Origin of the sequence: Caballeronia novacaledonica, assembly GCF_900258035.1 — a bacterium.
Lineage (GTDB): Bacteria > Pseudomonadota > Gammaproteobacteria > Burkholderiales > Burkholderiaceae > Caballeronia > Caballeronia novacaledonica.
Window position 1 is genome coordinate 112,235 of the sequence record NZ_OGTP01000003.1, and the last position, 230,686, is coordinate 342,920.

Here is a 230,686-nt window from a genome sequence, read left to right on the forward strand (position 1 = left end):
CGCTGGTGATCGCGGGTCCGTGGATGCTCTCGACGCTGCTCGACTACATGCGCCACGTTTTCACGATCACGCCTGCGATCACGGGCTGAGCTTCGTTCGATGTTCTCCGTCACGTACGCGCAACTGAACGGCTGGCTCACGGCGTTTCTGTGGCCGTTCGTGCGCATCCTCGCGTTGATCGCCACGGCGCCCGTGCTGAGCCACATGGCGATTCCGATGCGCGTGAAAATCGCGGTCGCCGCGTTCATTTCGCTGATCGTCGCGCCAACGCTTCCGGCCATGCCTCAGGCGACGGTATTTTCCGCGGCCGGCGTGTGGATCATCGTGAATCAGTTTCTGATCGGCGCGGCGATCGGCATGGTGATGCAGATTGCGTTCGCCGCCGTCGATGCGGCGGGCGAGTTCATCGGCCAGCAAATGGGCCTCGGATTCGCGATGCTTTACGATCCGCGCGCGGGCGGCAATGCGGTGGTCGTATCGCGCTATCTGAACACGCTCGCGATGCTCGCATTTCTCGTTTTCGATGGGCATTTGCAGTTGATCGGTGCGCTTGTCGCCACGTTTCAGAGCGTGCCGATCGAGGCGAATGTCGTCGCGGCGGCGTCGCATGCGCAGGGATGGCGAGTGCTGGTCGGTTATGGCGGGAGCGTTTTTTCGACGGGACTGCTGCTGGCATTGCCGATTGTCGCGGCGCTGTTGATCGCCAATCTCGCGCTCGGTATTCTCAATCGCGCCGCGCCGCAGATCGGGATTTTTCAGGTCGGCTTTCCGGTGACGATGCTCGTCGGGCTGCTTTTGTTGCAGCTCATGGTGCCGAATCTTATGCCTTTTTTTCAGCGGATTTTCGATGTTGGTATCGCTGAGGTGGGCCGCGTTGCGGCGGGGATGTTTTGAGGGGTTTTTTTGTGTTGTCGGATCCCGATTCGCTTTCGGTTTAATAGCGGTGGACCTGTGCGGGGTGTTCTTTGCTGCTGCAGGGACTTCGGGAAACTTGTATTCGCGTCGGTCTATTAGCATTGCCCCTGTGCGGGGCGGCAGTTACTTTCTTTGCTGCTGCAAAGAAAGTAACCAAAGAAAGCAGCTTTTCCATCCAAAGTGCTTCATGCCGGCCGCGGCACGGGCGATTGGCTGAATGGCCCGCAGAGTAGCGAGTGCCCTCGCAAGCAGAACACGGCGTGGACCGCGCACGGTCTGACACATCGCACCACATAACAAACTGGTTCAGCACGAAATAGCGCCAGCCCGCTTCGCGGCCGACCGGTCAATCGGGTCGGCGCGCGCTTTCTTGCTAACGCCGCCATCTCACGGCGCTCGTTATTCGTCGGTTTCCCTTGCAGACCCAGCGGCAGCGCGAAGCGCTGTGCCGATGCTATTTCGTGCTGAACCAGCGCCCTTAAACATGTGGTGCGTCAGACCGTGCGCGAGCCAAGCCCGGTGATTGTGATGAGGGCACTCTTTAGGCGAGTGCCACCTTGGAGGAGAAAATTGGCCAAGTTGCGTGTGACCGCGGGCCTGAAAAGCTGCTTTCTTTGGTTACTTTCTTTGCAGCAGCAAAGAAAGTAACTGCCGCCCCGCACAGGGGCAACGCCAATAAACCGACACGAATACAAGTTTCCCGAAGCCCCTGCGGCAGCAAAGAACGCCACGCACAGGGACAACGCTAATAAACCAATAACAAATCGGGATCCAGCGACAAAAAAAGGCCTAAAGCGCCAGCAATCAACTCCCGATGTAATCAAACAACGACATCTTCTGAATCTGCGAAAATGCCATCTGCGCCGCCTGCAACGAGTTCTGCGTCAACTCATACTGGCTGATCGATGAAACCAGATCGATGCTCGTCAAATTCGCAATATCGCTCGCCGTCTGCGTCTGGCTCGTCTGCATCGCGGTCTGCGTAGACTGCACTTCCTGCTCGCGACCGCCCACCACAGTCTGCGCCGACAGCACGTTGTTGAACGTGTTGTCGATCTTCGTGCCCGCCGTCGTCAGCGCATTCGTCAACGCGGCCTGCGCGCCCGGCGATCCCGTCGGCTGCTTGAGCGCGCTCACGATCGTATCGAGCGTCGCGAAGATGTCGTTGTTGTCGGTCGAGGCCGGCTGCACGGTGAACGAGTCCTTGTCGGCAGGCGTGCCGTCGATCGTCACCTTCTGGCCGCCGAGCGCGATGTCGGTCTTGCCCGTGTAAGCGACATTCGTCGGCAGCGTGCTGTCCGCCGGGTCCGACGTGATCGAATAAGTCGTGGAACCATCCGTCTGCGAAACCGAGAACGAGATCGTGTACTTGCTCGCGTTGCCCGGATTGCTCGTGTCGCTCACGCTCACCGCGCTGATCGTGCCCGTGCCCGTATTCGTATCGGACGCGCGCGACACCGGATCGCTTTCCACCGGCGACACGCTCTGAAAAATCGACTGGCCCGTGTCGCCCACGGGAATCGATCGCCCGTCGCTGATCTGCACGGTGCGCTGGCCCTGGTCGCCGGAATAGCTCGCGCCGACGCCCGACGAATTGTTCGAGAACGGCGCAGTGCCGCCCTTCAGGCCCGAGAAGATGTAGTTGCCGTCGCTGTCCGTGGTGTTCGCGAGACTGAAAAGCTGATCGCGCAGACCCGAAATCGTGTTCGCGACCGACGTGCGGTCCGAATCCGTGAGCGAGCCGTCGCCCGCCCGCACGATCTGCGTCTGAATGCTCTGAATCACGCTGCTCACGTCGCCCAACGTGGAGTCTTCCTGCTGCAACGACGACAGCGCCGTCGTCTGGTTCGTGCCGTACTGCGCGAGCGCGCCGCTCTTCATCGTGAGCTGCACCGCCTGCGCCGCGCCGAGCGGATCGTCGGACGCCGTGAGAATGCGCTTGCCCGACGAAATCTGCTGATACATCGATGCGAGCGTGCTCTGCTGGTCGCTCATCGAAGCGACGTTCAAATTGAAGTACTGGGAACTGGAAATACGCATCGCGTTTAACCTCAGTTGAACATGCCGAGCAGCGACTGGAACAGCGTCGCGGCGGTCTGGATCACCTTGCTGTTCGCTTGATAAAGCTGCTGATACTGAATCAGATTGGCCGCTTCTTCGTTCAGGTTCACGCCCTGCACCGATTGCTGCGCCGACGTCGCCTGGGTCAGAAGCGCGGTCTGCGCCGTGCTCGTCGCCTTGAGCTGATTGGTCGAGTTGCCGATCGTGTTGACGTAGTTCGCGTACGAGCTCGTCAGCGTGTCGGTGCCGCCGTTGAGCGACTTCGCCGACACCAGGTTCGACATCGCGAGCGCGTTGCTGCCGTCGCTCGTGCCGCCCTTGTTCTGCGCGATCTTGAACGCGTCGCCGTCTTTCGGCGTGCCGCTGATGGTCGCGGAAACGCCATTCGCCGAGACCGTCATACCCTTCGACGCGTCGTAGGGAATCGTCGTGCCGGGATCGTAGTCGGTTCCGTTGACCGTCACCTTCACGTCGGACGTGAAGCCGTTCGCCGTCGCGTTGTACTTCAGGTTGATGTCCGACGACATCGCGTTCTGCGTCACCGTCGCCGACGAAATCGACGCCGTGCCGGTGTTCGTGGTCGCCGCCGACGTCACCGCCGGCGATGCCGCCGCGATCGCCGCGCCGTTGCTCGTCGTGAGCTTGAAGTTGTCGAGCGCGCCGCGCGTCGGCTGGATCGTGAACGAGTCGCCCTTTTGCACGCCGCTCAGCGAAGACACGTCGATGTTCAGGCCGTTGATCGTCTTCTGCGTCTCCGTCGCCGGATCGATCGTGCCGAGCTGCTGGCCGGTCGCCGGATCGGTCACCGTGTACTTGCTGCCGTCGTAGGTGACGGTGAAATCGTTGGCGGGCGGCTGCGAGCCGTCGGCGATCGTCGCCGTCGGCAAGCCGGTGCCCTTGTTCCGCGCATTGGCGATGATGTTCGGATCGCTCGTCGCGAACAGTTTGCCGCCGGGCTGGCCGTTCAGGTCGAGGCCGAGCGCGTTCTGATCGTTCAACTGGTTGGCGAAGCTCGTCGCGATGGCGCCGAGTTGCGCCTGCGCCGGATCGAGCGTCTGCGTGCGAAAGTCGATGAGACCGCCGAGCACGCCGCCCGTGAGCGCCGAGTTGTCGACGTATTGCATGGTCGCGGCCGTTTGCGTCGCGCCGTTGCTGCTCTGGAACGCCACGGCGAGTTCGCTCGGATCGGCCGCCGAAGGCACCGCTTGCAGCCCGTATTGCGTATTGCCGACGACGAGCGGCTGCCCGTTGCCGATGAACACGTTGTAGTTGCCGTCCTGCTGCACGACCTGCACGCCGATCATCGAGCTCAGATTGTTGACGAGCTGATCGCGCTGATCGAGCAACTGGTTCGGCTGCTGGCCGCCCGCGCTGGCGATGTTGATCTGCTTGTTGAGATCGGCGATCTGTTGCGAGTAGCTGTTGATCTGCGAGACGGCGCTCGTCAGTTGCGTGTTGACGCTCTGACGCAACTGATCGTATTGCTGGCCCGCCGAGTTGATCTGATCGGCGAGTGTCTGCGCGTTGCTCATCAGCGACTGGCGCGCGGCGGTGCTGCTCGCGGAGTTCGCCACGGACTGCAGGCCGGAGAAGTAATTCGTGATGCCTTGCGCGATGCCCTTGGTCGGATCGCCGACGAGATTGTTCAACTGCGAGATCAGCGAGTAATACGTGCTGGCCGCGCTGCTCGACGATTGCGTGTTGTTCACCTGCGTCGTCAGGTACTGGCTGTACTGACGCGTGACGGTGGTGGCCTGAACGCCGTTGCCGAGATAACCCGAGCCGGTGAACTGGCCGGCTGACTCCTGATAGGAGACTTTTTCGAGCGTATAGCCGGGCGTCGCGGCGTTGCTGATGTTCTGTCCCGTTGTCGTGAGGCCCCACTGGGCCGCATTCAGACCGGAAAGACCAATGCTGAAGATGTTATTGGACATGCGTGAATCCTGGTGAAGCGGCGTTGGATCGTGCTGCCGCACGGCTGACTTGTATATCGGCCGATGGCCGGGGAAGTTGAGCGTTTGCGCGTTACGGAGACGGTTGTCGCGATGGGGCCATTATCGGAGTCTTGGCGCAATGGCTATTGCGCGAGAAGCTTGGGGTTTTGGCGCTAATTCGTTTTTTTTGCGCTCGCCCGCCGGATTCCGATTTGCTTTTGGTTTATTCGCGTTGGGCTTTCCATGCTGCTGCTGCGGGGATCGCAGCTTTCGCTCTTTTGTCGGGAAACTTATATTCGTGTCGGTCTATTAGCATTGCCCCTGTGCGGGGCGGCAGTCACTTTCTTTGCTGCTGCAAAGAAAGTAACCAAAGAAAGCAGCTTTTCAGGCCCGCTGTCACACGCACGTTGGCCATTTTTCTCCCTGTCGATGGCACTCGCCTAAGTGTCGCCCTCACAGGCCCAATCGGACTTGGCTCGCGCACGGTCTGCCGCCCCACATGTTTTAGGGCGCTGGTTCAGCACGAAATAGCTTCGGCACAGCGCTGCGCGCTGCCGTTGGGTATGCGAAGGAAACCGACGAATAACGACCGCCGTGAGATGGCGGCGTTAGCAAGAAAGCGCGCGCCCACCCGATTGACCGGTCGGCCGCGAAGCGGGCTGGCGCTATTTGGTGCTGAACCAGTTTGTTATGTGGTGCGATGTGTCAGACCGTGCGCGGTCCACGCCGTGTTCTGCTTGTGAGGGCACTCGCTACTCTGGGGGCCATTCAGCCAATCGCCTGTGCCGCGGCCGGCATGAAGCACTTTGGATGGAAAAGCTGCTTTCTTTGGTTACTTTCTTTGCAGCAGCAAAGAAAGTGACTGCCGCCCCGCACAGGGGCAACGCCAATAAACCGACGCGAATACAAGTTTCCCGACAAAAGAAAGCAAGCGACGGAACCTGCAGCAGCAAGAACACCCCGCACAGGGGCAACGCCAATAGACCAATAACAAAACGGGATCCAGCGCCCCCCAAAAGCGCAAGCAAAAACTACTTTGCCAATGACCGCCGTTTCATCTCCAGTTGAGTAATCAGCCGCTGCAGCGTATTCTCCGCCGACCCCGGCATCGAAACAAACTTGAACCCGATCGTATATCGACGATCGCCCTTCGCAGTGGTCGATTCCCGATGCGAAACCAGCATCATATCCAGCGTAACTTTCCCATTCGCGCTGAAATGCAGTTCGGCATCCTGAATCACAATGCCCATCTCGAGATTCGCGATGCGTTCATCCGTCGTGCGCAACGCAACGCCGCCCAGCGACAAATCATGCACCTCGAAGCGGAATCGCTCGCCCTCGGGCAGCAAGCCCGTGCAAATATAAGGATCCAGCACCGGCGCCTCGACGCGGAAATATTCGCGCCGCTGCATGTAATACAGCACCGTCGGAAATTCGACCTCGAACGCCGGTCGTCCGTCGAACACGGTCTCGCGCGGCGTCGGCGTCGTGAACTCCACGCGCACGCCTTCCGGCGCCGCGTTGAAAACGAGTTTCTGCGAGGCAAGCACGCCGCGGTTCTGATCCGCCACGCCGCCCCAGTCGAAAGTAAATCGATGCGCGGTCACATCGACGTCAAGCAAACGCGTGACGATTTGCCCGTCGCCGTATTGCGCCGTCAGGAAGTCGCCACGATTGGCGAGATTACGCAGCGCCACGCCGATTTCGAGCGGATTCCGCCGGCCGAAATCCACGTTCGGCGCGATGTCATCGTCGGCAACGTCATGCTTGTGATAAGTGTTCATGGTGCTAGCCGTGTTCATTGTGCTCGCGCCGCCCGAATCTCCGGGCGTCGCGTCGATCCGAACCCAATCGGTCCGGCACTTCGATTATTCAGGTTAGCGGCATACGTCTTCAAAAGTTTAGGGTCGTCCGGCGAAAAATGTATGTGGTGCGCCGTCCCTACGAACGTAAAACGTTTGCTGTCGCAAAAAGTCCGAACAATCGCGCTGTCCGCGCGGCGGAATTCACGCGTGCGGCGTCTTTTCGTCAGCAAGAAAGCGGCCGCGAAAACCGGCTGATCGCGTCAGACGATCTGGCGCATGATCGAGATGAGCTTCTTCGCGTACTGCGGATCGGTCGCGTAGCCCGCCTTCTGCATGCCGTGCGCAAAGCCCGCGACGTCGCGCGAAGCCTGAATGACCGGCGCATAGCGCGGATTGTTCTTGATGACGCTCGCGTAATCGGTCAGCGCTTCTTCGTACGAATCGTAGGCGCGGAATTTCTCGACGACCTTTTGCGGACGGCCATTGACGTATTCGGTCGTGACCGAATCGACAGTCTTGCCCGTCCAGTTGCTCGACGCCTTGATGCCGAAGATGTTGTGGCTCGTCGAACCGTTCGCGTGCTTGATTTCGCGCTTGCCCCAGCCCGATTCGAGCGCCGCCTGGCCGATGATGAAGCGCGCCGGAATGCCCGTCGCCGCGCTCGCGGCCTGCGCCGGCACGGCGAGACGATCGACGAACGCGTTGACCTTGTCCGAGCCGTTGCCGCGCGCCGGCGCTTCGAGCGAATCCGCCGCCGTGTAGCCCTTGCCCGCGAGCGACGCGTTGCTTCTGTTCGCCTGCGCCGCCGCATACGCTTTCGCCATCGCGTTCATCGCGGCGAGATTGCCCGCGTTCGCTTCGAGATCGCCGCCGCCGCCCGACATGCCGCCGAGCGCCTGCATCGCGCCCGCGCCGCCCTTCGCGTCGGGCTGGCCGCCCGCGTTGCGCATGAGCTGCTTGAGCATCATGTCCGCGACGCCGATGCCCTTCGACGACATCTGCTGCGAAAGCTGCTGATCGAGCATCGACGTGAACGACTTCGAATCGTTCGATTCGAACGGGCTGTCCGAAGGCGTCGCGTCGCGCATGCTCTTGAGCATCATCTGCGTGAAGACGGCGTCGAATTGTTTGGCCGCTTCCTTGAGTCCCTGCTGCGGATTCGCGCTGGCCTGCGCGCGCAGCGCGTCGAAGCCCTGCGTGTCGAGCGCGAAACGGTTCGACAGGCTCGAAAAGCCGCTCGCCGTATCGGTCGATGCCAACGCGGTGCTGGCGATGCCGGTCGTGTTCGAGTTCATGAGCCTTCGTTCCTTAGATGATTTCGAGGTCTGCGCGCAGCGCGCCCGCGGCCTTCATCGACTGAAGGATGGAGATGAGATCCGCCGGCGTCGCGCCGAGCGCGTTGAGCGCCTTCACGACATCCGCGAGATTCGCGCCCGCGTTCAGCATCTTGAGCGCGCCGCTGTCCTGCTTGAGTTGAATCGACGATTCCTTCGCCGCCACCGTCTGCCCGTTCGAGAACGCGCCCGGCTGGCTCACCGCCGTCTTCGTGTTGATGACGACCGAAAGGTTGCCGTGCGCGACCGCGCAGTTCTGCAGCGTGACCATCTGGTTCATCACGATCGAACCGGTGCGCGCGTTCAGGATCACCTTCGCCGCGGCCTGCGCCGGACGCACGTCGATGTTCTGCAACTGCGCCATGAACGACACCTGCTCGCTCGCGTCCTGCGGCGCGCGCAGTTGAATCGTGCGGCCGTCGAGCGCGAGCGCCGTGCCCATGCCGAACTGATTGTTCACCGCCGCGACGATGCGCTGCGTGGTGTCGAAGTCCATCTCGCGCAGTTCCATCTGCATGACGCCGCCCTGTTGCTGCAACGCCGACGGCACCGCGCGCTCGACGATCGCGCCGCCCGAGATGCGGCCCACCGCGAGCTGGTTCACCTGCACCTTGCTGCCGTTCGCGCTCGCGCCCGCGCCGCCGACGACGAGATTGCCCTGCGCCATCGCGTACACCTGGCCGTCCGCGCCCTTCAGCGGCGACATCAGCAGCGTGCCGCCGCGCAGGCTCTTTGCGTTGCCGAGCGAAGACACGGTCACGTCGATCGCTTCGCCGGGGCGCGCGAACGGCGGCAGCGTCGCGGTCACCATCACGGCGGCGACGTTCTTCAACTGCATGTTCTGCGTCGTCGCCGAGTTCACCGTGATGCCGAGATTGCCGAGCATGTTGGTGAGCGACTGCGTGGTGAACGGCGTCTGCATCGTCTGGTCGCCGGTGCCGTCGAGACCGACGACGAGACCGTAGCCGATCAGCGGATTGTCACGCACGCCCTGGAACGAGACGAGATCTTTCAGACGCTCGGCGCGCGCGTGCGGCACCGAGCCAATCGCGACGAGCGCGGCCGCGAGCGAGAACGAAACGAAACGGAGAAACGGATTCATGATCAGAACGGCGCGACGTTGAGGAAGAAGCGTTGGAGCCAGCCCATGTTTTCAGCTTCGTCGATATAACCCTTCGCCGAGTATTCGATCTTCGCGTCGGCGACTTGCGTGGAGAACACGGTGTTGCTGCCCGAGATCGTCGTCGGGTTGACGACGCCCGAAAAGCGGACGAATTCGTTGCCCTGGTTGATGAGCATCTGCTTTTCGCCGCTCACCATCAGGTTGCCGTTCGACATCACTTCCGTGACGGTGACGGTCAGCGTGCCGCTGAACGTGTTGGCCGCGCTCGCGCCGCCCGCCGCCGTGAACTTGTTCGCGCCGGAGGCCGACAGGTTCGTGTTGTTGAAGAGGCCGCCGAAAATGCCCGGCGTCGTCGGCACCGCGAACGAGGCGGTGCTGCCGCGATTGGTGTTCGCCGCCGACGACTTCGTCGCGTTGACGTTTTCCGAAATCACGATGGTCAGGATGTCGCCCACGTTGCGCGGACGCTGATCTTCGAACAGCGGCCGGCCCGCGTAGCCCGCGTTGTAGATCGCGCCGGGCGAACGCGTGCCGACGGGCGGCTGCGGCGGACGCGCGGTCATCGGCTGCTGGACGATCGGCTCTTTCGGCACGAGGCCGCACGCGCCGAGCGCTGCGACGAGCGCGGCAACCGTTGCACGCGAGAGGATTTGAGTAGGCGACATCTTGGTGACTCTGGTTAAGCGTTACGTCAAACCTGCATCTGCGAGAGCGTCTGCAGCATCTGGTCGGACGTGGTCACGGCCTTGCTGTTGATCTCGTAGGCGCGCTGCGTCTGGATCATGTTGACCAGTTCCTGCACCACGTTCACGTTCGACGCTTCCACGTAACCCTGCTGCAGCGAGCCAGCGCCGTTCAGGCCCGGCTGCGACACGTTCGGCGCGCCCGAGCTGCCCGTCTCGGAGAACAGGTTTTCGCCGCGCGCTTCGAGGCCGGCCGGGTTGATGAAGGTCGCGAGCTGAATCGAGCCGACCGTCGTGCTGGCCGTGCTGTTCGGCTGCGTGATCGACACCGTGCCGTCCGAGCCGATGGTGATCGCCGTCGCGTTCTGCGGAATCGTGATCGCCGGGTTCAACTGATAGCCGCTCGACGTGACGAGCTGGCCTTGCGCATTGGTCTGGAACGAGCCGTCGCGCGTGTAGGCGGTCGAGCCGTCGGGCATCGTCACCTGGAAGAAGCCCTGGCCGTTGATCGCGACGTCCTTCGAGTTGCCCGTCTGTTGCAGGTTGCCCTGCGTATAGAGGCGCTCCGTCGCGACCTGCTGCACGCCGGTGCCGAGCTGCACGCCCGACGCGAGTTCGGTTTGCTGCGTCGAGTTCGCGCCCGGCTGGCGCGTGGTCTGATACAGCAGATCCTCGAACACCGCGCGCGAGCCCTTGAAGCCGTTCGTGCCCACGTTGGCGAGGTTGTTCGAGATGACGTCCATTTGCGCCTGCTGCGCATTCATGCCCGTCGCGGCGATGTAGAGAGAGCGATTCATGTTCTTTCGTTTCCTGTGTAACTTGCGTTCGCCGCTCAGGAGAAGTTGAGCAGCTTGTTGGCCGACTGTTCGTTCTGGTCGGCCGATTCCATCAGCTTGGTCTGCATCTGGAACTGCCGCGCGTTGGTGATCATCGAGACCATCGCGGAAACCGGATTCACGTTGCTGCCTTCGAGCGCGCCGCCGGCGACGACCACGTTCGGGTCCGCATCGGCGGGGTCGCCGTCCGCGGTCCGGAAGAGGCCATCGTCGCCGCGCGTGAGCGTCGACGGATCGGGATTCACGAGCTTCAACTGATCCACGACCGCGATCGCCGTCGGCGGGTCGCCGGGAATCAGCGCGGAGATCGTGCCGTCCTTGCCGATCGTCACTTCCGCGCCCGGCGGAATCGACAGCGGACCGCCGCCGCCGAGCACCGGCTGATTGGTCGCCGTGACGAGCTGGCCGTTCTGATCCACGTGCAGGTTGCCCGCGCGCGTGTACGCTTCGCTGCCGTCCGCCGCCTGCACGGACAGCCAGCCGGGGCCCTGAATCGCGACGTCGAGCGGATTGCCGGTCTGCTGCACCGGTCCCGCCGAATAGTCCGCGTTCGGCGTGGACGACAGCACGAAGGTGCGCGTCGTGCCATCGGCGGACTGGTTCTCGAACGACATCGGCACCTGGCGGAACGCGGCGAGCTGCGCCTTGAAACCCGTGGTCGATGCGTTCGCGAGGTTGTTCGCCACGACGGCTTGCTGCTCGAGCGCCTGGCTTGCGCCAGTCATCGCGGTGTAGATCAGACGGTCCATGAATCGCTTCCTTCTTTCCTGATGCGTCTATTGCGTGCGAACGGTGCTTACAGATTGATCAGCGTCTGATCGACGGTCTGCTGCGTCTTGATCGTCTGCGCGTTCGCCTGATAGTTGCGCTGCGCGGTGATCAGGTTCACGAGCTCGCTCGTCAGATCGACGTTGGAGTTCTCCACCGCGCCGCCCTGCAGCGTGCCGTGGTTGGTCGAGCCCGGCACGGACACTTGCGCCGCGCCCGAAGCCGCCGTCTGTGCGTACACGTTGCCGCCGAGGTTCTGCAGGCCGTTCTGGTTGTTGAAGTTCGCAATCGCGATCTGGCCGAGCGCCTTGGTTTCGCCGTTCGAGTAGTTGCCCGTGAGCATGCCGTCGCTGCCGACCGTGAAGCCCGTCAGTTCGCCCGTGCTGTTGCCGTCCTGATGCAGGTTCGTGAGGCCGCTCTTCGCGCCGTACTGCGTCGTGCCGGAGAGATCGAGCGTCAGCGTCTGCGTCGCGCCGGCGGTCGCGCTCGCGCCGTCCGGGATCGTGAACGAGAACGTGTTGCCCGAACTCAGATTGCCCGACGAATCGAACGTGACGGGACCGAGATCCGTCTTCTGCGTGACCGGATCGCCATAGCCCGCGAACGCTTCCCACGTGTTCGTGCTGGACTTCGTGAAATACACCGAGACCTTCTGCGTGCCGCCGAGCGAGTCGTATGCATCGACGGACGTCGATGCGTTGTACGTGTTGCCGTTGGTCGGGTCGAAGTCGGCGGCCGCCTTGACGTCGTCCTGCGAGTTCAGGTTGAACGCGGCGGTGATCTTCTTGGTGGCGGTCGGCGCGATGTTCGCCGTCGGCACCGTGAGCGGCACCGTGCTCGCGCTGTTGACGACGCCGCCCGAATCCGCCGCGTAGCCCATCAGTTGCAGGCCCGACGAATTGACGATGTTGCCGCTGTTGTCGAGATGGAACACGCCGTTGCGCGAGTACACGATCGAGCCGTTGTTCGACAACTGATAGAAACCGTTGCCGTTGATCGCGACGTCGAGCGCCTGGTTGGTCGTGGTGATCGTGCCTTGCGAGAACTGCTGCTGCACTTCGGCGAGACGCGTGCCGATGCCGATCTGATTGCTGACGGCCGTGGCCATCGAGTTCGCGTACATGTCGGCGAATTGCGCGGCGCCCTGCTTGAAGCCGACGGTGTTCGCGTTCGCGATGTTGTTGCCGATCACGTCGAGATCGCTCGATGCAGCGCCCAGACCGCTCAGTGCTTGTTGGTAACTCATTTGATGTTTCTCCGTGACGAGACCGCGCTCGCCCTAAATGGAATGGGGAATCAGAGGATCGACGCGACGCTCGACAGCGCAACCGTCGAACCGTTGGAGAGCTTGAGGCCCGGCGCACCGCCCGACATCTGCACGACGCTTTGCACCTGCGAAGCCGAAAGCGTCGTCGCGGTCGCCTGCTGGCCGTTGATCGTGCCTTGCGCGGTGATCGTGTAGCTGCCGTCGGCGAGCGTGGCGCCCTTCGAATCGACCGGCGTCCAGCCCGACACCGGCACGACGCCCGCGCCCTGCGCGCCGAGATCGAGCGTGTTGACGATCTGGCCCGACGCGTTCTTCACGACGATCTGCAAGTCGCTCACGTCGCTCGCCAGTTGCACGCCGAAACTCGACGACGCGCCCTTCGACACCGTCATGCTGTTGCCCGCCGCGAGCACGTTCGAGCCGATGAGCAGCGCGGCCTGCGTCTGCTGGCCGGCGGAAAGCTGCGTCGCGAGCGAGGACAGCGACGTGTTCAACTGGCCGATGCCCGTCACCGTGTTGATCTGCGCGAGCTGCGAAGTCATCTGCGAGCTGTCGGCGGGATTGGTCGGATCCTGATTCTTGAGCTGCGTCACGAGCAGCGTGAGAAACGTGTTCTGCAGATCGGACGCCGATTGCGCGCCGGTCGCCGAGCTCGACGAAGACGTCGACGAACTCGACGACGCGCCGTTCATGGTGTCGAGCAGCGTCTGCGAGACGGTCGTGCCGTTGCTGCCGATGGTGGTGTTGGAGGAGCTCACGTTGTGTTCCTTGAATGTCTCGATCAGGTTCCGATGGTCAAAGTCTTGAGCATCAATTGCTTGGCGGTATTGAGCGTTTCGACGTTCGCCTGATAGGAACGCGACGCGGAAATCATGTTGACCATCTCCTGCACCGGATCGACGTTCGGCAGCGTCACGTAGCCGTCCGCGTTCGCCGCCGGATTGCTCGGGTCGTAGCTGGTTTTCATCGGGCTCGGATCGTCGATCACGCCGGTCACCTGCACGCCGCCGACCTGCTGGCCCGACGCGGTGCGCGCGCCGCCGAGCGGATCGACCGCGAACACGACCTGCTTCGCCTTGTACGGCTGGCCGTCCGGGCCGGTCGTGCTGTCCGCGTTCGCCAGGTTCGACGCGGTGACGTTCAGGCGCTGCGCCTGGGCGGACATCGCCGAGCCGGCGACGTTGAAGATGTTCATCAAAGAGGGCATCGCTTGTTCCTTAACTGTTCGACGTGATCGCCGAGAGCATCGACTTGATCTGCGACGACAACACCGTCATGCCCGCCTCGAAGTGCAGCGCGTTGTCCGCGAACTGCACGCGCTCGGCGTCGAGATCGACCGTGTTGCCGTCGAGCGATGGCTGGCTCGGCACGCGGTAGGCGAGCTTGCCGTAGTCGTCGCTCGAACCGCCCGACGCCGAAAGCGTCGACGTGCCGCTCATGTGGCCTTTGGACGTCGTGGCGAGGCCGCCGCTCGTGCTGACGCTGACGGGCTGCGCCATCTTGAGCGTCGCGTTGTTCGTGGCGCCGCCGCCTTGCTTGAGCGCGCCGGCGAGCGCGCTCGAGAAATCGACGTCGCGCGCCTTGTAGCCGGGCGTGTCGGCATTGGCGATATTCGACGACAGCAATTCCTGCCGGTAAGCGCGCACGTCGAGCGCCTCACGGCCAAAAGCGAATTCCTTGTCGAGTCTGTCTAGCATTGCGGTTTCTCCTGTCGGCGGGGCCGAGGGCTTTTTGCATGACACGCATCTTAGGAGCGGCGCGCAATAACTAATCCGACGAATAACCGGGAAACGGGGCCTCTATTCGACGCTTGCCCGCGACGGCCGGTATCTAGAATTCGTGTCGTTGGCAGTTGCCGCGTGTTTCGCGGCTCGATCGGATCAAGGTACGGAGAAAGGTGATGAGCAGGTCCGCGCAGCGTGCATCGAACCCCAAGGCTCGCGTCGCAGCGACGCTCGCGCGCCGCACGCTGGGCGCGTCGCTTTTCATGGGCGTCGCGCTCGTCGCGCATGCCCAGCAGGGCGACGGCCCGATCGTCATTCCGGGCAACGCCGAAACCAATCCGGCCGCGGCCGCCGATATGGCGCAGAAGCTGAACGCCGCCCCGGCTGCGGCGTCACGCCCGCCCGCTCCGGCGATGCAGTCCGGCTATCGCGCCGCGACGAAAGCCGCCGACGCCGCAATGCGCAACGCCGCGCTCGAACTGGACGCCCGCGCCGACGCCGCCGACGACTCGATGAACGACGCGAGCGGCATGATCGTGATTCCCGGACCGGGCGAAGCGAAGCCGGCGCCAGCGCTTCAGAAAGCGCCGGTGGCGTCGGCTTCGCGCGATGTGATGCCTGTCGTCGTCAACCGCGACGACGGCATCGCGCGCAACACGAATGCGAAACCCGTCGCGGCCAGTCCCGCGACGCCCGTCGCCGCTTCGCCGATGCGACGCGTGAGCTTCAATCCGTCGAACGCGGCAGTGCCGCAAGCGCCCGCCGCGCCCGCGACGATGCAGGACGGCGAATCGATCCGCGTCGCCGCGTTCAATTTCCTGCAGCAGCAGGCGGCGGGCTTGCCGGGCAAGGTCGAGATCACCGTGACGCCCGTTTTCCCGCGCGGCCTCGCCGCGTGCTCCGCGCTCGATCCGTTCATGCCGACCGGCGCGCGTCTCTGGGGCCGCATGACCGTCGGCGTGCGCTGCGTCGGCGAACGCCCGTGGACGTTGTACGTGCAGGCGCGCGTGTCGATCAACGCGACTTTCTATACGGCCGCGCGCGCGATCGCGCCGGGCGAAGTGCTGAGCAACGCCGATCTCGTCGCCCGCGACGGCGACATCACCGCAATGCCGCAGGCCATCGTCACCGATCCGGCGCAGGCCGTCGGCGCGGTCGCGCTGTCGCGGGTGCCCGCCGGCCTGCCGCTGCGCACGGACATGCTGCGCGCGGCGAGTTCGGTGGCGATCGGCCAAAGCGTGCACGTGGTTGCCGGCGGTTCGGGCTTTTCGATTTCGGCCGAAGGCACCGCGATGAACAACGCGGCGCCCGGCCAGCAAGTGCGTGTAAAAACTGCCGCCGGGCAGATCATCACCGGCATCGTGAAGGACAGTCAGACCGTGGAAATCGCCCTCTGAAGCAGGCAATGTTCGTTTCCCCACGTTTGTTTCATTTTGTTGCAAATGCGCCGAATACCCGCCAGATAAGGCTTTGCGGGCGATGAGCGCGCCGAACGGCGGTTGCGGTTCCCCGGCAGGGTAAAGTTTTCAAGGCCCTCGCCGTTAAAGGACTCAACACGTTCGGGAATGGACATCGTGAAGATCGATACGAATAGCAACACCACGCTGGCAGGCCTGCAAGACAACCTGCAACGCGCGTCGCAAAACGACGCAAAGGGCGCCGCGGACACCGTGCAGCAATCCGGCACGAACACGGCGAAGAATTCGACGGTGAGCTTGTCGTCGCTGTCGACGGACCTGCGCGCATCGAACGGCTCGGACATCGACGCGGCGAAAGTCGAATCGATCAAGGCCGCGATCCGCGACGGCAGCCTGAAGATGGACACGAGCAAGATCGCCGACGGCATTCTGAGCACCGCGCGCGACCTGCTGCAAACGAGAACCCCGCCGACCGGCGGCTGAACGCTCACCCGGCGCGCGACGAGCGCGTGACGGCGAGCGTTCGCGAAACCGGGCGGCTTTTTGAAACCGCTTCCGTTTCATGAGCGATGCAATGAGAGACGCCCTGCTTGCCACTGTCACCGAAGAAGTCGCCGCTGTTCAGGCCTTCGAATCCCTCCTCGCCGATGAGGAAAAAGCGCTGATCGCCGCGCAGCCGCTTCCGGCGCTGCCCGAGATCATCGAGAACAAGACGGCACTCACCGAGCGCATCTCCGCGCTGGAAAAGGCGCGCGACGAGCAGTTGAACGCGCTCGGTTTTCCCGGCGGCTTCGTCGGCATGGAAGCCGCCGCCGCGAACGACGGCGCGATCGCCGCGCAATGGGCGCTGCTCACCGCCGCCGCCCGCCGCGCGAAACAGGGCAACAACAACAACGGCGTCCTGATCCGCACGCGCATGGAATACAACCGCAAGACGCTCGCCGCCTTGCAGGTCGCGCCGGCGAAGAGCGGCTTCTACGGCCCCGACGGCCGCGTGCCCGGCGCCTGATCGCCGCTTTCCCGCCTGCCGAACGGCGCGTGCTTCCCGCGAGGCACGCGCCGCTTTTGTTTCCCGCGCTTTCATCTACCGAATAACCCCCTTTTCCCCGGCTTTATCCGCCGATGGCCGCTCGACGCCTTCCGCAATAATCGCTTTCATCAAAAAGCGGCTTCGCGCCGCCCGCATGTGCAAACGATGGAAGCAACGGAGTAAGGCCCGGTGGCAGAAGAAAGCGATCTCGAAAAAACCGAATCAGCCACGCCCAAGCGCCTGGAAAAGGCGCGGGAGGAAGGCCAGGTTGCGCGTTCGCGGGAGCTTGCGTCGTTCGCGCTGCTCGCGGCGGGATTTTTCGGCGTGTGGGGTTTGTCGGGCGCGATCAGCCAGCATCTGCAATCGATTCTGCGCGGCGCGTTCACGTTCGATCACGCAACCGTGCTCGACACACGCCAGATGATGATCGGCGCGGCGAACGCGGGCAGGGAAGGTTTGTTCGCGGTGCTGCCGGTGCTGCTGCTGACGGCTTTCGCCGCGCTCGCCGCGCCGATGGCCCTCGGCGGCTGGCTCATCACGACGAAGCCGCTCGCGCCGAACTTCGGGCGGCTGAATCCGATCAGCGGCCTCGGCAAGATTTTCTCGGTGCAGGGGCCGGTTCAGTTGGGCATGTCGATGCTGAAGACGATCGTCGTCGGCGGCATGGCGGGCTCGGCGATCTGGAGCCGCAAGGCCGAAGTGCTCGGCCTCCTGACGAAGCCGCTCGATCTCGCGCTCGCCGACGCGATGCATCTGATCTACGTGTGTTGCGGCATGGCGATCGGCGGACTGTTTCTCGTCGCCGCCGTCGACGTGCCTTACCAGCTCTACTCGCACGCCAAAAAGCTGCGCATGAGCAAGGAAGAAGTGAAGCGCGAGCACAAGGAAAGCGAAGGCGATCCGCACATCAAGGGCAAGATCCGCGCACAGCAGCGCGCGGCCGCGCGTCGCCGGATGATGCAGGCGATTCCGACCGCCGATGTGATCGTCACGAACCCGACGCACTTCGCCGTCGCGCTGAAGTACACCGACGGCCAGATGCGCGCGCCGAAGGTCGTCGCGAAAGGCGTGAATCTGGTCGCGGCGCGCATCCGCGAACTGGGCCGCGAGCACAACGTGCCGCTGCTCGAAGCGCCGCCGCTCGCGCGGGCGCTGTATCACAACGTCGAGATCAACCGCGAGATTCCGGGCGCGCTTTACGGCGCGGTCGCGCAGGTGCTGGCGTGGGTCTACCAGTTGAAGCGCTACCAGGAAGATGGTGGCATCGAGCCGGACGAACCGTCCGATCTCGACGTGCCGAAGGAACTCGACAAAGGCGGCGTATCCGACGCCGACGCCGATCAGGAAGCCGCAGAGGCCCTGGCTGGCGACAACACTGACAATGGAGCCGCCGCATGAACGCGCGCGCTGGATTTTTCGCCAAACGGCCCGACGCGCTGGGCACGCAGAACCTGCGAGCCCTCGCCGGCCCGATCCTGATCTGCATGATCCTGGGCATGATGATTCTGCCCTTGCCGGCGTTCCTGCTCGACCTGCTGTTCACCTTCAATATCGCGCTGGCGGTGATGGTGCTGCTCGTCAGCATGTACACGCAAAAGCCGCTCGACTTCGCGGCGTTCCCGAGCGTGCTGCTGTTCTCGACGCTGCTGCGCCTGTCGCTGAACGTCGCGTCGACGCGTATCGTGCTGCTCGAAGGCCACACCGGCCCGGACGCGGCGGGTCAGGTGATCGAATCGTTCGGGCACTTTCTCGTCGGCGGGAACTTCGCGGTCGGTATCGTCGTGTTCGTGATTCTGATGATCATCAACTTCATGGTGATCACGAAGGGCGCGGGGCGTATCGCGGAAGTGGGCGCGCGCTTCACGCTCGACGCGATGCCCGGCAAGCAGATGGCCATCGACGCCGATTTGAACGCCGGCCTCATCAACGAGGAAACCGCGAAGAAGCGCCGTCAGGGCGTGGCGCAGGAAGCCGAGTTCTACGGCTCGATGGATGGCGCCAGCAAGTTCGTGCGCGGCGATGCGATCGCCGGTCTTCTGATCATGGTGATCAACGTGGTGGGCGGGCTCATCGTCGGCATGCTCCAGCACGACATGGACTTCGCGCACGCGGCGACCAACTACACGCTGCTGACCATCGGCGACGGCCTCGTCGCGCAGATTCCGTCGCTCATCATCTCGACGGCGGCGGGCGTGATCGTGTCGCGCGTCGCGACCGAAGAGGACATTGGCACGCAGTTGACCGGCCAGTTGTTCCAGAATCCGCGCGTGTTGATGATCACGGGCGTGATCATCGGCATCATGGGTCTGATTCCGGGGATGCCGCATTTCGCGTTCATGCTGCTCGGCGGCGGCCTCATCTACGCCGCGCGCACGATGAACAAGCGCGCCGAGGCGAAGAAGAAAGCGAGCAACGTCACCGATGTCACGCCGCTCGCGGCGAGCGCGGCGGCGGCGTCGGCGGAAAATGCGGAAGCGAGCTGGGAGGATGTGTCGCTCATCGATCCGCTCGGGCTGGAAGTGGGATATCGGCTGATTCCGCTCGTCGATCGCAACAGCGACGGCGAATTGCTCAAGCGCATCAAGGGCATCCGCAAAAAGTTCGCGCAGGAAATCGGATTTCTGCCGCCGGTCATTCACATTCGCGACAATCTCGAACTTCGGCCGAATGGATATCGTATTGCGCTGAAGGGCGTCGAGGTGGGTGTCGGCGAAGCGTTTCCCGGCCAGTGGCTCGCGATCAATCCGGGACAGGTTTCGGCCGCGCTGCCGGGCACGCAGACGCAGGATCCGGCCTTCGGCTTGCCGGCGGTGTGGATCGACACGAATCTGCGCGAGCAGGCTCAGGTGTACGGCTACACGGTCGTCGACGCGAGCACGGTCGTCGCGACGCATTTGAATCATCTCGTGGTGACGCATGCGGCCGAGTTGCTCGGACGTCAGGAAGTGCAGGCGCTGCTGGAGCGCATCGGCAAGGACACGCCGTCGCTGACGGACGATCTGGTGCCGAAGGTGATTTCGCTCACGACGCTGCAGAAGGTCTTGCAGAATCTCCTAGACGAAAGCGTGCCGATCCGCGACATGCGCACGATCCTCGACGCGCTGCAGGAACACGCGCCGCGCATTTCGGATCCGTACGATCTCACGGCGGCGGTGCGTCTCGCGCTGGGCCGCGCGATCACGCAGCAGTGGTATCCGGGCACCGACGATCTGCAGGTGATGGGCCTCGATCCGACGCTGGAGCGTGTGTTGTCGCAGGCTTTGTCGACGGGGACGAATCCCGGACTGGAGCCGGGCCTCGCGCAGACGCTGATGAATTCGACGCAGAACGCGATCATGCGTCAGCAGAATCTCGGGTTGCCGCCGGTGTTGCTCGTGCAGCACTCGCTGCGCGCGATGCTCGCGCGGTTTCTGCGCAGGAGTCTGCCGCAGTTGAAGGTGCTGTCGTATGCGGAAGTGCCGGATACCAGGAATGTGAAGGTGGTGAATTTGATTGGGGCGTGAGGCGCCGCCTATTGAAGCGATGAAGCGATCATTCCCTTGAGGTTGTCGGCGTCGAACGCCACGGTTTTGTCCGTGTAATAGTTCGCCCGCTCGAATTGCTTCTTCGTGACCGATTTCTGGCTCTCCGCGATTGCCAGAACGTAACCGCTGATCTTCTGTACCTTGTACTGCATATAGATCACTTCGGCCTCGAGCAAGTGCGTGGCATTCGATGCACCGATGATGATCAACGGCTTGCTGGCTTCGATGACGTGGTCCGCCACGAGGCGGCCCGGAATGGGAAGCTCGACATCGGAGCGAAGAGTGAGGCCGATTTCCCCGGCGATCTCCTCGAGAACGCTCGACAGCCGCTCCTTGAAGTCGCTATTCGATTGCCGCTCTGCCTGCGAAGTTGCGATGCCGTAGAGTTGCTGGGCAGCCTCGGCGACGCGAAACACATACGGCGCGATACTTCGTTCATCGAGCGCCGTGGCGCGTATCACTTCGTCGTCGCAAAGGCTCGCGGGGCTCAAATCGGCGAATTCGCGCGACCACCGTCCGACCGCTGCCGACTCCACATCGCCCCCTGCCATGCTTGCGTACAAGCAGGCCTCCCCATTTTCATCGATTACATACGTCCCTTGCTGCGGACGAACTCGGACCACCACGCGATCCCCGGTTCCCGGATATTCGAGTGGCGTGACGATTCGATGCATGCCGTTGGTATCGGCATGCACTTCGAAAAGGGAACAGATGGTTCGCTTCAGCGATTCGGCTAACTCCATAGCTCACCTTGGCGATTGATTTTGATCGACGTTTCGACTCCGACGGCTTTGCAGAAAATCCTTATTAACTCGGCTCTGTCCGCTTCCAGTCGAGGATCGAAGTCACGATGCGGCTTAAGATTAAGCTCGGGTGCTCGCGGCAGCAAGCGATTCCGGTAGTCGATCGTCGTCTTGCAAGGCGTCTTGCAATGCAAGCCTTTGTGGCTGGGATGGTAATGGAGCTCGAAGACGGGATATAAATCGCCGTTGTGAACGGCGCAAAGCAAGTACCCGTAGAACGAGCGGTCCGTGCGCTCGGGGCCGTCGTGCCAGATGAAGATCACCCGATGCTCATCCGACACGGATATCAGGTCGGTAGCCTGGCTGCTTTGTCGCCCGATCTTATTGAACGGCTATGGCAGTCTGTTTCTGATCAGCTTAGTGAATTGCGGAGTTCGCGCGAGATGCTTGGGTGCGCTCTTATGTGCGGCAAGCTCTTTCGGATTCAAGATGCGGCTCTCTCGGTAATTCGACCCGATGGTAACCGCATCCACTGGCACGCAATACTTCGTTTAACGAATGTTTCAGTCCACGTAGATGATCGCTGCGCCGACGCAGTAGTCTCCCTCAACACTCCACAATATTCACCGCCAATCCGCCACGCGACGTTTCCTTATACTTGGTCTTCATATCCGCGCCCGTCTCCCTCATCGTCTTGATGACCGAATCGAGCGAAACATAATGCGACCCGTCCCCGCGCATCGCCATGCGCGCGGCATTGACGGCCTTCACGGAACCCATCGCATTGCGTTCGATGCACGGAATCTGCACCATTCCGCCGACCGGATCGCACGTCAGCCCGAGGTTGTGCTCCATGCCGATCTCGGCCGCGTTCTCCACCTGCGCCGGCGTGCCACCGAGCACGGCCGCCAGCGCGCCCGCCGCCATTGAACACGCGACGCCGACTTCGCCCTGACACCCGACTTCCGCGCCGGAGATGGACGCATTCATCTTGTACAGAATGCCGATGGCCGCCGCCGTCAACAGAAAGTCGATCACGCCTTGCGTGTTCGACCCCGGCACGAACCGGTCGTAGTAATGCAGCACCGCCGGAATGATCCCCGCCGCGCCGTTGGTCGGCGCCGTGACGACACGCCCGCCGATCGCGTTTTCTTCATTCACCGCGATCGCGTAGAGATTGATCCAGTCGATCATCGAAAGCGGATCGCGCAGCGCCTGCTCCGGCTTGCCCGCAAGCGCCTTGTACAACTGCGGCGCGCGGCGCTTCACCTGAAACGGTCCCGGCAAGTGCCCTTCCGCTTCCGGATTGCCGATACCGCATCCACGCGCGACGCAATCCTGCATCACGTCCCAGATGCGCAGCAGGCCCGCGCGAATCTCGTCTTCGCTGTGCCAGACGCGCTCGTTTTCCCACATCAACTGCGCGATCGATTTGCCCGATTCCGCGCACATCTTCATCAGCTCGTCGCCGGTCTGGAACGGATACGGCAACTGCTCGTGAGCCGTCAGCACCGCCGTGTTCGCCGCGCCCGCCGTCACGACGAATCCGCCGCCAACCGAGAGATACGTCGCTTCGCGCAACAACGCGCCGTCTGCATCGAACGCGTGGAGCTTCATGCCGTTCGGATGCTCCGGCAGCGCCTGCCGATAGAACGCGATGTTCTCCTTGATCGTGAACGGAATCTTGCGCACGCCGAGCAGCGCGAGCGTTTTCGACGTCCGCACCTGCTCCAGTCGAGGCACGATGCTCGAAGCATCGACGGTATCGGGCGCGTCGCCCATCAGGCCGAGCATCACGCCGCGGTCGGTGCCGTGGCCCTTGCCCGTCGCGCCGAGCGAGCCGTACAGCTCACATTTCACCGATGCCGCCGATTCCAGCAGCCCGTCGCGCTCGAGCCCTTGCGCGAACATCAACGCCGCGCGCATCGGTCCGACGGTGTGCGAGCTCGAAGGTCCGATGCCGATCTTGAAGAGGTCGAATACGCTGACTGCCATGACTGCTCCTGCGTGTAAGTGTTAGCGCGCCGGCAGCGGCAGACACACCGCGAGCCACGCGGGCGGTGTCGGTGCGAGCCGCAGCGCGACCGGCGCATAGCGGCCGTCCAGCCGCGCCGCCAGATGAAAGAGTTCCGCCGCGTTCTTCGGATCCCATTGACCCGAAAAACCCGGCAAGCCCGCCTCGCGACGCTTGGCGTCGAACGGCACCGACGACTTCACGAATTCATCGTGCGTCTTCGTGCCGAGCGCGTAGGGCGTGAGCCAGTTGAGCGCAACGGCCAGCGTCGCGCCCGACTGCGCGCGCTCCGGCAGCCAGTTGCGGTTGTGCCGCCGCGCGGCGAGCGCCGCCGTCACGAGCGGCTGAAGATCGTAGGTGACGTAGCGCAGCGCATCGCGTTCGGCGAAATCGACCGTCGATCCGTCCGGCGCGATGTTGTCGCCGATATGCTCGACGAACAACCGTTGCGCCGCGTTGATGAGCCTGCGGTCGTCGATCGTGAACGCGCCCATCGCCACCAGTTTCACGCGATGACTCTGCCAGTTGTTCCGGTAAGTGCCCGTGAGCGGCCGGGGCTGCTTGTCCATGTCGGTGATGTAGCCGGTCACCATTTTCGTGATGAACGCGTTCGCCGCGTTGCGCGTCTTGACCGGCAACGCGCTCGCCGTGAGGTCGTACGCGAGGATCAGCGATTCGAAGTTCGTCTCGTCGATCGGATTGAAGCTCGGCTGATAAGTCGTCGCCCAGGCAAACAGAAAGCGTTCGACGAGCCGCAGATAGCGCTCGTCGCCCGTTGCGCGCCACGCGAGCGCGGCATCGCGCATCAGGCCGAGGTCTTTTTCCGCTTCGACGCTCTCGTCGTAAATGCCTTCGTGCGGCAGCGTGCCTTCGGTGTGCAGCTTCGCGCGCGGCTTCGGCTGATCGTTCACGTGCGATTGCACCATCTTTACGAGCGCCTTCACGCCGGGATCGGCGTTGGTGCGCTCGCTCGTCTGCATCGCGGGCGCGGCGCAGAAATTCATCGCGGCCTGCGCGGACGACGCTGCGACCAGCATCGCGCCGAACATCGCGCGCGCCGCGCACGCGCGGAACGTCCCTTTCACCTCTCGCACCTTGAACGCCATGTGAACTCCCTGGTTTGGCTTTTTGGTCCGGGGTGAGATGTTAGCTGTTCTGGAACGCGCCGCAAAACCGCCCGACAATGCTTTACGCTTTCGGGCGGCGCTCTCTCAGGCTCCTGCGCGAAACGTCACTCGTCCGCGTACTCCGATACCGGCACGCACGCGCACATCAGGTTGCGATCGCCGTAAGCGTTGTCCGCGCGGCCGACCGGCGACCAGTACTTGCGCGCGATCAGCGACTTCACCGGATACGCCGCCGCTTCGCGCGTGTACTTGTGCGTCCACTCGTCCGCCGTCACGACCGTCGCCGTGTGCGGTGCGTTTTTCAGCACGTTGTCGTCGCGATCGGCGCGGTCTTCTTCCACCGCGCGAATTTCTTCGCGGATCGCGATCATCGCGTCGATGAAGCGGTCGAGCTCTTCCTTCGATTCCGATTCCGTCGGCTCGACCATCAGCGTGCCGGGCACGGGGAAACTCATTGTCGGCGCGTGGAAGCCGTAGTCGATCAGACGCTTCGCCACGTCTTCCACCGAAATGCCGCTCGATTCCTTGATCGGCCGCACGTCGAGAATGCATTCGTGCGCGACGAGTCCGCCCGCGCCGCTGTACAGCACCGGATAGTGCGGCGCGAGCCGCTTCGCGACATAGTTCGCCGCGAGAATCGCGCTTTCGGTGGCGGCGGTGAGACCTTGCGCGCCCATCATCGCGATGTACATCCACGAGATCGGCAGGATTGCGGCCGAACCATAAGGCGCCGACGATACCGCGCCGATGCCCGCCTCGTCGCGCTTATAGCCGGTCGATGCCTGATTCGGCAGAAACTTCGCCAGATGCGCGCCGACCGCGACCGGGCCGACGCCCGGTCCGCCGCCGCCGTGCGGAATGCAGAACGTCTTGTGCAGGTTCAGGTGCGAGACGTCGCCGCCGAACTGGCCGGGCGCGCACAGGCCGACCATCGCGTTCATGTTCGCGCCGTCGACATACACCTGCCCGCCGTGCGAATGCACGATGTCGCAGATTTCGCGGACGTTGCGCTCGAATACGCCGTGCGTCGACGGATACGTGATCATGATCGCCGCGAGATTCGCGGAATGCTTTTCGGCCTTCGCCTTCAGATCGTCGATATCGACATTGCCGTTCGCATCGCACGCGACCACGACGACCTGCATGCCCGCCATCTGCGCCGACGCCGGATTCGTGCCGTGCGCGGACGCCGGAATCAGGCACACGTTGCGATGCGCTTCGCCGCGCGATTCGTGATACGCGTGAATGATGAGCAAGCCCGCGTATTCGCCTTGCGAGCCGGCGTTCGGCTGCAGCGAAACAGCCGCGTAACCCGTGCACGCGACGAGCATCTGTTCGAGCTGATCGATCATCGTGCGATAGCCGAGCGTCTGCTCGGCCGGCGCGAACGGATGAATCTGCGCGAACTCGGGCCACGTGACAGGCAGCATTTCCGATGTCGCGTTGAGCTTCATCGTGCAGGAACCGAGCGGGATCATCGTGCGGTCGAGCGCGAGATCCTTGTCGGCGAGGCTGCGCAGATAGCGCAGCATTTCGTGCTCGGAGTGATGGCGGTTGAAGACCGGATGCGTGAGGTACTCGCTCGTGCGATGCAGATTCGCCGGGATCGAATCGGCCGCGGCCTGATCGAGCGCGTCGATATCGAACGTTTCGGTCTTGCCCGCGACTTCCGCGAACAGCGCGAAGAGCTTGAGCAGGTCGTCGCGCGTGGTGGTTTCGTCGAGCGATACGCCGACTTGCGTGGCGCCCACGTGGCGCAGATTGATGTGCGCGGCGTAAGCGGCCTGATGCAGCGCGGTCGTGCTTGCGCCGCTTTCGATCGTGATCGTGTCGAAGAACGTGTCGTTCGCGATCGTGTAGCCGAGCTTCTGCACGCCCGCCGCAAAGACGGACGCCACGCGGTTCACGCGCAGCGCGATCGTCTTCAGGCCGCGCGGGCCGTGATAGACGGCGTACATGCTGGCCATGATCGCGAGCAGCGCCTGCGCCGTGCAGACATTCGACGTCGCCTTCTCGCGGCGAATGTGCTGTTCGCGCGTTTGCAGCGCGAGGCGCATCGCGGGATTGCCTTGCGCATCGACCGTCACGCCGACGAGACGGCCCGGCATCTGGCGCTTGAATTCGTCGCGCACGGCCATGTACGCCGCGTGCGGACCGCCGAAGCCGACCGGCACGCCGAAACGCTGCGTGTTGCCGATCGCGACATCCGCGCCCCATTCGCCCGGCGGCGTGACGAGCGTCAGCGCGAGCAGATCCGCCGCCGCGACGACATGGCCGCCCGCCGCGTGAATCGCTTCCGCGAGCGCGCGATAGTCGCGCACATCGCCATTCGCGCCGGGGTATTGCAGCAGCACGCCGAACGCATTCGCGCTCGCGGCATCGGCGGCCGGGCCGACCTTCACTTCGATGCCCGCGGGCTTCGCGCGCGTTTTCACCACTTCGATGGTCTGCGGCAGCACGTCGTCGGCGACGTAGAACACGTTCGATTTCGGCTTGCCGATGCGTTGCAGGAGCGTCATCGCTTCGGCTGCGGCGGTGGCTTCGTCGAGCAGCGAGGCGTTCGCCATCGCGAGGCCCGTCAGGTCCATCACCATCTGCTGGAAATTGAGCAGCGCTTCCAGACGGCCTTGCGAAATCTCCGGCTGATACGGCGTGTAAGCCGTGTACCACGCCGGATTTTCGAGCACGTTGCGCAGGATCACCGCCGGCGTGTGCGTGCCGTAGTAACCCTGTCCGATCCAGGTTCGAAACACCAGATTCTCGTCCGCCAGCTTGCGCAGCGACGCGAGCGCTTCCGCTTCGCTCTTCGGCTGCGTGAACGCGCCGAGCGGCAGCGTTTCCTTGCGGCGGATCGATTCAGGAATCACCGCATCGATGAAGGCCGCGCGCGACGCGAAACCGAGCGCGTCGAGCATGGCGCGCTGGTCCGCTTCATCGGGGCCGATGTGCCGCTCGGCGAATGCGTCGTGACATTCGAGCGCGGCGAGTGACAGGGAGGTGCGGTTCATCAGGCGATCCGGGTGTTCGAGCTTCATGTGATTTCCTGCGATCGCGGCTCGCGGTCGAGCCGCAATCGTCATTGAGATGAGTTATTCGCCGATCGACTTGCCGTAGCCTTCGGCGTCGAGCAGCTTGTCCAGGCCGGCGTCGCCCGCCGGCTTGATCTTGAAGAGCCAGCTTTCGTACGGCGCGCCGTTCACCTGATCGGGCGCCGAGGTGAGCGCGTCGTTCGATTCGACGATCTCGCCCGAAACCGGCGCGTAAATGTCGGATGCCGCTTTCACCGATTCGATGACGGCGATCGCGTCGCCAGCGGCAACGGTCTTGCCCGCCGCGGGCAGTTCGACGAAAACGATGTCACCGAGCGCTTCCTGCGCGTGATCGGTGATGCCGACGGTCAGCGTGCCATCGGATTCGGTGCGGACCCATTCGTGCGATTCGGTGTATTTCAGATCGGCCGGGATGCTCATTGGATGCTCCTTGCGTGGTTCTTTCGTGAGGTCTTGATCGGAGGAAACGGGCGCGACGGCGTTACGACAGCTCGACGAGAACCTTGCCGTTGCGCACGAACGGAAGTTTTACCACGCGCGCCGGAAGTTGCTTGTCGCGGATGACGACCTGCACCGTGTCGCCGATGGCAACGCCCGTGGGCACGCGCGCGAACGCGATGGATTCCTGCATCGACGGCGAAAAGGTGCCGCTCGTGATCTCGCCGTCGCCGTGCGGCGTGACGATTTTCTGGTGTGCGCGCAGCACGCCGCCCGCCTTGCCGTTTTCCTTGATCAGCACGAGCCCGACGAAGTTCGCCTTCGAGCCGTGCGCTTCGAGCGCGCTGCGGCCGATGAAATCGCGCTCCGTTTTCAGATCGACGGTCCATGCGAGGCCGGCGTCGAGCGGCGAGACTTGCTCGTCCATGTCCTGGCCGTACAAATTCATGCCGGCTTCGAGGCGCAGCGTGTCGCGCGCGCCGAGACCGGCGGGCTTCACGCCTGCGTCGCGCAGCGCGTTCCAGAGCGCTTCGACATGCGTCGCCGGAACGACGATCTCGAAACCGTCCTCGCCGGTGTAGCCGGTGCGCGCGAGCATCAACTCGCCATATTGCGTCGACGGAAAGACGACCGCGTTGAACGGCTTGATGGATTCGGTTTGCGCGCGCGTGCCCGGCAGCACTTGCCAGGTCTTTTCGCGCGCGTTCGGGCCCTGAACGGCGACGATCGCGAGATCGCGGCGCGGCGTGATGGAGAGATTGAATTCGCCTTCGGCGTTCAACTGCCCGAACCAGGCGATGTCCTTCTCCGCCGTGCCCGCGTTCACGACGGCGCGGAAACGCGTTTCGGAGAAGTAGTAGACGATCAGATCGTCGATTACGCCGCCGTCGCCGTTGAGCAGGCAGGAATAGAGCGCTTTGCCGGGCGTCGTGAGCTTGTCGACGTTATTGGCGATCGCGTACTTGAAGAATTCGCGGACGGCGTCGCCCTCGAAATCGACGACGCGCATGTGCGACACGTCGAACATGCCGGCGTCGGTGCGCACCGCGCGATGCTCGTCGATCTGCGAACCATAGTTGACGGGCATGTCCCAGCCGCCGAAATCGACCATGCGCGCGTTGAGCGCGAGGTGGGCGTCGTGCAGGGGCGTGTGTTGAAGTTCGGTCATCGGGGCCTCGGTTCGCGAAACAAAAAAGGCCACGCAGCGCACATTTCGCTTGCCGGATGCGCCTTTCGTGCTGCCGGAAGCAGCGCGCAAGGCTCATGCCGCGAAGCGGATGCGATGCGTGACCCCTCTGTCCTCGGTACCTGAGAGATTGCGCGAACCATCAGCGTGACTGATGGTTCATCGCGCGCCCCTTCGGTGGGCAACTGGCTTCAGACGAAGCCGCTGCCGCTCTCCAGAGTGCGAGGAAATGATTCCTCGACGCAGTCGGTCCTTTTGCCTGAGAGTTTGCGGGTGTGCCCCTTCGGCGGCGCGGCCATGGCTGCGATTCGAACAAGCAGCGGCCACGCGCTCTCCCGACGCGTGCGGCAGAATTTACGCGACCGAATTGGGGTTGTCAAACGGATTCGGGCGCATCCGATGGACACCGGACACGCCTGCTGAACCGCGTTCAGCCGAGCCGCTGAAACGCCACGCGCCGCCCTTCCCTGTCGCTCTGAATCGCCAGCTCGATGATCGTCATGGTGTCGACGGCATCTTGCGGCGAAACCGGGAACGGCTTGCCATCCTGAATCGACGCCGCCAGCGCGCGATAAAACTCGACATACGCGCCGTCTTTCGTGGCGAATTCGTGACGCAGGTCGAGATCGCCATCGACTTCACGCAGCACGCCCGGCGGATTCTTCGCGAACTCCGGATTGCCCGGCCGCATGCCCGAGCGCAACTGGTCTTCCTGCGTATCGAGCCCGTTCTTCACGTAACTGCCGCGCGTGCCGTGGATCGCGAAACGCGGCGGCTCCAGCGCCGCGAGCGCGCTCGCGTGCAGGATCACTTCCTTATCGTCGTAGCCGAGCACGAGATGCACGTAATCCGGCGCGTGCGCGTGATCGCGATGCGCTTTCACGAACGCCGTCACCGTCTGCGGCGCGCCGAAAAGCGTCAGCGCCTGATCGATCAGATGCGGCCCCAGATCGAACAGCAGGCCGCCGCCGCGCTCCGCTTCCTCGCGCCAGCGCTGCGGCACTTTCGGGCGAAAACGGTCGAAATGCGATTCGTAATGCGTGATGCGCCCGAGCCGCCCGCTTTCGACGAGCGCGCGCACCGTCATGAAATCGCCGTCCCAGCGGCGATTGTGGAACGGCGCGAACACGAGCCCGCGTTGCGCGGCGAGATCGGCGAGCGTGCGGGCGTCGCGCGCGGACAGCGTAACCGGCTTATCGACGACCACGTGCTTGCCCGCCGACAACGCGCGATGCGCGAGATCGAAGTGCGTGTCGTTCGGCGTCGCCACGACGACGCATTCGAGCCCCTCGACGGCGAGCAGCGCGTCGAAGTCCGCGACGATCTGCGCGTTCGGGTAATCCGCCGTCGCGCGCTCGGCCTGGCTCGTCGCGATGGCCGTGACTTCGGCCCGGCCGCAGTGCTCGATGACGGGCGCGTGAAACGTCGCGCCGGCGAGGCCGTAGCCCATAACGCCGACTTTGAGTGCTGTGCTCATGCAGGCATCGTCCTGTCGTGAATTCGATCGGATATTGTGGCACGAACGAGGGCCGGAACCGCGCCGCCGCTATCGTGTTAACATCGCGCTCTCCTTCGCGCGCCGGTAACAGCAAAGCGCGCCTCAATTCCAAACGCCCAAAACGATGTCCGCTGGTCTGAACGCCGCGCAAAGCGAAGCCGTGCGCTATCTCGATGGTCCCTGTCTCGTGCTCGCCGGCGCGGGCAGCGGCAAGACGCGCGTGATTACGCAGAAGATCGCGCATTTGATCGAAGGACGCGGCTTCGAGCCGAAGCACATCGCCGCGCTCACGTTCACGAACAAGGCCGCGCTCGAAATGCGCGAGCGCACCGCGAAGCTGCTCGACGGCAAGACGCTCACGACGCCCGGCAAGGAAGGCCGCAAGATTCCGGTCAATCAATTGACGATCTGCACTTTTCACTCGCTCGGCGTGCAGATCATGCGGCAGGAGGCGGAACACGTCGGACTGAAGCCGCAATTCTCGATCATGGATTCGGACGACTGCTTCGGCATGGTGCAGGAGCAGCTCGGCACGACGGACAAGGGCCTGATCCGCAAGATCCAGTCGATCATCTCGCTGTGGAAGAACGCGATGGTGTCGCCGGATCAGGCGTCCGTGCTCGCGAACAACGAGGACGAGCATCAGGCGGCGATCGTTTATCGCAGCTATGCGGCGACGCTGCACGCGTATCAGGCGCTCGATTTCGACGATCTGATCCTGCGTCCCGCGCAGCTTTTCGCGGAGAACGAGCCGGTGCGCGACAAGTGGCAGAACCGCCTGCGTTATCTGCTGATCGACGAATATCAGGACACGAACGCCTGTCAGTACGAATTGCTGAAGCAGCTTGCCGGCCCGCGCGCGGCGTTCACGGCCGTCGGCGACGACGATCAGGCCATCTACGGCTGGCGCGGCGCGACGCTCGAAAACCTCGCGCAGCTCGGCAAGGATTTCCCGAAGCTGCACGTCGTCAAGCTGGAGCAGAACTATCGCTCGACGGTGCGCATTCTGACGGCTGCGAACAACGTCATCGCGAACAATCCGAAGCTGTTCGAGAAGAAGCTGTGGTCCGAGCACGGCATGGGCGACACGATCACCGTCACCGGCTGCAACGACGAGGAGCACGAGGCGGAATCCGTCGTGTTCCGGATGTCGGCGCACAAGTTCGAGCGGCGCACGCAGTTTCGCGATTACGCCATTCTCTATCGCGGCAACTTTCAGGCGCGCATCTTCGAACAGGTTCTGCGGCGCGAGCGCATTCCTTATGTGTTGTCGGGCGGGCAGTCGTTCTTCGACAAGGCGGAAATCAAGGATCTGATCGCGTATCTGCGCCTGATCGCGAATCCCGACGACGATCCCGCGTTTATCCGCGCGATCACGACGCCACGGCGCGGCGTCGGCAATACGACGCTCGAAGCGCTCGGGGCGTTCGCGGGCGCGGCGAAGGTGTCGCTGTTCGAGGCGGTGTTCATGGGCGGCATCGAGGCGCGGCTGTCGGCGCGGCAGGTCGAGCCGCTGCGCACGTTCTGCGAGTGGATTCGCCGATTGTCGGACCGCGCGGCGCGCGATCCCGCGACCGAAGTGCTCGACGACATGATGGAAGCCATCCACTACGAGTCGTATCTCTACGATGCGTACGACGAGCGGCAGGCGCAATCGAAATGGCAGAACGTGCTCGAATTTCTCGAATGGCTCAAGCGCAAGGGCACGAAGCCGGAAGCCGCGCCGGGAGCGGAGCAGACGGGCTACGACACCGCCGACGGTTTCGCCGACGAAGGCAAGAACCTGCTCGGCCTGATTCAGACTGTCGCGCTGATGTCGATGCTCGAAGGCAAGGAAGAAGATCCGGATGCGGTGCGGCTATCGACGGTGCATGCGTCGAAAGGACTGGAATATCCGCACGTGTTTCTGGTGGGCGTGGAGGAAGGCATCATGCCGCATCGCGGCGCTTCGGACGATGACGCGCCCGTCGACGATTCGCGCATCGAGGAAGAGCGCCGGCTCATGTATGTCGCGATCACGCGGGCGCAACGCAGTTTGCATCTGAACTGGTGCAAAAAGAGAAAGCGCGCGCGGGAGACGGTGGTGTGCGAGCCGTCGCGTTTCATCCCCGAGATGCTGCTCGACGACGCGCCGCCGCCGACGGCCGAGGAAGCGCCTTTGTCGCCGAAGGATCGTATGGCGATGCTCAAGGCGATGTTGCAGAAAAGCTGATGTTTCTTGGGCTCCAAATGAAAAACCCTGCGCCGCGACGCAGGGTTTTCTTATTGCGGGAACGTTACTTCGCTGCGTTCACCATGTAATCGACGGCGGCTTTCACATCCGCATCCGGTGCGTTCGATCCGCCCTTCGGCGGCATCGCGCCTTTGCCATGCAATGCGTAGTTGTAGACGGTGTCCATCGGCTCTTTCAGGCGCGGCGCCCACGCGGCCTTGTCGCCGAACTTCGGCGCGTTGAGCACGCCCGCCGCGTGACATGCCTGGCAGACCTGCTCGTAGAGCGCCTTGCCGGCCTGGGCGGCATCCGCGCTTTGGCCGCCCGCTGCCGGCGCCGCAGCCTGCGGCACCGACGCCAGCGCCGCGACGGCTGCCGCCGCCTGCGCGTTTTCGTTCGCGCTCGCAGCCGCCGGAGCCGCCGCGCCCGATGCGCCAGCGCTCGCCGCTGCGCCCGGCGCGGGTTGCGCCGGTTCGGCCAGTTTGCCGCCGCTGCCGTTCGCCATATAGACGACCGCGCGGGCGATCTCGAAGTCGCTGTAATCGTCGGGGCTGGTGCCGCCGCGCGCGGGCATCGCGCCTTTGCCGTTGAGCGCGTTGTGCAGAAGCGTGTCGTAACCTTCGCCGATGCGCGGCGCCCACGCGCCGGCATCGCCGAACTTGGGTGCGCCGGCGGTGCCCGCTGCGTGACAGGCGGAGCAGACGGCCTTGAAGACTTCCTCGCCGGTTTTGTAGACGCGCGGCGCGTTGGCATCGCGGATATCGACCTGTGCGACGGGCGCGATGCGCGTGTTAACCGACTGCTCGATGTCCGTGCCCGCGCCGGTGCGCGTGGAGTTGTTCACGTACACCGCGAGCAGAATGATGATGGCGACGGGAATGCCGAATCCCGCGATGACCGCGGCGATGAGTTGGCCGGGTGTCTTGATCGGGGCTCCGTGGGGTGCTTCGCTCATGCTTGTCTCGTCTCCCGTTTTTTGGTGTGAGTCGGTTCAGTGACAGCGTGACAGCTACCGCATTGCGCTTGGGCGCGCCTTGGGGAAAGGCACGGTCGATTATAGACGGAACGCTTAACTGTCGGCGCGAGGTGGCGGAGGCGGTGGTGCGGGCGTTTACCCGAATCGTGTGACGCTTCGCGCGAGGCGTCCAACCCCCGTGCGATGGACGAAGACACGGAAAACAGGTATCCTCTCGGATTCGCATGGGTCTTGCAGTCGCTGTTTTTTAGCGTCTCCCTCACGCAAGGCCTCTCTCCGATGCGCCCGTAGCTCAATGGATAGAGTACTGCCCTCCGAAGGCAGGGGTTGCTGGTTCGATCCCAGCCGGGCGCACCAAGAATTTGAGAATGTTGCTGGGTGATCTAAACCCAGAGAAATCAAGGTCCTACGGCGCAAGCCGAGGGCCTTTTTTATTCTCGTGTCGCCAGGAACCTCCCTTTATGCGCCATTTGGCGGAGAAGGGGCGGAGTTGAGAATAGTCCAGACCCAATAACTACCAATTATTGTCTGGAGCAGAAATGGCAGGGATCTGGAAACGCGGCAAATACTGGCGCGCTGAAATCCGCCGTGGCGGCTATCCGCACCAGTGGCGTACCTTTGACACAAAGGTCGAAGCAGAAGCTTGGGCTCGTCGTATCGAGTCGGAGATGGATCGCGGAACCTTCGTGGACCGCACCGAAGCTGAGCGCAATACTTTTGGCGATCTGCTGCAGCGTTATGCAGAAGAAGTATCTTCTCAGAAGAAAGGCAAGGCCGAGGAAGTTTTACGGATTCGGAAAATCTCACAGGATCCGATTGCCAAATACAAGGTCGCCGCGCTCAGTGGCAAAGTTGTCGCTGACTATCGTGATCGCCGCCTCAAAGGAGACGCGAGGCATCGCCCTGTCAGCGGCTCGACAGTCAGCCGTGAGCTGACTCTACTGTCACATGTGTTGAACGTGGCCCGGAAAGAATGGGGCGTGCATATGGACGTCAATCCGGTTTCGGTCATTCGTCGTCCGCGTGAAAATCGTGCCCGTACCCGGCGGCTGTCACCCGGCGAGGAGCAGCGCATCCTTGCAGAGTTAGAGCTCAGTCAGCGCGATGAGCATGGCCGGTTCGCAGAAGGGGGATGTCGAAACGAGTGGGCTCTTCCAGCGGTAATCGTCGCGATTGAAACCGCCATGCGCCGAGGTGAAATTCTTTCGCTTTCTTGGGCCGACGTGTTTTTGGATGAGCGATTTGTACGTCTCCACGACACCAAGAATGGCGAAGCGCGAGATGTGCCGCTCTCAAGCCGCGCAGCCGAAACCCTTAAAAGTTTGCCCCGAAACGACAGCGACCTTGTTTTTCCCATTAGTGGTGAAGCCCTGAAGCGAGTGTTCATGCGCGCATGCAAGCGCGCGGGCATTGCAGATCTCCATTTCCACGATCTGCGCCACGAGGCTACTAGCCGCATTGCCGAAAGGCTCGACAACATCCTCGAACTGTCGGCAGTTACCGGGCATAAATCCGTCCAGCTCTTGAAACGTTACTACCATCCGCGAGCGACAGACTTGGCGAAGAAGCTGGGCTAACACCAGTCGACCATTTACGCGCTCAGGACTGAGATGAAACCCTGGTTTATGCGCCATGTACGGCTATGAGTGTGGCCGCATAGGATGCGCTGAACGTAACTCAACTCAGAGTCGCTGGGCGCAGTCCGCAGAGGACGACTCAACGGTGAGTAACTTAACTCCGAGCCACTTGACTCAACTCCAGGTAGTTCAACGGGAAGTAACTCATCTCATCAAGGAGCGAAGCAATGATCCTGCTGGTCGCTGCTGAGAAAGGGGGCGTGGGAAAGTCGACCATCGCAAGCAATTTGGCGGTGTGTCTGGCACACGGCAGCGTAGATGTCGTCCTCTTGGACACCGATGGACAGGCCACGGCAACGCGGTTTGTAGAGCGGCGTGATGAGGCCGGCATCACGCCCCGCGTACCCTGCGTTCAACGCACTGGCGAAGTCGCATCGACGCTGCGGGACCTTGCGCGTCACTACCAGGTGGTCGTAGTTGATGCAGGCGGTAGGGACTCGCGCGAAATGCGCAGTGCAATGGCCGTCGCAAGTCTGGTCTTAGTTCCGACCAAGGCCAGTCAGGCGGACCTGGAGACGCTACCGAAGGTTAACGAATTGGTCGGCCTCGCGCGCGGACTGAATCCCGAGCTGAAGGCAGTAGCAGTCCTTTCTATCGCACCGTCCAACCCCGTGATTCGTGAAGTCGAGGACGCACGGAAGCTGCTGGCCGAGTTCGATCAGCTCGAACTGGCGAACACGATCATTCGGGACCGCAAGGTCTATCGCGATGCTCTGCTGGCCGGCAAGGGCGTCATCGAGCTCGACAACAGCCAGGCGCGCGCGGAGATCCAGCTTCTGGCGCAGGAATTTTTCGACCTCAGCTGACAGGATCCGATTCACATGACCAGTAGATTCAAGCTTGCACCAAGCACAGCCTCGCCGGAGCCGCGCCCCGCCAACCCCGAGGAATTTGCCAATGGTGCCGGAATGGTCCATTCGCAGCAGCCGCAACGGCCTCTGAAACCCGTGCGTCTCAACCTCGACCTAACGCCGGATATGCATGAACGAGTTCGACGCCGTGCAGCCGATCTGCGGCTCACTGGCGCGCAGTATGTGCGGGAATTGTTATTGAAGGACCTGAAGGATCGAATACTGGAGTAACTGAACTCCACTCAACGCTGAGTGACTTTACTCAGTTCGCGTGGCCCAACTGACAGGAGAGGCATACGCGTCAGACGCTGGAATATACCCACCTATCAACGAGGTGAATATGGCTTCATCCATTGTGTCCCACCGGCTGGCCTTGATTCCACTGGAAGCCGACCTGTCCAACGTCTTCGAGAGTGATGATCCGCCGCTCATGTCGTTGGCACGTCTTGATGAGCTTGGGACCGCCTGCTCGAACTACTTAGTCGAGTCGGCGTGCCTGTTCGGCAGTTCGTCGATGTACCTCGAATGTTGAGGTCGCCATGAATAATCACGTGGAATTTGTGGATGTGCGCGAATTCGTCGGCCTCCTGGAGAGGTGCAATCCTGGGAAGGAAGAGGAAAAGACGGTCAGTCGCTGGGCCACCATGCTGCTTGAAAACAGCCGAAAGACATTCGGCGCACTGCGCACAGACGTACTTGACGTGCGCCTTGATAAGCTCGCGCAGCATCACCCGAACTTTGCTGAGGTGATCGGCTGGATCGAAGCCGAGCTGGCATTCGCCAAGGTCGCTGGGCGAGGTCTTGACTTCCAGCGGCTGCTGCTCGTCGGGCCACCGGGCACTGGCAAGACTACTTTTGGCCTAGAACTGGCCGACGTGCTGGGCGTGCCGTCCGAGGTGGTCGCGATGAATCAGCGGCAGGCCGGCTCGTTCTTAACAGGCACCGAACAGCACTGGGCGAACACCCAGCCTGGAGCGGTGTTCAGACTGTTGGCTCGCTCTCAGGTCATCAATCCAATCATGGTGCTCGATGAGATCGAGAAAGCCGCCAAGGATCCGCGCTGGGATCCGCTAGCCGGTCTGTACACGCTCTTGGAACGCCGGACGGCAAGGCAGTTTGCCGATGCGGCGCTGCCCGACGTTCACCTGAATGCCTCGCACATGAACTGGATTGCTACCGCTAACTCGACCGAAGACTTAAGCTCGGCCCTGCTGTCGCGCTTCAACACGTTCGAGATTCGTCGACTAACGGCGGACGAAATGGCCGCGCTCGTCCAGCGCATGTATGCGCGCCTGATTGACGAAAATCCTGGCGTACGCTCGCACGTCGATGAGCAACTGCCGGCTGACGTGTCCGATGCGCTCGTCGGTGCGATGGAATCCGGGCGGGACGTCGATCGCGTGCTTCGCCGGATTTTAGGGCGTGTGCTCCAGTCTGGTGGACGCATGAACGTCGGCACGGTGGGTGAAATGATCGCACCATCGGCTACCGCGCGACAGAAGATCGGCTTCGTCTGAGATGGGAGCGGCAATGGAAACTCGGAAGAAGGATATGAAGAAGGTATGCGGTAGCGACATCGCCGGGAGCCCGCGTGGATTCGAGTCTGACGACCTGCGCGACGCCCAAGATGTCGTGCTTGCGGCTCTCCTCAGGGGGCGTACGGAACTACTGGCGTGTCCGCAGATTCGGGCCTACTCGACGGGAGTACCACGCTGGGACATCGACTCCGCCGAGACATACAAGCCGGAAGTAACGGAATTCATCATTATCGGTGCATTGCCGCCAGCCATTCGTGACGCGTTTTTGCATGAGCACGGACCTGCCTTTATCCTCCTTGATCCGCGCGTCAAGCTTGCTCGGAGCGGAGACTGGGAACATTTCGTCGGGACGCTAAAACAATGACAAAGCATTTCAAACGTCTCGAAATGTCGATCGCAAGCATTCGCTCGCTGAAAGACGTGTCTTTGGGCCGCGAAACTCGGATGACCGCCGCGGAACTGATAACTGTCCTTCAGCAGCTGCCGGAGCACGCTCGCCTCAGTGTGTACCTTTCCGAGAAGGGGTTGCCACGCATGCGGGAAACACTTCATCTGCTCGAATCGCCGAAGAACGCAACCCGGCTACGCAACGCCATCGCTGAATATCGAGACGCAAAGGCAATCGAAGCACTCAGGCAACTCCCAGTCGTGTCCTCTCTTGCTGAGGTGACGTTCGATCCCGACGTGCAGGCGGTTATTTTTGATGCCTTCGGGACACTTTGCCGGATCACCGATTTGCAGCAACCGTTCCATCGGCTCATTAACCACGGCGGGGGAACCGGGTTCTGGGCTGCGCGGAAGGTACTTATGACGCGACCCGTCGACCTGCGTGAAGGAGCTGCCGTCTTAGGGCTCGATCCGAAACCCGAAGTCATGGAGGCGCTGGAATCTGCTCTGACGGCGGAACTGACGAGCATCGAGCTTTACTCTGAAGTGCATGATGTGCTGACCGGCCTACGTGCTCGCGGCATCAAGCTCGCTATCGCGTCCAATCTGGCAAAACCCTACGCGCCCCCTGTGCTTGCTCTACTGCCCTTCGAGCTCGACGCATATGCCTGGTCGTTTGAGGTGGGCTATCTGAAGCCAGATCGCCGGATCTTTGAATGGGCTTGCAAGCGGCTGGGCGTTGCCCCCGAAAACACGCTCATGATCGGCGATACGCTCAGCGCGGACCGCGACGGCGCACTGGGCGCCGGTATGCAAGCGATCCACCTACAACGACCAGACGAAACGGATGGTGGACGAGGATGAATCGAGTGTTGCTCTAGGGCGTGCGCATGCCCGCGCCACTGGCCAAATGCGCCCACCCTTGACGAGCTCCTCGGCCATGCAGCGACTCAGCACAGACTCGAACACGTGACGCAATAGATGGCTATCGCGAAAGCGCCCGTGACGGTCCTTTGAGAACGTCGAGTGTTCTGGTACGGCGTCCTCCAGACTTAACCGGCAGAATCAACGGTATGCGAGGTTCAGATGAACCTCTTCGCATAGACGTCGCTCGGATCGGATGCCAGAGCCACTACCTACGATCAATATGCGGGTCGTGAGTTCTGGGTCAATTGAAGGATGGCCCATCGGGCTGTAGAACAGTGCGAGGCGCTGACGGAGATCTCGCGGGTCAAGGAAGCGATCGATACCTCCAACGGGTGCGATTGCGGGATGTGGTTGTCGTTTTCCCGTCTGCTATCCAGTCGACGCATCATGACGATTCACTCCTGTCGTTTGATGTCTCCGTAAATACTCAGCATTTCGCATCTAGGGCGACTTTTTCAACAGCATCGACCCAACGCGGTCTATCGCAGCGGACCGCTTTCGGACCCATCCCGGCCGTTCGCCGGCTCCAGAACCGAACGTCCGCTTTCCGAGTGGAACAGCTGGTTGTGCGCCCTCCGATCAGCTACCCGACGATCCGCTGCCGCCGTGCGAATCAGAATGCGTGAACGATCCCGACCACGACCGCGAGCTGATTGGCTCCGGTCGCCACTACGGTTGTCGCCCCGGTCGCGCTCAAAGCGGACTTCGCGCTGTTGATGACGTACATGACGTCCGTGTATAGCGTGGTGCGCTTGGACAGTAGGTAGTCTGGTTGGCACCTGAACTCACCGAGTGAGCCGACACCGTGCGAAACGCGTGATAGTAGGAAGCCGCCGACACTTGAAACGCGGGGGTGATCTTGTAGCGAAGGCCGCTGAATGCCATAGTCTGCGGCGGTGATACGACGATCGTCGCCGCGACGACGCAGGCGCCGCAGGGGAACTCTCGATTTTTATTCTCAGCACCTATCCACAATCAGCAATCCTGAGCGAAACCACTCCTCAAAATTTCAGCAGGATCGTCCTATAGCTCTCAGGCAAGCCACGCTAGTCCGCGCGTGGCGTTCTCAAAGCTCGTTGATCTCGGGGACCTTCGGCTTCCAATCTACAGCCGGCAAAGAAAATGATGCCACGATGACAAATTTGTAATCTGGCGCTCATCGAGACGATGGAGGCTTCCATTACGATAGCGCGTGAGTGTGTCGGTTGGGCGCGAAGCCCCGACGTCAGTTTCGAATCTGTAGCATCGCGCGACGCATGATCGCGTCACCGCGCATTGAGGCGATACTCTCGGCGAGCCACGCGCGCAGAGGGACACCGCGTCCCTCTACGCCTTGTCCGGGCTTACATGCCCGGATTTTTTTCGTCCAGCAGTCAAACTAAACCCAGTTCAGTGCGCTGGCCCCTTGGTAGGCCATGTAGAAACCCACCAACAGGATGAGCGCGCTCGAGACGTAAGGCGCTTTTCTCGCAAATTCACCGAAGCCGCTCCACCTCTTGGACACCTGTCTTACGCTCAGCGCGGCGATCGTCCCCGAAGCCACCATGGTGAGGGCCAATCCAATGCTGAAACACAGCACGAGGCTCGCTCCGAGGACGAACTGTTTCAGTTGCAAGCACAGTAGCAGCACGGTGATAGAGGCGGGGCAAGGTACCAGGCCGCCCGTTAGGCCGAACATGACGATCTGTCCGGTTGTCACGTCCGTATTTGCGAAACGCCGCTTGATGTCGTTTGCGTGAGCGCGTTCATGAGCGTCCTCATAACCCTGCGAAGACACGTCTAGCCCGACATCTTCACCATGGTCGTGGTGGTGATGATCGTGCTCGACGTACTCCAAATCGTAGTCGTGGCTGTGATGACCATGAACGATCTGCAAGCGAGCTTGGAATTCGTGGGGTTCAGGAATTTCCTGCACCGATTCGAGGTATCCGTCGCGCTGGGCGAAGCTGAATGTCTGGGTCGTGCCGTCGGCACGCTTTGTCTCGAAGGTCACCTGGTAGGGGCCAATCTTGTCGTGGTGGTGACCTTCTTGAAACAGGCGGAATCGAGGTGGGACGCCTTGCTCGAAAATTTCCAGGCGGATGATCCCGTGCCCTGTGTCGATACGTTTCGTCTCATCACTGTGATCGTGGTGATGGTCGTGCTCGCGTGCCAATCGCTGATCCCGCCACGTGCGCCAGATCATCCAGGCGGCCACGCACACGACCAACACCGCGGAGGCGAGCTGGAAGTAGGGCTCAGTCGTCTCCGGATTCAGGTTTCTCCCGAAATACATGCCCGCCAGAGCGACCGCCCACACCACCGCAGTATGTGAAACCGTCGCGGACAGGCCAAGCAGGATCGCCTGTCCGACCGTACCGCGAATGGCGACGATGAACGCCGCCATCATCGTTTTCGAGTGCCCTGGCTCTAGTCCGTGCAAGGCGCCGAGCAAGACGGCACTTGGTATGAAAAGCCATGCACTCGAGGTGCCCTGCTGCAGCAGGGCGGAAAAATCAGTCATGAAATGCCCATCTGTGGTGGAGATTGCTTGAGACTCGGCGTACACGCCGTGAACGGAAGGGACGATTGGGTAACGTGCACGAGACTCCAGCCGCCAAATTCACAACCTCCCCCCCTGGATAGGATAATACACGATAGTCGTATTTCGGCTTTCGGCGTAGCCCGTCTCCAGCCGAGGCCGAAACGCTAACGCGATCCTGATTTCATGCCAAGAAGCCAGATTTCCATTGGCTCGCTGGTGGCGGGAAGAAAAGCAGAATGCTTGTTAGCGATTCTTGTGTCTCTCCCCACCAGGGGGATACTCGTCAAAACGTTCCTCTTGCCGGTCGTCAACGCTAGCACTAGACTAAAAGCATCTTCAGCCAATGGTGCCGCAGTTCTTTCCGACCAGGGCGCAGATTCATGAAAAGCCGCGGGATCGTCACCATCGTTGTTGCGGCGGTTTTAATCGCGGTGATCGGAGGCGTAGCAGTCGGTTACTACATCGCTCATGCCTACGCAGATTGACGCTTTAGGATGTGTTGATCCGGAGCGTAAAAAAGGCTTGAATTGGTTCGCTTTGACTTCGCGCCCGCCACGCTTTGAAAATCCAAATACGCAGTCTTGCGTCGGGACGCTATTCAGATGAACGCGACAGTGACCACGGTTAGCACGAGATATCGGCCAAGTTTTGCGATCGTGACGAGCATCACGAAGTGCATAAAAGGTTCACGCATTACTCCGGCAAGCAGCGTGAGCGGGTCACCGATCACCGGCGCCCAGCTAAGAAGAAGAGACCATTGTCCAAAACGCTGATAGGTCCGTTGAGCTTTCTCAAGCTTCTCGTCAGAAACCGGGAACCAGCGTTTAGTTTTCCAGCGTTCGATGTAGCGGCCTAGCACCCAATTGACGATCGATCCAAGCACATTGCCAACCGTTGCGACGGCGAGCAGCGCGCTCACGGAATACTGCCTGCTCAGCAGCAATCCGGCCAGCACCGCCTCGGACTGGAGCGGCAAGAGGGTCGCTGCGCCGAAGGCCGCCAGAAAGAGCCCTCCATAGACGGAAAACGTCAGCATATCGGCGGTTCGAGCGCAAACAAGGGTTGCCTATGCCCTACCCGGACTACGTCGCGCCTGTCACGCTTGTTTGTCGCGAAAGCACACTGGTCATCGGGCCACAAGCCGGCCTCGGCCGCATCGATCTTCAAAGATATTTCGTGATCGATTTAAGTTCCTTGATCGCACTGGTGGGCGATTGCTCCTCGTTGCGCAGGGACTGCTCCAGGCAGTGATCGATATGGTCGTGGATCAGCGTGGTCTTCGCATTGCTGATCGCGCTTTCTACCGCCTGGAGTTGCTGAGCGATGTCGACGCACGCCCGCCCCTCTTCGATCATCGCAATCACGCTACGCAGATGGCCCTCGGCTCGCTTCAAGCGCTTCACGACGTCCGGGTGTGATGTATGAATACCCATGAATGATTCTCTGCTTCCTTGTCGCGTTCCGGGCTGCCCCGTCCCACTCAATGTTGGTGCCCTTCCGGTTCTTCCATGCGGAAGGGCAAACGTTGTTCCGCGTGCTTTGTATTCAGTCTGAGTTCCGCATCGAACTCGTGTGGCTCCGCCGGCGCCACGATGCTTTCGAAGGCATTCTGCCCTTGTCCGATCTCAACGAGGGCTAAATTCTCCACCTGGTTCTCCGGGCGCCTGATTTCGACCGTTGCCCGCAGTCCCTCGACGCGTCTGTCGAACGATAAGCGCATGCGTTCACCGGAGGGCGTGTCAACGATTTGCAACTCCCCTGTTCCAAAGTCGCAGTGAAACCGAAATGGTTCGGGCGCGTGGTGATGTCCCGCCGCCACGGCGGTTACCGCGACCGCCTGCGCACCCGTCGTGTCGAACTGGACGGTCGCAGCATCGAGTGGCGGCAAGTGATCGTGCAATTCGTTCTGAAGCGCCAGCGCGATGCCGCTCGCCTGCGCGACCGAGAGCGCCGGATCCACCGCCACGGTCAGTTCAGCACGAAGCCGGTGGCCAAGCCAACGTGCCTTGACATCCACCAGTCGTATCACGCCCGGCACATGCGCAATCGCATGGCGAATCTCCTCGAGCACACCCGGACTGATGCCATCCAGACTGCGCGTAATGACTGCGCGCGCGGATTGCCACACGATACCGAAGATGGCGATGGTGATCAAAAGCCCGATGATCGGGTCAGCCAGCGGGAACCCCGCCCATACACCAATTGCACCAATTACCACCGCAAGGCTGGTCAGACCGTCGGTACGCGCATGATACCCGTCCGCGATAAGCGCAGCGCTGTTCATCTCCCGGCCGACGCGAATCCGAAACACTGCAACCGCTTCATTCCCGGCAAAGCCGATCAAACCCGCTACGGCAACCGCCAGCAACTGCGTAATCGGTTGTGGATGAATCAGTCGGTCGATTGCTTCATATCCCGCCACCAACGCGCTGATCAGGATGATGACGACGATAACGATACCGGCCATGTCTTCCACGCGTCCGAGGCCGTAGTTGAACGTCGCCGTCGGCTTGCGGCGCGCAAGAACGAAAGCGATCCACAACGGGATGGCGGTGGTCGCGTCGCCGACATTGTGAATCGTGTCGGCGAGCAACGCGACGCTTCCCGAGGTGAACACTACAACCAACTGAAAGATGGCGGTGATCGCCAGTATCACGAACGACCATTTGATCGCCCAAATACCGCGCTCAGAAGAGGAAAGACCCGGATCGATCACACCATGTGTATGGCCATGCGAACCAGCGGCATGCGAATGACCGTGATCTCCGTGCCCGCTCGCTTCCTCGCCGTAGCCGAACCACGCCTTGATCTTTGACCACATACCGCCCCTCCCTCACATCGCAGAAGGCAGTCCGAAGTCACCGCGACGAACCGCAGTGGCCTGTCCATGGACGACGCCCAACCTATCCTATAGGGGAGGATACACCACTTCTCGCATGTCCGTCCGTAACGGAGCCGGTTCGCGCAATCCACGCTGCCGAGATGAAAAATTTGTAATCTCTAGATCATCTTCACGCACCGATGAGCTTTCAAAATTATTACTGACTCGCCGACCGGCCGTCACGAAACTTACGGAGCGCATCATCATGAAGTCGTCCACGCTACTTGCATCCCTCGTCATCGCAGCGCTGTCGGGCAGCGTCTGGGCCCAGTCTGCACAAGCACAAGGCAAGACACGTGAGCAAGTCAAGCAGGAACTGCTAAAGGCACAGCACGATGGGATCATTCCCACCGGCAAGCATAACTATCCGCCCACCGAAACCACCATCGCGCGTAACAAGGAGCTTCACCAGATTTCGAAGCACACCTCGCGCTCAGACGCATCAGCGGCCTTGCATGACACGGTGTCGGCGCGCTGATCGAGTGTGAAGGCGCGCGCTCAAACCGCGCGCGCAGGAAAGCGCAGCGAGAACGTGGTCAAAACATGCGGATCACTCGTCACGCTGCACTGGCCCGAATGATTCGCCATGATCGAACGAACGATCGCGAGGCCCAGACCGGCGCCGGGCGTTGAATAATGACGCGCCTGGTCGACGCGATAGAAGCGTTCGAAGATCCTTTCCGTTTCCGTCGCGGCGATACCTGCACCACGGTCGGACACGGCGATCGTCGTTCCGTCGGCGTTTCGTGAGCAGGCGACCGTGACCACGGACTGCGCCGGCGCATGCTTGAGCGCATTGGAGATCAGATTGCTGAGCGCACGCTGCAACATCATGCGATCGGCTTGAACAGTGCCTGCTCCAATCACTTGGAGAATGATTCCGGCTTCCTCCGCTATCGCCTCGTAATATCCGAGCACTTTATGCACCTCCACGAGCGCATCGAGTGTCCGGATGACCAGCGAATCTCGGCCGTGTTCAGACCGCGCGAGAAACAGCATGTCGTCGATCATCATCGATAGGCGACGATATTCGTCGACGCTCGACTCGATCACCTCCCGGTAAATTTCCGGGCTCCGCGGTGCCGAAAGGACGACCTGCGCTTCTGCAAGCAGGTTCGTCAGCGGCGTACGCATATCGTGGGCGAGGTTCGCCGAAAACTGGCTGATACGCTTGAACGACTCGTCCAGTCGCGCCAGCATGCCGTTGAATGCGTGCGCCAGTTCGCGCAGCTCGCTCGCGGTGTCCGGCGCGGGAAGCGGTAATGCCAGTCGACTCGCCGACATGTCCTCGGCTTGTCTGACGAGTTGCCGCAGCGGCTTAAGAGCGAGCAGCGCCGTTCCATATGCAAGACCTGCCGCCAGCATGACGCCCAGGATCTCGATCACGATGATCATGATCGCGTAGGCGCGTAGGAGGTCCACGTCGGCGGTGGCGTTGTACTGGAGCACGACACGGACGGACGCTTTAATGTCGCCCGCGAGCGTGCTATCGGATGCGATGAATCGCAGCGTTAGCCCGTTGAACGCGACGAGCGATCGGGGCGTTTTCGTATCCTGATTCCACGCGCCTACGCTAAAGCCAGGACTTGCAAACAGCATTTCGCCCGAAGAAGCGAACAACGCCAAATCCATGTTCGAATGACCGTGCAACTGGTCCAGCCAGATTCCCTCGCCCTGCATGACATCAACCAAGCCACGCATTTCCTTCAGATGCGTGCGCACGGACGCGAGCGTAACGGCCAGTTCTCGGTTGGTCGACGTGTCGACGCGGGTATGCAGCGCCTGATAAAGCGCGAAGCCGCTCAAGGCGAGGATGATCGAGTTCGTTGCCGCTATCAAGAGCGTAAGCCGCGTGCTGAGCGTGCGCGGCAGTCTTAGCTTGAACACCCGCTCACCTCTTGCTGCGTTCTTCGAGAACGTAGCCCATCCCCCGAACTGTATGAATGAGCCTGGATTCAAACGGATCATCGATCTTGACTCGCAGACGCCTGATCGCGGCATCGACGACGTTTGTGTCGCTGCTGAAATTCATGTCCCACACCTGCGAAGCAATGAGCGCACGCGGGAGCACCTCCCCATTGCGACGCATGAGCAGCCAGAGCAGCGCAAACTCCTTCGCCGTCAGCAGGATCGTTTCGCCCTCGCGGGTTGCCTTGCGTCGCGTGAGATTCAGTTCGAGGTCTGCAACGACCACCACCGTCGCGTCCCGTGACTGGCCACGACGCAGGATCGATCGAACGCGTGCGAGCAGTTCCACGAAGTCAAAGGGTTTGGCAAGATAATCGTCCGCGCCGAGTTCCAGACCTTTGACCCGGTCGCCCACCTCGTCGCGCGCGGTCAGGAACAGCACCGGCGTCGAACGCGTGCGACGCAATTCCTCAAGTACGGACCAGCCATCGAGACCTGGAAGCATCACATCCAAAATGAGAAGGTCGTATTCCTCGCTCTGCGCCAAGTGCAATCCGGTCGGCCCATCGTGAACCCAGTCGACGCGAAATCCCGCCTCCTTCAATCCTTGCTGCAGATATCTTCCGGTCTTCTGTTCATCCTCAACGAGCAGAATGCGCATCGCTGTTAATCCTCCTTAACTGATTCAGAGGGCGGCCGGGTAAGCGTTCACGTTCGGCAACGCCCGTCATTTGCTCACGTCATGGGACGATGACTGGACTCTTTCGGCTCCGCGCCTCGTTCCTCCGGATGCGTGCGCTCGTAACGCTCCTTGTTGCGCTTTTTGCTCTCGGGAGTAGGCGGATATTCCCGCCGACGGAATGGCAACTCTCCTTCGCGCCAAGCCTGCTCGAGCTCTCGCCTCGCCTCTTCCCGTGTCTTACCTTGGCCGTCGGATACTCCTTGCGCCCGAGCGACCGTCGAGCCCGCGCACAAGGCGAACAGTGCGACCATCACGAGTCTTCTGTGCATGATTTCTCTCCCTTTATTCCTGCGCGAGGCTCCAGATAAGATGCGCATCGACGAGCAGTTCATGATTGCGACGCTGTGCATCAGCGCGCGCATCGAGCGCGGCGCGCGCAGCCTCCAGCGACTGGCGTCGCGCGATGAGAAGCGACTGCAGGTCGATTTCGCCGAGTTCGTAAGCGCGCTGCGACCGCCGCGCACCATCCGCCGCGATCACGGCGCCCTGTTCGGCGACTCTCCATCGCTGGACGCCGCCCACCGCTTCGAGATAGGTCTGCATGACTTCGCCCCCGAGCGTCTGGCGCTGCTGATCCATCGCGGCGCGGGCAGTCTCCGCTTCGTGCCTTGCTTGCATCTCCTTGTCCTTGCGATAGCCGCCCGGCAGCGGAATGGTCACGTTGATGCCGACGATGCGTTCGTTATTGCGCGCTTCCGTCGAACCATAAAGGCCGACAACGGGATCGGGAATTCGATCCTTGCTCGCTCGTTCCGCACTCAGCTTTGCTCGGTTCCACTCGGCTTCGAATACCCGGATCCGGTCGGCGCGCTCCAGGATGCGATCCCGCCATTGCGGTCCTTCCCACATCGGCGCAGTCGGGTCCGACAAGAACCCCGGCGGCACGGCAGCCTCCGGAAAACGCGTCTTCAGTTGAGTGCGCGCCGTTTCCAGTTGCGTGATCGCGAGACTGTGCTGACGCTGCACCTCGTACAGATCCGTGCGCGCGACGTTCTCGTCGAGTGCCGACGCGTCGCCTGCCTTCTTGCGGCGCTCGACCACCGATCGATTCTTCTCGGCAAAGGACACTTGTTCGGCAAGGAGCGCCTCATGTCCGCTCGCCGTGATGACATCGACCCAAAGCCGGGCCAATGCCCGCGCGGATTCGTGGCGGGCCTCGCCGAGCCTCGCCATGGCAACGTCCTGCTGGACGCCGCCCAATTGCCGGTCGAGACCTGCTTTGCCGTTGATGCGGATCGCGCGCTGAATCTGCACGAGGTACTCGTTCGAGTTCTCTCCCGTATCGCGGTAGCGGCGGCGCTGTGCCTGAAGCGTGGCGTTCCACTCGTTGCTCGACCGCGCGATGGCCGAGCCTTCATAACCCGCAGCATCGAGCGCGCTTCTCGCCTGCATGACGCTCAAATCGTTCTCGATCCACACGTTGGCTTGATCCGCAGGGGGCAGATCGTGTGGCGCGGCCAGTTCCTGAGCTGCTGCATTAATCGACGATAGCGCGAATGCAAGCACTATCGCCGTGACGAAAATGCTCTTCTTCACGCCAACTCTCCATTGATTGTCACGGGAATCGCCCAGTAGCGAAGTCCAACGCCCGCGAAACTGTTCTTTAGCAACGCGTTGAGTTCATCCAGCTCAGTCTTGTTCAACAGCACCTGGACCTGGATGGCCCGGCTGCGGCCCATCACTTGTTCGGCAAGCGCGAGCCGCGCGGGCGCCATGCCGTGGCTGTGCGTCGGGGTGCTGGTGAACAGGTCGCAGCCGGGCGTCGCCAGCAAGGTATCCAGCAGACGTTCCTCGACAGTCGGCGGGCAGATGATCGTCAGGCAATACTCATCCATGTTTGAATTCCTTCACTTCGGATAGATTGACCTTCGGCGCGCGCGGATTCGCGAAACGAAGATAGAGAATGGGCAACAGGATCAGCGTGAGTGCCGTGGCGGTAATCAGCCCGCCGATCACGACGATTGCGAGCGGCCGCTGGATCTCGGAGCCCGGGCCGCTCGCGAACAGCAGCGGGATCAAGCCGAACGCCGTGATCGACGCCGTCATGAGCACGGGCCGAAGTCGTCTGCGCGCGCCATCGACCACACACGTCATGAGGTCGTGCCCTTCCGCTCGCAACTGGTTGAAGTAGCTCACCAGCACCACGCCATTGAGCACGGCAATACCCAGCAGTGCGATGAAGCCAACGGATGCCGGCACTGACAGGTATTCGCCTGTCACCCAGAGCGCCACGATGCCGCCCACCAACGCGAAGGGAATATTGCTGAGGACCAGGAGCGCCTGACGAACCGAGCCAAACGTCGAGAACAGAATGACAAAAATGAAGCAGAGCGCGAGCGGCACGACGAGCGCAAGACGCGAAGCCGCCCGCTGTTGATTCTCGAACTGACCGCCCCAACTGATGCGATAGCCCTCCGGCAGCTTTACGTCTCTTGCGACCTGAGCCTTGGCGTCCTCCACGAACCCGACAAGATCCCGGCCGCTTACGTTCGCAATCACGACGCTATAGCGGCTTCCCATCTCGCGATCCACCTTCACCGGACCCGCATCACGCTGCAATTTCGCGACGGCCTGGAGCGGCACGCTATAGCCCTTCGGCGTGACCACGCTCAGGCTCTCGAACTCGGCCGGCGAGAGCCGCACGCGATCCGGGCCGCGTAGCAGAATCGGAATACGCCGCACGCCTTCGATCACGGTGCCCGCGCGCTGGCCTTCGATCTGCGTCCGAAGCGAATCCTGCACATCTTCCACAGACAACCCGTGCGCGCCGGCAGCGAGCCGGTCGACGGACACGCGCAGGTACTGCACGCCATCGTTTTCGACCGTGTACACGTCCTGGCTGCCCTGAACCTTCTTCATGACCGCTTCGATCTGGCTCGCCAGTTCATTGAGCGTCTTGAGATCGGGGCCGAACACCTTGATGGCCAGATCGCCGCGCACGCCGATGATCATCTCCGAGACGCGCATATCGATCGGCTGTGTGAAGCTGTAGCTGATGCCCGGCATTTCATTGAGCACGCCGCGAACCTTTTCGATCAGTTCGTCCTTGTTGGCAAGTTTCCATTCATCGCGCGGCTTGAGCACGAGAAACGTGTCCGTCTGGTTCAGGCCCATCGGGTCCAGACCGATTTCGTCAGAGCCCGCGCGCGCGACCACGCCGGTGATTTCGGGGATCTTCGTCATGAGCGCCTGGTGGATTTTCAGATCAAGCGCGGCGGTTTCTTCCAGACTCACCGAGGGCAGCTTTTCGATGCCGACGATCAGATCGCCTTCATCCATGGTGGGCAAGAATGTCTTCCCCACGAGCGTATAGACGAGAGCGGCGATCACGAGCATCGCGCCCGATACGGCGAACACGATGCGCTGACGCTCCATCGCACCCTTGAGCAACGGCTCGTAGAGGGCGAGGAGCTTGCGAACGAGCCAGGGCTCGGTATGCGGCACGTTCTTAAGCAGATATGAGGCGAGCACCGGGATGACGGTAAGCGAGAGAATCAGCGAACCAGTCAACGCGAAGACGATGGTCATCGCGACGGGCACAAAAAATTTGCCCTCAAGATCCTGAAGCGTAAGCAGCGGCAGGAATACGGTCACGATAATGAGCACGCCCGCCGCGACGGGCGCCGCAACCTCACTCACTGCGCGCAGGATCACGTGCAGACGTGGCAAGCGGCCGCCCGCGCGATCGTGGCTCAGATGCTGAACAATGTTCTCGACGACGACCACTGCCGCATCCACGAGCATTCCGAGCGCAATGGCGAGCCCGCCTAGACTCATGAGATTGGCGGACATGCCGACCAGACGCATCGCGATGAACGTCCAGAGCGCGGAGAGCGGAAGGATGAGCGCCACGGCAATGGCCGCGCGCGCGTTGCCGAGAAACGCGCCGAGCAGCACAAGCACCAGTACGGTCGCTTCGAGTAATGCCTTTGACACCGTGCCGACGGCCTTGTCGACGAGCGCTGCACGGTTATAGAACACGTTGATGGCGACGCCCTTGGGCAACGTGGGCTGCAATTCGTCGAGCTTGCGTGTGACACCCTCGACGACCTGCCTCGCATTCGCACCCGCCAGGCCCAACACCAATCCTTCGACGGCTTCGCCTTTGCCGTCCTTGGTCACGACACCATATCGCGTCACGCTGCCTTCGCGCACTTGCGCGACATCGGCAAGGCGTACGGGTGTGCCGTTCTCCGCGCTGATCACAATGGCGCGCAGGTCGTCGGCCGTCCGGATGCTGCCTTCCGCGCGCACGAGCAGCACTTCGTCGCCCTCGCCCAGGCGCCCGGAGCCATCATTGCGATTGTTGGCTTCGATCGCACGCTTGAGCGTCGCTGTCGAGAGGCCGAGCGCGCCGAGCCGCGCCGCATCTGGAACGATTTCAAAACTGCGCACCGTTCCACCCAGCGCGTTCACGTCGGCGACGCCGGGGACGGTACGCAGCGCCGGACGGATCACCCAGTCGAGCAGGCTGCGACGCTCATCGAGTGACATACCGGGCGCTTCGACGGTGAACATGAACATTTCACCGAGCGGCGTCGTGATCGGCGCCATCCCGCCAGACAGACCGGGCGGCAAGTCCGCCTGAATGTTGCCAAGCCGTTCAGCGACCTGCTGACGCGCCCAGTACACATCGGTGCCGTCCTGAAAGTCGACGGTGACGTCGACCAGCCCGTACTTCGATACCGAGCGCAGCATGCGCTGACGCGGAATACCGAGCATTTCGACTTCGATCGGTGCGGCGATGCGCGTCTCGACTTCTTCCGGCGTCATGCCCGGCGCCTTCATGATGATCTTCACCTGCGTGCTCGATACATCGGGGAAAGCGTCGATCGGGAGGGAACGGAACGAATACCATCCCAGCCCGGCGAGCAAGGCGGCCGCCAGCATCACGAACAGGCGCTGCGAAAGCGCGAATTGAATAAGGCGGTTCAGCATTTCATTCGCCTCCGCCCTTGCCAAGCCAGGCGGCCTTTAGCGCGATCACCGAAGTCACGGCGACATCCTGATCCGAGCGCAAGTTGCCAGTCACCTGAACTGCCTGTTCAGAGCTCGCCACTACGTTGACGGGCGTCGCCGAGAAGCCTTTGGGGCTTCGTACGAAGACGTAAGCCTTGCCGTCCTGACGCGTGATGGCGGAGAGCGGAAGCGCCCAACCCTGCTGATCGGCGAACGGCACTTGTGCCTGCACGACTTCACCCGGGCGAAGCGATTGCGCGCCGCTGGTGACGCGCGCCCGCAGGGTCAGCATCTGGCCGTCTCCGACCAGCGCGCCGACCGACTGGGGCGCTGCGATGACATCGCGCCCGACGACACGAATCTCGCCCGCCTTAGGAGCGACACGGTTGGACGGAATCTGGATGTCCAGCCACAACTCTTTTGGATCGGCGATGCGTACGAGGCTGTCTGACTCCCTGACGCGCTGGCCCGGCTTTGCATCCACGCCGATCACGAGGCCATCGCTTTTCGCGCGGATGGCCAGGACATCGTCGATACGTCCGCCGTCCGCGGCGCGCGTGATCGCGGCGGGATCGACCCCGAGGAAGCGCAGTTCGGTCTGTGCCTGCCTCATGCGAGCGGCATCCATTCGTGCCGTGCTCTCGGCTTCCTGCACGCGTCGCTCGGCGATGATGCCTTCTTCGAACAGCGCCTTCTCGCGCGCTAGTGTCTTCTGGGACAAACGGGCCTTGTCCGTGGCCTCCAAAAGCCTGAGCTGACGTTCACCGTAATCGCGGCTGACAAGGCGAACCAGGACTTGCCCTTTCTTCACTGGCTCCTGCCCGCTGACCAGCAAGCGATCGACGACGCCGTCAATCGGCGCGCTGACAACCTGCTCCTGGCTGGGAGGCAGGACGACCTTGGCGGGATAGGCAGCACCGTCGATCGGTGCGGGTTTCTTGAGGCGCTGTACTTTGACGCCCAAGGACTGCATCTGCGCGTGCGAAACTTCAAAATCCGCGGCGGGCGCCGTTGCTGCGTGACACGAGATAGCCTGCGCCGCAAAAAGCGCGCAGACGAGCGCGCGCGACCCGGCGCGCGATTGCCAAAGCAATTTCATGAGAACTCCGTTAGCTACCGGCCCAACAAGGGCGGTATTAAATGGGCGTCAGGGCATGACGCCTGCGAGTGCTTAGCTAACGAAGAAGGGAGGTGCGCGCCCGACGGGCCGCCAGTGTCTGGGAGTGGGTCGAACGATCAGACCGGATAGCGCACGCCAGGTCCTGCGCCCGGTGACGAGCCATGCAGCGCGCAAAGCCAGCGCGAGCAGCACTGCGATGGCCAGCACTGACTGAGAGTCAGACGCCGGCCTCTCGGTCGGCTCGGCAACGACAAGGGAATGACTGAAGCTCGAAGCTTCTTCTGCATGCATATGACGAGCCGCCGAGGCTGCCGGCTTCGCCGGAGCGCTGACCCAGCCCGACGGGCTACTCGTGCCGGAATTCGGACCATTGTGACCATGACCATGGAGCGGGGAACTCATCAGGTCCAGAGCAAGCAACACCATGACGACCCATCGAACAAAGGGCGATCGTGCGGCAGACCAGCCTGCGACAGACCTTGTTCGTTGAGAAAGCTTCATTCTTGGGTATCGGTGCTTGGTTGCGAATCTGGATGAGGCTCGGACCTTTGGCGCAGCCTTACATATCCCCTGCGGGAGGATGTGATTCTAGTGTAACGCTTTTGTAATGTCAACGAAAGTTGAGTCCATCACAAGAATCGTCGTGCAGCAAAGATCGTCCGAAATGCATCTCCGGTCACAATCTCATCCTATCCTCCCAGACAGGTTAGACTTATTAACTAGAGCGTAGCGGATATACAGCCGTACAGGCCGCAGTCATCGCGGGCGAGTCGCGCTGGGAACTGACATCCCTGCGTCGCGACGCAAAATCTGGAGCAACACGTGCTAGACGTTTTATCGAACCGGACATACCGGCATCTCTTCCTCGCGCAAATCATCGCGCTCGTCGGTACCGGGCTGGCGACAGTAGCGCTCGGCCTGCTCGCCTACAACCTCGCAGGCTCTCAGGCCGGAAGCGTCCTGGGCACGGCGCTCGCCATCAAAATGGTGGCGTATGTCGTCATTGCACCGATCGTCGGTGCATTTGCTAATCGCTTGCCGCGTCGAGCGTTTCTCGTCGCCATGGATCTCGTGCGCGCGGCCGTGGCCGTCTCGCTGCCCTTCGTGACCCAGGCTTGGCAAATCTACATTCTCATCTTCGTTTTGCAATCAGCCTCGGCTGCATTCACGCCGACGTTCCAGGCGACCATTCCTGACGTATTGCCCGACGAGAAGGATTACACGCGTGCGCTCTCGCTGTCCCGGCTTGCCTACGACATGGAGAGTCTTGTCAGCCCCATGCTGGCAGCTGCCTTGCTGACGGTGATCAGCTTTCATTGGCTGTTCGGCGGTACGGTCATCGGCTTTCTGTGCTCGGCGGCGCTCGTGGTGTCCGTGCGGATCCCGCAATCGCGTGCGGTCGAGATTGCAAGTGGCATCTATGCGAAAACGTTCCGCGGCATTTCTATCTATCTGCGCACGCCGCGCCTGCTGGGTCTGCTTGGACTGAATCTTTCCGCCGCAGCGGCCAGTTCCATGGTGATCGTCAATACCGTGGTCTATGTGGAAAACAAGCTCGGACGGCCGAGCTCCGACGTGCCGTTCGCTCTCGCTGCATTCGGTTTCGGATCGATGCTGATGGCGCTTCTGCTACCCCGGCTGCTGGATCAGCGTCCGGACCGCCCCGCCATGCTCTTCGGTTCTTCCCTAATGGCCGTGGCTCTCTGCGCCGGATCGATCCTCTCGGCAATCGGCGGCCCCAGCGAATGGCCCGCGTTCCTCGTGACCTGGTTCGTCATTGGACTGGGCTACTCGATGACTCTGACGCCAAGTGGCCGCCTGCTGCGGCGCTCGGCTTCCGCTTCCGACCGCCCTGCGGTATTCGCCGCGCAATTCTCGCTGTCTCATGTCTGCTGGCTGATTGCGTATCCGATCGCGGGCTTCGTTGGCGCGAAGATCGGCATGCCGTTGACGTTCGTCGTGCTCGCCTTGCTCACAGCGGTGGGCGTCGGCGTCGCATGGTGGTTGTGGCCGGCCAACGATCCGGACATCGTCGAGCACACGCACGCGGAGACGGAAGATGACGAACATTTCGCTTCGGGGCAAAAAACGGGAGCGACGGAACACGCACACGCGTTCAATATCGACGACAAGCATCCGAAGTGGCCGCGAAGCAAATGAAGACACGAGCACTGGAGGTTCTGCAATGACCGATACGCCTGGTCCTCTGCGCCTGTCGACCCGGGACGCTGGTTTCGAGGACGCCTTTCACGCCCGACTGCACTGGTCTGCCGCCACGGATCGCGCTATCGAAGCGGCGGTCGCCGATATTCTCTCGGACGTGCAAGCACGCGGCGATGAAGCCGTTCTTGAATACACGTGTCGTTTCGATGGCTTCACGCCTGCGACGATGATTGACCTTGAGGTGAGCCAGCGGGATATGAAACTCGCCTTCGACCAGCTTCCGGGGCAGCAAGATGCGCTGGAGAAAGCGGCGCATCGCATCAGGACTTATCACGAAGCGCAGAAGCGGGCGTGCGGCCAAGGCTGGAGCATTCGAGACGAAAACGGCAGTCTGTTGGGACAGAAGGTGACGCCGTTGGATCGTGTTGGCATCTATGTTCCCGGCGGACGTGCCGCCTATCCCTCCAGTGTTTTGATGAACGCGATACCGGCGCACGTCGCGGGCGTCGAGGAAATCGTGATGGTCGTCCCCACGCCGAAGGGCGAGCGCAACGCGCTGGTGCTGGCCGCCGCTTACGTCGCGGGGGTAAATCGCGTATTGACGATCGGCGGTGCACAAGCGATTGCCGCGCTTGCTTATGGCACGGCCTCGCTGCCGGCGGTCGACAAGATCACAGGGCCCGGAAACGCTTATGTCGCGGCGGCAAAACGTCGTGTGTTTGGAACCGTGGGTATCGACATGATTGCCGGGCCGAGCGAAATTTTAGTGCTCGCCGACGGAACCACACCGCCCGATTGGGTAGCGATGGACCTGTTCTCGCAGGCCGAGCATGATGAACTCGCGCAGAGCATCCTGCTTTGTCCGGATGCCGCGTATCTCGACATGGTGCAAGCGGAAATGGCGCGCCTGCTGCCTTCCATGCCGCGCCGGGAGATCATCCTCGCCTCGTTGAACAACCGCGGTGCGCTGATCCTCACCCGAGACATGGAAGAGGCGTGTGCGCTCAGCAATCGGGTAGCACCCGAACACCTCGAGATTGCCAGTCACGACCCGGGTCGATGGGAACCCCTGTTGAAGCATGCGGGAGCGATCTTCCTCGGCGCATGGACGAGCGAAAGCCTCGGTGACTATTGCGCAGGACCCAATCACGTCCTGCCGACGCAGCGCACGTCGCGATTCTCCAGTCCGCTCGGGGTCTACGACTTTCAAAAACGAAGCAGCATCATCGAGGTGAGCCAGACAGGCGCGCAAGCCTTGGGAGAAATCGCATCGGTGCTTGCGGAAGGCGAGGGTCTACGAGCGCACGCCTGCGCCGCACGGATGCGCATGAGAGTTTCCGCTCCGAAGAGCTGAGCTACGACGTTCGCATGGCACGGCGGGCTTGACTTCGATGGGCATCGATCTTGGACCACATTTGTCGGTGCGCCACGAGGACATCGACACTGTGCCTCGCATTGCGCTTGAGCGCCGGAAATCTGAGCTCGACAGGACGGCGAACAGCTCGCACCTTCAACCGCTGTAGCGTACTGCTGAGCAGATCGCGAAGTGATCAGAAAATACGCGTTGGCGCTTGTTTCACAAACCCTGATCAGTGGGCGAGAACGTCGCAACAACTGTCTCGTCTCGACGCGCGGCAGCATCTAGCGCCGCTTTTTGCTCCAGCAACTTTCTCCTTGTGCGACGCGCCTTCATTTCAAGCATTGCTGAAGTTGCAATGCATCCACCATGCACAAGGACTGCGACTCCAAGTATGCAAACGAATAATTTTGCTGCGGAAGATATGCCGGTCCACTGCAGGCGTGCATAGATAGCCCACAGGGAGGCAACGATGAAAACTGCAATGTCCGCAATCAGAACGCCGGTCATCTTGCCTCGAACCTGCCGCAGAGCCTGCCGGGATCATGCTCTGCGAGCGCTGCGGCAAGTTCGCGCTGCATGTATTCCCATTCCGGGAACGTGGATCGCAATATAGCTCAGACTTATCTGGCTTGGTGAACGATCTCTGCATATGGATGCAGGATCCCGGCGGACTGCCGCCACGTTGTCACAGTTTGAGGCCATGCGACCCGGTCAGGTGCTGACCGGCAGATATCCGGGCGTACATGTGCCCCAGCATTGAGGGAGTAGTTATGGAAGCAAAGGCCTTGGTCATCATGTTAATCCCGTCCGCGGCTGTGATCTCGGCAGGCTTGCTTGGCGCGACGCGATCGCTATCGAACTTGTGGCGTAGCGCGGTTCAGCACTTCGCAGCCGGCGTTGTCTTCGCGGCCATTGCGACTGAGATCATTCCTGACGTGATGCGTGCCGGAACCCCCGGTTCGGCGCTCGCTGGCTTCGCAGCCGGCGTCGCTGCCATGTTTGCGATGCGCTGGCTGGCGGATCGACTCGAGGCAAAAGATAGCGGCACCGCTATACTGCCGCTCGGCTTTCTGGCTGCGGTATCAATCGACTGCGTGATCGATGGGGTCGTGATCGGCACCGGCTTCGCGGTCGGTGCCCGACAAGGCGTGCTGGTCGCGGCATCGCTCGCACTGGAGATGTTCTTTCTTGGCCTAGCGACCGCGAACACGATGCGTGGCGGCGGCACCGGCGTTGCCACGGTCGTTGCGACCTGTATCGGCCTTGCGCTGATCCTCGGCCTGTCGGCCGTAGTCGGCCTCACCCTGCTGGCAGGCGCGCCCGCAGCAATTCTCACGACCCTGCTCGCATTCGGCTCGGCGGCTCTACTCTACCTGGTCACGGAGGAGTTACTCATCCGGGCGCATGATTTGGGCGAGACGCGCCTCGTGACTTCGCTCTTCTTTCTCGGTTTCATGGCCGTCTTCGCGGCAGAACTCCTTTCGTGAGTTGCGATCTGTTGGCGGACAAGTCTGCTTCGTTGGAAGCTGCCCAACAGCTACGAATCTGGCTGCTTATTGCGGCGGGCGGCCCCGCGTTCCAGAGTAAAAGCCACACCCGCGTCGGTAGGTCTTCCCGTCGATAAACCGCCGCAATTCAACCCGTCGGCTCCCGTTCGGGCAGTCTCACGCCTCCGTCAATGAACACTGATCGCGGCTCAATCTTGATCGGCGCGTGCCATAAAACTCACTCCGATCACGATTGCTTTCTTCGGCGTGAGGTTGGACAGTCCGTTGACAAGGGCGGAGCAGCCGTTTGAGTGTCCGCGCGCATGCGCCGGCGAGCGGCAGAAACTGGCCGATCAGGGTCCGATGCTGACCGGCGCAACTCGACCCATAAGGGACCCTCGAACGCTTTATGCCCCGCGTCCGAAAAATCAAGTGAAACAGTCATTCGCGGAATCAAGCGAGCCAACGGTCCCTTGGCGAGCGTGGAATGTGTTCAGGCAATTCTCGTAGCCTGATACTGGCTGCACGCCCCCCGCCAGGGGTGGGGAAGATCTTGTGTCAATCGGGTCTACTTTTGGGTATGAGCGATTCGTTCGCCTGACGGAGACTAGGCATGAAGACAAGAATCACCGAACTGCTCGGGGTCCAATACCCGATTGTCGAAGGCGGCATGCAGTGGGTAGGACGCGCGGAACTGGCGGCAGCCGTCTCCAACGCGGGCGCCTTTGGCATGGTGACGGCGCGCAGCCTTCCGACGCCGGAGGACCTGCTCAAGGAGGTTCACCGGACTCGCGAGTTGACCGACAAGCCATTTGGCATCAACCTCACCCTCTCGCTAATGGCGCATGACGTGTCCTACGACGGCTGGCTGGACGCGATCATCGAGAGTGGCGTGAGAGTGGTGGAGACCGCGGGTAACAAACCGCATTTAGTGATCGACCGACTCAAGTCGCACGGGATCAGGATCATTCACAAGTGCACTTCGGTGCGCCACGCGCTGTCGGCCGAACAGGCTGGTGTGGATGTGATTTCGATCGATGCATTCGAAGCCGCCGGCCATCCAGGCGAAGACGACGTGCCCGGCATGGTTTTGATCCCGGCCGCACGGCGCAAGCTCAAAATTCCGATGCTCGCGTCAGGCGGGATCGCCGATGGAAGAAGCATGGCAGCAGCATTGGCGCTTGGCGCCGACGGAGTGAATATAGGGACCCGCTTCATGCTCACGCGCGAAAGCGCAATTCATGAGAACGTGAAGCAGACACTCGTCGCGGCCAGTGAACTCGACACGACGCTGATCAAGCGCACCCTCAAGCGGACCGCGCGCTTCTATGCGAATGTGGTGTCTGAGGAGATTGTCGCGCTCGAACGCCGGCCGGGAGGTGCGACCTATGACGATCTGAAAGATCTGTTGTCTGGCAACCGGGGTAACCAAGCGCTGGCAGCGGGCAACATCGATGGTGGACTGATCTGCGCCAGTCAGGTGATCGGCTTGATCGACGACATTCCCAATTGTGCCGAGTTGGTTTCGCGTATGGTTGCCGATTGCCGCGCCAGCCTTGAAGATGGACTGCGCACTTTCCGCAGCTAGTAACCGTAGGTGACCTACGGTCGCGCCGCAAGCTGTCGCGATCGTCCTTTTTATGGCGGCGGATTCAACCGGTCGATGCAACACAATGACCGCTCCGGCATTTAAGACGACCGCCATGCTTTTAGCGGCAGCCTCTTGCTCAGTTGAAGTCGGACGCATGTAGCACAATTCGGCTGCCATCTGCGCGCCGTAGCTTTCCTTCCGCTATCTCGGCGATGCGAGACTGGTTTAATTCGAAAGCTAACAGCAATTCGTCGCGTTGCTGACTGCACGTTCCGAAGCCACGACAGGCTGCATCGAACGAGAGCGTGAATGCCACGTAGCCTCGGTGCAGACAAAAGGCAGAAAACAGAACGCCGTCCTGAGGCGAGAAGATCGGAGGGGTGAACCTAACACTGTCCGACGAACCGGACTCAACAATTTCCGCAGCCATAGATCCCTCCAAATTCATCTGAAGACTCGCTCGTCACGACCCGCTCAGAGCGCGCGGCCCCATATTAGCTTGAACGCTGAAGCAAAAAGGATCTTGCAGGCGGGCCTTGCGGCTCACCGAGCACCGAACGCCGGGTAACGCGCTGGGAGCACGAAGGATTGCTCGATGAGATGCAGGTCCGGCTTGATCTCGCCCCGGACATGATGCGTGCCTGGGCGACTGAAGTCCAGTTCAACACGATTTTCGTGCGCACAACGGTCCCTTGCCTTTGAGATGAACCCGCCCCGTAATACGTGCTGAATGTCGGCCATCGGTGTAACGGGCATCCTTCGGATTGCCTGTTCACCACCGGAGAGAACGAAATGGCTGAGGAACTACCCTTGAATCTGGTTGCAATTGATGTCGGTCGTTACTGGAATGCCGTGCTGATGGGACGGGCAAGAGGCAAGAAGCAGAGCTTCCGGATGGATAACAGGGCAGCAGACTTTGAGCGGCTGCCGAGCTCAACACAGTGCTGGCGTGCAACCATCGAGAGCGACTGCCTGGCTCGAAACTCTCTCGCACTATCGTCAGCTTCTCTTCCGCTGACCACTGTCGCCGGCGCTCTGGCCCCGTCAACACTTCCATCACTTCTAGCTTGATAGTCAAAAAGCACTGTCGTACGCCTACCGCTATTTTAAGTGCAAGATCGTCGGCCGCGGTGACGCTTCGTAGGCGCTCTTTTCGGGGTCCAGTCCTAGACGAGATGGCACTGCACGCTCGTAACAATTGCTCCATGGATGTGCCATCGCCGATCGCTACGATTGTCATGCTGCTTTACGTGTCATGAACTAGTCTGTTTGGAAGCAGGATCACACGGGATTGCGCCATGCCAGAACTTTCTTTTCCACAAGTCGATACAACAAACGGCAGAAATCGACTGTTAAGTTTGATTGTTTTCTTGGTCGTCATCGCAGTCGGCCTGCTCTACGTCATCATTCATCTCGTAGGTGATCTTCAACCGCTCCAGCGAGGCTCTGCGCTTCCCTACCTGTTACTTGCAATCGCGCTGCTGATCGCCCTCGGCTTCGAGTTCGTAAATGGATTTCACGACACCGCAAATGCAGTCGCGACTGTGATCTACACACACTCGCTTGCACCAAACTTCGCCGTAATTTGGTCAGGCGCGTGGAACTTTCTGGGCGTGCTTACCTCGAGTGGCGCGGTCGCCTTCGGTATCTTGCAGCTCTTGCCGGTCGAGTTGATCTTGCAGGTGGGTAGCAGCGGAGGTTTCGCGATGGTATTCGCACTACTCATCGCGGCAATCATCTGGAATCTCGGCACATGGTATTTCGGCTTACCTTCCTCCAGTTCCCACACACTTATCGGCTCCATTATCGGCGTGGGGCTGATGAATCAGATGATGCACGGTCCCAGCGGGACCAGTGGCGTTGATTGGGGGCAAGCACTTGGTGTCGGCAAATCGCTGCTCTTCTCCCCCATCATAGGATTTCTGGCGGCAGGCCTTCTGCTTCTTATCCTCAAGGCAGTCGTAAAGATCCCGGCGCTTTACACCGCACCATCAGGAAACACGCCCCCGCCATTCTGGATCCGTAGCCTTCTTATCTTGACCTGCACGGGGGTATCGTTTGCCCATGGGTCGAACGATGGTCAGAAAGGCATGGGACTCATTATGCTCATTCTGATCGGGACTGTTCCAACTGCCTATGCGCTTAACAAAGCTGTCACGACCGAAGAAACGCAGACGTTCGTTTCCGTCGCTCGCGATGCATCCGCGGCTATTGCCCGATATTCGAACGGCGCTGCGTCGTCGGCAAATCCGCGTCAGGACGTCGAGCTATACGTGCAAACGCACCAGCTTACCCCAGCTACCATCCCGGCGCTTCAGCAGTTGATCGCTTTGATAGGCCGGGAGGTCGACGCATCGGGCGGATCGCTCGCCAATGTTCCAAAAGACAGCGTCGACAATGTCCGGAATAACATGTATGTCGCCTCGGAAGCTATCCGCTTGATGGAGAAAGCCAAGCGGCCTGCTTTCTCTGACGCAGACCTCAAGACTATCGATAACTTCAAAAAGCAAACTGACCATGCCACCAAGTTCATCCCGACATGGGTCAAGGTGGCGGTTGCGATTGCGCTGGGACTCGGGACAATGGTGGGCTGGAAGCGCATCGTCGTTACCGTAGGCGAAAAGATCGGCAAGCAGCATCTAACCTACGGTCAGGGTGCCTCGGCTGAGCTTGTTGCGATGTTGACGATTGGTGCCGCAGACATGTATGGCTTGCCTGTTTCTACAACTCATGTGCTGTCGTCTGGTGTCGCAGGAACAATGGCCGCGAATGGTTCAGGGCTGCAGTGGGACACCGTCCGCAACCTTGTGCTCGCATGGGTCCTCACCTTGCCGGCGTCGATCGCGCTGGCCGCCGCGCTCTACTGGCTATTTAGGTTCGTTTTCTGAGACTCGTAGCAGCCTCTCATAAATTTCGTGTTCGAGGCATGACATGTACGAAAAGGAGCACGTATGCCTCGCAAGCCGAAAGCCGTGAAGCGTATCCGATGGCCGACAATTTCGCTTCGGCTTTAGCCGACGTTCATTGATGCACGCTGGGACGGCTGTCGTCCGGACAACGATCCTTCACGGCGCCACCCCATCGAACGCTTCCTCCTCAAAAGTCGAATATACAAATTCGACCCAATTCAGCCGTCCAGCCTACGCTCCTTTCGATGACGGCTTCCAAGGGTACTGCGGACGATTGACCGGGCGAGGATGCAGCACGGTCGCCCGTTACAGGAGTGGACTTGATCGATAGAGCCTTGCCGGATGCGAGAACGCGACGACAAAAGCACCGGGCCAATTACGTATCATGTCCGATACTCGCCGCCGCGTCGTTCCATCGCTTCACGTGCGGAGCGCCTTAACACCTACCGGTTGTGAAGAACGCCGCGCACCGATAAATAGCAGTGCCGCGAGTACGACAACACCGCTTAGCAGGATCAGTCCGGCAACGCCAGATCCGAAGCTCGCGTCGGCCCACGCCTTCACGTTCGGAGAGACGAAGTTGCCGATGTTGCCGATCGTGTTGACCATCGCGACGCCGGAGACAACCGCCATGCCGCCGAGGTAGTTTGTAAGCATCGACCAGAAGATTGGCTGGACGGCCCACAGGCCTGCTACCGCGAGGCACAACGCGATCATGGACACCAGCGGAGACGCACCTGCCGAGACGAACATCGATAGTGCGGCGACAAGCAGGCTCGCGCAGCCAAAGCTAATCAATCTGTTTCCGCGTGCCGCCCATCTCGGCACGGCAAAGGTCGCGATGAGCGCGCATGTCCAGGGAATCGCAACCACAAATCCCACGAGCGCATTCGGTCCAGTACCGAGCAGCTTGCCCACGAAGGTCGGAAGGTAGAACACGACCACCGACACGCCCATCTGGATGAGAAAGAAGATCAGGCCGAAGTACAGCACGGTCCGATCGGAGAGTGCGGACCCAGCGCCGTGAGGGCCGTGTGAAATCTTCGACGATTGCTCCGCCTCGAGCACAGCAAGCAGCTCGCGTTTTTCATCGGAATCGAGCCAGCTGGCGTCGGCCGGCTTGTCATCGAGATAGAAGTAGGCCCATACGCCGACAGCAGTCGCCGCAAGTCCTTCAAGCATGAACATCCACTGATAGCCGTGCAATCCAAGCACACCGTCGAAACGCAGCAGATAACCGGACAGCGGCGAACCAAACATAAACGCGAGCGGCGCGCCGAAGTAGAAAAGACCCATGACCTTTGCGCGGGTGCGATCCGGAAACCAGTAGGTCAGGTACAGAATCACGCCGGGAAAGAAGCCCGCTTCGCACGCCCCCAGAATGAAACGCAACGTGTAGAAGCTTGTCGAACCCTGCACGAACATGGTCGCTGCCGACACGAGACCCCATGTCACCATAATCCGGCACATCCAGACGCGCGCGCCCACTTTGTGCATAGCTAGATTGCTCGGGATCTCGAGCAGGACATACGCAATGAAAAAGATGCTGGCGCCAAACGCGAACGCCGCATCGGAAATGCCGACGACGTCGTGCAAGGCCTGTTTCGCGAAACCCACATTGGCGCGGTCCAGAAATGCCAGCACGTACATCAGAAGCAGAAAGGGTATGAGGCGTTTGGTCGACTTTCGGACGGCGCGGTCGGCAGCCGTCGTGCCATTGATGGCGACTTCCATGATTGTCTCCTCCAGTGAGGTCGGTCCGCGTGCCGCGAACCTTGTTGAATTGGCAAACCTTATGCGGCGTTCCACGCCGCGCGCAGGAATGCCACGCTCTCGCGCATCGACGCCAACGGTTCACCTTTGAAACCGCATTCGGCACTGAGCAGGCCCTGATAACCGCATGCTTTGAGATGCCCGAGAAACGTCGGGTAGTCGTACGAACCCGTGCCTGGATTCAGCCGGCCACTGTCGGCGAGATGGATGTGCGCGAGCCATGCGCAGTGCTCGCGCAATTCATCAAGTGACTCGGCTTCTTCGTCCATGTGGTAGAAATCCGCGAGGCCGCGCACCTCTTTCCGATTCAGCGTTTTTGCCAGCCGCGCTCCATCGGCGACGCTGTTCACCAGATTCGACTCCTTGCGATTCAATGGCTCGATCACCAGCGTCGTGCCGCTGCCCTGCAAGGCGTCGGCGCACCAAGCGAGCGTCGTCAGAAATTCGTCTTCAGCCTGAGCCTGAGTCCAGCCTTCCGGAATGTTGCGCGTCCAGCCGCTGCCGAGCACGACGACGCGCGCTCGGGCCTGCGCCAGCAGTTCCACCACACGATCGAAATAGGCGCGATTGCGGCGCTCATCCTTCTCCGGTCCGACGATGCGCGCATCGTGGGGAAAGAGATAACTGAACGCAAGCGCGGGCAACGGCAAATCACTGACGCGTGCCTTGGCCTCGTCGAACGCTGCATCGTCTTCGAGCTTCATCGGCACAAGCTGCGCCTCGATGTAGTCGAGCCCAGCTTCTTTCATCAATGCAGCGTTCTGCAGGGGCCCACACCAGCCGAATTGAGGGGTCTTCGTCATATCGTCTCCTTGGTTTTCGATGAGTTCAGTAGCTCAGTTTCGCGACCGAGCGCAGCACTTCCGGCGTGGTTGTCGGAAAGCCGAAGAACTCGAGGTAAGCGGGAATCTGCTCGAACAGCATGTCGGAGCCGACCTGGAAACGGCAGCCGCGCGCCTGCACGGCCTTGAGAAACGCCGTCATTTCCGTCTTCATCACGACTTCTCCGACGAAGGTGTCCGGCGCGATGCGCTCAACATCGACCGGTAACGGATCGCCGTCGTTCATGCCCATCGGCGTTGCATTCACGACAAGGTCGTAACCCGCCGGGTCGTTGCTGCCCGTCGTGACTTCGAGCCTCGGGTAATGGGCCGTGAGACGCTCTTTCAGCCCCAACGCCGTTTCGGTCCGCGCATCGAAAAGACTGAGCCAAGCCACGCCTGCTGCGGCCAGCGATGCGGCAATCGCCGACCCCACGCCGCCGCAGCCGACGACCAGCACCCGCGCGCCTTCGAGCTTGCAACCCTTGCGTCGCACGCCCCGCACGAAGCCTTCGCCGTCGAACATGTCGCCGATGAGTCGTCCGTCATCCGCGCGCCGCACTGCGTTGCACGATCCAGCGATCTTCACGGTGGGCGAAGCGTCGTCGAGCAGGCCAACGGTCGTCACCTTGTGCGGCATCGTGACAAGCGCGCCACGAGTGTTTTCGAGAGAAAAGATCGACTTCAGGAAGGTCGGGAAATGCTCGGGTTTACAGCCCATCGGTACGACGACGGCGTTCACACCGGCGTGTTCGAAGTAAGGGTTGTAGATCATCGGCGACTTGAAGGCGTGGGTCGGATAGCCGATGTGGGCGATGAGCCCGGTATTGCCATTGATCATGCTCGTCTCCGTTATCAAAGCATGATCGAAGGTTACTATCATCAATTCAGACTATTATTATTCGATCCGGCACACCATAATCACCAGATCATGCTTAATGAACCGATGTTGGGCGATCTCCGCCTGTTCTGCGAAGTCGCGCGCCGGCTTAGTTTCGTGGCGGCCGCGCACGAGTTCGGCAATTCGCAGACGCACGTCAGCAAGCGCATAGCCTTGCTGGAAAAGACGCTCGGGGTGAAGTTGCTGCACCGCACGACACGCCGTGTGTCGCTCACGACTGATGGCGAAACGGTGAACCGCTGGGCACGCGCGATCCTGCAGGATGTCGATGCGATGCGTGACGACCTGTCCAGCCTGCGGGTAAATCCTAGGGGATCGCTGCGCATCAGTTCGAGTCAGCGTCTCGGGCGCAGTCACATCGCGCCAATCGTGTCGCTGATGAAGAAGCGCTATCCCGAACTCGAAATCTGGCTGGAACTGGTTGACCGTCGCGTCAATCTCGTCGACGAGGGTTTCGATCTCGACATCCGCGTGGGCGCGGTACAGGAGCCGGGACTGATCGCGCATCACATCGCCGTTAGTCCACGCGTGCTGTGCGCAGCGTCCGCCTATCTCGAAACGCACGGCCGGCCGAGGAGCGTCGACGAACTCGCGCAGCACGACTGCCTTGTCTTTCGGGAGCGGGACGAGCCCTTCGGTGTCTGGCGTCTGCTCGGCCCGGGCGGCTGGAGTACGGTCAAGGTCACGGGTCCGCTCGCCTCGAATCACAGCGACGTCGTTTTGCGCTGGGCGCGCGATGGTCACGGTATCGTGATGGTCGGGCAGTCGTATGTGGCTCACGCACTCACTGAAGGCCTCCTCGAGCGCGTACTGCCTGCATGGGAGCAACCCGCGGACGTATGGGCGATGTCCGCAGCACGCGCCGCGCAGTCGGCAAAGGTGCGCGTCTGTATCGACTTTCTCAAACAGGAGCTCGCGGACGGCGAGTTTGCATTGTGGAAACCGTGACCGAGGCCTCAGCGCACGCTGCTGAATAACTGCGCTACCGTCTCCCGCAGCCAGCGATTGCCAGCTTCGTGGTGGTACCTGGCATGCCAGTGCTGCCGTACGGCAAAGCCCTCCACTGGAACGGGGCACGGATGGACCGACAGATCGTTGACCTGCGCAAGCGTCTGGCCAATGTGGCGCGGCAGCGTGGCAATCAGGTCGGTCGTCTGGATGATCGCGCCCAGCCCGAGAAATCCGGGCAATTCCAGCACAACGTCCCGTTGAATCTGTTCGCGCAAAAGCGCCTGTTCCAGTAGTTGGGCGCCCGTCCCCGCTGTGATGGCGACATGTCCTTCTGTGCGGTATTGCTTCAACCCAAGCTTGGAGCGCACGCGAGGATGATGCCGGTTGGTCAGGCACACCCAGTCCTGCGTGTACAACTGCTGCTGGTAAATGCTGCCGCTGAGCCACGGCACATGGCCGATTGCCAGGTCCGCCTCCCCTGATTCGAGCGCCCGTTCCGTGTTGCCATCGATCCTCGCCACCTCCAGACGAATGCCTGGCGCCTGCGCCCGAATGTGCGCCAGCATTCGGGGAAGTAGCGTGACGTGGCTCGCATCCGTCATGCAGATGCGAAACCGGCGCTTCGCGGTAGCGGGATCGAACGCGATCTCCCACGCAGCGAAGCGTCGCAGCGATTCGAGAATCTCGCGGCATGGCCCGATCAGCGCGTCGGCTTGCGGCGTGGGCGCCATGCCGCCAGGCGTGCGGATGAACAAAGGATCCTGCAGGAATTCACGCAGACGTCCGAGCCAGATGCTGATCGTCGGCTGGCTTTGTCCGAGCTGCTCCGCCACACGGGTGACGCTGCGGGTGTCGTACAGGAGGTCAAAAAGCTGCAACAGCTTCAGGTCGGGCAGTTCGGCGGGGATCATGACCATTATTACGTTTGATAATGAGGTCATTGTAACCATTGCATTGCCACGATGAGCGGCGACTTCTATCGTTGCGTCAACACATCTGGAGACGCCAATGAAGATCGCAATTCTGGGGGCAGGCGCGCTGGGCTGCGCCATCGGTTCCACACTGACTGAAGGCGGCCACGAGACCTGGCTGATTGACCGCTCGCCGGCACACGTCGAGGCGATGCGCCGCGGCGGCCTGCAAGTCGACGATGCCAACGGTTCCCTGCGCGTCAAGGTCCGCGCGGCGACGCAAGCCGCTGAAGTCGGCGCCGTGGACCTGGTCGTCGTCCTGGTGAAATCCTTTCACACGGATTCGGCCATGCGCGGCGCGCTGGATCTGATCGGGCCGGATACGCTCGTGCTCTCGTTGCAGAACGGCCTCGGGCACGAAGATGTGCTCGCCGAAATCGTAGGCCGTGAACGCGTGCTGGCCGGCAAGACGTACGTCGGAGGCGTGCTTCGGGGGCCGGGCCATATCCAGCGCGGCGTGAGTGGAAAACTCACGTATATCGGAGAACTGGACGGCCAGATCACGAGCCGGGCGCAGGCGATCGCGAAAGAATTCAACGCGTCGGGCCTGGAAACCCGGGTCAGCGACAACATCCTCGGCACGATGTGGGACAAGTTGCTGATCAACGTCGCGACAGGCGCACTGACTGGCATCACGCGTCTCACCTACGGCCAACTCTACGAAGAGCCGATTCTCAAAGCGACCGCGCTGGCCGCCGTGTCCGAGGCGATGGCTGCCGCGAAGGCGGCCGGCATCAAACTGTCCATGACGGATGCCGAGCAGGCGTGGAATCTGGCAGCCGAAGGGCTTTCACCCGCGTTCAAGACCTCGATGCTGCAGAGCCTGGAGAAGGCTTCGGTCACGGAGATCGACTTCATCAATGGGGCGGTCGTGCGCTGGGGCGAACGGCTCGGCGTGCCGACACCGGTCAACTCGACGCTGGTCGCATGCATCAAGGGCATCGAGCGCGCCATGATGGACCAGCAACGAGAGGGAGCGACAGCATGAGCGGCACCAAAGCGTATCTGGAACACGTCGCGATTTGGGTGAAGGACATCCACTGGCACATTCGCTTCTTCGAAGAAGTGCTCGGCATGACCATGCGCGAAGTCGACGGCACCGTCGAAGCACCGCGTCAGTACTGGACGCTTGGTGGACTGCAATTCATCGGCGATTCGAGTTACGAAGGCCCTGAAGGCCGGCTCGCCCATCTGGGCGTGATGTGCGAAAACCTCGAAGCCGCGCTTACTGTAGCGCAAGCGTTCGGCGTTACTGAAATGCCGCAGGGACGCAACTGGCTGCGTCTGCCAGATGGCCTTGCGGTCGAACTGATTCAGGCGAAACCCGCTGCATGCGTCACGCAGGCGCTGGCGATCAATCCACGCTCGGAGGCGTGACCATGACGATCATCGAGAAATATTGGGACGACGCCCGCGAAGGCGACGAATGCCTGAGCCCGACCTACACGGTCACTAAGGAACGCATCCTGGCTTATGCCGACCTCACGGGCGACCACACGCCCGTTCATGTTGACGAAGCCTATGCCAACGCCAGCCACTTCGGTTCGATCGTCGCGCACGGCCTGTTTGGACTGTCGATCGCGGACGGGCTCAAGACGCAAAGCGAATATCGCTTCTTGCCGGGCATGTCGCTCGGGTGGACGTGGGACTTCCTGCTGCCGATCAAGGTCAACGATGTGCTGCATGTGAAGTTCCGCGTGGGCGCGATGCGCGCGAGCAAAAGTCGTCCGGACTGGGGCATCGTTGTGTTGCCGTCCGAGCTGGCTAACCAGGACGGCCAGGTCGTCCAGCGCGGCGAGCATCGCCTGATGGTGCCGCGCCGTCCGGGAGCGTTCTGATGCAAGCCCGTCCTCTCGAAGGTATTCGCGTCGTCGACTACAGCCATTTCCTTGCCGGTCCCTATGTTGGACGCTGCCTCGCGGCGCTCGGCGCGGAGGTCATCAAGGTCGAGCGTCCTGGCAGCGGCGATGCCGGCCGGCAGCACGCCACCGTGCTCGATGACCAGCAAAGCGCCTATTTCCTGCAGCTCAACATGGGCAAGCGAGGCGTAAGCGTCAACATGAAGGATCCGCGCGGCAAGGAGTTCATGCAGCGCCTGTGCGATTCGGCCGACGTGTTCATCGAGAACTATCGACCGGGCGCGCTGGACAAGCTCGGCCTCGGATACGAAGCGCTGTCGGCGCGCAATCCTCGCCTCGTCTATTGCTCGATCTCGGCGTATGGACATACCGGGCCAGACGCGCATCGCGCAGGCTTCGGCCTGATCGCCGAAGCGAAGAGCGGCATCATGCAGATGATCGGCGAGCCCGGTTCGCCGCCGCCGCTGATGCGCATCTCACTCGGCGACATGTACACCGGCATCCACGCGGTTGCCGCGATCAACGCCGCGCTGCTCGGTCGCGTGACGAGCGGCCGGGGCCAGCACATCGACATGGCGCTCTATGACACGCTCGTGTCGATGCACGAGTACGCAGTGCAGTGTTACACGATGCAAGGCATCCTGCCCGAACAGACGGGTCACGACATGCCCACGTCGACCCTTTATGGCGTGTTTCGCGCCGCCGACGGTGATCTCGTCATCGCGGCGCAAGTGGACGACGCGTGGAAGCGTTTCGCCGCGCTTGTCGAGGCGAACGGCGGACCGGCGGGCTTCGGCACCGACACCCGCTTCCACAACCTCAACGGCCGCAACGCCAATCGCGTTGAGATTCTTTCAGTGGTGAAGCCCTGGGTGGCCGCGCGGCCCGTTGCGCAGGTGCTCGAACTGCTGGACAGCGTCGATGTGCCTTCCGCGAAAGTTCAACGTATCGACGAAGTGCTGGCCGATCCGCAGATCATCGCGCGCGGCATGGTCGTTGAACAGCAGCACCCGCGCTTCGGGACGCTGCGCCTACCGAACCTGCCGTTCCGCTTTTCCAACTGCGACACGACGATTCGTGAAGTCGGGCCGGACCTCGGTCAGCACAACGCGGAAGTGGCGCAGTTGCTGGGCTTCATGCCTGCCGAGATCGACGCCATGCAGACCGATGGCGTTCTTTTTTCGAAGTGAGGACACGATGACGGACCAATACGCGGTGATCGGCAATCCGATCGGACACACCAAGTCTCCCCTGATTCACGGGCTCTTTGCCGAGGAGACGCAGCAGGATATGGCTTATACGGCCATCGAAGGCCCGCTGGAACCCGAGCAGGCCTTCGCCGACACCGTGCGCGCGTTCGCTGACGCAGGCGGCAAGGGAATGAACGTCACTGCTCCGTTCAAGCTGAAGGCATTCGCCATGGCCGACAAGCGCAGCGAACGAGCGGAGCTTGCGGGAGCCGTCAATGCCCTGAAGTTCGAGGACGGCCGGATCATCGCCGAGAATTTTGACGGCATCGGACTCGTGCGCGATATCGAGGTGAATCTCGGCCTGCCGATGGCCGGCAAGCGCGTTTTGGTACTCGGCGCGGGCGGTGCCGTGCGCGGAGCGCTGCTGCCGTTCCTCGCCGCGCGGCCGGCCGAGTTGGTCCTCGCGAATCGTGACATCGCCAAAGGCCGTGCGCTCGCAGCCCAAGTGAGCGGGCGCGGTCCGATTTCCACCTGCGGATATGGCGATCTGGAGGCCATGGGACGCTTCGATCTCGTGGTCAACGCGACGTCGGCCAGTCTCACGGGCGACCTGCCGCCCGTTCCTCCGAGCGTGTTCAGTCCTGAAGGCACGGCCTACGAACTCGCTTACGGAAAGCGCTTGACACCTTTTCTTCGGCTCGCGCGCAATGCCGGCGTGCGCGGCATCGCGGATGGCGTGGGGATGCTGGTGGAACAGGCGGCGGAAGCCTTCGACTGGTGGCGCGGCGTGCGCCCGGCGACGCGAGCGGTGATCGACCGCCTCACGGTGCCGCTCGATTGATTGTGCAATGGAGAGACGAATGAAAAAGGTCCTGATGCTTCACGGTATTAACCACAACATGTTCGGCAAGCGCGATCCAATGCAGTACGGAACGATCACGCTGGCTGAAATTGACGGTCGTTTGCAGGCTCTTGGCGCTGAAATCGGCGTACAGGTGGAATCGTTCCAGACGAACAGCGAAGGGGCGATGTGCGAGCGCATTCACCAGGCCTTCGAGGAACGCTGTGACGCCGTGCTGATCAACGCCGGCGCGTGGACTCACTATAGCTATGGCATCCGCGACGCGCTGGCGATTCTCACCTGCCCGGTCGTGGAGTTGCACATGTCGAACATCCACGCGCGGGAGCCTTTTCGACATTATTCCGTGCTTGCGGAAGTGGTCCAGGGGCAGATCTGCGGATTCGGGGTGGAAAGCTATCTGCTCGCCTTGCGGGCGGCGGTCGCTCAGACCAAACAAAAGTGAAGGAAAACAGCAATGGCTGCTCGCGAGAGCGAAGCAGCCATCGAGATGCTGGTCGCCGGTACTGATTGTATGTCCTTAATTGGCCGGCAAGCGCACGCTCGCCGGCCGCCGGCTATTAGATTTCCGTCTGCTCGGCCATCTCGAGTGCATCGTCTACCTCGATCCCGAGGTATCGCACGGTGCTTTCAATTTTTGTATGGCCCAACAACAGTTGGACCGCGCGCAGGTTCTTGGTGCGTCGATAGATCAAAGACGCTTTCGTGCGTCGCATCGTGTGCGTGCCATACGCAGTGTCATCGAGTCCGATCGACGCGACCCAACGATGAACGATGCGCGCATACTGGCGGGTCGAGACGTGCGCCGAGGTGTGCAGCCGACTTGGAAACAAATAGTCGGCAGGCTTCAATCCCCGCGCGGAAATCCAGGCGGAGACACTTTGACGAGTCTGCTCCGTGATTTCAAACTGCACTGGTCTATGCGTTTTTTGCTGCATGAAAGTCGCGCGAGCTACGACATGACCTCCCATATAGACGTCCTGTACTTGCAGTCTCGTCAGATCGCACCCCCGAAGCTTGCTGTCGATTGCAAGGTTGAACAGCGCCAATTCACGAGCGTTGGACGACATCTGGAGCCTCGTCCGAATTGCCCAGATCTCACGGAGCTTCAATGGTGACTTCTGACCGGTCAGCCTTCCCTTGTTCCAAGCCACCCGGCGTGCGTCCGAGGAATTAAGCGTTTTCATGACAACCTCCTCTTTAATGAAGGGAGATTGATTTTGCGCGCTGGGGAAGCGGTCGCTGTTTCAACCCCTATGAGACGATCACCCACCGCAAATCCAACGGCTGATTGGAGATTCGGAAGAGTCATCCCCTAAAGTTGTCCGAAACGTGAGTCGCTATATTCGACAGCGACCTCCTCGCGTGCTGGCGATGCCATTGCCCCAATGGGCATTTCCCTTGCCTCCGACCCAACCTTAATGTCAAATAGCTCGGCTTGTCAGATGCTCTGAAGGTTTGATGTTCCTACACATACTCAGGGAATTAATGATGCGTGATATCCGACCCTTCTCGTCAGGCACATCGAAATTCGCCTCTGTACCGTTGGCACTTTTCACGACGGCCATGCTTTCCACCTTGCTGGCGGGGCAGTCAGACGCACTGGCGGCGTCATTCCCCGATGCCCTGTTGACGACGCCGGGGACGCCCGACGTGGTCGCCAAAGGTCTGGAGACCGACGGCTATCAACTGGCGGTTTCGGCTTATATCTGGGGCTATCCGCTCGTTCGCATGGAGCGAACAATGCGCGAGTACACCGACGTACCTTCGCCGAAGCCGCCCACCAGCTATCGCGCACCGCTGGACACGATCGGTTGGGCCACCGAGTTGGCATCGCCCGATGCGAAAGATATGCCGACCGCGAACAATGACACGTACTACATGAGTGCGGTGGTGAAGCTCGATGAGCCATGGATTTTTACGGTGCCCGACACGCACGACCGATATTACGTTGTTGACGTATTCGATATGTATCAGGAACTCGAACACTATATTGGCCGTCGCACCACGGGTACGAAGGCCGGGCGTTACGCGCTCGTACCGCCGGGTTGGAAGGGCACGCTGCCGACGGGCGTCAAGAGGTTGGACGTCAGCACCAATAAAGTGTGGCTCTGGGGGCGCCTGCGGGTCCTGCCTGGCGAGTCCCCGGCCCATCTGGCGGCCCTGCAAAAGCAGTTCAAGCTCGTGCCCCTGAGTGCGATCAACAAAACGAACTACGTACCACCGAAAGCGTCTCTTGAGCCATTGCCTGCCATCGATGGCGATGAACTCGGCTTTTTCGTGCATCTGGGCGAGGCAGTCAAGCTCAACCCGATCAAGCCGGCCGATCAGGCCTTGTTCGCCCAGTTCGCGCGTATTGGCTTGACGAAGCAAGGGCTTGATCCTTCCAAGCTTGATCCCGCAGTACGCAAAGGCATGGTGCGCGGGCTTGCCGATGCGCCCGCGGTGGCCGTCGCTTCACTTGCGAGCACCTCCAGCAAGCGCAATGGCTGGGACTGGGTTACGGGACTGGACAGCTTTGGCTACAACTACCCGCTGCGCGCTGTAGTTGCGGGCCCTTACCTCGGCGGCAACGGCGAGAAAGAAGCGATGTATCCCATCCGCTACTCGGACAGCGACGGCAAAGCTCTGGACGGGGCCAACAAGTATGTGATCAAGTTCGATTCGCTTCCACCGGTCAACGCATTCTGGTCGATCACCATGTACAACGCTGGCGACAAGATGCTGGTGCCCAACGAGATCAAGCGTTATAAGGTCGGCTCCGACACGCAAGGTCTTGTCAAAGCGGCAGACGGCTCTGTGACGATCCCTATCCAACACACCAAACCGACTGGAGATGCGGCGGCAAACTGGCTACCGGCGCCCGAAGGCGGCTTTTACGTGATTCTCCGTATGTATCAACCGAGCGACGACATCCTGAGCGGGAAATGGCAGATCCCGGAACTGAAGCGTGTTCCCTGATCTGTCTGGCTTGAAAACAACCGCCGCGGCAATTGAGGGCCACTTAAGGAAGCCTGCACCTAGGCAGGCTGCCGTGGAACCACCCTGTGCGCTCGTGCGGTGAGCGGAGGAAACAGTCGGGGACGCGGTCCGGCGACCGTCGGAGGTCGCCCGCTAGTTCTGGCACATCGGACATGCGAATGTCCAATCCGGCTCGGAGGCGACCGGCTGTTGATGGCCGGCAAGCGCTCGCTCACCGGCCACCGGCGGTCACACTTCGGTTTGCTCAGCCATTTCGAGAGCATCGTCTACCTCGATCCCGAGGTATCGCACGGTGCTTTCGATTTTTGTATGGCCCAAGAGTAATTGAACTGCGCGCAAGTTCTTGGTGCGTCGATAGATCAACGACGCTTTCGTTCGTCGCATGGTGTGCGTCCCGTACGCGGTGTCATCGAGCCCGATCGACGCGACCCAACGATGAACGATGCGCGCATACTGGCGCGTCGACACGTGCGCTGAGGCATGCAGTCGACTTGGAAACAAATAGTCGGCAGGCTTCAATCCCCGCGCCGAAATCCAGACAGAGACACTTTGACGAGTCTGCTCCGTGATTTCGAACTGCACTGGTCGATGGGTTTTCTGCTGCATGAAAGTCGCGCGAGCTACGACATGGCCTCCCATGTAGACGTCCTGCACTTGCAGGCGCGTCAAATCGCACGCTCGAAGCTTACTGTCGATCGCAAGATTGAACATCGCCAACTCGCGTGCGTTGGACGACATCTGTAGCCTAGTTCGGATCGCCCAGATTTCCCGGAGCTTCAGCGGAGGCTTCTGGCCGGTTAGCCTTCCCTTATTCCACGGCACCCGACGAGCGTCAGACGAATTAAGCGTTTCCATGACAATCTCCTCTTCAACGAAGGGAGATCGATTGTGCGCTTTGCGGAATGGGCAATCTTCGACCCAATTCGGCCACTGATACGCGTGCTCTTGCAAGGGCCGCATGCAGGCAAACAAGTGTCATTCGCGTCCAGGCACAGCCGGACTACCGAACTGCCGTGCGATCGCGCGAAGGCGCCGACGAACTATGACTGCGTAGCCGAGTTCTGATCAGCGCCCTACTCTGCCTCGTCACTCAGAGCAGCTTCCAGTTGGGCGCTCGATGCGATCAACGCATGCTGCGAAATCACCCTTTCAAGCAGAACCGCGTGGACTTGCTCCTCTGAATCCACGCAAGCATCGCCGGCAACGACAAGGTTGAAGTCGAGATCGAACGCTTGTCTTGCCGTCGAAAGCACTACGCCAGACGTTGTGACGCCGGCCAGAATAAGGGTATCGATGTCTTGCGCTCGAAGAATGCGCTCAAGGTCAGTCCCGCTGAAAGCTCCGATTCGATGCTTCACCACGACCGGCTCAGTCTCGAGAGGCGCGAGCTTCGAGTGAATCTTCGTTGCCTCGCTGCCGGGCGCAATCAGGCCACTTCCCTTAAGCATCGTGAATAGCTTATTCCGTGAGCTAATCTCAGGGTAGCCGGGTCGGAAACCGACGTTGACGTGGACCGTCAGCATGGACGCCGCACGAGAAGCCTCAAGAAGCGTTGATGCATTGCTTATCGCTTGGTCCGCGGCATCCCGCGCAACGAAATTGTCGAGAACAGAATTTTGAAAGTCCATCAACAACAAGGCGGACTTTTTTGGATCGATAGAGAGCACGTCAGACATGAAGAGTAGGCTCAGTTTTTGAGGGATATAGATTTGGGAGCGGCCGGCAACACGCCTATCCTTCTGTTGATGGCGGCACCCGACAGCAGCAAGATGCTGGTCCCAACGAAAACGGCACGCATGCCGATCTGGCCACCGATAAACCCACCAATGAGTGGTCCGAGAACTTGCCCGCTGAATTGCGACGACAGCGAATAGCCCATCGCCGTCCCGACGAAGTTTTCTGGCACATTGTGCCGAATAACCGCCGCTATGCAGGGGAGCAGGCTGCCAAGCGAAAGGCCCATTAGAAAACGCAACACGATAAGCTGCCACGCGCTCGTAACTAATGCCTGCGGTATAAGCAAGACTCCAGCGGTCGTCAGCGCAATGATGATCACCTTCGTGTGCCCGACGCGATCTGCAATTCTTCCGAGGCGGGACGCCGAAACGATGCTACCGAGCGCCGCGGTAGACATCACGAATCCGGAAAACAACGTAACGCGAGCGGGATGGTCGACCAGCGTCGCGACGTAGACGGTGATGATCGGCTCGATCGACATGTTCGCGATCATCAGCAGCAAGCCGGTGCCGAGCATGGCAAGCACGATCGACTTGTTCTGAACCTGTGACCAGCCGCCACTGCGCTGCTCTTTGGCGACCCGAAACTTGCCTGGCTCCTCGCGAAGGTACAGCACGGTCGCCAGGAAGGCGATGAGGATCAGCGCCCCTGAAAACCAAAAAGTGGCCCTTATTCCGATCAATGACGGTAGCGAGCCACCGGCAAGAGGACCAAGGAGATTGCCGGCCATCACGCCAGACGCGAGCACACCGAGCGCCCATCCTACTCTGTGCTTCGGTGTCTGAACGGCGATGAGAATCGTCGCACCCGACGAGTATCCTCCCGCGATCCCCGCTAACAGCCGTAACCCCACGAATTGCCAGATGTTCGTCGACATACCCATGAGCGGCATGGTCAGAGCCATGCCGAGGCTGGCGCGCACGAGCATGGGCTTACGACCGAATCGATCTCCCAGATGACCCCAAAGCGGCGCGATTAGACCTGCGGCCAGAAAATTGGCACCGAAAGCGATCCCTGACCACTGCACGATGGCAGCATGGCCCCTCACGCCGAGTTCTCCGACGTAAAGCGGCAAGAACGGCAACACCAGAGTCATCGCGAAGACGGTCGCAAACGACCCGAACAGACAGATCGCTAGATTGCGTTGCCAGTAGCTGTCGTTGGAAGAATCCATATACTTGATGCTTAAGACGAAGATACACACCGACATGGTATACTTTTTTGGTGTACCAATGTGGCTTATGATGATTAACGGTTGATACCGGAGATGTGCAGTTGACGACGCAGACCCAGTTGGTCGAAGAGCAGCTTCGACGAATGATCCTGGACATGGACATCGGTCCGGGTGAGCGCCTGACCGAACGCGGATTGGAGACCCAGTTCCAGATTTCGCGAACATCGGTGCGCACAGCGCTTCTCCGACTCGAGGGCGAGGGGTTAGTGAGTCGCAATGGGCGTGGCTGGATCATCCCGCCAATCGATCTGGAGGAAGTCAAGCAGCTCTTCATCTACCGGGAGATTCTGGAGGTGGCAGCCCTTCAGATCGGTGGCCTGACAGCGAGTGCCGCTGAGCTTGCTGAGATCGAAGCGATACTCGACGCTGTCACAAAGGACTCAACGCCTGAGGAGTGCGATTTTGCGGCCCGCCAGTTTCATCTCAGGATCGGGAGCCTCGCAAAGAACGAATTCGTGACCCGAGGCATTGCCGATTGCATGACGCGCCTGCTTCGTGTTCGCTGGATCGAGAACGACGCCTCACTTCCCGGCACGGCCGAACATCGTGCGGTCTTGCGCGCGCTTCAAAAAGGCCAGGTCGACAAGGCGATCGAGCTCACCAGAAGCCACATCAGTGCGGCCAGGGACCGATTACTCGAAGCATTAACAGCAGGCCGACGAAGCCTGCGTGCCCGTGGAATCGTCATTTCGTAGGCATAGGTCGATCGGAATAGGCGGCGCTGGTCGCAGTCCGTTCTTGCGTACTACACCGTATGCTAAATTCCAGCGTCTGATCCATTTGGCGCAGACAATCAGAAACCAGGTCGTGCAGCGAGAAGTCTTACGAACTATGCTGAAAAATCGAGATTCTGTTGCGGAGCTCGCCTTCGATCTTCGCGAGACATTAGGACGAGGAGCAAGACTGATTCGGGTCGAGTCGGGTCCTCCGCTTTCGCAACTCACCGTATTGGGTCATCTGCAGCGTCAGGGAGCCATGAGCACGAACGATCTGGCTATAGCCGAGCGCGTCCGGCCTCAGTCGATGTCGCTCACGGTGCAGGCATTGGAGAAAGCGGGATTAGTCGGCCGCAAGCCTCATCCGACTGATGGTCGAGCGACCATCATCCAACTGACAAAGAAAGGCAGCAAGACCCTCGAGAATATATTCGCGGTGCGGGAAGATTGGTTGAACGCCGTGATTGTCGAGAAGCTGTCGGAAGACGAACGTCAGGAGCTTCAGAAAGGCTTGTCGCTGATCAAGAGGATCATCGAGACGCGCGAATAGACTGCGCGTCCGTCGTCCGATATGCGCGGATTGTCAGACCTGCAAGCACACGTACTTGATCACGACGTAGTCATCGATCCCGTAGTGTGACCCTTCCCTGCCAAGACCCGATTGCTTGACACCGCCGAACGGAGCAACCTCGTTTGAGAGCAAGCCGGTATTGACGCCAACCATGCCGTACTCCAGGGCTTCGGCCACGCGGTAGACGCGCGCAACGTCACGGCTGTAGAAATACGCGGCAAGCCCGAATTCCGTGTCGTTCGCCATTCGCACGACCTCATCATCTGATGCGAACTTGAAGAGCGGCGCGAGTGGCCCGAAAGTTTCCTCCTTCGCCACCTTCATTTCCGAAGTGACGCCCGTCAGCACTGTCGGTTCGAAGAAGCCGTGGCCAAGCCCGTGCCGCTTGCCGCCCGTCGAAACGCGGGCACCCAACGACACCGCGTCGGCAATGTGCTCCTTCACTTTTGAGACGGCAGCCTCGTTGATAAGCGGCCCGAGCATGACACCCTCGTCGGTTCCGCGACCAATCTTCAGGTTGCTCACAGCTTCGGACAGCTTCTGCGCAAAGCTGTCGTAGACGCTTTCGTGCACATAGAACCGGTTCGTGCAGACGCAGGTCTGGCCGCTGTTGCGGTATTTCGAGGCAATCGCACCCTGCACTGCCGCGTCGATGTCGGCGTCGTCAAACACGATGAACGGCGCATTACCGCCCAATTCCAGTGTCACCTTCTTGACCGTTGGCGCGCACTGCGCCATGAGCAGGCGTCCAATCGCGGTTGACCCTGTGAACGATAGTTTGCGCACGACCGGATTACGGGTCAGCTCGGCACCGATCTCTTTTGGGTCGCCCGTAAGAATATTCAGCACGCCCTTCGGTAGCCCAGCACGTTCCGCCAGAACGGCCAGTGCCAACGCAGTGAACGGCGTCGCTTCAGCAGGCTTGACGACAATCGGACATCCAGCCGCCAGGGCGGGACCGACCTTTCGCGTGATCATCGCGGCTGGAAAGTTCCACGGGGTAATGGCGGCGCACACCCCTATCGGCTCCTTAGTCACCAGGAGGCGCTTATCCGCTACGGGAGTCGCCAGCGTGTCTCCGGCGACACGCTTTCCTTCTTCCGCAAACCACTCGATAAAGGATGCGGCATAGGCGATCTCGCCTTTTGCTTCGGCGAGTGGCTTGCCTTGCTCCGTCGTAAGAATCAACGCAAGGTCGTCGGTGTTCTCGACAATCGCATCGAACCACCGTCTGAGGATGACGGCGCGCTCTTTCGCTGTCTTCGATCGCCATCCCTGCCAGGCGGCATTGGCGGCATCGATGGCGCGACGTGTCTCGCTCGCGCCCATACGCGGCACGCGGCCCAGCAAGTCCCCATTAGACGGATCATGCACTTCGAACGTCGCTCCGCTTTCCGCGTCCTGCCATTCGCCATTGATGAAGGCCGCGTGACGCAGCAGCGTCGGATCCTTGAGTCGGTTTGTCAGGGTCATATTGCTTGCTCGAGTACTTAGGGTACTTAGGGTGGGTGCGACGGCGCTCTACAGCCTGGCGAGCGCGGTCAATCGAATCAGCGCAGGGCGGCGAGAATCGTATCGGGATCGGTGACTTCGTATTTTCCGGGTGCGTCTACCTTCAGCGTTCTGATCACGCCATCCTCCACGATCATCGCGAAGCGCTGCGAACGTACGCCCATTCCGCGCTCGGTCAAATCCTGAGTCAGCCCGATTGCTTCAGCAAAGTGAGCACAGCCGTCAGCGATCATGTTGACCTTGCTCGTTGCGCGGAGGTCCCGCCCCCACGCGCTCATCACAAAAGCATCGTTGACAGATACACACCAGATTTCATCGATGCCAGCTTCGACGAGTTCCGAAGACGTCGCGACGTAGCTCGGCGCATGCTTCGCCGAGCATGTCGGCGTGAACGCACCGGGCACGCCGAATATCACCACGCGCTTTCCCGCGGTTCTCTCCCGCGTCGAGAACGATTGTGGACCGACAGCACACCCTTCAGAGGCCTCATCGATAAACTCGAACAGCCTCGCGTCGGGCAACAGATCACCTTCCTTTGTCATCTTCCTTTCTTCCTTGAGAGATGCTCTACCGCTGCGTCGGCATGAACTTACGCAGGCAACGATGACGACGAAGCGGTCTTCCGGTGTAGTTTGCGAACGACTCCGGCACTTCCGACACGTAGACGGCTCCCGTTGAGTCCACCGCGATTGCGTGAGGTGCCGGGAATTCAACGCCTGGACAATCGATCGCTGTCACGATGGCTCCGTCGGACGTGCGGACCGTGACTCGCCCTGCCATTTCGCTCTGCGCTCGACCGAGTCGCCACGACTTCAAATCCTTGGGGCCTCGGGGAAGCTCGGTCACGTAGACCAAGCCGTTCCGGCCGAAAGCCAGGTCTGTTGGCCTCTGGACGTTCGTCCATGTCCCGACCAGTTGACCGTCGCGCGCGAAGATCTGGGTGCGGTCGTTCTCCCGATCGCACACGAAGACCCGACCCGAGTCGTCGAGCATCACGCTGTGCGGGATTACGAAGCAGCCGGGATCCGATCCCGGGCCACCCCACGAACAGACCTGTCGACGATCGACCGAAAAGCGATGAATCCTGCAATTCCGATAGCCATCGCTGACGAACAACTCTCCATCGGCCGCGGCGGCGACCTTAGTCGGCCTGTTGAACGGCGGACCACCTTCCAGGCGCTCGTACGCGACCTCGGCACTTGGCGCTGTTGCGTCATAACCGGTATCGGCCGGAACGCCGCTGCCGATCGTTTCGAGCAAGCGACCCGAGCGATCGAACACGAAGACCTGATGAGCACCGTCGTCAGCAACGTAGATCCTTCCGTCACCACCGACCGAAATCAGATGGGGGCGAGTCGAAAAGCAGTCGTTGCCCCAGCGGTTCAGAACCGTGCCGTCCGGGCTGAACACCGTCACGGTATCGGAGCCGCGTCGCAGGACATACACGCGATCCTCGGCGTCCACCGCCACGCCCGTGACGTCTTCTTCCCAGGTTTGACCACCCCAGCCCGCCACCAGCTCGAAATTCATCACGCTTGTTACCCCTTGGACGCGTGCACCCAGTTGGGAACGTGCGGCTGAACTTCCTCCGGTGCGCCTTCGAGCAGCGCAGGAACGGGGTTTTCGTCCATGAGCCAGTCCGAGAAGTCGTATGACTGCCACGCAGTATCCGCCGGGTCGAAAGACGAAATTTCGAGCGGGTTGCCGCTCGGGTCGGCGAAGTAAATCGATGAAATGAACCGATGCGCGTTGTTTGCGCCGCGCCGCTCGGAGACCTCGGACACGTCGACGCCGTTGGCTTGGAGATGCTCGCGGAACCACACGACGTCCGCATGCGAGCGTACATCGAAGGACAAATGGTCCAGCTTCTGCGGTTCGACCGGCTTGCTCCAGCGCTCCTTGACCGACGCGGGCCACAGTACCGAACTGACCGGCGCTGGCGGACGCTCTGACACACCCGGCGCTTCATAAAGCGAAAACAGTTCGCCGTTACCCATTTCGAAGAACACCTGCCGCAACGAAATGTTCACTGCAACGGCCGAAGTATCGGCCGGCTTCACTGCCGAGCCGCTCGAATGGTGAGCGGCGGTGCGCAATCCTTCGCCCGTGGAAGTAAACCGCACCGTGCGCACGACCTTCATCCCGAGGATATCCCGGTAGAACCGCACACCCTGATTCATGTCATGCGTGAAAAACACCAGGTGATTGATGCCCGAGATCCGGCCCGCTGCCGGCCCCGCTTCCTGCAGGACACGTCGGTGGCCCGGAATCGTTTCGGCGCGCGAAGCGGCAGCCTTCTCCGTGGTCAAATCAGCCATAGCAAAAATCTCCTGTATTCAATGTTCTGTGGATCGCGCTGATTTCACGCGCACTTATGCGTCCAGTACCAATCGCGACGAACACGATCGAGATACGCACACCATGATCGTCTTCCCTGCCGCCCGTTCCTTGGGGCTCAGCACCGAATCCCGATGGTCGGGCGTGCCTGAAATGACTCGGGTTTCGCACGAGCCGCACACCCCTTCCTGACAAGACGAGTCGATGTCGACGCCAAGCTCCTCGGCCTTGTCCAGGATCGAGCAGCCCGGCGGCACAGTCGCAACGATTCCGGAGCGCGCGAATTCAACTTCAAACTCCGTGTCCTCATCGATGGAGCCGTCCGCTCGCGCCGAGAAACGCTCGTAGTGCACGCGATCGCTCGACCACGACGCGCAACTATCGTCGATGGCATTGAGCATCGGTTCGGGTCCGCAGCAATACAGGACCGTGTCGGGATCGGCCTGCGCGATCAGCGTATTCAAATCCGCCTGTCCGCTCGCGTCGCTTTCGTGCAGCGACACCCGATCACCACCGATCGCGACGACGTCATCGATGAAAGCCATCGACTCCGCCGAACGTCCGCAATAAAAAAGACGCCAATCCGCTCCTGCTTCGCAGACGTTCGTAAGCATCGGGAGAATGGGCGTAATGCCGATTCCGCCCGCAATGAACAGGTAGCGCTTTGCGGCGACCAGCGGAAAGTTGTTTCGGGGGGAGGAAACGCGAATCGTGTCACCTTCCGCCACGCCCTCGTGGATGTGGGCTGAGCCACCGCGGCCGTCCGACGCGAGGCGCACAGCGACTTGCCAGTGTTGTCGGTCAGTGGTCTGCCCGCACAGTGAGTATTGCCGCACGTAGTCCACGCCGTTGGAAGTGAAATGGAGATCCACGTGTGCGCCCGGTTCCCAGACCGGAAGATCGGCTCCATCGCGGCGCGCGAACGTCAAACGATGGACTCCATCAGCTACTATATCCTTGCGGGTGATCACAAGTTCGAAGTCACGCTCCGACATAACAAGCCCCTCATTTATCAGGCGAGTCCCAAGCGTCTGCCGCGACTCGCCCATCAAAAAGTCCTCGCAGTCCCTGAAGACGCTCAGACTTCCAGAACTACCGTTGCACCTTCGATCGTCACCGGCACCGTCTCCACACCTCCCTTCAGACGCTCGAGCTCTTCCGGCGATGCGACCTTCACCGGATAGCTGCGCACTTTCTGCTTCGATTCGAAGATCGTGCGGCCGGTCTTGATCTCGAACTCCCAGTGGTGCCAGGGGCAAGCGACGATTTCGCCATCACGCACCCAATGCATTTCCGGAAGCCGGTCTGCCGGCAGCTCGGCCTGGGACGTACCGCGCACCTTGCCTTTGCACAGCGGACCACCCATGTGCGGGCAGGTGTTCTTCAACGCGTAGAACTGGCCTTCGACATTGAAGACACCGATACCGCTCTTCACTTTGTCCGGATAGACGATGGTCGACGAACCCGGCGGCAAATCACTGACAGCACCCACTACATAACGCATGATCTTGTCTCCTTCGCTTCGTGCGGATTCACGAGCTCAATTCAGCTGAAACGCGCGTTGCCAGGCGCGGGTAGAACTGCGCCGCGTTGTCGGCGAGGACTCGGGCACGTTCCCTTTCGGACCACGTCAGGAACACATCGCCTTCGTTGACTCCATCCCAGTACGGATGGCGGCTACCGAAAACCACGAGCGAGGAGTTGTCGCCGCCGATCGTGCCGGCCGAAGCCGTGCTGTGCGGCGATATTTCGTCGTCGGGCTGCGTGACAAAGCGGGCCTGACGTTCGAGATACGTCGTTGGCTCCTTGCTTACCCAGGGCACTTCGACACGATCCGATTGCCAGTCCTTGTCCGTGCGGATAACCAGCGAGCGGGCGGCATGCACGCTCAGGTCGCCGAACACCACCCGCAGCTCGGGCAGACGCTCGAACACACCGGCAACGATGAAGCTGGTTAGTTGGACGATCGCCGACATCGGGCGGATCGCGTGGTTCTCGGCAAAGTAGCTCGGGAAACCAACCTGCGACGGCGCCGGCTCGACCAGCGTGGCGAAGTCGTCGTGTACGAAGACAACGAGACCTCGCTCGGCTGCGGCGCGCCAGATCGGGAAGAAGCGCTGCTCGCCATACGTGGCGAGTGCGCGAGCGGGCACGACCAATTGCACGAAGCGGTCGTCGTCAGCCCATTTGTCGATCTCGCGCAATGCCGTGTCGGTGTCATTCAGTGCGATACGGATCGAGCCGAGGAAGCGACCTTCGGATTCCGGGGCGTCCAGCCATTTCTCCGCCATCAGCCGGTTGGCGGCGCTCGCAACCGCGGCAGCCTGTTGCGGGTTGGGCCAGTAGCCGCGAGTCGTCGGGCTCAGCACCGCGTAGTCGACGCCGCGGCGACGCAGGTCTTCAGCGACGGCGGCCGGACTGGATGCCTGTTCGGCCGGCACGGTCATCTGATCGAACGGTGCACGGTACTTTTCGCCGAAGAGCGGCGGCAACTTGAGCAGATTCCAGGGGGAACCGACGGCCTTGTTGAATTCGATGTTGTCCAGAACCGGGTGGACTGCGCAATCGATAATCATCGCGCACCTCCGGCAGCCAGATCGAAACGGTCGACCGGACGGGTCGTCGGCAGGTTGTACACCAGGCGGGCATTTTCAGACATGATTCGCTTCTTCACATCGGCATCCAAGGAGCGCGGCAGCGCCTTGCTCGGAGGGTCGTAGTCGTAGTGGGGATAGTCGCTCGAGAACATCACGAGCTCGGCTGCATTCGCTTCTTCGTACAGCGCCGCGATCTTGTGCGGGTCCGTGTTTTCTTCGATCGGCTGCGTCGCAAAGCGGCAATGATCGAGGACGTACTGCAACGGCGTCTTCTTAAGTCCGAGCTCTTTCGAGGTCATCGCCCAGTGACGCTGCATGCGATCCACCACCGGCCGGTACCACAAGAATCCGCCTTCGACGAACAGCACCTTCATGTCGGGGTGGCGATCAAATACGCCATTGCAGATCCAGCTTGCGAGGTGCGCTGCATAAGCCATCGGCGCAATCAGCGAGTGATACTCGACGAAGTACTGCAGCGGGCCGGTTGAGGTCCAGCCGAGCGGTTGAGTCGCGCCGCCTCGGAAGTGCATCGAGATCGGCAGATTGTGGCGCGCAGCGGCTTCCCAGATCGGGTCATACATCGGGTGCCCGAACGGGCGCGGACCGTAGTGACCGATCATCACCTGACGAAAGCCGGGATGGCCGCCCCATTTGTCGATCTCCTTCGCAGCGCCCAGCGGATCATCCACGGAGATGGAGATCGAACCGACGTAACGGTTTTCAGCGTTGTACTTCGACAGCCAGGTATCCGCCATCCAGCTGTTCACGGCGCCGGCCAGCGCGGTGTCCAGCTTGGGATCGGTCGTAAAGCCCCGGAAGCTCCACGGCAGGAGGATCGCGTAGTCGGTCGGATCATCCACGAACATCTGCTGGCCGACCAGTTCCGGATCCGAGCCGATGTCGCCGATGGACGGATACGCATCCTTGCGACCACCACCATCAAGCGTCTTGTAGGTCGAGCGGCTGAACGGCACGCTGTCGATTAGGTTCGGCATGTCGCGCCAGGGCGCATCGAGATAAGGGATCAGTTCTTCGAAAGAACGCGGTTCGACGTGAACGTCCGTATCGATCACCTTGATCTCGACGTGTTCGATTTGCGAGTCCTTCGATTCCGGCCGTTCGAGTGTTGCCGTCGTCATCATGTTTCCTCCCGACAGTGGGTTGTCGTCGTCAATTCGTTAAGTTGCGACGTGTGGGGTTCGTCGTGATATTCAGTCTGCCTGTATAGTTTTGAAGTGTCAACGAATCCGACCTAGGGAAAAGTCCGGAGCATCACGGGTTTGGGTATTTGGCGCGATACGCGCGACGCCGTGAGCTGAGAAATCAGAGGCTTTCGACCGCCAAAAATCAGCTCTAATCATGCAGTTTGGGATCAGCACGCGGCGCCGGTTTCCCTTTGTCAGAAAGGCGCCTCAGGCGTTTTAGGCATTAAATGCATCGCTTCATGCGAAGCGATGCGGCGTGACGATTCCGCCACGTTGCGCACAGTGCCGCGGGCGACGTATCCAACACGTTAGGGACATTCCCGTAGATACAAAAAGTGGATATACAGGCAAACTGATGATAAATACAGGCAGACTGCACATTAAATTTTCGAGACCTCGTCCACCGAAACGGCCCAATCTCGGCCCAGATCCTCCGCACACGATTCGCTCAAGTGGCGCCCATCGACCCTCTGGGTAATGCGACGAGCGTACGAATCTTCCTGTCCCGTCACGGTTTTTTTCGACTTCTTTTCTGTAGCCGCTTGCCTATACCAAGTGGACGTGATGCCGATGGAAAAGGCGTCGCGAATCGGCGCTCGCCCCTCGCTGCATCTTGCATCGCAGACGCGTGGGTAATGTACAAGACATCGAGCGCGCAGCATCGCTGCGTTGGGCGCTTTGACGGCTTGAAGAGGTGACCAGGTACCTCAGGCCCTATTGGATCAATCGAGGCCTTCCTGATGATCGAAGGCCCTATGCCGAGGCAGCGTCAAACGGAACGAGCGCCCGCACACCATGGTCGATCTGCGAAGGTACAGTCGCAGGACCAAGGCGTTGCAGGCGCTCGGAGAGCCAGTTCAGTCTGGGCTATTGCACGTTAGTCAGGAAGGCGTCGCGCGCGGTAGGCATAGTAGATCTGGACCGCGGAAGAGACAGCGAGAAAACCGAAGCTCACTGCTCGCAGAAACTCCGCCCCCGTGAAACGATCTGCTTGATGCGTCAGCACCCAGCCGGCCAGCGCCGGGCCCACAGAAATACCTGCGACCGCTACGACGTAGTAGACGCCGTTCATCTGCCCGGTCTTATCCAGTTTCGACAACACGCCAAGAATCAGCGGATTGATGACCCAGTAAGAGAACGCGAACAGAAGCACGGATGCGATGAAGACGACGAGCGAGCGCGGGAAGCCGAGCTGCAGAACGACAGCGCTACACAGTGAAACGAAAAAAAGCGAAATAATCGGAGCCGACGCTTTCCGGTCTCCGGCAAAGACCGCCATGGCCGATCCGAGCGCGCTGACGATTGCCGCCCAACCCAGTAGCATAGACATCTGCGACTTTCCGATCGCGGCCGTTTCACCAAGCACAGCGATGAACGGATAAAACGTGCCAATACCGAGGTAGAAGACAAAGAAGGTCAATGCAAGGATCACCTTCTCGGACAGACCGATCGTTCGCACGCCTTGGACTGACACCGCCTTTTTCTTCTCCACACGCTCGTGACTTTCGGGAACGTAGCCGATCAGGATCAGCGCCAGCGGCACAGTACCGGCCAGAATCACGAAAATCGAGTTCGCTCCGCACATCCGGTCGATGAACGGCATCGCGAACGCGGCAACGGCACCATAGAGCTGCGTGGTCGTCGAGTACAGTGCCGCTGTTTTTCCCGGGCGGCCGGAAAGCGCAATAAGAATCCCGAGGCGTCCGAGACCGAAGCCAGCACCCAGCCCGGACAGGCATCTCAGACCGTACAGAACGACGCCGGGATCTGCTTTAAACGGGATGCTTGCGATGTTGGCCATCATCATCAAGGCCAGCGCACCGAACAGATATCCCCGTCGGCGCAAAAAGAACGGGAAAGCCGTCGCCAGGACTGTGCCCGCGCTCGTCGAGATCATTTCGGCCGTCAGCAGATAGCCAGATGTAGCCTTATCGAAGCCGACGGACTGAACGAAGGCCTGGATGATGAGCGGTTTGAGGGAGGAAGCTGCATGTCCTGCTACGCCTACCATCACGATTGCAATGATAGGTAAAGTCACCCAGAAACTGGCGCGCGAAAATAGTCCTCTGTCTTCGGTGGATAATGCGGAGATGGACTCCGCGTCGCGTAGGTTGGTTGCTGCGGGGTCGCTCATTTGTACTGTCTCCTGTTCGTGGTAATACTAGTGAAACTTCATGTGATCTCGCTTTCCGCAATCGTCCTCAGGTCCTGATGGGATCATCAAGCCTCATTCATATTACGTAGGATGCCGAAGCTCTTTAATCGGATACTTTCACCGCGATGTGATCTCCGATTCGCTGCCGTCACCGTTTATTCAGTCTGCCTGTATACTTGGAGCGCGTATGTAAGGGGATTTACTTACCAGAGGACACGCGGACGAATTTTTTGAGAACAGCGGATCGCGAGGATCTTTCAGGCTGAGCGCGCGGCATCCACGCGATGAGCCGCGCCATGCGTCGCTCATCGCAGCAGCTACCGTTACCCTCTGCAAGCAGAGGTGGCGATGGTGCACTCTCACATCTGTCTCTTCTTGGATTTTTCAGATGCGTGAGATGGCGTGGCATCACGCTTTATGCGGCCGTTCTCGAGAATGTCATCATCGGCCCTCGATCATTGGGCGGGAACACTCCCCACGACCCATCGTCATGACGAAAGAAGACGAACTCAATCGTTCCCGAAGGACGGGTCGCCATAACCTGCACGTATCGCCAAGGTTTGCTTCGTCCATGACTGAAATTCGTGATCCGCATGTGCACACAGTCCTTGTGGCCCAGCCATCTGTCCACAAGGGCACGCAACGAATATTCGCGATAGCTCATCGTTCATCTCCCGTCGCGCAAGCGCTAGTTCACTATCAACTGCCAAAGAAGCATCGCATTCAGCGCCACGATAGTGCCGGCGCACAGCCACGCTAATGCTCGCGGAATGCCTCGAATCCGGAATCGACCCATCAACCTTTGGTCCGATGCAAAGGTCACCAGCGGAATGACGGCCAGCGGCAGTTGCACGCTGAGCACCACTTGACTCGCGACCAGTAACTGGTTCGATCCGTGTTCCCCGAAGGCACAAACGGCAAGCAATGCCGGTCCGATCGCCAGCGTTCGAGTCTGAAGAGCGCGGACCCAACGTGCGCTCTTCATTTGCAAAAACCCTTCCATCACCGCCTGTCCTGCAAGCGTTCCAGTCACGGTCGCGTTGAGCCCGCATGCAAGCAGGGCTGCAGCGAAAATGACGCCTGCCCATTGGCTGCCCACGAGAGGCGCGATCAGACGGTGGGCGTCCGCAAGATCGTTGACGTCGTAATGGCCGCTTGCGTGAAACACAGCGGCCGCAACGATCAAGAGAGAGGCATTGACAGTGAAAGCCAGACCCAGCGATGCAAAGGTGTCGATATTGACGCCCTTCATGGCGTGGTCGATCGACGGTTCGTCTCGCTCGCTGGCGTGATGCTTCACGAGCGCGGAATGAAGATACAGATTGTGTGGCATCACGGTCGCACCCAAAATGCCAGCGGCAAACCAGAGCATTCCTGCATCGCGGAGCAAGTCGGTCGATGGCTTGATGCCGGCGAGCGCTGCATGCCATGACGGGTTCGCGAGCGCAAGCTCGACGACGAAGCAGAGGCCAACAAAGAAGATCAACGAGCTGATCACTACTTGCAGCGGACGTTGTCCGCGGCTTTGCAGCGCCAACATAGCGAATGTGGCGACTGCGGACATCATCACACCGACCGTCAGCGACACGCCAAGCAGAAGTTGCAGCGCGACCGCACTACCAACAACTTCAGCAACATCACACGCGATAATCGCGATCTCGCAGGTGATCCACAGGAAGAGTGTGCTTCGACGGCTGTAACGCTCCCGGCACAATTGAGCCAGGTCCCGCCCCGTTACGACGCCCACTTTCGACGCGAGCCACTGCAACAGCAAACCCATCAAACTCGCTGCGAGGACCACGCTTAACAATTGATAGCCGTACTTCGCTCCACTTCCGAGCGCCGTGGCCCAGTTACCCGGATCCATGTAGCCGACAGCCACTAGAGCCCCGGCACCGATAAACGATGACCAGCGCCCACGAGCACCTCGGGATCCTTTGGGTGGCTCGCCTCGACGCCTGCTTCCGGTTTCCGGGAGACAGTTGGGGGCCGGCAAATCAGTTGACCCTGTCTGATTGAGTACGAACGTGTTCATGGTTCCGCGGACTGTGAGTTGATTTTTGGCGACCAGGTTGAAACGATTGGCGGGTCGCCTGAGCAGAGACGCCGCAGCGTCTCGAAGGCTCGTTTGCCGACTTCGTCGTCGCTGATGGGTGACGGCTGCGGCACCCGAGGTGCACGGATGCAGTCACCCACTCAATCGGCGTGCGACGATGCGCACCGGTCGATATACTCAGTCTGCCTGTATACTTTGAGGGTGTCAATCAGGCGGCGGATAGGGAAGTTCCCTAAATGATTGAAACGTTGATGCGGCCGTTGAAGGGCCTCGCGCGTGCGGTCCTGTCGGCGCTCATCCGGCGAGGTAGTCGTGTTCCCGGCGGCCGCAGGCGGATGTGATGGAGAGAAGTGACAGAGTCAGTTCCGTCACGAGTGGAAGTCCAGACGCCCTGATGAACCAGACGCCCTGGTACACCTCCGGATCACAAAATCCGATTTGTTCATTGCGTCTCGGGAGGATGCTCGCGTCCTCCCGAGCAGCGGGAGAAACGCGAGCGGAATCCCTCAGTTAAAGATTCGACCTGATCTTTCCGACGCAGCGGTCACCCTCTCGCACGATCTCGACGCTCGCGCCGAACGGTTGGGAGAGACCGTCGAGGCGAGACAGGATTCGTGCAGCTTCATCTCCGGAGGCCAGTTGCGGGCACCCGCGCCGACTTCTCGGCGCGTCTCGCCCAAGCGTGATCGGATGAAGCTCACTATCAGCGAGCACTCCATTCTCAAACGTGAACCTGGCGACAACGGACTCCCAGAAGAGCGGTTGTTTGCCGTAACCGGTCACCACATCGAAGAGATCCGCAGGCGTAGAAGTCAGTGGCATGCCTTGCTGTTCATAGACTTCGAGCGGGAACGAAGAGAACGTCTCCACGTTGAAGATGAAGTTGCCAAGCGAATAGCAGATAGGACGACCGGCATAGAGCTCGACCCCACGAAGCATGTGGGGACCATGGGCGAAGACGCCATGGGCACCGGCATCGATCAACTTGTGGGCGAGCGGCTGAAGAAACTCCGCGGGCGTCTCACTATTCCAGCGGCCTTGAAGTCCTTCGTGACAATGGAGCCCGACGAACACGAGGTCAGCTTGGCGCGATGCTTCGCGCACCGAGGCCGTCAGTTCGTCAACATCTCGCTCCAACGCGTCCGTCACCACTCGGGAGGTATCGCTCGGAGCAAAGTTGACGCCCTCGACCGCAAACCCTCCCTCCGGGGGCGGATCGTAGACGTTCTTGTCCGGATAAGGGAAATGAATTCCCGGTGCAGTCGTCCCTGTTGCGGCCACGTTCACGCCGGCCTCTGCCAGGATTTCACGCAGCTCGTCGAATCGCTCCTTCTTGATGTAGTGAGTCTTCTGGACTCGAACTGGTGCAATGCCAGGGCGCCCAACGTCACCCACGCTCGGATCCGCAGCAAGGTTCAGGCGTGCATTGCTTGAGCCCGCAGCGATGTACGCGACTCGGCAACCGGGCGCGCTGAAATAGCGCGGCGCACGCGCTTCACGCAGCGTTCGGCCCACTCCGGCGTACGTCAATCCACGCGCCTCGAGCGCCTCGATCGATGACACGAGTCCGGAGACTCCGTAGTCAGTGGCGTGGTTGTGCGCCATACCGTAGATATCGATTCCGAGCCATTCAAACTCCGACAACAACTCGGGCTCCACACCGCACGGAATGCCATGCATGGTCGTCGATGCCATCCGGCCTCGGCCGGGGAAAACCATCTCAACGTTTGTTATCGCAACGTCGGTGTTCCTCAGCATCTCGACGAGAGCGAGGAAATCAGCATCGGGGTTGGGCGAGATGCGCTGCGTGAGCATGGCGTCGCCCGTGGCAAGAACACTTACTTTTGACACAATGGAGCTCCTTCCTGGTGTACCAAATTGGGATACATTGATCTCGATGGGCCGGATTGTCAATGCAATATTCGCTCGTTGTCAACGCGCTTGGGCGCGTCCGAAGGCTGCCGAGTAGTCGCAATGGCGCAGGCTGGCTTGCTATAGCGGACATCAGTGAATTCCCTTACATACGCGCCGAAAATACACAGGCAGACTGAACACAAATATAGACAGGCAGGCTGAATACTGACCTAGGATTTACCCGAGTGAACGGCATAGCGTGTTCCCCGGACGGTTTCGTCGAAAACGCCGCGATCGATCCCCTTTTCACCGTCAGCATCGAAAGGACGTTCGTTGGGATCGCGTTACGAGCCGGTCGTACCAAAGGGAGACACTTGAATGAGCGATCCATCTGGAGCCAAACTGCAAAAGGCGGAGACCAATTCCTTCGACCTTTCTGGAGGCCATGGCATGGCTCGCAGCGGCCTGTGGATGGCATTGCCCATCCTCGCAATCGTGATGGTCGGCGTTGCAGGGCACGCAGCCTCCTCCCTCAAACCGCTGATCATCCAAGCTTTCGTTCAGTCTGTCGGCTTTGACAAGGCAACGGCCGGCTACCTCCTTACCGCCGAAATGATTTCGACAAGCGCGGGGACCGTTCTCGCAACGGCTTTTCCATTCGCTCTGCGTCGGCGGGAGTATTTGTTCGCCGCTCTCGCGATGATGATGCTGGCAAACGTGGGAAGCATCGCGTTCAAGACCGACCCGGGCTTTTTCCTCTATGTCCTGCGCTGCCTATCGGGGGTGGGCGCGGGCTTCGGCTTGGGACGGCTTGGAATTCTGATCGCCCTCTCCGGACGCCCGAGCAAGACGGCAGCGCTGTATTCGACGAGCACTCAGCTATACGGCGCGGCGGCAGCGTTCGCGATGCCGTTCATCGTTAGACTCTGCGGTTCGAATGCGATTTTCTTGATCCTGGCCGGCACTGTTCCTCTCGGGCTGGCGCTCATCGCGTTCATCCCGGAAAGCGACGTGCGCAATGAGAAGAAGAAAAAGGCAGTCGTCGATGCCGCGCACGCACTCGGACTCAGCGAGAAGGCGATTCTCGCTACGACGTTCGGAGTGTTCTACCTCGGCGTTGGAACATTCTGGCCCTTCATATCCGTCTTGGGCGAGACATCCGGAATTGCATCCGCAACGATGTCCACCGTTTTGGGATGGGCCGCAATCGTGAGCGCCCTCGGGTCTGCAACGGCTGTCTTTGTCGGCGATCGCAAAGGCTCGGCCTCCATCATCACCGTTTTCTTTCTCTTATTGTGTGGCTCTGTCGTATTGCAGCTGTTCTTTCCGCGGTCGCTGGTTATATTCATCTGCTCGGTGTTGCTCTTCGCCCTGGCCTACTGGGTGATCAACCCAATGATCCTCGGCGTGCTGTCGAAGTTAGACCGATCTGGTCAGATGAACGGCGTCTACTACATCGTCGCGGTCGGTGGGATCGCATTGGGTCCGGCGTTGGCAGGTTGGATTCTCACCCACGAGAGGGATCGGTTCACGAGCGTCGAATTTCTGCGGACTGCCAGTTTGAGTTTGCTCGCAGTGTCGTCTGCGGTGCAGATTTACTACGCGTTCCGCGCCCGCCGCCTATCCCAGTAAGGTAACGAGGTCTCGATCCTGCACGGACCGTCGTTGCCAAAACTTCGTTGAGAAGTGTTGGCGTGTTGGGTCGCCAAAACGCCTAATGCCGCACCGCGACACCTTGAAATTAGTGATTGGAGACTTTCAGTGAATACGCTTTCCACGGGCGCATTGCGCATCCGTATCAGAATCGCTCTCGGCATCACGTTCATTATGATGGGAGCAGCGCTGCAGTTACTGCATTTGTCGAACTGCCTCGCAGGCCGATAATACGGTGTTGCACATCGAAGCCGACACGGCCAGATTGGTCAGATTTTCGTATCTGCGCCCCATCCCTGCTCGTCGGTACTCGTCCGTCTCAGCGTCTCTTACCAAAGCTGAACCGCCGCTCGAACGACCATGCACCGATGACGGCGAAGGGCTGGAGTTGGCCGAAACCCGGCGAGCTTGATCCGCTCGCGCCGAAATTACGTGCGAGAATGGTCCACCGAACCAAACGCGCGTTCGCATCTCGCCGAGTTACTGAATGCCAGCCTTGACGCCTTTTTCGTCGGCGCGACTATCGCTCACCGATATCGATGAGTTGATCACTCTGCTTGAGATTCGCGTGCTCGGCCTGTCTGAGTGTCTCGTCAGCGAAGGTTTCGTTCTCGAGCTAGATGGCAACGATGCGCCAGGCATCCACTACATTCTGTCGGGAGTCGGGCTGCTGCATATCGGCGGCTCGACCACACTGACGCTCTCGCCTCACACGTTGCTGATCGTACCGCCGCGCCATCCCTTGAAGCTCGAAGTGCCGTCGCGTGGCGCAGGCGTCGCGCCGACGGTCGTGTCCGGGCGCGAGCACAAACGCGTCGTCGATTCGATCAAGCGGTTCCGCGCCGGCTCGACAGAGCCGATGACCGTGATGATCTGCGGCTATTTCAACGCATCCTTCGGCGCGTCGATCGATCTCTTCGAGCACTTGTCTGCGCCTATTGTCGAGAAATTCGAGGCATCCGATCGCCTGGACACTTACCTCCGGACCGCATTCGATGAATTGATGGCGCAGGAAATTGGCGCGGGCGCGATGTCCGGTGCGCTCCTCAAGCAGGTGATCGTCGCGCTCGTGCGTCGCTCGCTGAAATCGAGCGCGCTCTGGATGGAACGATTTGCCTTGCTCGGCGACCCGCAGATCGCACGCGCGTTCGCCGACATGACCGCGCGACCCTCCGCGCCTCACACGGTCGAAAGCCTTGCGCAGACTGCGTGCCTCAGCCGCTCGGCCTTCATGGCGCGCTTTTCGACGGCGCTCGGCCAGTCGCCGATGCAGGTGCTGCGCGACATTCGCATGCGTCAGGCCGCCGCCCAGCTCCGCGCCGGCGATCTCGCGCTCGATCAGGTCGCGCGCAACGCGGGCTATACGAGCCGCGGCGCTTTCGTGCGCGCCTTTCGCGACATATACGGCGCTCCGCCCGCCGAGTTCCGGACCAAGGCCCTGACAGCCTGACGACGCCCACGGACTTTTGCGCACCTTTGCCGGACCCTGTGCAAAGCGGCCGCTCCTACACTGCGTCTCAATGCAGGAACACAGGATTCCCGCAGCGACCAACCGGACACAGGAGCATTGTCATGAGCCGCATCGCCATTCCGCAAGACATCCCCGCTGAATCGAAATCCGTAGTCGACGCCATTTCAAAGCAGTTGAAGCTCACGCCCAATCTTTTCCGCGTGATGGCGCAAAGCCCGTCCGCACTGAACGGCTGGGCCGGCTTGCAAGCATCGCTCGCGAAGACGCTCGACGTGAAAACGCGCGACGGTATCGCACTCGCCGTGTCGCAGATCAACGAATGTCAGTATTGCCTAAGCGCGCACACCTATGTCGCCTCCCGATTCGCCGGGCTTTCCGATGACGAAATCGCCCTGAATCGTCGGGGCCTGTCCGAATCGCCGCGCATCGCGGCGGCGGTCGCGTTCGCGCGGGCCCTCATGCAGACGCGCGGCAAGATCGCCGACAGCGATCTCGACGCGGTGCGCGCCGCAGGTTACAGCGACGCGAACATAGTCGAAATCATCGCGCTCAGTGCGCAGTTCATGCTGACGAACTTCGTCAACAACGTCTTCGAAACCGAGATCGATTTTCCTGTCGTCGACGTGGAAACCGCATGAGCGCAGGGCTACGACCATACTTCTGGAGCAGGTCATGACACGCACCGTCGCAGAAAAGCGCGCTGACTTTCGCGCATTGCATACGTCCGGCTGCTTCGTGCTGCCGAATCCGTGGGACGTGGGAAGCGCCCGTTATCTTGCGAGCCTCGGCTTCAAAGCCATCGCGACGACGAGCTCCGGTTTCGCATGGTCGACCGGGCGCGCCGATAACGGCGTCGAACGCGCCATCATTCTCGGCCATCTGCGCGCGATGGTCGATGCGACCGACCTGCCCATCAACGCCGACTTCGAGAATGGCTTCGGCGCAGACCCGGCAGCCGTCGCGCAGAGCGTCGGGCTTGCCGTCGACACCGGCGTGGCGGGCTTGTCGATCGAAGATTCCACCGGCGATCCCGCAGCGCCGCTGCTCCCGATCGATGTGGCCGTGGCGCGTCTCGAAGCCGCGCGCCATGCGATCGACGAGCGCGGCGGCGATACGATGCTGACCGGCCGTGCGGAGAACTTCTTCGTCGGCGTGCCCGATCTCGACGATACGCTGGCGCGCCTCGCAGCCTATGCGGCGGCGGGCGCCGACTGTCTGTACGCGCCGGGCATTCAGACGCGCGAGCAGATCGAAGCGGTCGTCTCGGTCGTGGCGCCCAAACCCGTGAACGTGCTGGTCGGCGTGACCTCGGCCTTCACGCTTCACGACCTGGCCGCGCTCGGCGTACGACGGGTGAGCGTCGGCGGCGGCCTCGCGCGTGCGGCGTGGGGCGGCTTCATGCGCGCCGCGCAAGGCCTCGCGAACGGACGCTTCGACGGTTTCGAAGGCGCCGCGGCGGGCGCGCAATTGAACGCGCTCTTTGGAGGCGACGCCTGAGCATTCCAGTCATCTTTTTTCAAGGAAGCATGTCATGACTCGCGAAATTATTCGGGTGGAACCCCTGTCGGGCTGGCTCGAACGGTGGAAAGCGCCGACGTCCGCCGTGACGCGTCACCAGGACACGATCTATGTGTCGGGCTTTCCGCCCTTCGATCCCGATACCGGCGAAGTGCTCGATGCGCCGATCGAGCAACAAACGCAGCGCGTGCTCGAGCAGTTGAAACTTTGCGTCGAGTCGGCAGGATCATCGCTGGACCAGGTTCTGAAGTGCAATGTGTATTGCACGTCGGTCGAGATGTTTCCGGTGGTCAACGAGATCTATGCGCGGTTCTTCGGGCCGCAGCCGCCCGCGCGCATCTTCGTCAACGTGCCGGCGTGGCCCGGCCGTTTCGACATCGAGATCGATTGCGTCGCGGCGGTATGAGGCCCGCGATCATGTCAGGGGCGCGCATCGATGCTGCGATGAAAGACAAGTCGCGGCCTCGCCGCGACCGCGCACGTGACATACGGGATCGCACTGCGGACGTTCTTGATTTCATTGGAGTGACGCCGGGTGACCGCGTCATTGATTTCCTGCCGTTCCGTGGCTATTTCACGCGCTTGTTCGCGTCGCTGGTCGGCGAGCGTGGACATGTTTTCGCGCTCATCCCGGAGTCGGCGCGGAAGATCGACCGCATCACCAAAGGCAGACTGGAGGTCGACCAGATCACCCGTGAAAGTGGAAACGTCTCAGTGCTGGAGAGTCCGGACGGCGAGTTGCCGGGCAGCATCGACCTCTGTTTCATCGGGCAGAATTATCACGACTTGCACCACGGGTTCATCGGTCCGGTCGACATGCGCGCCTTCAACGAGGTGGTCTATCGAGTGTTGAAGCCGGAAGGCGCCTATGTGATCGTCGATCACGTCGCGTGTCCCGATGCAGCGACGAAGCTGCACCGGATCGATCCCGCTATCGTTCTGCTGGAAGTCGGGGCGGCCGGATTCGAATTCGCAGGCAAACACGACGTCCTGCGCAACCGCGACGATCCTCATACATCGAGCATCTTCGCAAGAGGGATCCGTTATCGCACGGACCGGTTCATCTTCAAGTTTCGGAAGTCCGCTCCATAGTCATCGGTCAGCTTACCCCACCATCCGATCCTCGCCGAGCCATGGCCGCGGCCTTGAAAAATCGCATTGTCGAACATGTCTACCAGTCGTGTCATCGCAACGGGTTCAGTCGAACCACAGCGGACGGCTAAGCCATGCCAAGCTGCGGCCGCTTCTGCAAGTAAAGGCGACGTTCGTTAGTAAACCTCCCGATACGCCTCTACGGTTTGAAACATTGGTGTCATGCACTATGTCCGTTGCGGCCCAACCTCGCGCGCTACTTATCATAAGCCGGCGGGCTTGATCCACGAACAACCGGATGTGAACCTGGTGCTAGCGCCACGCGCTTCCCACCTGAATGTAGAACGCGTTCTGCCCGGGGCCGTGCGCAACGTCGATTCCCATCGATATGCCAAGCTTGCGCGCAATTAGATAGCGAAAACCGGTGCCGAAGCCAAACGCGGTCGGCGCGTCGGAGAACGCGTGCAGATTGCCATAGGCGCGGCCAACGCCTCCGAAGCCAAGTACCGACCAGCGTGGGGTGACGTTATACCGTAGTTCCAGCTCTCCGGTCAGCTGGTTGCGGTCCTGAAACTTCGCTTGCGATACGCCGCGCAGATCCACATAAGGCTGCGCAAAAAACGGAATGTCGCCTTGCGAGAAACCGAGGTCGGTGCGCAACCCAAGCACCCACCTCGATGACAGCGGAATCCAGTGATAGCCCTTGGCGGTCTGCATCTCGAAGGAGCGGTCGCTGCCGAGCGCTCCGCGTGCGAGCTCGGCTTCGAGTTCGCCATAAGTGCCACTACTCGGGTAAAAGATGTTATCGCGCGTGTCGTAGTCGATGACGATGCCGCCTTTACCGACCTTCAGGTCACGCTCGAAATGCTGGATGCCGGCCGGGATCAGCGGACCAAAGCGCGTCGTCGAATCGAGGAAGGTGTAGCGAGGACCGATATACCACGGGCTGTCGCCAAGCCGGAACAGCACCTGCTGGATAACGCCGACACCCGTTAGCTGATATGCATTTGCGTTGCCCTGCGGCCCATAGTAGTTCAGGTGCAGGTCAAGCTTGCCCAGCACACCGAGATAGCGAACATGATCGTCGTCCCACGTGTGGAAATGCATGAGGCCAGCGGCCCAACTGTGTGTGTTGGTCACCAGGCCACCCACGCCGGTGATGTTCGGCGGCCCTACCTTGTTCGGTTGCGTGCCGTCGTCAACGCTGTCCTGTTCGCGCTGTGAGGGCATGGTGAAGTAGAGCAGCGCGAGCCCGAAACCGTAACCGATCGCGGGCTCCGTGACGATGTCCGGCACCGGCAGCACGCCTTTGTGGTGCAAAAGCATATCGCTCATGTCGAATTGACCAGCGGTAGGGTCGAAGGATGAAGGGGGAACGTTGCCGTCGGCGCCGCGCGCCAGCGTGGACAGTGCGAGAAGCAACCACAATAGCGGTTGAAGCTTCCGGAATTGGCGCGAGATTGTGACGGCCTGCTTGTGCATGGTTCGAGAGTGCAACTGCCGTTCATTGATGGCGGCATGCGCTACCGGTCGGCTAGCCGGGACTTCTGACTGCATGGGCGGTGCGCGTTTCATCTCGGTCGCGCCGGGATGGCCGCGAATTTCGCAGGCGAATCAGCAGTCGGCAGGTACGCTTGACTCTGCGTGTGCGAGCATCAGCGTCAGTGATGTGGCGCAAGCTGGGGTCGCGTCCACGATGAAGAGCGATTCGCCCAACGCGTGCTGTATAGTGACGCGCCCGTCCAGCCATCCGCGTAATGCCGCCTCTGACGCAATAAGGATGTTGCTGCGCTTTGCCTCTTCTGCCGCGGTCACGTCGGGCATCTCGGGGACAATGTCCGGGTCGAAACCTTCCGAAGTTGCGTGGAAGAATCCCCACGTGTCGTTCTCGATGAGCAGTACGTAGAAGTCCGGAACGGATAGCAGCAAGTCGTCGGAGTGAGCGCCTTCGATACGAGCTTGCAGCAGATTCAGGGCATCAACAGCCGACATTCGCGCCCGTGCCGCAGCAAGCGTGCCCTCTGCGGCATCGGTCGGCTCGATGAGTCCTGCCTCGATCGCCTTTCGCGTTGCGACCGCCACGGTTAACGCCGATGGGTGGCTGACGCCGAAGTCAACCTTGAAATTACAAATCGCACACATGGCATCACCTCACGGCGTGACGATATTGAAGTAGAACTCGAACGTATCGAGCCACGAGACAAAATCACCGAGTTTTTGGCTATCGCCGTCGATCCTTGCATTGCCCGCCATCACGAGCTTCTGCATGTTGGTCTGCCCCATCATGATGTTGTTGAGGTCGGCGCGCGTCATTGTGATCGTCGCGTCGGCATTGTTCGTCGTCTTGTCGGGGGAGTAATGCAGCGCGCTGTTCTCCACGCCGAGGACATACTTCTGGTTCGTGTCAGTGAGCGAGAGGTTGAATGTGACCGTTTTGCCTGCCGCGCGATCTCCATTTAGCCGAACGCCCAGATAGTCGAGGAACATATCGAGCGGCATGGCCTTGATAGTATCCGGACTCTGAGTATTGGCCGCGGGCAGCTTTCTCACCCCGTCACGCAACTCCATGGCCCCTGTGAGGTAGAAGTTGCGCCACGGTCCTGACTCGGCCTGATAGCCAAGCTGCTCATACGCATCAGCGAGCAGCTGCTTCGCGGCGACGTTTTGCGGATCAGCAAAAACCACGTGGTTGACGACTTCCGCTACGAAGCGGTAATCACCCTTGTCATAGGATGCGTGCGCCTTTTTAAGCACCGCAGGCGCTCCGCCCATATATTCAACATATCGCTTCCCGTTTTCGGTGGGCGGCAGGCGGTGCAGATTGGCGGGAACACCGTCAAAAAAGCCGAGGCGCAGGTTGTACTGTGCGACGGAATCGTGATAGACGGTGCCGTAGTAGCTACGGCAGTACCAGTGCTTTGCGAGGCTATCCGGCAGCCGCATGGCCTCCCCGATCTCAAGTGGTGTCATGCCGGAGTTGGCCATGCGCATAACCTGGTCATGCAGATAGCGGTACATGTCGCGCTGTGAGCGCAGAAAGCTGTTGATGCGCTCGTTACCCCAGGTCGGCCAGTAGTGGGAGGCAAACAGGACCTGCATGTCGGCGCCGAACATGTCGATGGCAGTCTGCAGGTACTTGGACCAGAGCAACGCGTCGCGGACTTTGGCCCCGCGCAGCGTATAGAGGTTATGAAGCGTATGAGTGGCATCCTCGGCCGCGCAGAAGGCCTTGAATTTCGGGAGATAGAACATGAATTCGGCTGGCGCTTCGGATTCCGGCGCCATCAGCACGACGAGCTCCACGCCGTCGAGCGTAATCTTCTGCCCGGTTTTCTCGGCGTACATCGTGGGCTCGATCATCGTCACGTTACCGAACGAGAGCGTCTTGCCAAGGCCCGCGTCCACATTGCCGGTGGCCGTGCGCGGCAGCAGCGCCCCGTACATATAGCTCGCGCGCCGGCTCATCGCGTTACCGGCAATCACGTTCTCTCCCACAGCGGCTGGGGTGAAACCGGCTGGCGCGAGGATTTTCACTTTGCCGGACTGCACGTCCTCGTCACTTACAACGCCGCGAACGCCGCCATAGTGGTCGGCGTGACTGTGCGTGTGGATGATGTGGGTGATCGGTTTGTCACCCAGATGCGGGATGACGAGGTTCTTCCAGCAGTAGGACGAGGTCGCGCTCGTCAACAGCGGGTCGACAACGATCCAGCCGTTGTCCCCCTGAATGATGCTCATTACCGACAGGTCGTAGCCGCGGACCTGCCAGATGCCATCGGTGACCTTAAAGAGACCGTGGTTCATGTTGAGCTTGGCGTTACGCCAGAGGCTCGGATTAACCGTCGGCGGAGCGTTGTTTTCCGGGCCGCCATTCACGAATGCGAATGGCTGGAGGTCCCAAGCCGCGACACCACCCGGACCCGGTATGACGCCCGGATCAGGAAGGGTCGCTACGAGGCCGCGTTTGGCGTCCTCGAAGTCCTGCGCATCGGCGAACGAAAGGAACTCCGCATATTGCCGGTTGATGTCAATAGTTGCCGGTGTCGCAGGTTTGTTGGACGCACTGGTAGGCCGGGCAGCCGCTGTTTGCGCCAACGTTTCCCCAACGACACCGGACAATCCGGTCGCGGCTCCGACGACCGCTACGCTTCTTAAGAACGTTCTGCGTGCACCGGGGTATGCGGGTTCTTTCGGGTCAGACATGACAGCCTCCGTTACGGGTCGAAAAAGCATGGACGGGCATCTTTCTACGGATAAGAAGCGGAGTCACTTTGGGAAAAGCAGCGTCAGCACGAGGCGCGCGCCCCATCCGTGCGGTCCAGAATCAGGACTGGCCGCCCAGTAACGCACGCCTGCACCGATACTCACTGGCTGTGTGCCGAACTTGAGCAACTTGGTAACAAATGCATTGATGGGCGTCGACCATTGGTGACGATTCCAGTCATAGGTTGACTCGGTGTTAAGAGCGAACGTCCACGCGTCCGCGGTCGTGTAGTTGAGAAAAGGCTGAAGGAACGTGGAACTCACACCTTGCCGATTGCCGTTGCCGGCGAATGACCAGATATGGTTGGCAAGCGCGCCGTAAGTCCATCCGTTGGATTGCCATAGCAGGACGGCGGTTGGCCCGGCACCCCATTTTTCCGCACCAATCAGCCGGTCCGTGTCGGTTGGCAACAGAAAGACAGGCCCCACGCCCCAGATCAATCCGCTTTCGGTCGGTTTTTGTGGCGATAAGAAAAAGCTCTGAACGACGTCGCCGAGCCCCGTCTGGGAGCCGGAACCCGGCGTGACGCTGCTCTGGGAGACGACAGGCAATATGGTCCGGGAAATGAGATTCCACGTGTCGTTCAGCTGAAATGGGACGACCGGCTGAAAATTCAGGTAGTACTTGTCCCCGTCACGATTTGGACCGATGTTGCCGTCGTAGTTGAACTGAAACGGGACGCTGATTAAGGCCGCAACCGGATTACTCAGTTGCTTTGCAAGATCCGAATCACTTTGGGCGTGCGCGGCCGATGCTGTCAGCAGTAATGCGGCAAAATAGCCGAATACGTTGGCAAGCCGACGGGTGCTCGTCAATTGAACGTCCCTCGTGTTGACCGCGCTTTCTGCGCTTGTTTCGATTAGGAATTCTTCATTCGATGCGAAACGAGGTTGTCTCTTTACCCCTTATCGAGTCCGGTGGCCGCCCGAAAACCGTTCCACGTTTTCCCGAGTCAGGGTCGCGGCAGCGCACTGTATCCGATAGATCCGGCCCGAATAACTGGTCGGAACGACTCCATACTTTTTGATCTCCAACCGCATCTCAATCAACACGTCGCGCAACTCGTGCCAACGCGCACGCTCCGCTTCCGGTACGAGCTTGCGCACACCAGATTTCTCTCGGCGGTAAATGTCCATTTGCGGTTTCGCAAACGTAACCGCACCTGAACTACATTAGACGGTGCATGGGAAAAGTGTTACCCAAAAAGTTAAAAATCTGAGGGCCGTATGGGAAGTGTTCAGGCGTATCTGCAACGCACCTATTCTAGCTTCGGGCCGCTGCAAGCTTTCGACGTCATTTACCGCAGGCATTTGGAACACCGGTTGTTGAATCCCGGCCGAGCCCGAAAGCCTGCTTCAGTCGTACCGTGCCAACAGGAGCAGATCGTTCGGTCCTTCAATGCCATCGCGAATGGCGTACTGGCACATAGGGTCACTGTTGCGGTCAGAACTGGTGGCTGTAATTCACTGCGACGAAATAAAGGTGGTTCGTATTGAACTGGCCGCCAATGAGCGGACTCTGCACCGTGCTGCCCTGCATCTGCAGATATTCAAAGGAAGCGCCAAGCGTGGACTGCGGGCTCATTCGATATTGCGCACCGATGCCGAAGCGCCAGGCCGCACCCGATGGCATTGTGAGAGAAGCGTTGCTCTGGCTCTTGTAGAAGCTCGAGTCGTACGCAATGCCGCCATCAAGCCGCAGCAAACTGGAAAACTGATATTGGACACCGATGGCCGCGTGCCAGGTATCCCGCAGCCTGTCGTTGCCGGCCAGTTCATTTCCAGCCACCGAAATCGAACTGGCACTGTATCTGGACCAGTTTTGCCAACCAAGATTACCCATGATGTTCCACTGCGCATTGAGTTCGTGAAACGCGCTGAACATGACTTGCTGCGGCGTCTTGACCAGACCGGCCAGAGGCAAGGTGATGTCACGGGTCACCGTGAAGCCAGCACCACCGGGCAGCGGATGAAACATATAACTCACGGTTCCGGTCGGATTGACTTTGAAGTTGTAGTCTGTCTCGCTGGTATAGGTAAGGCCAAATCGGGTGCTCGGGTTGAGTTCGAAAAGGACGCCAACGTGTGCGTTGGTGGCCCAGTCGTGGTCGCTGTCTTTCTGCTCACCGTCCTGCGTTTGCCGTTTCAGCGAAAAATAGCCGTAGTTGATTCCCAACCCCGCACCGATTGACCAATGGTCGCTGAGCTTGTAAGCCACCGTCGGTTGAACCGTTAGCGCGGTAAGCGCAGCATCTTTGACCAGCGACTGCGCTGCCCAGTCGCCGTAGTGCAGCGCCAATCCATAATCACCGTAAATGCCAATGCCGACCTTCAGACGGTCGTCTACGCTGTGGCTGTAGAAAAGGCTCGCAGAGGGGAACGGTTCTATCACATTGCCGGGACTGCTACCTTGAACCGCCGATGAATCGCTCAAGTGATAGTTTGCATTGCCGGTGAGCACTTGCAGCCCCGTGCTGAGCTGGTCGCCGTTCAAGCGTGTCATGCCCGCCGGATTTCCAAGGATGGTGCCGGCGTCCTGCGCCCTTGCCGCCAGGCCTGCGCTGGCAAGACCCACATCCTCGCCGCCAACTTCGTACAGGTACAGTCCGCCCGCCGCCGCCTGGTTTGACATCAGGCAGAGCATGGAGAACAGAATTGCAAGTAAGATTTTCTGCTTCATGAAAGCCCTCGCCAAATTGGTCCGTGGCTTGTCCACGCTTTTCGACGGCGCAACTGGCTCCGATTGTGAGGTCGCTCCGTTTGAGGACGCTATAGGTAGTCGGCGCAATGTCGCAAATATGCCAATGATCGTTGTGAGGGCTACCACTATTCCGGAATAGTCGCTATTTATCGAGGTTTCCTGCCGAGTCGACCTTATTCCGCGAGGCTCTATGACATCGAAGAGAAGATTCGGCGCCCGTCGCCTCCTCTTCTTTGCGGTGACCGTTTGCGTGGCTCACCGCGTGCTTGCCGGCCCGATTGATCTGCCGGGCTCGTTGCCGAACCTGTTCGGCGTAGGCCTTGGCACCACGACAGAGTACGCCGGCGGCAACGAGCGGATAGTCGGAGGACTGCCCGGGCTGCGCTATACGACCGCTTCCGGCCATTTACTCGAATGGTACGGGCCGTACGCGCAGTTCGATGCGGGAAGTGGAACCGGCTTTGAGTGGGGACCTGCCGCCTCCTTGCGTCTCGGCCGTCACGATGTCGACGACCCGGTCGTTTCGAAGATCCACACCATTCCGACGACCGTCGAAGGCGGCGGGTTCATCGGTTACGAGTACATTCACCGCGGAACAGTGCCCTACCGCCTGCGCGGCGAGCTCACGGTGACCACCAACGCAGGCGCCGTATTTACAGGCTCACGGCTGTCCCTAAACGGTAGCGCATGGTTGCCGCTGTCCCCGCGCATCTTCACCGGTGTCGGGCTTGGTGCAAGCTGGGCCAGCGGCGGGTTCAACAACACCTACTTTGGCGTAACCAGTGAAGACTCGATGCGTAGCGGACTGCCTTATTACAGCCCTGCATCGGGAGTCGAGCAGATCACCAGCTGGCTCGCATGCGTCTATCAAATCGATAGAAGCTGGTACGCGGGAGCGCTAGTCTTCTATCAGCGTCTGACTGGTCCTGCGGGAGATAGTCCTATCGTTGTCCAGCGGGGAACGCGGAATCAGCTCACGTTTGGTGCAGGTGCCGCCTACGCGTTCCGTTAGTCTGCTCAGGCCAGTTGTGCTCCTGTCGGAGCTAGTCGCTTGTGGAAACGTGGAAACTGCAAAGCCGGGTAAATAGCCATCTGGATGCCAGAATAGAGCAAGTCGGCCGATGCAGCACGGGGGAATTATGGTTCCGGGCAAGCTTTTGTTAGATCGTCCAGGTACGGTGGAAGGACTCCTTGCTTTTCAACCTCCGAATGCACCGGGCGGCGATCGATGCGTGGTTTTATATGCAGTACTGGTTCGACCACTTTCCGTAAGACAAACTGTTCTGGCCGGATCGGGCACTACACATCGCTTCTTCAGGCCGACACGAACAAGACCTTTAGTTCACTTACGATGACAGGATCGACCTGATCGACCGCGCAGCCGAGTACATCTGGCGCACCTACGTGCCCAAGGTCTTGGCTGCGGATCCCGCAACGCAGTATCTGATAGCCGTGGCGGACAGTAACGGACATATGCTTGAGGCCGGCAAGTTATACAAGCTTGACGTTCCTGCCAGATGCCAGTCAAGCAATTCTGGGCGTTGACGGTATATGAGCGGGCCACTAATACATCTATCTACGGCAAGTCCAACCGCACGACGCTTTCTTACAACCTCGACAACATGAAGAAGAATACGGACGGTGGCTTAACGATTTACGTAGGCCCAAAGCGCCAGAGGGATTGGAGGCCAACTGGGTTCCGACCTCAGGCAAGCGTCCCCTGCCTGCTATGTGCTTGTACGGCCCGACGGAAGCCCTGAACAACAAAACCTTCAAGTTATCGGACTTGCAACATGTCTGAGGGATGCCGGAGCCTAAGCCGGTGCGAATCGATAGCGCCCCCCGACGATCCAAGCGTTTGAGTCTTTTATGTCCGTTGAACGAGTAAAAACGGACCTCCTAACGTCTGTTGGAGGCGTGATCGACCGGCCGAGATTGGCCGTCAAGCGCCGATCGCAAGGCTACTAAGGTTTCTTGTTCAGATTACGGACGCGGCCGGTATTGAGGCTGCCAAATTCGTGCTCCAAGGCCGCGTCGCCCGACGGATGCGATCCAGCAGGCGACAGGTTCCGAACCCGGCCGGTGTTGAGACTGCCGAACTCGCGCTCCATCGCCGCATCGCCCTTCGATGAGCTCCCTACGGTTGACGCGTCATCCTTCGCCATCGCGATAGCCGGACCGGCCAAGAGAATCACTGCCATCAGATATTTCATGCTGTCCCCGTGCGCGAGAGTCGCGCATTCATGTTTTAGAGAAGTGCCACGGCCCCCGCCGCGACTACAACCATGCCGACAACCTGTCCGCCCACATCTGCATTGCCTCATAGATCGCCATGCCGCCGCCGCCAATTTCCTCCGGCCCCAAGCATACAGGCTGGTGGAGCGTCAGGCGAATTGCCGTTTGCATCGCATCACTCAACACTTGCGTCGGTAACTAGTCTTGGGATTTCAAGCCTCCGTCGTCCGAAACAATCAATCGGCAGGCGGCAGCGTCCGAGGCAAATTCCGGGCCGCGCTTCTCCAACGCATCGACCCACTGCAGTACTTGCTGCCTTGTTGGGATCATGCTTGTGGGGCACTCGTGGAGAAAGAATGCCAGGAAGCGGTCGAGTTCCTCCTTTGTGCCGTTCATGACCACGTCAAGGTAAGGATCTGATTCTGCCATTCGTATCCCCTGAAATTTCGTTTGCAGAACACTTTTCCTTCACCGCTGCTGAGACCGACAACGACGCCGCAACGACGCATTGTGAGGACCAAGATTTCTTTGAAAGGTGCCATCGACGCCGGAACGAACAACGCTGCAACGACGCATCGGTCGTCCGTAACACGGCATGGATCAATTTGGCTTGTAGTCGCGGCGCTTCGCGCTGGCCATCTTGAACCGAGCCAACCGATCGACTTTCGGCGAATGCTTGATCTCTCGCGACGTCTGAACGAAAGGCGCGGTGATCTTTCCAGCTTTTCCCTTACGTCCGTGGGCCGCGTGCCCGTACTTTCCAATGCTGTAGTCGCTCAAATGGCCCATGACCTTGGCCGCATGCTCCAACGAAATTTCGGGATCAGCTTTCATGTCGGAAGCTACTTGATGGCGGAAGCAATAGGGACTGACACGCGTTCGCAACTTCGGGAAGGTGCTTTTTCCCAACTGCACGACGCTGTTGTAGAGATAGTCCTTGTCGTGAGCAATGGTGAACTGAGCCGTCCCGTCGATTGCGTAGTGAGCAGCCATGGCATACAAATGCTTCAGCGCAGGATTTGCATCACTATCAGCCGTAAATCCGATAATGCGTGTTGGCTGCCCTCGCTGCCGTCCACCAGCGTCGACACACTTCGCGCCTCCCAGTTTTATTAAAAGACGTCCCCCGCGCACAGCGACCTGCGCGCCAATGGCGAGTTCCGCCGAACGACATCCGGTGAGCCAGAGAATAGCGAGCGCCGAAAGCAACTGCGGCCTAGATTCTCGCCATTGTGGTTCACATGCTTGTCGCCATAGGGTCTCGCGCCAGTTTGGCGGTAGCACCTTCAGAGCGGGTTTCTTGGCTTTTCCCATAGCGTGCGTCAATGGTTAGGTTTCACAGCGTGCGGATTTTTCCTTGTTCGATGTCGGGCGTATCGAGTCCTCCACACTTAGAAATCGACTTAGAACCACCCCCGAGTCGCTATGCGCCTCGACCCCTGAGGGGTAGGGCTCGTCAATTTTGGGCCGCACCACGACATGCCTTCGCATGTCGGTGTTACGACCCAAAGCAGCCAAGCCCCCTCTTGTCCGACATGCCGTCCGGACAAGAGACAGACACGATTTCGACGCGTCAGGAAGCTGTACTGTCGCCATCTGCATTCGCGACGCGGTTCCTTTTCTTTTCGGCTCCGTTCCGTATTAAGCGATCAAGTTGTCCGCGATCTGGGCCAGCCTGAGACGCCGGCAGTCCAATCGCCGCTCGCTCCGCAGCGGACCGCTTTTCGCGTGCTGCGTCTCTGATACGGATAGCTTCGTTAACCAAAGCACGTCGACTTCTTGCACTCGCGACCGCGAGTCCTCCTTTCGGTGAAAATTTCTCGCCCGGTTGATGCCCGAGTGCGCGTTCAACCAGTGACCGCACCCATCCCTTAACATCTGCGATGGCTTTCCCGTTTCGTGCATTGGCTACGAACTCGTCAACGATTTGCTGCGCAGTGGAGTGTGCAATCGGGTCAAACTGACCGAAAACTTCACGAAAAATTGCGCGATGGGGTTGTGCCTCCGACTCGAAAATCAGATCTGAAAACGAACTAAACCGGTTTTTTGTCGTGTTGTTGTTACTAATAGCTTTTGTATTTTGTTGTTTCTGTTTGCGCGCGGATTTCCCGAATGCGGACGTTCCGAGTTCGGACTGTCCGAGTTCGGAAAACAGGTTTTCGGCCGCTTCACGCTCACCGTCAGGAGCCGGTCGCTTACGATTCTTCAACCCTTCATGAGGCGGCACTGGCGGGACAAGCGAAAAGACATAGGCCCACCGCCAGTGACCGCGGGCGTTTTGGTATCGAGAGCGATTAAGATATCCAGCCGCGATTAGCTCCCGCGCGATCCTCGACCATCGGGTGTTGCCGTTGATGCCCAGAATATGGCGCAATGGGCCGATGCGAACTTCCCATCCGTTCTCCTTGCCGGCAAGCCAGCTGGCTACCGCTCGAGAGTCCAGGCTCAACCGCCAATCTTCGAGTAGGTATGTCGGAATGCTTCGGTAGTCGAATTCACGACTTTTTCGGATCGTGATTACAGGATCAACACCCGTCGCAGCCTCGACTTCCTTAGGAGTCACGCTGTCTCCGATTTACGCGGGCGACCACGGCGCTGTGCGACAGTGTTTAGACCATTCAGCCACTCCCGCACGTCAGCAGCGCGCCATCGTACGCATCGATTTCGGCTTATCGCGGGGCGAGGAAACTCTCCTTGCATGTTCCGCTGGTAGAACGCGCCGGGCGTGATACCAAGGAGGCAAGCGAATTCCTTTGGCGAGATGAGCGCACTCGGGTCTAGCTGTCCGAACGTCACGCGAAAGTCGCCGACGGGACTACTCTCAAAAGGCATTGCGAGCTCCTATATGGATCAGGTAATCTGATTTGAAATATTCGGGGTCGCGTCGCTCGCTGCACATGGCGCATACAAAGGGGTTTTGGGATGACGGGACGAAGTGCTTGGATCGAGGACGAGGAGCGCGCCCACAGGCATGCGCTAGCCTGCGATCTAGTGGCCGCATTGACCTTGGGCGGGAAGATCGCACGTGCTGTGATTGAGGAAAAACTCGGCCTTCCTTGGGGGAAACTGACAGAAATGTGTCGCAAAACTACGCGAAAAAGGTTCAATAAGAATTCAGGCGAGCGTGTTGAATCGTCGCCAAGTGGGCTGGAAGACTGGGAATTCGCTTGGATCGTCGGCAAAGGCTACGACAAGGGTCGTGGCGTGCTCACGGATAGGTTCGTTTTTGAATTCGGACTTGGGCAACTTATTGAATATGTCCAGCTGTCCAGTGGCGCAGGCTTAACCGAAGGCAGAGAAGTTGAACCTAAGGACAAGATGAAGGAGACGATTAAGGCGCAGGTCAACAATCGTCACAAAGCAAACAAGATATTTATCGCGGGACTTGCTCACGTGCGCCGAGGTGAAGTTCCTTGGTCAAACAACGGTAGACGCAAAAAGTGGGCAAATGCATCCTCGGAGGAGCGGTTGGCTTCGTTCGAGAACTGGTTTGACGCGATCGATCGCCTAGGTTGCCATGTCGTGAACCGTGAGGGATGGGAAGATTGGTTCGAACGAGCCAATCCAGCGGGTTCGATGGAGCAGTTCTTTCGGCATTGGATCAGCGCTTGGCACCCTGGCGAGGCTCCGTGTCCGCCTTGGATTTGGCCGGAGGTTGACTATTGGGACGCTCATGACGCGTTGGACTCGGACGACTTCCTTGACACGCTGATTCTCGTGACTGAGAGCGATATGCCGTATAGCGCTTACCACCGTCGATGCGTACAGCCCGAATGCAACGGTGGTCGTGCTCAGCCAGTCGCCGCGGAGACAGAAGACGACCAAGATTGGGAGTTCGGTCGTGACGTCACTGTTGATGACACTGACTGTTGGCTTGCCGAACTATCGACGCAAGCTGCGACTTCGAAGGTACCGTGGCAAATAGCATTTGATGCGTTGCCGGCGGAGAAATGGCGTAGCACGGGTCAGATTCCTATTAGCACGGGCTGAGATGAACAAACCCATGCTTCTCAGAAATATCGTAGAATCAACGCGTTAAGGTCAAAGGGCCTTACATACACTGGGGCAATTTCTCTCTCCGAAGGCAGGGGTTGCTGGTTCGATCCCAGCCGGGCGCGCCAAGAATTCTTCCTCGACGAAATTTGCGGCAATCACATTTGCCGGTTCGTTTATTATCCGGACATCGCGCCCTTGGCAGTAAGCCGTCCACCTATCCCGGACACGCCGAACCCCAGGGCGTTTTCACGTCTGGAGGTGTGCTGATCGACCGGGCCTACTCAAGAGCCCGGTCATCGCTGACCGTGCCATACTCAAACCCCATCCCCGCCAACCATCTCCGATACCCCACCGCCATCCGGTCACACCGCTGATGCAACTCCGCATCGAGATCGAGCGGCAGCCGCGCAGGCCATTGCGACTCGACGATCGGCGTGTCCTGCATCAGGATCTCCATATTGAAGTCGTAAAGCTCCTGATCGCTGTGCGCCGTGTCGTCTTCATGAATGGAAACGAGCCACGCGCGCGTCTCCGTCTGCGTGACCGGCGACGCGGCCAGCATGATATGCAGCGCGCCCTGCCCGCCCGACGCCATCTTCGTGAGACTCGCGATCAACGGCCGCTTCACCCGATACACATAGTCGATCATCGCGCCGCCGCCCTGACCGGGCATGCCCGCAGGCTGCCAGTATCGACACCGCCGCGCCTCGAGTCCGCCATCGGGCGTCTGCACGACGTCATAGTCCGGCACTTCCGTGTGCGCCTCTTCGCCCAGAATCCCGGCATGCACGAACGAAAAGTGCGCCATATCGAGAAAATTTTCGACGACGCGCGGCGCCGATGACCGCACCGTCTGCGGCGCGAGATTGATGCGCCGGCCACCGGCAATGCCGGCTTCGGGAAAGAAATCGAGCGCGTAAGCCGGCTCACCGAAGCACATCCACACGACGCCGTACTGCTCCGCGCTGACATACGTCGTCGCGCAGGCGCGCTTCGAAGGACGCAGCGACGGATTCGACGGAATCCGCAAACACTGTCCTTCGATGTCGTAGCGCCAGCCGTGATACGGACACACGATCTGGTCGCGCATCACGTGTCCGAGCGACAACTGCGCGCCCCGATGCGGACAGTAATCGCGCCACACATGCGCCGCGCCGATGCTGTCGCGCCACACCACGATCCGCTCATCGGCGACGACGAACCCGCGCGCGCCGCCCTCGGGAACGTCTTCGCTATTGCAAACGGGCAGCCATTCGCCGGCCAGAGAAAGAGTTTCGTCGCGCATCGCGGTGAATCGGAAATAGATGTCCCAAAGGCGTTCTTACACGAAACACAGCGTCTTCGCAAAACGTTGCAAAATAGCGGATCGCTCGCTCGGCGCGCTTCGATATCAATTCATCCAGCCGATGCCACGCGACGGGGCCGCAGTACACAACAGCAAGATAAAAGAAAGAAATCACCATCCAGGGGTTCAGTATGGAGCAGGCGCATCAACCGGCACGCCGGCCTTATGCATTCGCATGGTCCGGGCACCGGAATCCCGAACGCGAGCAGGCCACGCTGCGGGTCTGGATGGGAGCGGCGGTTCTTCTGGCCTACGGCATCTATTCGTGGCTCCGCCCGTCGTACGATGCACTCGCGGTCGCGCGCTTCGTCGCGCTCTACGTGTGTTACGGCGCGCTCACGCTGCTCGTCGTCAATCGCATGAGCGCGCCTTCGGAGAAGCGTCTCACCATCACGACCATCGGCGATCAAACGCTGCTCGGGCTCGCGCTCGCGGCGGGCGGCGCGATCGCGCTGCCGCTCATCTGGGTGATGTTCTGGTTTCTGATCGGCTCCGGATGCCGTTACGGCAAGCGCACGCTCGCCGTGTCATGCGCGACGGCGCTCGCCATCGTCGCGGCGCTCGGCGTCTGGCAGCCGTGGTGGCGCGCCAATCTCCCCGCCGCGATCGGGCTGGGGTTGAGCGTGCTGGGCGCATCGGTGTATTTGAGCGTGCTCGTCGACCGGCTCGGCAACGCGAATCGCGATCTCGCGCGTCAGGCATCGACCGATCCGCTCACGGGTCTGTCCAACCGATACGCGCTCGAACGGGTCGTCGATCGCGCGATGTCCGCCCGCGAAACCGATGGCGACGATGCCACCGCGCTCCTGCTCATCGATCTCGACGGCTTCAAGGAAGTGAACGATACCTACGGTCACGCCGTCGGCGACATGCTGCTGCAAGCCTTCGCGCAATCGCTCGCGAGGCGCATGCGCAAGACGGACACCATCGCGCGTCTGGGCGGCGACGAGTTCGTCGTGCTCGCGCATCACGTGCGCGACCGCGCGGCGGTGCTGTCCGTCGCCGACAGCATTCACTCGGTGCTCGCCGCGATGACAACGGTGCAGGAACGGCCGGTGTCGGTATCGGCGAGCATCGGCGCGTGTCTGCTTTCCAGCGCGACGTCCGCGCATCAGTCCGGCATCACCGCCGTGCTGCGCGCCGCCGACCGCGCGATGTATCGCGCGAAAAGTCTCGGCGAAGGTAAAACAGTCTTCGCCGAAACGCACGACTTCGAGATCACCTAGCCGGGCTTACGCCTCGACGCTCGTCCACGCCTGCTCGCGCAGCTTCGTGCGCAGGCGGGCGACCGCCTGGCTGTGCAACTGGCACACGCGCGATTCGCTCACTTCCATCACCGCGCCGATTTCGCGCAGGTTCAGGCCGCGTTCGTAGTAGAGGCTCATCAGCAGCTTCTCGCGCTCGGGCAGCTTGTCGATCGCTTCGATCAACGCGCCGCGCAGACTGTCGTCGAGCAGCGCCGAAAGCGGGTCCGAGCGATCGACGCAATAGCGGTCGAGGAACGGCTCGTCGTCGGCGGAGCGGTCGAAGTCTTCGTAATAGATCAACTGGCTGCCGTGCAAGTCCTGCAGCATCGACTGATATTCGTCGAGCGGCATCTTCATGTGCTCGGCGATCTCCGTCTCGCTCGCGGCGCGGCCGAGGTTCTGCTCGACCTTGTGCACCGCCGATTCCACTTCGCGCGACGTCTTGCGCATGCTGCGCGGCAGCCAGTCGTTCGCGCGCAGTTCGTCGAGCATCGCGCCGCGAATGCGCTGGCTCGCGTAGGTTTCGAATTGCGCTCCCTGATCTTCCTTGTAGCGGCTCGCCGCGTCCAGGAGGCCGATCATGCCGGCCTGGATGAGATCGTCGAGATCGACGCTCGCCGGCATCTTGGCGACGAGCTGAAGCCCCAGCCGACGAACGAGCGGCGCATATTTCGTCAGGACGTCCGACTGTGAGAGTTTGCCTTGGGCGTTATACATCTTGGTCACCTATCTTGATCACATCGACGCCGTGCTGCTCATTGCATGCGCGGGGAAGAGAACCTCCCGCATGCCACGATCAGAGTCGCCTACCGGAATGCGCGCGTTTCTCTGGCCGTCCGCTTTCGCCGGATAAGCGGCGGGACGCATCGGCCAGTGGAGGAGCTCCGCCGCGATCGCGCGGTAGTCGCGCGCCGCGGCCGTGGCCGGGAACGCTTCGACTGCGCAGCGTGAGAGATCCTTTGCCCGAGCGACGCGCGCATCCTCGGACACATACCCTGCATGCACGAGCGACACGGCCAGATACCGGCTCGCGACGCCCGACAAGTTGTCGAACGCGACCGCCGCGTCGGCCGGGTTCTGCACGTGATTGATGAGCACGCGGAACTGGCCGATCGCATGGGCGTAGTGCAGGCGCTTCATGCACGCATACGCCTCGGTGATCGCCGACGCGGCCACCCGCGTCACGATGAGAAAGTCATGCGCCTGCGCCGCGAGCGTCGACAGCGCGCCGTGGCGGTCCAGTTGCGCATCGATCAGCACGATGTCCGCCGGACCGTCGAGCAATGCGCGGCACTGCGCGGCGTCGTGGCTGATGCGTTCGTCGCGCGGCGCGGCGATCTGCGAAAAGCCGAACGGCGTGCGCTCGACCGCATCGGCGAGCGCGCGGCGGCCCGACATCACCGCGGCGAGCGCGCCTGCATCGGACAGACCCAGCATGCGGCTCGCCGAGCCCGCGTCCCGATGCTCGTCGATGACGAGCACATCCTTGCCGTGCGCGGACAGCGCCGCGCCGAGATTCACCACCGCCGACGTGCATCCGATGCCCGCCGGCCCGCCCGCAACCGCCACCACGCGCGAACCGGCACGCGTGAGCAGCCGTCGCAGACCTTCCGCCTGGTCGAGCACGAACTTATCCAAAGTGCACCCCATGCAGTTCGGTCGTGGCGCGCGCGGACAACGCGGACAGCAGCGCCGGCACTTCTTCGTCCTGCGGCACGAACGGCGAGCCGTCGCGGGGAATGCAGAACGCGCTCTTGATGAGAAAACGCTTGGTCGCGACGTACAGGTTCTCCGGCACCTTCTGGCCGGTCGACACGTAATGCACCGGCAGCTTGTAGCGGATGACCGTATCGAGCACGCCGCCGAGATTCGTCGCTTCGTCGAGCTTGGTCAGGATGCAGCCCGCGAGCGGCGGCTGATCCGCCGCGCTCTTGTACGCCTGCACGACTTCGTTGAGCGTGTCGCCGTGGCTCGTCGCGTTGAGCAGCAGAATGCGTTGCACCGGATGGCCCGCGCCGCACAGCATCGCGATCTGGTCGGAAACCATGCGATCGCGCTGGCTCATGCCGATCGTGTCGATCAGCACGATATGTTTGTTGCGCAGCTCGGAAAGCGCGAGCTGCAGATCGGCGCCGTCCTTCACCGCGTGGACCGATACGCCGAGAATCTTGCCGAAGATGCGCAGTTGCTCGTGCGCGCCGATCCGGTAGCTGTCGGTGGTGAGCAGCGCGACCTTGCTCGCACCGAAGCGCATCACGCAGCGCGCGGCGAGCTTCGCGGTGGTCGTCGTCTTGCCGACGCCCGTCGGGCCCATCAGCGCGAACACGCCGCCGCGTTCCATCAGCGCGTCTTCGCTGTCCATCACCGGAATGTTTGATTCGAGCACCTGCTGCACCCATTCGAGCGCGCCTTCGACGCTTTCCATTTCCGGCATGTTGTCCACCATCATGCGGACGAGTTGCGCGGAAAAACCGGCGGCGAACAGACGCTTGGTCAGCGCGGCGCCCGTCGGATTGCGGCGCTGGCGCTCGCCCCAGAGCAGACCGGAGAAGTGCTCTTCCATCATCGAGCGCATCGACGAAAGCTCGTTCATCACCGTTTCGTTGACGACCTGCTCCATGCGTGCGCGAACCGCTTCCGTCACGACCGCCGCCGCATTGGCCGGCAAACCTTCGAAGACGCCTTCCGGCGCGGCGGGCGCGGTGCTCGCGACCGGTGCTTCGGCGTGCGGCGCGCTCGCGTTGATCTTCTGCGCGGCGCGGCGCGCGGCGATCTGCGCGGCTTCGCGCGCCCAGTCGGGCGTGTCGACCTTCGATTCGACGCGCGGCTGGACCGCTGCCTGCGCGTGCTGGCGAACGACGTACTTGCCTGCTTCCGGCGTCTTGCCGGCGCGCGGCTCCTGCGCCACGACCGGAACCGGCACGCCCATACCGCGAGCGATCGCGGCCGACGCCGTCAGCGGACGATTCGACGGCATCGCCGCCTGCTGCGCGATGCGCTTCGCGTGCTCGATCAGCCACGGGTTCGTGTCGGCCATCGTGCGCGGCGCTTCATCGGCGGGCGCGGCTTCGGGTTCGTGGGCGATGTCGTCTTCATCGTCGAAATCGGTGTTCGCGCCGAACACCGACGAGAACACGTCGCCGCTCGTGTACGGATTCGCGGCGGATTGCTTCGCCGGGAGCGCGGCGGCCGCTGCCGCCAGCGCGGCGCGCGACGTGCCTGCCGAACGCGCGGCTTGTTCCTTCGCGGCGGGCGAGATCGACGCGATATCGCTGTCCGCGACGCCGACGATCTCGACGGAGCCATCATCCAGCGTGCGATTGGACAACACCACGGCATCGGGTCCGAGCGCTTCACGAACCTGGCGCAGTGCGTCGCGGCTGTTCGCGCCGATGAATTTACGAATGTTCAAACTTGCCCCCGATGAGGTGAAACTGCGATCTTTGCGAGGCGGAACCACCTGGCTCGTTGCCGTGTCCGCTTTCAGTGAGGCCATTATTGCGAACTTCACCATTCGTCCATCGCTGGATAAAGGGTGAGAAAAAGGGGTATTTCGGCTGATGGAAATGCGGCGCGCCGGCACGAGATTCCGCTTCGCTTCTTTCCGGACGCGTGGCCGACGGCGTAAGCTTTAGGGCAATTCGCTCACGGTCCGGCTCGCATCCGCGACGGTCCGGACACTCACAGGAGACTTCTTCGCATGGCGTCCGCTGTCCCCTCCGCGCAATCCGTTTCTCCCGAAAACCCAAGCACCGGCGCGCGTCTGCTCGTCGATGCGCTCGTGCATCACGGCGTCGAGCGCGTGTTCTGCGTGCCCGGCGAGAGCTTTCTCGCCGTGCTCGATTCCCTGCACGACGAAACCTCGCAGATCCAGACGATCGTCTGCCGCCACGAGGCGGGCGCGGCGAACATGGCCGAGGCGGTCGGCAAGCTGACGGGCAAGCCGGGCGTCGCGATCGTCACGCGCGGGCCGGGCGCGACGCACGCGTCGATCGGCGTGCACACCGCGTTTCAGGATTCGACGCCGATGATCCTGCTCATCGGCCAATGCGCGCGCGATCACATGGACCGCGAGGCGTTTCAGGAAATCGACTATCGGCGCATGTTCGGGCAGATGGCGAAATGGGTCGCGCAGATCGACGACCCGCGCCGCGTGCCTGAATATATGAGCCACGCGTTTCACACGGCGACGTCGGGCCGTCCGGGTCCGGTCGTGCTCGCGCTGCCGGAAGACATGCTGACCGAAGCGGTGGCCGCCGTGCCGCCGGTGCCGCGCTATCAGCGCGTGGCGGCGTCGCCGTCGGCGGCGCAGATGGATCGCTTGCGCGATGTGCTCGCCAGCGCGAAGAAACCGTTCTTGATCGCGGGCGGCAGCGGCTGGACGACCGAAGCGACGCAGGACTTCGCGCGCTTCGTCGAGCGTTGGCGGTTGCCGGTCGGCTGCGCATTCCGTTATCAGGACACGCTCTCGAACGAACATCCGAACTATGCGGGCGATGTCGGCCTCGGCGTCAATCCGGCGCTCGCCGCGCGCGTGCGCGATGCCGACGTGCTCTTCGTGCTCGGCCCGCGCATGGGCGAATCGACGACGGGCGGCTACACGCTGCTCGACATCCCGAAGACGAAGCAGACGCTCATCCACGTGCATCAGGGCGCGGAGGAACTCGGGCGCGTGTACAGCGCCGATTTGCCCGTGGTCTCGGGCATGCCGGAAATCGCGTCGCTTCTGGCCGCTTTGGAGCCGCCCGCCAATGTTTCCTGGGCCGGAAGCGCCGAAGCCGCGCACGCCGCGTATCTCGAATGGCGCAAGCCGCGCCCGATGCTCGGCGATGTCCAGCTCGGCGAAATCATGCGCCAGCTCGCGGAAAACATTCCCGCCGATTCGATCCTCACGAACGGCGCGGGCAATTACGCGACGTGGCTGCATCGGCACTATTCGTACCGGCATTTCCGGTCGCAGTGCGCGCCGACGAGCGGAGCGATGGGTTACGGCGTGCCCGCCGCCATCGCCGCGAAGTCGCTTTATCCGGACCGCACGGTGATCGCGTTCGCGGGCGACGGCTGCTTCATGATGTCGAGTCAGGAAATCGCCACGGCAATGCAATATGACTTGCCGGTGATTTTCATCGTCGTGAACAACGCGCAGTACGGAACGATCCGTATGCATCAGGAGCGGCACTATCCGAACCGCGTGCATGGGACGGGGCTCACGAATCCGGACTTCGTCGCGTATGCGCGTGCGTTCGGCGCGCACGGCGAACGCGTCGAAACGACGGAACAGTTCATGCCCGCATTCGAACGCGCGCGGATATCCGGCTTGCCCGCGGTGATCGAAATCCGCATTCCGCAGGATCAGAGCACGCCGGGCGCGACACTCGAACAAATTCGCCAGCAAGGACAGCGCTAAGCGACAAACTTTCAATCTTCTTGCAGTCGTCTCCCGGTGGCAGTAGAGTAGCCAGTTCAAAAACACCGGGAGTTAGCGATGCTTAAGATTCTGGCCTTGTCATTGGCGTTGGGTTTTTCGGGCGCGGCATTCGCGAAAGCCGACTGCACTGCGCATCCGAAAAGCGAATGGATGAAGGAGTCGGACGCCAAGGCGCAACTCGAGGCGCAAGGCTACAAGATTCGCAAGTTCAAGGTCGATGGCAACTGCTACGAGATCTACGGCCACGACAAGGACGGCAAGAAAGTCGAGATTTATTACGACACCAAGACGCTGGCTGTCGTGAAGTCGGAAGTCGAATGACGCTCGAATCGTGAAGGTCTGGGACGGCTTTGTCCGGCTGACGCACTGGGCCGTCGCGGGCATCGTGCTGTGGAATCTGTTCGGACCGACGGATTCCACGCATCGCGTGCTGGGATATGTCGCGGCCGGGCTCGTGGCCGCGCGCATCGTGTGGGGATTCGTCGGATCGCGTCACGCGCGATTTTCGGCGTGGTGGCCGACGCGTTCGCATCTCGTCGACTATCTGCGATCGCTTGCGAAAGGCAAGCCGATGCATCACGTTTCGCACAATCCGCTCGGCGCTTTGATGGCGCTCTTTCTCTGGTTCTTGATCCTCGCGCTCGCGGTGTCCGGCTGGATCATGCGGCTCGACGCGTTCTGGGGCGAGGACTGGCCACAAGAGATTCACGCGTGGCTCTCCGTTGCGGTCGAGGTTTGCGTTTGCGTGCACGTCGCGGCGGCGGTGCTGATGAGCGTGTGGACGCGGGAGAATTTGATCCGGGCGATGGTGACGGGGAATAAGCAAGACAAGCATCAGCGCGAGTGACCTGCTTCGAGGCAGCTTTAATTCAGCATTCGGCACTACCCATGGCATCGCGCCGCTTCCGATAATCGAATCCGCACTCTCGATACAGAGAGTGGACTCGATGATCGATAAAAAGGAGCGACTGCACGATGTCCCACGCAGCGAGGCAACTGACCAAGATCGGCGTGTTCTACGACGGGAATTACTTCGATCGCGTCAGCAAGTATTACAACCATCAACATGAAAAGAAGGCCTGGATCTCAGTCTCGGGCCTCCACGACTACATACGTTATTCCGTCTCCGAAAACGAAAACGTCGATGTCCGTAGTTGCCAGGTCATCGACGCGCATTACTTTCGTGGACGCTTTTCCGCGCAAAAGAGCAGTGAGAAAGCGTTGTTCAATGAGCGCGTAGTCGACGACATGCTCATGCGCGAAAACGTCACTGCGCACTATCTCCCGATGAACTTCGTCGGCAAGGAAAAGGGCGTCGATGTCTGGCTCGCTCTCGAAGCGTTCGAACTGGCGATCTACAAACAGTTCGATGTCGTCGTACTGATCGCTAGCGACGGCGACTATATTCCCCTCGCGCGCAAGCTCAAGACGCTTGGAATTCGCGTCATGACCGTCAGTTGGTTCTTCACCTTTGAAACTGCCAGCGGCGAGATCAAAGTGGCACGGCCGAGCCAGATGCTTCTCAAAGAGGTGAACTACTCCATCGCGATGTCAGAGGTGATCGACAGGATGGACAACACCTCCGGTGACGAACGCATCGTGCTGAGCGGCCTGTTCCAGCGTCGGCGTGATGGTCGACTGCCTTCCGGCGCGGCTGAAGCGGATTGGAAACTCGGTTTCATCGAAGTGCTGAAAGAGACATACGGTCTCATCAGACCAGAGATCGGCCTCAAGAACATGTTCTTTCCGTATACCGCGCTCACTGACATCGATCCGGACGAACTCGAGGAAGGTATGGAAGTGAGCTATCAGGAAGGTGTCGGGCAGAAGGGCCCCTTCGCACGAAAAGTCAGAACGAACTGACTTCCGTGAACGCCCAAAACAAAACGGCCCGGCCGCAAATGCGAACCGAGCCGTTCGATACAACGCAGAAAGCCTGAACCGCTTACTTCCCGCCCACGCTCTGCAGCGTCGTCCACTTCCCGCCGACAACCTTATACAGCGTAATCCCGCCGTTCTTCAGATCGCCCTTCGAGTCGTACGACAGGTGCTTCGCCGTCACGCCCTGCATGTCGGTCTTCGCGAGGAACGGCAGGTACTTCGCCGGGTCCGTCGAGTTGGCCGCCTTCATCGCGTTGAACATCGCCATTGCGCCGTCGTAGGCATACGGCGAATACGTCTGCACGTCTTCGTTGAAGCGCTTCTTGTACTTCGCTTCGTAGTCCGCGCCGCCCGGCATTTCGTTCATCGGCAGGCCGGCGAGCGATGCCACCGTGCCGTCCGCCGCGTCACCCGCGATCTTGACGAACGTGTCGGTCTTCACCATTTCGCCCGCCATCAGCGGCGCGCGGAAGCCGAGCGTCTTCATCTGCTTGACCATCGGGCCGGCTTGCGAATCCGCACCGCCGTAGTACACGAGGTCCGGGTTCGTCGACTTGATCTTGGTCAGAATCGCCTTGAAGTCTACAGCCTTGTCGTTCGTGAATTCACGGACGACGATCGTGCCGCCCGCCGCCTTCGCCGCCTTCTCGAACTGGTCGGCGAGACCCTGGCCGTATGCCGTGCGGTCATCGACGATCGCGATCTTCTTGACCTTCAGGTTCTTCACCGCGAACTCGCCCGCGACCGAGCCTTGCTGCGTGTCGGAGGTCATCATGCGGAACGCCGTCTTGAAGCCTTGCGTCGTGTATTCGGGCGCCGTCGCCATCGCGATTTCGGGAATGCCCGCGTTCGCGTAGATGCGCGACGCCGGAATCGTCGTGCCCGAGTTGAAGTGGCCGAGCATGCCCTTGATGCCGTCGTCGACGAGGCGCTGCGCGACGGTCGTGCCCGTGCGCGGGTCGGCCTGGTCGTCGGCCGAGTTCAGCACGATGCGGACCGGCTTGCCGCCGATCATCGGCTTCGTGGCGTTGAAATCTTCGACAGCGAGCGTGATGCCGTTCTGCATGTCCTTGCCGTAGTGCGCCTGCGCACCGGTCAGCGGTCCGGCGTAACCGACCTTCACGTCCTCGGCTTGCTGTGCGAATGCGGTCCCCGCGAGCGACAGGCCGGCGAGCGTCATGGCTGCCGCCAGCTTGGTCATCGTGTGCTTCATAGCTTCTCCTGGTTCCAGTGTGGATGGCAGCTTGTGCCGGGATCGCCGTGCCTGCTGCCGCTTGTTTGAATTCGTTTGAATCGAGCGCTCGAGGGCTGTCTCAACCGATCGTCATCAAATTCGCATTGCCGCCCGCCGCCGCCGTGTTCACGCTCACCGAGCGTTCCGTCAGCAGACGTTCGAGCGCATAGTCTTCGCCTTCGTGGCCAGCGTCGGCGAACGCTCCCGCAGCCACGCCCTGCACCGATACGATCGGTCCCGGACGCTTCGCGACTTCCTTCACGAGCGACAGCAGTTCATCGCTGTCGCCTTCGAACAGGACGGCGTCGAAATCTTCCGCCGCTTTCCTGACCGTCGCAAAAGGCTTGAGCGATGCCGGCAGCGACGCCGCCAGTTGATCGCCCGCCGATCCGCTGAACAACGCGCGGTTGCCCGTCGCGAGCGCGGCGGCGAGTTGCGCGCGCGCGCCGCTCGGAGTCGCCGCCACGCACAGCACCGTGCCGCGCGCGCCGAGCGTGTACGTGTTGCGTTCGCCGGTCGGGCCGTTCAGCACCGCCGTCGCGCCGGCCATCACGTGTTGCAGATAGCCGTCGCAGCGCGCGGCCGTCTGCGGATCGCGTTCGCCGATCGCCCAGTCGCGCAACGCGGTGAGCGCCGCGGCGGGCGTGTCCTTCGACTCGGCCTGATCGACGACGAGCGTGTTCGCGAGCGACTTCGGCAGACCGGTCGGGCGCTTGGCCAGCAGACGCTGCAAGTACAGCGCGCCGCCCGCCTTCGGACCCGTGCCCGACAGACCTTCGCCGCCGAACGGCTGCACGCCGACCACCGCGCCGATCACATTGCGGTTCACGTAGATGTTGCCCACGTGCGCCCGCGAGATCACATGCGCGATGGTTTCGTCGATACGCGTATGGATGCCGAGCGTGAGGCCATAGCCCGTCGAGCGAATTTGGTCGAGGAGTTTATCAAGGTTCGAACGGCGATAACGCACCACATGCAGCACCGGGCCGAAGACTTCGCGCTTGAGCTCGTCGATGCTGTCCAGTTCGACGAGCGTCGGCGGCACGAACGTGCCTTGCGCGCAGTTGTCGGACAGCGGCAGTTGCGTGACATTGCGGCCCTTGTCGCGCATGCCGGCGATGTGCGCGTCGATGCCGCGCTTCGCGTCGGCGTCGATCACGGGGCCGACATCCACCGAAAGGCGATCCGGATTGCCGACCGCGAGCTGCTTCATCGCGCCGGTCAGCATTTCGAGCGTGCGATCGGCGACGTCGTCCTGAAGGCACAGCACGCGCAGCGCCGAGCAGCGCTGGCCGGCCGAATCGAACGACGATTGCAGCACGTCCGCGACCACTTGCTCCGCGAGCGCCGACGAATCGACGATCATCGCGTTCTGGCCGCCCGTTTCGGCGATCAGCGGGATCGGACGGCCGTCCGGGTCGAGCCGCTCGGACAGCGTCTTGTTGATGAGGCGCGCGACTTCCGTCGAGCCGGTGAACATGACGGCACGCGTGCGCGGGTCGGCGACCAATGCCGCGCCGACCGTTTCGCCGTCGCCCGGCAAGAGTTGCACGGCGCCTGCGGGCACGCCCGCCTCGCGCAGAATGCGCACGGCTTGCGCGGCGATCAGCGGCGTCTGTTCGGCGGGCTTCGCGAGCACCGGATTGCCGGCGGCGAGCGCGGCGGCGACCTGGCCCATGAAGATCGCGAGCGGGAAGTTCCACGGGCTGATGCAGACGACCGGACCGAGCGGGCGATGCGTATCGTTCGAGAACTCGGCGCGAATCTGCGACGCGTAGTAGCGCAGGAAATCGATGGCTTCGCGAATCTCCGCGATGGCGTTCGGCAAGGACTTGCCCGCTTCGCGCACGACGAGGCCCATCAACGTGTGCATCTGCGCTTCGAGCAGATCGGCGGCGCGCGCGAGGCAATCGGCGCGATCTTCGACGGGCGTCGCCTGCCAGATCGGCGCGGCGGCCACCGCGTTGGCGATCGCGGCGCTCACCTGTTCCGGCGACGCTTCCACGACCGCGCCGACGACATCGCGCAAATCCGACGGATTGCGCACGTCGCGTGCTGCGCCGTTGTCTGCGCTCGCGCCTTCGAGCATCGGCTCGGCGCGCCACGGATGATGCGCGCTCGCCAGCAGCGCCGACGACAGCGACGCCAGACGATGCTCGTTCGAAAGATCGAGGCCCATCGAGTTGAAGCGCTCGTTGCCGTACAACTGACGCGGCAGCGGAATCTTCGCGTGCGGCGCGCCGAGCGGCGTGATCTGCTGCGCTTCGTCGATCGGATCGCGCACGAGTTCCTTCACCGGAATCGATTCGTCGGCGATGCGGTTCACGAACGACGTGTTCGCGCCGTTCTCCAGCAGGCGGCGCACGAGATACGCGAGCAGCGTTTCGTGCGTGCCGACCGGCGCATACACGCGGCACGGACGGTTCAGCTTGTCGCGGCCGGTCACTTCTTCGTAGAGCGGTTCGCCCATGCCGTGCAGGCACTGGAACTCGTACTGGCCGGGATAGTAGTTCTGTCCCGCGAGGTGATAGATGGCCGAGAGCGTGAACGCGTTGTGCGTCGCGAATTGCGGATAGACGGCATCCGGCGCGCCGAGCAGCTTCTTCGCGCACGCCAGATACGAAATGTCCGTGTAGATCTTGCGCGTATAGACCGGATAGCCTTCGAGGCCGTCGACTTGCGCGCGCTTGATTTCCGTATCCCAGTACGCGCCCTTCACGAGGCGAATCATCAAACGATGACGGCTGCGGCGCGCGAGATCGATCAGATAGTCGATCACGAACGGGCAGCGCTTCTGATAACCCTGCACCACGAAACCGATGCCGTTCCAGCCCGCCAGTTCCGGATCGAAGCACAGCGCTTCGAGCAGATCGAGCGAGATTTCGAGGCGATCGGCTTCCTCGGCGTCGATGTTCAAGCCGATGTCATAACGGCGCGCCAGTTGCGCGAGCGAACGCACGCGCGGCAGCAGTTCGTTCATCGTGCGTTCCTGCTGCGCGCGGGAATAACGCGGATGCAGCGCGGAGAGCTTGATCGAAATGCCCGGGCCTTCGTAGATGCCTCGCCCGCCCGCCGCCTTGCCGATCGCGTGGATCGCCTGCTCGTAGGACGCGTAGTAGCGCTGCGCGTCTTCCTCGGTCGTCGCGGCTTCGCCGAGCATGTCGTAGGAATAGCGGAAACCGCGCGCTTCATACTTGCGGCTGTTCGCGAGCGCTTCGGAAATGGTCTCGCCGGTGACGAACTGCTCGCCCATCAGGCGCATCGCCATGTCGACGCCCTTGCGGATCAGCGGCTCGCCGCCCCGGCCGATGAGACGCGTCAGCGCGGACGAAAGGCCCGCTTCGCTGTTCGTCGTGACGAGCTTGCCGGTGATCATCAGGCCCCACGTCGCCGCGTTCACGAACAGCGACGGCGCCTGGCCCATGTGGGATTTCCAGTCGCCCTTGCTGATCTTGTCGCGGATCAGCGCGTCGCGCGTGGCGCGGTCGGGAATGCGCAGGAGCGCTTCGGCGAGGCACATCAGCGCGACGCCTTCCTGACTCGACAGCGAAAATTCGTGGATCAACCCTTCGACGCCGCCGCCCGAGCTTTTCGCGCGCATCGCTTCGACGAGCTTCGTCGCGAGCTTTTCGGTGTCGGCGGCGACGGTCGCGGGCAATCGCGCCTGGCCAATGAGGAACGGCACGCACTCCGGCTCCGGCCGTCGATACGCCGCCGTGATCGCCGCGCGCAGCACGGATTGCGGCTGCACGTTCTGCGCGAAATCGAGGAAGGGATGCGGCGCGCCGTCTTCGTCGCCATCGACGGGCGCGGCGTCGGCCATTTCGGACGCGCCGTTCGCGCCGGAAAGCTCGGGCGGCAACTGGCCGTGTTCGATGCGCTCCAGATACGCGAAGATCGCCTGCTTGATCAGCCAGTGAGGAGTGCGCTCGAGGCGCGTCGCGGCATCTTTGAGCCGGGAACGCAGCAGATCGTCGACTTTGACGCCTAGGGTTGTGCTCGCCATATTTCCTTCGTTTGCCGGTCGTGCCCAACCCGGCCCATGACTAAAAAGTTGGCGAATCGTACTCCGCTGATTTAAAAGGTGCAACCGAGATTTTCGCTAGGGTTGCACCACAATGAAACCCTTATGGAACAAGGCTTTGAGCGATGCACCGCCGACGCTTGTCGCCTAGTAGTTTCCCTAATCTGGAATTTTTGAGACATCCCCTAAGTAATTCCTCGGTGCCCGCCGATATAAGGGCAATGCGCCGCTCACGGCGCGGCATTCGCGATCTCGGGGAGAGCAACGAGCATGAGCACTTGGATGGTCGTAACGGGCATTTGGGCGATGGTCGCAGTCTGCGTCGTGCTGTTCGTGCGGGGCGCGTCGCCGCATGTGCACCCATCCGATGAAGCTTCCCGGGACGCTTCCGGCGCCGAAGTCTGACCGCGCGCGACCCGGATCACACGTCCAGCGGATCGACTTCGACGTTCCAGCGCAGCACGCCCTTGAGCGAGCGCAGCACCGGTTGCCATGCGCGCAACGACGCCTGCAACGCGCCACGCGACGCGCTTTCCAGCAGCAGTTGCGCCCGATGGACGTTGAACACTTTCACGATCGTAAGCGGCACCGCGTCGTAGACCGTCACGCGATCCGCGCCGGGCAGCGGCGCAAACGCCGCCGCCGCATCTTCCAGGAACGAGAGCGCCGCCTCCAGCGTGCGGCCTTCGGCGCGCAACATCGCCTGATAGACGAACGGCGGCAAGCGTGCGTCGCGCCGCTCGGCGAGCGTCGAGTTGGCGAAACCCACGTAATCCTGCCGCGATAGCGCCTGATACAGCGCGTGACGCGGATAGCGCGTCTGGATCATCACTTCGCCGGGCAAGCCCGCGCGCCCCGCGCGGCCGCTCACCTGCGTCAGTTGCGCGAAGAGCCGCTCGCTCGCGCGAAAGTCGTGCGAGAAAAGCGCGGTGTCGGCATTGAGCACGCCGACCAGCGTCACGCGCCGGAAGTCGTGGCCCTTCGCGATCATCTGCGTGCCGACGAGAATATCGACTTCGCCCGCATGCACGCCGGAGAAAAGCGCCTGCGCGCTGCCCTTGCGGCGCGTGCTGTCGGCGTCGATGCGCAGCACGCGCGCGCCCGGCACCACGCTCGCGAGCGTTTCCTCGACGCGCTGCGTGCCTCGGCCCATCGGCGCGATATCGATGTTGCCGCACTCCGGGCACGACTTCGGAATGCGCGATTCCCAGCCGCAGTGATGGCAGCGCAGCGCGCGCTCAGGCTTATGCAGCACGGCATACGCACTGCAGCGCGGACAGCCGGCGACCCATCCGCAGGCGTCGCACGACAGAATCGGCGCATAGCCGCGCCGATTCAGAAACACGAGACTCTGTTCGCCGCGCTCGACACGCGTTTTCAGCGCGGCGATGAGCGGCCCCGCGAGCCCTTCGACCGATGCGCGGCCGCGCCGTCTCTCCTCTTCCAGATCGATGAGCTTCACGGCCGGCAATGTCGCATCGGCGACGGCCCGGCGCGCGAGCGTCAGCCGCGTGTAGCGGCCCTGCTCCGCCTGCCACCAGGTTTCGAGCGATGGCGTCGCCGAGCCGAGCACGACGGGAATGTCGAGTTGCTTCGCGCGATAAATCGCCAGATCGCGCGCCGAGTAGCGCAGGCCTTCCTGCTGCTTGTAGGCGGGATCGTGCTCTTCATCGACGACGATCATCGCGAGCTTCGGCAACGACGCGAGAATCGCGAGGCGCGTGCCGAGCACGATGCGCGCGTTGCCCGTGTGCGCCGCGAGCCAGTTGCGCGCGCGCTCGCCTTCTGCGAGGCCGCTGTGCATCGTGACGATGGAACTGTCCGCGAGCGCCGCGAAACGCGCGCGGAATGCGGCTTCGAACTGCGGCGTCAGGTTGATTTCGGGAACGAGGACGAGCGCTTGCGCGTCCGGCCGCGCGGCAAGCAAACCCGCGAGCGCGTGCAGATAGACCTCCGTCTTGCCGCTGCCCGTCACGCCGTGGAGCAGGAATGGCGCGAAGCCTCGGGCGCCGGAAATCGCATCGACGGCTTCGCGTTGTTCGTCCGTCAATACCGGCAGTGGCACGGCGCCGGTCGGCAGCAGTTCGACGTCAGCGCCGGTTTCGACGTTCTGCGCCGCCGCCGTCTCGATCCAGCCGCGCGCGAGCCAGTCGTCGAAAGTCAGGCTCGCTTTGGGATGCAGCGCGCGGGCATCGGACAGGCCGAGCGACGGCTGTTCCGCGAGAGCATCGGCCAGACGGCGCAGGGCGCTGGCGCGCGCGGGCAACGCGTCGGGAAGTTGCGCGCGTCCTTCGGGCAGAAGCCGATAACGCGTCTCCACGGCGAAAAGCCGGTCCCAACGCGAGGCGTCGCGCAATGCCTGGGGCAGCGCCGGCAGCGCGACTTCGCCCAGACTGCGCTGATAGTAATCGGCAGCGAAGGCGGCCAGCGCGATCCATGCTTCGGAGAGCGGCGCGCAGGCATCGCAAATTTCGGTAACGGCGCGCAGTTTTTCGGCGGGCACGTCGCTTGAATGGGCGATTTCACAGATCAGTCCGACGACCTCTCGCCGCCCGAACGGCACCTGCACCAGCATGCCGACGGCCGGCGCGTCCGGCAGCGCATAGCGATAGTCGAATAGCGCGGGAATCGGCTGATCGACGGCGACGCGTACGAAGAGGCCAGTCACCGTGCGCGACCCCGCGTACCACCGTCCGTCAGTGAATTGCGCCTGAGCGAAGCGAAGTTAAAGTAAAACATCAGAATCGTCTGTAAACCGCCGATTATTTTTGGATTTCCGATGCTTTCCACAGGCCTGTGGATAACTTTGTTGAGAAGTGCGTCCGACGTCGCGGCAAACAATGTCACGAATGCCTTATGTGCGTTAGCCCACATTTCGGGCGAAGCTCTTAAAATTCCCGATAAATCATAGACTTAAAGCGTACATAGAGACACGTTATTGGTTGCTGGAGGCCATACGTCTGATGGCGCGCCGCAGCGAACAAATTGTGCATAAGTTCAGTCTTGACATCGACGGGCGCCGCCTGAGATGGGCGATGCGGACGAAACGCTCCAGCCCTTGATTACGCGCCCCGAAGCACTGACGTTGCACTGCAACATGCCAGTTTCAGCGGGCAGCCTGTCCGCTACGCATCGCGCGGCTGTGCCGATGGACTTCGTCGACGAGCTCCGCGACATTCTCCGGCGGCGTGAATTGCGAGATGCCGTGGCCCAGATTGAAGACATGGCCCGGAAAATTCCCGAAACTCTCGAGTACCGCGCGCGCTTCGGTGCGAATGGCGGCAGGCGGCGCGAAGAGCACGTTCGGATCGATGTTCCCTTGCAGCGCCACGCGCGAGCCGACTTTCTCCCGCGCTTTGCCGAGGTTCATCGTCCAGTCGAGACCGACGGCATCGACACCCGTCGCGGCGATTTCCTCGATCCACAATCCGCCGCCCTTCGTGAAGGTGATGACCGGCACGCGCGCGCCATCATGCTCGCGCTTCAGGCCCGCGACCACCTTCGCGATGTATTCGAGCGAGAAGCGTTGATACGCGCCATCCGCGAGCGCGCCGCCCCACGTGTCGAAAATCATCACGGCCTGCGCGCCCGCTTCGATCTGCGCGTTCAGGTACGCCGTCACGGCTTGCGCGTTCACGTCGAGGATGCGATGCATCAGGTCCGGCCGCGCATAAGCCATCGATTTGACCGTGCGATGATCGTCCGAGCCGCCGCCTTCGACCATGTAGCACGCGAGCGTCCACGGGCTGCCCGAAAAGCCGATCAGCGGCACCTTCTGGCGGCCTTGCGCGTCGGTGAGCGCGCGGCGGATCTGGCTCACGGCGTCGGTGACATAGGAAAGCGTCGCGCCGATGTCCGGCACGGCGAGCCGCTTCACGTCCTCTTCGGTGCGCACGGTGCGCTCGAAACGCGGACCTTCGCCCTGCACGAAGTTCAGGCCGAGGCCCATCGCGTCAGGGACGGTGAGAATGTCGGAGAAAAGGATTGCGGCGTCGAGCGGATAACGTTCGAGCGGCTGAAGCGTCACTTCGGTCGCGTAGTCGGGATTCTTCGCGAGGCCGAGAAAACTGCCCGCGCGGGCACGCGTCGCGTTGTACTCCGGCAGATAGCGCCCCGCCTGGCGCATCAGCCAGATCGGCGTGTAATCGGTCGGCTGGCGCAGGAGCGCGCGCAGGAAGGTGTCGTTCAGAAGAGTGTGTGCCACGGCGCTCGATGCTGAAGGCAAAGAATCATCCATTCTACCGGAGCGGGCGGGCCTTTTCGTTGACTGAGCCTGGCAATTCGGGGAGCCTCATGCGGCGCGGCCTATGTCGTTCGGACGAGTGTCCGAAGGCGCGGAGGCCTCGGTATCATCGACGGAACCAACAACTAGAACCAGGAGAATCGATGCAACGCACGTCTGTCAGTCTCGCCGCCTCGGCGCTCGTCATGTCGCTCGCGCTCACGGGCGTCGCGCACGCTCAAACGGTTCGGGCCGGCACGGTAGCGGGCGCGACGCCCGCCGCGCCGGCTTCCGTCACAACACCCTCGCGGCTCGACGATATCCTCGCGCGTCACACGCTGCGCGTCTGCACGACCGGCGACTACAAGCCGTACTCCTTCCTGCGCCCGGACGGGCAGTTCGAGGGAATCGACATCGATCTGGCCGAAAGTCTCGCGAAGTCGCTCGGCGCGAAGGCGGAGTACGTGAAAACGTCGTGGTCGAACCTGATGAACGATTTCGTCGCCAAGTGCGATATCGCCGTGGGCGGCGTCTCGACCACGCTCGAACGGCAGAAGCGCGCGTTCTTCACCGCGCCGTACATGGAAGATGGCAAAACGCCTATCGTCCGTTGCGACGATGTCGACAAGTATCAGACCGTCGCGCAGATCGATCAGCCCAGCGTACGGACTATCGTCAATCCGGGCGGCACGAACGAACGTTTCGCGAAGCAGTTTTTCCCGCACTCGCAGTTGATCGAGTATCCGGACAACGTGACGATCTTCAAGCAAATCCTTGAAAACAAAGCCGACGTGATGGTCACGGACGCCTCCGAAACGCTGCTTCAGCAAAAGCTCAATCCCGGTTTGTGCTCGGTGCATCCGGACAAGCCATTTCAGTTCGGCGAAAAGGCGTATCTTCTGCCGCGCGGCGACGTTCCGTTGCAGCAATACGTCGATCAGTGGTTGCATCTCGCCCGGTCGTCGGGCGAGTTTCAGGCGGTGTATGACAAATGGCTGAAGTGATGCTCAACGTTCGTCGCGCATGAGTTCGCCCGCCCGCGCGCCGAACTTGCGCAGCCAGCCGAGCGCCGCTTCGGATTGCGAATGCATGCGCGCGAAACCGTGCGTCATGTCGTGCGCGTCGATCATTTCGACGCGGCCGCCGTTGGCTTCGAGAAAGCGCTGGAGTTCGAAGGCGTCGTCGTAGAGCGGATCGTAGGCCGCCGCGACGACGAGCGCGGGCGCCGGCGTGCGCGCGAACGGCTCGGAGAGCGGGAATGCGCGTACGTCGTGCTCTTTCGGCGCTTCGGCCGACAGAAATTGCGTCCAGTACCACTTCATCTCATCGTTCGTGAGGCCCGGACCGTTCGCATTGGCGACGCAGCTTGGACTTTCGAACTGGCGTCGCATCACCGGATAGAGCAGCAATTGCAAGCCGACAAGGCCAGCCACGCGCTCGTTCGCGCCGCGCGCCGCGACGACCGCCAGATGCGCGCCCGCACTGTCACCGCCGACGGCCAGCCGGCCTGTCGCGAAACCGAGCCGCGACCGGTGCTCCGCCAGCCAGATCAGCGCGTCGAGCGCGTCGTCGCACGGTGCGGGAAACGGATGCTCGGGCGCGAGCCGGTAGTCGACGCTCGCTACCGCGCACTGCGAATCTCGCGAGAGACGTGCGACGAGGCCGTCGTGCGTGTCGAGGTCGCCGACCACCCAGCCGCCACCGTGGAAGTAGACGATGAGCGGCAGCGGGCCGTGCGCGGCTTTCGGCTTGTAGACGCGCGCGACGAGCGTGCGCCCTTCGAGCGCGATCTCGATATTTTCCGCGGTCACGCTTTCGTCGCGTTCCCGGGCGTAAGCTTTGGCAACGTTGCTGAAGCGCTCTCGCACCGTCCGGGCATCCGCACCGGGCGGCAAAGCCGGAAAAGCCGCCTGGGCAGCATCGTAATAACGGAGCAGGTCAGCGTCGATCGTCATGGGTGTCTCCGTAGCGTTTTCTGGTTGACCGGTGCATCACAGGTGGCTTGCGCATCGATTTCATGCGTCCACCCGTTCGATTTTCGCGGAAAACCAGAAATAATGCGCTGGTCCTAAAAGCGGCATTTATCGATCATGCCAGGCCGATCGAATAATTGATCCGAATAACAGACAATATATCCGTGAAAATCAGGTGAATCGCGCGACAAAATTTCCTCCGCGCCTTATGGGACGCGGGTTACAACCTGAAACACTTTGTTACGGCGACTCGGAATCAATTCGCCCACAATCTGTTCAAACGGTTTCAACACGGATGTATTGGGCTGCGCTGTTCGAAAGTCGCGTAGTCTGATAGCTAAGCTCTCAAAATTTGGGGCATCGGTGCTGGGATCGTTATTCGAATGTAATCGGTTCGAAATCCCAAGTGTGGTCTCCTCGCGCTAACCCCGTAGCGTGTGGTTTTTAGCGGGCTCCAGGCCCGCTTTTTTTTCGCCTGGACAAACGTTTGCGTTCTTTGAGAGATTAGGGACAGACGTTTCATCCAATGACAGAAGGGAGCGCCGCTGCGCTCCCTTCGTCGTTTCCGTGCGTTGAACTGCTGCGAAATTCAGGCTGTCTTGGCCTCCGCGAGCTTAAGTTCGTCGATCATGCGCGCCCGCATTACGAATTTCTGCGCCTTGCCGGTGACGGTCATCGGCAATTCGTCGACGAAGCGGATATAGCGCGGAATCTTGTAATGCGCGATCTGCCCCTGGCAGAAGTCGCGGATTTCCTCTTCGCTCGCCTGCTCGCCCGGACGCACGACGATCCACGCACACACTTCCTCGCCGTATTTCTGATCCGGCACGCCGAACACCTGCACCGACTGGATCTTCGGATGGCGGAACAGGAATTCCTCGATCTCGCGCGGATAGATGTTCTCGCCGCCGCGAATCAGCATGTCCTTCAGGCGGCCGACGATGTTGCAGTAGCCTGCTTCATCGATCGTCGCGAGGTCGCCGGTGTGCATCCAGCCATCGACGATCGCCTCGCGCGTCTTGGCTTCGTCGCCCCAGTAGCCTTTCATCACCGAGTAGCCGCGCGTGCAAAGTTCGCCCGTCTCGCCGACGGGCACGATGTTCCCCAACGGATCGACGATCTTCACCTCGAGATGCGGCTGGATCTGCCCGACGGTCGTCGTGCGCTTGTCGAGCGGATCGGTGGTCGAACTCTGGAACGACACCGGGCTCGTCTCCGTCATGCCGTACGCGATCGTGATCTCGCTCAGATGCATCTTCGACACGACGCGCTTCATCGTTTCGATCGGGCACGGCGAGCCCGCCATGATGCCGGTGCGCAGCCGGCTCAAATCGTACTTCGCGAAGTCGGGATGATCGAGTTCGGCGATGAACATCGTCGGCACGCCGTGCAGCGCGGTGCATTTCTCCTCGTGAACGGCGGCGAGCGTCGCGGCGGGATCGAACGCTTCGCCCGGGAAAACCATCGCGCAGCCGGTCGACACGCACGCGAGCACCGCCAGCACCATGCCGAAGCAGTGATAAAGCGGCACCGGAATGCAGAGCGAATCCTGCTCGGTGAGACGCATCGCCATCGCGATATAGCGCGCGTTGTTGACGACGTTCCGATGCGTCAGCGTCGCGCCCTTCGGGTTGCCGGTCGTGCCGCTCGTGAACTGGATGTTGATCGCGTCGTCCGGATCGAGCTTTGCTTCGAGCGCGTCGAGCGGCGCCGCGTCGAGTTGATCGCGGCCTTGGCGCATCACATCGTCGAAGTTGAGCATACCGGGCGTCTTGCCCTCGCCCATGCGGATAACCGTTCGCAATTCCGGCAGCTTCGCGGCGTCGAGCGCGTTCGGCGCGGCGTCCGCGAGTTCGGGCGCGAGCGTCTGCAACATCTCCAGATATTTCGACGTCTTGAAATGCTCCGCCGCGATGATCGCCTTGCAGCCGACCTTGTTCAGCGCATATTCGAGTTCGGCGAGCCGGTACGCCGGATTGATGTTGACCAGCACCGCGCCCATGCGCGCGGTGGCGAACTGCGTGAGCAGCCACTCGACGCGATTCGGCGACCAGATGCCGACGCGATCGCCGGCCTCGATGCCGAGGGCGAGCAGTCCGCTCGCGAGCACATCGACTTCGTGCGCGAACTGGCGCCAGGTCCAGCGGATGTTCTGCTCGCGGAACACCACGGCAGGCCGGTCCGGAGAACGGCTCGCGGTTTCGAGAAGAAAGCGCGAAACGGTTGCGTCGCTGAGCGGAATGTCGGTCGCGCCGCGAACATGGGAAATGCCGTCGCGCGGTTCGATCTGCGCGCCGGACTGCGTCGGTTCAGTTGCCATCGATGGTCTCCGCCAATATGAATCGCCGCCCGATGAAGGCTAATTGGAGGCTATTGTGCATCGCGAAGACGCGTGCGGGCATTGAGTGTTTCCCCGCAACGCTGTTGGAGGGCAATCGGTAAATGCTATCTTAATCAGTGAGTTACGCTCGAGCCGACAGCCGCACACACAACCGATATGCACTTTTGCCCGCGCGGTTTGCCGATTTGGAGCACAAAAAAAGCAGCCCGAAGGCTGCTTTCCTTGAACTGCTGAACGCCGCTTGGCGCGTCACGCTTAGTGCTTCGCGTGCGCCTTGCGCAGACGTTGAATTGCCGCGAGCTGTGCCGTCGCATACGCGAGTTCCGCTTGCGCGGTCGCGTACTCGAGCTCCGAGGTGTTGTTCTGAATCGCTTCCTCGGCACGCTTCTTGGCCTGCTCGGCCTTCGCTTCGTCGAGATCGGCGCCGCGGATGGCCGTATCGGCGAGCACGGTCACGATGCCCGGCTGAATTTCGAGAATCCCGCCTGCAACGAACACGAACTCTTCCGAGCCGTCTTCCGCCTCGATGCGCACCGCGCCCGGACGAATGCGCGTGATGAGCGGCGTGTGACCGGGCAGAATGCCCAACTCACCCGCTTCGCCCGGCAGCGCGACGAACTTCGCCTGGCCCGAGAAGATCTGCTCTTCCGCGCTGACGACGTCTACCTTGATGGTTGCCATTTATGTCGACTCCTGGTTGAGCGTAATTGGACGCCGAATCTGCGATTCAGCGTCCGCTTGGTTACACCCGACCTTTACTGGATCTTCTTGGCCTTTTCGAAGGCTTCGTCGATCGTGCCGACCATGTAGAACGCCTGCTCCGGCAGATGATCGCACTCGCCTTCGACGATCATCTTGAAGCCACGAATGGTTTCCTTCAGCGGCACGTACTTGCCCGGCGAACCCGTGAACACTTCAGCGACGTGGAACGGCTGCGACAGGAAACGCTGGATCTTACGCGCGCGCGCGACCGACAGCTTGTCTTCCGGCGACAGTTCGTCCATGCCCAGAATCGCGATGATGTCGCGCAGTTCCTTGTAGCGCTGCAGCGTTTGCTGCACGCCGCGCGTGATCGAGTAGTGCTCTTCGCCGATCACGTTCGGGTCGATCTGACGCGAGGTCGAATCGAGCGGGTCCACTGCCGGATAAATACCGAGCGATGCGATATCACGCGACAACACGACGGTTGCGTCCAGGTGGCCGAAGGTCGTAGCCGGTGACGGGTCGGTCAAGTCATCCGCAGGGACGTACACGGCCTGAACCGACGTGATCGAGCCGGTCTTGGTCGACGTGATGCGCTCTTGCAGCTTGCCCATTTCTTCAGCCAGCGTCGGCTGATAGCCCACTGCCGAAGGCATACGGCCGAGCAGAGCGGACACTTCCGTACCCGCCAGCGTGAAACGATAGATGTTGTCGACGAAGAACAGCACGTCGAGGCCTTCGTCACGGAAGTGCTCGGCCATCGTCAGACCGGTCAGCGCGACGCGCAGACGGTTGCCCGGCGGCTCGTTCATCTGGCCGTACACCAGCGCGACCTTGTCGAGAACGTTCGAGTCCTTCATTTCGTGATAGAAGTCGTTCCCTTCACGGGTACGCTCACCCACACCCGCGAACACGGAGTAACCGCCGTGCTCCTTCGCGATGTTGTTGATGAGTTCCATCATGTTCACGGTCTTGCCCACGCCTGCACCGCCGAACAGACCCACCTTGCCGCCCTTCGCGAACGGGCAGATCAGGTCGATAACCTTGATGCCGGTTTCGAGCAGTTCCGTCGACGGCGACAACTCGTCGAACGCCGGAGCTTGCTGGTGGATCGAACGCGTCGTTTCCGAGCTGATCGGACCGGCTTCGTCGATAGGACGGCCGAGCACGTCCATGATGCGGCCGAGCGTCGGCTTGCCGACCGGCACGCTGATGGGCTTGCCCGTGTTCTTGACCATCGTGCCGCGGCGCAGACCGTCGGATGCACCCAGACAGATGGTGCGCACCACGCCGTCGCCCAGCTGCTGCTGGACTTCGAGCGTCAGTTCGGTGCCTTCCAGAATGAGCGCGTCGTAGATCTTCGGCATTTGCGCACGCGGGAATTCCACGTCGATAACGGCGCCGATGCACTGTACGATCTTGCCTTCTACCAAAGCAGTAGTACTCATCGCATTTCCTTTAGATACTGTGTTCTTTCAAGCGGTCAGCAAAATCAGACCGCTGCGGCGCCGCCGACGATTTCCGACAATTCTTTCGTAATCGCGGCCTGGCGGCTCTTGTTGTAGACGAGCTGCAGTTCGTTGATCACGGTCTTCGCGTTGTCCGACGCGGCCTTCATCGCGACCATGCGCGCCGATTGCTCCGACGCCATGTTTTCCGCGACCGCCTGATACACGAGCGCTTCGACGTAGCGCACGAGCAGCTCGTCCACCACGGTTTGCGCGTCCGGCTCGTAGATGTAGTCCCACGAGGTCTTCGGCGTGTCACCGTCGTCGTCCTTCGCGTCGAGTTCATCCACCGACAACGGCAGCAGTTGCTCGATCACCGCTTCCTGCTTCATCGTGTTGATGAAGCGCGTGTACGCCAGGTAGACCGCGTTGATCTTGCCTTCCGAATACAGGTCGAGCTGCACCTTGATCGCGCCGATCAGCTTTTCCAGATGCGGCGTGTCGCCCAATTGCGTGACGTGCGACACGACATTGGCCTTCAGGCGATTCAGGAACCCGAGACCCTTGCCGCCGATCGCCGATGCTTCGATCTTGACGCCGTCTTGATCGAGTTCCTTGATCTTGTTCAGCGACGCACGCAGGATGTTCGTGTTCATGCCGCCGCACAGACCCTTGTCGGTCGTGACGAGGATCAGGCCAGCCGTCTTCACGCCCTTGTTCTCGACCATGAACGGATGGCGATACTCGGGGTTCGCACGGCTCATGTGCGATGCGATTGCGCGGACCTTGTCGGCATACGGACGGGCGGAACGCATGCGCTCCTGGGCGCGGCGCATTTTCGATGCGGCGACCATTTCCATCGCTTTCGTGATCTTGCGCGTGTTCTGCACGCTCTTGATCTTGCCGCGAATTTCCTTCATTCCAGCCATTGCTTACTCCTTGATCGAAGCCGCGCGAAGCGTATGCCTCGCGCGATGCCTCTCTATCCCGATCAATAAGCGCCCGACTTCTTGAAGTCCTTCAGCGCGGCATGCAGTGCGCCTTCGTCGTCCTTCGACAAGTCTTTATTGTCTTCGATGCGCTTAATCAGATCGCCGTGGCTGGTCTTCAGGAATTCGCGCATGCCCTTTTCGAACGGCAGAACTTGCGAGACTTCGAGATCGTCCAGATAGCCGTTGTTCGCTGCGAACAGCGCGACAGCCAGTTCCCACACTTGCAGCGGCTGATACTGCGGCTGCTTCAGCAGTTCCGTCACGCGGCGGCCGCGCTCGAGCTGCTTGCGGGTGGCTTCGTCGAGGTCCGAAGCGAACTGTGCGAACGCCGCCAGTTCACGATACTGCGCGAGGTCGGTACGGATACCGCCCGACAGCTTCTTGATGACCTTGGTCTGAGCCGCACCACCGACGCGCGACACCGACACGCCCGCGTTGATAGCAGGGCGGATACCGGCGTTGAACAGGTCGGTTTCGAGGAAGATCTGGCCGTCGGTAATCGAGATCACGTTCGTCGGAACGAACGCGGTCACGTCGCCGGCTTGCGTTTCGATGACGGGCAGCGCCGTCAGCGAGCCGCTCTTGCCCTTGACTTCACCGTTGGTGAACTTCTCGACGTACTCTTCCGAGACGCGAGCCGCACGCTCGAGCAGACGCGAGTGCAGATAGAACACGTCACCCGGATACGCTTCGCGGCCAGGCGGACGGCGCAGCAGCAGCGAAATCTGGCGATACGCCCACGCTTGCTTGGTCAAATCGTCATAAACGATCAGCGCATCTTGGCCGCGGTCGCGGAAGTATTCGCCCATCGTGCAGCCGGCGTACGGTGCGAGGTATTGCATCGCGGCCGATTCCGAAGCCGAAGCCGCCACGACGATGGTGTAAGCCATCGCGCCGGTTTCTTCGAGCTTGCGCACCACGTTCATGATCGACGAAGCCTTCTGGCCGATCGCGACGTAGATACAGATGAGGTCCTTGCCCTTCTGGTTGATGATCGCGTCGACGGCCACCGCGGTCTTGCCGCACTGACGGTCGCCGATGATCAGCTCACGCTGGCCACGGCCGATCGGCACCATCGAGTCGATCGACTTCAGACCCGTTTGCACCGGCTGCGACACCGACTTACGCCAGATCACGCCCGGAGCGATCTTTTCGATGGCATCGGTTGCCTTCGCGTTGATCGGGCCCTTGCCGTCGATCGGGTTGCCGAGCGCATCGACCACACGGCCGATGAGTTCCGGACCGACCGGCACTTCGAGAATGCGGCCCGTCGTCTTGACGATGTCGCCTTCCGAAATGTGCTCGTATTCACCGAGAATAACGGCGCCGACCGAGTCACGTTCGAGGTTCAGCGCGAGGCCGAAGGTGTTGCCCGGGAATTCGAGCATTTCGCCCTGCATCACGTCCGACAGGCCGTGGATACGCACGATACCGTCGGTCACGGAGATCACGGTGCCCTGGTTGCGAACGTCCGCGCTCGCTTCAAGGCCCTGGATCCGGCTCTTGATCAGCTCGCTGATCTCAGAGGGATTGAGTTGCATTATTCGCTCCTGATAGTCAATTCTGTTGCGTGCCAGCTTGAGACACGGTTGAGCGCACTTAGGCGGTCAGAGCCGTCTGCATGCTGGCGAGGCGCGCGCGGACCGAGGTATCGAGCACTTCGTCGCCAACCGTCACGCGAACGCCGCCGATCAGCGACGGATCGACTTCGACGATCGGTTTCAGCTTGCGCTGGAACTTGCGTTCGAGGCTTGCAACGAGGTCGTTCAACTGTTCGCCTTCGAGGGGAAACGCGCTCACGATGTGAGCATCGGCAGCACCTTCACGGGCGTTCTTCAGCTCGTCGAACTGGACGGCGATTTCCGGCAGCAGCGGCAGGCGATGGTTCTCGACCAGCATGCCGACGAAGTTCTTCGCCTGCGCATTGCCTTGAGCCAACGGCGACTTCACTGCGGCGAGCAGGAGATCGACGATCTGCTGTCGGCTCACCTTCGGGCTCGAAGCGACCGTTTCCACTTCGGGCAGACGCGCAACCTGTGCCAGCTCCTCGACGAAGGTGGACCAGCCCGCGAGATCGCCGGTTTCGGCTACGCGGAACAGCGCTTCTGCGTAAGGACGAGCGATGGTTGCAAGTTCGGCCATGATCAGAGCTCGGTTTTGAGTTGATTCAGCAGATCGGCGTGAGCCTTCTGATCGACTTCGCGCTTCAGAATTTGCTCCGCGCCCTTGACGGCCAGCGCCGCGACTTCGGCGCGCAGCGTTTCACGCGCCTTCACGACTTGCTGGTCGGCGTCCGCCTTGGCTTGCGCGACGATGCGCGCGGCTTCGGCTTGAGCGTTGGCCTTGATTTCTTCTGCGACTGCGGCTGCGCGCTTTTCGGCGTCGGCGATGCGTTGCTGGCCGTCGTTGCGCGCCTGCGCGAGTTCCTGGTCGACGCGCTTGTGCGCAGCTTCGAGTTCCGCTTTGCCCTTGTCGGCGGCGGCGAGGCCGTCGGCAATCTTCTTCGAGCGCTCGTCGAGGGCGTTGATCAACGGCGGCCACACGAACTTCATCGTGAACCACGCGAGGATCAGAAACACGACCATTTGCGCAAACAGGGTTGCGTTGAGATTCACGGTGTTTCCTTAAACGTTGCTTGATCGGAGGTGAAACGGTTAAAAGGCGCTCATCGGCTTGTTGAGCTCGATCAGCGCCTCACCCGTTCCGTTCAGGCGTCTTTAAAAGTCAGACGCACAGAGTTCCGAGGAACCTCAGCCTGCGAGCTTCGAGAGCAGCGGGTTCGCGAACGCAAACAGCATTGCCACACCAACGCCGATCAGGAACGCCGCGTCGATCAGACCAGCCAGCAGGAACATCTTGGTCTGCAGCGGGTTCATCAGTTCCGGCTGGCGGGCGCATGCTTCGATGTACTTGCCGCCCATCAGACCGATACCGATACAGGCGCCGATTGCACCCAGGCCGATGATGATGCCGATACCGATGGCGGTCAGACCCTGGATGTTGGCGATGAAAGCTTGCATGATCACTCCTTTGATTAAAGACTTTGGAACTGGATTTATAAAAAGCGAAAACCTAAAACCTGAACGATTCCGGAACGTGCCGCAACGCGTCAGTGTGAGTCATGCGCCTGGCCGATATACACCAGCGTCAGCATCATGAAAATGAACGCCTGCAACAGCACGATCAGAATGTGGAAGATCGCCCAAACCGTGCCCGCGACCACATGGCCGAGGAAACCGAGCACAGAAGCGTCCGCACCGAACGTCCACATGCTGCCCAGAAGGGCGATCAGGAGGAACAGCAGTTCGCCGGCGTACATGTTGCCGAAAAGCCGCATGCCGAGCGAAACCGTCTTGGCGACGAACTCGATGATGTTCAGCGCGAGGTTCGGAATCCACAGGAGCGGATGCGCGCCAAACGGAGCGGACAGCAGCTCATGCACGAAGCCGCCGGCGCCCTTGATCTTGAAGTTGTAGTAGATCATCAGCACGAACACGCCGAGCGCGATGCCGATGGTGCCGTTGAGGTCGGCCGTCGGCACGATGCGATGATGCGGCAGCGCTTCCGACAGACCCAGCCAGCCGATGATGCGGCCCGGCAGATCAACGGGGATGAAGTCGAGCGAGTTCATCAGGGCGACCCAGACGAACACGGTCAGCGCGAGCGGAGCGATGAAGCGGCGGCTGCCGTGGATCATCGACTTCGACTGGTCTTCGACCATTTCGACCAGCATCTCGATGGCGCACTGGAAACGTCCGGGAACACCGGAAGTCGCCTTGCGTGCGGCAAGTCCGAGAATGACGATGGTCAGGACACCGCACACGATCGACCAGAACAGCGTGTCGAGATTCCAGACGTGAATATCGAAAATCGACGTCTGTGCGTGCGTGGAAAGATTCTGCAAGTGGTGCGCAATGTACTCGGACGGATCCAGAGCGTGCGTTCCTTCGCTAGCTGCCATATCGTTAAAGCCACCCAAATTGTCAAAAATCTTTCGCCGCCTGTCGATTCCGAGCCGCCGCTTCGCGTTGCGGCTCCGGGTCGAGAGGCCCGAGTGCGGAACGAAATCCGCACCTGTTCAAACGTGATGCTACGTACAACTCGTGCTGAAGGCACTTACCTGGGACGTCAAGAATCGTCACCGTAGCGCCATTGCAACCCAGTAAGTCTTCAGAGCGACGATGTACGTGACGAGCAGCGGCAACCACAACGCGCTCTTGTACAAGTACGCGATGGCCACGAACATGGCGATCGTCGCTCCCATCTTGAGCGCCTCGCCGATCATCCAGCTCATGATCGTCTCCGCGCCGCTCTTTGCTCTCAGGCGCGCGGCGAACAGAGCGCTCGGCACCCAGCAGATTGCTCCCCCCAGAAATGCGGACAGCGCAGCATCGCCCGGCGGCTTGTAGAACAGCCACCACAACAGCGTCGCACCCAGGGACAAAACCATTTGCGCTGCCACCACCTTAAACGGCGTGACACGCGATGGACGACTCACCTCGGGCCCAAACAGCTTCTGTGCCTGATCCCGCGTGAGCGGAACGATATTGTTATCTTGCGCTGCGGCATCCCACGCTTCGGCAGACGAACTGCGCGGCTGATTTCCGGAGGCGTTTGCGTCACCGGTTGCGTGAGCGTCCGGCGCTCGACTTTCTCCTCGCACCGTCTTCAAACCTTCAACCAAGAGTCCGGGAAATCACCTTGCGCTTTCGCTGCGCTTTCGAGGTGGCCTAGCTGATAAATCCGGGCGATTGTAAGCGATTGTTGTCGCGGATTCAATAGTTTAGGTGCGTCAAAAGCCAAGCGGACGAACCTTAAAAATCGGTCTCAAAAGCGAGACTTTTCTTGCAATTGCAAGGAGAGTTTCAATCGATGGAAGAGACGTCGCCGAGCATCAAACGAGCGCCCAGCCAATGAACATTGCCACGATCCAGAATGGGATCGACACCATGTGAAACGGCATCCACATTCCCTTTTCACCCGACAGCCGCACGGCGATGAGATTCGCCAGCGAACCGATCGCGACGCCGAAGCCCCCGACGCTGACGCCGAACGCGAGCGCGCGCCAGTCCTTGGAAAACTCCGCGAGAACGATGGCCGCCGGCACGTTGCTGATCGCTTGCGAAAGCACGGCGCCGGCCGCATACGCGCGCGTCGGCGTGCCGATACCGATCTGGGAGATGGCCGCGTGAATCGACGGCAACGCGGCCGCGCTGCGCAACACGATGAACATCATCACGAAGATGAGCAGCAACAGCCAATCGATCTTGAATACGACCTCGCGACGCCACAGAAGAAAGAGTGTCGCGAGCACGGCGAGCGCCGGACCGGCGTGATGCGCGTCGGCGAGCGCCACGAACGCGGCGAACGCAAGCACACTCACGCCACACAGGAGGCGATCGACGCGATGCGCTTCGACATCGCCGGACAGATCGAGCGGTTCGGCACGGAACATCGCGAACGTGACGATTGCGAGCAGCGCCATCAACGCGGCGCACAGCGGCAGCATCGCCCATACGAACGCCGGGAAGCCGACCCCGCTGGTCTGCCATAGAAAGAGGTTCTGGGGATTGCCGAGCGGCGTGAGAATCGACCCCGCGTTGACCGCGAGCGCGATCACGATGACGAGCCGCTTGATCGGCAGCGGTGCGAGCTTGTGCAGCGACAACGCGAGCGGCACGACCGCGAAGAGTGCGACGTCGTTGGTCAGCACCGTCGAAAGCCCCGCAGCGAGCGCCACGAGCAGCAATGCCAGCGTCCGCTCGCCGTGAATGTGATGCACGAGCCGATGCGCCGCCCACATCAGGAATCCTGATAATTCGATCGCTTTGGTCAGAATCAGGAGTCCCGCGAGCGTGAGGACCGTCTGCCAGTCGACAAGACCGGGCAGCGACATCCACGGACGCGGATGCGCAATCTGGAGCACGACGAGAGCGAGGACGAGGATCGCGAGAACCGGTTCTTTCGAGACGGCTCTCCAGATGCGCGCGAGAAGGTCGGAACGTGTGCGCTTGGCGTTGAACTCGGACAAGATGCGCGAATCAGGCTGCCGGAGTCGGCGTTTCGATGCTGCCGCGCAGCTTGGTCAAGATGCCTTCGAGCGAGTCGAGATTGCCGAAATCGATCGTGACTTTGCCGCGCCCTCGTCCGCCCAGTTTGATCTTGACGTTCGCGGAAAGTAGATCCGACAACTCTTCTTCCAGACGGCGCGTATCACGTCCGCCGTCGTTTGCGGCGCGTGCTTTTGTCGCAGGTGCTTCCTTGGTCGTTGCCGCGACCAGGCGCTCGGTTTCACGAACCGACAAGCGACGATTGACGACGTGATTCGCAAGCTGAATCTGCGTCGCCGCATCGACGGCGAGCAGCGCGCGCGCATGGCCCATGTCGAGATCGCCGGCGAGGAGCATCGTCTGCACGGGCGTCGCGAGGTTCAGCAGGCGCAACAGGTTCGATACCGCGCTGCGCGAGCGCCCAACGGATTCGGCTGCCTGCTCGTGCGTGAAGCTGAATTCGTCGAGCAGACGCTGGATGCCCTGCGCCTCTTCCAGCGGATTGAGGTCTTCGCGCTGAATATTCTCGATCAGCGCCATCGCGGCGGCGGCCTGATCTGGCACGTTTTTCACCAGAACCGGTACTTCATCGAGGCCGGCAAGGCGCGCAGCACGGAAACGTCGCTCGCCCGCGATGATTTCATAGCGATCGTCGCCGACCGTGCGCACGAGAATGGGCTGCATCAGACCCTGCGCGCGAATGCTTGCGGCCAACTCCTGCAGCGCGCCCTCGTCCATTCGTGTGCGCGGTTGATACTTGCCGGCCTGCAATTTATCGAGCGACAACACCGAGGGCAAGCCCTCGCCGCGCACGGCTTCCGTAATGTCGACGCTGCCGCCGAGCAATGCATCCAGGCCGCGGCCCAGACCTTTTTTCTTCATCACAGCGCTCATTTTCGGTTCCTCCGTCGGCGTTCGCTGCCGCATCGAATGGTTTTGCTCAGTTCACGTTGAGCGCGCGCACACGCTCGATCATTTCCGTGCCGAACTGGATATACGCCTGCGCGCCGCGCGACGACTTGTCGAACACGACGCCCGGCAGCCCATAGCTCGGCGCTTCGGCGAGGCGCACATTGCGCGGAATCACAACGTCGAACAACTTGCTGCCAAAGTGTTCCTTCAATTGGTCCGACACTTGCTGCTGCAGCGTAATTCGGGGATCGAACATCACGCGCAACAGGCCGATGACCTTCAGGTCGCGATTCAGATTCGCGTGCACCTGCTTGATGGTGTTGACGAGATCCGACAGCCCTTCCAGCGCGAAGTATTCGCACTGCATCGGAATCACGACGCCGTGCGCCGCGCACAGCGCGTTGAGCGTCAGCAGGGAAAGTGCCGGGGGGCAATCGATCAACACAAAGTCATAGTCATCGACTACTTCGGCGATTGCCGCCCGAAGAATGCCCTCGCGATTGTCCATCTCCACGAGTTCGACTTCGGCGCCCGCCAGTTCGCGGTTTGCCGGCAGCACGTCGTATCCGACCGCTTCCGGGCGCGTGCGCGCCTCGCGCAGCGTGACGCCATCGACGAGCACTTCATAGATGGTGTTCTCGCACGCGGCCTTGTTGATGCCACTGCCCATGGTCGCATTGCCCTGCGGGTCCAGGTCGATTAGCAGCACGCGCTGACCGAGCCCCGCGAGGCTGGCCGCGAGATTGACCGCCGTCGTGGTCTTTCCAACGCCGCCCTTCTGATTTGCGACGCAGAAGATTTTTGCCATCGTTTAGTGTCCTCGTTTCTTCGCTGTCAGAAGATCAGCGTACCTGGAATGCCTGATGGAAACCGTACAGCGGACCGTCAAACCGACTCGACGACAATCTCGACAAGGTGGCGCTCCGCATCGAGCATCGGAACATTCAGGCGCTCGATGCCAAGCACCTTAGCCCCGGCCGGCACGCTCGCCGCTTCGGCTTCGGGCCTCACACCTTTCATCGCCAGAATTCGTCCATTGTCGGCAACCAGATGACGCGCAAGTGTAACGAAATCGGAGAGCTCTGCGAATGCGCGCGACACGATTAAATCGAATTTTCCCGGCACTTCGACTCCCGTACGTAAACTTTCGACTCGACCGGTGACGACCGACAGATTGTTCAGACCCAACTGCACCTTCGCTTGCGACTGAAACGCAGTTTTCTTATGAACGATGTCGTTGAGCGTGACGTGCAACTCGGGCAATGCAATCGCCAGTACGATGCCCGGCAGACCGCCGCCAGAGCCGACGTCCAGCAGCGTTTTCGGGTTGCGCGCGGCTACGGCGGGAACAATCGTGAGCGAATCCAGAATGTGCTGGATCAGCATCTGATGCGGATCGCGGATCGCCGTCAGGTTATAGACGGAGTTCCATTTGCCGAGCAGCGCGACATATTCGAGAAGCTTCTGAATTTGCGACGACGACAGCGCAATGTCGAGTTCGGCGACGCCCTTTTCGAGCGTCGTCGCCAGGGATAAATTGCGCTCCGTCATTGAACCGCCGTCGGGCTGCCGGTTGCGGAATCATCGCCAGCCGCATTGCGACCGCGACGGCCGGCGCCGCGCTTCAGATGGACCATGAGAAGCGATATTGCAGCGGGCGTGATGCCCGAGATGCGCGAAGCCTGCCCGATCGTCTCCGGGCGATGCTGGATCAGCTTCTGACGGGCCTCGAAGGACAAGCCACGGACTTCGTTGTAGTCGAGTGCGTCCGGCAAACGCGTATTTTCCTGCGCACCATTCCGCACGATTTCGTCTGCCTGGCGATCGATATAGCCTTGATACTTCACGCCAATCTCGATCTGCTCCTTGATCTGCGCGAGCAGCACGGGATCGTCCGCGAGAGATGCATCGGGACCGCAGGCTCCATCGCGAAGCGAACAGATACCGTCGTATGAAACGCCGGGACGCCGCAGGAGATCGGCGAGGCTGTATTCGTGATCGATTGGTTTTCCGAGCAATGCCGTCGCTTCTTCGGCTGGCAGGGTCTTCGGATTCACCCACGTCGAGCGAAGACGCTGTGTTTCACGTGAAACAGCGTCGCGTTTGCGGCTGAATGCGTCCCAGCGGACGTCGTCGATGATGCCCAATTCGCGCCCGATCTCCGTCAGCCGCATATCGGCATTGTCTTCGCGCAGCGAGAGGCGATATTCAGCGCGACTCGTGAACATCCGGTACGGCTCCGATACCCCACGCGTCACAAGATCATCGACGAGAACGCCCAAATACGCCTGATCCCGGCGCGGCGACCACGCCTCCTTCCCGCGAACTTGCAGACCGGCGTTGATACCTGCCAATAATCCCTGCGCGGCGGCCTCTTCATAGCCCGTCGTGCCGTTGATCTGACCAGCGAAGAACAGTCCGTTGATCGCCTTCGTTTCGAGCGACGCCTTCAGCGCGCGCGGATCGAAGTAGTCGTATTCGATCGCGTAACCAGGGCGCAGGATGTGCGCGTGTTCGAGGCCGCGCATCGAACGGACGAGTTCGAGCTGAACATCGAACGGAAGACTGGTGGAAATGCCGTTCGGATAGAACTCGTTCGTCGTCAGTCCCTCCGGCTCAAGAAAAATCTGGTGCGCGTCTTTCGAAGCAAAACGATGAATCTTGTCTTCGATCGACGGGCAATAACGCGGCCCGACGCCCTCGATCACGCCCGTATACATCGGCGAACGATCAAGTCCAGAGCGAATGATGTCGTGCGTCTGCGCATTCGTATGCGTCACCCAGCACGGCACCTGCCGCGGATGCTGCTCCACACGCCCAAGGAACGAGAACACCGGGATAGGATCGAGGTCGCCCGGCTGCTCTTCGAGCTGGGAAAAATCGATCGTACGGCCATCGATACGCGGCGGCGTGCCCGTCTTAAGTCGGCCTTGCGGCAGCTTCAACTCTTTGAGGCGTGCCGAAAGCGAAACCGCAGCAGGATCCCCCGCCCGTCCGCCGACGTAGTTATTCAAACCGACGTGGATCTTCCCGTCCAGGAAAGTGCCTGCGGTCAGAACAACGGCGCGAGCGCGGAAGCGAAGCCCGACTTGCGTCACGGCGCCGACAACGCGATCGCCCTCGACCATCAAATCGTCTACAGCTTGCTGAAACAACCACAAGTTCGGCTGGTTTTCGAGACGATGCCGGATCGCCTGCTTGTACAGAATCCGATCCGCCTGCGCGCGCGTTGCACGGACGGCCGGCCCTTTCGACGAGTTGAGAATGCGAAACTGGATGCCCGATTCGTCCGTCGCCGCAGCCATTGCGCCGCCGAGCGCGTCGACTTCCTTGACGAGATGGCCTTTGCCGATTCCGCCAATCGACGGATTGCAGCTCATCTGGCCCAACGTCTCGATGTTGTGTGTCAAAAGGAGCGTTTTACAGCCCATACGCGCGGAGGCGAGCGCCGCCTCCGTGCCCGCGTGACCGCCGCCGACGACGATCACATCAAATTCTGTGGGATAAAGCATTGGGATTTCGTGTGCGAACGACACGAACCTGAAGAGAGAATAGCTTTGGATTATAACGGCTTCTTTCCCCTCGAATTCCGACCGATCGGCCGAAGGCGAAAAAAAGGCGTGTTTCACGTGAAACACGCCTCGTGTCGGCAACCGATCTACAGCGCTTATGCGACTTTCTTTGTCAGACCGAGATAGGTTTCGATGACCTGCGGATTGTGCTGAAGCGCATCCGCATTTCCTTCCAGCCCGAACTCGCCCGTCTCAATGACGTATCCATAGTCGGAAATCTGCAGAGCCGCACGTGCGTTCTGCTCGATCAAAAGCGTTGCGACGCCTGTCTGCCGAAGCGCGCTGATGATGTGGAAAATCTCCTTCACGATCAACGGCGCGAGCCCGAGGCTCGGCTCATCGAGCATGAGAAGTTGCGGCTTTCCCATCAATGCACGACCGACGGCAAGCATTTGCCTCTCTCCGCCAGACAGCGTTCCGGCCGCTTGCTTCCGCCGCTCCTTTAATCGCGGAAAAAGCTCGAACACGTGATCCAGTTGATCGAGAAAGTTTCGCTCGCCCGCCTTCTTGCGCCGATAAGCGCCGAGCACAAGATTGTCCTCCACCGTCATCGACGCGAACAGCTCGCGCTTTTCCGGCACCAGGCACATTCCACGTGAAACACGACGCTCGATCGCCAGCGCGGACACATCTTCGCCGAGATAACGTACGACGCCTTTCGCGTGCCCCGTTTGCGGTAACGCGCCCATGATCGCATTGAGAAGCGTCGATTTTCCCGCGCCGTTCGGTCCGATGACCGAAACGATTTGCCCCGCGCCAACAGTCAACTTGCCATCGTGCAATGCTTCAACCTTGCCGTAGCGTACGGACAACCCTTCCACTTGCAGAATCCAATCCGCCATCACTCCACCCCGCCGAGATATGCCTCGAGAACCGCCGGATCCTTCTGGACTTCCGTCGGCAATCCTTCCGCGATCTTCGTTCCGAATTCCATCACGACGAGCCGATCGGTCAGATTCATCACGAAGTCCATGTCGTGCTCGACCAGAAGAATGCTCATTCCCTCGGCGCGCAGTTTTCTCAGCAAATCGGCCAATTGCAGCTTTTCCTGATAACGCAGCCCTGCCGCCGGTTCGTCGAGCAGCAGCAGCGTGGGGTCGCAGCACAGCGCGCGGGCGATCTCGAGAATCCGCTGCTGACCCAGCGCGAGGCTGCCCGCTTCGCTATAGATATGCTTCTCCAGACCGACGCGCTTGATCTGCCTCGCTGCCTCAGCCATCAATCTCGCCTCTTCGGCCGCGTTCAATCGCACGACGCTACGCCAGACGCCAGTGTTGCCACGCAAATGCGCGCCGATCGCCACGTTCTCCAGCACGGTCATTCCGGGCAGCATCTTGACGTGCTGAAAAGTCCGTCCGATGCCGCGCTTGACGATTTCACGCGAGGTCAGCTTTTCGATCCGTTCACCGTGAAAACTGATTGCGCCACTCGTCGCCTGGAGCACGCCGGTGACGAGATTGAACGTCGTGGACTTTCCGGCGCCATTCGGCCCGATCAACCCGATAATCTCGCCCGCCTTCACTTCGAAACTCACATCGTTGACCGCGACGAGTCCGCCGAACTGCTTGCGCGCCTTTTCGACCACCAGCAAGCGTTCGCCCGCGCTCGGTTTGCTGCGCTGCGGCAAGACATCTTCATGATTCGGAACATGCGCACGCGGTCCGCGCGGAAAGAGCCGCGCCACGAAAGGCCACACGCCCTGCCGCGCGTATTGCAGCAGCAACACCATCACCACGCCGAACACGATGATCTCAAAATTGCCGTTCGCGCCGATCAGCTTGGGCAGCAGCGTTTGAAGATAGTCCTGCAGAACGGTGAGGATCGTCGCGCCGAGAATCGCACCCCAGACGTGCGAAACGCCGCCGACCACAGCCATGAACAGGAACTCGATGCCGTGATTCAACCCGAACGGCGTCGGGTTCACCGCACGCTGCAAATGGGCGTACAGGAAGCCGGAAACGGCCGCCAGAACCGCTGCGTAGATGAAGATGACCACGCGCATCCAGGCGGTGTTGACGCCCATCGCTTCGGCCATCGTGCTGCCGCCACGCAGCGCGCGGATCGCACGCCCCGGACGACTATTAAGCAGATTCTGAACGGAAATCACCGCGAGCAAGACCACGACCCAGATCAGGTAATAGATGCTGCGGCCCGATTCGAGCTCCCAACCGAATACGTTGAGCACGGGAATCCCGTTGATGCCGTCGTATTTGCCGAGCAACTCCATATTGCCGAACAGGTAGAACAGCGATAGCCCCCACGCGATCGTCCCGAGCGGCAGGAAGTGCCCGGAGAGTCGCATCGTGATGAGTCCGAGCAGCAGCGCGATGAACGCCGTCAGCACGACACCCGCAATCAGCGCGAGCCACGGCGAGACGCCATAGCGCGTGGTCAGGAAGGCCGTCGCATACGCGCCCACGCCGACGAACGCGGCCTGTCCGAAACTCGTCATTCCGCCGATGCCAGTGAGCAACACGAGTCCGATCGCGACGATCGAATACAGGCCGATGTAGTTCAGCAGCGTGATCCAGTACTCGGGCACGGCAACCGGCCCAGGCAGAATCGGCAGCGCGAAGACGATCAGCAGAAAGATCCAGAAAGAACGGAATTTCATCGGCTCACTCCTCGTCTTCATCCGAATGCGGGCTTGCCAGGCTTCGCCATAGCAGGACCGGAATAATCAACGTGAAGACGATCACCTCCTTGTACGCGCTCGCCCAGAACGACGAATACGATTCGAGCAGACCCACGAGCAGCGAGCCCGCCGCCGCGAGCGGATAGCTCACCAGACCGCCTACGATGGCGCCCACGAAGCCCTTCAGACCGATCAGGAAGCCCGAGTCGTAGTAGATGGTCGTGATCGGCGCCACGAGCACGCCGCACAGCGCGCCCAGGCCCGCCGCGAGCGTGAACGCGAGGCGGCCAGCCTGCGTCGTGCCGATGCCGACGAGCCGCGCGCCCAGCCGGTTCACCGACGTCGCGCGCAAGGCCTTGCCGGAGATCGAGCGATCGAAGTAGAAGTACAGCGCGACGATCAGCACGACGGCCGTGCCGACGACCCACACGCTCTGCCCGGAAATCGACACGCTGCCGAGGTTGAACGTGGCGTCCGAAAACGCGGTCGTGCGCGAGCCTTCCGCGCCGAACATCACGAGCCCGAGGCCGACCATCGCGAAATGCACCGCCACCGCCACGATCAACAGCAACAGCGTGCTCGCCTCCGCGATCGGCTCATAGGCGAGGCGATAGACGAACGGCCCCATCGGCACGACGATCAAGAGCGTGAGCGCGATCTGCACGACCATCGGCAGAGGCTGTGCGAACGTCGCCTGCGTGATGCCCCAAACCGCGAGGGGAAACAGCAGATACTTGCCCGCCAGCACGGCGAGCAAGCGCGCGATCTGGTGATAACGCGCAGGATGCCGAACGATGCCAGCAAGTTCGGCGACAAAGCAGCCGACGCCCATCGCGATGAGCAAATAGCAGGTCGCGGGCAGCTTCTGCGTTTGCAGCGCCGCCAGTGTGAGCGCGCCATACGCAACGAACTCGCCCTGCGGAATGAAAATGACGCGTGTCACGGAAAACACGAGCACCAGAGCGAGCGCGAGCAAGGCGTAGATCGCGCCCGTGGTGATCCCGTCCTGCGCGAGGATCGCCGCAATCGATAAGTCCATACTTCCTCTTCGGAGCTTCTTGTGAAACATGGTCAAGCGGCGCGCCGTTGCCGGTGCGCCGCCTGTTCTACGAGACCATCTCGAAAATAAAAAACGAGACCGCGCGTCTCACGCGCCGCTTAGTCGTTCAGCAACTTCCACTTGCCGTCCACGATTTGCACCATCACGCGCGCGCGAGTGTCGAAGCCGTTGTGATCGGTCGGCGTCATGTTCATGATGCCGTGCGACACCGGCAAGTCCTTCAGGTTTTCCAGCGCGGCGCGCAGCGCTTCGCGGAATTCCGGCGTGCCCGGCTGGCCCTTCTTGAGCGCCTCGGGAATCGCGCGCTGGAGCATCTGGCCCGCGTCCCACGCATGTCCGCCGAACGTGGACAGCGAACCCGCGCCGTACGCCTTCTCATACGCGTCCTTGTACGCCGCCGACGACTTCTTCACCGGATTGCTGTCCGGCAACTGCTCGGTCACGAGTACCGGACCCGCGGGCAGAATCTCGCCCTCGCAGTCCTTGCCGCACACGCGCAGGAAGTCGTTATTGGCGACGCCATGCGTCTGATAGACCTTGCCCTTGTAGCCGCGCTCCTTCAGCGCCTTCGCCGGCAGCGCGGACGGCGTGCCCGCGCCCGCGATCAGCACCGCGTCCGGGTTCGCGCCCATCGTCTTCAGAACCTGGCCGGTCACGGACGTGTCCGTGCGGTTATAGCGCTCGTTCGTGACGATCTTCAGCTTGTGCGCCGCCGCTGCCGTGTTGAAGACGTTGTACCAGCCGTCGCCGTAGGCATCCGCGAAGCCGATGAAGCCCACCGTCTTCACGCCGTGCTTCTCCATGTAGTTCGCGATCGCATCGGCCATCAGCGCATCGTTTTGCGGCGTCTTGAAGACCCAAGCCTTTTTTGCATCCATCGGCGCGATGATCGCGGCGGACGCGGCCATCGAGATCATCGGCGTCTTGCCGGCGGCGGCGGGATCGATCATCGCGAGCGAGTTCGGTGTGACCGTCGAGCCGACGATCGCATCGACGTGATCTTCGTCGATCAGCTTGCGCGTGTTCTGCACGGCGCGGCTCGTGTCGGAACCGTCGTCGAGCACGATCCATTCGACCGACTTCCCGCCGATTTCCTTCGGCAACAGCGCGACGGTATTTTTCTCGGGAATCCCGAGCGATGCGGCCGGTCCCGTCGCCGAGAGCGTCACGCCGATCTTCACCTGAGCGAACGCCGCGCCCGACGCAAGCACGCTGCCCGCGATGGCGAGCGCGACGCCCGTCTTCATCCATGCCTTCTTCGTTTTCATTGCTTGTCTCCAAACGCGCACACTGGCGGTGCGTTGCTGCGAGTTGTTATTAATGCGACTTCGAGGCCGACCAAAGAGCCGCCTCAATCTATTTACCGCGTTACTGCGTGCCAAGGCTGGTTTTCCCTGACCGTTGCGCCCTCTTCTTTGCTACGGGCTGCTACTGCACCGCGCAGAAAAAAGGCGCGTCCGAAACGACGCGCCTTTGTTCTCCGGATCGGTTCGCATGCGATTCCGTCAGTTGCCCGCGAGCTTCCACTTGCCGCCGACGATCTCCACCATGACGCGCGCGCGCTGGTCCAGTCCGGAGTGATCGTTGGGGCTCATGTTGAAGATTCCGTGCGACGCAGGCAGATTCTTGGTCTCTTCGATGGCCGCGCGCAACGCCTCGCGAAACGCCGGCGTGCCCGGCTGGCCCTTCTTCAATGCGACGGGAATCGCGCGCTGCAGGATGAGGCCCGCGTCCCATGCGTGGCCGCCGAACGTCGAAACCGATCCTGCGCCGTTCGCGCCTTCATAGGCCTTTTTGTACGTGAGCGCGGCCTGCTTCACGGGATTGCTGTCCGGCAACTGCTCCGCGACGAGCAATGGGCCCGCAGGCAGGAAGGTGCCTTCGCAATCCTTGCCGCATACGCGCAGGAAGTCGTTATTGGCGACGCCGTGCGTCTGATAGACCTTGCCCTTGTAGCCGCGCTCCTTGAGCGTCTTCTGCGGCAGCGCGGCCGGCGTGCCCGCGCCCGCGATCAGCACCGCGTCCGCGTTCTGCGACATCATCTTGAGCACCTGGCCCGTCACCGATGCATCGTTGCGCGCGAAACGCTCGTTCGCGACGATCTTCAGCTTCGCGAGATCCGCCGCCTTCGAGAATTCCTTGAACCAGCTTTCGCCGTAAGCGTCGGAAAAGCCGATGAACGCGACCGTCTTCACGCCATGATTCGACATGTGTTGCGCGATCGCCGTGGCCATCAGAATGTCGTTCTGCGGCGTCTTGAAGACCCACGCGCGCTTGCTGTCCATCGGTTCGACGATGCTCGCGGCCGCGGCCATGGAGATCATCGGCGTGTGCGTTTCAGCGGCGATGTCGATCATGGCGAGCGAATTCGGCACGACCGTCGAACCGACGAGCGCATCGACATGATCTTCGCTCGTCAGCTTGCGCGCGTTTTTCACGGCCTGAGTTGAATCGGTGGCGTCGTCGAGGACGATGTATTCCACCTTCTGCCCCGCGACTTCCTTCGGCAACAAAGCAACCGTGTTCTTCTCCGGAATGCCGAGCGAGGCTGCCGGACCCGTCGCCGAGACCGTCACGCCGATTTTCACGTCCGCCAAAACCTGATTGCTGAATAACGCCGATAATGCCGCGACGGCCATTGCGACCGCCTTGCCGCGTGAAACCCACTTCATTGATTTGCGCCCCGTAAATCGTGTTTCTGCGTGAAGAATTGCCAGCGAATATGCACCCGATTCGCGCCCGCCTGGAATCGCCGACCAACGGGTCGGGAAATGCAGTTTAGCGGAGGCAACGGCCGTGCAGCAAGCGTTTTGAAGGGTTTTACGTGTGCTGAAAACCCTCGGGAAAACCCGCCTTAAATGCGCTGCGAAGTTTAATTCGTATTATCGGCGGGCAAATAAAAAAGCGCTGTTGGACTCATCCAACAGCGCTTTTCGGTCGGGCACTTTGTGCCTCATGTCTCCTCGTTCTCCACCTCAAAAATCTGGGTGCAACAGAACTAGGACGCATGTTAAAGAACGCAACACTGCACGACAACCTAGCATTTACCCTAGTGGTGCACAAAAGCACCTTAACGGGGCGTATTTCTTGCAATACGGCGCGCTTCTTCGAAATAGCAAATTCGTTCGTATCGCGAATCAAATCGCGTCAGCCTTGCAGCGGCCGAACCCGCGCGATGATCTCCCCGACAATTCCGCGACGGAACGCCAGCACGCACGCGATGAAGATGACACCTGTCACGATCGTCACCGATTCGCCGAGCGAATTGAACCACGCGACGCCCGTGACCCGCGCGATACCGGTGCCGATATCGCCGAGCCGGTCTTCCAGCGCGACGATGATCGCCGCGCCGAGCAACGGTCCGAACATCGTGCTCATGCCGCCGACGAGCGTCATCAGAATGACGAGGCCGGACATCGTCCAGTAGGCGTCGCCGAGCGTTTCGAAGCCGAGCACGAGCGTCTTCATCGCGCCCGCGAAACCCGCGAGACCCGCCGACAGCACGAACGCCAGCAGCTTGTAGCGCGACGTGTCGTAGCCGAGCGAAATCGCGCGCGGCTCGTTCTCCTTGATCGCGATCAGCACTTGTCCGAACGGCGAATGCACGATGCGCACGATCAGCGCGAACGCGAGCAGCATCACGACGAGCACGACGTAATAGAGCGTGATGTCGCTGCCGAGATCGATCATGTTGAAGAGCTTGCCGCGCGGCACGCCTTGCAGACCGTCCTCGCCGTGCGTGAACGGCGCCTGCAGGAACACGAAGTACACCATCTGCGCGAGCGCGAGCGTGACCATCGCGAAGTAGATGCCCTGGCGTCTGATCGCGAGCAGGCCGGCGACGAGCCCCAGCAGCGTCGCCGCCGCCGTGCCCGCGATCACGCCGAGCTCCGGCGTGACGTTCAGCGTCTGGATCGCATAGCCGGCGACGTAACCGGCGGTCGCGAGGAACATCGCGTGTCCGAACGACAGCAGCCCCGTATAACCGATCAGCAGATTGAACGCCGCCGCGAACAGCGCGAAGCACAGCACCTTCATCATGAACAGCGGATACACGCCGACGAACGGCGCCACGATCAGGCCGATCAGCAACAGGCCGTAGAGCGCTTTTCTCTGCATCATTTTTCCTTGCCGAAGAGTCCTGCCGGGCGAATCATCAACACGATCGCCATGATGACGAAGACGACCGTCGCGGACGCTTCCGGATAGAACACGCGCGTGAAGCCCTCGATCACGCCGAGCAGCAGGCCGGTCAGGATCGAGCCCATGATCGAGCCCATTCCGCCGATCACGACGACCGCGAACACGGTGATGATCATCGACTGGCCCATCAGCGGCGACACCTGGATCACCGGAGCCGCCAGCACGCCCGCGAACGCCGCGAGCGCGACGCCGAAGCCGTAGGTGAGCGTGATCATCATCGGCACGTTGACGCCGAATGCCTCGACGAGCTTCGGATTCTCCGTGCCCGCGCGCAGATATGCGCCGATGCGCGTCTTTTCGATCACGAACCACGTCGCAAAGCACACGACGAGCGACGCGACGACCACCCACGCGCGATAGTTCGGCAGGAACATGAAGCCGAGATTGGTCGCGCCCGACAGCAGCGACGGCACGTCGTACGGCTGCCCCGACGAACCGTAGGCGGAGCGGAACACGCCTTCGATCACGAGCGTGAGGCCGAACGTGAGCAGCAGCCCGTAGAGATGATCGAGCTTGTAGAGCCAGCGCAGCATCGATCGCTCGATGACCACGCCGAACAGGCCGACCACGATCGGCGCGAGCAGCAACATCGCCCAGTACGGGATGTTGAGATAGGAATAGCCCATCCACGCGAGCATCGCGCCCAGCATGAAGAGCGCGCCGTGCGCGAAATTGATGACGTTGAGCAAGCCGAAGATCACCGCGAGCCCGAGGCTCAGGATCGCGTAAAACGAGCCGTTCACCAGCCCGAGCAGCAACTGGCTCATCATTGCGGAGAGCGGGATGCCGAAGATTTCCATTGAACCTGCCGTCAGAAACGTGTTGACGCGGTGGCGACGGCGAAGCGGCCCTTCCGGCCGCCCGCCGCGCGACGCTTGCGCACTACCGAACGCTTACTTCCAGAGCTTGCAGCGCGATTCGGCCTTGGTGCCGAACGCCTGATCGCCCGGAATCGTCGCGGTGATCTTGTAGTAGTCCCACGGCTCCTTCGATTCCGACGGCTTCTTCACTTCCATCAGATACATGTCGTGAATCATGGATCCGTCTTCGCGGATGTAGCCCTTCGCGTAGAAGTCGTCGATCTTCGCCTTCTTGAGCTGCGCCATGACCTTGTCGCTGTCGGTCGTGCCCGCGGCCTTCACCGCGTTCAGGTACGTCGTGACGGCCGAGTAATCCGCCGCCTGCAGGCTGCCCGGCATCTTCTTCATCTTGTCGAAGTAGCGCTTGGCCCAGGCGCGCGTCTTGTCGTCCTTGTTCCAGTACCAACTGTCCGTCGCGACCAGGCCTTGCGTGGTTTCGAGGCCGAGGCTGTGGATATCGGCGATGAAGACCAGCAGCGCGGCGATCTTCATCGACTTGGTGATGCCGAATTCCTTCGCGGCCTTGATCGAGTTGATCGTGTCGCCGCCCGCGTTCGCCAGGCCGAGCACCTGCGCCTTCGAGCCTTGCGCCTGCAACAGGAACGAGGAGAAGTCCGACGCCGACAGCGGATGACGCACTTCGCCGAGCACCTGGCCGCCGTTCGCCTTCACGACGTCAGCCGTGTTCTTTTCCAGCGCCTTGCCGAACGCATAGTCGGCCGTCAGGAAGTACCACGTCTTGCCGCCCTGCTTGGTCACCGCGGAACCGGTGCCCTTCGCGAGCGCCATCGTGTCGTACGCGTAGTGAACGGTGTAGGGCGAGCACTGCTCGTTGGTCAGATTGTCCGCGCCCGCGCCGATGTTGATGTACGGCGTCTTCTTCTCCGCCGCGACCTGCGCGCTCGACAGCGCCGTCGCGGAATTCGTGCCGCCGATGATCACGTTCACGCCATCGCGGTCGATCCATTCGCGCGCACGCGACGCCGCGATATCCGCCTTGTTCTGGTGATCCGCATACACGAGTTCGATCGGCTTGCCGTTCACCTTGCCGCCGAAATCCGCGATCGCCATGCGAATGGCTTCGAGTCCGCCTTGTCCGTCGATGTCCGCGTAGAGGCCCGACATGTCCGTGACGAAGCCGATCTTCACGGTGTTGCCGTCGGCGGCATTGGCGCTCGTGCTCATCACCGCCACACTCGCCGCCGCAGCCGCAAAGCACAGAGTAGAGAGGCGCGCGAGGGTCTTCTTTTTCATTCCAGTCTCCATGAGTTTTGATTTGATGCGGTCTTACTGGTGTTGCCCTTTCCGATGTGCCGCGCACGGGATCGATTACACCCCGAGCAGTTCGTGCAGCACCGGCATCTTCGCTTCGAGTTCCCCCGCGCCGAAATGCTCGACGATGTTCCCGTGCTCCATCACGTAAAAGCGATCCGCGAGCGGCGCCGCGAAACGAAAATTCTGTTCGACCATGACGATCGTGTAGCCGCGCGATTTCAGCATGAGGATCATGCGCGCGAGTGTCTGCACGATGACCGGCGCGAGCCCTTCCGAGATCTCATCGAGCAGAAGCAGATTCGCGCCCGTGCGCAAGATGCGCGCTACCGCCAGCATCTGCTGCTCGCCGCCCGAAAGACGCGTGCCCTGGCTCGCGCGGCGTTCCTTCAGGTTCGGGAACATCGCGTAGAGCTCGTCGAGCGGCATCGCGTCTTTTGCGTCGCCGATCATCGGCGGCAAAAGAAGGTTTTCCTCGCACGACAGGCTCGAAAAAATGCCGCGCTCCTCCGGACAATAGCCGACCCCGTAATGCGCGATCTTGTGCGTGGCGAGGCCGATGGCTTCGTGTCCGCCCACGCGGATCGAACCCGTCCTTCGCCCGGTCAGACCCATGATGGCGCGCAGCGTGGTCGTGCGGCCCGCGCCGTTGCGGCCGAGCAGCGTGACCACTTCGCCGCGATTCACCTTGAGATCCACGCCGTGCAGGATGTGCGATTCCCCGTACCACGCCTGCAGACCCGATATTTCCAGCGCGGGCACATTGCCCGCGGCGCCGTTCGCCTCCCGCGAGCGGCGCTCCTCCACGATCGTACTCATGCATGCGCTCCGGTGAGCGCCGCATCGGCGCTGCCCATGTAGGCTTCCATCACGAGCGGATTCCTCGACACTTCCGCGTAGCTGCCTTCGGCGAGCACTTCGCCGCGCTGAAGCACGGTGATGGTGTCGGAGATGCCCGCGATCACGTTCATGTTGTGCTCGACCATCAGGATCGTGCGTCCCGCCGACACTTTCTTGATCAGCGCCGTCACGCGATCGACGTCCTCGTGGCCCATGCCTTGCGTCGGCTCGTCGAGCAGCATGAGTTCGGGTTCCATCGACAACGTGGTCGCGATCTCCAGCGCGCGCTTGCGGCCATACGAGAGTTCGACGGTTTTCGTATCGGCGAAATCGGTGAGGCCGACTTGCGTGAGCAGATCCATTGCGCGGTCGTTGAGCGCGTCGAGCGAACGCTCGCTGCGCCAGAAATGAAACGACGTGCCCAGTTGCCGCTGCAAGCCGATGCGCACGTTCTGCAGCACGGTCAAGTGCGGAAACACCGCGGAAATCTGGAACGAGCGAATGATCCCGCGCCGCGCGATGTGCGCCGGACGCTCGCGCGTGATGTCCGTGCCATTGAAAACGATCTGTCCCGCGGTGGGTTCGAGAAACTTGGTGAGAAGATTGAAGCAGGTCGTCTTGCCTGCGCCGTTCGGTCCGATCAGCGCATGGATCGAACCGCGGCGAACGCGCAGGTTCACGCCATTCACGGCCGTGAAGCCTTTGAATTCCTTCGTGAGCCCTCGCGTTTCAAGAATGGTGTCGCCGAGAATCATGTCCCCTTCCATGCGAAGTGAAGCGCTGAGCAAATCCGTATTCGCCTGCGCCTTATTTTTTCTTCCGCGCGCACCCGAACGTTGTCTCCATTCCGGTACCGCTTCGCTTCATGCATCGCTGCTGCGCCCGCACAAAGTGTGCACGAGGTATGCCGAGCATCACTAATTCCGGGGCCATTGTCGCGCCAATGATGCAGCGCAATCATTGGGATTTGCACTTACTAACGAAAAGCTTGGAGTCTCATGCATGCACGCAATGAGGGCATGGAGAGTGCTTATCGCATCCGCATATAAGCATTCGTTCGCGCAGCGTCATGTGCGCGCCATTCACGTGCCATCCCGGCATGTGAACTGCCCGTTTCACCGATATGTCACGCAAGCGCCGTGGCGATCACTTCTTCCGCTTCGATGCCGCGTCTGTCTTCGCGGATCATGTCGCTCGCACGCTCGGCGATCATCAACGTCGGCGAATTCGTGTTGCCCGATGTGATCGTCGGCATCACCGAGGCATCGACCACGCGCAGGCCGCGCACGCCGATCACGCGCAAACGGCTGTCGACGACCGCCGCCGGATCGTTGTCCGTTCCCATGCGGCACGTGCCGACCGGATGGAAGATCGTCGTGCCGATCTTGCCCGCCGCTTCGACGAGTTCTTCCTGCGTCTGGAACTGGATGCCCGGCAGAATTTCCTCCGGCCTGTATGGCGCGAGCGCCCGCGCGCCGACGATGCGGCGCGTGAGGCGCAGCGAATTCGCGGCGACTTCGCGATCGCGGTCGGTCGAAAGATAGTTCGGCGCGATCAGCGGCGCCGCGTGCGCATCCGGTGATTCGATATGCACGCTGCCGCGCGACGTCGGCCGCAAGTTGCACACGGACGCGGTGAACGCATTGAACGCATGCAGCGGCTCGCCGAATCGTTCGAGCGACAACGGCTGAACGTGATATTCGACATCGGCGCGCCTGATCGAAGCATCGTCGGGATTGGACTTGGCGAACGCGCCGAGTTGCGACGGCGCCATCGACATCGGACCGCTTCTCATCAACGCGTATTGCATGCCGATGAACAGCTTGCCCCACCAATGCGCCGACAACGTGTTGAGCGTGCGCACGCCGTTGACCTTGTACGCCATGCGCAATTGCAAGTGGTCCTGCAGATTTTCGCCGACGCCGCGCAGGCTCTTGACGACATCGATTCCAAGACGTTGCAGACGCGCGCCATTGCCGATGCCGGACAGTTCGAGAATCTGCGGCGAGTTCACGGCGCCCGCGCTGAGGATGACTTCGAAACGCGCACGCGCGACGTAATCGACATCGCCGCCGCGATATTCCACGCCGACGCAGCGCGGGCCTTCGAACACGAGGCGCTGCGTGTGCGCGCCGGTGATCGTCGTGAGATTCGGGCGCTTCATTGCTTCGCGCAGGAAGGCTTTCGCCGCGTTCCAGCGAATGCCGCCGCGCTGATTGACTTCGAAGTAGCCGACGCCGGTGTTGTCGCCGCGATTGAAGTCGTCCGTCGCGGGAATGCCGCTTTGCTGCGCGGCTTGCGCGAACGTCTCGAGAATCTTCCACTTCAGGCGCTGTTTTTCGACGCGCCATTCGCCGCCCGCGCCATGCCATGAATTGCCACCGCCGTGATGATCCTCGCTGCGCATGAAGACGGGCAGCACCGAGTCCCACGACCAGTTCGGATCGCCGCTGATGTGCGCCCAGTCGTCGTAATCCTCGCGCTGGCCGCGCATGTAGATCATGCCGTTGATCGACGAGCATCCACCGAGCACGCGTCCTCTTGGATACGCCAGCGCGCGGCCGTTGAGACCCGCTTCCGCCTGCGTCTTATAGAGCCAGTCCGTGCGCGGATTGCCGATGCAGTACAGATAGCCGACCGGAATGTGAATCCAGTGATAGTCGTCCTTGCCGCCCGCTTCGAGCAGCAGCACGTTCACGTTCGGATCTTCGGTGAGGCGATTCGCCAGCACGCAGCCGGCCGTGCCCGCACCGACGATGATGTAGTCGAATTCGCCTTCCAGCTTGCGGGCGGTTTGCTTCATTTGAGGTTGTCTCCTTTTCGATGCCGTTTTTTTGTTTTTGCGGCTTGTCGTCTCGCCTCCTCGTCGCGGGCGTTCGGTTTATTGGTCGAGAGTACTTCCGCTTTCGCTTGGGAATCCAATGAGATATGTTCAACTGGGATATAAGAAGCTTTAATATCAGCCGATGGACTACATCCTTTTGCGCGCCTTTCTCACCGTCGCCCGTGAAGGCAATCTCACGCGCGCGGCGGCTCGACTGCATCTCACGCAACCGGCCGTCAGCCTGCAGATCAAGAATCTGCAGGAGATGCTCGGCGTCGTGCTGTTCTCGCGGACGTCGCACGGACTGCTTTTGACGCGCGACGGCGAAGCGCTCCTGCCGCACGCCGAACGCGCGCTCGCCGCCGCCGCCGATGTACAGCGCGCCGCTGCCGCGCTGCGTCACGAAGTGAGCGGCACGCTTCGCATCGGCACGATTCTCGATCCCGAATTTCTGCGGCTCGGCGGTTTCCTGCGGCAACTCGTGGAGACGCATCCGCGCATCGAGACGTCGTTGCGGCACGGCATGTCCGGCTGGGTGCTGGAGCGCGTGAGGGCGCGCGATCTCGACGTCGGCTATTACATCGGCGATCCGGCCATCGACGGCACGCGCGACGGCGAGCGCTTTCACGTCGTCAGGCTCACGCCGTTTCTCTATCGCGTGCTCGCGCCGGCGGGCTGGCACAACCGCGTGAACAAGGGCAAGCGCAACTGGGCGGCGCTCGCCAAACTGCCGTGGATCTGGACGCCGCCCGAGTCCGCGCACAACCGGCTCCTGTCGCGCATCTTCCGCGAGGCGGGCGCGATGCCGATGATCGTCGCTGAAGTAGATCAGGAGCCGTCGATGCTCGATCTCGTGAAATCGGGCGTCGGTCTCTCGCTCGTGCGGGATTCGATCGCGCTCGCGCAGGCGCATGCGCACGCGCTGACGATCGTCGAAGGCGTCACCGTGCCGACGCAGTTATCGTTCGTCACGCTCGCGGAGCGCCGCGAGGAACCGGCGATCGCGGCGGCGCTGCGGCTGATCGACGCGCAATGGGCCGTCTGAAAAGACATTTCGGTGCAAATCCCGAGTCGGCGGGCAAGGTCATTCAAGCGACCTTCATCGATTTTTTGCTAGGCTGATCCCTTGCTCATTCATCCAACCGTGTTCGAGGAGTCTCAATGGCACGCAACATCGAAATCAAGGCGCGCGCGCATCAGTTCGACCAATTGCGCGAGCGGGCGGCCGCGCTCGCCACCGACACGCCGCTGGTTTTCCGCCAGCAAGACTTCTTCTACGACGTCCCGACCGGACGCCTCAAGCTGCGCCAGTTCGACGACGGCACGCCGTCCGAGCTGATCTTCTATCAGCGCGACGACCGCGACGGCCCGAAAGTCTCGTACTACTCGCGCAGTCCGGTGACGAATCCGGAAGCGATGCACGCGCTGCTCGCCCAGGCGCTGACGACGCGCGGCATCGTCTCGAAGGAGCGGCATGTGTATCTCGTCGGGCGCACGCGCATCCATCTGGACCGCGTGGACGGATTGGGTGATTTCATCGAGCTGGAAGTGTTGCTTGGCGAGGACGACGACGAAGCCGGCGGCGAAGAAGAAGCGCACGCCATGTTCGCGCGCCTGGGTGTCGCACAGACGGATCTCGTGCCGCTGGCTTACGTGGATCTGCTCAGCCCCGACTCGTCGTCGGCGAGGTGAGAGAGCGGCAGCGGGCCGTTGCGCTTGAATGTCGTGAGCACGATGTTCGAGCGCACGCTGTCGACGCCCGGCACGCGCATCAGCTTCTTCATCACGAAACCTGACAACGCGTTCAGATCCGGCGCGACGATGCGCAGCAGATAATCGGCGTCGCCCACGGTGGCGTGGCATTCGAGCACTTCGGGCAGCATCTCGATCTGCTGCTGAAACTGCTCGATGATCGAATCGCCGTGATGCTTCAGCTTCAGGCTCGTGAACGCCGTCACGCCCAGGCCGAGCTTCTCCGGCCGCAACACCACGCGATACCCTTCGATCACGCCCGTCGATTCCAGCCGCTGCAGACGCCGCCCGATCTGCGACGGCGAAAGCGGCACCTGCTCACCCAATTGTTGATGCGTGGCGCGTCCGAATCGTTGAAGTACGTCGAGCAGGGCGAGATCGAAATGGTCGAGTTCGAGCATGAGGCGGATATGCGCGTGAGCGGTGACGAATGCGACTTTATCGCATTGATGCGCCGCCGATCACAGACCCTTCGCGCGAAAGGGCCGTTTCGCGCGCATGTTAACGAATTGCTTACGGCGGCAAACAAGGTAACGTGCGTGTTACCAACCATGACACCGAGAAAGGCGAAAATCGCGCGCAATTGCGGGAAAACGGGATAAATGAAAGCGATCGAACAGTAAAAAGAAAGCTCGAACGACAGCTAGCTTTCAGTCTCGGATACCATTCCTGAAACGGTCGTAAGCTTCCCACGCGGCGCGCGCTTCGTTGTCCAGTTGCTCGGGTGGCACGCCGGACTGACGCTGTACAATCAGCAGCGCATAGGGCCTGGACAGCGCGCTCGCCTCTTTGCAGAGGCTGAGTTCGTCGCCGCTAGACGGGGAGCGGCCGCGCCAGTAGTTGATCGCGGCTTCGAGTTCGTTGATCGAGATGACAGCCATGTCCGGGCAGAAATACATCTGTTGTACGGCCACGCGCGGCTTCCGGGAAACGGCCGCGCGCCGCATGAAATATGAGATTCAACCCGGCTCGAGCCCGCGCCGCTCCGTCGTGCATGTGAGCATGCCACCGACCGCCCCGCCCGCTTGAACTCAACCCATTGTACTTGAGCCACTCCATGCGAATCCTTCTGATCGAAGACGACCGCCCCATCGCGCGCGGCATTCAAAGCAGCCTCGAACAATCCGGCTTCACGGTCGACATGGTGCACGACGGCATCTTCGCCGAGCAGGCGCTCGCGCAGAACCGCCATGAACTCGTCATTCTCGATCTGGGCTTGCCCGGCATCGACGGCATGACGCTGCTCTCGCGTTTTCGCCAGAGCAACCGCCACACGCCGGTGATCATCCTCACCGCGCGAGACGAGTTGCACGACCGCGTGCAAGGCCTGAACAGCGGCGCCGACGACTACATGCTGAAGCCCTTCGAACCGCAGGAACTCGAAGCGCGCATCCGCGCGGTGATGCGTCGCAGCGGCCCGCACGGCGACGTGCCGCGCCCCGAAGTCACGCTGGGCGGCCTGCGTCTGTCGGGCGTCGATCGCCGCATCTTCAACGACGAACGTCCGCTCGAGCTCTCGCCGCGTGAATTCGCCGTGCTCGAAATGCTGTTGCTGCGCCACGGCCGCGTGGTGAGCAAGGCGCAGTTGCAGGATCACCTGACGCACTTCGGCGGCGATCTCGGCGACACGGCCATCGAAGTTTATGTGCATCGCGTGCGCAAAAAACTCGAAAACACGCGCGTCGAGATCGTGACGGTGCGGGGCTTCGGCTATCTGCTTCAGGAGATCCGGCAAGCGGCGTAACGCTTCTGCCGTAGAACGCCTTGCGATTTCCCACTCGCCGCGCGGGCGATCAGCGTTTCGCCCGCGAAGACTGGCTCGATCTGGCGCGATCGAAAGCCACCAGGACGCCGGCGCCTCCGAGTCTGCGGCGCACGCTGCTGCGCCGCCTCGCCGCGCCGCTGTCCCTGCTCGCGCTGATGAGCGGCCTCATGGCGTACTGGCTCGCGTGGCAGTACACGCAGCACGTCGTCGACCGCTCGCTCGCGGATCTCGCGACCGCCATCTCCAAGCAGATCCAGCTCGCGGGCGTCGATGCGCCCGTCACCGTCCCGCCGCTCGCGCAGGCGATGTTCTCCGATCCCGTCGAGCAGCTCATCTACCGCATCAGCACGGGCGACGAGGAAATCGCCGGCGAACCCGATCTGCCGCTCACCGGCACCAACGTTCGGCGCATTCACTACGCGTATGTCTTCGAGACGCACTTTCAGGGCGTTTCCGTGCGCGCGGCGCAGGTGCGCGTGCCGCAGCCGACCGGCAATCCGATCGTCGTCGAAGTGGCGCAGCGCGTCGGATCGCGGTATCGGATCGCGGTCGAGTTTCTGATCGCGATCATGATGCCGCTCGCGCTGCTGCTGCTCGCTGGCTGGGTGATCGTGTGGCGCGTCGTGAATCAGCAACTCAACCCGCTCACCGATCTCGCCGACGCGCTTAATCAGCAGACGCACATCTCGCTCGAACCCGTCGACGAGACTTACGTGCCCGGCGAAATCCGTCCGCTCACGAGCGCGATGAACGCCTTGCTCGTGCGCCTGCAAGCCGCGCTCGACGCGCAGCGCAAGTTCATCGCCGACGCCGCGCACCAGCTTCGCACGCCGCTCACCGCGGTCAAGCTGCACGCGGAGCAGGCGCTCAGTTCGCGCGATCCGGGCAAGGCCATCGAGGCGGTGAAGGAGTTGCGCGCATCGGCGGATCGGGCGGTGCGGCTGTCGAATCAACTGCTTTCGCTCGCGCGCGCCGAGCCGGGCGAACAGGCGGCACGTTTCGCCGATTTCGATCTCGCCGCGCTCGCGTTCGAAACCGGCGCGGAATGGGTGCCGCGCGCGCTTGCCGCCCAGGTCGATCTCGGCTTCCAGCGTCTCGACGATCCCGAGAACGAGCATCCGCTGATCGTGCGCGGCAACGTCGTGCTCGCGCGCGAAGTGCTTGCGAATCTGATCGACAACGCGCTCAAGTACATTCCGCCGTTCCGCGTCGAAGGCGCGCGCATCACGATGACCGTCACCGAATGGATCGACGCGAACGGCCGCCGCTTCGGCGAAGTCGTCGTTGAAGACAACGGTCCCGGCGTGCCGCCGGATCAGCAGCCGGATCTCTTCAAGCGCTTTTTCCGCGGCGACGGGCAAAACGTGGAAGGCGGCGCGGGTCTCGGCCTCGCGATCGTTCACGACATCATGGCGCTGCACGGCGGCACCGTGCATTACGAGGACGCGCCCGAAGGCGGCGCGCGCTTCATCGTGCGCATGCCGCTCAAGGCGGAAAAACCGGCCGCGGAATGAAAAAGAGCCACGTTCCGACGTGGCTCTTTCGGCTCGAAGCGGCATGCGCGCGGCTTACTTTTTCTTCTTCTCCTTCTTCACCGCGAGCATCGTGCCGCGGCATTTCTTCGCGCCGCAGCGGCACTCGTATTCCTGCTTGAGCTTCTTCGTGATGCGGCCTTCGATGACGAGACCGTAGTCGTAATTCAGCTCTTCATCCGGCTCGATGTCGCGCAGCGCGTGAATGAACACGCGCCCTTCAACCTCTTCGGCCTCGCAATTCGGCGCGCACGAATGATTGATGTACTTCGCGCTGTTCCCTTCGATCTTGCCGTCGATCACGCAACCGTCGTCCAGTGCGAAGTAGAACGTGTGATTCGGCTCTTCCGGGTTGTGCGGATGGCGGCGCAGCGCTTCCTTCCATGAAATGCGCTCGCCTTTGTACTCCATCACCTGCTCGCCCGCGGCAATCCGCTTCACGGCAAACACGCCCTTGCCATGCACGCCGGAGCGGCGAACGGTGACCCTGCGTGAACTCATCGAACGAATCCTTAAATGACGCTTCGCTCCCGCGCGATCGGGATGAAAAATCGGGATGAAAAAAAACGCGGTGGCCTCTCAGGCGCCGCGTTCGCTCGGTTGAACGCTCGCGCTCAACAGACCGGTATCCTACACTCCCGGCGCGCGAATGCTCAACCGTTTGGATGACGTTCGAAGCTTTTCAACGTTGCCCGATGGTGATCTCGCCGAAGAGATTTTTCTGGTCGCGCGGCTGCGAGCGCCAGTACTGCGGCGGCGCCGTGACGGTCGCGCCGAGCTCGGCGGCGGCGTGCCACGGCCAGCGCGGATCGTACAGCATCGCGCGCGCCATCGCGACGTAATCCGCCTTGCCGCTCGCGACGATCTCCTCCGCTTCCTTCGCCTCGGTGATCAGCCCGACGGCGACGGTATTCACGCCCGTCGCTTCCTTCACGGCCTGCGCGAACGGCACCTGATAGCCCGACGACAACGGAATCTTCTGCAACGGCGAGACGCCGCCCGACGATACGTCCATCCAGTCGACGCCGCGCTTCTTAAGTTCCGACGCGAACGCGATCGTATCTTCGATGCTCCATCCGCCTTCGACCCAGTCGGTCGCGGAGACGCGCACGCCGACCGGCTTGTCGGCGGGAAACGCGGCGCGCACGGCATCGAAAATTTCGAGCGGATAGCGCATGCGATTCTCCAGCGAGCCGCCGTATTCGTCGGTGCGTTGATTCGCGAGCGGCGACAGAAACTGATGCAGCAGATAGCCGTGCGCGCAATGCACCTCGATTCCGTCGATGCCGAGCCGAGCCGCACGCTTCGCCGTCGCGACGAAGGCTTCCTTCACGCGAATGAGGCCGGCGGCATCGAGCGCGAGCGGCGGCGTTTCTTCCGGCTTATGCGGAATGGCCGACGGCGCGAAGGTCATCCAGCCGCCATCGGCGACGGAAATCAACTGTCCGCCTTCCCACGGCGTGCGGCTCGACGCCTTGCGGCCCGCGTGCGACAACTGCATCGTCACCGCGATTTTCGAATACTGGCGGATCGCGGCGAGCACGGGACGCAGCGCGGCTTCGGTGGCATCGTCCCAAAGACCGAGATCGCCCGGCGTGATACGGCCGTCCGGCTCGACGGCGGTCGCTTCGATGAACAACATGCCCGCGCCCGACAACGCGAGCTGGCCGAGATGGATCATGTGCCATGCCGTCGCCTCGCCGCGCTCGGCGGAGTACTGGCACATCGGCGACACGAAAATGCGGTTTGGAAGCTGGAGGTTGCGGAGGGTCGTGGGAGTGAACAGCGCGCTCATGGCGGTGGCTCGTCGCTAGAAAAGGAGCGATCGAGAATATCACCGCGATTTCTTTCGTGCAGGACGTGCGCCACGCCGAAACCGGCGCGATGGTTCATACCATCACACGTTCAGCGCGGATCCACGGCGGCGAAGCGGTCGAGCCATTCGCCGAACATCGCGCGGGCGGCGCGTTCGAGCTTCGCGCCGTGACGCGCAGTGTCTTCGCGCAGCGCGGTGACTGTCGTGCCGCTACTCGCGATATCGCCCGGATAGGTGACGAGCCAGCTCTCGAAGCGCTCCACGAGCACTTCCGGATGGCACTGCAACGCGAGCACGTGCTCGCCCCAGGAAAACGCCTGATGCGCGCAGAGATCGGTGGATGCGAGCAGCGTCGCGCCGGCGGGGAGATCGAAGGTATCGCCGTGCCAGTGAAAGACCGGCACGGGCGCGCCGTCGGCTTCGAGATGCCGCAGCGCGGACGCGCGTCCGGCGTCGGTCAGCGCGAGCGGCGACCAGCCCAGTTCGAGCGTGCCCGACGAATACACGCGCGCACCGAGCGCCCGCGCGATCAACTGCGAACCGAGACAGATGCCGATTGTCGGCAAGCCCGCCGCGATGCGCTTTTCGAGCATTGCGAGCAGCGGCGCGAGATGCGGATATTGCGCGTCTTCATAGGCGCCGATCGGCCCGCCGAGCACGACGAGCAGCGAAGGATCGAGCGGATTGGGCGCATCGATACGGCCGCGCCCGACGTCCAGATAACGCACGAGATGGCCGCGATCGCCGAGCACGTGTTCGAGACTGCCCAGATCTTCGAAATAGACGTGGCGAATCGCCAGGACTTCATGTTTCATCGGCGGCATTCCGTAGGTCGACTGCGCATGGCTCGGGACGAAATTGTGACGAGCCGCGCCTCGCGGCGAGGCGCGACGGGCACAGTCTAACCGACTCGCCGCGGCCTCACAGCGCCGGATGACGCCAAATGACTTTCTACCCGCGAAGCCCGAATCAGGCGACCTGGGCGAAGACCTTCCAGGTCTTCTTCTGCGTGGCGACGTCGGCTTCTTCGTATACCGAACAGTCGAGACGCAGGTCCGTATCCGCCATGTCGATCTGCAGAAGCGCGCAGTGATGCGGCGTCTTCTTGGGATTCTTGCTCGCTTCGAAGTGCGAACAGGACAGACACATGCGGTGCGCCGGAATCTGCTGCTGCGATTCGAGCTGACGGATGGTCTTCAGCAGCGTGCGATAGAACGCCACCTGCTCGTCCTCGCGCAGCGTGCCGACCGCTTTCGAAAGGAAGTCCGGCCATTGCAGCGCCTTCTTCGCAGCCGTGCGGCCACGCGCGGTCAGACGCACCGCGAGCGCGCGGCCGTCGTCGATCGCGCGCCGCTTCTCGACGAGACCCTTGCCCTCGAGCGTGCTCACCGCATCGCTCGTCGTGGCGGCGGTCAGCGCCGTTTCACGTGCGATCTCGCCGAGGCGCATCGGCCCCTTGCGCTGCATCAGCAGAACGAGAATTTCACCCTGGGTTGGCGTGAGCCCCGCGCCTTCCGCCCATTCCCATGCCTGGCTGCGCATCGCCGTGCTCAGCCTCAGCAGGCCGTGGGTCACCCGCCCCGTCGCCTGCTCTCCGTAAACGCCTTCACTCATAGTCTTTCGCTTGTTGTTCCGCTTATGTGTTCTAACGGCACGTTCGCGCAACCTCCGCGAACACCTTGTCCGAAAAGCCGTCCGCAGCAAATACTTCGACCCCTTGCGAACTGCACTCCGGTCTCGGTCCCCGCCGTCTCAAAATTCAGGCGTACCAAACCAACCTGTGGTGCCTGAATGGGGACTTTGCAACCCTCTTTCGTTATGCGCCGTCTTTTGATCCTGCCCGTGGCGCTGTTTTCCCGCCGACTATAACGCCATGTCGGCGAAGTCGCCATTCTAAGCGACATAGAACAAACGTACACCTTAATTATCCACGCAGAACTGTGGATAACCCGTGGAAAAGCGTGTTCTTTGTATGTGGGCGTATTCTTGATAACACTAAGTGCCCGCCCGACACCCTTCCGTTGTCCAGAATTCTTGTCGCTACGCAAACGCGGACTACATCGTTATCATCGCTCTAGCGCGTTGACTCTGCAGTTTTTTTTGACGTTTTCCACAGGCGTCGCGCAAAACTTGTTAACGACTATTACCAATGGATACGGATTTCTCGAAGCAAGCCTTGGAGTAACCGAATCGGTTCCTCTTCAAACGTTGTCGCGAGCGCTTTATTCCGTTGCTTGTCATGCACACGTTTCATGCGGACCAAACATAAAGGCCGCTTCGTCGTGCTTTCGAAGCGGCCTTTCGTCATGATTCGCTGATTCTCGTTCGCGTAAGCGCGGTGTTATCGGCGCCATTGCAGACATTGCTGCCTGACCGCCTCGTGCAGCGATTTTTCCTTGTCCACCACGCCGCGCAGCCAGGTCGCGTCGTTCACGCCGCGCGCGATTTCCGCCACTTCGGCCAGCGCGGCTTGCGAGCCGAGCGCTTCGGCGTGCGGCGCGAGCACGTCGAGCGTCGCGAGGATGTCTTCGCCGATGGTGTGCCGCTCGCCCGTCTGCGGATGGATGCACGTGCCTTCCAGTCCGAAGCGGCACGCCTCGAAGCGGTTGAACGTGTAGACGAGGTAATCGTCCTCGCGCGGCGTGAGCGGCTTGTCGAGCAGCAGATAACGCGACAGCGTCTGAATGTAGCAGGCGATCGCCGCGGCCTTGTCGACGGAAAGCGGCGTGTCCATCACGCGCACTTCGATCGTTCCGAAGCCGGGCTTCGGCCGGATATCCCAGTAGAAGTCCTTCATGCTGTTGACGACGCCCGTATTGACCATCTTCGAGAAGTACTCCTCGAAACCGTCCCACGTCAGCACGAAGGGCGCGCGCCCCGACAGCGGAAAAGCGAATACCGAATTCAGGCGCGCCGAGTGGAAGCCCGTATCGACGCCCTGAATGTACGGCGACGACGCCGAAAGCGCGATGAAATGCGGGATATACCGCGACATCGAATGCAGCAGGAAGAGCGCGCTGTTCGGATCGGGACAACCGATATGCACGTGCTGGCCGAACACCGTGAACTGCTTGGCGAGGTATCCGTACAGTTCGGAAATGTACTGGAAACGCGGCGCGTCGTAGATCTGACGATCGCTCCATTGCTGGAACGCGTGGGTGCCGCCTCCCGCGAGCCCGACGTTGAGCTGATCCGCCGCCGCGACGAGCGTGTCGCGGATCTTGCGAAGGTCCGTCACAGCCTGCTCGTGCGTCGTGCAGATGCCGGTCGAAAGCTCGATCATGCTTTCGGTGATTTCCGGCGTGATGTTGCCCGGAATCTTTTCGTCCTTGATGAGACGCATGAGGTCCGACGCGGCGCGGGTCAGATCGTAGTCGTGCGTGTTGACGACCTGGATCTCCAGCTCCACGCCGAACGTGAACGGTTCGGAGTTGATGAAAGGTTCGAGTGCCATGACGCCTCTTGAATAGTCAATGCTTGAGCAGGGCGGGCGCGATCACTCGCGCCGCTCGCCGACTGCCGAAAGGCTACGGTACACGACGAAAGGCGAGACGATCTGCAGCACGACGATCGAGCACATGATGATCGCGCGCAGCGTCGGATCGTAGTCCGGATAAAGCACGTACATGTCGTCGACGAGCAGGTACGCGAGCGCCGACATCGGCGTCAGCGCGACGCCGAGCGCCGCGCCCTGCTTCCAGTCGAGGCCGCTCGGCTTCGCGAAAATCAGCACGCCGACCAGTTTGCCGACGAAACGCGCAACGATCAGCCCGACCGCCGCGACGCCGCCGAGCGCGATGTCGCGCCAGTGGAACGACGTCAACGTCAGCGCAAACAGAATGACGGTCAGCAGCCAGCCGGCGGAGCCGAAGTGCGTCGGCCAGAGTTGCGGACGCTCGTCAGCGTTCTTCACGATGATGCCTGCGGCGAGCAGCGCGAGAATCGTCGACAGCTTGAAGATGTGCGCGACCGCGATCGCCAGCAGCACGAGCCCGAAGAGCGCGACGAACGAATGCTCGTCGTTCGCGGGCAGACGCCGCACCAGCATGTTGCAGGCGCGCGCGAGCAGGAACGCGAGCACGAGCGAGCCGATCAGCAGATAAAGCGGCTGCAGGATCGTCGCGAGCGCGTTGCCGTAGATTTCCTGATGCAGCACGCCGGCCGCGAGCTTCTCGACGATCACCGCATACATGCTGTTCAGCGCGGTCAGCGTCAGCAGACGTTGCGTGACCTGGCCTTCGGCGCGCAGTTCGGTCTTCAACTGGATGACCATCGCGGGCGAGGTCGCCATTGCGATCGCGGCGATCACGACCGAGGGCATCGTCGGCACGTTGAGCAGCGTCAGCGCGATCAGAACGAGGCCGAACGTGAGCGTCGATTCGGCGATGCTCGACAGAATCAGATACGGATTGCGACGGATCCAGCGCAGATCGAGCCGCCCGCCGAGTTCGAAGAGCAGCAGCCCGAGCGCGACATCGAGCAGCGGCCGCGACAGGCCGCCCGCGCTCGCGTCGATCACACCGAGGCCCGCGTTACCGGCGATCAGCCCGATCACCGCGAAACCGGTGATGCGCGGCAGGCGCCATGCGCGCCATAACAGCTCTCCGGCGAGTCCCGCCGTCACGAGCGCGAGACCGGCCCAGAAGATGGCGTCGGGTTCGAGCGGCCAGACGGGCAAAAATGAAAATGCCGAATTCATCGTATTGGCTTCTCCTTCGTAGCTGCAGCAGAGCGTGCACGTTCCGTTGCGTGGTTCGCATCGACGGCGCGCGCTCACGGGCGAGGCGCGTCCGCCCGGCTATGCGAGCGTTGGTTCATTCAGGCGAAACGAAATGCGAACGAACACGGCGTCACGGCCGGGCCGTGCACGAATTAGACGACGCGTTCGGCTGGCTGCGATGCGCCTTGCATGCTCTCAATGTCGCACCGGAAGTCTCGGATCCGTGTGACACGAGTAACACATGCGGCGCCTGCTCGAATGCCGGGCCGAACACAGCAAACGACGGCGCGGCTTCGTTGATCAGATTCTTGGCGCGCAACCATCGTTCCATTGAAGCGGTCGCCGTCCGAACGGCGCGACGCAGGAAGAAGCGCGATTGTGCCATACCTCGGTTCCCCTGACAGAAAGTCCAAGCTCATGATTCTTATGAAGTAAAAGCGACTGCTCTGCTCGGACCTGGCTGGAAAAGCTGACCGGTCGCCGTTCCCGAGACGTCCGGACTTTTGGTTTACGTCTGCCCGATGGCCTCGCCGTCAGGTGTTTACAGGTTTACTGTATATAAACGTAGTAGTAGTTAACAAGAGGCCGCCGTTTCTGTGGATAACTGCTGTTTTGTCTTTTCATTCAATCATTTGGATTAAGCAGAAGCGGGCGGTAAACATGTTGGCGCGACGCGGCCAACCCGGAACAACTTTCGAGTGAGTAAACGCGGCGTGGCAGTTGTCCCGTTTACGTGCACACGGCGTTCACACGACTTTCACCGGCAATTCGACGGCTTATCCACAGCATGCCGGGGACAACTACGCTGCGTCGATTTCTCCGTGCCGGAGCGCCTTGAGCAAGAATCGGGCGGGATCGATGGCGTCGGCGAGTTCGCGTTCGATGACCCACGGTTCACCTTCGATCTGCGATGCGATCAGTTCGGCCGCGAGCGTCGCCCAGACGAGTCCGCGCGAGCCGAACGCAAACGCGCCGTAGAGACCGGACATGCGCGGAAGATCGAGCGGCCACGCGCCCGCAAGCTGACGCGCATCGCGGCGCGCGGCGCTTTCGTCGGCGAACTGGCCGATCATCGGCATGCGATCGCTCGTCACGCAGCGGAACGCGACGCGGCCCGCACGAATGTGCATCGGCGAGTGCGCGAGTTCCGGCAGCATGCCCGCGACGCGCCCGATGTTCTCCCGATGCCCCGCTTCGCGGATGTCGCGGCCGGGATCGTCGATGTCATAGGTCGCGCCGATGAGCGCGCCGTCCGCGCCAAGCGGCACCGCGTAACCTTCGCCGACGACCGGCGCGCGCAAGGCATCCAGCGCGGACGATTCGAGCACGGTGAGCTGGCCGCGCACGCTGCGCGTCGGCGTGCCGTAGAGACCGGTGAGCCGCGCGGCGTCGTGCGCATTCGCGAGCACCATCACCGGCGCGCGCGCGATCTCGCCGCCGTTCGAATCGAACGCTGTCCAGATGCGGCCATCGTGCGCGATGCGTGTCACTTCGGTATTCATGCGCGGCGTGATCCGGGCCGCGCCGTCGGCGAGTTGCGCCGCGCAAACGGCTGCGGGCGAGATCGCACCGCCGCGCGGAAAGAACCATCCGCCGCGCGCGACATCGACGCCCGCCATGTGCGACGCATCGGCGCGCGTCATCGGCTGCACGTACTCGGATGGATACGCGAAACGCGCGATGGCCGCGGCGAGCGCATCGGCGTCTTCGGGCGTATCGGCGATCTGAAGCAGGCCCGCGTCGCTGCGCCGCAGGTCGTGATGCGCGTCTTCGAGCGCCTGCCATCGGCGCAATGCATAGAGAAAGCCCGCGCGCGTGAGGCGTGCGGCGACGCTGTCGTCGCGCCAGACGATCGGATGGAACACGCCCGCCGGATTGCCGGATGCATCGCGCGCGGGCAACGCGTGGCGATCGATCAGCGTGACGCGCCAGCCGCGATCGGCGAGCCGCGAACTCACCGCGCAGCCCGCGAGTCCCGCGCCGATGACGATGGCCTCACGCGTGCTCGTCGCGCACGGCAGCGGCGGTTCGTGGCGGCGCACGCGCCAGCGCGGCGCGAAGCGCGCGACGAGCCGCGTGTCCGTCGCCGCCGGCAGACACTCGAAGCCCGACGATTCCAGCGCGCGGCGCAACGGCATCGGAAGCGGACCGGAAGCGTTCGCGCAAACTGTCGCGCCGTCGCCGGCAAAACGCGCGAGCGATTTGCACAGCTTGCGCGGATCGTCGGTCGCGTGCAGTTGAAACGCATCGGCGCGCAGCCAGAGTTTCGACAGCAGTGCTTCGGCGTCGTCGCCGATGGCGAGCGTCAGCACCACGCGTCCTTCGTCGAACTCCAGCCGATGCACGCCCGGCACGCGCATCGGCCACGCGCGCGCGAGTTCGGCCGCGAGCGGCGATGCGTCATCGGTCGAAGGCGGATCGTTCAGCGCGTTCAGCGTTGCAACGGCCACGACATGCAGCCGGTCGCAACGTGCTTCGTCGTCGCGCCAGCGCTGCCAGAGCGGGAGAAAAGCGCTGAACGTCGTATCGACGAAAGTGAAGACGCGCGTGCGCCGCCAGCGCGCGGGGAGATCGTGCGGCGTGAAAAGCAGGGATTCGGTCATGCGACAAAGAGAGACATCAAGCGGAAGACGACTTGGCGATGACCGGCGCGGCGCCGTTCACGGCGTCTTCGATCATCAGCGGCTCGAGCGCGTAGCCCGCCGCGCGCCATGCCGCGAGGCCGCCGAGCAACGGCGCGACATCGGTGAAGCCATGCGCGACCAGGTCCTTCGCGGCGAGCGCGGCGGACACTTCGCTCGGGCAGTCGCAGTACGTCACGAGCTTGCGGTCGCGGGCGATGCCGGCGAGTTGCGACGCGGCGTCGTCGTGCAGGAGCAGCGCGCCGGGAATGGCGAACGGGTCCATCGCGCGTCGTTCGCGGCGGCGCACGTCGATGACGAGCGGCGGCGGCTCGCCATCGAGCAACGCGCGCAGCATCGCGATATCGATGCGCGCCATGCGCAGCCGACGCAACAGCGACACGCGCTGCCACCAGCGCACGGCGAGATAGAGCGCGAGCGCGATGACCGCGAGCGCGATCACGCCGCGTCCGAAGAGGTCGAGCCAGGCGAGCATGCGATCGACGAGATCGGCGAACATCGCGCCGAACGCGACGCCGATACCCGACCACAGCAACGCGCCGAGCGCGTCATAGAAGAGGAAGCTGCCGAAGCCGATGCCGGTCGCGCCCGCGACGGGAATGGCGAGCGTCGACAGGCCGGGAATGAATTTCGATAACGCGAGGATGCGCACGCCGAAGCGCCCGAAGAAGTCGAGGCTGCGGTTCACGCAGGTATCGCGCGAGATCGAGACCTTGCACATGAAGGCCAGCACGCGGCTGCCGTAGCGGCGTCCGAGCCAGAACCAGAGCGTGTCGCCGAGAAGCGCGGCGATGCTCGCCGTGACGACGATCGCCGCGAGCGGCCCCCATGCAGCCGCCGGGAAGCCCGAAACGGCCCCCGAAGCGAAGCTCGCGGAGACGGTGATGGCACCCGTCAAAACCAATGTGGGCAAGGCTGGGAGCGGCAAACCGAGGCATTCGAGCAGAACGTTGGCAAAAACCAACGGCAGGCCGTATTCGATGATCAGCTCGCGTAGCATGGATCGGACCCAGTTGTTCTGCGCCAAAAAAACCGCCGGGAGCCCAAAAAATATAAGGGTAAATCTTTGAAACCCTTATCCTGATTGGGTTTGCGCTGCGCTATCATACCAAGCGCCGCGTATAGAGGCGGCGTGAAGGCGACGAAGTGAAGCAATGCCGGTGAGATGGCGCGTGAGAACGCCGATTCGTCGGGCAGGCACGCCAGAAGGCCGCCCCTACTCGACTGCACGGCTTGCGCACGTATAATCGGCGCGTTCGCGCTGTTCGTGTCAACCTAAACTGATAAAGGAACCTTAATGAACAAACAGGAATTGATCGACGCCGTAGCCGCTCAGACCGGCGCCAGCAAGGCTCAAACCGGCGAAACGCTGGACACGTTGCTCGAAGTGATCAAGAAGGCTGTCTCGAAAGGTGACGCAGTGCAGTTGATCGGCTTCGGCAGCTTCGGCTCGGGAAAGCGCGCAGCGCGCACCGGCCGCAATCCGAAAACCGGCGAGTCCATCAAGATTCCGGCCGCAAAGACGGTCAAGTTTACGGCTGGCAAGGCATTCAAGGACGCAGTGAACAAGCGGTAAGCTTCTTGCCGATTGTGCGGCTACTCGAAGTAGCCAGTAATGCATAACCCGCCTTTGGCGGGTTTTTTTTCGGCCGCGTTTCGTCTGCCGGCCTTCAATGCTGATGATCCTCGCAATCGCAATCGGAACCATGGTCGTGGTCGTGATCATGATCGTGTTCGTCGATTTCCCACGCGGGGAACGGATCGGCGAAACGTTGCCAGCCATCGGGGCCGAGTGCCCATTCGTCGTCGGTTAGAAGGCATGCGTCGAACTTCGTCTGCCATGCGCCGCGATCGAGATCCTCGCCGATCAGCACCAGTTCCTGCCGGCGATCGCCGATGCTGTTGTCATCCGGATCGCCATACCATTCCGCGACGATCTCCGCTTCGAGCTCGGGGTCGTCGGTCGGCCATTCGCTGCGATCCTGCGCGGCCCACCACAGCCCCGCCGGACCATGCCGGACCGTGCCGCCCGCCTGCGACAGCGAGCCGCCGACATCGCTGCGCGTCGCGAGCCAGAAGAAGCCCTTCGCGCGCAACACGCCGGGCCATTCCTGATGCAGCAGATTCCAGAGGCGTTCCGGATGAAACGGACGGCGCGCGCGATACACGAAATGGCCGACGCCGGAGGCATCGGCTTCGTCGTTTTCCGCATGCTCGCCGTTGAGAATCGCGAGCCAGGCGGGCGCGCTCGCGGTTGCATCGAAGTCGAAGCGGCCGGTGTCGAGCACGTCGCCGGGACGCACATCGCCAGATTGCGCCCGCACTTGCAGCGCGCGCGGATTGAGACCGTGCAGGATTCGCGCGATCCTTTCGACGTCGCCGGCGCTGGCGAGATCGATCTTGTCGATGACGACGACATCGCAGAATTCGATCTGCTCGACGAGCGTTTCGACGACCGTTTTATCGTCTTCATCTTCGTCTTCGTCGCCTTCTTGCGAGAGTCCGCGCTCGGCGAGCGAATCCGAAGACGCGTAGTCGCGCAGGAAGCTCGCGGCATCGATCACGGTGACGAACGTGTCGAGATGCGCGCGGCCCGCGAGCGTCGCGTCGTCGTCGTCGCCGAACGCGAGATGCTCGGCGATCGTCATCGGATGAGCGACGCCCGGCGTTTCAACGACGATCGCATCGAAGCGCTGCTGCTCCGCGATCCACGCGATCGCGCTTTCGAGCGCTTCCATCGAGCGGTCGCCGAGCGTCAGCACGAGGCAGCCGTTGGGCAGTTCGGTGGTCTCGCGATCCGCGCCGGACGCAGCCTTGGCGCATGTCACGGCGCCGATGCGTATTCCTTCGGCGTTGGCGAGCAAGGCATCGACGAGTGTGGTCTTACCCGCGCCGGTGAATCCCGAAAGCACGGTAATGGGCAATGGCGTCTGATTCATCGCAGTGGAGCGTGACGGGGAAGGGAGCGCGCGTTGCCGTTCGGCCGCGCAGGCGATCGAATAGGGGATTTTGCATCAAATGCGCACCGGACGCGGCGCGCCGAAGATCAGCGCGTGGCCTGGAGCAGCTTCCAGCGGCGCAGGATCTCGATGATCTGCGACGAATACTTGTCGCGCAGCGCGGGTGTTTCGGAATGGTAAGCACCGACCGCCTGCCACGAATTGCCATACTTGTTCATTTTCTGGCGCAGATGCCACGCGGCGACATACACGCTCTTGCATGGCTCCATCAGCGTGCCGCTGGAAATGCCGTACTGGGCGAGCGTGTTCAGATGGATGGAGTTGATCTGCATCAGCCCATAGTCGGTCGAGCCGTTGGCGTTCTTGTTGATGGCGTCGGGCTTGTTGTGCGATTCCTGCCATGCGATTGCGCGCAGGATGAGCGGATTGACCTTCTGGTACTTCGCTGCTTCGTCGAAGCAGTCTGCGTGTGCCGAGGCAGCCGCCGTGAGCGGCACGCATAGCGCAAGTAGTCGCAGTGTTCTCTTCATCTTCGTTCAACTCCATCCGCCCACGCGGAACGTCATGCCGCCGTTGCGGCGCCTTGGCGCCAACGCCAACAAAGCAACGCCCGCGGCCGGACTGCATGGGGAAAACCCGCCCATTTCACGACCGCCCGGAATGCGGAACCGACCGTATCATACCGGCTGACGATTCAGACCATAAGTTGGCTATCAGACATACGCCCCGTTGACCGCCGGAAAGCCGCATGCACGCGACTTCGCCCGATCGCCGCCAGGACGTGTTCTAAATGTATGAATAATAAGACTTCTAGACGGGGTACAATTCGGCTCCCGCGTGCATCGGCCGACCTTTGGAATCGCTCCAAGTACGGTCTATCGGCAAGTTATTCGAAAGCTTGAGAGCGCTGGACGGTAACGAAAATGCAGCCGATCCGGAACGATTTGGCACAATTTCGTTACATTAAGCTGTTATCGTCGCATTTTTTGAAATGATCGCGAGAGGCCGGAACCATTCCGTCCCACCCGCGATTGGCAGCGCTCCCGGCTGAGGAGCGGTGCTGCCTTAGCCGGCTCCCCAGAGACCCGGCTCTGACATCACATTCATGAGAAGACAACCTATGGCACTGCGTCGTATCGCGACGGCACTGCTGGCGGCGGGACTTATCGTCGCGCAAGCCGCGCACGCGCAAGTGACGTTGAATTTCGTCAATGCGGACATCGACCAGGTCGCGAAAGCGATCGGCGCCGCTACCGGCAAAACGATCATCGTCGATCCCCGCGTGAAGGGGCAACTCAACCTGGTTTCTGAAAATTCGGTTCCGGAAGATCAGGCGCTGAAGACGCTCCAGTCGTCGCTGCGCATGCAGGGCTTTGCGCTCGTGCAGGATCACGGCGTCCTGAAAGTCGTGCCCGAAGCCGACGCCAAGCTGCAGGGCGTGCCCACGTATGTCGGCAATGCGCCGGCCGCGCGCGGCGATCAGGTGATCACGCAGGTCTTTCAGTTGCGTAACGAATCGGCGAACAATCTTTTGCCGGTGCTGCGCCCGCTGATCTCGCCGAACAACACGATCGCTGCCTATCCGGCGAACAACACGCTCGTCGTCACCGATTACGCCGACAACGTGCGCCGCATCGCGGGCATCATCGCGGGCGTCGATACGGCGGCGGGCCGCTCCGTCGACGTCCTCACGCTGAAGAACGCGAACGCCATCGACGTCGCCGAGCAGATGAACAAGCTGCTCGATCCCGGCGCGATCGGCAGCACCGACGCCACGCTCAAAGTCACCGTCACGCCCGACGCGCGCACCAACTCGCTGATGTTCCGCGCGTCCAGCAGCGCGCGCCTCGCCGCGGCGAAGCAACTGGCGCAGAAGCTCGATTCGCCGACGTCGCAGCCGGGCAACATGCACGTCGTGGCGCTGCGCAACGCCGACGCGACGCGCCTCGCCAAGACGCTGCGCGCGATGCTCGGCAAGGGCAACGGCAATTCGGACAACACGAGTTCCAGCTCGAACTCGAATTCGTTCGGCCAGAGCGGCAACGGCCTCGGCAGTTCGTCGATGTCCACCGGCACGTCCGGCACGCCGCCGCTGCCTTCCGGCCTCGGCGGCAGCTCGGGCAGCAGCAACAATCCGATGTCGGGCGGCACCGGCAACCGCGACTCCGGCTTCTCGTCGAACAAGGACAGCGATTCCGGCAACGACCAGGGCGGCGGCATGATCCAGGCCGATTCCGCGACGAACTCGCTGATCATCACCGCGGCGGACCCGGTCTACCGGAACTTGCGCGCCGTGATCGACCAGCTCGACGCGCGCCGCGCGCAGGTCTACATCGAGGCGCTGATCGTCGAACTTTCCGCGACTTCGGGCGCGAACCTCGGCATTCAGTGGCAGGGTGCGCTGCTTTCCAATAGCGGCAACAACGCGCTCTACGGCAGTACGAGCTTCGGTTCGGGCAACACGAACATCGTCGATCTGACCTTGCAGGGCAACGCGATCGCGCAGAATCCGTCGGCGCTCACATCGGCGACGGGCCTGCTCGCGCAGGGCGTGAACATCGGGCTGCTGCACCGCTTCGGCAACCTGTTCGGACTGGGCGGCCTGCTGCAGGCACTGTCGACGTCGGCGGATGCGAACATCCTCTCGACGCCTAACCTCATCACGCTCGACAACGAGGAAGCGAAGATCGTCGTCGGCCAGAACGTGCCGGTCGTGACGGGTTCGTACGCAACGCCGACCGCGAACGCCGCGACATCGGTCACCGCGTTCAACACGTTCGACCGCCGCGACGTCGGCGTGACGCTGCACGTGAAGCCGCAGATCACCGACGGCGGCGTGCTCAAGATGCAGATCTATCAGGAAGATTCGAGCGTCGATACCACCACGAAGAACGATCCGGGCGGCGTGACGATCAACACGCGCTCGGTGCAGTCGACCATCCTCGCGGATGACGGCGAGATCGTCGTGCTCGGCGGCCTGATGCAGGATCAGTACAACAACAACAACAGCAAGATTCCGCTGCTCGGCGACATTCCGTTCATCGGCAGCCTGTTCAGAAGCGAAAGCAAGACGCGCACGAAGACCAACCTCATGGTGTTCCTGCGCCCGGTGATCGTGCGCGATCAGGCAACTTCCACGCAGATCGCGAACACGCGCTACGACTATTTGCGTCAGCAGCAATACGGCTCGACGACGGACAACCGTCTCATCAAGGACCAGAATGTGCCGGTGATGCCGCCGAAGCCGCTCGGTCCGAGCGAGGGCGGCGGCGCGCCGGCGCAGAATCTGCTGGACTGGAGCAACACGACGCGCGGCCCCGGCCCGAGCACGACGCTGCCGCAGAATCCCGATTCGGGTCTCGCGCCGCAGCCGACGCCGCCGTCGCAGGGCAGCTATCCGCTTCCCGCGAACGGCGCGACCAACGCGATGCCGGGCAACGCGGCGACCAATACCCTGCCGGGTAACGCCGCGACGAACGGTCAACAGGGAGTACGGCCGTGAGCACGGTCAACGATGCAGTCGAGAGCGCGAGCAGCGCGGCGTCGCCGCTGGCGGCCCGGCTCGTGCCTTACGGCTTCGCGCGCAGCGGGCAGATTCTGCTCGCGCACCAGCACGCCGACAGCATCGAAGTATGGATCAGCGAGCGCACGACCGACGCGGCGCTCGCGGAAGTCGCGCGCAATTTCGGCGCGCTGTCGATCGTCCGCAAGTCCGCCGACGAACTCGCCGCGGCGATCAATTCGGCGTACGCGCGCAACGACGGCAGCGCGGCGCAGGTGGTCGGCGAAGTGGAAGGCGAAGTCGATCTCTCGCGTCTGATGCAGGACATTCCCGAAGTCGAGGACTTGCTCGAATCGGAAGACGACGCACCGATCATCCGCATGATCAACGCGCTCCTTACGCAGGCGGCGCGCGAGCAGGCGTCGGATATTCACATCGAGCCGTTTGAAAACGCGTCGGTGGTGCGCTTTCGTGTCGATGGCACGTTGCGCGACGTCGTGCGTCCGAAGAAGGCGCTGCACGGCGCGCTGATCTCGCGTATCAAGATCATGGCGCAGCTCGACATCGCGGAAAAACGTCTGCCGCAGGACGGCCGCATCACGTTGCGCGTGGGCGGACGTCCGGTCGATGTGCGCGTCTCGACGCTGCCGACCGGCCACGGCGAGCGCGCGGTGCTGCGTCTCTTGGAAAAAGACGCGCAGCGCCTGAATCTCGAAACGCTCGGCATGGCGCGCGACACGCTCGTCAACTTCGACAAGCTGATCGGCAAGCCGCACGGCATCGTGCTCGTGACCGGCCCGACCGGCTCCGGCAAGACGACCACGCTCTATGCGTCGATGTCGCGGCTGGAAACCACGACCACCAACATCATGACGGTGGAAGATCCGATCGAATACGACCTGTCGGGCATCGGGCAGACGCAGGTGAACGAGCGCATCGGCATGACGTTCGCGCGCGCCTTGCGTTCGATTCTTCGTCAGGATCCGGACATCATCATGATCGGTGAAATCCGCGATCTCGAAACCGCGCAGATCGCGGTGCAGGCTTCGCTCACCGGTCACCTGGTGCTCGCGACGCTGCACACGAACGACGCCGCCTCCGCCGTCACGCGTCTCACCGACATGGGCGTCGAGCCGTATCTGCTGGCTTCGTCGCTGCTCGGCGTGCTCGCGCAACGGCTCGTGCGCCAGCTCTGCCCGGCATGCAAGGAAGAGCGCGTCGAGGAAGACGGCACGAAGCATTACCATCCGGTCGGCTGCGAGCGATGCGGCCAGTCGGGTTATGTGGGACGTCGCGGTGTCTACGAACTGCTTCTGATCGACGACGAAATCCGCCCGCTCATCCATCGCAATGCGGCGGATGCCGAGATTCTCGATGCAGGCCGCAAGCAGGGCATGCGCACGCTGCGCGAAGACGGCGACCGCTGGCTCGCCGCCGGCGTGACGTCGCTGGAAGAAGTGCTGCGCGTGACGGGCGGAGAGTAACGGTATGCCGGCTTTTCGTTTCGAAGCGATCGATCACGCGGGCAAGACGCAAAAAGGCGTGCTCGATGCCGACAGCGCCCGCGCCGCGCGCAGCCAGTTGCGCACGCAAGGGCTGACGCCGCTCGTCGTCGAGGCGGCGGGCACGCGCACGCGCGGCGAGCGCCAGCAGCGGCTGTCGCTCGGGCGGCGTCTGTCGCAGCGCGAACAGGCAATTCTCACGCGCCAGCTCGCGAGTCTGTTGATCGCGGGTCTGCCGCTCGGCGAAACGCTCGCCGTGCTGACCGAGCAGTCCGAACGCGATTACATCCGCGAACTCATGGCGGCGATCCGCGCCGAAGTGCTCGGCGGCCATTCGTTCGCCAACGCGCTCGCGCAGCATCCGAAGGACTTTCCGGAGATTTATCGCGCGCTCGTCGCGGCGGGCGAGCACACCGGCAAGCTCGGCCTCGTGCTGTCGCGTCTCGCGGACTACATCGAACAGCGTAACGCGCTCAAGCAGAAGATCATTCTGGCGTTCACGTATCCGGGGATCGTGACGATCATCGCGTTCGGCATCGTCACGTTCCTGCTGAGCTATGTCGTGCCGCAGGTCGTGAACGTGTTCGCGAGCACGAAGCAGTCGCTGCCGTTTCTGACCGTCATGATGATGGCGCTCTCGTCGTTCGTCCGAAGTTACTGGTGGGCGGTGCTGATCGGCGTCGTGATTTTCGCGTGGCTCGTGAAGAGCATCCTCGCGCGGCCCGGGCCGCGCATGTCGTTCGACCGCTGGCTGCTCGGCGCGCCGCTCGTCGGCAAGCTGGTGCGCGGCTATAACACGGTGCGCTTCGCCAGCACGCTCGCGATTCTCACCGCCGCCGGCGTGCCGATCCTGCGCGCGCTGCAGGCCGCCGGCGAAACGCTCAGCAACACGGCGATGCGCGAAAACGTCGACGACGCCATCGTGCGCGTGCGCGAAGGCTCGTCGCTGTCGCGCGCGCTCGGCAACACGAAGACGTTTCCGCCCGTGCTGGTTCACCTGATCCGCTCGGGCGAAGCGACCGGCGACGTCACCACGATGCTCGACCGCGCGTCCGAAGGCGAAGCGCGCGAACTCGAACGGCGCACGATGTTCCTCACGAGCCTGCTCGAACCGCTGCTGATTCTCGCGATGGGCGGCGTGGTGCTGGTGATCGTGCTCGCGGTGATGTTGCCGATCATCGAACTGAATAATCTGGTGCAGTGATGAACGCCCTTCAAACTCGCTTACTGACGCTCGCCGCGCTCGCGCTCTTTTGCGTGACGGTGACGTACTGGGTCGTGACGCTGACCGTGCGCGATACCAAACCGTCGCCCGCGGCGGTCGCGACGCGCGCGCCGTCGGTGGAACAGGCCGCGACCATTTTCGGCGGACGGCTGGAGCGTCAGGCCAATTCGGATGTGCATCTGTTCGGCATTCTCGCGTTGCAGGGCGGCGCGGCGGCCATCGTGAGCTACGGCGGCGAAGCGGCGAAGGCCGTGTCGCTGGGCGGGCCGCTCACGCAGGGCGTGAAGCTCTCGGAAGTGCGCGCGCGGTCGATCATCATCGATCGCAATGGCGTGAAATCGGAGATCTTCCTGCCGCAGAATCCGCCCGGGCCGACGATCTGGGTGCGCTGAGCGCGACACGATGCCTCGCTCGGGCACAAATCACGCGACGAAAGCGGATCGATAGAATGACCGGCGGCTTGCGGAAGACGGCAAGCCGCGATTTTCCAATCATCACCGGGCATGGCGCCCGGAAACGATATTTTCAATTCAAGAGGTAGCAGTCATGCAAATGTGGACACAACGCCGCATGCGAATTCAACAGGCTCAGGCGCAAGGACGCCGGCAACGCGGCTTCACGCTGATCGAAATCATGGTCGTGATCGCGATTCTCGGCATTCTCGCCGCGCTGATCGTGCCGAAGATCATGAGCCGCCCGGACGAGGCGCGCCGCGTGGCCGCGAAGCAGGACATCGGCACCATCATGCAGGCGATGAAGCTGTATCGCCTCGATAACGGCCGTTATCCGACGCAGGAGCAGGGTCTGCGCGCGCTGGTCGAAAAGCCGTCCACCGAGCCGGTGCCGAACAACTGGAAGGACGGCGGCTATCTCGAACGCCTGCCGGCCGATCCGTGGGGCGGCCAGTATCAGTATCTGAATCCGGGCGTGCACGGCGAAGTCGACGTCTTCAGCTACGGCGCGGACAACAAGGCCGGCGGCGAAGGCAACGATGCCGACGTCGGCTCGTGGCAGTAAGTCTCGCGGCATAGATCGTGAACGGGCATTCGTCGGCGCGGCGTCAGGCAGGCTTCACGCTGCTCGAAATGCTCGTCGTGCTGGTGATCGCGGGTTTGCTGGTGTCGCTTGCTTCGCTGCAACTGACGCGCAACCCGCGCACCGATCTCAACGAGGAAGCGCAGCGTCTCGCGCTGCTGTTCGAATCGGCGGGCGACGAGGCTCAGGTGCGCGCGCGGCCGATCTCCTGGCAGCCGCTCGACGGCGGCTTTCGCTTCGACATCCGCACCGAAGACGGCTGGCGCCCGCTGCGCGACGACCTTTTGCGCCAGCGGCGCTGGGAAGGCGGCGTGACCGGCGTGTCGATCCACTTCCTCGACTCGGACAAAACGGTGAGCCGGCTCGTGTTCGGCACCGAAGCCATCGACGCGCCGATGGAAATCACGCTCTTCTCGGCCGTGGGCCGCGTGACGATTGTCGGGAGCGGCAACGGCCGCTATCAGGTGCGATGATGCGCGAACGTCGTCGATATCAACGCGGCTTCACGATGATCGAAGTGCTCGTCGCACTGGCGATCATCGCGGTGGCGCTCGCCGCCTCGGTGCGCGCGGTCGGCTCGCTCGCGACGGGCGAAGCGGATCTGCATCGGCGGCTGCTTGCGGGCTGGAGCGCGGACAACGAACTCGCGCAACTGCGGCTCTCGCATCAGTTTCCGCCGATCGGCTCGCGCACCTTCGACTGCTCGCAGGGCAATCTGAAGCTCGTCTGCACGCAGCGCGTGAGTCAGACGCCGAATCCGATTTTCCGGCGCGTCGAGATGTTCGTGTCGACGCCGGGCCGCTCCGGCAATCTGGCGCAAATGGTCACGGTGGTGGCAAATGAAACGAACCGCTCGCTCTGAGCGCGGCAGACGGCAGCGCGGCTTCACGCTGCTGGAAATGCTGATCGCCATCGCGATTCTCGCGGTGCTCGCGGTGCTGTCGTGGCGCGCGCTCGATTCGGTGATCCGCGGCCGCGCGACGATCGAAAACGCGATGGAAGACGAACGCGTCGTCGCGCAATTGTTCGACCAGATGCGTATCGACGCGCGCCAGGCCGCCACCGACGACGAAGCCGGCCAGCCCGCCGTGCAGGTCGGCAACGGCTCGCTGCAGATCGTGCGCGGCGTGTTCGCGCCGGGCGCGCCGCCGCGCCTTCAGGTGGTGCGCTACCGGCTGTCGAACGGGCGCATCGTGCGGTTTGCGTCGCCGCCGCTGTCGAATGTCGGTGAAGTGCGGCGCGCGTTGTCGTCGGGCGATACGGGCGACGGCTGGAGCTCGATTCCGCTGATGGGCGGCGTGGCCTCGCTCGCGACGCGCGTCTACATCCCGGAAAAAGGCTGGACGACGCGTATGAGCGACGTGCTCGCGCAGATCAACCAGAACGACAACAACCTGAAAGTGCCGCAGATCGGCAACGCGCCGCTGGCGCGCGCGGTGTCGGGCATTCAGATCGCGGTCGGCGCGCGCACGCTGGCGTCGCCGCTCACGCGCGTATTTCTGGTCGGAGAATGAGCATGCGCGCTTCGAACCCGAACAAGCAGCGCGGCGTCGCGATCATCAGCGCGCTTCTGGTCGTGTCGCTCGCGGCCATTCTCGTGTCGGGCATGTTGTGGCGTCAGCAGGTGCAGATTCGCCGTATCGAGAATCAGCGGCTGCTCGCGCAGGCGCAGTGGATTTCGCGCAGTGCGCTCGACTGGACGCGCCTCATCCTGCGCTCGGAAGCCGATACCTCGCCGACCGTCACGTATCTCGGCGGCGTGTGGGGCGTTCCGATCGCGAAGACGAAGCTGTCGGATTTTCTCGGGCAGATCGGCGAAGTGCGCGCGCAGCAGGGCGCATCGACGTATCTGTCCGGCTCGATCGAGGACGCGCAGGCGAAGTTCAACCTGCGCAATCTGGTCTCGACGCCGACGCCCGGCGTGCTGACCATCAACGTCGCGCAGATTCAGGTGTTCCAGCGACTGCTGGCGATGCTCGGTATCGACGGCTCGCTCGCGAAGACGGTGGCGCTGCAAATGCGCGCGGGCCTCGCGCGCTCCGCGACGCGCTTTCAGACGCAGACGGGCAACAACGCGACCACGGCGACCGGCACCAACAACGAAGCGACGACGCTCGCGGCGATCGCGCAGGGCGGCGGCACGGGCGGCGGCAATTTCACGGACGATCCCGGCCTGAAGGACGCGGACAGCAACGCGCCCGTCGCGCCTTTGCAGATGATCACCGTCGATTCGCTGCTCGACGTGCCGGGCTTTTCGCAGGAAGCGGTCGCGAAGCTGCGCCCGTTCGTCACCGTGCTGCCGACGACGACCGCCGTGAACATGAACACCGCGCCCGCCGAAGTGGTGGCGGCCGTGGTGCCGGGCATGAACCTGTCGCAGGGACAGGCGTTCATCGCGCGCCGGGAAACCGTGTTCTTCCACGATATCGGCAACGTGCAGCTCGCGCTGACCGGCGCGGGCATCAAGACGGTGTCGGTCGATCCGAACGAGATGGACGTCACCACGAAGTATTTCGTGATCCACGGGCGCGTCGAACATGAACGCGCGCAACTGGAGCGCACGACGCTCGTGTATCGCGATCCGACGACGCATACGACGCGCATTGTCTACACGCGCGATGCGCTGTGAAGTCGTGCCGCAGTCATTGATGAGAGGAAGTGGCCATTGAGCACACTGATCGTTTTATTGCCGCCGCGTGATCCGGCGGTGCGCTCGGAAGAGTGGCACCTGCCCGATCTGCCGTTTTTGCTGCTCGACAAGCGCGGCGAGCCGCAACGCGCCGGCCGCGCGGCGCTCGGGCTTTTGCCGCGTGCGAGCGCGACGGTGCTGATCGTCGCGGCGCGCGACACGCTCCTGCTCGCCGCTTCCGTGCCGCCGCTAAAAGGCCCGCGCTTGCGGCAGGCGCTGCCGAACGTCGTCGAGGATCAACTGATTCAGGATCCGCAGACGTGCCACATCGCCGTCGATCCCGTCGCACTCGCCGATGGCAAGCGCGTGGTCGCCGTCATCGATCGCGGCTGGTTCCGCTTCGTGCTGGGCGCGTTTTCGGGCGCGGGGCATCGCAATGTGAAGGCCGTGCCCGCGATGCGTTGCCTGCCGGTTCCGGCCTCGGCGCCCGTCGAGGAAGCCACCGAGGGCAAGGAAATCGAAGCGCCGCCGACACCGTTCGTCGCCGGTCTGCTCGGTCAGGTCGTGTCGACGGCGCCCGCGCTGATCGGCGAGCTGGCCGCGCCGTCGCCGGCCGCGTTCGGTGCGCCGCGCATCGAGATCGCGATTGCGCGCGGCGAACGCGCGGCGCTGGGCGAAGGCCTCGCGCTGCCCGCCGATTCGATCCCCGCGACACTCGCCGCGCTCGCAGGCGATCACCCCGCGACACTTTATGCGCTCGCCGATCTTCCCGGCGACGAGCCGCGCCTTTCCGGTTCGCGCAACGCTGCGGCGGCGGTCGCCGGCGCGCATCCGGTCACGTTCGAGGCGCTCGCGCGCAACGCCGTCGCGAGCCGCTTCGACCTGTGCCAGTTCGAATTCGCCGCGCAGCCGTGGCGGCTCGACCGCGCGACGATGCGGCGCCTGCGCGTGCCGATCGCGCTCGTGGCGGCGTCGATCATCGTGTCGATCATCGGCGTCAACGTGCAGTGGCTGCAACTCGCGCGTCAGCGCGACGCGATCGCCGCGCAGGAAACCGAGCTGCTGCTCAACGCGTTCCCGAAGACGACCGTCGTGCTCGACGCGCCCGATCAGATGACGCGCAATCTCGATCGCCTGCGCGTGGCGTCGGGCGAACTGTCGCCGTCGGATTTTCTGTCGCTCGCGGACGGACTCGCGCGCTCGCTCGGGCCCGTGCCGGTGAACGGCGTGGCGGGGCTCGATTACCGGGATCGTCATCTGGAAGTGACTTTCAAGCCGGAAACGAAGGTCGATCCCGATCTGGGCAAGCGCCTCGCGGCGAACGGCCTGAACGGTTCGATCGATACCAACACCGGCAAATGGACGATCAGGAGCGGCCAATGAAAGCGGAAATCGCACGTTCACTGTCGGAATTCTGGGAAGTGCGCACGCCGCGCGAGAAGACGCTGCTGATGTGGGGCGGCCTCGCGCTCGTGCTCGTGCTCGTGTATCTCGTGCTGTGGGCGCCCGCATACGAAGGCCGCGCGCGTCTGCGCGAGAGCTTGCCCGCGATGCAGCGCCAGCTCGCGACGATGACCGCGCAGGCCAACGACGCGCGCTCGCTCGCGCCCGCCGCCGAAGGCGTGATGCCGACGGGCGGCGCGTTGCGCGATGCGCTCGCGAAATCGCTCGCCGACAACGGCATGCAGCCGGCGCAGATTCAGGTGATCGGCGCGGCGGTGCAGATTCAGTTGAAGAATGCGTCGTTTCCGAACTGGACGATGTGGCTCGACGACGCGCGCAAGCAATTCAAGGTGCAAGTGTCGGAGGCGCACGTCACGGCGCTGAAGCCGGACGGTCAGGTGGATCTGACGGCATCGCTGCAACCGGCCGGCGCGAAATGAGCTACTGGACGCGACGTTTCCGGCTCGCGTTGCCGGCGCTTTTCGTGATCGTGATATCGGTTGCCGGCACGCTGCTCGCAATGATGCCCGCCGCGTGGATCGTGCCGCAGTTCTCGAAGGCGACGGGCGGCCACGTGAATCTGGTCGATCCGGCGGGATCGCTGTGGAGCGGCTCGGCCACGCTGATGCTCGCCGCGGGCACCGACGGCGCGGGCGCGACGCTTCTGCCGGGGCGCATCGAATGGACGACGTCGTTCCTGCCGCTCTTCACCGGCCGCGTGCACATGACGATGCGTCAGACCGACGCGATGCCCGACGCCGTGACCGTCGACGCCAACACGCGCGGCGCGACCGTCACGGCGGGACAGATCGCCGTGCCCGCGACGCTGCTCGCGGGTCTTGGCGCGCCGTTCAACACGCTGGATTTCGACGGCAACGTGCGGCTTTCGTGGACCGACTTCCGCTTGCTGAACCGAAACACTTACGGGCAAGTGGTCGTCACGCTCGACGACATGGCTTCGCGCGTGTCGCGTGTGAAGCCGCTCGGCTCGTACCGCGTCGCGCTGCAGGCGCAGGGCGCATCCGCGACGATCGATCTTTCGACCAGCAAAGGGCCGCTCATGCTCACCGGCAACGGCGCGATCTCGCAGGAATCGACGTCGTTCCAGGGCACCGCGACGGCCGCGCCGGATCAGCGCGAAAACCTCGCGGGTCTGCTGAACCTGCTCGGCCGCCATACGGATCCGGATACGGTCGCGCTGACCTTCATGCGCTAGAAGCCAATCAGCGATTCGCGGTTTGTGCCGCAGGGGCGGGCGCTTCCACGCCGCCCGTCTCGCGATCCATCTGCGCCACATCCCAGCCGCCGCCGAGCGCCTTCACCAGTCCCACAGACGACACCATGCGCTGCCCCGCGATATTCGCGAGCTTCTGCTGCGCGGTGAACGCGGTGGTCTGCGCGGTGAGCACGCTAATGAACGCGACCGTTCCCGCCTTGTATTGATTGTTGATGATCGCGAGCGCCTGCTGCGCCGATTCGACGGCCTGTTGCTGCACGACGATTTCCTTCTCCAGAATGCGCAGCGACGCGAGATTGTCCTCGACGTCCTGAAACGCGGTCAGCACCGTCTGCCGATACGTCGCAACATTCTGGTCGTAGACTGCGCGCGCGGCTTCGGTGCGCGCGGACCGCAGGCCGCCATCGAAGAGGGTCGCGGCGATGTCCGGCCCGAGCGTCCAGAAGCGCGAGGGCGCGCGCAGCAATTGCGACAGCACAGAGCTTTCGAAGCCGCCTTGCGCAGAAAGCGTGAGCGTCGGGAAATACGCGGCCATTTCGATGCCGATCTGCTCGTTCGCCGCCGCCGCCTTGCGCTCCGCCGACGCGATATCCGGCCGTCGTTCGAGCATCGCGGACGGCATTTGCACCGGCACGGTGGGCGGCGTGGCGTCGAGCGGTATCGGCGGAATGGAGAAGGTTGACGCCGGCTCGCCGACGAGCACCGCGATGGCGTGCTCGAACTGCGCGCGCGCGACGCCGTTATCGATGGCGGAAGCCTGCGCGGATTGCAGTTGCGTCTGCGCCTGAATCACGTCGGAGCGCGCGACGATGCCTTGCGCGTATTGATTCTGCGTGAGCTTGAGCGACTGCTCGTAGGCCGCGACGGTTTCGTCGAGGAGCTTCTGCTGCGCGTCGAGCGAGCGCAACTGGAAATAAGTCTGCGCGAGCGTGGCCTGCGCGGACAGGCGCGCGTTGGCGAGATCGGCTGCGGCGCCCTGTTGCCCGGCCTTCTGGGCAGTGACCGTGCGCGACACGCTGCCCCACAGGTCCGGTTCCCACGACGCGTCGAGCGAGAGGCTGTACTGGTTGTTCACCGAACCCTGCTGGCCGAGGCTCGAACTGCTGGTCGACCGGTTGCCCGCGCCCGTTCCTGAACGCGAAGCCGATGCCGACGCACCGATGGTCGGGAAATACGCCGCACGCGCTTCGCCGACGAGCGCGCGCGCCTGCCGGTACGCGGCCGCGAACTGTGCGATGCTCTGATTCGATTGATTCAGGCGCCCTTGGAGTTCGTTCAGGCGTTCGTCGTTGTAGATGGTCCACCAGGTGCCGCGATCGGTCTGGTCGGCGGGCTGCGCGACCTTCCAGCCTTCGGGCGCTTCCTTGTAACTGGCCGGGACCGCCGTCGTGGGGCGCTGGTAGTCGGGGCCGACCGCGCAACCGGCGATGAACATCGCAAGCGCGGCGGCGAGCGCCGTGGCGGTCAGCGGGCGCGTGACGGTGAGAGCGGGAAAGGCTGGAAGAGCGGGGCGATGCGGCATCTGCTTGTCGGGATTCCTGTCGGCGCCGCTCCGTTCGATGCGACGGACGCGGCAAGCCGAAATGGTAACGGAACGCGACGGGCGCTCGTTTTGCGCGCTCGTCAGGCAGACGTTAGCGTAACGGGTTCGCCGTAAGGCGGGTGTTACGCGGCAGCGGGAATCGGTTACGACGCGTTACGGGTGCCGTCACGCGCCGCTGGCGCCGCCACCGCCGGGGCACGGCGCGGCGAGCAGGGATCGGGTGGGCGTCTTCTTCGGCGTGGATGCTGCCGCCTTGCGCCGGGTCCGGTTCTCGAACCATCCCATTCCCAGCACCACGAACGAACCGCCCGGCAGCAGGAACACGATCAGATACAACGCGAGTTTCCACGAACTCAGCTTCGGCGGGACGAAGTGGCGGGAAGCGTTGACGATCAAGTTGCTAACGGGGCCGAAACGTCGGCGAGCGGTGCGAACAAAGCGGGTCATTGAATGGTCCTTCGGGCGTCGACGAGCGACGGCTGGGGGTCAGAACATAGTCTCGGGCGGCGCATCGAGCGCGTAACTCGTTGCATAGAATAATATTGACTGAGCAACTACTTTTCAAGATACTGCTGATTGCTTTTTCGCATCTGTTGCCGTATAGAGACGCGACGCAGTGTCGCAACCACGCATCAGCCGTTTGATCGATGCCGAATGAATAGCGAACCGCTTTACGATCCCGCCACGATTCAGCTCGAAACGAGCCTCGGCTACTATCTCGCCAAGGCGAGGAACGTGCTCGTCATGCGAACCGATCAGGCGCTGAAGCCGCTGGATCTCACATCGCCGCAAATCGGTGTGATGTTGCTGCTGGCGTCGGGGCGGGCGCGCACGCCGCTCGAGTTGTCGCGCGAAATGTCCTACGACAGCGGCTCCATGACGCGCATGCTCGACCGCCTCGAAAAGAAAGGCTTCGTGAGCCGGACGCGCAGCGAGGCGGATCGGCGAATCGTCGAACTGAGTCTGACGGAGCGCGGGCGCGACGCGGCCGGACAATTGCCAGTGATCGGCGCGGCGGTGCTCAACGAGCAGTTGCGCGGTTTCAGCCGCGCGGAGCTGGATCTGCTGATCGCGATGCTCGTGCGCATCGTCGATAATTCGCCGGCAGGAGATTGCGCGCCGTGCTCGTTCGATGAAGCATTACCCTGATTGATCCGACGAAAGCCGCGTTTTCTTGCGCGGATTTCACTGTCTGAGCAGAGAATGCCGCGACAAGAATAATTTGCGAGTTATGCGCGTTATTGAGCGCAGTTCACGCGCCGGAGAACCGAAGATGTCCACATCCGCGACCAGCACGCCCGCCACGCCACCCGCGCCCATGCCGCTCACGGGCGGCATTCTCGCCCTGTTGACGATGGGCCTCGCGCTCGGCACCTTCATGGAAGTGCTCGACACGTCGATCGCGAACGTCGCGGTGCCGACCATCTCCGGCAATCTCGGCGTGGCGACGAGCGAAGGCACGTGGGTGATTTCGTCGTACTCCGTCGCGTCGGCGATCGCGGTTCCGCTGACCGGCTGGCTCGCGCGGCGCGTCGGCGAGGTCAAGCTGTTCACCATTTCCGTGCTGCTGTTTTCGGTCGCATCGGCGCTCTGCGGCCTCGCGCACAACTTCGAATCGCTGATCGCGTTCCGGCTGCTGCAAGGTCTCGTTTCCGGCCCGATGGTCCCGCTGTCGCAAACCATCCTCATGCGCAGCTATCCGCCGGAAAAACGCGGCCTCGCGCTCGGCCTCTGGGCGATGACCGTGATCGTCGCGCCGATTTTCGGCCCGGTGATGGGCGGCTACATCACCGATAACTTCACCTGGCCGTGGATCTTCTATATCAACGTGCCGATCGGCGTATTTTCGGCGGCGATCGCGTTCTTTCTGCTGCGCGGCCATGAGACGAAGACGACGAAACAGCGCATCGACGGTGTCGGGCTCGCGCTGCTCGTGATCGGCGTCGCGAGCCTGCAAATGATGCTCGACCTCGGCAAGGACCGCGACTGGTTCAGTTCCAGTTTCATCGTGACGCTGGCGATCGTGTCGGCGGTGTCGCTCGCGTTCATGTTCGCGTGGGAGCTGACGGAGAAGGAGCCCGTCATCGATCTTTCGCTGTTCCGCGACCGCAATTTCGCGATGGGCGTGCTCATCACGTCGCTCGGCTTCCTGGCGTTCTTCGGCTCGGTCGTGGTGCTGCCGCTGTGGCTGCAAACCGTGCTCGGCTACACGCCGTGGCTCGCGGGCCTCGCGACGGCGCCGGTCGGCATTCTCGCGCTCGTGCTCTCGCCGATGATCGGGCAGAACATGCATCGGCTGAACCTGCGCGTCGTCGCCAGTTTCGCGTTTATGACGTTCGCGTTCGTGTCGCACTGGAACTCGACGTTCACGCTCGACACGCCGTTCCACGAGATCATCTATCCGCGCCTGATTCAGGGCATCGGCGTTGCGTGCTTTTTCGTGCCGATGACGACGATCACGCTCTCCAGCGTCTCCGACGAACGGCTGGCGGGCGCGGCGGGATTGTCGAACTTTCTGCGGACCTTGTCGGGCGCGATCGGCACGGCGGTCAGCACGACCTTCTGGGAGAACGACATGATCCGCCATCATGCGCGGCTCACGGAATCGGTCACGCCGTATTCGGCGGGAACCACGGCTTACTCGGATCTGCTTTCGGGACTCGGTTTGTCGGGACAATCGCTGACGGCGCAACTGGATCGCGTGGTGTCGGCGCAGGCGTACATGATGTCGACCAACGACTTCTTCCGCATCTCGTTCTATGCGTTTCTCGTGCTGGCCGTGATGGTCTGGCTGACGCGGCCGAAGAAGGGCGCGTCAGCCTCGACGGGACATTGAGTTACTGAGGCGTGAGCGGCGTCGCCGACTGTCCTGGCTGATCGAGCGGCGTCACCTGCACGCCGCCGGGCGCGGGTGCGGGCGCGGCTTGCGGCGTGCCGGATTTGCGCAGTCCCGGACCGTTCCGGATGAACTGCTTGAAGTCGGCGCCCGCTTCCCACGGATTCGGCTGGCAGCCCAGCGGATTGTCGCAATGCGCGGCGAAACCGATCGTCGCGGTGCCTTCGTTGGTCGGCGTCTTGGTGATCTGATACGCGAGCGCGCGCTTGCCGCTCGACGGTCCGGCGGTCTGGATGATCGAATCCGTGACGGTCTGCAGCTTGTATTCCGAATGATTCGTCACCCACACTTGCGCGCGCGCCCACCAGGCGTCGCATTCGGCCTTGCTCATGCACGTGAGCGGCTGAGTGGCCTGCTCCATGACGGTGCTGCTGACCTGATCCTGCACCGCGCAGCCGCCCATGAGCGCGAGCGACGCCGCTCCCAGCGCGATCGCGCCGAACATCTTCTTTTTCATTGCTCCCCCGATCGTCGAAAAGTCGGCCATATTTTGACCCCTCAAATCGGATGACGTTGTGACGCGTTTCCCTCTGTTGCAGAAGCCGGTAATCATTGCCGGCGCGTAGGGATATCGGTCCGGAAAAATCTGCCTGTCGCGAGCCGGCGCGATCACGCGCTTGCGGGGTTCAGCGTGTAGACCTGATACGCCGCGATGAATGCATCGAACGATTCGGTGTCGCTGCTTTCGACCACAGCCTGTTCCACGAGCGATTTCGCCGCAAGCTCTTCCATCGCGCGTTCCTCGTCGACGGAAAGCGGGCGGGAGCGGAAGTCTTCAGCATGACGCGCGCTGAGTTCGAGCGCGAATTCGTCGAAGGTCTGCTGCTTGTCGCGCATCGTTTGCAGCACGCGAGCGGACGGCGTGAGCGATGCATCGGCGATACGCGGCCGCAGCGCTGTCAGCGCACGCATGTGTTCTTCGTTGCCGTTGAGCGCGTCGAGCGTCCTCGCGACGGGTTCGATCGCGTCGAAAAGCTCTTCCGCCCATTGCTGCATCGGCACGCTCGCGCCGTCGCGCTGCAGCGTGAGGCCCGGCTTGCGGCCTTCCTTCGCCACGACGCTGAAATTGCCGTTCGCTTCGATGCTCGCGTCGTACGGCAGCAGCGGGCTGTCTTCCAGCGCGCAATAGAGCAGATAGGCGTCGAGAAAACGTGCGGTTTCGAGCGAGATGCCGGTCGGTTCGAACGGATCGATGTCCAGGCAGCGCACTTCGATGTACTGCACGCCGCGCTCCGCCAACGCGTGCAGCGGACGCTCGCCCGAATGCGTGACGCGCTTTGGGCGGATCGTCGAGTAGAACTCGTTTTCGATCTGCAGCACGTTCGCGTTGATCTGCAGCCATTCGCCGTCGCGCCGCGTGCCGATGGCCTCATACGGCGCATACGGCTGACTCACGGCTTTGGCGAGCACGTCGAGATAGGCGTCGAGATTGTCGTAGCTCGGCAGCAAATCCGCCTGCGCGGGATTGTTCGCGTAGCCGAGATCGCTCATGCGCAGGCTGGTCGCGTGCGGCAGGTGGAACGTGTCGGCATCGAACTTTTCGAGCTGATGCGCCTTGCCTTCGACGAAGCGTTTATTCAGCGCCGGCGACGCTCCGAACAGATACATCAACAGCCAGTTCGTGCGGCGGAAATTGCGGATCTGCGCGAAGTAGCGTTCGGACTGAAAGTCTTTCGCGGACAGCGTGCTCGCGTTGTCGAGCGTCTGCCACGCGCGCCACACCGCTTCGTTGAGCGAATAGTTGTAGTGGATGCCCGCGATGCATTGCATCGTGCGGCCATAACGCAGCGCGAGCCCGCGCCGGTACACGTTCTTCAGCCTGCCGATATTCGACGTGCCGTAATAGCCGAACGGAATTTCGTCCTCGGGCGGCAGCGAGTTCGGCATCGAATCGTTCCACAGCAGCTCGTCGCCCATGTGCGCGTAGGCGAAGCGATGCAGCGCGTCGAGGCGATCGAGCGTGATCGACACATCGGACTCGGCGGGCGTGATGAGCTCGACGAGCGCCTCGGAGTAATCGGTCGTGATGAGCGGATGCGTCAGCGCCGAACCGAACGAACGCGGATGCGGCGTCATCGCGAGCTTGCCTTGCGGCGTCACGCGCAGACTTTCTTTCTCGATGCCGCGCAAGCCCTGACGCAACGCGTCGGCGTGAGGGCCGGACGCGAGCGCGGCAAGCCTGCGCTCGTAAGCGCCGGTCTTGGAGTGAGCGGAATTCTTGTTTGCCATTGAACCGATCTGCGAGGAGCGCGAGCGGCGTGCGCCCGGTCGTATTTTTAGGGTAGCGGGCACTTTAACATCTCGATCTAAGACGTGCTTGCACCCAGAACCAGCAAGGGATTGCGGGTTTTTCGGGGAATTCGCGCGGCGCGTTGGGGAGCCGCTTTGGGCGGCTCGCGAGGGAAAACGTAGCGCTCGCGCGTCATGTCGACGGCGAGCGCCCGAGCTTCATGCGACTTCGTTGGTTTCGTTGCGGGCGCGCTCGGTTTCGAGCAACGCTTCCTTGCGCGGCTTGCCCCAGCGATAACCCGCGATCGCCCCGTCCTTGCCGATCACGCGATGACATGGAATCGCGAGCGCCACCGGATTCGACGCGCACGCATTGGCCACCGCCCGCACCGCGCGCGGCGAACCGAGCGATTCGGCGATCTCGGTGTAACTGCGCGTCTGGCCGTACGGAATGGAGCGCAACGCGTCCCACACGCGCCGCTGGAACGCGGTCGCGCCGATATCGAGCGGCAAGTCGAAACGCTCGCGCGTGCCTTGCAGATAAGCGCGAATCTGCGCGATGAACGGCTCCATTTTCGTCGAATCCTCGACGCGTTCGGCTTGCGCGAAGTCGGCGGCGAGCTGTTCGGCGAGCGTGTTCGCATCGTCGCCGAATGCGATCTTGCAGACGCCCTTGTCAGTGGCAGCGACCAGCACCGTGCCGAGCGGCGTCGCGGCGGTCGCGAAACGCACGGTCAGCCCGGCGCCCTTGCGCTTGTACGCCGACGGCGTCATGCCCAGTTCCGCCGGCACGGCCTCATACATGCGCGATGGCGAACCGAAGCCGGCGTCGTGCGTCGCGCGCGTGACGTCGCGGCCGCGCTGCAACGCGTCGCGCAGCACGCCCGCGCGTTGCGCCGCCTGATACTGCCGCGGCGAAATGCCGACGATCCGAGAAAACAGGCGCTGAAGATGGAACGGGCTCACATGAACGGCGTCGCTCAATTGCGCGAGCGTCATGCGCTGCTGTGGATCGGCGTCGAGCACCTTGCATGCGCGTTCGACGATCGCCAGTTCACGCGGCAGGCTCGTCGGCTGGCAGCGTTTGCAGGCGCGGTATCCGGCTGCGACGGCTGCGTCGGTCGTCGGAAAGAACTCGACGTTCTCGCGACGCGGCGCACGCGAAGCGCACGACGGACGGCAGAACACGCCGGTCGTGCGCACGGCGAAGAAGAAGGCGCCGTCGGCGCGCTCGTCGCGATCGACGACGGCCTGCCAGCGGCATTCATCGGATGAAAATACGGAATCGGCTGCGGTTTTCATGACGACCTCGGTGGCTCGTGGGTATGGGACCACTGTAGAGCCGCGCAAATGAGGTTACGCGCCGTTTCTTGCTCTGTCATCGACGGGCGAAATCCAAAAAGTGACGCGCAGATACCACAAATGGAAGCTATAGGGGTTTTTACCGAAATTTCTATTGCGTCGCATCAAGCGCCTGTGTATGATTGGAACTGTCTCCTCCATGTCTCCTCCTGATATGGATTCAGCCCGCCAACCTAGGCGGGCTTTTTTTCGTCCGCGTTTTTTGCGGCTCGGAATGCTGCGGGCACAAAAAAACCGGGCCTCGCAGCCCGGTTCTTTCTTGGCAGCGCCGCCGCCGTTACAGCACGTAGCGCGACAAATCCTCGTCCTGAGCAACGTCGCCGAGCGCGCGGTCCACGTAAGCCGCGTCGATGCGCACCGGCTGGCCCGCATGATTGCCCGCCGCGAACGACACTTCCTCCAGCAGCTTTTCGATGACCGTATAAAGCCGTCGCGCGCCGATGTTCTCGGTCTTTTCGTTCACCGAAAACGCGATTTCCGCGAGACGCCGGATGCCCTCGTCGGCGAAATCGAGCTCGACGTCTTCCGTCGCGAGCAACGCCTTGTACTGCTTGACGAGGCTGGCGTCGGTCGAATTCAGGATCGATTCGAAGTCCCCGACCGAAAGCGAATCCAGCTCGACGCGAATCGGAAAACGCCCTTGCAGCTCGGGAATCAGGTCGCTCGGCTTCGCCAGATGGAACGCGCCGCTCGCGATGAACAGGATGTGATCGGTCTTGATCATCCCGTACTTCGTGTTGATGGTCGTGCCCTCGACGAGCGGCAGCAGGTCGCGCTGCACGCCCGCGCGCGACACTTCGGCCCCGCCCGTCTCGCTGCGCGACGCGATCTTGTCGATTTCATCGAGAAACACGATGCCGTTCTGCTCGACGTTCTGCACCGCCTTGCTCTTGACCTCTTCGTCGTTGAGCAGCTTGCCGGCTTCTTCGTCCGTGAGGAGCTTGAGCGCTTCCTTGACCTTCACCTTGCGCCGCGTCTTCTTGCCGCCGCCGATGTTCGCGAACATCGAACGGATCTGCTCGGTCATGTCTTCCATGCCCGGCGGCCCCATGATGTCCATGCCGACTTGCGGCATTTCAACGTCGAGCTCGATTTCCTTGTCGTCGAGCGCGCCTTCGCGCAGGCGCTTGCGGAACGTCTGGCGCGTGGCGTTATCGCCTTCGCTGCTCGACTCCGCCGCGCCGAAACCGACCGGGCGCGCGCTCGGCAACAGGATGTCGAGAATGCGGTCTTCGGCGCGATCTTCCGCCTTGGTGCGCACTTTCTTCATCTCGGATTCGCGCGTCTGCTTGACGGAAATCTCGATCAGATCGCGCACGATGCTGTCCACGTCGCGCCCGACGTAGCCCACTTCGGTGAACTTGGTCGCTTCGATCTTGATGAACGGCGCGTCCGCGAGCTTGGCGAGACGGCGCGCGATCTCGGTCTTGCCGACGCCCGTCGGCCCGATCATCAGAATGTTCTTCGGCGTGATTTCCTGGCGCAGCGGCTCGGCGACCTGCTGGCGGCGCCAGCGGTTGCGCAGCGCGACGGCAACCGCCTTTTTCGCGCGTCCTTGGCCGATGATGTGCTTGTCGAGTTCGGAGACGATTTCGGAGGGAGTCATGGTGGTCATCGCTTGGGTCCTTTATTCGATCGTCTCGATGACGCGATTGTGATTGGTGTAGATGCACATGTCGCCGGCGATGGTGAGCGCTTTCTCGACGACATCGCGCGGCGCGAGATCGGTATTCTCGATGAGCGCCTGCGCCGCGGCTTGCGCGTAGGCGCCGCCCGAGCCGATCGCGGCGATGCCGTGCTCGGGATCGAGCACGTCGCCGTTGCCGGTGATGACGAGCGTCGTGTCCTTGTCGGCGGTGATCAGCATGGCTTCGAGCCGGCGCAGCATGCGGTCGGTACGCCAGTCTTTCGCCAGTTCGACGGCGGCGCGGGTCAGATTGCCCTGATGCTTCTCGAGCTTCGCTTCGAATCGGTCGAGCAGCGAGAACGCGTCGGCGGTGCCGCCGGCGAAGCCGACCAGCACCTTGCCGCCATAGATGCGGCGCACTTTCTTCGCACCGCCTTTCATGACGATGTTGCCGAGCGTCACCTGACCATCGCCGCCCAGCGCGACCTTGCCGTCGCGGCGCACGGAGACGATGGTCGTGCCGTGAAATTGTTCCATGTGCGTTCCTTGTGAAAACCTGAAGGACGCGGGGCGGTTTCGTCGTCGAGCGACCGGCCGCCGCGCAGTCGAGAATTCGATGGAGTGCACGGCGCGGGGTTCCGTCCGGGATCGAGCCCTGGCGGACGGCGCCGCGCACGCGCCTGCCGCGATGCGGCTTTTGCGGGGCGCGTCGAATGCATTTTAGGGCGGCGGGAGATTTATCAAGTCGCGCGGTGCCGACGCCCGTCGCTTTTACGTGTCGGAACGCAAAAAAGGCACCCCTTCGATGAGTGCCTTTTTTCCTGATGCGGATGCTTGCATGCAGCTTTTTGCGGCGGCGTCTTCCCCGTGGCGGGCTGGTCCCGCGACGCTCGCCTGCCGACAGCGATTTCAGTCGCCGAAAAGTTTCTGGCGCAGTTCGCGGCGTTCCTGAGCTTCGAGCGAGAGCGTGGCCGTCGGGCGCGCGAGCAGGCGCGGAATGCCGATCGGTTCGCCGGTCTCTTCGCACCAGCCGTAATCGCCCGAATCGATGCGCGCGAGCGACTGCTGCACCTTCTTCAGAAGCTTGCGCTCGCGATCACGCGTGCGCAGTTCCAGCGCATGTTCTTCCTCGATGGTCGCGCGATCCGCCGGGTCCGGCACGATCACCGTTTCCCGCAGATTTTCGGTCGTCTGGCCGGCATTCTTCAGAATGTCCGCTTGCAACTGTTCGAGCCGGTTTTTGAAGAAGGCGAGTTGATCCTCGTTCATGTAGTCCTTCTCGCTCATCTTCAGGATTTCGGCTTCGGTCAAGAGTTTCGTTGTCATCTGCTTGCTTCTTCAATGTAAGGCGATGTCTTCGCAACGCCCGCACTTGCGTTGCCCGCATGCAGCGCGCCAATACGCTTGGGTCGCGCGACGCGCCGATGCGGGGCCGAACTCCTCTGGAAACCGATCTTGGATGATGCTCCGGAAGACCGGGCGCATTCGCATGGCCCCGGATTTCCGGCCCCGGTGCTCTGTCTTGATTTGCCTTCCCCCGGCAAATCGAGGCATCGTCCCGACGGGACATCCCTTCTCCTAATATTCGCAGGGCGAGCGCCATGATAAACGCGCATCCGGCGAAACTGCCCTTCTCCAGTGGGGCTGTATTGTAACTGAACCGCAAATTCCGGCTAAACCTACGGAAAACCCTGTCAATTCGCGCCGGAATTTCAAAAATATAACGCTTGGACGTGCAAAAAGCGATGTCGGTTCGTGGCCCCGACTACATACGCGCACCGAAAGTCAATCATGAAAAACGCCGCACGCGAGGCATTCGCGTGCGGCGATTTTTTCTGACGCCCGTTCCTCGCCTCGCGTGAATTGCACAACCCAAGCGAGATGCGTGCCGGATTACTTCACGAGGCAGGCGTCGAGGCCGTCGGTGATCAAATCCTTCGGCAATTCGATGCCGATGAACACCATTTTGCTGTTCTTCTTCTCGACCGGCATCCACTTGCCGGCGAGGTCGCTGCCCATCATCTGATGCACGCCCTGGAACACGACCTTACGATCGACGCCCTTCATATACAGCACGCCCTTGTAGCGCAGCAGGCGTTCGCCATAGATCTGCAGAATTCCGCCGAGGAAGTCTTCGAGGCGGTTCGGATCGAACGGCTTGTCGCTGCGATACACGAACGACTTGATCTTGTCGTCGTGGTGCGCGTGATGATGATGTCCGTGCTCGTGATCGTGGCTGTGATCGTGGCCGCAGGTCGAATGATCGTGATCGTGGTCATGCGCGTGATCGTGATCGTGATCGTCTTCGGCGAGGAAGTCCGGATCGATTTCGAGCTTCGAATTCAGGTTGAAGCCGCGCAGGTCGAAGATTTCCTTGATGTCGGCGTCGCCGAAATTCACGACCTTGATCGCCGCGCGCGGGTTCATGTGCAGCAGCCGATGCTTCAGCGCTTCGAGTTCGTCGGCGGAAACGAGATCGGACTTCGTGATGAACAGGCGATCCGCGAAACCGACCTGGCGCTGCACCACTTCGTGTTGATCGAGCTGGGATTCCGCGTGCTTCGCATCGACGAGCGTGATGATCGCGTCGAGCAGGAATTCGTCGGCGACGGTGTTGTCCATGAAGAACGTCTGCGCGACCGGCCCCGGATTCGCGAGACCGGTGGTCTCGATCACGACGCGGTCGAAACCGAGCGTGCCCGCCTTCTTGCGGTTCGCGAGATCTTCGAGCGCGCGCGCCAGATCGCCGCGGATCGTGCAGCAGATGCAGCCGTTGCTCATCTGGACGATCTGCTCGTTCGTTTCCTGCACGAGAATTTCGTTGTCGATGTTCTCTTCGCCGAATTCGTTCTCGATCACGGCGATCTTCATGCCGTGTTTCTCGTTCAGGATGCGCTTGAGCAGCGTGGTTTTGCCGCTGCCCAGAAAACCGGTCAGGATGGTTACGGGGATCATGGTGTCGCCTGTGTCCTTGTCTGTGATACGTAGATCGCACTGAATCGGCTATTGAAACATATTTGTCAAGCCGACGCTTCCGCGCGCCGTGCGGCGGTGCATCGCGGCTAAATTAGGCCGATCAGTCGATTTGCAACAGCAGCCCTTTCAGGTATTCGCCTTCCGGGAACGCCGTCAGCAGCGGATGATCGACGCCCGCGCCCAGGCGTTTCAGGATTCGCGCATCGACACGCGCGTCGGCGGCCGCGCCCGCGACGATCTTCTGGAACAGGTCGGAATCGATCGCGCCGGAGCACGAATACGTGAAGAGCAGCCCGCCCGGACGCAGCAATTTGAAGCCGCTCAGGTTGATGTCCTTGTACGCGCGCGCGGCGCGATCGACGGTTTCCTTCGACGGCGCGAACTTCGGCGGATCGAGCACGATCAGGTCGAAGCGCCGGCCTTCGTCGTAGAGACGGCGCAGCGTCTTGAAGGCGTCGGCGTCGAGCCATTCGGCTTTTTCCGCGTCGAAGCCGTTTGCCGTGACGTTTTCCCGCGCGAGCGCGAGCGCTTCTCCGGACGAATCGACGGACACCACGCGCGTCGCCCCGCCTTTCATCGCGGCAAGCGAAAAGCCGCCGGTGTAGCAAAAGCAGTTCAGCACTTCGCGGCCTTGCGCGTTCTGCGCGACGAGCACGCGGTTGTCGCGCTGATCGACATAGAAGCCCGTCTTGTGGCCATTGCGCACGTCGACGTGATAGCGCACGCCGCATTCGTTCGTGACGAGCGTTTCGGGCGGCGCGTCGCCGGCGAGCACGCCGGTCGTCTGTTCGAGGCCTTCCTTCTGGCGGATCGACACGTCCGAGCGCTCGTAGACATTCGGGCAGCCGGTCGCGGCGATCAGCGCTTCGACGATCGCTTCCTTCCACGCTTCGACGCCCGTCGCCATGAACTGGCAGACGAGCTGCGCGTGTTCGCCGACGTCCGCGACGTAGAAATCGACGATCAGTCCCGGCAAGCCGTCCGCTTCGCCGAAAATGAGACGCGTGGCGCCGGTGTCCTTCACCATCGTCCGGCGATGCGCGACCGCGCGCTGCACGCGGCGCTTGAAGAACGCGTGATCGACGGGCTCGCTTTCGTCGAAGGTCCAGACGCGCGCGCGAATCTGCGAATGCGGGCTGTACGAGGCGCGCGCGAGAAAGCGGCCATCGGCGGCGCGCACGGTGACGGTGGCGCCTGGCGCCGGGTTGCCGTCGATGCGCGCGATGGCGTTCGCGTAAATCCACGGATGGCGGCGGACGAGCGATTTGTCCTTCGCCGGTTTGAGCGTGATGGTGTTCATTGCGGTGACAAGTGCAGCGCGCGAGGCGCTGTCGGGATCAATCGCGCTTCTTTGCGCGCGGGTGCGCCGCATCGTAGACGCGGGCGAGATGCTGAAAATCGAGCGACGTATAAACCTGCGTCGCCGTGATGCTCGCGTGGCCCAGCAGTTCCTGCACCGCGCGCAGATCGCCGCTCGATTGCAGGACATGCGTGGCGAAAGAATGCCGCAGCACGTGCGGATGGACGTTCGACGGAATGCCCGCCAGCAGCGCGAGCCGCTTCACGCGCTCGCGCACCACGCCGGGCGACATGCGATTGCCGCGCACCGAGAGAAAGAGCGCGTGCGGATCGAGCTTGACGAACTCGCCGCGCACGGCGATCCAGGCGTGCAATGCTTCGATCGCCTTGCTGCCGACCGGCACTTTGCGCATGCGCTTTCCTTTGCCCAGAACCGTGACTTCCGCGCTCTCCAGATCGATCCAGCCTTCCGACGTATGTTCTTTCGTATCGACGTGGCGCACGTCCAGCCCGACGAGTTCCGCGAGCCGCAGGCCCGACGAATAGAACAGTTCGAGGATCGCGTGATCGCGCTGCGCTTCGGTCGTGCCGGCTTGCGGCGTGTCCATGAGCCTCATGGCGTCATCGACGGAAAGCGCTTTCGGCAGCGTTTTTTCGCGCTTCGGCGCGCGCACCGTCGCGACGGGATTCGCGGGCATTTCGACACGCTCGGCGAGCCATCGATAAAACGCGCGCCACGCCGACAGCCGATGCGCGATCGAACGCGACGACAGCCCGCCCGCATGCGCCCGCACGACCGCGCCGCGAATGTCGCTCGCGATCAGGGTTTCCAGCGGACGGCCCTTGGCGAGCGCGCGCAGTTCGCTCAACTCGTGCGTATAGCCGCGCAGCGTGTGCTCCGAGAGATGCCGCTGATGCTCCAGCATCGCGAGATACTCCGCGATCACGCTGTCTTCGGGCGGGGCGGCGTCCATGTTCAGTGCGGCAGCAAGCGCGAGAGCGCGGCGCTCGCCAACGCGCCGATCTGCGTGAGGAAATCTGTGGCCATGCCGTCGTGGAAGCGGCGCGGATCGGGCGAGCCCATCACGAGCAGGCCGAAGCTCGGTGCGTCCGGACCGGCTTGCGGATCGCGCAGTGCGATCAGCGAGACGGATTCGATCTTGCGGTCGGTGTCGGGCGGGCCGTCGCTGGGCGGAACTGTCGCCGAGGCCGAGTTCACCGCGCCGAGCCACTGCGCCGCCGCGAAGCCCGTGTTCGCGCCGCAGTACGGCGTGGCGAGTCCGCTCGTGAAGATGCGCACTTCCTCGCCGACCTGACGCGCGAAATCCGCCTGCCGATACGCTTCGTCGATATCCCACACGCGCAGCGCGGCGTGCGGCACGTCGAAGACTTCGCACAGGCCTTTGCTGATCGTCGCGGGCAACGCATACGGGTCTCGCTGCGAAATCACGCGCGCGGTCCAGCGGTTGAACTTGGTCGAGATGCTGTCGTTTTCGTGACCGTAGCGCAGCAGTTCGGCGAGACGGCGTTCGAGCTGCTTGTTCTTGTCGCGCAGCATTTCCATCTGGCGTTCTTGCAGCGACACGGCGGCCTTGCCGTGCGGATTCGAAAGCCGGATGGTGCCGAGCAGTTCCGCGTGCTCGGCGAAAAAATCGGGGTTGTCGAGCAGATAGTCGGCGACTTCGCGTGGATTCATGGTGACGTGTGTGCGTTAGACGATGCGATCGAGCTCGATCTCACCCTCGAAAACGGTCGCGGCGGGGCCCGCCATGAAGAGCGCGGCGGATCCGTCGCGCGCGCCGTCCCAGTTGATCGTGAGCGTGCCGCCATGCGTTTCGACGCGCACGGGCGTATCGAGCACGCCGCGCCGGATGCCGGCGGCGACCGCCGCGCACGCGCCCGTGCCGCACGCGAGCGTTTCGCCCGCGCCGCGCTCGTAGACGCGCAGTTTCACCGAATGACGATCGACGATCTGCATGAAGCCCGCGTTGACGCGCTTCGGAAAGCGCGCGTGGCGCTCGATGAGCGGACCTTCGCTCAGGACCGGATACGCCTCGACGTCGTCGACGATCTGCACCGCGTGCGGATTGCCCATCGACACGACGGAGATCAGGCGCGTTTCGCCATTCACGTCGAGCGGCCAGAGCGTGTCGTTGCCTTGCCTGCGGCCTTCGAGCCCTTGCGCGTCGAACGGAACGCGCGGCGGATCGAATACCGGCGTGCTCATGTCGACGACGACTTCGCCGTTCTCCTGCATCGTCAACGTGATAATGCCGTTCTGCACCTGCACGCGCACGGTGGACGCGCCGGTCAGCCGGCGATCGCGCACGAACTTCACGAAGCAGCGCGCGCCGTTGCCGCAATGCTCGACCTCGCCGCCATCGCAATTGAAGATGCGGTACTTGAAGTCGACGCCATCGATGGTCGGCTTTTCCACCAGCAGCAACTGATCCGCGCCCACGCCGAAATGGCGGTTCGCGAGCGCGCGCACCTGGGCCGCGGTCAGATCGAGCGCCTGCGTGTAGCCGTCGAGCACGACGAAGTCGTTACCCGCGCCTTGCATCTTGGTGAATTTGAGTTTCATGGCGCTATTGTATGTGACCCGCAAGTGCGGCGTTTCGCGCCGCGCACGCTTCAGTAAAAGCCCGGCTCGCCCGGCGGCCGCGTCTTGAAGCGCTTGTGCACCCAGTAATACTGCTCGGGCATGTGCGGAATCTGCTCTTCGAGGAACGCGTTCATGCGGCGCGCGTCGGCTTCGTCGTCGCCGGTCGGGTAGTTGTCCCACGGCGCGAAGATCTTCAGCCGATAACCCTTGTAATTCGGCAGCACCTCGCCGATGAACGGCACGACCTGCGCCTTGCCCGTCTTGGCCAGCCGGCCGACGGCCGTCAGCGTGCACGTCGGGATGCCGAAGAACGGCACGAACGTGGAGTTGCGCATGCCGTAGTCCATGTCCGCGCCGAGCATCACCGGCTTGCGGTCGCGCAGCCAGCGCAGCACGATGCGCGCGCTGTCGGCGCGGCTCGCCATGTCGGCGCCGAAGCGGGCGCGCTGGGTCTTCGCGAGTTCCTCGACTTGCGGATTCGAAAAAGGCTGATACAGCGATCCGCACTGACGATGCAGCGAATAATTCAGGAAGATCGACCCCGCCTCGATGCCGACGAAATGCAGGCCGAGAAAGAGCGTGGGCGGCAGATCGGGATCGGTGAGATCGACGGCGCTGTCGAGCTGAATCAGCTTCTCCAGCTTTTTCGCCGAGCCGAACCATTGCACGCTGCGCTCGACATAACTGCGGATCGCGTGCCGGAAATGCTTCTGCGCGATGTCCTCGCGCTTTTCATCGGACCACTCGGGAAAGCACAGCTTCAGATTCGTGTGCACGATGCGCTTGCGCCGGCTCGGAATCTGATAGAGCAGCCAGCCGAGGCCGTCGCCGAAACGCGCGGTGACGCCGTACGGAATGAGCGCCAGGAATTTGAGAAAGCCGATGGCGAGCGCCACGCCGATGCGCCCTAGCATGAGCGGCTCCAGCGAGCGGACGGGCCGCGGCGGCGTGCGGATGATTGATGCGTGGCAGATAGCGACAAGCGTTCGGCTCTGTGAAAACAAGGGAAACCGGTATAATAGAACCTTCGCCGAGTTAATGGACAACTTGCGGGGCGAAGCGGGCGGGAGTCTTCTTGGGTTAATGGAAGACGCCGGCCTGGAAGGACATCCGCTAAAGCGTCGCCGCTTCAGACTCCAAACGAAGACGGCTACGTGAATATCAACCGTACTCAAATGGAGTCTGAAGCGTGTCGAACGACTATCTCTTTACTTCCGAATCCGTTTCCGAAGGCCACCCGGACAAGGTCGCCGATCAAATCTCCGACGCCATCCTCGACGCTATTTTGTCGCAGGACAAATACTCGCGCGTCGCGGCGGAAACGCTCTGCAACACCGGTCTCGTCGTCCTCGCGGGCGAAATCACGACCTCCGCCAACGTCGATTACATCCAGGTCGCGCGCGACACCATCAAGCGCATCGGGTATGACAATACCGACTTCGGCATCGACTATCGCGGCTGCGCGGTGCTCGTCGCGTATGACAAGCAATCGCCGGATATCGCGCAAGGCGTGAACAAGGCGCACGACGACAACCTCGATCAAGGCGCGGGCGACCAGGGCCTGATGTTCGGCTACGCGTGCGACGAAACGCCCGAACTCATGCCGCTGCCGATCCATCTCTCGCACCGCCTCGTCGAGCGTCAGGCCGACCTGCGCCGTGACGGCCGTCTGCCGTGGCTGCGTCCGGACGCGAAGTCGCAAGTGACCGTGCGCTACGTCGACGGCAAGGCGCATTCCATCGACACCGTCGTGCTCTCCACGCAGCACTCGCCGGACATCGACCTGTCGCAACTGCGCGAAGCGGTCATCGAGGAAGTCATCAAGCCGACGCTGCCGAAGGAACTCATCAAGGGCGACATCAAGTTCCTGGTGAACCCGACGGGCCGTTTCGTCATCGGCGGTCCGCAAGGCGACTGCGGTCTGACGGGCCGCAAGATCATCGTCGATACGTACGGCGGCGCGGCTCCGCACGGCGGCGGCGCGTTCTCGGGCAAGGATCCGTCGAAGGTCGACCGCTCGGCGGCTTACGCGGGTCGTTATGTCGCGAAGAACATCGTCGCGGCGGGACTCGCATCGCGCGCGCTGATTCAGGTGTCGTACGCAATCGGCGTCGCGCGTCCGACTTCGGTGATGGTGAACACGTTCGGCACGGGCCGCGTGTCGGATGCCGAAATCACGAAGCTCGTTCAGGAGCACTTCGATCTGCGTCCGAAGGGCATCATCCAGATGCTCGACCTGCTGCGCCCGATCTACGAAAAGACGGCGGCATACGGCCACTTCGGCCGCGAAGAGCCGGAATTCACGTGGGAAGCCGCGGACAAGGCGCTCATCCTCGCGGAAGCAGCCGGTACGGAACCGGTCGCGAGCGTGGCGTAACGCCATTCGCCGAACAGGCGGAACGAACCGGCGGGCATTGCGCCCGCCGGTTTTTTTTCGTGCGCGCGGCGCGATTTTTGCGACATCATCGGACGATACAACCGCCGCCGCCGAAACCGCCATGCCGTACGACACGCTTCTTTCGCCCGTCACCCTCGGCACGCTCGAACTGCCGAATCGCGTCGTGATGGCGCCGCTCACGCGCAACCGCGCATCGCAGCCGGGCGACGTGCCCTCCGAAATGAACGCGCACTATTACGCGCAGCGCGCGAGCGCGGGACTCATCGTCACCGAGGCGACGCAGGTTTCGCGGCAAGGTCAGGGCTATTTCGCGACGCCGGGCATCTATTCGGATGCGCAGGAAGCCGGATGGAAGGCCGTCGCCGGAGCGGTTCACGCGCGGCATGGACGCATTGCGTCGCAACTCTGGCACGTGGGGCGCGTGTCGCATCGATCGCTCCAGGAAGGCGGCGCGCCGCCCGTCGCGCCGTCCGCGGTCCGCGCGCGCAATACCCAGGTGTTCGTGAAAAACGACGACGGCTCATACGCCATGACCGACGCCGACGATCCCCGCGCGCTCGAAACCGACGAGTTGCCGGGCATCGTGCTGCAATTCGTCGACGCCGCGCATCGCGCGAAGCGTGCCGGTTTCGACATGATCGAAGTGCACGCGGCCAATGGTTATCTGCTGCATCAGTTCATGGCGACGGGCACCAACCATCGCACGGACGACTATGGCGGCGGAATCGAAAATCGCGTGCGGCTGGTCGTCGACGTGCTGGAAGCGGTGGCTAGCGTGATGGGCTCGAATCGCGTGGGCATGCGCATTTCGCCGAACTTTGCGGGATTCGATCTGCACGACGACGAAGGCGAGGCTTCATCGCTGTATCTGGCGCAGGAGGCGAAGCGCATCGGCATCGCGTATCTGCATCTTGCGGAGGGCGACTGGGCCGGCGGCGCGCCGCTTTCGGAAGATTATCGGCGGGCGCTGCGCGACGCTTACGACGGCGCGATCATCGTCTGCGGCGAGTACACGGCGGAGGAAGCGAATGCGCGCATCGAGCGAGGCGAAGCCGATGCCGTGGCGTTCGGCCGCGCGTATATCGCCAACCCGGATCTGGTCGAGCGCTTTCGCAGAGGCGCGCCGCTCAACACGCCCGACGAGGCGACGTTCTACGGCGGCGGAGAAAAAGGCTACACCGACTACCCGTCACTCGACGCCGCAGCCGATTGAACCGCTCAGCGCGCGGCGAACGCGTACCAGCCCGCGCTGCTCGCCGAAACGCGACGCGGACGGCGGCTCGTCATTGCGGCGGCTTTCGGTTTGGGCGCCGGCGCGCGCAATTGCACCGGACGGCGCAGCAGCGCGCGCAACGACACGCGGCGCGAAGCCGTGCGCACGCGCAAATTGAAGAAGAAACCGCGGAACCAGGACCGGATGCCATCGACCGGATGCACGTTTTTCAATTGCTCGGCGATCGCCTGCGTGCGGGCGGAATGATGACGCAGCGCGCGGATCACGCCGCGGCGGGCAGGACGCGCCGCTCGCGAAGCGACGCGAGTCAGGCCAATAGCGATTCGGTGGTTCATGTCGGCGGGAGGTCGATTGCGTTGGAAGCAGACTCGACGATAGTCGTCTCAAAAATAGCGTTCAAGGATTCGATTCAACAGCGTTTGCTTAGTTGCACCGAAATGACGCGCTCAATGTACAAGACCTTTATTACCCGGGTAAGTACGCGTTTTCCCTGCCGCTTTATGAAGCGTTCGCTGATAAATATCCGCCGGCGTCTTGCCGCGCGGGCCTTTCCGCGCTGCCGGATTTACAATCGCCGTATTCGCCCCAATTCCGGATATAGCGTCGACGGCATGAATAAAATCGAAAGCCGTTGGAGGCAAGAACTGAAATGTCAGATCAAAACGTGTTGAAATCGAAAAAAGAACAGGTGCGTGAACTGCGCGAAAACGGCTACGTGATCGTGAAAGGGCTCGTCACGAAAGAACGTTGCGACGCCATGCGCGAAGTGGCGCGCCTGCAGCTCGCCGAGGCGGCCGCGCCGGTGGAGTTCGAGGCCGATCTGAAGTATCCCGGCGCGCCCGATTCGAAAAATGCGCCCGGCGGCCACACGGTGCGCCGTCTTCTGGACGCCTACGTGCGGCATCCGCTCTTCGCGGAATTCGCGACCTCGCCCGAGGTGCGCGGCTGGATGGAACTGTACTTCGGCGAGACGCCGTATCTGTCGCGCGCGCATCACAACTGCATGATGACGAAGCATCCGGCGTACGGCAGCCTGACCGGCTGGCATCGCGACGTGCGTTATTGGGCGTTCGAGCGCGACGATCTGGTGTCCGCATGGCTCGCACTCGGCGACGAAACCGTGGACAACGGCGCGCTGTGGTTCGTGCCGACGTCGCACAAGCTGCCGTTCACGTCCGATCGCTTCGACGAAGCCAAATTCTTCCGCTCCGATCTGCCCGAAAACGCCGCGTTGATCCGCGCGGCGGTGTCGCCCGAACTGGAACCGGGCGATGTCGTGTTCTTCCACTGCAACACGCTGCACTCGGCGGGAAAGAACCTCACCGATCAGGTGAAGTTCTCGCTCGTGTTCACGTATCGCGGCGCGAGCAACGTGGCGTTGCCCGGCACGCGCTCGGCGTCGAAGCCGGAAGTGCCGCTGGTCTGAGAATCAGCGTTTCGAAGGGATCGCGAGGCCGATCAGCCCCGCGAGCGTCGCGACGATCCCGCCCGCGATCAGCCAGATGGTCTTGTTCGTGGGCGAGCCGGTGAAAAAGCGCGCGACGTCGTTGGAGAGCGAATGAAACGACTGGCCGCCGAAATACAGCAGCACGACGCCGCCGACAAGCAGCGCAACGGAAATCGCTCGGGTCATATCCTGTTCTCGTAACGTGAGGGCGCGTCAGGTTAGCGGGTCTCTGCGGGCGCGTCCACTCCGCCGCTTACGCGGCTTGCGCTTCTTCGCGCGTGTACGGCTGGATCTTGCGCAGCAAGTCGGCCATCACGTATTGATGTTCGCCTCGGCTCGTCCACGCGCCGAGGTTGTACTTGACGCCGGTGTCCGTGTAATCGGTGACCGCGACCCACGGCGCCGACGGCCCGTCCTGCACGATGCGCGAATCTTCGCTCATCAGACTGCGCAACTCGGTGAGCACGCGCTCGACCTTCAGCCCATGCTGCGCCTGAAAGTTGATGACCACGCGCCGGCGATCGTTCGTGCTGTAATTCGTGATGGCATTCGCCCAGATCAGGCTGTTCGGCACGAACATGACGATGCCGTCGGCTTTCGTGAGGCGCGTCGTGAACAGTCCGATTTCATTGACCGTGCCCGCCGTCGTACCGACGCCTTCGATGTAATCGCCCACGCGAAACGGCCGCAGCAGCAGGAGCATCAGACCGGCCGCGATATTCTGCAGCGTGCCTTGCAACGCGAGGCCGATGGCGAGACCGGCGGCGCCGAGCACCGTCAGGATGCTGGCCGCGGCGATGCCGAACTTGCCGAGCGCCGCGACGATCGCGACGACGCGAATCGCCCACATCGCCAGACTGGCCAGCACCGGCGTGAGCGTGGCGTCGACGTTCGTGCGGGCGAGCGTGCGGCGCATCGTGTTCGCGACGGCGTTCGAAATCCACCAGCCGACCGCGAGAATCAGGATCGCCAGCAAGATGTCGATGCCGTAAGTCACGGCGATGGCGGTGAAGGAATCGTAGGCGGGGCGCAGTCGGTCGATCGAATCCATGGGTCAGGTTCCTTGCAAAAGAATCTGCATTGGTCCGGATTCGCGTTGGATCGTTCCCCTTACTGATCATTCGGCCGATGTCGAATAGCGGGACTTCGACGCGCGCCGTGCGCGCTCAGCCCCGTTTGGCTTACCATTGACGCCCCCGGCAGGGCGCGCGAGCACGTGTTTCGCGTGCGCGTTTCCTGCCGCTCGCCGTCCGATCAATTAGCAATCCGCAGAGGAAATCCGTCATGGCCTACGAAGCAGCGTCCGAGCGATATGCGCAGATGCAATACCGCACCTGCGGCAAGAGCGGGCTGAAGCTGCCCGCGTTGTCGCTTGGTTTGTGGCACAACTTCGGCGATTCCACGCCGATCTCCACGCAACGCGACATCCTCCGCAGCGCTTTCGATCTGGGCATCACCCATTTCGATCTCGCGAACAACTATGGCCCGCCGTACGGCAGCGCCGAGACGAATTTCGGACGTATTTTCAAGGACGACTTCCGGCCGTATCGCGACGAACTGCTGATTTCGTCGAAAGCGGGCTGGGACATGTGGCCCGGTCCGTACGGTCAGGGCGGCGGCTCGCGTAAATATGTGCTCGCGAGTCTCGACCAGAGCCTGAAGCGCATGGGCCTCGATTACGTCGACATTTTTTATTCGCATCGCTTCGACGCCGACACGCCGCTCGAAGAAACCGCCGGCGCGCTCGCGACCGCCGTGCATTCGGGCAAGGCGCTTTACGTCGGCATTTCGTCGTATTCGGCGACGAAAACGCGCGAAATGGCGAAGCTGCTCGCCGAGCACAAGGTGCCGCTTTTGATCCATCAGCCGTCGTACAACATGCTGAACCGCTGGATCGAAGAAGAATTGCTCGACACGCTCGACGATGTCGGCGCGGGCAGCATCGCGTTCACGCCGCTCGCGCAAGGGCTCCTGACGAGCAAATATCTGAACGGCGTCCCGCAGGACGCGCGCGTGAACAAGCCGGGCGGCGGATCGCTCAAGCAGGAGCATCTGAGCGACGCGAACCTCGCACACGTGCGCAAGCTCGACGAGCTTGCCCAAAAGCGCGGCCAGAGCCTCGCGCAGATGGCGCTCGCGTGGGCGCTGCGCGGCGGGCGCGTGACTTCGGTGCTGATCGGCGCGAGCCGCGCGGAACAGGTTGCGGAGAACGTCGGAGCGCTGAAGAACCTCGAGTTCACGAAGGAAGAACTCGCGGAAATCGACCAGCACGCGCAGGAAGGCGGTATCAACCTGTGGGAAAAGCCGTCGACGGATCAACGCATCTGACGCGCCGAGCCTTTCGCCAGAAGGGTATTTCGGGATAGGCGCGGTGTCCGTTGCTATCATGCGGACTCGGCAGCTTTTCGGCAGTGGTCGTTGCCGTTCCTGCTGCCGGCCGAAAGCGCACTTCTTCAGCACGCACGTTCGCCCACGAGGCGTGCGTGCGCGACTTTGCCGCCATCACGACGTTCGGACCGCGAAACGACTATCGGGTTAAAATAGCCGATTGCGCCGGGCTGTCTGGTTTTTGCGCGACGTTCACGCAAGGCGCGGCGTGAAACGCTGTCATCACCATTCGATCGTCCTGTTCGGGCAGCGCAGCGCCCTCGTAGCGCGCTTTATGTTCGACGCCGGCCCGGCGTGGCATCGGTCGCAAATCGGCCGCGAGCGTCGGAGCGTCACCGCTTTTGCACAGTTAAAGCACAGTTCAAGAAGCCATGAGCAACCTTAATTCTCAAACCGTTCTGAGCGTCCACCACTGGACCGACACGCTTTTCAGTTTCACCTGCACCCGCGACAGCTCGTTCCGCTTTGAGAACGGCCAGTTCACGATGGTGGGTCTCGAAGTCGAGGGCAAGCCGCTTCTGCGCGCCTACAGCCTCGCGAGCGCGAACTACGAAGAGCATCTCGAATTTCTGAGCATCAAGGTTCCCGACGGCCCGCTCACCTCGCGCCTGCAACATCTGAAGGTCGGCGATCCGGTGCTGATCGGCAAGAAGCCGACCGGCACGCTCGTCGCCGACAACCTGCTGCCCGGCAAGACGCTGTGGCTGCTCTCGACCGGCACCGGCCTCGCGCCGTTCATGTCGATCATCAAAGATCCGGAAGTTTACGACCGCTACGAGAAGATCGTGCTGACGCACACCTGCCGTTTCGTCGACGAACTCGCGTACAAGGACTTCATCACCGAGCACTTGCCGGCGCATGAGCATATCGGCGAAATCGTCTCCGAAAAGCTCGTGTACTACCCGACGGTCACGCGCGAGGAATTCGCGAACCGTGGCCGCATTACGGATCTGATCGAGACGAAGAAGCTGTTCGCGGATCTCGCGCTCGAACCGTTCTCGATCGAAAACGATCGCGTGATGCTCTGCGGCAGCCCGCACATGCTGCGCGACACCCGCGAACTGCTCGACACAATGGGCTTCCAGGAAGGCAGCAACAACCATCCGGGCCACTATGTCGTGGAGAAGGCGTTCGTCGGCTGATTCGGTCCGACAGCGACGTCGCAAAGACCGGGGCCTCGCGCTCCGGTTTTTTTTTCGCCTGACGAATCCGGCTGCTCAGTTACAAATTGGCTGGCGTTCGTAGGTGTTTTTCCTACGCAATGCGTGCGGCGAACTTGGTAAACGACATGAAGTTCCGCCGCCGAAGCCTTGTCGGACATAGATTTATAATATTTTTGAGATATGATCCGTTTACGCTGAGACGGCGAAACGCGAAACGCGTGGTCCGTCATCGATGTTACAGAGTGTAAATTCAGTTACGCCTCTCGTGAGTGGCCGAGGACGTAGCTCCAGTTGCGCTCAACGCGAGGATAGTGAATGAATCCGTCGGCCACGATCACGCTCGATGAGAGCCCGATTCGCCGCGCCCCGCTGCGCGGGGTTCCGTCACCGGCGCCGGAACGCTCCGGTGCGTCGTTTGCCTCTCCGTATTCCGCGCTGATCGACGCCAAGCTCAAGGGCGATCGGCAGATTCAACGCCTCACCGCCCGCGTCCAGGAACTCGCCGCGCTGCTCGCCGCCACGGAAGAGCGCGCGCGGCAGGCGCTCGCGCAGGATCTCCACGACAGCGCCGGCGCCGCGCTCACCGTCGCCAATCTCGCCCTCGCGCGCGCCGAGCACCGGCTGCCAGCCGACGCGCCCGCCGCGCTCGGCGATGCGCTGCATCAGGCGCGCGCCGCGCTCGCCGAAGTTTGCGAGACGAGTCGCCGGATCGTCGAAGGACTGCAGACGCCGGCCTTCGACGCGAATTTCGCCGCCACACTCGCCGACTGGATCGCGAGCTTCGGCGCGCGCGCGGCGATTGCCGTCGATTTTTCCTGCCCGGACGATGCGCGGCTCGATCGCATGTCGCACGACATGGCGCTCGCGCTTTTTCGCGTGATGCAGGAGGCGCTCGGCAATGTCGCGCGTCATGCGCAGGCCGCCCGCGCGAGCGTGCATGTTTCGCTCGACGAAAATGGCGTGACGCTGACCGTCACCGACGATGGCGTCGGCATCAGCGCGGCCGCGCGGCGCAAGAGCGGGCGCTTCGGCCTCTCCGGGATGCGCGCGCGCTGCGAGGCGCTCGGCGGCACTCTGCGCGTGGCGGCGGCGAAGCCCGTCGGCGCATGCGTGCGCGCGCGTCTGCCATGGACCGCGGCGCGCCCCGGCCTCTTCGCGCTTCACGTGTTCAGCGCCTGAGGCCGCCCGCGATGCTCCGAATCCTGCTCGCCGACGACCACGCCATCGTGCGCCGCGGCGTCGCGCAATTGCTGCTGGAACGCGGTGTCGCATCCGAAGTGACGGAGGCCGAAACCGGCATGCAGGCGCTCGCGCTGGCCGCGCGCCGTCCACTCGACGTCGCGATGCTCGATATTTCGCTGCCGGACGTCAACGGTATCGACGTGCTGAAGCGCCTGAAGCGCGAAAGCCCGCGTCTGCCCGTGCTGATGTTTTCGATGTACCGCGAGGATCAATACGCGGTGCGCGCGCTGAAGGCGGGCGCGTCGGGTTATTTGTCGAAGACGGCGGACCCCGCGCTGATGATCGGCGCGATTCAGCAGGTCGCGTCGGGCCGCAAGTACGTGAGCCCCGAAATGGCCGAAGCGCTTGCGACTTACGTTTCGCTCGACACCGAACGTCTGCCGCACGAAAAGCTGTCGGATCGCGAATTTCAGACGCTTTGCATGCTGGCTTCGGGAAAGCGGCTGACCGACATCGCCAACGCTTTATCGCTTTCGGTTAAAACGGTGAGCGTTTATCGCGCGCGGTTGTTGGAAAAGATGAAACTCGCCAACAACGCCGAGCTCACGTTCTATGTGATGAGCAACCGTCTGGTCGATATGAACCCCGCAATCGCCGGGTAACAAATTTATCTTGAACAAGATAAATTTGTAGAAAATCGCTGCACCGACGTGTCACGTTGCCGATTTCCGGGCAATCTCCGAGTCTCCGATAAAATATCGGGTTTTCCCGCAGCCGGGCGCCGCCGCGCGCCAGAAGGAGACTCATCGCAATGTCGTTGTTCCGCAAGAAAAATATCGAGCACATGCTGGCCGGCGCGCACAGCACGTCGCTCAGGAAGACGCTCGGCGCCCTCGATCTGACTTTCCTCGGCATCGGGGCCATTATCGGCACGGGGATTTTCGTGCTGACCGGCACCGGCGCCGTGCAGGCCGGTCCGGCGCTCATGATTTCGTTCATCGTCGCGGCGATCGCGTGCTGCTTCGCCGCGCTCGCCTACGCCGAGTTTTCATCGACGATTCCCGTCGCCGGTTCCATCTACACATACTCGTACGCGACGCTCGGCGAGCTTGCAGCGTGGATCATCGGCTGGGACTTGATGCTCGAATACGGGCTCGCGACGTCGGCGGTGTCGGTCGGCTGGTCGGGCTATCTGCAGTCGCTGCTGTCGGGCTTCGGCATTTCGCTGCCTGCGGCGCTGTCCGCCGCGCCCGGCGCCTTGCCCGGCCACACCACGTTCTTCAACCTGCCGGCGTTTCTCGTGATGATGGCGATCACGGCGCTGCTCTCGGTCGGCGTCAAGGAATCCACGCGCATCAACAACATCATGGTCGCGATCAAGGTGACGGTGGTGGTGCTCGTGATCGCCGTGGGCGTGTTCCACGTCAAGCCGGCGAACTGGCATCCGTTCATGCCGAACGGCTGGTCCGGCGTGTTCGGCGCGGCGGCGGTGATGTTCTTCGCGTTCATCGGCTTCGATTCGGTGTCGTCGGCGGCGGAGGAAGTGAAGAATCCGAAGCGCGATCTGCCCATCGGCATCATTTCGTCGCTCGCGGTGTGCGCGGTGCTTTACGTGGCGGTCGCGGCCGTCGTGACCGGAATCGTGCCGGCGGCGCAGTTCGCGAACAGTCCGCATCCGGTCTCGTTCGCGCTGCAAGTGGCCGGCCAGAACTGGGTCGCGGGCTTCATCGACCTCGGCGCGGTGCTCGGCATGCTGACCGTGATTCTCGTCATGAGCTACGGCCAGACGCGCATCATTTACGCGATGTCGCGCGACGGACTCCTGCCCGCGCGCTTGTCGAAGGTGCATCCGCGTTTCGCGACGCCGTTCTTCACGACGTGGATGGTCGGCATCTTCTTCGGCCTGATCGGTGCGCTCGTGCCGCTCAACGTGCTCGCCGAGCTGATCAACATCGGCACGCTCGCCGCGTTCTCGATGGTCTCCATCGCCGTTTTGATCCTGCGCCGCACGCATCCGGAACTGCCGCGCGCGTTTCGCTGCCCGGGTGTGCCCGTCGTTCCGGTTCTCGCCGTGGCGTCGTGCCTGTTCCTCATGTTGAATCTTCAGGCGATGACGTGGATCGCATTCGCGGTGTGGCTCGTCATCGGCCTTGCGATCTATTTCCTGTATTCGCGTCGCCACTCGGTGCTCGGGCACGCGTCGCGCGAAACGTCGACAAAGCGTGAAGCCGTGACGCAATAGGCGTCATCGTTATCGGAAAAACGCCGCCCGTGAGGCGGCGTTTTGCATTGGCGGCCACGATTCCGCAATTATGGGACGGACGTTCGCGCCGATAGCGACGCCCGCCGATTTGTGTTTTACTCGATGTCACAAACACATAACACCAAATCCGGCTGAACGCTCACGGCGGCAGTAGGCAGGTGCGTGGCGCGAAGCTGGTCCTATCCCCAAGGAGACAGTGAAATGGCGTTCAGCATCAGCCTGACGGTCAACGGGAAAGCCGTGACCGCCACCGTCGAACCGCATCTTCTGCTCGTCCAGTTTCTCCGCGATCAACTCAGACTCACCGGAACGCACATCGGCTGCGACACCGCGCAGTGCGGCGCGTGCACCGTTCATCTCGACGGCCGCGCGATCAAGTCGTGCAACATCCTGGCCGCGCAGGCGGACGGCATGAGCGTGACGACCATCGAAGGCATGGCGAAAGACGGCCAGCTTCATCCGATGCAGGCGGCATTCAAGGAATGTCATGGCTTGCAGTGCGGCTTCTGCACACCCGGCATGGTGATGAGCGCGAGCGCGCTGGCCACGCAATCGCCCGAGCTTTCCGAAGAAGACGTGCGCGAACAGCTCGACGGCAATCTGTGTCGCTGCACGGGGTATCACAACATCGTGAAAGCGGTTCTCCAGGGCGCGCAGGCGATGAAATCCGGCGCCTGACGTAACGCCAGACTCCCTTCCGAAAACGTGAATCGCGCCTTGCGGCCCTGCGTGGGCCTCGAGTAAGGCGCTAAAGCGCCGACGCCTGGCGCAAGGAGACCGCGATGAATGCCCCTGAGCAACAGAAACTGATCGGCGCCGGCGTCAAGCGCAAGGAAGACTATCGCTTCCTGACGGGCGCGGGCCAATACACCGACGACGTCGTCATGCCGCAGCAAAGCCACGGCGTATTCCTGCGCTCGCCGCACGCGCACGCGCGGATCAAGCGCATCGATACCGAAGCCGCGATGAAGTCGCCGGGCGTGATCGGCATCTTCACCGGCAAGGACATGGCGGGCGAGAACGTCGGCGGATTGCCGTGCGGCTGGCTCATCCACAGCACGGACGGCTCGCCGATGCACGAGCCGCCGCATCCCGTCATCGCGCACGACAAGGTGCTGCACGTGGGCGATCAGGTCGCGCTCGTCGTCGCCGAATCGGTGAAGGAGGCGAAGGACGCGCTCGAACTGATCGACGTCGATTACGAAGAATTGCCCGCGACCGTCGATACGGCGAGCGCCTCGGACGCCGGCCGGCCGCTCGTGCACGACAGCGTGCCGAACAACGTCTGCTACAACTGGGGCCACGGCGACAAGGCGAAGACCGACGCCGCGTTCGCCCAGGCCGCGCACGTGACGACGCTCGATATCGTGAACCAGCGCCTCGTGCCGAACGCGATCGAGCCGCGCGCCGTCAACGCGAGCTATTCGAAGCACGACGACAGCTACACGGTCTACGTCGCGAATCAGAATCCGCACGTCGAGCGCTTGCTGATGGCCGCGTTCGTGCTGCAGCTTCCGGAGTCGAAACTGCGCGTGATTGCGCCGGATGTGGGCGGCGGTTTCGGCTCGAAGATTTTCCTGTATCCGGAAGACGTCGCGCTGACGTGGGCGTCGAAGAAAGTCGGGCGGCCGATCAAATGGACCGCCGAGCGCTCCGAAGCCTTCCTCTCCGACGCGCACGGCCGCGATCACGTGACCAAGGCCGAACTCGCGCTGGACAAGGACGGCAAGTTCATCGGCATGCGCGTGCATACGACGGCGAACATGGGCGCGTATCTGTCGACGTTCGCATCGTCGATTCCGACCGTGCTCTACGCCACGCTGCTCGCCGGCCAGTACACGACGCCCGCGATCTACGCCGAAGTCAAAGCCGTGTTCACGAACACGGTGCCCGTCGATGCGTATCGCGGCGCGGGCCGTCCGGAAGCGACCTATGTCGTCGAACGTCTCGTGGAAACGGCGGCGCGCGAGTTGAACATCGATCCGGTCGAACTGCGGCGCCGCAACTTCATCCGCGAGTTTCCGTATGCGACGCCGGTCGGTCTCACCTACGACACCGGCGATTACGACGCGTGTCTCGATCGCGCGCTCGAACTCGCCGATGTGAAAGGCTTCGCGGCGCGCAAGGAAGAATCGAAGCAGCGCGGCAAGCTGCGCGGCATCGGCTATTCGTGCTACATCGAGGCTTGCGGGCTCGCGCCGTCGAACGTGGCGGGTGCGCTCGGCGCGCGCGCGGGCCTCTTCGAAGCGGGCGAAGTGCGCGTCCATCCGACCGGCTCGGTCACCGTCTTCACCGGCTCGCACAGTCACGGGCAAGGGCACGAAACGACGTTCGCGCAAGTCGTCGCGGACCGGCTCGGCATTGCGATCGACAACGTCGAGATCATTCACGGCGATACCGGCCGCATTCCGTTCGGCATGGGCACGTACGGGTCGCGCTCGATTTCCGTCGGCGGCTCGGCGATCATGAAGGCGCTCGACAAGGTCGAGGCGAAGGCGAAGAAAATCGCCGCGCATCTGCTCGAAGCGGCGGCGGAGGACATCGAGTTCAAGAACGGCGTGTTCAGCGTCGCGGGCACGGACCGCACGAAGACGTTCGTCGACGTCTCGCTCGCCGCGTACGTGCCGCACAACTTCCCGCTCGAAACCATGGAACCGGGTCTCAACGAGAACGCGTTCTACGATCCGACCAACTTCACGTATCCGTCCGGCGCGTATGTGTGCGAAGTCGAAGTCGATCAGGACACGGGCGAAACGCGCATCCAGAAATTCACGGCCGTCGACGACTTCGGCAATGTGATCAACCCGATGATCGTCGAAGGCCAGGTGCACGGCGGTCTGGGACAAGGCATCGGCCAGGCGATGCTCGAACGCTGCGTCTACGACGACAGCACCGGCCAGTTGCTTTCCGGCTCGTTCATGGATTACGCGATGCCCCACGCGATCGATCTGCCGAACTTCACCGTCGAAACCGCGAAGGGCACGCCGTGCACGCACAATCCGCTCGGCGTGAAGGGCTGCGGCGAGGCGGGCGCGATCGGCTCGCCGCCCGCCGTCATCAACGCGATTCTCGATGCGCTCGCGCCGCTCGGCGTGAAGGACTTGCAGATGCCCGCGACGCCGCACCGCGTCTGGACCGCGATGCATAACGCCTGAGGAGCCCGACATGTATTCATTCGATTATCAAAAGGCCGACGAAGCGAAAGCGGCCGTCGCCGCGTTGAGCGCGAACGGCGACGCCAAGTTCCTCGCGGGCGGCCAGAGCCTTCTGCCGACGATGCGCCTGCGCCTCGCGCAGCCATCGGCGCTGATCGACGTGACGCGCATCGCGTCGATGAAAAGCGTCACGCTCGGCGGCGACACGCTCACGATCGGCGGCGCGGTGTGCCATGCGGACGTCGCGTCGAACGCCGACGTAAAAAAGGCGCTGCCGGGCCTCGCGGACCTTGCGGGCCGCATCGGCGACCGGCAAGTGCGCGAGCGCGGCACGATCGGCGGCTCGCTCGCGAACGACGATCCGGCGGCGTGCTATCCGTCCGCCGTCCTCGCGCTGAACGCGACCGTCGTGACGGACAGAAGGCGCATCGCCGCCGACGATTTCTTCATCGACATGTATACGACCGCGCTCGAACCCGACGAACTCATCACGGCCGTCGAGTTTCCGCTCGCCGAGCGCGCGGGCTACGAGAAGTTTCGCAATCCCGCGTCGCACTTCGCGCTCGTCGGCGTGTTCGTCGCGAAGTTCAAGGACGGCGTGCGCGTGGGCGTGACGGGCGCGGCGTCGTCGGTGTTCCGGCCGGCCGAGCTGGAAGCGGCGTTGTCGAAGGATTTTTCGGTCGCATCGGCGCGCGGCGTGAAGATTCTGCCCGACGAACTGAGCGCGGACATGCACGCGAGCGCCGAATATCGCGCGGATCTGATTCCGGTGCTCGCGGGCCGCGCGATCGAGCGCGCGATGTCCTTCTAGTTCGCGACGCCGGTGCCAGTGCCAGAGCCGCAATCCATCGACGAAACGCTCGCGCGTTTGCGCGAGCAGCGGTACTTCGCGAACCGCGAACTCGCGACGGCGCTCTTTCTCGCCCTGAAAATGCAGCGGCCGCTGTTTCTCGAAGGCGAGCCGGGCGTCGGCAAGACCGAGCTGGCGAAAGCGGCGGCGGGTTTATGCGGCACGACGCTGCTGCGCCTGCAATGCTACGAAGGTCTCGATACCGCGAGCGCGCTCTACGAGTGGGATTATCCGCGGCAGATCATGGCGCTGCGGCTCGCGGAGGCATCCGGTGACACGCCGTCGAACGATTCGCTGTATCGCGGCGAGTTTCTGCTGAAGCGCCCGTTGCTGCAGGCGTTGCTGCCCGATCCCGCGAATTCAGACGCGCGCCGCGTCTTGCTGATCGACGAAATCGATCGCGCCGACGAGCCGTTCGAAGCGTTTCTGCTCGAATTGCTGTCGGATTTTCAGGTGTCGATTCCGGAGTACGGCACGGTGCGGGCGGCGCGGCCGCCGCTCGTCGTGATGACGTCGAACCGCACGCGCGAGGTTCACGACGCGTTGAAGCGGCGCTGTCTGTATCAGTGGATCGGTTATCCCGAGCGGGATGTCGAACTCGCGATCGTCGCGGCGCGCGCGCCGGAAGCGGGCAGCGCGTTGCAGAAGCGCGCCGTCGCATTCGTGCACGCGTTGCGCAGGCTGGATCTTTTCAAGGCGCCGGGCGTCGCGGAGACGATCGACTGGTGCCGCGCGCTCGCGGCGTTGTCGGTGTCGGAGCTCGATCCGCAATCGGTTCAGGACACGCTCGGCGTGCTGCTGAAGTATCAGGACGATCTCGCGCGCATGGACGCCGACACGCTCGCGCACTGCCTCTCCGCCACGCCATGACGATGGAACCGTTCGCCTGCAACGTCGTGCATTTCGTGCGGCTGCTGCGCGGCGCGGGGCTCGGCATGTCGCCCGCGCATGCCGTGGACGCGCTCGACGCGTTGCGCTTTGTCGATCTGAACCGCCGCGACGACGTACGCGCGACGCTCGCGTGCCTGCTCGTTCACGCCAGCGACGAGCGCGATATCTTCGACGCCGCGTTCGATCTCTTCTGGCGCGATCCCGATTGGGAAGGCAAGCTGCGCGCGCTGCTCTTGCCGAAGGTGACGAACGGCATGCCGCCGCCGAAGCGCAACAACCGTCTCGCCGATGCATTGGCGACGCGCGCCGCGGCATCGAAAACGCAGGCGGCGGAATCGAAGCCGGAAGAGGCGCATGCGCGCATCACGTTCAGTTCGCAGGACCGCCTGAGTCATCGCGATTTCGACACGCTCAGCGCCGACGAATGGCGCACGCTCCGGCATCAGATTCGCGCGCACCGGATGCCGCTCGCGACCGAGCCGACGCGCAGGCTGAAAGCGGCGTCGCGCGGCACCCACGCCGATCTCAAGGCGAGCGCGCGCCACGCCGTGCGCTCGGGCGGCGACTGGACCGCGTGGAAGTATCGCGCGGCGGTGGAGCGCAGGCCGCCGCTCGTCTTGCTGCTCGACATTTCCGGATCGATGAGCGCGTACTCGCGCGCCGTGCTCTATTTCTGTCACGCGCTTTTGCAGTCGCGCGAGCGTCTGCAGGTATTCTTGTTCGGCACGCGCTTGACCAACGCGACGCGCGCATTGCGCGAACGCGATCCCGATGTCGCCATCGCGGCGCTCGGGCAGAACGTGGCGGACTGGTCGGGCGGCACGCGCATCGGCGCGACGCTGGCGGAGTTCAATCGACGCTGGGCGCGCCGCGTGCTGGCCGGCCGGGCGACGGTTTTGCTCGTCACCGATGGCCTCGATCACGAAGCCATCGACGTGCTCGACGCCGAGATGCAGCGGCTCAGGCGCTTTGCGCATCGGCTCGTGTGGCTCAATCCGCTGTTGCGCTTCGCCGATTTCACGCCGCGCGCGCGGGGCGTGCGCGCGATCCTGCCGCACGTCGATGCGATGCTCGCGGCCCATAACCTCGACAGCCTTTGCGCCGTCGGGCCGGAACTGGCCGCGCTATCACGGCACACAGGAGACACGCGATGGAACTGACCGAAACGCACACGTTACCGGTGCCGCAGGCGCGCGCCTGGGAAGCGCTCAACGACACGTCGATTTTGAAGATATGCATTCCCGGCTGCGACAGCATCGACGCCGATGGCGAGAACGCCTACAACGTCGCGATGACGGCGTCGGTCGGACCGGTGAAGGCGCGCTTCAAGGGACGAATGGAACTCACGAATATCGACGCCCCGCATACTTACACGATCGTGTTCGAAGGGCAGGGCGGCGCCGCCGGTTTCAGCAAGGGCAGCGCGACCGTGAACCTCGAACCCGGCGACGAAGCCGACACGACGAAGCTCAGCTACAGTGCAAACGCGCAGGTCGGCGGCAAGCTCGCGCAGATCGGCTCGCGGCTCGTCGACGGCGCGGCGCGCAAGATTGCCGGGGAATTTTTCAAGCGATTCAGCGCGCAGTTGCAGGGCGGGCCGGAATCGCAGGATAGCGCCGCCGGCGATGAAAACGGCGGCGAGACGCACGAGAAGGGAAAGAAATCATGGACAGCGTGGATCTCGAAGTCCTGAAACACAGCGCGCGATGGCTCGAAGAAGGGCATCGCGTATTGCTCGTGACGGTGGTGAAGACGTGGGGTTCGTCGCCGCGGCCCGAGGGCGCGATGCTCGCCGTGCGCGCCGATGGTCACGTCGTCGGTTCGGTGTCGGGCGGATGTATCGAGGACGATCTCATCGACCGTGTGCGGCAACGGGGCATCGAGCAGACGAAGCCGGAAGCGGTGAAGTACGGCATCAGCGCGGAAGAGGCGCACAGGTTCGGCTTGCCGTGCGGCGGCACGATCCAGCTCGTGCTGGAACCGTTGTCGATGTCGAGCGGCATCGCCGAATTGTGCGCGACGGTGGAAAGCGGCGGGCTCGTCGCGCGCACGCTCGACATGGCGACCGGCGACGCGCGCCTCGAACCCGCGCAAGCCACGGACGGCGTGCTCTTCGACGACCAGCGGCTTCTGACGATCCACGGTCCGCGCTATCGCATGCTGGTGATCGGCGCGGGGCAGTTGTCGCGGTATCTGTGCAGCATCGCGGTCGGGCTGGATTATCAGGTCACCGTCTGCGATCCGCGCGAGGAATACACGGAAGAGTGGGATGTGGCGGGCACGACCATCGTGCGCACCATGCCCGACGACACCGTCATGGACATGAAGCTCGACGAGCGCTGCGCGGTGATCGCGCTCACGCACGATCCCAAACTCGACGATCTGGCGTTGATGGAAGCGCTCAAAACGCCCGCGTTCTACGTGGGCGCGCTCGGTTCGCGGCGCAATAACGCGGCGCGTCGCGAGCGTCTGAAGGAGTTCGATCTGAGCGAAGCCGAGCTCGCGCGATTGCACGGGCCGGTGGGAATTTACATCGGCAGCAGGACGCCGCCGGAGATCGCGGTGTCGATTCTCGCCGAGGTCACGGCGGCGAAGAACGGCGTGTCGCTGCCGGAATTGTTGCAGGTCGAAGGCGCGAAGGCGGCGCGTGAAGTCGCGGGGAAAGGCGAAGTGTGCGGCGTTTGAGCGCGATTACGCCGTGACGAACGCCTGGCACGCTTCGTCCATGACTCACGCGGCGTAAGCGCAAGTCACATCAATCCACAAACGATCGCCGCGACCAGCGATGCCGCGACGATCACCACGCCCGCAGTGCGCTTCCTGTTCAGCTCGGTCCACAGCAGCACGCCCGTCAGAGACAGCAAAATGATGCTGCCCGCGAACGTGTCGATGAGCAGCACCCAGCCCACGCTCAGGCCCACGCCTTTGTGCAGGTTGGTCATCATCGCGAGGAAGGTGTTTTCGGTGCGTTTCACCGACACGAAGTTGTTGCCCACCCAGTACTCGGCCATCACGCTGCCGCCCGGCGCTGCCACCATCACCGACCATTGCTCCGGCTGCATCGTGCTCTTGTCGCCCCAGCCGACCGGATGCGCCGGCTCGCGCTTCGCGCGCCCGAGATTGCCTTCGATCTTCAATTCCTTCTTCAGCCACGCGCCCATGTCGCGCGGCGTCTTGAAGCCTTCGGCGGGCAGCGGCATCTGCATCTGCGAAACCTGCGGCTCGCCGGTGGAAATGCGCAGCGGCGGCGCGCGATGATTCAACAGGAAACCCGTCGTCCCGAACAGCAGGCCGAGCAGCGCGCCCCACAAGCCGATCCATCCGTGAACCTTGCGCAGCCACTTCAGGAACGTCGAGCGGCGCGAGCGGTTCTTGCGCACGAACTGCTCGGCATCGTCGATGAGGCGCCCATGCGGACGATAGTGCGTCGGGCCGCTCGTCGCGGGCGGCTGCGGATTGAGGGTGTCAGGCGCGTTCACGCGTCTCTCCAGAATTCGGGCGTTGGCAGACAAAGCCGCGCCCCGATCGGCGGGTTCGAACGAACGCGCGGCGATCGACGGAAGGCGGGCAAATGAGAATTGTTATCATTGCATGCGCAAAAGCGCATTTCAATGCTTTGCGATTGCCTGACATTCCGCAAATGTCACGAAAAATTTCAGACAGGCCAGAGCGGCCCTTCCTGCATCGCGCCGACTTGCTCGCGCAATTCGAGGATGCGGTCTTCCCAATAGCGCTGCGTGTTGAACCACGGAAAGGCGGCGGGAAACGCCGGATCGTTCCAGCGGCGCGCGAGCCACGCCGAGTAGTGAATCAGCCGCAGCGTGCGCAAGGCTTCGGTCAGATGAAGTTCGCGCGGATCGAACTCGCAGAAGTCTTCGTAGCCGGCGAGCAGATCCGTGAGCGCGCGCGATGCGTCCGCGCGTCCCGCGGGCAGCAGCAGCCATAGATCCTGAATCGCCGGGCCCATGCGGCTATCGTCGAAATCGACGAAATGCGGACCCGCGTCGGTCCACAGCACGTTGCTCGGATGACAGTCGCCGTGCAGCCGCAAGTGCCGCACGTCGCCCGCGCGATCGAAACACTGCGCGACGCCTTCGAGCGCCATCGACACGACGGTTTCCCAGGCTTCGCGCACGTCGGCGGGAACGAAGGCGTGCGTCAGCAGAAACTCGCGCGGTTCGTAACCGAAGGTGTCGATATCGAGCGTCGGCCGCTCGCGATAAGGCTCGATCGCGCCCACCGCGTGAATGCGCCCGATGAAGCGCCCGAGCCATTCGAGCGTGTCGCGGCGGTCGAGATCGGGTGCGCGTCCGCCGCGCCGCTCGAAGATCGAAAAGCGAAAACCGTCGAATTCGTGCAGTGTCGCGCCTTCGAGCACGCGGGCCGGAACGGCCGGAATTTCGCGCGCGACGAGTCCGGCGACGAACGCGTGCTCTTCGAGAATCGCCGCATTCGACCAGCGTTTCGGACGATAAAACTTGGCGACGACCGGC

At 62.0% G+C, this 230,686-nt stretch carries 207 protein-coding genes, 1 tRNA gene, 2 pseudogenes and 2 riboswitches (2 of these 212 cut by a window edge); of the genes and pseudogenes, 81 read left to right on the forward strand and 129 right to left on the reverse strand.

Features of this window, described 5'->3' with window-relative positions; genetic code table 11:
• Together fliQ and fliR are read left to right on the forward strand one after the other, a co-directional pair.
• On the forward strand, window positions 1-89 hold the 3' portion of the coding sequence (fliQ, locus tag NOV72_RS06645) for a flagellar biosynthesis protein FliQ (RefSeq protein ID WP_008352562.1). The gene continues 181 nt to the left of window position 1, outside the view; only the last 89 of its 270 coding nucleotides appear in the window; its start codon lies beyond the left edge, outside the window; the stop codon is at window positions 87-89.
• A 10-nt stretch (window positions 90-99) separates the two neighbouring features.
• Complete coding sequence (gene fliR, locus NOV72_RS06650) at window positions 100-894, forward strand: flagellar biosynthetic protein FliR (RefSeq protein WP_106853816.1); 795 nt, start codon at window positions 100-102, stop codon at window positions 892-894.
• 825 nt (window positions 895-1,719) lie between these two features.
• On the opposite strand, the gene flgL is transcribed toward fliR, so the two are convergent.
• The 12 genes from flgL to flgB all read right to left on the reverse strand — a co-directional run bounded on the left by flgL (window position 1,720) and on the right by flgB (window position 14,423).
• On the reverse strand, window positions 1,720-2,955 hold the full coding sequence (flgL, locus tag NOV72_RS06660; RefSeq protein WP_106853818.1) for a flagellar hook-associated protein FlgL: 1,236 nt from the start codon (window positions 2,953-2,955) through the stop codon (window positions 1,720-1,722).
• An 11-nt stretch (window positions 2,956-2,966) separates the two neighbouring features.
• A complete protein-coding gene (gene flgK / locus NOV72_RS06665; protein ID WP_106853819.1) occupies window positions 2,967-4,910 on the reverse strand; it encodes a flagellar hook-associated protein FlgK in 1,944 nt (647 codons plus the stop codon).
• A 1,031-nt stretch (window positions 4,911-5,941) separates the two neighbouring features.
• Window positions 5,942-6,694, reverse strand: a complete 753-nt coding sequence (locus NOV72_RS06680) for a flagellar brake protein (RefSeq protein ID WP_106853822.1) — start codon at window positions 6,692-6,694, stop codon at window positions 5,942-5,944.
• 281 nt (window positions 6,695-6,975) lie between these two features.
• Window positions 6,976-8,010 (reverse strand): flagellar assembly peptidoglycan hydrolase FlgJ, encoded by a 1,035-nt coding sequence (flgJ, locus tag NOV72_RS06685; RefSeq protein WP_181290878.1) that lies wholly within the window; start codon window positions 8,008-8,010, stop codon window positions 6,976-6,978.
• 13 nt (window positions 8,011-8,023) lie between these two features.
• Window positions 8,024-9,151 (reverse strand): flagellar basal body P-ring protein FlgI, encoded by a 1,128-nt coding sequence (locus NOV72_RS06690; protein ID WP_106853823.1) that lies wholly within the window; start codon window positions 9,149-9,151, stop codon window positions 8,024-8,026.
• Between the two features lie 2 nt (window positions 9,152-9,153).
• Entirely contained in the window at window positions 9,154-9,837 is a 684-nt protein-coding gene (locus NOV72_RS06695; RefSeq protein WP_106853824.1) for a flagellar basal body L-ring protein FlgH, read from the reverse strand.
• 26 nt (window positions 9,838-9,863) lie between these two features.
• Window positions 9,864-10,652, reverse strand: a complete 789-nt coding sequence (gene flgG, locus NOV72_RS06700; protein WP_106853825.1) for a flagellar basal-body rod protein FlgG — start codon at window positions 10,650-10,652, stop codon at window positions 9,864-9,866.
• A gap of 35 nt (window positions 10,653-10,687) precedes the next feature.
• Window positions 10,688-11,440 (reverse strand): flagellar basal-body rod protein FlgF, encoded by a 753-nt coding sequence (gene flgF, locus NOV72_RS06705; RefSeq protein ID WP_106853826.1) that lies wholly within the window; start codon window positions 11,438-11,440, stop codon window positions 10,688-10,690.
• 47 nt (window positions 11,441-11,487) lie between these two features.
• Window positions 11,488-12,705, reverse strand: coding sequence for a flagellar hook protein FlgE (gene flgE, locus NOV72_RS06710; RefSeq protein WP_106853827.1), 1,218 nt, complete (start codon window positions 12,703-12,705; stop codon window positions 11,488-11,490).
• Window positions 12,706-12,755: 50 nt separating this feature from the next.
• The gene (locus tag NOV72_RS06715; protein WP_281261802.1) at window positions 12,756-13,418 is read right to left on the reverse strand and encodes a flagellar hook assembly protein FlgD; all 663 of its coding nucleotides are present in this window, start codon (window positions 13,416-13,418) and stop codon (window positions 12,756-12,758) included.
• 89 nt (window positions 13,419-13,507) lie between these two features.
• On the reverse strand, window positions 13,508-13,933 hold the full coding sequence (gene flgC / locus NOV72_RS06720) for a flagellar basal body rod protein FlgC (protein WP_035499295.1): 426 nt from the start codon (window positions 13,931-13,933) through the stop codon (window positions 13,508-13,510).
• 10 nt (window positions 13,934-13,943) lie between these two features.
• A complete protein-coding gene (flgB, locus tag NOV72_RS06725) occupies window positions 13,944-14,423 on the reverse strand; it encodes a flagellar basal body rod protein FlgB (RefSeq protein ID WP_106853829.1) in 480 nt (159 codons plus the stop codon).
• Window positions 14,424-14,626: 203 nt separating this feature from the next.
• On the opposite strand from flgB, the gene flgA reads away from it, so the two are divergent.
• Window positions 14,627-15,847: a flagellar basal body P-ring formation chaperone FlgA gene (gene flgA / locus NOV72_RS06730; RefSeq protein ID WP_106853830.1), complete on the forward strand. Its 1,221-nt coding sequence runs from the start codon at window positions 14,627-14,629 to the stop codon at window positions 15,845-15,847.
• Here the strand turns inward: flgA and NOV72_RS31835 are convergent.
• Window positions 15,823-16,023: a hypothetical protein gene (locus NOV72_RS31835; protein WP_146149946.1), complete on the reverse strand. Its 201-nt coding sequence runs from the start codon at window positions 16,021-16,023 to the stop codon at window positions 15,823-15,825. The genes flgA and NOV72_RS31835 overlap by 25 nt on opposite strands.
• On the opposite strand from NOV72_RS31835, the gene flgM reads away from it, so the two are divergent.
• From flgM to flhA, 4 genes are all read left to right on the forward strand, one after another.
• Window positions 16,016-16,351 carry a flagellar biosynthesis anti-sigma factor FlgM gene (flgM, locus tag NOV72_RS06735; protein WP_106853831.1) on the forward strand — a complete coding sequence of 112 codons (336 nt, stop codon included), beginning with the start codon at window positions 16,016-16,018 and terminating at the stop codon, window positions 16,349-16,351. The genes NOV72_RS31835 and flgM overlap by 8 nt on opposite strands.
• A 91-nt stretch (window positions 16,352-16,442) precedes the next feature.
• Complete coding sequence (locus NOV72_RS06740; protein WP_106854045.1) at window positions 16,443-16,877, forward strand: flagella synthesis protein FlgN; 435 nt, start codon at window positions 16,443-16,445, stop codon at window positions 16,875-16,877.
• A 210-nt stretch (window positions 16,878-17,087) separates the two neighbouring features.
• On the forward strand, window positions 17,088-18,296 hold the full coding sequence (gene flhB, locus NOV72_RS06745) for a flagellar biosynthesis protein FlhB (protein WP_106853832.1): 1,209 nt from the start codon (window positions 17,088-17,090) through the stop codon (window positions 18,294-18,296).
• Window positions 18,293-20,401, forward strand: coding sequence for a flagellar biosynthesis protein FlhA (flhA, locus tag NOV72_RS06750; RefSeq protein ID WP_106853833.1), 2,109 nt, complete (start codon window positions 18,293-18,295; stop codon window positions 20,399-20,401). Before flhB ends, flhA begins: the two co-directional genes overlap by 4 nt.
• Before the next feature lie 8 nt (window positions 20,402-20,409).
• Here flhA and NOV72_RS06755 read toward each other — a convergent pair whose 3' ends face one another.
• From NOV72_RS06755 to NOV72_RS06790, 7 genes are all read right to left on the reverse strand, one after another.
• On the reverse strand, window positions 20,410-21,165 hold the full coding sequence (locus NOV72_RS06755) for a hypothetical protein (RefSeq protein ID WP_245932928.1): 756 nt from the start codon (window positions 21,163-21,165) through the stop codon (window positions 20,410-20,412).
• Between the two features lie 606 nt (window positions 21,166-21,771).
• Complete coding sequence (locus NOV72_RS06765) at window positions 21,772-23,160, reverse strand: L-serine ammonia-lyase (RefSeq protein ID WP_106853834.1); 1,389 nt, start codon at window positions 23,158-23,160, stop codon at window positions 21,772-21,774.
• 21 nt (window positions 23,161-23,181) lie between these two features.
• The gene (locus NOV72_RS06770) at window positions 23,182-24,228 is read right to left on the reverse strand and encodes an alginate lyase family protein (protein ID WP_245932939.1); all 1,047 of its coding nucleotides are present in this window, start codon (window positions 24,226-24,228) and stop codon (window positions 23,182-23,184) included.
• A 182-nt stretch (window positions 24,229-24,410) separates the two neighbouring features.
• Entirely contained in the window at window positions 24,411-27,341 is a 2,931-nt protein-coding gene (gcvP, locus tag NOV72_RS06775) for an aminomethyl-transferring glycine dehydrogenase (protein WP_106853836.1), read from the reverse strand.
• Window positions 27,342-27,395: 54 nt separating this feature from the next.
• Window positions 27,396-27,776 (reverse strand): glycine cleavage system protein GcvH, encoded by a 381-nt coding sequence (gene gcvH / locus NOV72_RS06780; protein ID WP_106853837.1) that lies wholly within the window; start codon window positions 27,774-27,776, stop codon window positions 27,396-27,398.
• A 61-nt stretch (window positions 27,777-27,837) separates the two neighbouring features.
• Window positions 27,838-28,962: a glycine cleavage system aminomethyltransferase GcvT gene (gcvT, locus tag NOV72_RS06785; protein ID WP_106853838.1), complete on the reverse strand. Its 1,125-nt coding sequence runs from the start codon at window positions 28,960-28,962 to the stop codon at window positions 27,838-27,840.
• Between the two features lie 117 nt (window positions 28,963-29,079).
• Window positions 29,080-29,208: riboswitch (glycine riboswitch) on the reverse strand.
• A 9-nt stretch (window positions 29,209-29,217) separates the two neighbouring features.
• A riboswitch (glycine riboswitch) is annotated at window positions 29,218-29,328 on the reverse strand.
• Between the two features lie 82 nt (window positions 29,329-29,410).
• Entirely contained in the window at window positions 29,411-30,457 is a 1,047-nt protein-coding gene (locus tag NOV72_RS06790) for an oxidoreductase (protein ID WP_106853839.1), read from the reverse strand.
• A gap of 145 nt (window positions 30,458-30,602) precedes the next feature.
• Between NOV72_RS06790 and NOV72_RS06795 the strand changes: the two genes are divergently transcribed.
• The gene (locus NOV72_RS06795) at window positions 30,603-32,690 is read left to right on the forward strand and encodes a UvrD-helicase domain-containing protein (RefSeq protein WP_106853840.1); all 2,088 of its coding nucleotides are present in this window, start codon (window positions 30,603-30,605) and stop codon (window positions 32,688-32,690) included.
• Window positions 32,691-32,754: 64 nt separating this feature from the next.
• On the opposite strand, the gene NOV72_RS06800 is transcribed toward NOV72_RS06795, so the two are convergent.
• Window positions 32,755-33,645 carry a c-type cytochrome gene (locus NOV72_RS06800; protein ID WP_106853841.1) on the reverse strand — a complete coding sequence of 297 codons (891 nt, stop codon included), beginning with the start codon at window positions 33,643-33,645 and terminating at the stop codon, window positions 32,755-32,757.
• Between the two features lie 302 nt (window positions 33,646-33,947).
• On the opposite strand from NOV72_RS06800, the gene NOV72_RS06805 reads away from it, so the two are divergent.
• The 8 genes from NOV72_RS06805 to NOV72_RS06840 all read left to right on the forward strand — a co-directional run bounded on the left by NOV72_RS06805 (window position 33,948) and on the right by NOV72_RS06840 (window position 38,943).
• Window positions 33,948-34,023 (forward strand) — tRNA-Arg (locus NOV72_RS06805).
• 182 nt (window positions 34,024-34,205) lie between these two features.
• Window positions 34,206-35,243: an integrase gene (locus NOV72_RS06810; RefSeq protein ID WP_106853842.1), complete on the forward strand. Its 1,038-nt coding sequence runs from the start codon at window positions 34,206-34,208 to the stop codon at window positions 35,241-35,243.
• Between the two features lie 227 nt (window positions 35,244-35,470).
• On the forward strand, window positions 35,471-36,109 hold the full coding sequence (locus NOV72_RS06815) for a division plane positioning ATPase MipZ (protein ID WP_106853843.1): 639 nt from the start codon (window positions 35,471-35,473) through the stop codon (window positions 36,107-36,109).
• A gap of 15 nt (window positions 36,110-36,124) precedes the next feature.
• Entirely contained in the window at window positions 36,125-36,385 is a 261-nt protein-coding gene (locus NOV72_RS06820) for a hypothetical protein (protein ID WP_106853844.1), read from the forward strand.
• Between the two features lie 109 nt (window positions 36,386-36,494).
• Window positions 36,495-36,686, forward strand: a complete 192-nt coding sequence (locus NOV72_RS06825) for a hypothetical protein (RefSeq protein ID WP_106853845.1) — start codon at window positions 36,495-36,497, stop codon at window positions 36,684-36,686.
• A 7-nt stretch (window positions 36,687-36,693) separates the two neighbouring features.
• Window positions 36,694-37,671: an AAA family ATPase gene (locus NOV72_RS06830; protein ID WP_106853846.1), complete on the forward strand. Its 978-nt coding sequence runs from the start codon at window positions 36,694-36,696 to the stop codon at window positions 37,669-37,671.
• A gap of 13 nt (window positions 37,672-37,684) precedes the next feature.
• The gene (locus NOV72_RS06835) at window positions 37,685-38,056 is read left to right on the forward strand and encodes a hypothetical protein (protein WP_146149947.1); all 372 of its coding nucleotides are present in this window, start codon (window positions 37,685-37,687) and stop codon (window positions 38,054-38,056) included.
• Window positions 38,053-38,943: an HAD-IA family hydrolase gene (locus NOV72_RS06840; RefSeq protein WP_106853848.1), complete on the forward strand. Its 891-nt coding sequence runs from the start codon at window positions 38,053-38,055 to the stop codon at window positions 38,941-38,943. The genes NOV72_RS06835 and NOV72_RS06840 overlap by 4 nt, the downstream gene beginning before the upstream one ends.
• A 54-nt stretch (window positions 38,944-38,997) precedes the next feature.
• Here the strand turns inward: NOV72_RS06840 and NOV72_RS06845 are convergent.
• The 5 genes and pseudogenes from NOV72_RS06845 to NOV72_RS06870 form a co-directional block, all read right to left on the reverse strand.
• Window positions 38,998-39,395, reverse strand: a pseudogene (locus NOV72_RS06845) (transposase); the annotation flags it as partial.
• Between the two features lie 989 nt (window positions 39,396-40,384).
• Window positions 40,385-41,509, reverse strand: coding sequence for a nickel/cobalt efflux protein RcnA (locus NOV72_RS06855; RefSeq protein ID WP_106854047.1), 1,125 nt, complete (start codon window positions 41,507-41,509; stop codon window positions 40,385-40,387).
• Window positions 41,510-42,128: 619 nt separating this feature from the next.
• Entirely contained in the window at window positions 42,129-42,566 is a 438-nt protein-coding gene (locus NOV72_RS06860; RefSeq protein ID WP_106853849.1) for a YqaA family protein, read from the reverse strand.
• 127 nt (window positions 42,567-42,693) lie between these two features.
• Window positions 42,694-42,963 carry a metal-sensing transcriptional repressor gene (locus NOV72_RS06865; protein ID WP_106853850.1) on the reverse strand — a complete coding sequence of 90 codons (270 nt, stop codon included), beginning with the start codon at window positions 42,961-42,963 and terminating at the stop codon, window positions 42,694-42,696.
• Between the two features lie 47 nt (window positions 42,964-43,010).
• Window positions 43,011-44,351, reverse strand: a complete 1,341-nt coding sequence (locus tag NOV72_RS06870; RefSeq protein ID WP_106853851.1) for a cation diffusion facilitator family transporter — start codon at window positions 44,349-44,351, stop codon at window positions 43,011-43,013.
• 265 nt (window positions 44,352-44,616) lie between these two features.
• Here NOV72_RS06870 and NOV72_RS06875 point away from each other — a divergent pair, with 265 nt between their 5' ends.
• Window positions 44,617-44,889 carry a DUF4148 domain-containing protein gene (locus NOV72_RS06875; RefSeq protein WP_106853852.1) on the forward strand — a complete coding sequence of 91 codons (273 nt, stop codon included), beginning with the start codon at window positions 44,617-44,619 and terminating at the stop codon, window positions 44,887-44,889.
• 20 nt (window positions 44,890-44,909) lie between these two features.
• Here NOV72_RS06875 and NOV72_RS06880 read toward each other — a convergent pair whose 3' ends face one another.
• The 7 genes from NOV72_RS06880 to NOV72_RS06910 form a co-directional block, all read right to left on the reverse strand.
• Window positions 44,910-46,298: a heavy metal sensor histidine kinase gene (locus NOV72_RS06880; RefSeq protein ID WP_106853853.1), complete on the reverse strand. Its 1,389-nt coding sequence runs from the start codon at window positions 46,296-46,298 to the stop codon at window positions 44,910-44,912.
• Between the two features lie 4 nt (window positions 46,299-46,302).
• The gene (irlR, locus tag NOV72_RS06885) at window positions 46,303-46,980 is read right to left on the reverse strand and encodes a heavy metal response regulator transcription factor IrlR (RefSeq protein WP_106853854.1); all 678 of its coding nucleotides are present in this window, start codon (window positions 46,978-46,980) and stop codon (window positions 46,303-46,305) included.
• A 74-nt stretch (window positions 46,981-47,054) separates the two neighbouring features.
• The gene (locus NOV72_RS06890) at window positions 47,055-47,423 is read right to left on the reverse strand and encodes a DUF4148 domain-containing protein (RefSeq protein ID WP_146149948.1); all 369 of its coding nucleotides are present in this window, start codon (window positions 47,421-47,423) and stop codon (window positions 47,055-47,057) included.
• Window positions 47,344-48,597 (reverse strand): TolC family protein, encoded by a 1,254-nt coding sequence (locus NOV72_RS06895; RefSeq protein WP_106853856.1) that lies wholly within the window; start codon window positions 48,595-48,597, stop codon window positions 47,344-47,346. The genes NOV72_RS06890 and NOV72_RS06895 overlap by 80 nt, the downstream gene beginning before the upstream one ends.
• On the reverse strand, window positions 48,594-48,896 hold the full coding sequence (locus NOV72_RS06900) for a DUF3240 family protein (RefSeq protein ID WP_106853857.1): 303 nt from the start codon (window positions 48,894-48,896) through the stop codon (window positions 48,594-48,596). The genes NOV72_RS06895 and NOV72_RS06900 overlap by 4 nt, the downstream gene beginning before the upstream one ends.
• Window positions 48,889-51,999, reverse strand: a complete 3,111-nt coding sequence (locus NOV72_RS06905) for an efflux RND transporter permease subunit (RefSeq protein ID WP_106853858.1) — start codon at window positions 51,997-51,999, stop codon at window positions 48,889-48,891. Before NOV72_RS06905 ends, NOV72_RS06900 begins: the two co-directional genes overlap by 8 nt.
• A gap of 1 nt (window position 52,000) precedes the next feature.
• A complete protein-coding gene (locus tag NOV72_RS06910) occupies window positions 52,001-53,119 on the reverse strand; it encodes an efflux RND transporter periplasmic adaptor subunit (protein ID WP_106853859.1) in 1,119 nt (372 codons plus the stop codon).
• An 843-nt stretch (window positions 53,120-53,962) separates the two neighbouring features.
• Between NOV72_RS06910 and NOV72_RS06915 the strand changes: the two genes are divergently transcribed.
• Complete coding sequence (locus NOV72_RS06915; RefSeq protein WP_106853860.1) at window positions 53,963-55,300, forward strand: MFS transporter; 1,338 nt, start codon at window positions 53,963-53,965, stop codon at window positions 55,298-55,300.
• Window positions 55,301-55,325: 25 nt separating this feature from the next.
• A complete protein-coding gene (gene hisD / locus NOV72_RS06920) occupies window positions 55,326-56,657 on the forward strand; it encodes a histidinol dehydrogenase (RefSeq protein ID WP_106853861.1) in 1,332 nt (443 codons plus the stop codon).
• A 222-nt stretch (window positions 56,658-56,879) separates the two neighbouring features.
• On the opposite strand, the gene NOV72_RS31840 is transcribed toward hisD, so the two are convergent.
• The gene (locus NOV72_RS31840) at window positions 56,880-57,170 is read right to left on the reverse strand and encodes a hypothetical protein (protein ID WP_146149949.1); all 291 of its coding nucleotides are present in this window, start codon (window positions 57,168-57,170) and stop codon (window positions 56,880-56,882) included.
• A gap of 263 nt (window positions 57,171-57,433) precedes the next feature.
• On the opposite strand from NOV72_RS31840, the gene NOV72_RS06925 reads away from it, so the two are divergent.
• Together NOV72_RS06925 and NOV72_RS06930 are read left to right on the forward strand one after the other, a co-directional pair.
• Entirely contained in the window at window positions 57,434-58,150 is a 717-nt protein-coding gene (locus tag NOV72_RS06925; RefSeq protein WP_106853862.1) for a ZIP family metal transporter, read from the forward strand.
• A gap of 613 nt (window positions 58,151-58,763) precedes the next feature.
• Window positions 58,764-59,738 (forward strand): NAD(P)H-dependent flavin oxidoreductase, encoded by a 975-nt coding sequence (locus tag NOV72_RS06930; RefSeq protein ID WP_106853863.1) that lies wholly within the window; start codon window positions 58,764-58,766, stop codon window positions 59,736-59,738.
• 938 nt (window positions 59,739-60,676) lie between these two features.
• On the opposite strand, the pseudogene NOV72_RS06940 reads toward NOV72_RS06930, so the two are convergent.
• A pseudogene (locus NOV72_RS06940) lies at window positions 60,677-60,798 on the reverse strand (transposase); the annotation flags it as partial.
• Window positions 60,799-61,039: 241 nt separating this feature from the next.
• On the opposite strand from NOV72_RS06940, the gene NOV72_RS06945 reads away from it, so the two are divergent.
• Window positions 61,040-62,629 carry an inorganic phosphate transporter gene (locus NOV72_RS06945; RefSeq protein ID WP_106853865.1) on the forward strand — a complete coding sequence of 530 codons (1,590 nt, stop codon included), beginning with the start codon at window positions 61,040-61,042 and terminating at the stop codon, window positions 62,627-62,629.
• A 441-nt stretch (window positions 62,630-63,070) separates the two neighbouring features.
• On the opposite strand, the gene NOV72_RS06950 is transcribed toward NOV72_RS06945, so the two are convergent.
• The 3 genes from NOV72_RS06950 to NOV72_RS06960 are packed head-to-tail and all read right to left on the reverse strand — an operon-like array spanning window position 63,071 to window position 66,085.
• Window positions 63,071-64,384, reverse strand: a complete 1,314-nt coding sequence (locus NOV72_RS06950; RefSeq protein ID WP_106853866.1) for an MFS transporter — start codon at window positions 64,382-64,384, stop codon at window positions 63,071-63,073.
• 59 nt (window positions 64,385-64,443) lie between these two features.
• Window positions 64,444-65,226, reverse strand: a complete 783-nt coding sequence (locus NOV72_RS06955) for a sugar phosphate isomerase/epimerase family protein (RefSeq protein WP_106853867.1) — start codon at window positions 65,224-65,226, stop codon at window positions 64,444-64,446.
• A gap of 25 nt (window positions 65,227-65,251) precedes the next feature.
• On the reverse strand, window positions 65,252-66,085 hold the full coding sequence (locus NOV72_RS06960) for a shikimate dehydrogenase family protein (protein ID WP_106853868.1): 834 nt from the start codon (window positions 66,083-66,085) through the stop codon (window positions 65,252-65,254).
• Between the two features lie 90 nt (window positions 66,086-66,175).
• On the opposite strand from NOV72_RS06960, the gene NOV72_RS06965 reads away from it, so the two are divergent.
• Complete coding sequence (locus tag NOV72_RS06965; protein WP_181290899.1) at window positions 66,176-67,093, forward strand: LysR family transcriptional regulator; 918 nt, start codon at window positions 66,176-66,178, stop codon at window positions 67,091-67,093.
• A gap of 8 nt (window positions 67,094-67,101) precedes the next feature.
• Here NOV72_RS06965 and NOV72_RS06970 read toward each other — a convergent pair whose 3' ends face one another.
• Window positions 67,102-68,007 carry a LysR family transcriptional regulator gene (locus tag NOV72_RS06970; RefSeq protein WP_106854048.1) on the reverse strand — a complete coding sequence of 302 codons (906 nt, stop codon included), beginning with the start codon at window positions 68,005-68,007 and terminating at the stop codon, window positions 67,102-67,104.
• Between the two features lie 97 nt (window positions 68,008-68,104).
• Between NOV72_RS06970 and NOV72_RS06975 the strand changes: the two genes are divergently transcribed.
• The 6 genes from NOV72_RS06975 to aroQ are packed head-to-tail and all read left to right on the forward strand — an operon-like array spanning window position 68,105 to window position 72,420.
• Window positions 68,105-69,055, forward strand: a complete 951-nt coding sequence (locus tag NOV72_RS06975; RefSeq protein ID WP_106853870.1) for a ketopantoate reductase family protein — start codon at window positions 68,105-68,107, stop codon at window positions 69,053-69,055.
• Complete coding sequence (locus NOV72_RS06980; RefSeq protein WP_106853871.1) at window positions 69,052-69,444, forward strand: VOC family protein; 393 nt, start codon at window positions 69,052-69,054, stop codon at window positions 69,442-69,444. Before NOV72_RS06975 ends, NOV72_RS06980 begins: the two co-directional genes overlap by 4 nt.
• Window positions 69,445-69,446: 2 nt before the next feature.
• Window positions 69,447-69,905, forward strand: a complete 459-nt coding sequence (locus NOV72_RS06985) for a MaoC family dehydratase (RefSeq protein ID WP_106853872.1) — start codon at window positions 69,447-69,449, stop codon at window positions 69,903-69,905.
• A complete protein-coding gene (locus tag NOV72_RS06990; RefSeq protein ID WP_106853873.1) occupies window positions 69,905-71,116 on the forward strand; it encodes a CaiB/BaiF CoA transferase family protein in 1,212 nt (403 codons plus the stop codon). The genes NOV72_RS06985 and NOV72_RS06990 overlap by 1 nt, the downstream gene beginning before the upstream one ends.
• A gap of 7 nt (window positions 71,117-71,123) precedes the next feature.
• On the forward strand, window positions 71,124-71,957 hold the full coding sequence (gene aroE / locus NOV72_RS06995) for a shikimate dehydrogenase (RefSeq protein ID WP_106853874.1): 834 nt from the start codon (window positions 71,124-71,126) through the stop codon (window positions 71,955-71,957).
• Between the two features lie 19 nt (window positions 71,958-71,976).
• Entirely contained in the window at window positions 71,977-72,420 is a 444-nt protein-coding gene (gene aroQ, locus NOV72_RS07000; protein WP_106854049.1) for a type II 3-dehydroquinate dehydratase, read from the forward strand.
• A gap of 115 nt (window positions 72,421-72,535) precedes the next feature.
• On the opposite strand, the gene NOV72_RS07005 is transcribed toward aroQ, so the two are convergent.
• Window positions 72,536-73,162 (reverse strand): tyrosine-type recombinase/integrase, encoded by a 627-nt coding sequence (locus NOV72_RS07005; protein ID WP_106853875.1) that lies wholly within the window; start codon window positions 73,160-73,162, stop codon window positions 72,536-72,538.
• Window positions 73,163-73,463: 301 nt separating this feature from the next.
• Between NOV72_RS07005 and NOV72_RS07010 the strand changes: the two genes are divergently transcribed.
• Window positions 73,464-74,936 (forward strand): DUF1254 domain-containing protein, encoded by a 1,473-nt coding sequence (locus tag NOV72_RS07010; RefSeq protein WP_245932929.1) that lies wholly within the window; start codon window positions 73,464-73,466, stop codon window positions 74,934-74,936.
• A 249-nt stretch (window positions 74,937-75,185) separates the two neighbouring features.
• On the opposite strand, the gene NOV72_RS07015 is transcribed toward NOV72_RS07010, so the two are convergent.
• The 3 genes from NOV72_RS07015 to NOV72_RS07025 form a co-directional block, all read right to left on the reverse strand.
• A complete protein-coding gene (locus tag NOV72_RS07015; RefSeq protein WP_106853877.1) occupies window positions 75,186-75,812 on the reverse strand; it encodes a tyrosine-type recombinase/integrase in 627 nt (208 codons plus the stop codon).
• A 218-nt stretch (window positions 75,813-76,030) separates the two neighbouring features.
• Complete coding sequence (locus NOV72_RS07020) at window positions 76,031-76,633, reverse strand: cysteine hydrolase family protein (RefSeq protein ID WP_106853878.1); 603 nt, start codon at window positions 76,631-76,633, stop codon at window positions 76,031-76,033.
• An 11-nt stretch (window positions 76,634-76,644) separates the two neighbouring features.
• Entirely contained in the window at window positions 76,645-77,868 is a 1,224-nt protein-coding gene (locus NOV72_RS07025) for an MFS transporter (protein WP_106854050.1), read from the reverse strand.
• A 95-nt stretch (window positions 77,869-77,963) separates the two neighbouring features.
• Here NOV72_RS07025 and NOV72_RS07030 point away from each other — a divergent pair, with 95 nt between their 5' ends.
• Together NOV72_RS07030 and NOV72_RS07035 are read left to right on the forward strand one after the other, a co-directional pair.
• Window positions 77,964-78,623, forward strand: coding sequence for a GntR family transcriptional regulator (locus NOV72_RS07030; RefSeq protein ID WP_245932930.1), 660 nt, complete (start codon window positions 77,964-77,966; stop codon window positions 78,621-78,623).
• A gap of 136 nt (window positions 78,624-78,759) precedes the next feature.
• The gene (locus NOV72_RS07035) at window positions 78,760-79,194 is read left to right on the forward strand and encodes a MarR family winged helix-turn-helix transcriptional regulator (protein WP_146149950.1); all 435 of its coding nucleotides are present in this window, start codon (window positions 78,760-78,762) and stop codon (window positions 79,192-79,194) included.
• A gap of 33 nt (window positions 79,195-79,227) precedes the next feature.
• Here the strand turns inward: NOV72_RS07035 and NOV72_RS07040 are convergent, their stop codons facing one another.
• The 11 genes from NOV72_RS07040 to NOV72_RS07095 form a co-directional block, all read right to left on the reverse strand.
• Window positions 79,228-80,688, reverse strand: coding sequence for an NAD-dependent succinate-semialdehyde dehydrogenase (locus NOV72_RS07040; RefSeq protein WP_106853880.1), 1,461 nt, complete (start codon window positions 80,686-80,688; stop codon window positions 79,228-79,230).
• A 77-nt stretch (window positions 80,689-80,765) separates the two neighbouring features.
• Complete coding sequence (locus NOV72_RS07045) at window positions 80,766-81,269, reverse strand: peroxiredoxin (RefSeq protein ID WP_106853881.1); 504 nt, start codon at window positions 81,267-81,269, stop codon at window positions 80,766-80,768.
• A gap of 25 nt (window positions 81,270-81,294) precedes the next feature.
• Entirely contained in the window at window positions 81,295-82,257 is a 963-nt protein-coding gene (locus NOV72_RS07050) for an NHL repeat-containing protein (RefSeq protein ID WP_106853882.1), read from the reverse strand.
• Between the two features lie 8 nt (window positions 82,258-82,265).
• On the reverse strand, window positions 82,266-83,045 hold the full coding sequence (locus NOV72_RS07055) for a VOC family protein (RefSeq protein ID WP_106853883.1): 780 nt from the start codon (window positions 83,043-83,045) through the stop codon (window positions 82,266-82,268).
• Window positions 83,046-83,099: 54 nt separating this feature from the next.
• Window positions 83,100-84,059 (reverse strand): PDR/VanB family oxidoreductase, encoded by a 960-nt coding sequence (locus NOV72_RS07060; RefSeq protein ID WP_106854052.1) that lies wholly within the window; start codon window positions 84,057-84,059, stop codon window positions 83,100-83,102.
• An 83-nt stretch (window positions 84,060-84,142) separates the two neighbouring features.
• Window positions 84,143-84,568, reverse strand: coding sequence for a Rieske (2Fe-2S) protein (locus NOV72_RS07065; protein WP_106853884.1), 426 nt, complete (start codon window positions 84,566-84,568; stop codon window positions 84,143-84,145).
• A gap of 28 nt (window positions 84,569-84,596) precedes the next feature.
• Window positions 84,597-85,640, reverse strand: coding sequence for an amidohydrolase family protein (locus NOV72_RS07070; protein ID WP_106853885.1), 1,044 nt, complete (start codon window positions 85,638-85,640; stop codon window positions 84,597-84,599).
• Window positions 85,637-86,803 carry an amidohydrolase family protein gene (locus NOV72_RS07075; RefSeq protein WP_245932931.1) on the reverse strand — a complete coding sequence of 389 codons (1,167 nt, stop codon included), beginning with the start codon at window positions 86,801-86,803 and terminating at the stop codon, window positions 85,637-85,639. Before NOV72_RS07075 ends, NOV72_RS07070 begins: the two co-directional genes overlap by 4 nt.
• Window positions 86,804-87,743: 940 nt before the next feature.
• Window positions 87,744-89,000, reverse strand: a complete 1,257-nt coding sequence (locus NOV72_RS07080; RefSeq protein ID WP_106853886.1) for an MFS transporter — start codon at window positions 88,998-89,000, stop codon at window positions 87,744-87,746.
• 709 nt (window positions 89,001-89,709) lie between these two features.
• Window positions 89,710-91,056, reverse strand: a complete 1,347-nt coding sequence (locus NOV72_RS07090; RefSeq protein WP_106853888.1) for an Nramp family divalent metal transporter — start codon at window positions 91,054-91,056, stop codon at window positions 89,710-89,712.
• 531 nt (window positions 91,057-91,587) lie between these two features.
• On the reverse strand, window positions 91,588-92,928 hold the full coding sequence (locus NOV72_RS07095) for a CapA family protein (protein ID WP_062611904.1): 1,341 nt from the start codon (window positions 92,926-92,928) through the stop codon (window positions 91,588-91,590).
• Window positions 92,929-93,309: 381 nt separating this feature from the next.
• Here NOV72_RS07095 and NOV72_RS07100 point away from each other — a divergent pair, with 381 nt between their 5' ends.
• The 6 genes from NOV72_RS07100 to NOV72_RS07125 all read left to right on the forward strand — a co-directional run bounded on the left by NOV72_RS07100 (window position 93,310) and on the right by NOV72_RS07125 (window position 98,665).
• A complete protein-coding gene (locus NOV72_RS07100) occupies window positions 93,310-94,563 on the forward strand; it encodes an MFS transporter (protein ID WP_106853889.1) in 1,254 nt (417 codons plus the stop codon).
• Window positions 94,564-95,071: 508 nt separating this feature from the next.
• Window positions 95,072-96,034, forward strand: coding sequence for a helix-turn-helix transcriptional regulator (locus tag NOV72_RS07105; RefSeq protein ID WP_106853890.1), 963 nt, complete (start codon window positions 95,072-95,074; stop codon window positions 96,032-96,034).
• Between the two features lie 122 nt (window positions 96,035-96,156).
• On the forward strand, window positions 96,157-96,693 hold the full coding sequence (locus tag NOV72_RS07110; protein WP_106853891.1) for a carboxymuconolactone decarboxylase family protein: 537 nt from the start codon (window positions 96,157-96,159) through the stop codon (window positions 96,691-96,693).
• Window positions 96,694-96,727: 34 nt separating this feature from the next.
• Window positions 96,728-97,552, forward strand: coding sequence for an isocitrate lyase/PEP mutase family protein (locus tag NOV72_RS07115; protein ID WP_106853892.1), 825 nt, complete (start codon window positions 96,728-96,730; stop codon window positions 97,550-97,552).
• A 34-nt stretch (window positions 97,553-97,586) separates the two neighbouring features.
• Window positions 97,587-97,979: a RidA family protein gene (locus tag NOV72_RS07120; protein ID WP_106853893.1), complete on the forward strand. Its 393-nt coding sequence runs from the start codon at window positions 97,587-97,589 to the stop codon at window positions 97,977-97,979.
• Between the two features lie 38 nt (window positions 97,980-98,017).
• Window positions 98,018-98,665, forward strand: coding sequence for a class I SAM-dependent methyltransferase (locus NOV72_RS07125; protein WP_146149951.1), 648 nt, complete (start codon window positions 98,018-98,020; stop codon window positions 98,663-98,665).
• A gap of 312 nt (window positions 98,666-98,977) precedes the next feature.
• On the opposite strand, the gene NOV72_RS07130 is transcribed toward NOV72_RS07125, so the two are convergent.
• From NOV72_RS07130 to NOV72_RS07155, 5 genes are all read right to left on the reverse strand, one after another.
• A complete protein-coding gene (locus NOV72_RS07130) occupies window positions 98,978-100,222 on the reverse strand; it encodes a BamA/TamA family outer membrane protein (RefSeq protein ID WP_245932932.1) in 1,245 nt (414 codons plus the stop codon).
• 57 nt (window positions 100,223-100,279) lie between these two features.
• Window positions 100,280-100,807, reverse strand: coding sequence for a hypothetical protein (locus NOV72_RS07135; RefSeq protein ID WP_106853896.1), 528 nt, complete (start codon window positions 100,805-100,807; stop codon window positions 100,280-100,282).
• A gap of 9 nt (window positions 100,808-100,816) precedes the next feature.
• A complete protein-coding gene (locus tag NOV72_RS07140; RefSeq protein WP_106853897.1) occupies window positions 100,817-102,868 on the reverse strand; it encodes an alkyl/aryl-sulfatase in 2,052 nt (683 codons plus the stop codon).
• Between the two features lie 63 nt (window positions 102,869-102,931).
• Window positions 102,932-103,744, reverse strand: a complete 813-nt coding sequence (locus tag NOV72_RS07145; RefSeq protein ID WP_181290882.1) for a transporter — start codon at window positions 103,742-103,744, stop codon at window positions 102,932-102,934.
• A gap of 628 nt (window positions 103,745-104,372) precedes the next feature.
• A complete protein-coding gene (locus NOV72_RS07155) occupies window positions 104,373-105,608 on the reverse strand; it encodes an OmpP1/FadL family transporter (protein WP_106854055.1) in 1,236 nt (411 codons plus the stop codon).
• A gap of 211 nt (window positions 105,609-105,819) precedes the next feature.
• Between NOV72_RS07155 and NOV72_RS07160 the strand changes: the two genes are divergently transcribed.
• Both NOV72_RS07160 and NOV72_RS33105 read left to right on the forward strand, forming a co-directional pair.
• Entirely contained in the window at window positions 105,820-106,641 is an 822-nt protein-coding gene (locus tag NOV72_RS07160) for a MipA/OmpV family protein (RefSeq protein ID WP_106853898.1), read from the forward strand.
• Between the two features lie 505 nt (window positions 106,642-107,146).
• Window positions 107,147-107,389, forward strand: coding sequence for a DUF1214 domain-containing protein (locus tag NOV72_RS33105; protein WP_216858861.1), 243 nt, complete (start codon window positions 107,147-107,149; stop codon window positions 107,387-107,389).
• Between the two features lie 204 nt (window positions 107,390-107,593).
• Here NOV72_RS33105 and NOV72_RS07170 read toward each other — a convergent pair whose 3' ends face one another.
• The 4 genes from NOV72_RS07170 to NOV72_RS31845 all read right to left on the reverse strand — a co-directional run bounded on the left by NOV72_RS07170 (window position 107,594) and on the right by NOV72_RS31845 (window position 110,427).
• Window positions 107,594-107,842 carry a hypothetical protein gene (locus tag NOV72_RS07170; RefSeq protein WP_106853899.1) on the reverse strand — a complete coding sequence of 83 codons (249 nt, stop codon included), beginning with the start codon at window positions 107,840-107,842 and terminating at the stop codon, window positions 107,594-107,596.
• Between the two features lie 220 nt (window positions 107,843-108,062).
• A complete protein-coding gene (locus NOV72_RS07175; protein WP_106853900.1) occupies window positions 108,063-108,293 on the reverse strand; it encodes a hypothetical protein in 231 nt (76 codons plus the stop codon).
• 171 nt (window positions 108,294-108,464) lie between these two features.
• Window positions 108,465-109,178 (reverse strand): hypothetical protein, encoded by a 714-nt coding sequence (locus NOV72_RS07180; RefSeq protein ID WP_106853901.1) that lies wholly within the window; start codon window positions 109,176-109,178, stop codon window positions 108,465-108,467.
• A 259-nt stretch (window positions 109,179-109,437) separates the two neighbouring features.
• Window positions 109,438-110,427, reverse strand: coding sequence for a hypothetical protein (locus NOV72_RS31845; RefSeq protein ID WP_146149952.1), 990 nt, complete (start codon window positions 110,425-110,427; stop codon window positions 109,438-109,440).
• A gap of 428 nt (window positions 110,428-110,855) precedes the next feature.
• On the opposite strand from NOV72_RS31845, the gene NOV72_RS07190 reads away from it, so the two are divergent.
• Window positions 110,856-111,854, forward strand: a complete 999-nt coding sequence (locus NOV72_RS07190) for a hypothetical protein (protein WP_146149953.1) — start codon at window positions 110,856-110,858, stop codon at window positions 111,852-111,854.
• 283 nt (window positions 111,855-112,137) lie between these two features.
• On the opposite strand, the gene NOV72_RS07195 is transcribed toward NOV72_RS07190, so the two are convergent.
• Window positions 112,138-113,145 carry an aromatic ring-hydroxylating oxygenase subunit alpha gene (locus NOV72_RS07195; protein WP_106853904.1) on the reverse strand — a complete coding sequence of 336 codons (1,008 nt, stop codon included), beginning with the start codon at window positions 113,143-113,145 and terminating at the stop codon, window positions 112,138-112,140.
• A 191-nt stretch (window positions 113,146-113,336) separates the two neighbouring features.
• Between NOV72_RS07195 and NOV72_RS07200 the strand changes: the two genes are divergently transcribed.
• On the forward strand, window positions 113,337-114,431 hold the full coding sequence (locus NOV72_RS07200) for a GGDEF domain-containing protein (RefSeq protein ID WP_106853905.1): 1,095 nt from the start codon (window positions 113,337-113,339) through the stop codon (window positions 114,429-114,431).
• A 6-nt stretch (window positions 114,432-114,437) separates the two neighbouring features.
• On the opposite strand, the gene NOV72_RS07205 is transcribed toward NOV72_RS07200, so the two are convergent.
• Genes NOV72_RS07205 through flhF form a run of 3 tightly spaced genes read right to left on the reverse strand, consistent with a single transcriptional unit; the run spans window position 114,438 to window position 117,864 of the window.
• Complete coding sequence (locus tag NOV72_RS07205; protein ID WP_106853906.1) at window positions 114,438-115,169, reverse strand: RNA polymerase sigma factor FliA; 732 nt, start codon at window positions 115,167-115,169, stop codon at window positions 114,438-114,440.
• Between the two features lie 18 nt (window positions 115,170-115,187).
• Window positions 115,188-116,090 (reverse strand): MinD/ParA family ATP-binding protein, encoded by a 903-nt coding sequence (locus NOV72_RS07210; protein ID WP_106853907.1) that lies wholly within the window; start codon window positions 116,088-116,090, stop codon window positions 115,188-115,190.
• Window positions 116,083-117,864 (reverse strand): flagellar biosynthesis GTPase FlhF, encoded by a 1,782-nt coding sequence (gene flhF, locus NOV72_RS07215; protein ID WP_106853908.1) that lies wholly within the window; start codon window positions 117,862-117,864, stop codon window positions 116,083-116,085. Before flhF ends, NOV72_RS07210 begins: the two co-directional genes overlap by 8 nt.
• 288 nt (window positions 117,865-118,152) lie before the next feature.
• Between flhF and NOV72_RS07220 the strand changes: the two genes are divergently transcribed.
• From NOV72_RS07220 to NOV72_RS07235, 4 genes are all read left to right on the forward strand, one after another.
• Entirely contained in the window at window positions 118,153-119,859 is a 1,707-nt protein-coding gene (locus NOV72_RS07220; protein ID WP_106853909.1) for a thiamine pyrophosphate-binding protein, read from the forward strand.
• A 78-nt stretch (window positions 119,860-119,937) separates the two neighbouring features.
• Complete coding sequence (locus tag NOV72_RS07225; protein WP_106853910.1) at window positions 119,938-120,201, forward strand: PepSY domain-containing protein; 264 nt, start codon at window positions 119,938-119,940, stop codon at window positions 120,199-120,201.
• 10 nt (window positions 120,202-120,211) lie between these two features.
• Window positions 120,212-120,727 carry a cytochrome b/b6 domain-containing protein gene (locus NOV72_RS07230; protein ID WP_106853911.1) on the forward strand — a complete coding sequence of 172 codons (516 nt, stop codon included), beginning with the start codon at window positions 120,212-120,214 and terminating at the stop codon, window positions 120,725-120,727.
• 128 nt (window positions 120,728-120,855) lie between these two features.
• Window positions 120,856-121,743, forward strand: coding sequence for an NYN domain-containing protein (locus tag NOV72_RS07235; RefSeq protein ID WP_181290884.1), 888 nt, complete (start codon window positions 120,856-120,858; stop codon window positions 121,741-121,743).
• Window positions 121,744-121,825: 82 nt separating this feature from the next.
• Here NOV72_RS07235 and NOV72_RS07240 read toward each other — a convergent pair whose 3' ends face one another.
• The 4 genes from NOV72_RS07240 to hemE form a co-directional block, all read right to left on the reverse strand.
• Window positions 121,826-122,974, reverse strand: a complete 1,149-nt coding sequence (locus tag NOV72_RS07240) for a branched-chain amino acid ABC transporter substrate-binding protein (RefSeq protein ID WP_106853912.1) — start codon at window positions 122,972-122,974, stop codon at window positions 121,826-121,828.
• Between the two features lie 100 nt (window positions 122,975-123,074).
• Complete coding sequence (putA, locus tag NOV72_RS07245) at window positions 123,075-127,001, reverse strand: trifunctional transcriptional regulator/proline dehydrogenase/L-glutamate gamma-semialdehyde dehydrogenase (RefSeq protein ID WP_106853913.1); 3,927 nt, start codon at window positions 126,999-127,001, stop codon at window positions 123,075-123,077.
• A 439-nt stretch (window positions 127,002-127,440) separates the two neighbouring features.
• Window positions 127,441-129,687 (reverse strand): primosomal protein N', encoded by a 2,247-nt coding sequence (locus NOV72_RS07250; RefSeq protein ID WP_106853914.1) that lies wholly within the window; start codon window positions 129,685-129,687, stop codon window positions 127,441-127,443.
• A gap of 438 nt (window positions 129,688-130,125) precedes the next feature.
• Entirely contained in the window at window positions 130,126-131,223 is a 1,098-nt protein-coding gene (hemE, locus tag NOV72_RS07255) for a uroporphyrinogen decarboxylase (protein WP_106853915.1), read from the reverse strand.
• A 182-nt stretch (window positions 131,224-131,405) separates the two neighbouring features.
• Between hemE and NOV72_RS07260 the strand changes: the two genes are divergently transcribed.
• On the forward strand, window positions 131,406-132,245 hold the full coding sequence (locus tag NOV72_RS07260) for a transporter substrate-binding domain-containing protein (protein ID WP_106853916.1): 840 nt from the start codon (window positions 131,406-131,408) through the stop codon (window positions 132,243-132,245).
• A gap of 3 nt (window positions 132,246-132,248) precedes the next feature.
• Here the strand turns inward: NOV72_RS07260 and NOV72_RS07265 are convergent, their stop codons facing one another.
• The 27 genes from NOV72_RS07265 to NOV72_RS07395 form a co-directional block, all read right to left on the reverse strand.
• Entirely contained in the window at window positions 132,249-133,196 is a 948-nt protein-coding gene (locus NOV72_RS07265; protein WP_106853917.1) for an alpha/beta hydrolase, read from the reverse strand.
• Window positions 133,197-133,803: 607 nt separating this feature from the next.
• Window positions 133,804-135,534 carry an AMP-binding protein gene (locus tag NOV72_RS07270; RefSeq protein WP_106853918.1) on the reverse strand — a complete coding sequence of 577 codons (1,731 nt, stop codon included), beginning with the start codon at window positions 135,532-135,534 and terminating at the stop codon, window positions 133,804-133,806.
• Between the two features lie 276 nt (window positions 135,535-135,810).
• Window positions 135,811-136,236, reverse strand: a complete 426-nt coding sequence (locus NOV72_RS07275) for a F0F1 ATP synthase subunit epsilon (RefSeq protein WP_029672474.1) — start codon at window positions 136,234-136,236, stop codon at window positions 135,811-135,813.
• 74 nt (window positions 136,237-136,310) lie between these two features.
• The gene (atpD, locus tag NOV72_RS07280; RefSeq protein WP_061132486.1) at window positions 136,311-137,705 is read right to left on the reverse strand and encodes a F0F1 ATP synthase subunit beta; all 1,395 of its coding nucleotides are present in this window, start codon (window positions 137,703-137,705) and stop codon (window positions 136,311-136,313) included.
• 44 nt (window positions 137,706-137,749) lie between these two features.
• Complete coding sequence (gene atpG / locus NOV72_RS07285; RefSeq protein ID WP_106853919.1) at window positions 137,750-138,634, reverse strand: F0F1 ATP synthase subunit gamma; 885 nt, start codon at window positions 138,632-138,634, stop codon at window positions 137,750-137,752.
• Window positions 138,635-138,696: 62 nt separating this feature from the next.
• A complete protein-coding gene (atpA, locus tag NOV72_RS07290; RefSeq protein ID WP_061116587.1) occupies window positions 138,697-140,238 on the reverse strand; it encodes a F0F1 ATP synthase subunit alpha in 1,542 nt (513 codons plus the stop codon).
• Window positions 140,239-140,296: 58 nt separating this feature from the next.
• Window positions 140,297-140,839, reverse strand: a complete 543-nt coding sequence (locus NOV72_RS07295; RefSeq protein ID WP_106853920.1) for a F0F1 ATP synthase subunit delta — start codon at window positions 140,837-140,839, stop codon at window positions 140,297-140,299.
• A gap of 2 nt (window positions 140,840-140,841) precedes the next feature.
• A complete protein-coding gene (locus tag NOV72_RS07300; RefSeq protein WP_035499354.1) occupies window positions 140,842-141,312 on the reverse strand; it encodes a F0F1 ATP synthase subunit B in 471 nt (156 codons plus the stop codon).
• A gap of 135 nt (window positions 141,313-141,447) precedes the next feature.
• Window positions 141,448-141,717: a F0F1 ATP synthase subunit C gene (gene atpE, locus NOV72_RS07305; RefSeq protein WP_007180033.1), complete on the reverse strand. Its 270-nt coding sequence runs from the start codon at window positions 141,715-141,717 to the stop codon at window positions 141,448-141,450.
• A gap of 89 nt (window positions 141,718-141,806) precedes the next feature.
• Window positions 141,807-142,658 carry a F0F1 ATP synthase subunit A gene (atpB, locus tag NOV72_RS07310; protein WP_106853921.1) on the reverse strand — a complete coding sequence of 284 codons (852 nt, stop codon included), beginning with the start codon at window positions 142,656-142,658 and terminating at the stop codon, window positions 141,807-141,809.
• A 177-nt stretch (window positions 142,659-142,835) separates the two neighbouring features.
• Window positions 142,836-143,369: an ATP synthase subunit I gene (locus tag NOV72_RS07315; RefSeq protein ID WP_106853922.1), complete on the reverse strand. Its 534-nt coding sequence runs from the start codon at window positions 143,367-143,369 to the stop codon at window positions 142,836-142,838.
• A gap of 222 nt (window positions 143,370-143,591) precedes the next feature.
• The gene (locus NOV72_RS07320) at window positions 143,592-144,728 is read right to left on the reverse strand and encodes an SLC13 family permease (protein ID WP_106853923.1); all 1,137 of its coding nucleotides are present in this window, start codon (window positions 144,726-144,728) and stop codon (window positions 143,592-143,594) included.
• A 10-nt stretch (window positions 144,729-144,738) separates the two neighbouring features.
• Window positions 144,739-145,641 (reverse strand): ParB/RepB/Spo0J family partition protein, encoded by a 903-nt coding sequence (locus NOV72_RS07325; RefSeq protein WP_106853924.1) that lies wholly within the window; start codon window positions 145,639-145,641, stop codon window positions 144,739-144,741.
• Window positions 145,642-145,687: 46 nt separating this feature from the next.
• Window positions 145,688-146,467 carry a ParA family protein gene (locus NOV72_RS07330; RefSeq protein ID WP_106853925.1) on the reverse strand — a complete coding sequence of 260 codons (780 nt, stop codon included), beginning with the start codon at window positions 146,465-146,467 and terminating at the stop codon, window positions 145,688-145,690.
• 77 nt (window positions 146,468-146,544) lie between these two features.
• Window positions 146,545-147,210, reverse strand: a complete 666-nt coding sequence (gene rsmG, locus NOV72_RS07335; protein WP_106853926.1) for a 16S rRNA (guanine(527)-N(7))-methyltransferase RsmG — start codon at window positions 147,208-147,210, stop codon at window positions 146,545-146,547.
• A complete protein-coding gene (gene mnmG / locus NOV72_RS07340; protein ID WP_106853927.1) occupies window positions 147,207-149,171 on the reverse strand; it encodes a tRNA uridine-5-carboxymethylaminomethyl(34) synthesis enzyme MnmG in 1,965 nt (654 codons plus the stop codon). Before mnmG ends, rsmG begins: the two co-directional genes overlap by 4 nt.
• A 155-nt stretch (window positions 149,172-149,326) precedes the next feature.
• Entirely contained in the window at window positions 149,327-150,073 is a 747-nt protein-coding gene (locus tag NOV72_RS07345; protein WP_106853928.1) for an ABC transporter ATP-binding protein, read from the reverse strand.
• Window positions 150,073-151,845 (reverse strand): branched-chain amino acid ABC transporter ATP-binding protein/permease, encoded by a 1,773-nt coding sequence (locus NOV72_RS07350; protein WP_106853929.1) that lies wholly within the window; start codon window positions 151,843-151,845, stop codon window positions 150,073-150,075. Before NOV72_RS07350 ends, NOV72_RS07345 begins: the two co-directional genes overlap by 1 nt.
• A gap of 4 nt (window positions 151,846-151,849) precedes the next feature.
• The gene (locus NOV72_RS07355) at window positions 151,850-152,905 is read right to left on the reverse strand and encodes a branched-chain amino acid ABC transporter permease (RefSeq protein ID WP_106853930.1); all 1,056 of its coding nucleotides are present in this window, start codon (window positions 152,903-152,905) and stop codon (window positions 151,850-151,852) included.
• 119 nt (window positions 152,906-153,024) lie between these two features.
• Window positions 153,025-154,194 carry an ABC transporter substrate-binding protein gene (locus NOV72_RS07360; RefSeq protein WP_106853931.1) on the reverse strand — a complete coding sequence of 390 codons (1,170 nt, stop codon included), beginning with the start codon at window positions 154,192-154,194 and terminating at the stop codon, window positions 153,025-153,027.
• Window positions 154,195-154,431: 237 nt separating this feature from the next.
• The gene (locus NOV72_RS07365) at window positions 154,432-155,565 is read right to left on the reverse strand and encodes an ABC transporter substrate-binding protein (RefSeq protein ID WP_245932941.1); all 1,134 of its coding nucleotides are present in this window, start codon (window positions 155,563-155,565) and stop codon (window positions 154,432-154,434) included.
• A 508-nt stretch (window positions 155,566-156,073) separates the two neighbouring features.
• The gene (locus NOV72_RS07370; protein WP_181290901.1) at window positions 156,074-157,045 is read right to left on the reverse strand and encodes a branched-chain amino acid ABC transporter permease; all 972 of its coding nucleotides are present in this window, start codon (window positions 157,043-157,045) and stop codon (window positions 156,074-156,076) included.
• On the reverse strand, window positions 157,045-157,929 hold the full coding sequence (locus tag NOV72_RS07375) for a branched-chain amino acid ABC transporter permease (protein ID WP_106853934.1): 885 nt from the start codon (window positions 157,927-157,929) through the stop codon (window positions 157,045-157,047). The genes NOV72_RS07370 and NOV72_RS07375 overlap by 1 nt, the downstream gene beginning before the upstream one ends.
• A gap of 93 nt (window positions 157,930-158,022) precedes the next feature.
• Entirely contained in the window at window positions 158,023-159,243 is a 1,221-nt protein-coding gene (locus tag NOV72_RS07380) for an ABC transporter substrate-binding protein (RefSeq protein WP_106853935.1), read from the reverse strand.
• Between the two features lie 75 nt (window positions 159,244-159,318).
• A complete protein-coding gene (locus tag NOV72_RS07385) occupies window positions 159,319-160,080 on the reverse strand; it encodes an ABC transporter ATP-binding protein (protein WP_106853936.1) in 762 nt (253 codons plus the stop codon).
• Window positions 160,077-160,856, reverse strand: coding sequence for an ABC transporter ATP-binding protein (locus tag NOV72_RS07390; RefSeq protein WP_106854056.1), 780 nt, complete (start codon window positions 160,854-160,856; stop codon window positions 160,077-160,079). The genes NOV72_RS07385 and NOV72_RS07390 overlap by 4 nt, the downstream gene beginning before the upstream one ends.
• Window positions 160,857-161,227: 371 nt before the next feature.
• Complete coding sequence (locus NOV72_RS07395) at window positions 161,228-162,904, reverse strand: GMC family oxidoreductase (RefSeq protein ID WP_106853937.1); 1,677 nt, start codon at window positions 162,902-162,904, stop codon at window positions 161,228-161,230.
• Between the two features lie 163 nt (window positions 162,905-163,067).
• On the opposite strand from NOV72_RS07395, the gene NOV72_RS07400 reads away from it, so the two are divergent.
• Both NOV72_RS07400 and NOV72_RS07405 read left to right on the forward strand, forming a co-directional pair.
• Window positions 163,068-163,970, forward strand: coding sequence for a LysR family transcriptional regulator (locus NOV72_RS07400; protein ID WP_106853938.1), 903 nt, complete (start codon window positions 163,068-163,070; stop codon window positions 163,968-163,970).
• Window positions 163,971-164,086: 116 nt separating this feature from the next.
• Window positions 164,087-164,617 (forward strand): class IV adenylate cyclase, encoded by a 531-nt coding sequence (locus NOV72_RS07405; RefSeq protein ID WP_106853939.1) that lies wholly within the window; start codon window positions 164,087-164,089, stop codon window positions 164,615-164,617.
• Here NOV72_RS07405 and NOV72_RS07410 read toward each other — a convergent pair.
• Both NOV72_RS07410 and NOV72_RS07420 read right to left on the reverse strand, forming a co-directional pair.
• Complete coding sequence (locus NOV72_RS07410) at window positions 164,575-165,078, reverse strand: Lrp/AsnC family transcriptional regulator (RefSeq protein WP_106853940.1); 504 nt, start codon at window positions 165,076-165,078, stop codon at window positions 164,575-164,577. The genes NOV72_RS07405 and NOV72_RS07410 overlap by 43 nt on opposite strands.
• Window positions 165,079-165,327: 249 nt before the next feature.
• Window positions 165,328-165,558: a DUF3717 domain-containing protein gene (locus NOV72_RS07420; protein ID WP_106854057.1), complete on the reverse strand. Its 231-nt coding sequence runs from the start codon at window positions 165,556-165,558 to the stop codon at window positions 165,328-165,330.
• Window positions 165,559-165,734: 176 nt separating this feature from the next.
• On the opposite strand from NOV72_RS07420, the gene NOV72_RS07425 reads away from it, so the two are divergent.
• Together NOV72_RS07425 and NOV72_RS07430 are read left to right on the forward strand one after the other, a co-directional pair.
• Window positions 165,735-166,421: a response regulator transcription factor gene (locus NOV72_RS07425; protein WP_035499390.1), complete on the forward strand. Its 687-nt coding sequence runs from the start codon at window positions 165,735-165,737 to the stop codon at window positions 166,419-166,421.
• Window positions 166,422-166,501: 80 nt separating this feature from the next.
• Window positions 166,502-167,956 (forward strand): sensor histidine kinase, encoded by a 1,455-nt coding sequence (locus tag NOV72_RS07430; RefSeq protein ID WP_106854058.1) that lies wholly within the window; start codon window positions 166,502-166,504, stop codon window positions 167,954-167,956.
• Between the two features lie 54 nt (window positions 167,957-168,010).
• Here NOV72_RS07430 and NOV72_RS07435 read toward each other — a convergent pair whose 3' ends face one another.
• The 8 genes from NOV72_RS07435 to NOV72_RS07475 all read right to left on the reverse strand — a co-directional run bounded on the left by NOV72_RS07435 (window position 168,011) and on the right by NOV72_RS07475 (window position 178,152).
• Entirely contained in the window at window positions 168,011-168,475 is a 465-nt protein-coding gene (locus tag NOV72_RS07435; protein WP_106853942.1) for an SET domain-containing protein, read from the reverse strand.
• Between the two features lie 181 nt (window positions 168,476-168,656).
• Complete coding sequence (locus NOV72_RS07440) at window positions 168,657-169,769, reverse strand: NADH:flavin oxidoreductase/NADH oxidase (protein ID WP_106853943.1); 1,113 nt, start codon at window positions 169,767-169,769, stop codon at window positions 168,657-168,659.
• A 110-nt stretch (window positions 169,770-169,879) separates the two neighbouring features.
• A complete protein-coding gene (locus NOV72_RS07445) occupies window positions 169,880-170,605 on the reverse strand; it encodes a glutamine amidotransferase (RefSeq protein WP_106854059.1) in 726 nt (241 codons plus the stop codon).
• 154 nt (window positions 170,606-170,759) lie between these two features.
• Window positions 170,760-171,404, reverse strand: a complete 645-nt coding sequence (locus NOV72_RS07450) for a MarR family winged helix-turn-helix transcriptional regulator (protein WP_106853944.1) — start codon at window positions 171,402-171,404, stop codon at window positions 170,760-170,762.
• 727 nt (window positions 171,405-172,131) lie between these two features.
• The gene (locus tag NOV72_RS07455) at window positions 172,132-173,244 is read right to left on the reverse strand and encodes a YbdK family carboxylate-amine ligase (RefSeq protein WP_062259697.1); all 1,113 of its coding nucleotides are present in this window, start codon (window positions 173,242-173,244) and stop codon (window positions 172,132-172,134) included.
• A gap of 42 nt (window positions 173,245-173,286) precedes the next feature.
• Complete coding sequence (locus NOV72_RS07460) at window positions 173,287-174,489, reverse strand: cation:proton antiporter (protein WP_106853945.1); 1,203 nt, start codon at window positions 174,487-174,489, stop codon at window positions 173,287-173,289.
• Window positions 174,490-175,310: 821 nt separating this feature from the next.
• A complete protein-coding gene (mnmC1, locus tag NOV72_RS07470; protein WP_106853947.1) occupies window positions 175,311-177,113 on the reverse strand; it encodes an FAD-dependent 5-carboxymethylaminomethyl-2-thiouridine(34) oxidoreductase MnmC1 in 1,803 nt (600 codons plus the stop codon).
• A gap of 16 nt (window positions 177,114-177,129) precedes the next feature.
• Window positions 177,130-178,152, reverse strand: coding sequence for a VTT domain-containing protein (locus tag NOV72_RS07475; RefSeq protein ID WP_106853948.1), 1,023 nt, complete (start codon window positions 178,150-178,152; stop codon window positions 177,130-177,132).
• 297 nt (window positions 178,153-178,449) lie between these two features.
• Here NOV72_RS07475 and NOV72_RS07480 point away from each other — a divergent pair, with 297 nt between their 5' ends.
• On the forward strand, window positions 178,450-178,728 hold the full coding sequence (locus tag NOV72_RS07480; protein ID WP_008352404.1) for an HU family DNA-binding protein: 279 nt from the start codon (window positions 178,450-178,452) through the stop codon (window positions 178,726-178,728).
• A gap of 94 nt (window positions 178,729-178,822) precedes the next feature.
• Here NOV72_RS07480 and NOV72_RS07485 read toward each other — a convergent pair whose 3' ends face one another.
• Window positions 178,823-180,091, reverse strand: coding sequence for a GTP-binding protein (locus NOV72_RS07485; RefSeq protein ID WP_106853949.1), 1,269 nt, complete (start codon window positions 180,089-180,091; stop codon window positions 178,823-178,825).
• A gap of 107 nt (window positions 180,092-180,198) precedes the next feature.
• Window positions 180,199-180,642 (reverse strand): lytic transglycosylase domain-containing protein, encoded by a 444-nt coding sequence (locus tag NOV72_RS07490; RefSeq protein WP_106853950.1) that lies wholly within the window; start codon window positions 180,640-180,642, stop codon window positions 180,199-180,201.
• A 590-nt stretch (window positions 180,643-181,232) separates the two neighbouring features.
• Between NOV72_RS07490 and gspD the strand changes: the two genes are divergently transcribed.
• The 12 genes from gspD (at window position 181,233) to NOV72_RS07550 (ending at window position 192,664) form a co-directional block, all read left to right on the forward strand.
• On the forward strand, window positions 181,233-183,614 hold the full coding sequence (gene gspD, locus NOV72_RS07495; RefSeq protein WP_106853951.1) for a type II secretion system secretin GspD: 2,382 nt from the start codon (window positions 181,233-181,235) through the stop codon (window positions 183,612-183,614).
• Window positions 183,611-185,098 (forward strand): type II secretion system ATPase GspE, encoded by a 1,488-nt coding sequence (gene gspE / locus NOV72_RS07500; RefSeq protein WP_106853952.1) that lies wholly within the window; start codon window positions 183,611-183,613, stop codon window positions 185,096-185,098. The genes gspD and gspE overlap by 4 nt, the downstream gene beginning before the upstream one ends.
• Before the next feature lie 4 nt (window positions 185,099-185,102).
• Window positions 185,103-186,320, forward strand: a complete 1,218-nt coding sequence (gene gspF / locus NOV72_RS07505) for a type II secretion system inner membrane protein GspF (protein ID WP_106853953.1) — start codon at window positions 185,103-185,105, stop codon at window positions 186,318-186,320.
• Window positions 186,320-186,733 (forward strand): general secretion pathway protein GspC, encoded by a 414-nt coding sequence (locus NOV72_RS07510; RefSeq protein WP_106853954.1) that lies wholly within the window; start codon window positions 186,320-186,322, stop codon window positions 186,731-186,733. Before gspF ends, NOV72_RS07510 begins: the two co-directional genes overlap by 1 nt.
• Window positions 186,734-186,887: 154 nt before the next feature.
• On the forward strand, window positions 186,888-187,358 hold the full coding sequence (gspG, locus tag NOV72_RS07515; protein WP_106853955.1) for a type II secretion system major pseudopilin GspG: 471 nt from the start codon (window positions 186,888-186,890) through the stop codon (window positions 187,356-187,358).
• A gap of 17 nt (window positions 187,359-187,375) precedes the next feature.
• Complete coding sequence (locus NOV72_RS07520; protein WP_106853956.1) at window positions 187,376-187,849, forward strand: GspH/FimT family pseudopilin; 474 nt, start codon at window positions 187,376-187,378, stop codon at window positions 187,847-187,849.
• Window positions 187,846-188,238, forward strand: a complete 393-nt coding sequence (gene gspI, locus NOV72_RS07525) for a type II secretion system minor pseudopilin GspI (protein ID WP_106853957.1) — start codon at window positions 187,846-187,848, stop codon at window positions 188,236-188,238. Before NOV72_RS07520 ends, gspI begins: the two co-directional genes overlap by 4 nt.
• Complete coding sequence (locus tag NOV72_RS07530; RefSeq protein WP_106853958.1) at window positions 188,216-188,890, forward strand: PulJ/GspJ family protein; 675 nt, start codon at window positions 188,216-188,218, stop codon at window positions 188,888-188,890. The genes gspI and NOV72_RS07530 overlap by 23 nt, the downstream gene beginning before the upstream one ends.
• Window positions 188,887-190,005 carry a type II secretion system minor pseudopilin GspK gene (gspK, locus tag NOV72_RS07535; RefSeq protein ID WP_106853959.1) on the forward strand — a complete coding sequence of 373 codons (1,119 nt, stop codon included), beginning with the start codon at window positions 188,887-188,889 and terminating at the stop codon, window positions 190,003-190,005. Before NOV72_RS07530 ends, gspK begins: the two co-directional genes overlap by 4 nt.
• A 36-nt stretch (window positions 190,006-190,041) precedes the next feature.
• The gene (gene gspL, locus NOV72_RS07540) at window positions 190,042-191,388 is read left to right on the forward strand and encodes a type II secretion system protein GspL (protein WP_106853960.1); all 1,347 of its coding nucleotides are present in this window, start codon (window positions 190,042-190,044) and stop codon (window positions 191,386-191,388) included.
• Window positions 191,385-191,888, forward strand: coding sequence for a type II secretion system protein GspM (gene gspM, locus NOV72_RS07545; protein ID WP_106854060.1), 504 nt, complete (start codon window positions 191,385-191,387; stop codon window positions 191,886-191,888). Before gspL ends, gspM begins: the two co-directional genes overlap by 4 nt.
• Entirely contained in the window at window positions 191,885-192,664 is a 780-nt protein-coding gene (locus tag NOV72_RS07550) for a type II secretion system protein N (RefSeq protein ID WP_106853961.1), read from the forward strand. The genes gspM and NOV72_RS07550 overlap by 4 nt, the downstream gene beginning before the upstream one ends.
• Window positions 192,665-192,671: 7 nt before the next feature.
• Here NOV72_RS07550 and NOV72_RS07555 read toward each other — a convergent pair whose 3' ends face one another.
• Window positions 192,672-194,207 (reverse strand): efflux transporter outer membrane subunit, encoded by a 1,536-nt coding sequence (locus NOV72_RS07555; protein WP_106853962.1) that lies wholly within the window; start codon window positions 194,205-194,207, stop codon window positions 192,672-192,674.
• 186 nt (window positions 194,208-194,393) lie between these two features.
• Window positions 194,394-194,675 (reverse strand): hypothetical protein, encoded by a 282-nt coding sequence (locus NOV72_RS07560; protein WP_106853963.1) that lies wholly within the window; start codon window positions 194,673-194,675, stop codon window positions 194,394-194,396.
• Window positions 194,676-194,882: 207 nt separating this feature from the next.
• Here NOV72_RS07560 and NOV72_RS07565 point away from each other — a divergent pair, with 207 nt between their 5' ends.
• The gene (locus NOV72_RS07565) at window positions 194,883-195,377 is read left to right on the forward strand and encodes a MarR family winged helix-turn-helix transcriptional regulator (RefSeq protein ID WP_106853964.1); all 495 of its coding nucleotides are present in this window, start codon (window positions 194,883-194,885) and stop codon (window positions 195,375-195,377) included.
• A gap of 124 nt (window positions 195,378-195,501) precedes the next feature.
• Window positions 195,502-197,064, forward strand: a complete 1,563-nt coding sequence (locus NOV72_RS07570) for a DHA2 family efflux MFS transporter permease subunit (RefSeq protein WP_106853965.1) — start codon at window positions 195,502-195,504, stop codon at window positions 197,062-197,064.
• A gap of 1 nt (window position 197,065) precedes the next feature.
• Here the strand turns inward: NOV72_RS07570 and NOV72_RS07575 are convergent, their stop codons facing one another.
• From NOV72_RS07575 to NOV72_RS07630, 12 genes are all read right to left on the reverse strand, one after another.
• Window positions 197,066-197,581 carry a hypothetical protein gene (locus NOV72_RS07575; protein WP_106853966.1) on the reverse strand — a complete coding sequence of 172 codons (516 nt, stop codon included), beginning with the start codon at window positions 197,579-197,581 and terminating at the stop codon, window positions 197,066-197,068.
• Window positions 197,582-197,733: 152 nt separating this feature from the next.
• Entirely contained in the window at window positions 197,734-199,353 is a 1,620-nt protein-coding gene (gene gshA, locus NOV72_RS07580; protein ID WP_106853967.1) for a glutamate--cysteine ligase, read from the reverse strand.
• A 219-nt stretch (window positions 199,354-199,572) separates the two neighbouring features.
• Window positions 199,573-200,655 (reverse strand): bifunctional DNA-binding transcriptional regulator/O6-methylguanine-DNA methyltransferase Ada, encoded by a 1,083-nt coding sequence (gene ada, locus NOV72_RS07585; protein ID WP_106853968.1) that lies wholly within the window; start codon window positions 200,653-200,655, stop codon window positions 199,573-199,575.
• 337 nt (window positions 200,656-200,992) lie between these two features.
• Complete coding sequence (gene hslU / locus NOV72_RS07590; RefSeq protein WP_106853969.1) at window positions 200,993-202,330, reverse strand: ATP-dependent protease ATPase subunit HslU; 1,338 nt, start codon at window positions 202,328-202,330, stop codon at window positions 200,993-200,995.
• A 12-nt stretch (window positions 202,331-202,342) separates the two neighbouring features.
• Entirely contained in the window at window positions 202,343-202,879 is a 537-nt protein-coding gene (gene hslV / locus NOV72_RS07595; RefSeq protein ID WP_106853970.1) for an ATP-dependent protease subunit HslV, read from the reverse strand.
• Window positions 202,880-203,251: 372 nt separating this feature from the next.
• The gene (dksA, locus tag NOV72_RS07600) at window positions 203,252-203,668 is read right to left on the reverse strand and encodes an RNA polymerase-binding protein DksA (RefSeq protein ID WP_035499449.1); all 417 of its coding nucleotides are present in this window, start codon (window positions 203,666-203,668) and stop codon (window positions 203,252-203,254) included.
• Window positions 203,669-204,235: 567 nt separating this feature from the next.
• The gene (locus NOV72_RS07605; RefSeq protein ID WP_106853971.1) at window positions 204,236-205,297 is read right to left on the reverse strand and encodes a CobW family GTP-binding protein; all 1,062 of its coding nucleotides are present in this window, start codon (window positions 205,295-205,297) and stop codon (window positions 204,236-204,238) included.
• Window positions 205,298-205,418: 121 nt separating this feature from the next.
• Window positions 205,419-206,618, reverse strand: coding sequence for a class I SAM-dependent rRNA methyltransferase (locus tag NOV72_RS07610; RefSeq protein ID WP_106853972.1), 1,200 nt, complete (start codon window positions 206,616-206,618; stop codon window positions 205,419-205,421).
• A gap of 37 nt (window positions 206,619-206,655) precedes the next feature.
• Window positions 206,656-207,591, reverse strand: coding sequence for a tyrosine recombinase XerC (gene xerC, locus NOV72_RS07615; RefSeq protein ID WP_106853973.1), 936 nt, complete (start codon window positions 207,589-207,591; stop codon window positions 206,656-206,658).
• A 2-nt stretch (window positions 207,592-207,593) separates the two neighbouring features.
• Window positions 207,594-208,313, reverse strand: coding sequence for a DUF484 family protein (locus NOV72_RS07620; RefSeq protein ID WP_106853974.1), 720 nt, complete (start codon window positions 208,311-208,313; stop codon window positions 207,594-207,596).
• Window positions 208,314-208,328: 15 nt separating this feature from the next.
• A complete protein-coding gene (gene dapF / locus NOV72_RS07625; protein ID WP_106853975.1) occupies window positions 208,329-209,201 on the reverse strand; it encodes a diaminopimelate epimerase in 873 nt (290 codons plus the stop codon).
• Between the two features lie 50 nt (window positions 209,202-209,251).
• Entirely contained in the window at window positions 209,252-210,136 is an 885-nt protein-coding gene (locus NOV72_RS07630) for a lipid A biosynthesis lauroyl acyltransferase (protein ID WP_106853976.1), read from the reverse strand.
• Between the two features lie 275 nt (window positions 210,137-210,411).
• Here NOV72_RS07630 and metK point away from each other — a divergent pair, with 275 nt between their 5' ends.
• Both metK and NOV72_RS07645 read left to right on the forward strand, forming a co-directional pair.
• Window positions 210,412-211,599: a methionine adenosyltransferase gene (gene metK / locus NOV72_RS07640; RefSeq protein ID WP_106853978.1), complete on the forward strand. Its 1,188-nt coding sequence runs from the start codon at window positions 210,412-210,414 to the stop codon at window positions 211,597-211,599.
• Between the two features lie 121 nt (window positions 211,600-211,720).
• Window positions 211,721-212,833, forward strand: coding sequence for an alkene reductase (locus tag NOV72_RS07645; protein ID WP_106854061.1), 1,113 nt, complete (start codon window positions 211,721-211,723; stop codon window positions 212,831-212,833).
• A 5-nt stretch (window positions 212,834-212,838) separates the two neighbouring features.
• Here NOV72_RS07645 and NOV72_RS07650 read toward each other — a convergent pair whose 3' ends face one another.
• A complete protein-coding gene (locus NOV72_RS07650; protein WP_181290891.1) occupies window positions 212,839-213,189 on the reverse strand; it encodes a hypothetical protein in 351 nt (116 codons plus the stop codon).
• 314 nt (window positions 213,190-213,503) lie between these two features.
• On the opposite strand from NOV72_RS07650, the gene NOV72_RS07655 reads away from it, so the two are divergent.
• A complete protein-coding gene (locus NOV72_RS07655) occupies window positions 213,504-214,280 on the forward strand; it encodes a phytanoyl-CoA dioxygenase family protein (protein WP_106853980.1) in 777 nt (258 codons plus the stop codon).
• Window positions 214,281-214,283: 3 nt separating this feature from the next.
• Here the strand turns inward: NOV72_RS07655 and NOV72_RS07660 are convergent, their stop codons facing one another.
• Both NOV72_RS07660 and NOV72_RS07665 read right to left on the reverse strand, forming a co-directional pair.
• A complete protein-coding gene (locus tag NOV72_RS07660) occupies window positions 214,284-214,487 on the reverse strand; it encodes a DUF3185 family protein (protein ID WP_106853981.1) in 204 nt (67 codons plus the stop codon).
• 67 nt (window positions 214,488-214,554) lie between these two features.
• Window positions 214,555-215,352: a mechanosensitive ion channel family protein gene (locus tag NOV72_RS07665; protein ID WP_106853982.1), complete on the reverse strand. Its 798-nt coding sequence runs from the start codon at window positions 215,350-215,352 to the stop codon at window positions 214,555-214,557.
• 233 nt (window positions 215,353-215,585) lie between these two features.
• Here NOV72_RS07665 and mgrA point away from each other — a divergent pair, with 233 nt between their 5' ends.
• The 12 genes from mgrA to NOV72_RS07725 all read left to right on the forward strand — a co-directional run bounded on the left by mgrA (window position 215,586) and on the right by NOV72_RS07725 (window position 228,878).
• Window positions 215,586-216,629, forward strand: a complete 1,044-nt coding sequence (gene mgrA, locus NOV72_RS07670) for an L-glyceraldehyde 3-phosphate reductase (protein WP_106853983.1) — start codon at window positions 215,586-215,588, stop codon at window positions 216,627-216,629.
• A gap of 431 nt (window positions 216,630-217,060) precedes the next feature.
• A complete protein-coding gene (locus NOV72_RS07675) occupies window positions 217,061-217,831 on the forward strand; it encodes a ferredoxin--NADP reductase (protein ID WP_106853984.1) in 771 nt (256 codons plus the stop codon).
• A 336-nt stretch (window positions 217,832-218,167) separates the two neighbouring features.
• Window positions 218,168-219,031 carry a sensor histidine kinase gene (locus NOV72_RS07680; RefSeq protein ID WP_106853985.1) on the forward strand — a complete coding sequence of 288 codons (864 nt, stop codon included), beginning with the start codon at window positions 218,168-218,170 and terminating at the stop codon, window positions 219,029-219,031.
• Window positions 219,032-219,042: 11 nt separating this feature from the next.
• Window positions 219,043-219,696, forward strand: coding sequence for a response regulator transcription factor RqpR (gene rqpR, locus NOV72_RS07685; protein ID WP_106853986.1), 654 nt, complete (start codon window positions 219,043-219,045; stop codon window positions 219,694-219,696).
• Window positions 219,697-219,845: 149 nt separating this feature from the next.
• Complete coding sequence (gene bcaP, locus NOV72_RS07690) at window positions 219,846-221,276, forward strand: branched-chain amino acid transporter BcaP (RefSeq protein ID WP_106853987.1); 1,431 nt, start codon at window positions 219,846-219,848, stop codon at window positions 221,274-221,276.
• A 222-nt stretch (window positions 221,277-221,498) separates the two neighbouring features.
• Entirely contained in the window at window positions 221,499-221,975 is a 477-nt protein-coding gene (locus NOV72_RS07695; protein WP_106853988.1) for a (2Fe-2S)-binding protein, read from the forward strand.
• 104 nt (window positions 221,976-222,079) lie between these two features.
• The gene (locus NOV72_RS07700; RefSeq protein ID WP_106853989.1) at window positions 222,080-224,452 is read left to right on the forward strand and encodes a xanthine dehydrogenase family protein molybdopterin-binding subunit; all 2,373 of its coding nucleotides are present in this window, start codon (window positions 222,080-222,082) and stop codon (window positions 224,450-224,452) included.
• Between the two features lie 10 nt (window positions 224,453-224,462).
• The gene (locus tag NOV72_RS07705) at window positions 224,463-225,263 is read left to right on the forward strand and encodes an FAD binding domain-containing protein (RefSeq protein ID WP_106853990.1); all 801 of its coding nucleotides are present in this window, start codon (window positions 224,463-224,465) and stop codon (window positions 225,261-225,263) included.
• Window positions 225,264-225,275: 12 nt separating this feature from the next.
• Complete coding sequence (locus tag NOV72_RS07710; protein ID WP_245932933.1) at window positions 225,276-226,172, forward strand: AAA family ATPase; 897 nt, start codon at window positions 225,276-225,278, stop codon at window positions 226,170-226,172.
• Between the two features lie 2 nt (window positions 226,173-226,174).
• Window positions 226,175-227,353: a vWA domain-containing protein gene (locus NOV72_RS07715; RefSeq protein ID WP_245932934.1), complete on the forward strand. Its 1,179-nt coding sequence runs from the start codon at window positions 226,175-226,177 to the stop codon at window positions 227,351-227,353.
• Window positions 227,344-227,886 (forward strand): SRPBCC family protein, encoded by a 543-nt coding sequence (locus NOV72_RS07720; RefSeq protein ID WP_106853993.1) that lies wholly within the window; start codon window positions 227,344-227,346, stop codon window positions 227,884-227,886. Before NOV72_RS07715 ends, NOV72_RS07720 begins: the two co-directional genes overlap by 10 nt.
• A complete protein-coding gene (locus NOV72_RS07725; RefSeq protein WP_106853994.1) occupies window positions 227,859-228,878 on the forward strand; it encodes an XdhC family protein in 1,020 nt (339 codons plus the stop codon). Before NOV72_RS07720 ends, NOV72_RS07725 begins: the two co-directional genes overlap by 28 nt.
• Before the next feature lie 65 nt (window positions 228,879-228,943).
• Here NOV72_RS07725 and NOV72_RS07730 read toward each other — a convergent pair whose 3' ends face one another.
• Together NOV72_RS07730 and NOV72_RS07735 are read right to left on the reverse strand one after the other, a co-directional pair.
• On the reverse strand, window positions 228,944-229,672 hold the full coding sequence (locus NOV72_RS07730; RefSeq protein WP_106853995.1) for a PepSY-associated TM helix domain-containing protein: 729 nt from the start codon (window positions 229,670-229,672) through the stop codon (window positions 228,944-228,946).
• A gap of 176 nt (window positions 229,673-229,848) precedes the next feature.
• Window positions 229,849-230,686 carry the 3' portion of a serine/threonine protein kinase gene (locus NOV72_RS07735; protein WP_106853996.1) on the reverse strand. The gene runs 194 nt beyond the window's last position, so the window shows 838 of its 1,032 coding nt (coding positions 195-1,032); its start codon lies beyond the right edge, outside the window; it ends in the stop codon at window positions 229,849-229,851.

Coding starts and splice junctions, on each gene's coding strand:
- NOV72_RS07365 (WP_245932941.1), bottom strand. CDS start 155,565: ATGGCCGTCGCGGCATTATCGGCGTTATTCAGCAATCAGGTTTTGGCG.
- NOV72_RS07225 (WP_106853910.1), top strand. CDS start 119,938: ATGCTTAAGATTCTGGCCTTGTCATTGGCGTTGGGTTTTTCGGGCGCG.
- NOV72_RS07075 (WP_245932931.1), bottom strand. CDS start 86,803: ATGATGACGACGGCAACACTCGAACGGCCGGAATCGAAGGACTCGCAA.
- gcvP (WP_106853836.1), bottom strand. CDS start 27,341: ATGAAGCTCGAACACCCGGATCGCCTGATGAACCGCACCTCCCTGTCA.
- atpD (WP_061132486.1), bottom strand. CDS start 137,705: ATGAGTACTACTGCTTTGGTAGAAGGCAAGATCGTACAGTGCATCGGC.
- hslV (WP_106853970.1), bottom strand. CDS start 202,879: ATGGAACAATTTCACGGCACGACCATCGTCTCCGTGCGCCGCGACGGC.
- flgC (WP_035499295.1), bottom strand. CDS start 13,933: ATGCCCTCTTTGATGAACATCTTCAACGTCGCCGGCTCGGCGATGTCC.
- rsmG (WP_106853926.1), bottom strand. CDS start 147,210: ATGACGGAGCGCAATTTATCCCTGGCGACGACGCTCGAAAAGGGCGTC.
- fliR (WP_106853816.1), top strand. CDS start 100: ATGTTCTCCGTCACGTACGCGCAACTGAACGGCTGGCTCACGGCGTTT.
- NOV72_RS07410 (WP_106853940.1), bottom strand. CDS start 165,078: ATGCTCGAACTCGACCATTTCGATCTCGCCCTGCTCGACGTACTTCAA.
- NOV72_RS07425 (WP_035499390.1), top strand. CDS start 165,735: ATGCGAATCCTTCTGATCGAAGACGACCGCCCCATCGCGCGCGGCATT.
- NOV72_RS06755 (WP_245932928.1), bottom strand. CDS start 21,165: ATGGAGTTAGCCGAATCGCTGAAGCGAACCATCTGTTCCCTTTTCGAA.
- flgA (WP_106853830.1), top strand. CDS start 14,627: ATGAGCAGGTCCGCGCAGCGTGCATCGAACCCCAAGGCTCGCGTCGCA.
- NOV72_RS07420 (WP_106854057.1), bottom strand. CDS start 165,558: ATGGCTGTCATCTCGATCAACGAACTCGAAGCCGCGATCAACTACTGG.
- NOV72_RS06790 (WP_106853839.1), bottom strand. CDS start 30,457: ATGAGCACAGCACTCAAAGTCGGCGTTATGGGCTACGGCCTCGCCGGC.
- NOV72_RS06870 (WP_106853851.1), bottom strand. CDS start 44,351: ATGTGGTCAAAGATCAAGGCGTGGTTCGGCTACGGCGAGGAAGCGAGC.
- NOV72_RS07630 (WP_106853976.1), bottom strand. CDS start 210,136: ATGCTAGGGCGCATCGGCGTGGCGCTCGCCATCGGCTTTCTCAAATTC.
- NOV72_RS07175 (WP_106853900.1), bottom strand. CDS start 108,293: ATGGCAGAATCAGATCCTTACCTTGACGTGGTCATGAACGGCACAAAG.
- flgB (WP_106853829.1), bottom strand. CDS start 14,423: ATGCTAGACAGACTCGACAAGGAATTCGCTTTTGGCCGTGAGGCGCTC.
- NOV72_RS07510 (WP_106853954.1), top strand. CDS start 186,320: ATGAACGCCCTTCAAACTCGCTTACTGACGCTCGCCGCGCTCGCGCTC.
- NOV72_RS07140 (WP_106853897.1), bottom strand. CDS start 102,868: ATGTCTGACCCGAAAGAACCCGCATACCCCGGTGCACGCAGAACGTTC.
- NOV72_RS06830 (WP_106853846.1), top strand. CDS start 36,694: ATGAATAATCACGTGGAATTTGTGGATGTGCGCGAATTCGTCGGCCTC.
- NOV72_RS06690 (WP_106853823.1), bottom strand. CDS start 9,151: ATGAATCCGTTTCTCCGTTTCGTTTCGTTCTCGCTCGCGGCCGCGCTC.
- NOV72_RS07240 (WP_106853912.1), bottom strand. CDS start 122,974: ATGAAGCACACGATGACCAAGCTGGCGGCAGCCATGACGCTCGCCGGC.
- NOV72_RS06855 (WP_106854047.1), bottom strand. CDS start 41,509: ATGACTGATTTTTCCGCCCTGCTGCAGCAGGGCACCTCGAGTGCATGG.
- NOV72_RS07060 (WP_106854052.1), bottom strand. CDS start 84,059: ATGTCGGAGCGTGACTTCGAACTTGTGATCACCCGCAAGGATATAGTA.
- NOV72_RS07475 (WP_106853948.1), bottom strand. CDS start 178,152: ATGCTACGCGAGCTGATCATCGAATACGGCCTGCCGTTGGTTTTTGCC.
- NOV72_RS07720 (WP_106853993.1), top strand. CDS start 227,344: ATGGAACTGACCGAAACGCACACGTTACCGGTGCCGCAGGCGCGCGCC.
- NOV72_RS07370 (WP_181290901.1), bottom strand. CDS start 157,045: ATGCAGAGAAAAGCGCTCTACGGCCTGTTGCTGATCGGCCTGATCGTG.
- NOV72_RS06975 (WP_106853870.1), top strand. CDS start 68,105: ATGAAGATCGCAATTCTGGGGGCAGGCGCGCTGGGCTGCGCCATCGGT.
- NOV72_RS07660 (WP_106853981.1), bottom strand. CDS start 214,487: ATGACCCGAGCGATTTCCGTTGCGCTGCTTGTCGGCGGCGTCGTGCTG.
- xerC (WP_106853973.1), bottom strand. CDS start 207,591: ATGGACGCCGCCCCGCCCGAAGACAGCGTGATCGCGGAGTATCTCGCG.
- NOV72_RS07025 (WP_106854050.1), bottom strand. CDS start 77,868: ATGGATTCTTCCAACGACAGCTACTGGCAACGCAATCTAGCGATCTGT.
- NOV72_RS07265 (WP_106853917.1), bottom strand. CDS start 133,196: ATGACGATCGACGCTGACCTGCTCCGTTATTACGATGCTGCCCAGGCG.
- NOV72_RS07065 (WP_106853884.1), bottom strand. CDS start 84,568: ATGCGTTATGTAGTGGGTGCTGTCAGTGATTTGCCGCCGGGTTCGTCG.
- gshA (WP_106853967.1), bottom strand. CDS start 199,353: ATGGCAAACAAGAATTCCGCTCACTCCAAGACCGGCGCTTACGAGCGC.
- NOV72_RS07135 (WP_106853896.1), bottom strand. CDS start 100,807: ATGTGTGCGATTTGTAATTTCAAGGTTGACTTCGGCGTCAGCCACCCA.
- NOV72_RS33105 (WP_216858861.1), top strand. CDS start 107,147: ATGCCAGTCAAGCAATTCTGGGCGTTGACGGTATATGAGCGGGCCACT.
- NOV72_RS07170 (WP_106853899.1), bottom strand. CDS start 107,842: ATGAAATATCTGATGGCAGTGATTCTCTTGGCCGGTCCGGCTATCGCG.
- NOV72_RS07355 (WP_106853930.1), bottom strand. CDS start 152,905: ATGGACTTATCGATTGCGGCGATCCTCGCGCAGGACGGGATCACCACG.
- NOV72_RS07005 (WP_106853875.1), bottom strand. CDS start 73,162: ATGAAAACGCTTAATTCCTCGGACGCACGCCGGGTGGCTTGGAACAAG.
- NOV72_RS06965 (WP_181290899.1), top strand. CDS start 66,176: ATGCTTAATGAACCGATGTTGGGCGATCTCCGCCTGTTCTGCGAAGTC.
- NOV72_RS06950 (WP_106853866.1), bottom strand. CDS start 64,384: ATGGAAGTCGCCATCAATGGCACGACGGCTGCCGACCGCGCCGTCCGA.
- NOV72_RS07700 (WP_106853989.1), top strand. CDS start 222,080: ATGAATGCCCCTGAGCAACAGAAACTGATCGGCGCCGGCGTCAAGCGC.
- gspF (WP_106853953.1), top strand. CDS start 185,103: ATGCCGGCTTTTCGTTTCGAAGCGATCGATCACGCGGGCAAGACGCAA.
- putA (WP_106853913.1), bottom strand. CDS start 127,001: ATGGCGAGCACAACCCTAGGCGTCAAAGTCGACGATCTGCTGCGTTCC.
- flgM (WP_106853831.1), top strand. CDS start 16,016: ATGGACATCGTGAAGATCGATACGAATAGCAACACCACGCTGGCAGGC.
- NOV72_RS07610 (WP_106853972.1), bottom strand. CDS start 206,618: ATGAACACCATCACGCTCAAACCGGCGAAGGACAAATCGCTCGTCCGC.
- dksA (WP_035499449.1), bottom strand. CDS start 203,668: ATGACAACGAAACTCTTGACCGAAGCCGAAATCCTGAAGATGAGCGAG.
- NOV72_RS06820 (WP_106853844.1), top strand. CDS start 36,125: ATGACCAGTAGATTCAAGCTTGCACCAAGCACAGCCTCGCCGGAGCCG.
- irlR (WP_106853854.1), bottom strand. CDS start 46,980: ATGCGCATTCTGCTCGTTGAGGATGAACAGAAGACCGGAAGATATCTG.
- NOV72_RS07080 (WP_106853886.1), bottom strand. CDS start 89,000: ATGAGCGACCCCGCAGCAACCAACCTACGCGACGCGGAGTCCATCTCC.
- NOV72_RS07450 (WP_106853944.1), bottom strand. CDS start 171,404: ATGAGTGAAGGCGTTTACGGAGAGCAGGCGACGGGGCGGGTGACCCAC.
- NOV72_RS06980 (WP_106853871.1), top strand. CDS start 69,052: ATGAGCGGCACCAAAGCGTATCTGGAACACGTCGCGATTTGGGTGAAG.
- NOV72_RS06985 (WP_106853872.1), top strand. CDS start 69,447: ATGACGATCATCGAGAAATATTGGGACGACGCCCGCGAAGGCGACGAA.
- NOV72_RS07565 (WP_106853964.1), top strand. CDS start 194,883: ATGAATAGCGAACCGCTTTACGATCCCGCCACGATTCAGCTCGAAACG.
- NOV72_RS07180 (WP_106853901.1), bottom strand. CDS start 109,178: ATGGGAAAAGCCAAGAAACCCGCTCTGAAGGTGCTACCGCCAAACTGG.
- atpA (WP_061116587.1), bottom strand. CDS start 140,238: ATGCAACTCAATCCCTCTGAGATCAGCGAGCTGATCAAGAGCCGGATC.
- NOV72_RS07725 (WP_106853994.1), top strand. CDS start 227,859: ATGGACAGCGTGGATCTCGAAGTCCTGAAACACAGCGCGCGATGGCTC.
- NOV72_RS06930 (WP_106853863.1), top strand. CDS start 58,764: ATGAAGACAAGAATCACCGAACTGCTCGGGGTCCAATACCCGATTGTC.
- NOV72_RS07555 (WP_106853962.1), bottom strand. CDS start 194,207: ATGCCGCATCGCCCCGCTCTTCCAGCCTTTCCCGCTCTCACCGTCACG.
- NOV72_RS06990 (WP_106853873.1), top strand. CDS start 69,905: ATGCAAGCCCGTCCTCTCGAAGGTATTCGCGTCGTCGACTACAGCCAT.
- NOV72_RS07665 (WP_106853982.1), bottom strand. CDS start 215,352: ATGGATTCGATCGACCGACTGCGCCCCGCCTACGATTCCTTCACCGCC.
- NOV72_RS06840 (WP_106853848.1), top strand. CDS start 38,053: ATGACAAAGCATTTCAAACGTCTCGAAATGTCGATCGCAAGCATTCGC.
- NOV72_RS07715 (WP_245932934.1), top strand. CDS start 226,175: ATGGAACCGTTCGCCTGCAACGTCGTGCATTTCGTGCGGCTGCTGCGC.
- gcvH (WP_106853837.1), bottom strand. CDS start 27,776: ATGAGCATCCCGGCCGATCTGAAATACACCGAATCGCACGAATGGGTC.
- NOV72_RS06715 (WP_281261802.1), bottom strand. CDS start 13,418: ATGAACGGCGCGTCGTCGAGTTCGTCGACGTCTTCGTCGAGCTCGGCG.
- NOV72_RS07480 (WP_008352404.1), top strand. CDS start 178,450: ATGAACAAACAGGAATTGATCGACGCCGTAGCCGCTCAGACCGGCGCC.
- NOV72_RS07275 (WP_029672474.1), bottom strand. CDS start 136,236: ATGGCAACCATCAAGGTAGACGTCGTCAGCGCGGAAGAGCAGATCTTC.
- mnmG (WP_106853927.1), bottom strand. CDS start 149,171: ATGCTTTATCCCACAGAATTTGATGTGATCGTCGTCGGCGGCGGTCAC.
- NOV72_RS07445 (WP_106854059.1), bottom strand. CDS start 170,605: ATGAAACATGAAGTCCTGGCGATTCGCCACGTCTATTTCGAAGATCTG.
- NOV72_RS07570 (WP_106853965.1), top strand. CDS start 195,502: ATGTCCACATCCGCGACCAGCACGCCCGCCACGCCACCCGCGCCCATG.
- flgK (WP_106853819.1), bottom strand. CDS start 4,910: ATGTCCAATAACATCTTCAGCATTGGTCTTTCCGGTCTGAATGCGGCC.
- NOV72_RS07560 (WP_106853963.1), bottom strand. CDS start 194,675: ATGACCCGCTTTGTTCGCACCGCTCGCCGACGTTTCGGCCCCGTTAGC.
- flhA (WP_106853833.1), top strand. CDS start 18,293: ATGAACGCGCGCGCTGGATTTTTCGCCAAACGGCCCGACGCGCTGGGC.
- gcvT (WP_106853838.1), bottom strand. CDS start 28,962: ATGACCGAACTTCAACACACGCCCCTGCACGACGCCCACCTCGCGCTC.
- NOV72_RS07460 (WP_106853945.1), bottom strand. CDS start 174,489: ATGAATTCGGCATTTTCATTTTTGCCCGTCTGGCCGCTCGAACCCGAC.
- NOV72_RS06835 (WP_146149947.1), top strand. CDS start 37,685: ATGGAAACTCGGAAGAAGGATATGAAGAAGGTATGCGGTAGCGACATC.
- rqpR (WP_106853986.1), top strand. CDS start 219,043: ATGCTCCGAATCCTGCTCGCCGACGACCACGCCATCGTGCGCCGCGGC.
- NOV72_RS07405 (WP_106853939.1), top strand. CDS start 164,087: ATGGCACGCAACATCGAAATCAAGGCGCGCGCGCATCAGTTCGACCAA.
- NOV72_RS06905 (WP_106853858.1), bottom strand. CDS start 51,999: ATGCTGAACCGCCTTATTCAATTCGCGCTTTCGCAGCGCCTGTTCGTG.
- NOV72_RS07695 (WP_106853988.1), top strand. CDS start 221,499: ATGGCGTTCAGCATCAGCCTGACGGTCAACGGGAAAGCCGTGACCGCC.
- NOV72_RS07010 (WP_245932929.1), top strand. CDS start 73,464: ATGATGCGTGATATCCGACCCTTCTCGTCAGGCACATCGAAATTCGCC.
- NOV72_RS06875 (WP_106853852.1), top strand. CDS start 44,617: ATGAAGTCGTCCACGCTACTTGCATCCCTCGTCATCGCAGCGCTGTCG.
- NOV72_RS07550 (WP_106853961.1), top strand. CDS start 191,885: ATGAGCTACTGGACGCGACGTTTCCGGCTCGCGTTGCCGGCGCTTTTC.
- NOV72_RS07120 (WP_106853893.1), top strand. CDS start 97,587: ATGACTCGCGAAATTATTCGGGTGGAACCCCTGTCGGGCTGGCTCGAA.
- mnmC1 (WP_106853947.1), bottom strand. CDS start 177,113: ATGACCGAATCCCTGCTTTTCACGCCGCACGATCTCCCCGCGCGCTGG.
- NOV72_RS07360 (WP_106853931.1), bottom strand. CDS start 154,194: ATGAAAACGAAGAAGGCATGGATGAAGACGGGCGTCGCGCTCGCCATC.
- NOV72_RS07195 (WP_106853904.1), bottom strand. CDS start 113,145: ATGCGCGACGAAACTCTTTCTCTGGCCGGCGAATGGCTGCCCGTTTGC.
- gspI (WP_106853957.1), top strand. CDS start 187,846: ATGATGCGCGAACGTCGTCGATATCAACGCGGCTTCACGATGATCGAA.
- NOV72_RS07620 (WP_106853974.1), bottom strand. CDS start 208,313: ATGAATCCACGCGAAGTCGCCGACTATCTGCTCGACAACCCCGATTTT.
- NOV72_RS06970 (WP_106854048.1), bottom strand. CDS start 68,007: ATGATCCCCGCCGAACTGCCCGACCTGAAGCTGTTGCAGCTTTTTGAC.
- mgrA (WP_106853983.1), top strand. CDS start 215,586: ATGGCCTACGAAGCAGCGTCCGAGCGATATGCGCAGATGCAATACCGC.
- NOV72_RS07380 (WP_106853935.1), bottom strand. CDS start 159,243: ATGAAAAAGAAGACCCTCGCGCGCCTCTCTACTCTGTGCTTTGCGGCT.
- NOV72_RS06795 (WP_106853840.1), top strand. CDS start 30,603: ATGTCCGCTGGTCTGAACGCCGCGCAAAGCGAAGCCGTGCGCTATCTC.
- NOV72_RS07160 (WP_106853898.1), top strand. CDS start 105,820: ATGACATCGAAGAGAAGATTCGGCGCCCGTCGCCTCCTCTTCTTTGCG.
- NOV72_RS07115 (WP_106853892.1), top strand. CDS start 96,728: ATGACACGCACCGTCGCAGAAAAGCGCGCTGACTTTCGCGCATTGCAT.
- NOV72_RS07490 (WP_106853950.1), bottom strand. CDS start 180,642: ATGAAGAGAACACTGCGACTACTTGCGCTATGCGTGCCGCTCACGGCG.
- NOV72_RS06960 (WP_106853868.1), bottom strand. CDS start 66,085: ATGATCAATGGCAATACCGGGCTCATCGCCCACATCGGCTATCCGACC.
- atpB (WP_106853921.1), bottom strand. CDS start 142,658: ATGGCAGCTAGCGAAGGAACGCACGCTCTGGATCCGTCCGAGTACATT.
- NOV72_RS07605 (WP_106853971.1), bottom strand. CDS start 205,297: ATGATCCCCGTAACCATCCTGACCGGTTTTCTGGGCAGCGGCAAAACC.
- NOV72_RS07015 (WP_106853877.1), bottom strand. CDS start 75,812: ATGGAAACGCTTAATTCGTCTGACGCTCGTCGGGTGCCGTGGAATAAG.
- NOV72_RS07325 (WP_106853924.1), bottom strand. CDS start 145,641: ATGAGCGCTGTGATGAAGAAAAAAGGTCTGGGCCGCGGCCTGGATGCA.
- NOV72_RS06825 (WP_106853845.1), top strand. CDS start 36,495: ATGGCTTCATCCATTGTGTCCCACCGGCTGGCCTTGATTCCACTGGAA.
- flgE (WP_106853827.1), bottom strand. CDS start 12,705: ATGAGTTACCAACAAGCACTGAGCGGTCTGGGCGCTGCATCGAGCGAT.
- NOV72_RS07345 (WP_106853928.1), bottom strand. CDS start 150,073: ATGGCGGATTGGATTCTGCAAGTGGAAGGGTTGTCCGTACGCTACGGC.
- NOV72_RS07675 (WP_106853984.1), top strand. CDS start 217,061: ATGAGCAACCTTAATTCTCAAACCGTTCTGAGCGTCCACCACTGGACC.
- NOV72_RS06800 (WP_106853841.1), bottom strand. CDS start 33,645: ATGAGCGAAGCACCCCACGGAGCCCCGATCAAGACACCCGGCCAACTC.
- aroE (WP_106853874.1), top strand. CDS start 71,124: ATGACGGACCAATACGCGGTGATCGGCAATCCGATCGGACACACCAAG.
- NOV72_RS06810 (WP_106853842.1), top strand. CDS start 34,206: ATGGCAGGGATCTGGAAACGCGGCAAATACTGGCGCGCTGAAATCCGC.
- NOV72_RS07200 (WP_106853905.1), top strand. CDS start 113,337: ATGGAGCAGGCGCATCAACCGGCACGCCGGCCTTATGCATTCGCATGG.
- NOV72_RS07680 (WP_106853985.1), top strand. CDS start 218,168: ATGAATCCGTCGGCCACGATCACGCTCGATGAGAGCCCGATTCGCCGC.
- atpE (WP_007180033.1), bottom strand. CDS start 141,717: ATGCAAGCTTTCATCGCCAACATCCAGGGTCTGACCGCCATCGGTATC.
- flgL (WP_106853818.1), bottom strand. CDS start 2,955: ATGCGTATTTCCAGTTCCCAGTACTTCAATTTGAACGTCGCTTCGATG.
- NOV72_RS07045 (WP_106853881.1), bottom strand. CDS start 81,269: ATGACAAAGGAAGGTGATCTGTTGCCCGACGCGAGGCTGTTCGAGTTT.
- NOV72_RS06955 (WP_106853867.1), bottom strand. CDS start 65,226: ATGACGAAGACCCCTCAATTCGGCTGGTGTGGGCCCCTGCAGAACGCT.
- NOV72_RS07395 (WP_106853937.1), bottom strand. CDS start 162,904: ATGAAGCAAACCGCCCGCAAGCTGGAAGGCGAATTCGACTACATCATC.
- NOV72_RS07330 (WP_106853925.1), bottom strand. CDS start 146,467: ATGGCAAAAATCTTCTGCGTCGCAAATCAGAAGGGCGGCGTTGGAAAG.
- NOV72_RS07110 (WP_106853891.1), top strand. CDS start 96,157: ATGAGCCGCATCGCCATTCCGCAAGACATCCCCGCTGAATCGAAATCC.
- NOV72_RS07055 (WP_106853883.1), bottom strand. CDS start 83,045: ATGGCTGATTTGACCACGGAGAAGGCTGCCGCTTCGCGCGCCGAAACG.
- NOV72_RS06770 (WP_245932939.1), bottom strand. CDS start 24,228: ATGTTCGGCGCGATGCTGGTCGCAGCGTCGTCCGCGCAGGCCGCGATG.
- NOV72_RS06860 (WP_106853849.1), bottom strand. CDS start 42,566: ATGCTGACGTTTTCCGTCTATGGAGGGCTCTTTCTGGCGGCCTTCGGC.
- NOV72_RS06900 (WP_106853857.1), bottom strand. CDS start 48,896: ATGGATGAGTATTGCCTGACGATCATCTGCCCGCCGACTGTCGAGGAA.
- NOV72_RS07645 (WP_106854061.1), top strand. CDS start 211,721: ATGCCGTACGACACGCTTCTTTCGCCCGTCACCCTCGGCACGCTCGAA.
- aroQ (WP_106854049.1), top strand. CDS start 71,977: ATGAAAAAGGTCCTGATGCTTCACGGTATTAACCACAACATGTTCGGC.
- dapF (WP_106853975.1), bottom strand. CDS start 209,201: ATGAAACTCAAATTCACCAAGATGCAAGGCGCGGGTAACGACTTCGTC.
- NOV72_RS07260 (WP_106853916.1), top strand. CDS start 131,406: ATGCAACGCACGTCTGTCAGTCTCGCCGCCTCGGCGCTCGTCATGTCG.
- NOV72_RS07040 (WP_106853880.1), bottom strand. CDS start 80,688: ATGACCCTGACAAACCGACTCAAGGATCCGACGCTGCTGCGTCACGCG.
- NOV72_RS06740 (WP_106854045.1), top strand. CDS start 16,443: ATGAGAGACGCCCTGCTTGCCACTGTCACCGAAGAAGTCGCCGCTGTT.
- NOV72_RS07400 (WP_106853938.1), top strand. CDS start 163,068: ATGGACTACATCCTTTTGCGCGCCTTTCTCACCGTCGCCCGTGAAGGC.
- NOV72_RS07220 (WP_106853909.1), top strand. CDS start 118,153: ATGGCGTCCGCTGTCCCCTCCGCGCAATCCGTTTCTCCCGAAAACCCA.
- NOV72_RS07575 (WP_106853966.1), bottom strand. CDS start 197,581: ATGAAAAAGAAGATGTTCGGCGCGATCGCGCTGGGAGCGGCGTCGCTC.
- hslU (WP_106853969.1), bottom strand. CDS start 202,330: ATGACCACCATGACTCCCTCCGAAATCGTCTCCGAACTCGACAAGCAC.
- flgJ (WP_181290878.1), bottom strand. CDS start 8,010: ATGAACTCGAACACGACCGGCATCGCCAGCACCGCGTTGGCATCGACC.
- NOV72_RS06865 (WP_106853850.1), bottom strand. CDS start 42,963: ATGGGTATTCATACATCACACCCGGACGTCGTGAAGCGCTTGAAGCGA.
- hisD (WP_106853861.1), top strand. CDS start 55,326: ATGACCGATACGCCTGGTCCTCTGCGCCTGTCGACCCGGGACGCTGGT.
- NOV72_RS07100 (WP_106853889.1), top strand. CDS start 93,310: ATGAGCGATCCATCTGGAGCCAAACTGCAAAAGGCGGAGACCAATTCC.
- gspG (WP_106853955.1), top strand. CDS start 186,888: ATGCAAATGTGGACACAACGCCGCATGCGAATTCAACAGGCTCAGGCG.
- NOV72_RS06765 (WP_106853834.1), bottom strand. CDS start 23,160: ATGGCAGTCAGCGTATTCGACCTCTTCAAGATCGGCATCGGACCTTCG.
- NOV72_RS07235 (WP_181290884.1), top strand. CDS start 120,856: ATGTCCCACGCAGCGAGGCAACTGACCAAGATCGGCGTGTTCTACGAC.
- NOV72_RS07390 (WP_106854056.1), bottom strand. CDS start 160,856: ATGATTCTCGGCGACACCATTCTTGAAACGCGAGGGCTCACGAAGGAA.
- NOV72_RS06910 (WP_106853859.1), bottom strand. CDS start 53,119: ATGAAATTGCTTTGGCAATCGCGCGCCGGGTCGCGCGCGCTCGTCTGC.
- flgF (WP_106853826.1), bottom strand. CDS start 11,440: ATGGACCGTCTGATCTACACCGCGATGACTGGCGCAAGCCAGGCGCTC.
- NOV72_RS07155 (WP_106854055.1), bottom strand. CDS start 105,608: ATGAAGCAGAAAATCTTACTTGCAATTCTGTTCTCCATGCTCTGCCTG.
- NOV72_RS07440 (WP_106853943.1), bottom strand. CDS start 169,769: ATGAGCGCGCTGTTCACTCCCACGACCCTCCGCAACCTCCAGCTTCCA.
- NOV72_RS07455 (WP_062259697.1), bottom strand. CDS start 173,244: ATGGCACTCGAACCTTTCATCAACTCCGAACCGTTCACGTTCGGCGTG.
- NOV72_RS07205 (WP_106853906.1), bottom strand. CDS start 115,169: ATGTATAACGCCCAAGGCAAACTCTCACAGTCGGACGTCCTGACGAAA.
- NOV72_RS07295 (WP_106853920.1), bottom strand. CDS start 140,839: ATGGCCGAACTTGCAACCATCGCTCGTCCTTACGCAGAAGCGCTGTTC.
- NOV72_RS07655 (WP_106853980.1), top strand. CDS start 213,504: ATGTCAGATCAAAACGTGTTGAAATCGAAAAAAGAACAGGTGCGTGAA.
- NOV72_RS07070 (WP_106853885.1), bottom strand. CDS start 85,640: ATGATTATCGATTGCGCAGTCCACCCGGTTCTGGACAACATCGAATTC.
- NOV72_RS07650 (WP_181290891.1), bottom strand. CDS start 213,189: ATGAACCACCGAATCGCTATTGGCCTGACTCGCGTCGCTTCGCGAGCG.
- NOV72_RS07375 (WP_106853934.1), bottom strand. CDS start 157,929: ATGGAAATCTTCGGCATCCCGCTCTCCGCAATGATGAGCCAGTTGCTG.
- NOV72_RS07705 (WP_106853990.1), top strand. CDS start 224,463: ATGTATTCATTCGATTATCAAAAGGCCGACGAAGCGAAAGCGGCCGTC.
- NOV72_RS07020 (WP_106853878.1), bottom strand. CDS start 76,633: ATGTCTGACGTGCTCTCTATCGATCCAAAAAAGTCCGCCTTGTTGTTG.
- NOV72_RS07485 (WP_106853949.1), bottom strand. CDS start 180,091: ATGAATCAGACGCCATTGCCCATTACCGTGCTTTCGGGATTCACCGGC.
- NOV72_RS07125 (WP_146149951.1), top strand. CDS start 98,018: ATGAAAGACAAGTCGCGGCCTCGCCGCGACCGCGCACGTGACATACGG.
- NOV72_RS06695 (WP_106853824.1), bottom strand. CDS start 9,837: ATGTCGCCTACTCAAATCCTCTCGCGTGCAACGGTTGCCGCGCTCGTC.
- NOV72_RS07530 (WP_106853958.1), top strand. CDS start 188,216: ATGAAACGAACCGCTCGCTCTGAGCGCGGCAGACGGCAGCGCGGCTTC.
- NOV72_RS07050 (WP_106853882.1), bottom strand. CDS start 82,257: ATGAATTTCGAGCTGGTGGCGGGCTGGGGTGGTCAAACCTGGGAAGAA.
- ada (WP_106853968.1), bottom strand. CDS start 200,655: ATGAAAACCGCAGCCGATTCCGTATTTTCATCCGATGAATGCCGCTGG.
- atpG (WP_106853919.1), bottom strand. CDS start 138,634: ATGGCTGGAATGAAGGAAATTCGCGGCAAGATCAAGAGCGTGCAGAAC.
- NOV72_RS07105 (WP_106853890.1), top strand. CDS start 95,072: ATGCCAGCCTTGACGCCTTTTTCGTCGGCGCGACTATCGCTCACCGAT.
- NOV72_RS07035 (WP_146149950.1), top strand. CDS start 78,760: ATGCTGAAAAATCGAGATTCTGTTGCGGAGCTCGCCTTCGATCTTCGC.
- NOV72_RS31840 (WP_146149949.1), bottom strand. CDS start 57,170: ATGACCGGCGTTCTGATTGCGGACATTGCAGTTTTCATCGTTGCCTCC.
- NOV72_RS07350 (WP_106853929.1), bottom strand. CDS start 151,845: ATGAAATTCCGTTCTTTCTGGATCTTTCTGCTGATCGTCTTCGCGCTG.
- bcaP (WP_106853987.1), top strand. CDS start 219,846: ATGTCGTTGTTCCGCAAGAAAAATATCGAGCACATGCTGGCCGGCGCG.
- NOV72_RS07090 (WP_106853888.1), bottom strand. CDS start 91,056: ATGAACACGTTCGTACTCAATCAGACAGGGTCAACTGATTTGCCGGCC.
- NOV72_RS06680 (WP_106853822.1), bottom strand. CDS start 6,694: ATGAACACTTATCACAAGCATGACGTTGCCGACGATGACATCGCGCCG.
- NOV72_RS06890 (WP_146149948.1), bottom strand. CDS start 47,423: ATGCGCGCGCTGATGCACAGCGTCGCAATCATGAACTGCTCGTCGATG.
- NOV72_RS07130 (WP_245932932.1), bottom strand. CDS start 100,222: ATGCAGTCAGAAGTCCCGGCTAGCCGACCGGTAGCGCATGCCGCCATC.
- NOV72_RS07385 (WP_106853936.1), bottom strand. CDS start 160,080: ATGAGTACGATCGTGGAGGAGCGCCGCTCGCGGGAGGCGAACGGCGCC.
- NOV72_RS07435 (WP_106853942.1), bottom strand. CDS start 168,475: ATGAGTTCACGCAGGGTCACCGTTCGCCGCTCCGGCGTGCATGGCAAG.
- NOV72_RS06925 (WP_106853862.1), top strand. CDS start 57,434: ATGGAAGCAAAGGCCTTGGTCATCATGTTAATCCCGTCCGCGGCTGTG.
- NOV72_RS31835 (WP_146149946.1), bottom strand. CDS start 16,023: ATGTCCATTCCCGAACGTGTTGAGTCCTTTAACGGCGAGGGCCTTGAA.
- NOV72_RS07270 (WP_106853918.1), bottom strand. CDS start 135,534: ATGGCAACTGAACCGACGCAGTCCGGCGCGCAGATCGAACCGCGCGAC.
- NOV72_RS06945 (WP_106853865.1), top strand. CDS start 61,040: ATGCCAGAACTTTCTTTTCCACAAGTCGATACAACAAACGGCAGAAAT.
- gspD (WP_106853951.1), top strand. CDS start 181,233: ATGGCACTGCGTCGTATCGCGACGGCACTGCTGGCGGCGGGACTTATC.
- NOV72_RS06815 (WP_106853843.1), top strand. CDS start 35,471: ATGATCCTGCTGGTCGCTGCTGAGAAAGGGGGCGTGGGAAAGTCGACC.
- gspM (WP_106854060.1), top strand. CDS start 191,385: ATGAAAGCGGAAATCGCACGTTCACTGTCGGAATTCTGGGAAGTGCGC.
- flgG (WP_106853825.1), bottom strand. CDS start 10,652: ATGAATCGCTCTCTCTACATCGCCGCGACGGGCATGAATGCGCAGCAG.
- gspK (WP_106853959.1), top strand. CDS start 188,887: ATGAGCATGCGCGCTTCGAACCCGAACAAGCAGCGCGGCGTCGCGATC.